This window comes from uncultured Sulfitobacter sp. (assembly GCF_947502895.1).
Classification (GTDB): Bacteria; Pseudomonadota; Alphaproteobacteria; order Rhodobacterales; family Rhodobacteraceae; genus Sulfitobacter.
Genome location: NZ_CANNBM010000001.1, coordinates 1243704 through 1474389, shown reverse-complemented (window position 1 = coordinate 1474389; position 230686 = coordinate 1243704). Strand labels below are relative to the sequence as shown.

Genomic DNA, 230686 nt, shown 5'->3' with positions numbered 1-230686 from the left:
CCAGGTGCGAGGTTTAGCACCAATTCACCGCCAAAACCGTAGGGCGGCAGGATCATCAGCGCAGCACTAAGGATCACAAGTATACCCAATACTCTGGCAAATTGCGGAACGGCCAGCATCATAGGGCCGAACACGCTGAGTGGATCACGTTTGTGCACGAGGCGTACGCCAATAAACACTGCCACACTGATCAGTCCAAAGCTCAACAGCAGCGTATACATCGCAAGCGGCGTACTGCCTGCAATCAGCTCGTCCAGAAACTCGGGCTGGTAGCGGGTCAGTTCCGATATGGCCTGCTGATAAAACAATGCCATGAGGATATAGCAGGTCACCATCACCGATATACCCAGCACGAGCCGCCAGATCTCGGGTCGCTTCGCAGCTACAACGGTATGGAGCACATGGGCTGAGTAATCAGGTCGCCACAACATCAGTGATCCCCTTCGCTGACATCATCGCGCGGAATGGCAATTTGCGCATCGCGGATCACTTCCGCTGCACCTGTCAAATGCCCCGCAACCGTCTTGAGCAAGCTCATCAAAACCGTACTGTCGTTCTCGATAACCGAGCGAAACTGCTCCGCCCCAAAGCGCAAGAATCGTGTGTCCTCCAGCGCGATCAGCGAGACCTGCCGCGGCTCCCGCAGGATCACTGCCAAGTCACCAATCAGGCGCCCCGGTTCCACGGTCGAGACGTGCTGCGCTGTCCCGTCCTTGTCTTGCAACGTCAACTCGGCCTTGCCGGACAGACACAGATAGGTCGCATCAGCGGGATCGTTACTGCGATAAATCGGCGTACCTGCCGGCGCATCGTACCACTGCGCGGCAAATGCCAGCAGTCGCTGGGCGCGCGGCTCCAGCGGGGCAAACAGCGTGTTACGCTGGATCACATCCAGCTTACGCCGTAAATCTTCCGATACAGTGCTAGAACTGTCGTAACGCTCGGCGCTTTCAACACCGTCAATGCGGCCATGGCTGATCTCGACGAACATGTCGTAGCTGTCGGGCGCCGCGAAACGGTCATCAAGGAAAATCTGCGTTGTATCAGGCATCAAATCCGCCAACCGCGCACGGATTTGCGCGCGGTCCCCACCGTTGAAAGTCTGGTCAAAAATCAGGATATCGGGGCGCTTGATACCGGCACGGGTAAAGGCCGCACGCTCATGGATCGACGTTGGCAGGTTTGTCCCTGCGATCGCGGTTGGTACGTCAAAGACGATAGCTGCCACATCACTGCTCAGATCATTCGCGCTCAGCACATCCATAACAGCATCAATCACCAGATCGGCCTGCATCCCTGCCACACCGGATATCCGGCCATAGATTAGATTTTCCAGAAGGGTCAGACGAGGCAGATAGTTTTCTGGCGCGATTGGCACGAACATGTCCGTAGCCAACTCACGCAGTTGCGCGCCGCGGCTCTTTCGAATACCCAAAATTTCCTGTTTGAAGCTTTCGGGAAAGGCGGGGCCGATCTGCTCGGCGGTCAAAGCGAAGGGGACTGTCATCAGCAACGCAAACTCATCCTCGCTTAGCGCACCATCACCACGGCTGCGGCGTCGGCCTGCAATCTCGACCAACTGCTCATAGAGACTTTCCTCAATATCCAACGCAGTAAAGAGCGGATGATTTGTGCCATCCATCCCAAAGGTCTGGTGCAGGGTTTCAACCAGGGTCTGCGAAATTGCGATGGCTTGCTCGGCCAGCCCTTCCTCTGCGATCATCCCGAGAAACAGCTTTTCTGATGCAAGACCGATCTGGCTGATTTCGCGCCGCGGCGCTGCAAACAGCAGATTACCGCCAAGCGGAACAGCCGGGTTGAACGCATCAGGATCAAAACGGTGAACGGCCCCCTCTAACTTGCGTTCTTTCAACATCTCGCAAACCTCGCCCCGAAGACCTACGATCTTCTCCGCCAGATGCATATGATCGTCGGGATCCATTCTAGAGCCCAGCATCGCCCGGATAATGCCCTCGTCTGTATTGATCACACGGCTCAACTCAAACCACCATGCACGGACATCATCCATATTGCTCAACTCGGCCAGTTCCGGATCAAGCCAATCAGCCTTGAGGCTGTCGATGCTATTGCCTGCACGCCGCGCCTCGATGCCCGCGCGGTCACGTTTGTCAGGGTCCCAAAGGACTGTTTTGGGTGAGGTGCGCAGGGACATCAGCAGGTTGTCTCCGATGGTGCCGTGAAACAAATAGGGCTGCGATTGCACGTAGCCGATGCGCGCAGCAATCACCGCTTGATGCAAAGTAGCAGTGTCATGTCCGCCCATTGTCAGCGTGCCACGGGCAGGCAATACTTCCCGCGTCAGAAGTTCCGCAATCGCCCTGCGCTCGGATACAGATGATGTCTTGATCGCGATCTGTGCGCCTTTGGGGATATCCAGCGTCAAATCATCCAGCACAATATCACCGTCCGAATTGCGCACGGTGATGTTCTTCAGGCAGATTTCACCGCTCAGATGCGGAACCTCATCAGGGGTTCCCTTGAACAGCGCCTCGTCGATCATGCCACTGGGGTCGAACCGCTCTGTCACGATCTCCCACCGCAAGGCCATGTCCTGTGTCTGATTGTAATAGGCCAGCAGCTCTTTCCACGGGCTGCTCAGCTCCTTGTATGCGGCCAGCGCCGCAACCAGCGCACCCACCGTAATTTCACCCCGAATGGCAAGTATCCCGCCCACCAGATAGAAAAAGAACGGTGTCAGTTGGGTGATGAAGTTGTTGAGAAACTTCATAAAGAATTTTTTCTGGTATATCTTGAAGCGGATTTCAAACAGGCGGCCCAAACGCTCTGTGAACCCAGCCAAGCGGAACCGCCAGCCGCCATTGGTCCGCAGGTCGGTAATTCCCGCCGCTGTCTCGCCAATCTCGGCGGCCAGCATGCGAACCTCCTTGATCCGCTCTTTGTTCAACAGATTGATCTGCCGTTGGATCATTGGAATGACATAGGCCTGCAAGGGGATCAGCGCGACACCTGCCAACCCGAACCAGAACGATTGCATGAACAGGAACATAACGATGATAATCATCTGCCCCGCCTGAAAAACCGGCTGCGCAATGAAATCGCCCATCAGCCCCCCCATCGGCTCGGCCTCGGAAGTGACCATGCTTACCAACTCCCCCTGCGAGGTGTTCTGGAAATAGCGTTTCGGAAAGCGCATCATCCTGTCGACCAAACTAAAGCGGAAGCGGCGCAACAAACGCTCGGCGGTGACGCCCTTCATGGTGTTCAGGCGCATTTTTAGCAAACCATGCACCAGCACCGCGCCCAGATAGGCAAAGCACAGCACAGTAAGAAACTGTATACGGCTTACCTCATAGCCGAAGGCCGTGATCATTAGATCTTCGGCGCTGATTGCATCGTTGATAATCCGCTTGGGCAGCTCCAGCGTGGCCAAGAGCAGGGGAAAGGTCAGGAGAGTGATTGCCAGAAGGACCAACTGCTCCCGCTTTGAATACTTCCAGATGAAGGCGAACAGACTGCGGTCCATGTGCGGGCTTTCTGTGGGGTACTGACGCAAACTAGGCCCCAACCCCTTGCATTACAATGCAAGGAAGGCTGCAAATGCTTGCAGCAGCCCCCCCGCACGATTATGCCATTATCAAAGAATTTTCTTCAGGAGCCCTATCTGATGTCCACGAACCCTCGTTTCGACAAAACCAAACTGCCCAGCCGCCACGTCACCGAAGGCCCAGCGCGCGCGCCACACCGCTCCTATTACTATGCAATGGGCATGACAGAGGAAGAAATTCACCAGCCGCTGGTTGGTGTGGCAACCTGCTGGAACGAGGCTGCTCCATGTAACATCGCACTGAACCGTCAGGCGCAATCGGTAAAAGTCGGTGTTGCCGCCGAGCAGGGCACACCACGCGAATTTACAACCATCACTGTGACCGACGGCATCGCCATGGGTCACGAAGGCATGCGATCTTCTCTCGCGTCGCGCGAAGCGATTGCAGACACAGTCGAGCTGACAATGCGCGGCCACTGCTATGACGCGATTGTAGGACTGGCCGGATGCGACAAGTCCTTGCCGGGGATGATGATGGCGATGATCCGCCTCAATGTGCCTTCTGTGTTCATGTATGGTGGTTCTATCCTGCCGGGCCGCACGGCCGAGGGTGCCGATGTACCAGAACAGTTTGCCAACCGCGATCTGACCGTTCAGGACATGTTCGAGGCTGTAGGCAACTGGCAGGGCGGCACCCTGTCCGAGGCCGCGTTGGATGTGCTTGAGCGGGTGGCTTGCCCCTCCGCTGGTGCTTGCGGTGGTCAGTTTACCGCCAACACAATGGCTTGCGTCTCAGAGGCGATCGGCCTCGCGCTGCCCAACTCCTCGGGCGCGCCAGCCCCCTACAAAAGCCGCGATGAATACGCCATTGCCTCTGGCAAAGCGGTTATGAACCTGATCGAGAAGAACATCCGCGCCCGCGACATCTGCACACGCGAAGCATTTGAAAACGCGGCGCGCATCGTGGCCTGTACAGGCGGCTCTACCAACGCTGGATTGCACCTGCCCGCTATGGCCCATGAAGCTGGCATCGAGTTCTTCCTCGAAGACGTCTGTGACATCTTCCGCGACACGCCCCACTTCGTCGATATGAAACCCGGCGGCGCTTATGTGGCGAAAGATTTGTATGAAGCGGGCGGTGTGCCGGTGGTGATGCGTGAACTGCGCAAGGCAGGTCTGATCCACGAGGATTGCATGACCGTCACCGGCTATTCCATGGGTGAAGAGCTGGACAAGGTCGAGCGCGATGCAGACGGCAAAGTCATCCATGCCGTGACCAACCCGATTAGCACCACTGGCGGTGTTGTTGGCCTGAAAGGCAATCTCGCGCCTGAAGGTGCAATCGTGAAAATTGCAGGCATGGCAGACGAAGATATCGTCTTCACTGGCCCCGCGCTGGTGTTTGAATGTGAGCAGGACGCTTTTGAAGCCGTACAAAACCGCACCTATTCCGAAGGCGATGTTTTCGTAATCCGCAACGAAGGTCCCCGCGGCGGGCCAGGTATGCGCGAAATGCTGGCGACCACGGCAGCCCTGTCTGGTCAGGGTATGGGCAAAAAGGTAGCCTTGATTACCGATGGCCGCTTTTCGGGTGCGACACGCGGGTTCTGTGTGGGCCACGTAGGACCAGAGGCTGCTATGGGCGGGCCGATTGGCTTGCTGAAAAACGGCGACATGATCACACTGAACGCGATCGAGGGCTCTATTACTGTCGATCTGACTGACGAGGAACTCGCCACCCGCAAGGCCGCATGGGAAGGCCCACGCGAGACGATCTACGCCTCCGGTGCTCTGTGGAAATACGCGCAGCTTGTTGGCCCGACTTATTTGGGGGCCGTCACGCACCCCGGTGGTGGATCGGAAAAACATGACTACATGGACCTCTAAACCACTTGCAGCGCTCGGCATCATCGTGATGCTGGGCGCTTGCGAGGGCATGGATGCAGGCAAAGGCCTGTTGGCCAACCTTACGCCACCAGAAGATGCTGCATTGCCTGCTGTGCCGCTGACCCAAGCGTTGATGATGCGCGGGAACGTCACGCTGGTACCGCCCAACGGTTACTGTATTGATCCCGAAAGCCTGACTCAAAGCTTTGCAATGATGGCGCGTTGTGATGCGCTGGGCGCGGCAACGGGTGGTATTGGCGCACCAGTCGGTGTCTTGACGGTTAGTCTGGCCCGTAATGCAAAAGATACCACACTGCCATCTGCCGCAGAGGTTGCAAGCGCAGCGGGTCTCGGCACGCCGGAAGATATCAGGCCCGCCGATGGTAGTATTGTATTTAAAACTTCCGGTGCAACGCCTGGACCTGATCTGGCACCAAAGCACTGGCGCTCTGTCGCACAGATTGACCGCTATACTATGGGTGCTGCTCTCTTTGGGCCTGAGGGGCGGCGCGCTGTTTCGCTGGAAGGTGCCGGCGTTCTTGAACAGCTGATCAAGCGCACCACCGACAAGACCGCCGAAGGTTGATACGATCTGCACATGCTGGCGTCACAGCGTACTTGCGCGACCCCAGCCTTGCATGGCATCTTGTGCTCAATGTGCAGACGATCAACCAATTGGTACGGATTTGCGCGATAAAAAGACGCGACAAGAAGCAAGGCAGAGCAAATGGCCAAGACGGGCGGAAATATACTGGATGCGGCTTTCTATAGCCGGTCGATTGCAAAATGGGCGCGCAACGCGCGTATGGCCCGTTCTGCCGATCTTTTGGGTCTGCGGCGGCAGCGCCTGCGCGCGCGGCAGCTGAAGTCCCATCTGGATGCATTGATCCATGTCGCGGATGAACGCCTTGCACTGCCACTTGAAGGATCAACCAGCTTTCCCAAACCCCACAACGCCGATTGGGCATGGCGGCCCGAACTGTGGCGCGGTCCGCTTCCTATTCCTGGGCTTTCTGCTGTGCAAACCCGATCTATGCTAGGCAGCGAAGTCACGCTTTTCCATGATTGCGAATTCTCTGAGCTGACCCTGCGCCAGCTGCGCAACCTGCGCGAAGAAGATCTGGCGCCCTACGGCCTTAGTATGGATGTTTTCCGGTTTGATGGATCTTTCCTCTCGCTGGTGGTTGATTTGCCCGGCGATGGTGTCGTTGGTCTGAAACGGACGCATCTGATCCGCATGGACATTATCGTCGAGCTGGAAAAACCTATTGAGATTTTTGCCCGTTTAAATATCAAAAACGGCCCGAACACCGAACAAATTGTGCGTGAACTGGATCTTACGCAGGATCAGACGATGGTTGAGTTCGATCTTGCATACTCCACCCTGAATGAGCGGCGGATAGAGGGGGCGTGGATTGATCTGATTTTTGAGGGGCCGGAAATGAACCAAGTCACCCTGCGCGACCTGACGTTCTCGCGCCGCCCCCGCGCACAGATTTAAGTGACTGAAACCGACGCCCGAACCCCACGACGGAGGATGTGATGACCAACCTTGTGTTGACCAAAACGAAAATGCGCCAAGGCGTTTGGGAAGGCTTTTTGACAGGCGCTGCCGGAAGTGAAGCACCCAAGTTGAAAGTAACCCACCAAGGGACACCAGCCCCCGATGTGGCAGTCACACCTATCGAAGACGGTGAAGGGTTTGCCGTGCGCATCCCCATTCCTGCTGTCGCAATTGCAGACGGGTTGCAAACACTGCTGATTGCCGATGCTGCAACGGACGAACAGATCGGTTCAATCTCTCTCATGGCGGGTGAGGCATTGGGCGACGATCTAAGAGTCGAGGTAGACCTGCTGCGCGCCGAACTTGATATGTTGAAACGCGCCTTTCGCCGCCACTGTCTTGAGACGACCTGACACTGCTGGTGCATTATAGTGTTCTGTACTCACGAAACCCGAGAGCAACTGCTTCAGGCGCAATTGGACCTTTGAAGAAGGTTTCACATTTGCTGGTTTTTGAATGCAGAACAATGAAGCTTTCAAACTAAAGGCCGCCCCATCGCAGGGCGGCCTCTTTAAATCGCTGGTTCAAAGCTGTTTTACTTCTGGGGGCCCAGAGCAGACAGGCCTTTCAAAATATCAATGGCATAAGCCAGTTGATAATCGTCTATGCGCAGCTCTGCGGCCTTTTCTGCCTTTTCGCGGTCGGCTTCGATCTGCTTGATCTCTTCCTCGCTCAGACTGTCGTTGTTCAGGCTGCCACGCAGGTCCGCTTCCGAGCGGGAGCGGCGCATTGGCGTATCCTCGTCCTCTTCAGTCTCGGCGCGGCGCGGGGGCTGAGCTACGACGATATCGGGTGACACGCCCAGCGACTGGATCGAGCGACCCGAAGGCGTGTAATAGCGCGCCGTGGTCAGGCGCATGGCACCTTCACTGCGTAGTGGCATCACTGTCTGGACCGATCCTTTGCCGAAACTTTTGGTGCCAATCACAATCGCCCGGCGGTGATCCTGCAACGCACCTGCCACGATTTCAGAGGCAGAGGCCGAGCCGCCGTTGATCAAAACAACAATCGGTTTGCCTTCGGCAAGATCGCCCTCTTTGGCATTAAATCGATCCCCATCCGCGGCTTCGCGGCCACGGGTGCTTACGATCTCGCCTTCGTTCAGGAATGCGTCAGAGACGCGGATCGCTTGGGTCAACAAACCGCCTGGGTTGTTGCGCAAGTCGATAACAAAACCATTGATGGCGTCCATGCCGCCTGCCGCTTCAACCTTCTCGGCCAGTTGCTCGGCCATTTTGGGATAGGTCTGGTCGTTAAACGTGCTCAGGCGCAGCACGACGCTGTCACCTTCAGTACGGGAGCGCACTACAGTCAATTCAATCGTGTCACGGATGATAGACACATCGAATGGCTCGCCTTCGCCTTCGCGCACAACCGTGATCACGATCTCGGATCCAACAGGGCCACGCATCAACTCAACCGCTTCGTCCAGCACAAGGCCTAGCAGGCTTTCGCCATTTACATGGGTAATGAAATCACCCGCCTCGATCCCTGCTTCATCGGCAGGGGTGCCATCGATCGGCGAGACGACTTTGACAAAACCCTCTTCTTGGGTGACCTCGATACCAAGGCCACCGAATTCACCGCGGGTTTGTTCGCGCATTTTTGCCGCATCCTTAGGCGACAGATAGCTGGAGTGCGGATCAAGTGATGTCAGCATTCCATCGATAGCTGCTTCGATCAATTCTCCCGAATCAACCTCTTCGACATATTGGGCGCGGATACGTTCAAAAATATCGCCAAACAGATCCAGCTGCTCATAGACATTCTCGGTCTTTGCCGCCTCTTGCGCCAACAGCGGTGCCGCAATCTGGGTTGTGGCAATGACGCCCAACACCGTGCCACCCGCGGCGGCCATCAAAAACTTTTTCATTATCTATCCATCCTTGTCGGTCCGAAACCAGGATGCTGGATCCTGGGGAACATTATCTTGTCTGACTTCTATATAGAGCGTTTCTGAGCGCGCAGCGCCAGTGCCATCACCATCTGTTGACAATTCACCGCCACCCGCATCCCCGCCCATCAGCCCGATGGGTGTGCCAGCGGCGATGACTTCGCCTATTTCGCCGTAAACCACTTCCAATCCTGCCAGCACAAACAGTGTCTCGGCCCTTGGTTCAAGTATCATCACATTACCAAAGTCCAGAAGCGGCCCTTGGTAGCGAATGGTAGCAGCCGTTGGCGATGTGACAATGGCGCGCGGACGTGTTGCCAACAATAGCCCCGGGCGCTTGACGCCCGCCGCATCCGCTTCGTTCATGCCGCGCAGCACAAGACTTTGCACAGGTAGCGGCAGCTCACCGATCTGTCCGTCAATGCTGACGGGGGATCGAACGCTAGGATCAGGATCAGTGACGATCTGGGAAAGACCCGAGGCAAAACCATCAAGTGTTTCTGTAGATGCAATCAGGATCGCGGTCGAAACGGGGTCTTCGGTAAACCGTTTGGGCAAATCCGTACGCTCAGCCATTGCCTGATTCAGCGCAGTGCGCGCGGCTTGCACAGACGTCATGCTACTGCGCAAACGCACCTCGGCGTCGGTTTGCAGGATACGCAAGGTTTGCACGTCTTCCAGATCTCGGCGCAACTGCTCAGCGCGCTGGTTCAAAGCTGGCGTCAGTTCAGCCAATAGCAGGCCTGCGCGGGCCGTTCCCGTTGGCCCGTCGGGATGAAGCAGCGCTGTCGGATTATCCGTGCCAATGCTCTGCAGAACCGCCAACAGCTGACCGACCTCATTGTCACGGGCAGCCAGACGCGCACTCAGTTGTGCCTCGCGTATTGCCGCTTGCCGCAAGCCCGTACGCATAGCCGCAAGTCCGGTTTCAAAGGCTTGGATTGTCTCTGTCAGCGCACGGACACGATCCCGCGCACCATCTGCACCGTCCATTTTAAGTGTCGCATCTTCCAACATCTGAATTGCTGCCCGCGCTTGGCCCGCTGCATCGCTGGTTTGCGCCCCCGCAGGTGCAGAAAGAGCCAACATCACAAGGGCAGCGCGCCAGATCATACGAGCAAACTCTCGCCAGTCATCTCGGCCGGTTGATCCAGCCCCATGAGTGCAAGCACCGTGGGCGCCAGATCTGCCAGTCGACCCGTGCGCAGTGTTGTACCTGCAGGCGCACCCGTAACAACCACGGGAACGGGGTTGAGCGTATGGGCCGTGTGCGGTCCACCTGTTTCGGGATCAATCATCATTTCACAATTTCCGTGATCGGCTGTCACGATCATCGCACCACCAACGGCCTCAAGCGCCTCCAGCGCATGACCAAGCCCCTGATCCACGGCCTCGCATGCGGCGATTGCAGCTTCCAGATCGCCTGTGTGGCCGACCATATCGGGATTGGCATAGTTGACCACGATCAGATCGTATTGCGCATGTATCGCCTTCACAAATTGTTCGGTGACTTGGGCGCTCGACATCTCCGGCTGCAAATCATAGGTCGCCACGGCAGGAGAGAGCGGCATGGCACGGTCTTCACCTTCTTCCGCATCTTCGGCTCCTCCGTTCAGAAAAAAGGTCACGTGAGGGTATTTCTCCGTCTCGGCCAAACGGAACTGTCGCAAGCCCTTAGCCGCAACCCACGCACCCAGCGTGTTGATGATCTGTGGCTTGGGATACATCGTTGTCATGTATTCGACATGGGCAGAGGAATATTCAGCCATCCCCATCACGGCAGCCCACTTTATGGGCGTTCCACGGTCAAATGCGTCAAATTCCGGCGCAGCCAATGCGGCCATAATCTCCCGCGCGCGGTCTGCACGAAAATTAAGGCAAAACACACCATCCCCATCATGAGCGCCGCTATAGTCCCCGATCACACAGGGTTTGATGAATTCATCCGTAATATTTGCATCATATGCAGCCTGCACAGCTTTGTTTGCAGTCTGCGCACCTTCGCCTTGGCCTTGCACAATAGCGGCATGGGCCTGCGCGACCCGCGCCCAGCGATTATCACGGTCCATCGCGTAATATCGTCCGGACAGGGTTGCGATCTTTACACCCGCAGGCAGCGCACTTTCCAGATCGGCCAGATCATCCAACGCCGATTGCGGTGCCACGTCACGCCCATCCGTCAGCGCATGGATCACTACTTTTATATTGGCGGCATCCAACGCACGCACCGCAGCGACCATGTGGGACAAGTGCCCGTGCACTCCACCACGCGAAACCAAGCCCATCAGATGGGCCGTCCCGCCTGACTTTTTGAGTGCTGCGATGAAGTTCTGCATGGGTGCGTGCGTTTCAAAGCTGCCTTCCTCAATCGCCAGATCAATCTGGCCCAGATCCATTGCAACCACACGGCCCGCGCCGATGTTGGTATGTCCCACTTCGGAATTGCCCATTTGCCCACGCGGCAGCCCTACATCCGGCCCGAAAGTGGTGAGCGTCGCCGAAGGCTCCTGCGCCAGCAACCGATCCATGTTCGGTGTGTGAGCAAGATGCGGAGCATTGCCCTCGGGACCAGCACCGACGCCCCAACCATCAAGAATACATAACACGACAGGCTTAGGCTGCGACATCAACGGAATGCTCCAACACAGAAAGGATGTAACGGCCTTGTACCCAAGGCGTCCTAGGACGTGAACCGTTTTATCCGGATATTCCGCTTATGGGCGATGTTTTGTCTGTAAATGGTCCCCCAAGGCTTCTGGTCTGGCCAGAAGAGAACATCTGATATTGCCTGATACACGTGCCTGAATACGGCACCCTGTATGTCACACCCTTACGGAACTGCGACGTTCTTGCGTCATCTGATGGATCTCTACCTTGGGGTTATAAGGAAGAAGCAAACTAAATCTGTATCGTTAAAACTGCACTCTCTATGTGTTAACGATGCCAAGTTGGATCGTGCTGCCGCAATCAATTTTTAACCAAATGGTTAAGAAATTCGGCTAATTTCACCAAATTCAGGCGATTCAAGCTGCCGATACACCATTTGGGATATGCGCGGAGCACACAAAGGTTAACGCTAGGTCCGCTAGACTTGGCGGCTCCTCGCTTTGGGGTTGCGCCAGCCCCTTGCCCGCACGCGCCGCATTAGCCATAACAGCGCTAATGCAAACACTCCTTTTCAAAGGCCACGACATGACAGCGACACCGCCCGAAACCCGCATCGTCAACACAAACCGCGTGGCCTGTGATGGTGGCGGCTCTGCTTCGGGCCACCCCCGCGTCTGGCTACAAATTCCCGCCGACAAAGGCTGGGTTGAGTGCGGCTATTGCGATTGTAAATTCATTCATGAAGACTTTGAGGGCAAAGTCTGAACCATCCGCTCTGGTGGCTCTGACTGTGGCGTGGCAAAAGGAAGGTCACCGCACATGAGGAGCATGAAAAAATGGCATTCGGCAAAGGTCACCACCTACATCTGATCGACGGCTCGGCCTTTATCTTTCGCGCCTACCATGCGCTGCCGCCGCTCACCCGCAAATCGGACGGGCTGCCCATCGGGGCGGTGTCGGGCTTTTGCAACATGCTGCAACGCTATGTTGAGGGCAACGCAGGCGGCGACGTAACCCATGTCGCCGTGATCTTCGACAAAGGCTCTCACACCTTTCGGAATGACATGTACGACCAGTACAAGGCCAACCGCGAGGCGATGCCCGAAGACCTGCGCCCGCAAATGCCGCTGACCCGCGAAGCCACCCATGCCTTCAACATCGCATGTGAAGAAAAAGAAGGTTATGAAGCCGACGACATCATCGCCACGCTGGCTGTTCAGGCCCGCGAGGCCGGTGGCCGCTGCACCATTATCAGTTCCGACAAAGACTTGATGCAGCTGGTCGGCGGCGGTGTCGAAATGTTTGACGCGATGAAGAACAACCTGATCGACCGTGAGGGCGTGCACGCCAAATTCGGCGTATATCCCGAACGGGTTGTCGACGTGCAGGCGCTGGCGGGTGACAGTGTCGACAATGTTCCCGGCGCACCGGGCATCGGCATTAAAACCGCTGCTTTGCTGATTAACGAATACGGTGATCTGGATGCATTGCTGGAACGTGCGGGCGAAATCAAGCAACCCAAGCGCCGCCAGACCCTGATAGACAACGCCGACCAGATCCGCCTGTCGCGCAAGCTGGTGCTGCTCGACGACAAAACCCCGCTGGATTTCACGCTGGACGATCTGGAGGTTCGTGAACCCGATCCTGACAAGCTACTGAAGTTCCTGACCGAGATGGAGTTTCGAACGCTCACCCAGCGCATTGCAAATACGCTGAAGGTCGAAGCGCCCGCAATCCCCGAGCCTGCGCCCAGCGCAGACACGCCCGAGATCGAAGTCGTGCCCTTTGACAAGGCCATCTACACAATGGTGGGGGATAGAGAGACGCTGCAAGATTGGCTGGGTAAAATCTATACGCGCGGCTATGTTGCCGTTGATACCGAAACGACGGGCCTCAACGATATGACAGCCGATCTGGTCGGCATTTCCCTTTGTGTTGAGGCGGGCGAGGCCTGTTATATCCCCCTGATCCACAAAGCGAACCGCGGCGATGATCTGTTCGGCTCTGATGATCTGGCAGAAGGACAGATGGCCGTTGAAGAAGCCCTCGAAATGCTGACACCGATGCTCTGTGATCCCACGATCCTGAAAATTGGCCAGAACATGAAATACGATGCCAAGATTTTCGCGCAACTTGGTATCGAAGTTACGCCTTTCGATGACACAATGCTCATGTCTTACGCCATGCATGCGGGTCTGCACGGGCACGGGATGGACACCCTGTCCGAACGGTACCTCAACCACACGCCGATCCCGATCAAGCCACTGTTGGGTAGCGGTAAATCCGCGATCACGTTTGACAAGGTTCCACTTGAGCAGGCCGTGCCTTACGCCGCCGAAGATGCCGACATCACCCTGCGCCTGTGGCAGCAGTTCAAACCGGCCCTCCACCGCGTAGGGACCACCCGCGTATACGAGACGATGGAGCGTCCTCTGGCCCCTGTTTTGATGCAAATGGAACGGCATGGCGTGAAGGTTGACCGCGATACGCTGAGTCGGATGTCGAACGCCTTTGCCCAGAAAATGGCAGGGCTGGAGGCCGAGATTCACGAGCTTGCAGGCCGCAGCTTTAACGTAGGCTCGCCCAAACAGCTGGGCGAAATCCTGTTTGACGAAATGGGGCTTGAGGGCGGAAAAAAAGGGAAAACAGGTGCATATGCCACCGGCGTTGACGTGCTCGAAGACCTCGCAACCGAGCACACATTACCTGCACGCGTGCTGGATTGGCGACAGCTGAGCAAACTCAAATCCACCTACACGGACGCGTTGCAAACCCATATCAATGCAGACACAGGCCGCGTGCATACGTCCTATTCCATCACAGGTGCTTCAACGGGCCGTCTGTCTTCCACTGACCCTAACCTGCAAAACATCCCGATCCGCACCGAGGAAGGCCGCCGCATTCGCGAGGCTTTTGTGGCCGAAGAAGGCAAAGTATTGGTTGCTCTCGACTATTCCCAGATCGAATTGCGTCTGCTGGCCCATATTGCGGATCTGCCCGCGCTCAAACAAGCGTTCAAGGACGGGCACGATATCCACGCCATGACCGCGTCCGAGATGTTTGATGTGCCCCTGGACGAGATGACACCCGATATCCGTCGTCAGGCCAAGGCGATTAACTTTGGCGTCATCTATGGCATTTCCGGCTTTGGCCTTGCACGCAACCTGCGCATCCCGCGCGCCGAGGCGCAGGGATTTATTGACCGGTATTTTGAGCGGTTCCCCGGCATCCGTACCTACATGGACGACACAAAGGCGTTCGCCAAAGAACACGGCTATGTCCAGACGCTGTTTGGCCGCAAAATCCACACTCCCGAGATTGCATCCAAAGGGCCACGCGCTGGTTTTGCCGCCCGCGCCGCAATCAACGCCCCTATTCAGGGTACCGCCGCGGATGTGATCCGCCGCGCCATGATCCGTATGCCAGCGGCGATTGAGGGGATGCCTGCGAAAATGCTTCTACAAGTGCATGACGAGTTGTTGTTCGAAGTGGATCAGGGCGCCGAGGATGATCTGATCAAAGTTGCCAAAGACGTGATGGAAAACGCCTCTGACCCCGTTGTTCAACTGGACGTCAAGCTAAGTGTGGATGCAGGCACAGGCAGCAACTGGGCGCAGGCGCACTGAGTTGCGGGGCGCAAGGTAGTGAGGCCTGTTTGATGCGCGAGACAACACCTATCCTCTATTCCTTTCGGCGCTGCCCATATGCGATGCGCGCACGACTGGCTTTGCAGGCTTCTGGCTGCACCGTGGCCCTGCGCGAAATCGCATTGGCTGACAAACCGCAAGCGTTTTTGGCGGCCTCCCCCTCGGCTACGGTTCCGTGTCTGGTACATGCGGATGGTGTGATCGACGAAAGCCTCGACATCATGGTCTGGGCGCTGCAACAGAACGATCCGCACCGCTGGCTGGAGATGCCGCAGCTGGGGCACGCTTTGATCGCCCAGACTGACGGGCCGTTCAAACACGCGCTGGATCGCGTGAAATACGCAAGCCGCTATCCGGATGAAGACGCAGATCAACATCTCAACGCGGCCTGTGGGTTTTTGCATGTCCTCGATGATATGCTGGAACAGTGGCTCTTTGACACGCCGACGCTGGCTGACTACGCGATCCTGCCTTTCGTGCGCCAATTCGCTTTCATCGACAAGAAATGGTTCGACGATCAGGGGTGGCCGTATTTGCAAAAATGGCTGGACCGCTTTCTGGACACGCCGGAGTTTGCCGACATCATGATAAAGCACCCGCAGTGGCAGCCCTGCGATGCGCCGGTATTTTTTCCCGCACAGCCCTAGGGCTTGGCCACCAGCCGTGCCACGATCCGCCGCGTAATTGGCGCAACAACCAGCACAGTCGGAAACGCCACCGCCCAGCTAAACATCCACGATGTCATCCAAGCAGGTACAAATGCCGAACCCGAATCCAGCACCCGCGACGTTGCAATGCCCGATACGATACAAGACATCAGCCCTGACAAAATAAAGCCAAACAGAACAGGTGCAAAGCGCGCAGGGATCATAGTAATTTCATCCAGTCCAATGTGGCCTCTGTCGACGGGCCAGGTGTATATTCACCGCTGATCCAGCCTGTGTATCCCGCCGCTCGCATGGTGTCGAACAGCGCTGGAAAATCAACAGCTCCTCGGCCAGGTGCATCCCTTGCAGGTGTATCGCCGATTTGAACATGCACGATAATATCGCGATACATTTCATAAACAGCAACAGCGTCACCGTGAATCATTTGTGCGTGATAGCTGTCAAACTGCAGTCGCAGGTTCGGAGCATCTACCTCAGCAATGATTTCTGCAGCCAATGCGTAATCGTTCAGGAAATAATCGGGCAGCGATTCTGGGCAAAGCGGCTCCAAAGTCAGGATTAATCCGTCAGGTACAGACTGGACGGCCTCTTTGAGGTTTCCGATCATCGTCTGTTTCGCTTGCGTGCCATTACCTGTTCCTGACATCACGTGCAGCAGTGGCACGCGAAGCGCTTGCGCATAACGACCTGCACGGCGCATGTCGTAGGCAAATCGCGCCTCCCCTCCGATTGTTGCGGCAAAGCCCCGCGCGCCGCCTGTATAGTTCGGTGGAGGCGCGTTAATCAAAACCATCTCAAGACCGCCACGCAGCAATGCACGTTGCGTATCTTTGGCAGGTAAATCATATGGAAATAGCACTTCTACGCCCGTAAACCCCGCAGCAGAGGCCGCATCAAATCGGTCAAGATAGGGCAGCTCGGGCCAAAGATGGCTCAGGTTCGCGGCAGCCTTCACAGGTTTTTACCGATCATCTGCGCTGGCATTGCTATTCCTCCTGCGGCAATTCCTCGGAAGGGATGATGCCAAAGAACGCACCGCCAGACCAGACACCAAACCAGCCGTCATAATGCACCCCAAGATCGACAAGCCGGTAAAAGCTTTTGCGGTCGATCAGCGCCTCAAGATTGCGGCGGACCCGCACATAAGGCGACGGCTCCCCCGTCTCGGAATCACGCACAAACCGTAGCGGTGCATCCTCACTGGCGACCGTGATATCCTCCAGATTGGTGGTAAATGTCAGGCGTTGATCCTGCCCTTCGCCCGAGGTCTCAAAGTCAACGGCAACAAACGGCGCATCATGAACACGAATGCCTACCTTTTCGACGGGAGTGACAAGAAAATAATTTTCATCCTCTCGAATGAGAATCGATGCAAACAGCTTGACCAAACCAGGCCTGCCGATTGGGGTACCTTCGTAGAACCACGTGCCATCACGTTGTATTTCCATATCAATATCGCCGCAAAACGGCGGATTCCACTTCTCAACCGGCGGTAATCCGCGTGTTTTTGCTGCTTTTATAGACTCAGCAAGGCTGCTGGCTGATGGGGTCACAGTTTTTTGTCCGCTCATTGCTTTTGCCATTCCCTCAGATCGAGATACACTTACACCCAACCGATATAACCTGCACAGCGGAGAAGTCATGACCCAAGCGGACACACAGACCACCAAAGACATGGCGGCCGAGGACATGGTCGAACAGATCGAAGCCTTGGGCGAAAAGCTGGCGCAGGCGCGCGCGTCCATTACCGCGCGCTTCATCGGACAGGAACGTGTCGTTGAACTGACCCTGACAGCCCTACTGTGTGGCGGTCATGGTCTGCTAGTTGGTTTGCCCGGTCTGGGCAAAACGCGACTGGTCGAGACGCTCAGCACCGTAATGGGCATGGACGGCAAGCGTGTGCAGTTCACGCCCGATCTGATGCCAGCGGATATCTTGGGGTCAGAAGTGTTGGATACCGATGAAAGCGGCGCGCGCAGTTTCCGGTTTATCGAAGGGCCGGTATTCTGCCAGTTGCTTATGGCGGACGAGATCAACCGCGCCTCGCCACGTACCCAATCGGCCCTGTTGCAAGCCATGCAGGAAAAATCCGTAACTGTTGCTGGGCAAAACCGCTCGCTCGGGCTGCCCTTCCACGTGCTCGCCACGCAAAACCCGATTGAACAGGAAGGCACCTATCCCCTGCCAGAAGCGCAGTTGGACCGTTTTCTGGTTCAGATCGACATCGAATACCCCGATCGCGCGACCGAGCGTGATATCCTGATCGCCACCACAGGTGACGCCGAGGCGCAATCGACCGAGGTCTTTACAGCTGCCGAATTGCTGGAGGCGCAACGTCTGCTGCGCCGGATGCCCGTGGGTGACAGCGTGGTCGAGATGATCCTTGATCTGGTCCGCGCCTTCCGCCCGAACGAAGACGGCGTTAGCGCGCGGGTCAAGGAAACCGTCGCTTGGGGACCTGGCCCGCGTGCTGCGCAGGCTTTGATGTTGGCCGTGCGCGCCCGCGCGCTGTTGCAGGGCCGTCTTGCCCCATCCGCCGAGGATGTGATCGATATGGCACGCCCCGTGTTGACCCACCGCATGGCGTTGAACTTTGCCGCGCGCGCGCGCGGCGACAGCCTAACCGATCTCATCGACGAGACAGCCGCAGCACTCGCCACGCCCAAAGCCGCCGTCGCGTGAGCAATCCCGTCTCCCTTCGCGCAACGTCCGAGAGTGAGGCAGCCGCACTGCCCGCACTGCTGGCGCGTGCCGAACATTTGGCGGGCGCTGTCCTGCTGGGCGCACATGGACGGCGGCGCGCAGGTGCGGGGGATGATTTCTGGCAATACCGGCCTGCGCAAATCGGTGACAGCCGCCGCGCAATTGATTATCGCCGCTCTGCCATGGGTGATACGGAATTTGTGCGCGAACGCGAATGGCAGATCGCGCAGTCAGTCATGCTTTGGGTCGATCAGGGCGCCTCTATGCGCTTTACCTCTTCCGACAGCTTGCCACTGAAAGTTGCCCGCGCGCGGGTTCTGGCATTGGCTGTCGCCATCCTGCTGAACCGAGGGGGAGAGCGTGTGGGCCTGACAGGAACCGAGTTGCCGCCGCGCGCGGGTCGTCCACAAATAATGTCACTGGCACAATTGCTTTGCCGCGATGATGCGACTGATTATTCCCCACCAGAACACCGTGCGATGATTCCCCACGCCCGGGCAGTTTTTATATCGGATTTCATGGGTGATATTGACGGCGTGCGCACCGCACTTACTAAAGCCGCTGATCGTGGCGTGCGTGGGGTCCTGTGCCATCTTCTTGATCCCTCGGAAGAAGCATTTCCCTTTTCGGGCCGCACGATTTTCGAATCTGTCGGCGGCACGATCAGCCATGAGACGCTCAAGGCGAATGATCTGCGCGATCGCTATCTGGCACGGCTGGCTGAACGAAAGGCGGAACTGCAATCGCTTTGTGCGCTAACCGGCTGGCACTACGGCGTTCACCATACAGATAGCAGTGCGCAAAGCGGTCTGTTGTGGCTTTACCGTGCGCTGGATGCGCGGGCGGTGGCGGCATGATGGTTCTGGGCGGCATCGGCTTTACCGCGCCTTGGCTTTTGCTGGCGCTGGCAGCCCTGCCGATATTATGGCTTTTGCTCCGCGCTGTTCCGCCTGCCCCGATAAAACGCCGTTTTCCCGGTGTGGCCTTGCTGCTGGGCCTCAAGGACGACGAAACCGTTTCTGACCGCACGCCATGGTGGCTGCTGCTGCTGCGCATGCTGGCGATTGCCGCGATCATCATCGGTCTTGCAGGGCCAGTTCTAAACCCCGAAGCCGAGCAAGCAGAAGGGAATGGCCCAGTACTGTTCGTGCTGGACGGATCATGGGCGGGTGCCACACGCTGGCCTCAGCAGCAAGAAGCGATCGAGGCGCAGCTCACCCGTGCCAGCCGCCTTGGCCGCACCGTCGGCTTCTTGACGCTAACAGACCCCAAGCCACCCGTGTTCCAGTCCGCCGATGTCTGGCGTAGCAGATTGGCGGGATTAGCCCCCGCGCCCTGGCAGCCCGATACGGCGATGCTGGCGACCGCACAAGACGCATTGGCAGATGCAGGTAGCTTTGACACGTTATGGTTCAGCGATACCCTTTTTTATGAGGACCGTGATGATCTGCTTGATGTGCTGCAGCAACGCGGCACTGTCGAAGCGTATCAGACTGCTATCAATGTCTTGGCAATCTTGCCCGCCACTTACGAAGATGGCGCCGTGCAGTTGCGTCTCGTCCGAACCGTTCCCGGCCCCGCCCGCGACGTAGTTGTACAAGCGCAAGGGCGCGATCCAGCGGGTAACGGCCGTATTCTGGCCACCGCAACAGCCATATTCGAGGAAGGCGAAACCGAAGCACAAACCGCGCTGGTGCTCCCCTCCGAGCTGCGTGCACGGATCACACGGTTTGATATCGCTGGCCAACGCTCGGCTGGTGCCAGCACCCTGAGCGATGACGGCCTGCGACGGCGTGAGGTTGCGCTGATCTCGGCACGCACAAGCCGCGAAGGGCTGGAGCTGCTGTCACCACTGCACTATATTGAGCAGGCCTTGGCTCCGACCGCTGATCTGATTGACGGCAGCTTGACGGACGTGTTGCCTGCCAACCCCGATGTGATCGTGCTGGCCGATGTTGCGACACTATCGGAGGCAGAAGCTGCGCCGCTAACCGACTGGATCGAAGGCGGCGGTATGCTGGTGCGCTTTGCCGGCCCCCGCATTGCAGCAAGTGATGTATCACGCATCGACGAAGACCCGCTGATGCCCGTGCGTTTGCGCGCAGGGGGCCGCAGTGTTGGCGGCGCAATGAGCTGGGGCGAACCGAAAGCACTGTCGCCCTTCTCCAACGGCTCACCCTTTTATGGCCTGACGGTCCCCGATGATGTTACTGTCAGTGCCCAGGTCGTGGCCCAACCCGACCCCACACTGGCCGAACGTGTGATCGCCTCACTCAGCGATGGTACACCGCTGGTCACGCGCAAAAATGTGGGCCAAGGGCAGATTGTATTGTTCCACGTCACCGCAACGGCGGAATGGTCCACTCTGCCGCTGTCAGGTTTGTTCGTTGAAATGATGGAGCGGTTGGCCGTGTCTTCCTCTGCCGCAAGCACGACGCTTACCGCGCTGGAAGGCACCACCTGGATACCCCGCCGTGTTTTGGACGGGTTTGGCACATTGTCCGATGCAGGGACTTTACCCGGTGTAGATGGCCCGCGATTGATAGAGGCAGCGACGGGACCGATGCTGCCACCAGGGCTCTATACATCTGGTGATCGGACATTTGCGCGCAATGTGCTGACAAGCGATAGCACTCTTGCACCTGCAACATGGCCATCTGATGTGCCTGTGCGCGGCTTGGCCGTTGCACCCGAACAGCCCGTTGCTGGCTGGCTGCTCAGCTTCGCTATTCTATTGCTGTTGGCTGATGTTGTCGTGTCGCTTGCGCTGTCAGGCCGCCTGCTCAGCCGCGCGAATAGCACGGTCGCAACTGTAGTTGCCTTGGTGCTTTTTGCTGCCCCCGCCGATGCACAGTCGGCTGACGAAACATTCGCCCTCAATGCCACGTCAGAGCTTGTGCTGGGTCACGTGATCACGGGCGATGCACAGGTGGACGAAGTGGCACTTGCCGGTCTGCGCGGCCTAAGCGACACGCTGTTTTTCCGCACCTCGGTGGAGCCTGCCGATCCGCTCAGCGTCAACCTAGAGACCGATGAGTTGGCGTTCTTTCCCCTACTTTACTGGCCCGTCACGCCGGGTCAGCCAACCCCTTCACGCGAAGCCTATGCGAAACTGAACGGTTATCTGCGCGGGGGTGGCATGATCCTGTTTGACACCCGCGATGCAGACACCGCCAGCTTTGGCGCTTCCAGCCCGAACGGGCGCAAGCTGCAAGAACTGGCCACCCCGCTGGATATCCCCGCGCTGGAGCCATTGCCCAGCGATCACGTCATAACCCGCACGTTCTATCTGCTGCAGGATTTCCCCGGCCGCCACAACAGCCGTGATGTCTGGGTCGAGGCAGCAGACCCCAACGCCGAGCAGATCGAAGGCATGCCGTTTCGCGACCTTAACGATGGTGTAACGCCCGTTGTAATTGGTGGAAACGACTGGGCAGCCGCATGGGCCGTAAATTCTGGTGGTGGCCCGATGCTGCCTGTAGGTCGCGGTTATAGCGGTGAGCGGCAGCGGGAAATCGCATACAGGTTCGGCATCAACTTGGTGATGCATGTCCTGACAGGCAACTATAAGTCGGACCAGGTCCATGTACCTGCGCTGCTGGACAGGTTGGGCCAATGACAACAACAATCGTATTTGATCCGCTTGTCCCTTGGCCCCTGTTGGTCATGGTTGCTGTGATAGCTGCCTTGGGTGTTCTGCTGGCACTCGTGCGCGGCTTGCGCGGCTGGGGCTTGCGTGGTCTGGCGGGCGCTGTTGTGCTGGCCGCACTCGCTGGTCCTTCGTTCCAACAAGAAGACCGCGCACCGCTGAGCGACATTGTCCTGATGCTGGAAGACAGCAGCGCAAGCCAAAAGCTGGGCGACCGGACCGCTCAGACCACGCAAGCAGCCGACAGGCTAGCCGCCCAGATCGAGGCGCGCCCCGATACCGAGCTGCGCCGTGTGATTGTACCTGATGGTGAGGGCGACGCGGGCACCCAGATGCTCACAACCCTAAGCGAAGCTTTGGCAGAAGAGCCACGCGCGCGCGTGGCAGGGATTGTCGCGCTGACAGACGGACGTGTGCATGACGCCGATCTACCCATTGATCTACCAGCGCCCTTCCACGTTCTTTTGTCGGGTGAAGCAGACGATTGGGACCGGCGCCTAAGTGTCGTTGGTGCCCCTGCGTTTGCCATCATCGGAGAGCCTGTACTGCTGACCCTGCGCATCGATGATCTGGGCGCCGCCCCCGCTGGCGCAGCGTTTGCCCAGCTTGATATCTCGATTGACGGTGAGGATGCGCAGCGGTTCAACGTACCCATTGGCGAAGATCTGGAACTGCCCGTAACCCTGCCCCACGGCGGGCGCAATGTGATCCGCTTTGCCCTGCCCGAAGCCGAGGGCGAGCTGACCGACCGAAACAATGCGGCCATCATCCAGATCAACGGTGTGCGTGACCGTCTGCGCGTGTTGCTGGTCAGTGGCCAGCCTCATGCAGGTGGACGCACATGGCGCAACCTGCTCAAATCTGACAGCTCGGTCGATCTGGTGCATTTCACAATCCTGCGCCCCCCCGAAAAGCAAGACGGCGTGCCCGTATCCGAGCTATCCCTGATCGCCTTTCCCACACGCGAATTATTCATGGAGAAGATCGACGATTTCGATCTGATCATCTTTGACCGCTACAAACGCCGCGGAATTCTTCCTGCGCTTTACCTTGAAAATATCGCGCAATATGTGCGTAGCGGTGGTGCTGTTCTGGTATCTGCGGGCCCCGACTTTGCCAGCGCCGACAGTTTATATCGAACGCCGCTGGGCGCTGTTTTGCCCGCCAACCCAACAGCACGGGTACTGGACGAACCCTATTTGCCTGTTGTTTCCGAATTGGGCGATCGCCATCCTGTAACAACGGGCCTTGCTAAAGACGATGCGTGGGGCCGTTGGTTGCGCCAAATTGATGTAACCGCAACCTCTGGCAATGTCGTGATGACAGGCGTAGATGATCGACCCCTTCTTGTGTTGGACCGTGTTGACGAAGGGCGCGTGGCCTTGCTGGCTTCGGACCATGCCTGGCTGTGGAACCGTGGATATGAGGGCGGTGGGCCACAGCTGGAATTGCTTCGCCGTCTTGCTCACTGGATGATGGGCGAGCCAGAACTTGAAGAGGAAGCACTGACCGCAAATGCGGAAGGTCAGACCATGCGGATTGAGCGACGCACCTTGAGCGAGACTGTACCCCCGCTGACAATTACAAGACCGGACGGCACCACCACGGAACTGCCCCTTACTCCTGTTGCACCCGGCCGTTTTGAGACAGTGTTTACAGGCCCAGAAATCGGGCTTTACCGGTTGGAGAATGGCGATCAGGTTAGCGTGATTGGCCTTGGTCCCTCAGCGCCCCGCGAATTTGTTGAAACCATCGCCGATGCCACCGCACTGGCACTCGTTCTGTCGGCCATGCGCGGCGGTGTGACCCGTCTGGAAGACGGTCTGCCTCGTATCCGTAATGTCCGCGCCGGCAGACCTGCAGCTGGCCGAGGTTGGATAGGCTTCACACCCCGTGACGCCTATGAGACGCGCGACGTCCGCCAGACGCCTATCCTGCCTGCATGGCTGGTGTTGCTGTTAAGCGCAGGACTGATCACCGCTGCTTGGCTGCGCGAAGGACGCAGATGAAGCAGGTGATACTTCGCGATCTTGCCACTGGGGATTTCGAGCAGGCCCTGCGCCTCTATCAGATACTGACCCGCGACCCCGTTCCAGTCAGCACCAGCAGCGCTGCATTTGATGCTGTTCTAAACCATCCAGGGACGCATGTGGTCGGGGTCGAGGACGCAGGGCAGGTTATTGCCATGGTAACACTGCATCTGCTACCCAACATGACCTCTGGTGGCCGGCCCTATGCGTTGATCGAAAACGTGATTTGCGACCCTGCACATCAGGGCAAAGGCATTGGGCGGGCTGTTTTGCAGGGCGCCATTGATCGTGCAAAGACTGCGGGCGCTTACAAGATTATGCTGATGACAGGTACGGCCCGCAGCGCGTTAGGTTTTTACGAAAAGCTGGGATTCTCCGGTCATGAGAAACATGGCCTTGTCCTGCGCTTTTAAAGCAGGATAAACGCCCAGAGCGGCAGAATAAGCAGCGACAGAACAACCTGCCATGTCATGATGTCTGCATAGAGGTCAGCATCACCACCCATCTGCTTTGCCACGATATAACCGTTAGATGCAGCGGGGGCTGCAAACACAAGTACACCGGCAAAAACCTGTACCGAAGATAGGTCCAGCGCCAGTCCAAAACCCACAAATACGCCAGACGCGAGCACAGGGCGCATAAACGCCCCCAGACCCACGCGCCAATCGACGCGCCCCAAACGCCGCAAACTGATCCCTGCGCCAACAGCCATCAGCCCGACACCAAGCGCGCCGCGCCCGATCATGTCCAACGTCTCGGCCACAGGTTGAGGCAGCGATACACCCGACAGATTGAGGGCAAGGCCAATCACGCACGCCTGCACCAGAGGATTCCGGACAAGAGTGTTCAGCACCTTTGCAACGCTCGCCTTTGAAGGACCAAAAGCGGCAAGCACGACAATACAAATTACATTAATCAGCGGAATAAGGAGTGCAATCGCTACCGCGAGGATCGCAATGCCCCCTGTCAAAAACTGCTCTGCCGCAGCGAGAGCTACAAAAGCATTCCAGCGTATGCTCGACTGAAACAATGACGTGAAGGACGGGTTGCCCAAACGATGGTGCGGCAAAAAGCGTAGCGCGAGAGCCAGCAGCACGACCACGGCCAACGTACCGACCAAAGCAACACCAAACCCACCGAACCGCTCAATCGATAGATCGGAACGGGCGATGGCAAGAACCAGCGTAGCAGGGATCAAGCCGCGAAATGACAAGGTTTCGATTGCTGCCCAACTGCCCCGCGGAATAATCTCCGACTTCGCTAACGCGTACCCCGTGGCGATAATCAGCAGCAGTGGAAGAACAGAAAGGGCAAGGGACATGGCGCAGGAATGTCACCCAGACCCCAATTAGTCCAGCCGGATTTCCACACTGGCACTGCGCCCTTTTGCATCGACAACCGAAATCTGTGCAAAACCCGGATCGTCCAGCGGCAATACAACATCCCTCTGGCGCAGCGATTCTCCTACGGGCAGGCCGTTCACCAGCACAGTCAGTGGAAGCGTACCTGCACGCAAACGCAAGGGCACGCCCACGCCACTGCGCCGCAACACGGCCCCGTCTGGTGGGAAGGCCACAACAGGCCAATCAGGATCGGCATCAAAAACCGCATCACGGCTTTGGAAAAGACGCAAATTTGCAGGCAGCTTTGCGGTACCAAGGATCAGCGTATCTGCAGGCGGGGGGGCCAACGCTTGTCGCTCTGCACTTATGCGGCCAAATGCTTCGAATAATAACGGAGCAGCCAGATCACCGCCAAAGGCACCCGGCACCGGCGTTCCATCGGGACGGCCCAGCCACACACCTACAACGTGATGTCCATCAAACCCGATGCTCCATGCATCGCGGTGGCCGTAGGAAGTGCCCGTCTTGTACGCAATGGCCCCCGCGTGCACCGCTACACCCTGAGGTGGGGCAATTTGCGCAAGTATATTTGATACCTGCCATGCGGCCTTGCGCGACATGAAGGCACTGCGCGCGATGGATAGTCCATCCTGCGTTGTGCGCAATGTAACGGCCTGTCCACCTTGGGCAATTCCTGCATAGAGTTGGGTCAAGTCTGTCAGGCTAAGCCCCACACCACCCAACGCTACGGCAAGCCCTGCTTGGCCAGCTGGCAAAACGGGTTTGGTGCCTGCGCGGCGCAGACCCGACATCAAACGTGCAGGCCCCAGCTCATGCGTCAGGATCACTGGCGGGATATTCAACGACAAGGTCAGTGCATCGCGCACCGTCAACATCCCGCGAAATACTCCGTCAAAGTTCTGGGGCGCATAGCCACCGAATGACACTGGTGCGTCATTGATTAAAGTATCGGGGTGAACCAAACCCTGATCAAACGCGAGCCCGTATACCAGTGGCTTGAGCGTTGATCCGGGCGAGCGTTTGGCAGCAGTCATATCCACAAAACCCAATGCGCCGTTTTCATCGCCGTAATCTGGCGATCCAACATAGGCCAATACATCTCCGCTTTGATGGTCGGCCACCATAATCGCGATGGACACCCCCCGCGCTTGCCCCATCACTGCACGACGGGCGAGGGTTTGCAGCTGATCCTGAAGCACTGCGTCAATCGTTGTGACATGGCGTAACTTTGCCGGAGCAGCTTTGCGAAGACGCTCGGCAAGGTGCGGGGCATTTTGGGGCATGGGCAGCATGGCCCGTGGCACATCTGCGGGTTGGCTATGGGGTGAAATGCCAAGTCGGGACAGTACCCGCGCGCGCGCCGCTCTGGCAGTGGACGGATGACGATCTGGCCTGCGTGCCTCGGGTGCTTGCGGCAGGGCGACAAGCAGTGCGGATTGTGCTTGGGTCAGGCGACGTGGTTCTTTGCCAAACCACGCAAGGCTGGCAGCCCGCACTCCTTCAACAGCACCGCCGTAAGGCGCATGATGCAGATACAAGCTCAGGATTTGTGCCTTGGTTAGCCGCCGTTCCAGCGCGAGAGCCACACGTATTTGCCGCATCTTGCCTGTTATGGTGCCCGTGCCTGAATTCTCCAGCAGACGGGCGACTTGCATGGTCAGGGTAGACCCTCCAGAGACAACGCGGCCGTGCCATACCATCTGCGCGCCGGCCCGCAGCACAGCGCGCAAATCAACACCGCTATGTCCAAAAAAGCGTTTATCTTCATAGGCAATCAACATGTCGATATAATTGGGATCTACCTGATCCAGCGCAACTGCAAGCCGCATGCGACCGTTCTCAACCGGAAAAGCCCGCAGCAAAGCACCATCGCGCGCACGCACTTCGACGCCCGTCTGCGACAGAACAGGAGGCAATACAGTTTGCGCGACCCATACATCCAGCCTGTCACGTGCAAACGCTGCTGCCCACAACAGCGCAGCGGAACAGAACAAAATGTAGGCGCCACGCCTCACGGAATGACGGTCAGGCGGGACGTGGCAGTCGTGGCGCGGTATTCAGGACGGTACATGTCTGACACAAGTGCCGCCGGATGGTGATAGCTCCCCGAGGTAACAGCACGCACGACATAGGCCAATTGAAATGCTTCCGCTCCCGAATGATCCACAGCAGCCAGAAAGCGATCCGAGCGGAATTCCACGTTCTGCGGTGTGGTGGTCTTCAGCCAATCCAGCCCTTTGACAGAGCCACTGGCCAGCAGATTAGGGTTATCAATCTCGAACCCACCTGGCAGCGGGTCATCAATCATCAGCCGCGCGCCCATTTGCTCAAACGGTTGTATCGACAACACAGCAACCAACCGCGTTCCAGAGACGACAGGGCCCGTGACCGCCTGCCCCTCCATCGTGAAATATTGACGGGTAATCGCATAGCCGTAACCACCTGCATCGGGTGCAACCTGCGGCACGCCATAGGTGGTCAGAGTTATATCCTGAACAGTATCGGAAGTGTTTTTGAGCAACATAGGAATAGACGACCGATCATTCAGTTTACGCACCAGTGTCCCGCTGACCTGCGCACCATCCACCGTGATACCAGCCGATATGCTATCGCCCATTGCATGGGCTGCGAGCACAACCTGTGCCGCTTCCTGGGTCGACAGATTGCGTTCGGGCGACTGGAGTGTTCGCGCCAATGCGACCGTATCAACAGCGCTGCTGCCGCTTTCGGATGCGAGGGTCAGCACTGCTGCACGGTCGCGAAGTGCGCTGCCAAAATCGTCGCGCCATGCGGTCCGGTCAGGTGCTTGTAGCAAAAGCGCCCCTGCCCGCGCGAACATCAGATCAGCCCGCACAGGATCACCATATGCAGCAAGCGCAGCCCCCAATTGCGCGACTGCCATTGGCGTAGCAAAAGCAGCGGCTTTCGTGTCCGCATAATAGCGTAGGTCACCCATTTGAGCAGCACCGGCACGGGCAAGCACCAGCAGGGCATAGGCGATATCCTCACCTCCCCTATCGAAATCAGGCGCAAAGTTGATGCGGTTGCGTAGGTTGTCCATCGCAGCAGCCAATGCGCGTTGCGGCACGGCGTAGCCTTGCGCCTGCGCACGCCAGAGAAAATCAGTGACATAAGCGTCCAGCCAGAAATCACCCGATTGTGCACGCCACATACCGAATGCACCATTAGATGCCTGACGCGAGATCACACGTGCGATGCCCTCTTCAACTTTTGCTTTGATCAGGTCAGGTGCGCCCAGGCCTGCCTGCCCTGCAATTTCGCTCAGATAGAGCAATGGCAGCGCGCCGGAGGTCACCTGCTCGGTACATCCATAGGGGTATCGGTCCAGCTGGCGCAACAAGTCCGGCACATCAAGCCGCGCAAGCGGACCTGCGGTCAGAACAGCACTGCCTGTCCCTTGCCGCAATCCGCCCAACACAGCGCGGTCGAACGTAAATGTTTCGCCCGCTCCCAGCGCAAAGCGGCGGGTTGTGGCGATTTCAGGATCATTCGCGCGTACGGCCAACGTAAGCACCTTTTGCAGTACAGCGCCCTGCGAGGGTGTCAGTTTCACTATAATCTGATGATCTCCGATTTCACGTGCGACCAAAGGAAAGGGAAGACGCAGCGTCACCCCTTGAGAGAGGTTCACTTCCGTTGGCAGACCCATAATCCGGATGCCATCCCCCGCAGACACTTCCAGCGAAGCGACACCACCAGTACCGTGCGTCGGTGTCAGCTCTAGCAATAGCTGGCTTTGATCATCGGGGGCCAAAAGGCGCGGCAGGCTCGCCGTTATCACAACAGGGTCGCGGGCAATTATATCATTACTTGCACTGCCGACCGCAGTTTCGCTCCATGCGATGGCCATAAGACGGATTGTACCATTAAACGCAGGGCGCGTGACCTCGACCACTGCTTGCCCGTCTGAACCCACGGTAACGGGGCCGCTATAGAACGCCATCAGCGCCTCGGTCGGTGGGGGTGATTGCAATTGAGCTGCCGCCACCGCATCCCCTCCCGAGCGGACACGCCCCAACGCGCCGTTCAAACCGTCGATCAAGCGTCCATACACATCGCGCAACTCAACCCCCAAACGCCGCTGGCCAAAGTAATGCGCGGCAGGGTCGGGCGCTTTAAAGTTAGTGAGGTTCAAAATACCCACGTCAACCGCAGCCAGTGTCACATAAGCAGTCTCGCCCTGCGCAATGCCGCTTATGTTGACGGGCACCCGCAATACACCTGCCTGTCCGTCAATCACGTCAGGCACATCAAATGACACTGTCAGCTGTTTGTCTTCTGGCGCAATGCGCGCGTGTGCCAATCCGAGGCTTCGGGCAGGGTTCAGTCCTGCGTCCTCATCCATCGGGCGGATCACTGTTGCGGTGACATAGGCGCTATTGCCCCACTCTTGTGTGACATTCAGAGGGATGGTCACATCACCCGCTTCCACAGCAAGTGCTGTCTGTTCAATCACCCGATTGGACATCACGGAAATATCGGCAATGCCTGCGTGTGGGGCAACGATACGCAACTGTGCCGTATCGCCAATACGGTATGTTTCGCGGTCCAGTGACACAGGCAGAAAATTGGGCGTATCGTTTGCACTATCTCCGCCATACCACCCAGAGGATATGAGGACGGATGACACTGCGTAGGCTGCGCCCGCGTGTTCGACCAAAAGTTCGTATTTGCCCCATTCGGTCGGCAGGGTGAGCGAAGTAGGCGTGTTGCCCAAATCCGTTTCGCCACTGGCCACGCGAATGCGGCGAGTCAACGGCTCCCATGCCCAGCCGCCACCGCTTTGATACCATTGATAGCGCGTTTCAATCCGGTTGAATGTCCAGCGCACAGGAAGCTCGTCCTGAGTTGCGATAAGATCAAACACTGCGTCAGTTCCCTCGGCCAGGACCCCTTCAAATTTTTGTTTAATCCCGATCAATGGCCCGTCAGGCCGCAAGGCGCGGGTCATCCGCCGCTCGACAGCGCGGCCAGACCCTTCGGCGATCCGCGCAACGATGGCAACTTCCAATGGCTGGCTTGGCATCTCTTCCAGCTTAGGCATACGCAGCGCAATTCGGGCCGCTCCTGCGGCATCGGTACGGACGGCATCCAGATATGTAGTGCGTGTGTCAAAGCGTTGATCATAGCGCCCGAAGACAAAATCAGGATAGGCGTCGAGATTGCGGGTCATGCGCAAGCGGGCTTCTCCTTCCACTGACAAATCTGATGCGGGAGCGCCAAACAGATATCGTGCATCAATCTGCATGGGTGGCGTGTCACCCAGCCCAAGCGATGCATCAGGCAATGAAAGATCAAATTCGATCCGGTCGGGCAAAAAATCCTCGACCAATATCGTCTGGGACGAAAGCGGGCCTTGGGCGGGGTCAGCGACCACATCCAGTCGCCACGCGCCGCGCGGCGCTTGCCCACTAACAGGCAAGGCAAACACATGCCCCCCTACCGCACTATTCGTGCTGAGCGTCCGGCTGTATTCGACACCATCCGGACGTCTAAGCACAGCGACTAGCGGCAACCCGTTGACGGCGCGGCCCTGAGCATCGCGGGTCAGAACAGTTGCAAAAATCGTTTCGCCTGCGCGATAGGCACCGCGATCCGTGCTTAGATACGTATCAATCGCGGGCGCAGGGGCGCGGCCTTCGACACCGCGATCCGACAGATCGAATGCAGGCTCGCGCAGGGATAGAAAGGCCGCATCTCCTCCGGCGCCGACAGCCATCAGCAGCGCAGGCGCTGCGGCACCATTGCCCCGCGTCAAACCTGCCGGAAAATGCGCGCGACCCTGATCATCTGTCTCGACTTCACCCAGAACTGCGTTCGCCTGTGAGATCAGGCTAAGCGAGACACCAGCGCGCGGTTTGGCATCACGCAGGCTGCGCACGGTTGCGTGCAATCCATCGACCCCTGTTACCGTCGCAAGACCCAAATCCGTCAGGATGAACCATTGTGTCGCTGCGGGATTTTCGTAAGGGTCTGCCCCTTTGATCCCTGCCGTCAGTGCATAGATGCCCGCAGGCTCGCCAGCCAATGCTTCGTCCAGCGGCAACCGCGTGGTCATGGTCACGTTCAGGGTGTTTTTCACCTCCCCCGACCCTGACCAGACATCCTGAGCGATTGTGCTGGAGAACGCGTCTTCTTCATATTTGCTAAGCGGCTTGCCGAAATAGCTGTCTTGCATGGCACGCAGTAAATTTCGGTCACTTACACGGCGCAGGGTCAGCTCGACGGTATCGGTATTCACCGTTTCGACAGGCAAAGCGGCCTGCGCGCTACGCGGCAGAACGTATGCTCGGCCCGAAAAACGCACCGATGGATCACGGTCACGTACATAAAGGGTCACGGCTATGTCGTTGTGCAAAACCTCGCCACTGGCCGCTGGCAGACCCGCGCGGAACGTAGCCGTGTAACGGGCGCCATGGCTGACACCATCAATACAGAGTTCCTGCGCGCCAGCTTCGACAACCAAGGCTGGATCGGTCAGGCGCACGAAGGGCTGATAATCCACCCCCGCCTGCACCAGCTTTTCCGAAAACTCGGCACAGATACGCGGGCGGGCTGCGTTATTGTCTACCCGCGTGTCTGTGATGCGAAAGCCGTATTTCCCGATAGCTGTATCCAGCCGCGCCTGAATTTCCTCTCGCGGCTCAAGGCCTGCTGCAAGGCGTAAGGGTGCGATCATTTCGCGGCCTCGCCTGTTTGCCTCTAACGCACGGGACAGCAGATCAAGGGCGGTCACTTGCTGTGCTACGCTTTGGGCACGCAGATAGGCATTGATTGCGGCTGGAACGGCCTCGCGCTGCAAGCGGCGGTGCAAATCACGCGGCGTATCACCGCGTGGGCGCAAGCCGAGCCATGCAAGACGCGCCCACACGTACCCACGATCTGTCAGCGCAACCGCACTACCCGCCCAACGCGCAGCGGCAGGTATGTCGCCACGGGTTACAGCAGCGTCCAACGCGGCAACAGCATCCTCAAGCGTAATACCCCCTAGCATATAGCGGTCCGCATTGGTCTGGACCAGCGCCACAGCCAAAGCGATATCTGCCTCGTTCTGGAACCCCAGCTCTGCCAGCCGCACGGCAGCCAATGCGTGAATATCAGCGGGTGTGGTTTGTTTACGCGCGGACAAAGCGCCTTCAAAAAATTCTGTCTGCGTCACGCCAGATTTTGGGAAACAAGCGTTTGAGCGGGTGTTGAAAGTAAACGCAACACAGTCTCTTTGTGCGCTGCATGCGCGGGCGCAGGCGCTGCGCGTTGTATCAAACATCTGTGCCAAATCGGCACCAAAGAAATCTGTATCTTGCGCATAGACATAGCGGTGTTCAGGCACGGCGGGTTGCGCAGAAGCGGCGGCAATGCTCACCGCCAACAACACTATTGCACCCGTCACTGATTGCAAAATACGCATGACAGAATCCCTTTTTCCTGAATGGCTGTAGCGTGACACGCCCAACACCGCCCAATCAAGGGTGTTGGCCTTAAGCCGATATTTACCCCGCTCGGCGCACAAGGTGGTTTGCGCCCTGCGACCAATGAGGAATGGATGAGCCTACAGCAAAAACTCACCGAAGAGCGGCGGGGCCGTTTGGCGGCAGAACGAATGCTGGAGCTGAAAAAGGCCGAGCTTTTCGCCGCAAATCGCAAACTTGGCCGCCATGCGCGCCAGTTGAGTGATGAAATCGTCGATACCCGCGCGCTGGTCGAAAGCATGGGCGCAGAGAATCGCAAGGTCCGCTCTGATCTGCACGCCGCACACGAAAAAATCGCCGTCGTCGAGCGGCGGTTGTGGCATTCGATCGAGACGATCAAGGACGGTTTTGCCTTTTTCGACGGAGACAATCACCTGATCATGGCAAACCAGTCCTATCTGGCTGTGTTCGAGGGACTGGAAGTTATCCAACCGGGTGTGAATTTCGTCACCATCCTTCAAGCCTTAACAGATGAAGGCATCGTTGATCTGGGCGGAATGGAACCCACCGCATGGCGCCAGCGTATGCTGAGCCGTTTCCAGCAGCAGAACCCAGAGCCCGAAGTTATCCAGCTTTGGAACGGTCAATACATTAAAATGATCGACCAGCGCGGACCGGGCGGTGACGTGGTCTCACTTGGGCTCGATATTACCACGACGGTCCAGTACGAGCGGGAACTGGACGCCGCGCGCGAGCAAGCCGAAGCTGCCAACCGCGCCAAGTCCGCCTTCCTTGCCAATATGAGCCACGAGATCAGAACGCCAATGAATGGTGTCGTCGGCATGGCCGAGTTGCTTGATGATACGGTGCTGAACGAAGAACAGCGTCTATACGTGCAGACGATCAAAAACTCGGGTGAAGCGTTGTTGGTAATCATCAACGATGTGCTGGATTACTCCAAGATCGAAGCCGACAGGCTGGAGCTGCACAATGCGCCCTTTGATCTGGAACGCGCCTGCCAGGAGGTCATCATGCTGCTACAGCCAATGGCCCGCGACAAGGGGCTGGATCTGTTGCTGGACTATGATCTGTTTCTGCCCACCAACCTGATGGGGGACGCAGGACGTGTGCGGCAAGTGCTGACCAACCTGATCGGCAATGCAGTCAAATTCACGACAGAGGGCCACGTTTTGATTCGTGTCACAGGGATAACGGATGCAGGCACAGGGATCGTCGCCATTCACATGACGGTAGAGGATACAGGCATCGGTATTCCCGATCACATGACCGCCCATATCTTCGGCGAGTTCAATCAAGTCGAGAACGAGCGGAACCGCCAGTTTGACGGCACAGGCCTTGGTCTTGCGATCACCAAACGTCTGGTTCAGCTGATGAAGGGTGAAATCTGGGTTACATCCGAAGAAGGCGTCGGGTCGTGCTTTGGCTTCCGCGTCGAGATGGCGGCCGACGGTGAAGTGGACGTCTCTTATCCATCACTCGCCTCGCAGATGCGGCAAGTGATGGTGCTGGATGACAGCGTTGAGAACCGCGGTATTCTGGAGCGGCAATTGGCGCAGCTACAACTCAAGACTGTCGGAGTGTCCTCAACCAGCGAGGCATTGAAGGCTGTCGACGGGCAGATTGATTTGATCGTTGCAGATCATAAACCGCCGGAGGTAGACGCGCTGGCTCTTATGGCGCAGCTGCGGGAAAAGGGCGATGAAACACCCGTGATCTTGCTCAGCGCAAGCCTGATAAGCGTAAAGGAAGATCCTGCAGCGCAAGGGTTTGCCGCAATGATGCAAAAACCGCTACCGCGCAAAACGCTCTTCTCGGTATTGAAGGATATAGCGCCAGCAGAGGCACCACCGCCCCCCGCACAAACGGCGGCCGATCAGACGCCAGAACTACGCCCCATGCGAATACTGGCAGCCGAGGACAACCGCACAAACCGTCTCGTCTTTAGCAAGATGGTCAAATCGCTGAACATCATTCTGGAATTCGCCGAGAACGGTGAAGAGGCTGTAGCGCTTTATCAAAGCTTTAAGCCCGATCTTGTCTTTATGGATATTTCCATGCCGCGTATGGACGGCAAAGAGGCGACACAGGAAATTCGCAAGATCGAAGCACGCACAGGGGGGCATATCCCGATTGTCGCCATGACGGCTCACGCGCTGCCCGATGATGACAAGACCATTCTACAAGCAGGGCTGGATCACTACCTGACCAAGCCATTGCGCCGCGCCGCGATCGAAGAACACGTGCAGCTTGCCCAGCCAAAGGGAACACTGCCCGTCATGGATACAAACGCTCAGGAGGCTGGATAAGGACGCAAGAAAACAGGCGTGTCAGGTTTGGACAACTCGGGCGTATAGGCATAGCCGCCTATATCAAACTCCAAAATACCATCAGGTTGATTTATCCGCTTTTGCATAACGAACCGTGCCATCGCACCGCGTGCTTTTTTTGCATAAAAGCTGACGATTTTAGGGCCTTTCCCGTCGCCTTTGTCTTCCATAAATTGCGGTGTGATCACACGCAGCTTGAGCGCCTTCAGGTCGACTGCGCCGAAATACTCCTGACTGGCACAATTGACCAAAACATCGCTGTTCGTTGCATCCGCCTGTGCATTCAAAGCATTAGACAGTTCGCTACCCCAATATTCATAGAGGTTCTTACCTCGCTGTGTTTTCAGCTTGCTGCCCATCTCCAAACGGTAAGGCTGGATCGCATCCAACGGGCGAAGCACACCGTATAGCCCTGACAAAATGCGCAGATGATCCTGTGCAAAGGCCAGCTCTTCTGCGTCCAGACTGTCTGCCTCCAGCCCCTGATAGGTGTCCCCCGCAAAGGCCAACGCGGCAGGGCGCGTCAGATCGGCTTCCGGCGCCTCGACATAGGTTTGAAACCGCTCTCGGTTCAGCGCCGCAAGGTTTTCGCTCAGCGACATGAGAGACTTCAAATCACTCACGCTCAGCCCGCGCGCGGCCTCCACCAGCTCTGCGGCGTTGTCCAGAAAGTCAGGAGTGGTCGTATCGACGTCACGTAACGCCCAGTCCAGCTTTTTCGCAGGTGAAATCACAACAAGCATGTCCGCTCCTCTTTGCTTCGATGGTTACTTAGTCCGCGTCCCGCAGGACGTCCAGAAATGCGGCGCCAAATCGCTCGGCGCGCCGCTCTCCCAATACCCGCGTCAGGCCTTCGGCATCGGCATTGTACATCTGTGCAACTTTGGCCAACACAGACGCCGAGCAGCTCAGCGGCTTTTCCGTACCCATCGCCCCGCGCGAAAGCTCTGCCTGTTTTTCCAGCAATTGATCATAAATCGTGCCTGCGTCACGTCCCACCAGTTTACGGCGGCGGGGATGCATTACTTCGGCTTCGCCGTTAATCACCTCCAGAAACGCTGCACCATAACTTTCCAGCTTTTTGGCACCAATGCCGCTGACACCCGCCATCTGGTCAAGATTTGCAGGGCGCGTTTCTGCCATTTCGATCAAGGTTCGGTCGGTAAAGATGATGTAAGCTGGCACTTTAGCCGCCTCTGCAAGGCCGCGCCGCTTGGCCTTGAGCGCGCTCAGCAACGGCGCGTCTTCATCACTCACCATCGCTTTTACCGCAGGACGGCGGGTGGCGCTGCCCGCAGCCTTGATGCTATCGCGGCGCAGGGTGATTTTAGCCTCGTCGCGCAAGATGGGTAGGGCCGCATCTGTCATGCGCAATGCGCCATGACGCGCAGGATCCGGCCGGATCAAATCACGGCCCATCATCTGGCGAAAGACGGCCTGCCATTCGGGCTTGGAATACTCGGTGCCGACGCCGTATGTCGGTAACGATTGATGCCCGCGCTGTTTAACCTTGTCCGTCTCGTTGCCCAGCAAAATGTCAATCAAATGGCCAGCGCCGAACCACTCCTCGGTACGCAGCATGGCAGACAGCGCCTTGCGCACCGCCGTTGTGCCATCAAACGTATCTACAGGGTTATCACACAGATCACAGCGACCACAGGTGACTTCGCTTTCGTCAAAATAGCCCAGCAGCGTTTTGCGCCGGCAATCCAGCGCCTCAGCCAGACCCAGCAGCGCGTTCAGGCGCGCATGATCGGCGCTACGCCGCTCGGGCGGGGCAAGCCCTTCGTCAATCTGGGTGCGGCGCAGGCGGATATCTTCGGGACCAAATAGGGTGAGCGTTTCAGCGGGTGCGCCATCACGGCCCGCGCGACCAATTTCCTGATAATAGCTTTCTATGCTTTTGGGCAAATCAGCGTGGGCCACCCAGCGAATATCAGGTTTGTCGATACCCATCCCGAAGGCCACTGTCGCCGCAACAATCAATCCGTCCTCTTGCTGAAAACGCCGCTCTGCGATGCGTCGGTCCTCGGCTTCCATCCCACCATGATAGTGGATGGCCGTCTGACCCGCATCATTCAGCGCGCGCGCGATGCCTTCGGTTTTTGCACGCGTCCCGCAATAGACAATTCCGGACTGGCCCCGTCGCGCAGCAGCAAAGTTCAGGATCTGGTTGCGCGGGCTGTTCTTGGCCGCGAACATCAGGTGAATATTCGGGCGGTCAAAGCCACGCAAAAACGCCCTCGGCGGAGTGCCCCCAAATAGCTTTTGAACAATTTCGGCCTGCGTTTCTGTATCGGCCGTGGCCGTGAATGCGGCCAGCGGCACATCAAGCGCGCGCTTCAACTCTCCGATGCGCAGATAATCAGGACGGAAATCATGGCCCCACTGGCTGACGCAGTGCGCCTCGTCAACGGCGATCATGCGCACGCCCACGCGTTTGAGCATCCCCATCACCGATCCAGCAGCCAAACGCTCTGGCGCCATATAGAGCAGTTTCAGCGTGCCAGCTTCCAACCCCTCCCAAACCGCATCCGTCTCCTCGGGGGTATTGCCAGAGGTCAGGGCACCCGCCCCCACACCCACTTCTTGCAGCGCACGAACCTGATCGCGCATCAGCGCAATCAGCGGCGAAATCACAACAGTGACGCCTTCGCGCATCAATGCGGGCAGCTGGAAACACAGGGACTTACCGCCCCCTGTCGGCATGATTGCCAACACGTTTTCACCAGCGGTTACAGCCTCTACAATCTCTTCCTGACCAGGCCGGAAACCGTCAAAGCCGAAAACATCTTTTAGCAGCGGGGCAGCGCCGGACATGAAGAAACCTGAAGTTGGGAAAAGCAGCAAAGCCAGACTCCCATATCCCCCCTAAGGGGGCAAGGACTTCTCACTGCTTTTTCGCAGAAGAGCCTAGTAAAAGAGGGCCGCGTTGTTTGTCAGCACGATCCGCGCAATTGCCACACCGATCAGCACTGCGAGCGGAGCCAGATCAAGCCCGCCCATATTGGGAAGAACACGGCGAATGGGTGCATAGATAGGCTCTAACAAGCGGTTGATGCCATACCACAGCTGGGCCACCAAAGGCTGGCGCGTGTTGAGCACCTGAAAGTTGATCAGCCACGACATCACCACATGGGCAATGATGAAAAACCACAGGATATTCAGCAAAAGCATCAGGATCATAAACAGGGATGTCACGGCGCGCAGTCCTTTCAGGAAACAGATGCACAGCAGTTAAGCCCCGCACGAGAAAAGGACAAGGGTGCCGCAAGGTTCATGGTTGACGTTATCCGCACCAAGGTCATTTGGAGGGGCAACAAAGGAGGTCTGTGCATGTTCCCGTTTATCCGCCTTATCAAAGATGTCTATCTGGCTGGCCGCCAGCCACAATTTACATCCCTGACTGATACGCATGTTTCGCACCACATCTGCTGGCCGCAGGATCTGGACGTGTTTCTGGAACTGAACAACGGAAGGGCCCTTACGCTCTACGATCTGGGGCGCATTGCGATGGCCCGCCGCGCCGGCCTTATCACTGTATTAAAGCGCGAGCGGTGGGCGCTAACGATGGCCGGATCGCATGTGCGTTTTCGCCGTCGCATTCGCGGGTTTGAACGGTTTACCGTGCGCAGCCGAGCTGTCTGCTGGGACGATAAATTTATATACATCGAGCAATCCATGTGGAAGCGGGACGGCGAATGCGCAAGCCATGTGCTGTACCGTGCCGCTGTGACAGACAAAAACGGCATCGTCGCCCCGCCCCGTGTGTTGACAGCGTTGGGCCAAGATGTCGTATCGCCGCCAATGCCCGACTGGATCGCCAACTGGACCCGCGCAGAGGCGACACGGCCATGGCCGCCAATGCAAGACAGCTAGGCAACCTCTTCTTGCGCCAATAGGCACAGCCTGTTCTATGTGGGTGCAAAAGAGGGGGCGCTTCAATGGCCGTACTGTCACAACGCAAGCGGATCTGGGGCTGGTATTTCTTTGACTGGGCAAGTCAGCCCTACAACACACTAATCCTGACCTTCATTTTCGGTCCTTATTTCACCAGCACACTGTCGGCCAATCTGGTTGCTGACGGTTTGGCTGAGGAAGCTGCTCGCGCGCAGGCGCAGGCCACTTGGGGCTGGGGTTTGGCCATTACTGGCATTTGCATCGCCCTGCTTGCCCCTTTGCTAGGCGCGATTGCAGATAACTCGGGGCGCAAGATGCCTTGGATATGGCTGTTCTCACTCATGTACTTTGTAGGTTCGGGCGCGCTGTGGTGGACGGCCCCGCAGGATTTCTCGGTGCTTTGGGCGCTGACCTTCTTTGGCATCGGCCTAATAGGAATGGAGTTCGCTACCATTTTCACCAACTCGTACCTGCCGGAACTCGACGATGATCCAGCAGAGTTGGGCCGCATTTCGGGATCAGGCTGGGCGTTTGGATATGTCGGGGGGCTGATCGCGCTGGTGATCATGCTGTTGCTGTTTCAAGCAACGGGAAGTGGCAAGACAATGGCAGGCCTGTCGCCGCTTTTCGATTTGGATCAAGAAACCAAAGCCGACACGCGCATTGTTGGACCACTCTCAGCGGTTTGGTTCGCTGTGTTTATGATACCATTTTTCCTCTATACCCGTGACACGCACAAAGTAGGTGCAACGCGTCTGGTGGTCGGTGACGCCATGCGTGACCTGCTCAAGACCCTACGCGGCTTGCCGCAACATCCCTCTTTGATGGCTTATCTCGGCTCTTCCATGTTCTATCGGGACGGGCTGAACGGGCTTTATACCTTTGGCGGCATTTATGCAGTTGGTGTGCTGGGCTGGAGCGTGACCGAAGTTGGCATATTCGGTATCGTCGCAATTATTTCGGGCGCTGCGTTCTGCTGGGTTTCGGGTCGTGTTGACCGTCGCGCAGGACCAATGCCTGTTATCATCTTTTGCGTTCTCACACTGGCATTCGTTTCCTTGTTGATTGTATCGATAACGCCCGAATCGATTCTGTTTATTCCCATCGCTGAAGGCTCTAACATGCCCGATGTGACCTTCTTTATCGCTGGTGCCGTGATCGGTGCAGCGGGAGGCGCGCTGCAAGCATCCTCTCGCAATATGATGACGCGGCAGGCAAATCCCGCCCGTATGACCGAGGCGTTCGGCCTTTATGCCCTTTCTGGCAAGGCTACATCGTTCCTTGCACCTGCTCTCATCGCCCTCACCAGTCAGATGACAGGAAGCCAGCGATTGGGCGTTAGCCCCGTTGTGGGGCTGTTCATCATCGGTTTGATCCTGTTAATCTGGGTAAAACCGAAAGGGGACTTCAGCACATGAAAATCTCGACACTCTCAGTCTTCGCAGCATTGGCAATGGTCGTTGCCAGTTGTGGCGGTGCGCGTGACATCAGCGGCTCGAAACAGCAAAAGCCCGACCTTCCCACCATCGGGGAACTGGCCGGACCCTTGGCAAATGTGCAGGCGAAAAAACTGTTCGGCACAAAATCATCCGGCTCTCGGCAGTCGCCTGATGTATTCGGCGGTTACGCGAGAGGCTGCCTTGCCGGTGGCGTTCAACTGGCCGAAAGCGGGCCTACATGGCAGGCAATGCGCTTGTCCCGCGGGCGCAATTGGGGCCATCCCGAACTGGTTGATATGGTCACAAAGCTCAGTCAATTTGCAGCGCAGCAACCCGGTTGGAACGGTCTGTATATAGGCGATCTGAGCCAGCCACGCGGCGGCCCGATGCTGACAGGTCACCGCAGCCACCAAATCGGGCTCGATGCCGATATCTGGATGCTGCCGCCAACATCTCTCAGTTTGACAGCCAAACAGCGCGAAAATATCTCGTCCATCTCAACGCGTCGCGCCAAGGGTGCCTACGTAAATGATGCATGGACGCGTGCGCACCACAATATCATCAAGGCGGCTGCAAAAGACCCACGCACAGAGCGGATTTTTGTCTTTCCCGGCGCGAAAGTACAGATGTGCGAAGACGAGCGTGGCGATCGCAGCTATCTGCGTAAAATCCGGCCATGGTACGGGCATCACTACCACTTCCACATTCGACTGGCCTGCCCCAAAGGCGCACGTGGATGTGTAAACCAGAATCCGCCCCCGAAAGGGGATGGCTGTGCTGATGCGCGCGAATGGCAGGCGAACATCCTGAACCCGCCAAAAGCCAAGCCAAAGCCCAAGAAACCGACAGCGCCACGCAAGCCGCGCCGCGAATTACTTTTGGCCGATTTGCCAGCCCAGTGCAAAGCTGTGCTTGATTCAAATTGATCCGTCTTGCGCTGATCCTGATCTGTCTGTGTAGCCTTGCACAGGCGCAACCGTCGCTGCGCGGAGGTACTGCCCTGCGTTGGGAGATTGACGCACCCTGGTTCGGGGGGTGGTCAGGCATTGAAGTGACGGATCAGGGCGCGAAAATGACGGTCATTAGCGATCGTGGGCAATTAGTAGAAGCAACACTGATACGCGAAAACGGGAAGCTGAAAGGCGTTGCCGTACGCAGCAGCCAACGCTTGGGCCGTGCGGCAGGCGGTCGTCTGCGCAAGAAGGCCAGTGATGCGGAAGGGCTCGCCATTGCACAGAACGGCAAGGCGTTCGTCTCTTTCGAGCATCGACACAGGATCATGGCGACCGATCTCGCGTCAGGGCGCACAAAAGCGCGTATTGCCCTGCCCTTCCAGAACACATTGGGCGACAATGCAGGCATTGAGGCTCTTGCCATTGCACAGGACGGCACGCTGTTTGCCGTGGCCGAGCAGGCCCGTGCCGACGGCGGCCCCTTCCCTCTTTATGCCTATGCCAATGGTAAATGGCGCCTAAGTGCGCGTATTCCCCAACGTGGGCCTTTCGTGCCTGTAGGTGCGGATTTTGACAGCCTTGGTCGTCTATGGTTGCTGGAGCGGGCAACGACACCGTTGGGCTTTCGCAGCCGTATCAGGTTATTCGTGATCGATCCACGTGCGGCACGTGAAGACGTCATTATGACAACGATACCTGCACGCTATGATAACCTCGAAGGCATCAGCGTTTGGGAGGACGCCCGGGGGCAGCGCCATGTCACAATGATCTCGGATGATAACTTTATGCGGATATTGCGAACGCAGATCGTCGAATACACCGTTCGGGAATAGGCTTGCGCAAGCGGGTAAAGCCGCCTAAAGCAGCGGCTGTCTGCGATCCTCGCAGGCCAAGTCGCCGCACCCTTGCAAAAACGGTTTTATATTATGACACGCACACATCTTCCTGGCATCATTGCCATGGCCATCATTGTTGTGGCCTCCAACATCCTCGTTCAATTTTTGTACGGTAACTGGCTCACGTGGGGGGCCTTCACTTATCCTCTCGCCTTTCTGGTTACGGATATTATGAACCGTGTCTACGGCACTGCTGCTGCGCGCCGCGTTGTTCTAACCGGTTTCGTTGTGGGCATCGCATGCTCGTTGATCGGGACACAAATCATGGGCGAATTCGGCCCATTGGTCACAGTACGCATCGCAATTGCCTCTGGCCTTGCATTCTTGGTAGCACAAATGCTCGACGTCGGAATTTTTGCTGCATTGCGCAACGGCGCATGGTGGAAAGCACCGCTGGTCTCAACACTGGTGGGCAGCACGGTTGATACCGCGATCTTCTTTTCAATCGCGTTTTCCAGTGCGTTTTCATTTGTTCATCCGGCCACAGATGTCTCATGGGCTGCGGACGTGCTGCCCATTCTGGGCATGGGGCCAGTAGCACCTTTGTGGGTTTCTCTCGCTGTGGCGGATTGGGCGGTCAAACTGTCTTTGGCGCTACTTGCGCTTGTGCCCTTTCGTATCATCACCGCACGGCTTCGTGCTGCCTGATCGGGCAGTAGCAATTAAATCGCCTCTGATGTTGAAGAAAGTGCTTTGTGATTTCGCAAACCTGTGTGACGCTCGGGGTGATATTAACAAAAGCAAAGGAGGTGATCTAGTGTCAAGAACGGTACTGGAGCGAGGTGTCGGAACAGCTTTGGAGATCGTTTGTTAGGGCAGCCCCTGACATGCTGAATTCCTGAGTGGACCATCGGTCTAACCGATCCCACCTCCTATACAATTCGATTGGGCCGCTCTGTATCAGGGCGGCCCTTTTCGCTTTTTGGCACATACCCCGCATGAGAATGCCCTTCACCTCTGGTGTCGCTCCGCTATGTTCTGCAACATGTTGTATATCACTGATGCCATAACCTTGCAGGACTGGGAGCTTTCAGAGAGCTTTATGCGCGCTTCGGGCCCTGGTGGGCAAAATGTGAACAAAGTGTCATCCGCTGTGGAATTGCGGTTTGAAGCGGCCACCTCCCCCTCTCTGCCGTTGCCCGTCAAAAACCGTCTGCGGCGTTTAGCAGGGCGCCGCTGGAACAACGAAGGTGCGTTGGTGTTACAATGCGACGAGACGCGCAGCCAAGCCCGCAACCGAGAGTTGGTCCGTGAGCGGCTTAAAGAGTTGATCTTACAGGCGCTGACCCCGCCAAAGCGGCGGATCGCCACGCGACCCACACTGGGTTCCAAAAAGCGTCGGCTGAAAGCCAAAAAGGTGCGCGGCGAAGTGAAAGCAATGCGCGGTAAAGTCGATCCTGACTGAACTGCCATTCCCGTTTGGGGATGTGATGTAATCGAGTTTACAGGAAAGATATGAAAGCTGTTGATCGGCACGTCACTGCCAGACCCTCTGCCTGTAGGACGGCGGCAAAGGGTCTGTATTTTCTCTGTTTTGGCGATGTGCGATGGTCATTAGCTGCGCAGCACAGCATCATAGGCCAATGAAAAATGATCGTACGACACTCGCTGTGATTCTGTTGCTCTGCGCGCTGACGCTGTTTGACGGGATGGGGCTTATCATCAAGCATCTTTCTTCAAGGTATGGTGCCGCAGAGCTGTCGGCGTGGCGCAATGTATTTGGACTGATTCCGTCACTCATTGTGCTGTATGCCTCTAAAGAGTGGCATGCACGCGGGCGGGTTTGGAAGCTACGCCAGTGGCGAATGGGGTTGGCACGTGGTGTGATCCTCACCTTTGCACAGTTTTCGTTCTATCTGTCGCTTGGGATGCTGACCTTTGCCACAGCCTCTACGATTACTTATGCGAATTCACTGTTTGCTGTTGCGCTGGCAGTACCTTTGCTTGGTGAAAAGGTGGGGTGGATCAGATGGTCAGCCGTTTTGATTGGCTTTGTAGGAGTAATCTGGATTGTACGGCCCGGGGCAGATACGTTTTCTGCGGCGGCATTGCTGCCGCTGGGAGCCGCAGCCTGCTATGCCCTTGTCGGAGTAACAGCGCGTATGATGGATGATGATGTTCCGACACCGCTTATAAATTTGTATTCCAGCGTTGTGGCCCTGTTTGGCGCGATCATTCTTACGTTGTTTACCGGCGGGTTCAGCCCTGTAGCCAATACCACTGATGTGTTGTTCATCATTGCTATGGGGGGTTTTGGTGGCTCGGCGGTACTGCTGCTAATCATGGCCTACCGCATGGCAGAACAGAGCAATCTGGCACCGTTTAACTATTTCGGCATTCCATTGGCTTTTCTGCTTGGGTGGGTTTTCTTTGACGAAGCACCTTGGGACGAGTTGTTTCCCGGTGCGCTTTTGATTGTACTGAGTGGGATGTTGATCGTCTGGCGTGAAAGACGGCTCAAACGCGCCTAACGCTTTTTGCGGCAATAAAGCTCTAGCCGGTGATGTACCACCTCATACCCTAATTCGCGGGCGATCTCGTCCTGTAGCTGTTCGATTTTGTCAGATTGGAATTCAATCACCTCGCCCGTGTCCACATCAAGGATATGGTCATGGTGGTCCTCGTGGGTCGTCTCGAACCGTGCTCCGCCACCTTCAAACGCATGACGGTGCACCACGCCTTCATCCTCCAGCACAGACAGAGTGCGATAGACCGTAGCGAGGGAAACCGATGGCTCCACGGCCTTGGCCCGTTCATGCAGTTCGACCGCATCAGGGTGATCCTTTGCTTCGGCCAGCACCCCCATCAACGCGATACGCTGACGTGTCACCCGAATACCTGCTTTGCGCAGCGCGGCGCCCATCTTTTCGGTTGTGTCCGTATCTTTGCTCATATCGCCCCGCTCTTTTCGCATTCACCCGCTATGTTTGAGAATCGTTATCATTCTTATTTACAGTTGTGAATGGTTCTCATAAGCATTTCAGAGAGAGCGACACTGGAGGATGAAATTATTATGCGTAAATTTATCACCTTAGCTAAGACCGCCACCATCGCAGGTGTGCTGGGTATCTTTACCAGTGCCGCAGGCGCGCAGGAGCCATTCAAGGCTGTGACAACCTTTACTGTGATCGCGGATATGGCGCGTAATGTGGCGGGTGACGTCGCTGTTGTGGAAAGCATCACAAAGCCAGGTGCAGAGATCCATGGATATGCGCCGACCCCGCGCGATATCATCCGCGCGCAAGACGCCGACCTGATCTTGTGGAACGGTCTAGGGCTTGAACTTTGGTTCGAGCAATTCCTGTCCAACCTGCGTGATGTACCGTCAGCTACGTTAACCGAGGGAATCGAGGCGATTTCTATTGTTGAAGGCGAATATAACGGCAAGCCGAACCCCCATGCGTGGATGGGTCTGGATAATGCGCTGGTCTATGTGGACAACATCCGCGACGCATTCATCCTGCACGATCCTGACAACGCCGGAACCTACCGCCAGAATGCCGAAACCTACAAGGCGCAGATCACTGCGACCATTGCCCCCCTGCGCGCTGCTATTCAGGCTGTGCCAGAACAGCAGCGGTGGCTTGCCACATGTGAGGGGGCGTTCAGCTATCTCATACGGGATTTCGGGATGAAGGAATTATACCTCTGGCCCATGAACGCAGACCAGCAAGGTACACCACAACAGGTTCGCCGCATGATTGATACGGTGCGCGCGAACAAAATTCCTGCTGTGTTCTGCGAATCCACTGTCAGCCAAGCACCCGCGCAACAGATCGCCCGCGAGACGGGCACAAAATACGGTGGCATTTTGTATGTAGACAGCTTGACCGAAAGCGATGGCGCGGTGCCAACCTATCTTGATCTGCTGCGGGTGACGTCCTCAACCATCGTAGAGGGCCTTACAGAATGAGCGTGGGCATTTCGGCACATGATGTAACTGTTACCTACCGCAACGGGCACACCGCCCTGCGCGACGCGACATTCGAGATACCGACAGGCACAATCACTGCACTGGTTGGTGTGAACGGCGCAGGAAAATCGACCCTGTTCAAGGCAATTATGGGATTTGTGCCCGCTGCCAAAGGTGAAATTTCGGTTTTGGGCATGCCCGTGAAAGAGGCGCTGAAACGCAATATTGTCGCCTATGTTCCACAGTCCGAGGAGGTTGATTGGTCCTTTCCAGTACTGGTGGAGGATGTGGTGATGATGGGCCGCTATGGTCATATGGGGTTTTTCCGTCACCCGAAAAAAGCTGACCATGCCGCGGTCACCAGCGCGTTAGAGCGCGTTAATATGGCCGAATACCGCCACCGCCAGATTGGCGAACTATCGGGCGGGCAGCGCAAGCGTGTTTTCCTCGCACGTGCTTTGGCCCAAGAAGGGCAAGTGATCTTGTTGGACGAGCCATTCACTGGCGTTGACGTACAAACCGAAGATGCAATTGTTGAGCTGCTGCGGGACATGCGCGATGAAGGCCGCGTTATGCTGGTATCAACGCACAATCTAGGCTCTGTCACCGAGTTTTGTGACCGCACTATTTTGGTCAAGGAAACGATTATTGCATACGGCACGACAGCCGATACCTTTACCCATGATAATCTGGAAATCGCATTTGGCGGCGTTTTGCGCCACTTCGTGATCGGCGGCGCCGATCTGCACGACGACGACGATGCGCGCACCATCCGCGTTATTACCGATGATGAACGGCCATTCGTCGTTTACGCAGACGAGACGGACCGCGAAAAAACCGAGCGGGAGAAAGCGGATTGATAGACACACTGCTGCTGCCCTTTTCATACGGGTATATGTTTAACGCTATGTGGGTCAGCGCACTGGTTGGCGGGGTTTGCGCATTTTTGTCAGCCTACCTGATGCTCAAGGGCTGGTCCCTGATCGGCGACGCGCTCAGCCATTCTATCGTGCCCGGTGTTGCGGGGGCCTATATGCTGGGTCTGCCGTTTGCGCTGGGGGCTTTCGCGGCGGGTGGTCTGGCAGCAGGGGCGATGCTGTTTCTCAACCAGCGTTCTGGCCTCAAGGAAGACACGATTATCGGGCTAATATTTACCTCCTTCTTCGGGCTTGGTCTGTTTATGGTTTCGCTTTCTCCCACATCGGTGAGCGTTCAGACAATTACGATGGGTAACATCCTCGCCATTACACCGTCAGACACGCTGCAGCTGGCAATTATCGGATTTGTCACGCTGGCCGTGCTGCTGGCCAAATGGAAAGACCTGATGGTCACGTTTTTTGATGAAAACCATGCGCGCTCTATCGGGCTGCGGCCGGACCTTCTCAAAGTTCTGTTTTTCATGTTGCTCTCGGCTTCATGTGTCGCGGCGCTGCAAACCGTCGGCGCGTTCTTGGTCATCGCGATGGTCGTCACGCCAGGGGCCACTGCGTATCTACTCACCGACCGCTTTCCTCGCTTGCTGATCGTAAGTGTGACGATTGGCGCCGGTACTTCGTTTATCGGCGCATACCTGAGCTTTTTCCTCGATGGGGCCACTGGGGGTATTATTGTAAGTCTCCAGACGCTGATCTTTCTGACGGCCTTTGTCTTTGCACCCAAACACGGCTACCGCGCGGCACGGCGCAAAGCGCGTGAGGCGTTGCGCCCATGATAGAAACGCTGCTTCAACCTTTTCAGTTTGCATTTATGCAAAGCGCATTTGTGATGATGTTGATCATCTCCGTGCCCACCAGCCTGCTGTCATGTTATCTGGTGCTCAAAGGGTGGTCACTGATGGGGGACGCCATAAGCCATGCAGTACTGCCTGGTGTGGTACTGGCCTATATTCTTGGAATACCGCTGATTGTCGGTGCATTCTCTGCGGGGATGTTCTGCGCGCTTGCGACAGGGTTTCTAGCAGACAACAGCCGCGTGAAGCAGGATACTGTAATGGGTATCGTTTTTTCCGGCATGTTCGGTTTTGGCATCGTGATGTACACAAAAGTCTCGACCAACCTTCATCTCGACCACATTTTGTTTGGCAATATGCTGGGTGTAAATGCGACTGATCTTTGGACTGCCGGTCTGATCGCATGTTTTGTGAGCACTCTGATCATTGCCAAACGGCGCGACCTCATGTTGCACGCCTTTGATCCTGTTCAGGCCCAAGCTGTCGGTCTGCGGGTGGGCTGGCTCCATTACGGGTTGCTGGCGCTCATTTCCCTGACCATTGTTGCAACGCTTTCTGCGGTCGGGATCATCCTGTCGATCGGATTGCTGATTGCACCTGGTGCGATTGCATTCCTTCTGACCCAAAAATTCGCGCGTATGTTGCCGATTGCAGTTGGCGTCACCATGCTTTCCGGTGTTCTTGGGGTCTATGCCAGTTTTTATCTTGATAGTGCGCCGGCCCCGACGATCATTCTGATCCTGACCATCATTTTCATCGTGGCCTTCATCAGGTCGAACAGGATAACGCAGCGCAAATCTGCCGCCACGCGCGTTGATTAGGCTCTGATATTCTCGGCTATGGCCTGTTTGTACAGCTGCCTGATACGCTCGGTCACAGGTCTGCTTCCATCCCCGATAGGCTTGCCGTCAATCTGTGAGACAAGCGTTTGCGCCCCAAACGTACCCGTCAAAAACGCTTCGTCTGCGCCATAGGCCTCGTATAGGGAATAGTTACGCTCAAACACGGGGATGCCATCGGCGCGGCACAGATCAATCACCTTTTGTCGCGTGACACCGTTCATGCAATAGTCGCCCGTCGAGGTCCAAACCTCGCCCCGACGCACGATGAAAAAGTTGCATGCGTTGGTTGTGTTTACGAACCCGTGCGGGTCCAGCATAAGCGCCTCGTCCGCACCTGCCTGTTCGGCCTGCAGACAGGCGATGACACAGTTCAGCTTGGAATGGCTATTGTATTTGGCGTCTTGCGCCATGGGTAACCCGCGCACCTGAGGTACCGTAGCAAGACGTATACCTGTACTGCTCAGCGTCTCTACGGGTTTGGAATGTTCCATAATAATCACCAGCGTCGGGCCACTGCGCGACAGCGACGGGTGTTGGAAGGGCTTTACTTTAGGCCCTCGTGTTAGCATCAGTCGGCAATGCACATCATGGGTCATGCCGTTTGCCTCGGCCGTCATGCGCAATGCCTCGGCAATGCCTGCCTCGTCCATGCCGACATCCAGAGACACCGCTTTGCAGGAGTTGAAGAAGCGGTCCATGTGTTCGTCAAAGAATGCCCAAACCCCATGATAGAGCCGCATTCCCTCCCACATCCCGTCACCCAGCAAAAAGCCGCTATCATAAACCGAGACAGTCGCTTCGGCGCGCGGTTTTAGCACGCCGTTGATGTAAATCAGGATATCTTCGTTGCGCGCGTCTTCATCTGCTTCGTGGGTGGTGGTCATACAATTACGTCCTGTGCAGCTTGTTCGCCCATATCAAAAACACGCTTGTACCGCGCGATCTCGGCATCGGGACCCATGGCCTTATTCGGATTATCAGAGAGTTTAACAGTTGGTGCTCCGTTGGCGCTGATTGCCTTGCAAACAAGACTAAAGGGCGCCAGCGCATCGTCCGGCACCAAACCGCGAAAATCATTCGTCAACAGTGTCCCCCAGCCAAAAGAAATCGCCGTTTTCCCCGCAAACTGCTGGTGCAATTCCTTAATCTTGGCCACGTCCAGACCGTCGCTGAAAATCACCCGCTTCTTGCGCGGGTCTTCGCCGCGCGATACCCACCAATCAATCGCCTGCTGTGCGGCTGTTGCCGGATCACCACTGTCGATGCGGATACCAGTCCAGCCTGTCAGCCAGTCCGGCGCATTATCCAAAAAAACCTGACTGCCATAGGTGTCAGGCAGGATGATGCGAAGGTTGCCCTCGTGCTCTTCGTGCCAATCCTCCAGCACCTTGTAGGGCGCCTGAAACAGATCTTCATCATTCTCGGCCAAAGCTGCATAGACCATCGGCAACTCATGGGCGTTGGTGCCAATCGCCTCCATCTCGCGCTTCATTGCGATCTTGCAATTAGACGTGCCCGTGAACTTTGCGCCCAATCCTTCGCTCATCGCTTGCACGCACCAATCCTGCCAGAGAAAGCTATGCCGGCGGCGGGTGCCGAAATCGGCAATCGACAGATCCGGCACATCGCGAAGCGCCTCGACCTTTTCCCATACGCGGGTCATAGCGCGGGCATACAGTACCTGAAGTTCGAACTTCTCCATGCCGTCCAAAACCGAACGGCTGCGCAATTCCATCAACACTGCCAAAGCTGGAATTTCCCACAGCATGACTTCGTGCCACTTGCCCTCGAACGTCAACTCGTATTGATCGCCGACGCGCTCCAGATGATAGGGTGGCAGGCGCAGATTCTCGAACCACTCCATAAAATCGGGGCGGAACATTTGGCGTTTACCGTAGAACGTATTGCCCCGCAGCCAGGTAGATTCGCCACGGCTGAGCGAGAGAGAGCGAATGTGGTCCAGCTGCTCCCGCAACTCGCCCTCGTCGATCAGATCAGCCAGCGGAATGTGCTTGGAACGGTTGATCAAACTGAACGTGACCTGCGTATCCGGCTTGTTCCTAAAAATAGATTGACACATCAACAGCTTGTAAAAGTCAGTGTCGATCAGCGACCGGACGATCGGGTCGATCTTCCATTTGTGGTTCCAGACGCGGGTGGCGATATCAACCATGTGTATAGGCTCCGTTGGGCCGTTAATTTGTGGCCTATGCGCTGTAGCGGGGCAAGCGGTTAGTCAAAGGTAACGCCCGCCCCGGTCATAGCTTTTTCCGCCTCGGCGAGCGAACCGTTCAGATCAATGGCGCGGCACAGATCGCGCCGCACATGCACTTTGAATCCGGCTTGGGCTGCATCCACAGCCGAATAGTTTACACAAAAATCCAGCGCGAGACCAACAAGTGTCACTTCCTGCACGCCGCGTGTGCGCAGATACCCTGCAAGGCCTGTGGGCGTTTTATGATCGTTTTCGAAGAAAGCAGAATAGCTGTCAATCGCAGGGTTGAACCCCTTGCGGACAATCAGATCAGCCCTATCCGTCTCTAACACGGGATGAAACGCCGCGCCGCGCGTACCTTGAATACAATGGTCAGGCCACAGAACTTGCGGCCCATATGCCATGTCGACCATGTCGTAGGGCGCATTGCCAGCATGCGACGAGGCGAATGACGAATGGCCCGCGGGATGCCAGTCTTGTGTCAACACCACAGCATCAAACCGCCCCATCACCGCATTGATGCCAGCAACGATCTCGTCTCCACCCGCAACTGCAAGTGCGCCTTGCGGACAAAAATCATTCTGGACGTCGATAACAAGAAGCGCGTGCATGGTCTGATCCTTCGTTTGAAACCTTTGGACATTTTGATTTTAGCGCACCCGCCCCTTGCACAACAGCCCCCGCGCGGCCTATTTGGCGTCCCATGTATACAATTGCCGCTCTCTACCATTTTGCCCGCTTTGATAATCCCGAAGCCCTCAAACCACCATTGCTGGATCTGTGCCTGTCCCAAGGGATCACAGGCACCCTGCTGCTGGCGCGCGAAGGAGTGAACGGTACGATTGCTGGCCCGTCGCAAGCGGCTGTTGATGCGGTTCTGGCGCATCTGCGTTCGCTGCCTGGTTGCGACGGATTAGAACATAAGTATGCAAAATCGGATGTGCCGCCCTTTGGCAGAATGAAAGTGCGCATCAAGCGCGAGATCGTAACGATGGGTCAGCCCGACGTCGATCCGCTGGCAGGTACAGGCCATTATGTGGCGCCTGAGGACTGGAACGATCTGATCAACCGCGATGATGTTGCTGTCATCGACACCCGCAACGATTATGAAGTGGCTATTGGGACGTTTGAGGGCGCAATAGACCCTGCAACTACCAGCTTTGGCGAATTTCCCGCATGGTGGGAGGCCAACAAAGAGCGTTTCCACAACAAGAAGATCGCCATGTTCTGCACAGGCGGCATCCGGTGCGAGAAATCCACCAACTTCTTGCTGGGGCAAGGCGTGGAGGATGTCTATCATCTCAAAGGTGGCATTTTGAAATACCTAGAGGACGTTCCGCAGGAAGACAGCACATGGAATGGGTCGTGCTTTGTCTTTGATAACCGTGTCAGTGTAGAACACGGCCTGAAACCCGGGCCGCATTTGCTGTGCCACGGGTGCCGTCGCCCTATCCTGCCTGCCGACAAGGAGCGTGAAGGCTATGAGGCAGGCGTCAGCTGCCACCATTGCGTGAACGAGACGACTGAAGGCGATAAAATGCGCTTTCGAGAGCGACAAAAACAGATTGCACTGGCAAAACGCCGCAAGTGGTAGCCTCAGGCAGCAACCGCCACAGGTGTGCGGGGTTTGCTACGTGACAACAGCCACAGCATGATGGCGATATTCGCGCCATTCCACACGATACCGTTCACAAAGGCCAGTGTGTAAGACCCGCTGATGTCATAGATGACGCCCGACAACCAACCGCCCAGCGCCATGCCCAGAATCGTCGTCATCATAACGAATCCCACGCGCGCACCCGCCTCCCGCGCGGGCATGTATTCACGCACGATCAACGCGTAGCTCGGCACAATTCCCCCTTGGCTCAGACCGAACACAAGACTGACCAAATACAGCGAAACCATACCGCCTGCGGGCAGATACAAAAACAACGCAAGACATTGCAGGCAGGATCCAATCAGCAAAGTGCGCACACCGCCCAGCCGATCAGCCAACAAGCCTGATACAATGCGCGATGCGACGCCGCCCAACAGCATCAGCGACAGCATCTGCGCACCCACAGCTGGCCCAAAGCCCAAGCCCACACAGAGCGCCACAATATGAACCTGAGGCATCGACATCGCGACGCAACACCCGATCCCTGCAGCACCCAACAGATATTGTAACGCCCGCGGTGACAGCCCCACAGACTGAACATTAATAGCCGACGCGTGATTTGCCGCTGCTTGGGCCTCTTCTGGAACGCGGCGGCGCAGGGCAAACGCCAACGGAATCACGACGGCCAGCGTTACCGCCGCCATCAGAAAATACACCGCCCGCCAGCCGCTATTCTCCAGCAGGCCCGCCGAGACGATTGGCCATATCGCACCTGACAAATAGTTGCCCGAAGCAGCCACCGCCACTGCGATCCCCCGTCTGCGCACAAACCAGTGCGAGATATCGGCAATCAACGGTCCGAACCCCACAGCCGAGGCAAAGCCAACAATCAATTGCGCCACCGACAACATTACCAAGGATGTCGAAAAGGTCGCCAACCCGAAGCCAAGCGCGGTTACAACGGCCGCAATAATGAGCGACAGCGTAATGCCGAACCGGTCCACCGCACGCCCGATTACATAATTCCCTGTAGCGAATCCGATCATCGTCGCTGTGTAGGGCAGCGATGCCATTGCACGGGTACCGCCAAATTCCGCCTCAACCGCCGGCATGATAACGATAATCGCCCACATCCCTGCATTGATAACCGTGCCCACCAGCAAGGTAAGCGCAAGGCGGGTCCAAGAGTAACTACTGTCTGTAATCGTGCTATCCATCTTTCGAAAGGACAGCGCCGCGCGGCTGATTGCAAGTGTTACCTCCTGTTAACCACTGCCGCGTTCGTTAGCAGTTTGATAACGCCTGCCCCGCTATTCATGTCCTCGGGTGAAAAAGAGGTGGTGGATATGAGTGCGCAAGGCAACGGCGCGCCAGTCATCATTAAACGTAAAAAGGTTATTCAAGGCGGTGGGCACCATGGCGGTGCCTGGAAAGTCGCTTATGCGGATTTCGTTACCGCGATGATGGCTTTTTTTATGTTGATGTGGCTGCTGAACGCGACAACAGAACAACAACGCAAAGGGCTGGCGGATTACTTTTCGCCAACGATCCCGATTGTACGGGTGTCTGGCGGGGGCAATGGCGCTTTTGCAGGCGAGAGTATTTTTTCCGAAATGACAGAGCCAAAGGAGGGCACTGGTGCTTCTGACAGTCGTCCAACTCCGGAGGATAAGGCAAGCGGCGACACAGGCAGTGATCCGTCGTCCGAGGAAACTGCCGCGCAAAACGAGGCTTTCAAAAGCATCGACGAGGCGCTGAAGGGTCGCGGTGGCGAATCCATGGTAATGGAGAATGCTCTGGAGCACATCACCACACGCATTACCGACGAAGGCTTGGTAATCGAGGTCTTTTCCCGCGACACCTTGCAAATCTTCGAGGGTGATACTGCAAATCCGACGCCGCTGCTGCGTGATCTTGCCGCGCTTATTGCACAGATCAGTAAGACGGTGACGAATGACATTGCCATAGGCGGTCATGTGCGCGCGCAGCCGCTGGTGATAAAAGAAGCGTCTGTCTGGAACATGTCTCAATTGCGCGCGACGCAAATGCGTCTGTTGCTTGAGGCACAAAGCATTGCACCGAAACGAATCCAGCGCGTCACAGGCCATGCGGACCGCGAAACCGTGGTGCGCGATCCGATGGCACTGCGCAATGACCGAATCGAGATCGTCTTGCTGCGCGATGCCCGCTGATCCACAGAAGTAGGACGCATTTTATCTGTTAGCCCGGCATTAAAACGTGCCGGGCTATGCGTTGTCCGACAACTCGGAAACGGCAGAGCAGAAAGGCGTGTCTTATGACCATATCATCTTCGCTGAACGCAGGTGTTGCAGGGCTTCAGGCCAATGCAACGCGATTGGCCAGCATCTCGGACAACATCGCAAACTCATCCACCTATGGATACAAACGGGTCCAGACGGATTTCGAATCTATGGTGATCTCGAATAACGGCGGCAACTATTCCGCTGGTGGCGTAAGGGCCAGTACGAACCGCCAGATTGATCTAAGCGGGTCACTGGTAGCGACCTCAAATGCGACTGATCTGGCAGTTCGGGGCCGTGGCATGCTGCCCGTAGCAAAGGTTACCGACCTAAATGTAGGCAACGGCGATACCAATATGTTGCTGACCTCGACAGGCTCGTTCTCGACCGACGCGGAAGGTTTCCTGACCACAAATTCAGGTCTTGTACTACTCGGCTGGCCCGCGCAGCCTGATGGAACTATCCCGACATTCTCGCGCGATACGGACGACGGTCTGGAACCGATCCAGATCAACGTAAACCAACTCACGGGTGAGCCTACAACACGCATGACCCTAGGTGTGAATCTGCCCGCAACGGCGACTGTTGCAGGCTCACCTGTGGAACCACAGCAGCTGGCTGTTGAATACTATGGAAATCTAGGCACATCAGAGAGTGTCAATGTCACATTTACACCCACAGTACCTGCCGTAGGCTCGTCGAATGAGTGGACGATGACGATGACCGATTCCGTCGATCCAGCTGTTGTCATCGGCGAGTACATCCTGACATTTGAGGACAATCGCGTGGCAGGTGGCACGTTGGCAGCTGTCACCACAGTTGCAGGCGGGGCCTATGATAACGCGACGGGCAATCTGATTGTCGATGTTGCTGGCGGCCCCATCGAGATTGACATCGGTGTTATCGGACAGAGCGATGCGCTCACACAATTGTCCGACACGTTCGCGCCAGTTTCAATCACCAAAGACGGCTCACCTGTCGGGAACATGACCAGCGTGAATGTAGATGGTAATGGCTATGTCCATGCAACATTCGATACAGGTGTGACGCGCACGATATATCAGGTTCCACTGGTCGATCTGCCCAACCCCAATGGCATGCTTGCACTCGATGCGCAGACATATCAGCCATCAGTGGATAGCGGATCGTTCTTTTTATGGGACGCCAGTGGCGGCCCGACAGGTGACATCGTGGCCTTCGCCCGCGAAGAATCAACGACAGATGTTGCCAATGAGCTGACGTCGATGATCCAGACCCAGCGCGCCTATTCGTCCAACGCAAAGGTCATTCAGACCGTGGACGAGATGTTGCAGGAAACCACCAACATCAAACGCTGATCTAGCTTGCTAAGGGAGGGGTTGCTGATCCCTCCCTCACCATATCAGGGGGAATACCATGTCGATTACCGGAGCAATGAACGCAGCCATTTCAGGGATGCGCGCCGCCGCACGAGGTTCCGAGATTGTCTCGAACAACATCTCGAACGCGCTCACGCCGTCCTATGGCAAACGGGGGCTAGAGCTCTCCGCACTCAGCTATGGTGCGACAGGCGGTGTGCGTATCGACGGGATCACCCGCCACATGAACGAAGGTGTCGCTGCCGACCGCAGGTTGGCCGATGCCGCACAACAAAATACCCAAGCAGCAGTGAGCTTTTTCCGGCAGCTGGAAGACATTGCAGGACTTGCAGGTGGTTCAAGTGGGTTGGGCGGCCGATTGGCCGCATTTGAGGAAAGCCTGATCACCGCCGCCAGCCGGCCCGACGCGGTCGAGCGTCTGGGCAATACTGTCACGAATGCCCAGTGGTTGGTCGACGGCATCGGCAATGCCGCCCGCGATATTCAGGAAATGCGCACACGTGCCGACACTGAAATCGCGCAAGACGTGCAAACCCTCAACACGGCCTTGCAACAGGTCGAACAGTTGAACGCACAGATCAATACAACCAGATCGCGCAACGGCGACAGCCCTGCTTTGCTGGACCAACGACAGGCCGTATTAGACACGATTGGTGCGATCGTTCCAATCAATGTGGTCCCACGCGACAACGGAACTGTGGCCATCTATTCCGAAGGCGGCGCAGTGTTACTCGATATCACAGCCGCTGAAATCGGGTTTGAGCAGCAAAACATTGTGACTGAATTCCAGACCGTTGATGCAGGCACACTTTCAGGTCTGACGCTCAATGGACAAGACGTTCGCACCAGCGCATTGGGCGGCGGACGTCTTGGTGGTAATTTTGCGGTTCGCGACACTTACAGTGTGCAAGCCCAAGCCCAGCTTGATGCATTGGCGCGTGATCTGGTCGAACGATTTGCTGATCCGGCAGTTGATCCAACACGCGGGGCTGGCGATCCGGGCTTGTTCACCGATGCTGGAGCTGCATTTGACCCCTTGAATGAGGTTGGACTTAGCACCCGGCTATCCCTGAACGCCGCTGTCGACCCCGAAGTAGGTGGCGAGGTTACCCGCTTGCGCGATGGCTTGGGCGCGGTCGTTGCAGGACCCGCGGGTGACGCCACCCTGCTCAATAGTCTACGCACCGCATTGGACACAGCTCGCGCACCCGCATCAGGCGGGTTTGGCACGGGTGCACGCAGCGCAGCAGACCTTTTTTCATCTTTCAGTAGCGCGCTTGCAACAACAAGAAGTAATGCCGAGCAGGACTTGTCCTTCTCCTCCGCACGGCTGACAGAACTGACAGGATTACAAATGTCGGAAGGTGTCGACACCGATCAAGAACTCCAGAATCTGCTTTTGATTGAGCGGGCCTACGCCGCAAACGCCCGCGTCATACAAGCCGCGGATGCCATGCTTGAAACACTGACGAGGTTATAATTATGTTCATTGGCTCAACGGGTGATCTGGCCCAATCCTATTCAATGCAGTCCCGCAATGCGGCACTCAAACAAGACATCCAGCGCCTCACGCTAGAAATCTCTTCTGGTAAGCTCGCAGATGTGCGCCAAGCGGTCGGTGGCAATACAGCCTATATCAACGATCTTGAGCGTAGCTTGACCAAACTCGACGGTTTCGGGCTAGCCGCACGCGAAGCAGGCCAATTCGCCGGAGGCGTCCAAACAGTTCTCAGTCAAATTGGCGCGCTCGGTACGTCATTCCGCAACACACTTCTAACATCTTCAAATTCTGCATTGGGGGAGACATCAACCCGCATCCTTTCAGAAGCAAACGAGACTTTCACAAGTGTGGTTAATGCAATGAATACATCTGTTGGCGGCCGCACCATTTTGGGTGGTACCGCGACAGATTCCGCCCCACTTGCCCCGCCAGCAGACATTCTGGCCGCGCTCACCACCGCTGTGACGGGGGCAGGCAGCGTTGATGATATTCTGGCTGCGGCTGATTCATGGTTCAATGACCCCGCTGGGTTTTCCAGTATCGGCTACCAAGGATCGACCTCATCACTCGCGCCGATTGCCTTGTCGGACGACGACAATGCCACATTTGACCTGCGTGCAGACGATCCTGTGTTTCGTGACACATTGCGCAATCTTGCTGTTGTCGCAATCGCATCCGATCCCGGTTTAGGCCTAACCCAGACACAGCAAAACGAGCTATTTCAGAAGGTAACCGATCCAATTCTTGGCGCAGAAGAAGGCCTCATTCAACTGCAAGCCAAGGTAGGTTTTTCCGAAAGTAGAGTCGAAGCAATCAAGGTTCGCCAAGAGTCAGAACGCACCTCGCTAGAGCTTGCGCGCAGTGACCTTCTGTCTGCCGACCCATTTCAAACCGCCACAGAACTGGAGCAAGTCCAATTTCAATTGCAAAGCCTGTACGCCATCACATCGCGCATGTCGCAACTCTCGCTGGTGAATTACCTGTGAGGGGTCTGGCGCATGTTTGCCTTTGTTTGTGTCTGCTTCTCGGCGGAATAGCACCCGCTGATGCCAGTCCGGTACGGATCAAAGACCTCGTGGATTTTGACGGCGTGCGCGGCAACGATCTGGTCGGGTACGGCTTGGTCGTTGGCCTTGACGGATCTGGTGACGGCCTGCGAAATGCGCCCTTTACCGAAGATATCATGACAAACATCCTCGAACGCCTCGGGGTCAATGTGACGGGTGAGCAATTCCGGCCCAAAAATGTGGCCGCTGTTCTTGTCACGTCAACACTCCCCCCGTTTGCGCGGGCGGGCGGCCAGATTGACGTTACGGTTTCCGCAATCGGCGATGCCAGTAGTCTTTTGGGTGGTACACTCATCATGACACCGATGAATGCGGCAGACGGTGAAATTTATGCCGTCGCACAGGGTACGATCATCGCAGGCGGGGCCACAGCCGAAGGGGATGGGGGACAAGTCACGCAAGGTGTTCCAACCTCTGGTACAATTCCCTCAGGTGCGCGGGTCGAACGCGAGATCGAGTTCCAGCTTAGCTCGCTCAGCGATTTGCGGCTCGCCTTGCGTGAGGCTGATTTCACGACTGCGGGGCGGATCGAACAGGCAATCAATAAAAACTTCGGGCGCGGCGTTGCTGTCATGCTCGATAGTGGGACAGTCATGTTAAATGTACCTGCAACGCGCATGCGTTCGGTCGCGCATGCTTTAGGGCGGATCGAAAACATCGAAGTTGAGCCTGAGCGCAAGGCGCGTGTCGTCGTTGACCAGCGCTCTGGCACGATTGTAATGGGGGAAGATGTGCGCATTTCACGCGTTGCAGTCAGCCAAGGCAACCTGACACTTCGAATACAAGAAGAGCCGCTTGTCGCTCAACCAAACCCCTTTACGCCGGGCCAGACTGTCGTCGTCCCGCGCACAAGGGCTGCGATAGAGGAAGAGCCCGGTATCGGTCTGGCTGAAATACCATCAGGCGCTTCTTTATCGGAAGTGATCGCAGGCCTGAATGCACTTGGCGTATCGCCACGGGACATGATTGATATTCTCAAAAGTATCAAAGCTGCTGGCGCACTTCATGCCGAGTTTGTTGTGCGATAACTACTTCAAAACAGCTTGATCTCTTTGTGGAACAGCGCAGTTAAGCCAGGCCATATTCCACACTGGGTTAGCAACAAGGCGCAGATGGCAGCCAGCGTAAGCTGTGCTGCCGCAAACGCTTGCGCCACAAACAATGCCTCGCGCAGATCCAGTATGGCGATTCCGAGCACAAACAGGCCCGCCGTCACGCCCAACAGCACATCATAAAATGCACCACGCTCCACAACGCGCATCAACAGACCTGTTGCGCCGAACAGCACGGGTGCAGATTGCCCCAGAACCAACCAAAACAAGACATCTGGCAACGTAGGGTCAGTTACGCCGATTGCTGCTGCAATCCGCGGCACAACACCGAATACAAGCAGCGCAAGCGCCCCACAGATCATAAGGTAGCCAAGATTAATGCGGGCCGCAGCTGCCTGAAATGCTACCTGTATTTCCCGCTTGGAGAAATCGCTGAGCTGTTGCACCGCTCGTTTGTCCACCAGACCCAGCACAAAGGGGATGCAAAGCGAACCAACGCGCGCCATCAGGTAGATCAGAAGCATCGGTGCATCAAAAAGCCAAGGTACGATCAAAATATCAGGATACCGCGTACCAAGCCTGAACACTGTACCCAAACCATCACGACTCAAGCCGGCAATCGCCTGCAAAGGCGGCTTCAATCCACGCTCCATCAACCCACTCCGATAACGATGCCACCCCTGACAACATAGGACTGTGGTAAAACAACGCAGTAAGCGGGCGGTTAATGCCACGCAGCAAAATGCAGAAAATGAATGAAGTGTTATTGGCGTGTTTACTTAAAAATAGCTCCGCACCAAGCTGCCGGCGATGAGTGCCCAACCGTCCGCCACTACAAAAAAGGCAAGCTTGAATGGAAGCGAAACAACCGCTGGTGGGACCATCATCATACCCATCGACATCAAGATGGCAGCCACAACGAGGTCGATGATCAGGAAAGGCAAATAGATCAGAAACCCGATTTGAAACGCACGCGAAATTTCTGACAGCATAAAACTGGGCACCAATATAGACAGGGGCGCATCCGGCGTAGGCTCTGCCGCTATTGTATCCGGTCTAAGTTCCGCCATCGCAAAGAAAGTATCAGGATCCAGACGTGCGGCCATAAAGATACGAAAAGGCTCTAAAGTGCGCAAAAACGCTTGTTCTACATCGATTTCTTCGCGGGTCAGCGGCCCAATCCCGTTGATCCAAGCAGCGCTAAAGACAGGCTCCATAATGAAATAGGTCAGGAATAATGCGAGACTAACAATCAGCATATTGGGCGGTGATTGTTGCAGCCCGATAGCCTGGCGCAAGATCGACAGAACCGTCACGAGGAACGGAAAGCACGTCACCATAATCGCAAGCCCGGGTGCAAGGCTGAGCACAGTGATCAGCGCAAAAAGCTGGACTGTCCGTGCAGAAATCGACCCCTCGTCACCCAGAGAGATCGACAGGTCTTGGGCGCTTGCCCCTTGGGGCAAGAGCAGCAGAACCGCTATGAGGCAGAACGGCAGGAAATGCCGCATCAGATGCCCTTTTGCATATCGACAACTTCGGTCAGGCGCACCATCAGCTGACCGCTGGCATCACCCTCTGCCTCCTCTAGTGTCCCCCGTGCGATTAACCGATCGCCGACGTAGAGTTCCACGGGGTCATCCACGCGCCGGTCGAGCGTCAGAACAGCATTCTCGCCCAACATCACCAGATCACGCACCAAGGGACGTGCTTTCCCAACGCAGACCGTCACTTCGATCGGGACAGAGGTGAACGGGTTTGAGCTATCGGTTGCAAGGGTGGTTTGATCAGGCATCAGGGTGCTCCGTCTGGCTGTGGAAGTTAAATGCATTCATCGCTTTTGTGATTTCCTGACAAACCCCGTCGAGGTTTATTTCACGCTCTAACGTGTCGAGTGTCACAAACAGTTGGTGTGGGCTCAGCGAAGAATCAGCGGTCAGCGATACGGGTACCTTCAGCTCGACCCCTTCCAGCAAATCCTCAAGCATGTGAACATTGCTTTCTGAAACCCGCAGAACGATCTTGGCCTCGGTCTGGGTGGCGGCAAGCTGTACCAACTGCTCAATCACATGAGCCCGCAATGCAGCACTGGCCGTTTGGGGCAGCAGAGTTGTCATCATCTGCTCGAACATTGGTTTGAGACCACGATTTAGACGCGATAGCGCCTCTTGGTAGGTGAAGGAAAGATCGCGCAGCGTGTGCAAGAACTCCTCTCCGATGTTCTTTTGTTCGGCGGCATGATTCTTTTCAGCGTCCGTCCAGCCCGCTTGATACCCCTCTTCAAACGCGGCCAGTTTCTGATCCTCCACCCGCTCCAGCGGGACAGGGTCAGCCATTTGTCCGTTTTGGTCTAGCGGACCAAAGTCTGCATAGCGGTGGGCAATAGAGGTCATACTTTTTCCTCCTTATCTTCAAGCCAGCCGCGCAAGATTTCTACAGTCTCTTCCTGACGCTCACCGATCATATTGCGCAGGCGGTCTACAGGATCTTCTGATGTTGTTACATCAGGCAGGTTGCCGGATGAATTAAAGCTCCCGACAGATTGACCGCCCCCCATGTCTTCCGCTTCGAATACTGCGGGCAACTGGCCTTGTTGTTGCCCCACAGCCTGATCCGGGGCGCTGGCAAATGCGGTTTCAGGTGCGGCCAATGCAGGCACTTCCGTCGGTTGGCGCGTCAATACAGGGCGGATCACAAACAAGCCCAAAATTAGGGTCACGACCGCCAACACCAACATTTGAATGGCGGACAGCAGATCAAGGTCAAACTGGCTCATCAGCGACGTGCTCGCCTCGGTTCCAGAAGGTGCTACACTCTGTAATGCCATTGATTTCAACGTGATAATGTCTCCACGCTCTGCGTTAAAGCCAACAGCAGACGACACAAGCTCTCGCAGCGCGTCCATTTCGGCGGGGTCGCGGGGCTGTGATACAGGCTCACCCACGTCATTCAAAACCGTTGTCTCGTTTACGAGTACCGCGACAGACAATCGTTTGACCGCCCCGGGTGCACGAATAATCTCACGCTCGGTTTCGGACACTTCGTAATTGATCCGCTCGCGCGTCTCGGAGTTCTGGGAGGATGATTTATCCCCGCCTGCACCATCTTGGTCAGGCAGATTACTGGCAACGGTAACATCACCACCACCCGTGCCCTCGGCAGTGTTTGTGCGTTCTTCGGTATCACTGCTAATGGCGACACGGCCTTCGGGATCAAAGCTGCGCTCGCGAACCGATTCGCTTTCAGTCACAGTATCAACGCTCACTTCAACGATGGCATTCCCAAACCCAACACGCGCCTCCAGCAGCCGTTGTACCCGGTCCTTGAGTGTTTTTGATTTATCATCCCCCCCGACTGCCGGGGTCGCATCCTCAGTCGCACCAATGAGAGAGCCGTTGGCATCGATCACAGCAACATCCTCTGGCGCAAGACCCGCAACCGCGGAAGCTACAAGGAAACGCACAGCTTTACCCTGTGCAGGCGAAATGCCGCCCCCATTCGGAGTAAGTGATACAGACGCTTTGGGCGTGACGCCGCGTTGGAACGGATTGGACCCCGTGCTGGCGATGTGGACCCGTGCCATTGCAATAGCAGGGCTTGCCACAATGGTTCGTGCCAGCTCTCCTTCTTTTGCGCGCCAATAGGCGGCATCGAACATTTGACTGGTTGTGCCGAATCCAGTCAGCTGATCCAGCAACTCGTATCCCCTGTTTCCGTTGGCAGGCAGTCCCTCACTCGCCAAGGTCAGCCGCAGCTGGTCACGCTGCTTGCTATCCACAAAAATGGACCCGCCGCGTACGTCAAACACCACGCCCCTTTGCTCTAGCGAGCGGACAACATCACCGGCGGCGCTACTCTCCAACCCTGCGTAGAGCAGCGTCATACTGGGAGCGGTCGTCATCCGCGCCATTGCAAGAATCGCAAAAAACATCGCGCCTGTTGCGGCGATTACGATCAGTTGTCGCTTGAGTCCAAGCTTCATCCAGACATTCAGGTATTGCTGCACAATTGCCTCCGTCACACCAGACGTTCTGTCTGGCTTCAACGATGACAAATGACCGAACGAGCTTAACAACCCGTTAGTGCAATCGCGTCTATATCGTTTGGCATAGCAGAGGTTGGAGACACCATGGCAGAAGAAGATACCGCCCCCGAGGGGGAGACACCCAAAAAGTCGAAAATGCCTATGATCCTTGGGCTCGTGCTGGCTTTGGCCGGTGGGGGTGGCGGGTTTTATGCCACATGGTCAGGGATGATTCTCGGCGGCGATGGCGAAAAAAAGGTGGCCGAAGAAAAAAAGGAAGTGGCGGACCCCTTTGGCGATATCGCGTTCGTCGAGGTAGAGCCAATGGTCATTTCTGTCGATTCGCAGCCCGAGCGGCGGTTGCTTCGCTTCCGTGCGCAATTGGAGGTCCCGAAAAGCTATGAAGAAGATGTGACAAAACTGCTCCCGCGGGTTGTTGATGTTCTCAACAGCTATCTGGGCGCATTGGAAATCGCTGATCTGGAAGATCAGGCGGCCCTGACACGACTGCGCGCACAGATGCTGCGCCGCGTTCAGGTCGTGACAGGCCAGGATCGGGTCAACGATTTTTTGATCATGGAATTTGTACTGACTTAAGGAGCACGTGATGGACTTGATTGCTGATATTTTATTGGCCGCAGGCGCGATTGGAGCGGGGGTTTACTGCTTTGTGCTGGGCCGTCGCCTGAACCGTTTCAACGATCTGGAAAAAGGTGTGGGCGGTGCTGTGGCGGTTCTTTCCGCGCAGGTCGACGATCTGAACCGCACTTTGGCAGCGGCGCAACAGACGGCGGCTGGCTCTGCCCAGACGCTGACTGACTTGACAAAACGGGCCGAAGATATGTCCCGCAGACTGGAGCTGCAAATGGCGTCATTACACGACATTCCTACACAGCCCGCAGCCGAAGCACCTCCGCCCCCACCAGTTGCCGAGCCAGCACCTGCGGCAGCACCGCCAAGTCCTGCTGCCCCCTTGTTTGCACGTCGTGCAGCAGCCGCCACTACAGGAGACGCAGCATGATTCTCTCCGCATTCAGAAAGATGGTTGCACCTGCGGGTCGCGGCTCTGTCATGATAATAGCCGCTTTGCTGCTCGGCTCTGCATCCTTGCGGGTTATAACCAGCGCAAGCAGTGCGCTTGCACAAGAATCGCAGCTGCCGACAACACCAATGGCCGCCGTACCAAAACCCACTGAAGATAATTCAGATAAACCGGTGGCTGCTTCACCAACGGAAGATGGTCCCTTGGCCAGTGCTGCAATATCAAGCACGGGCGAGATTTCAGGACTGATCCACGCGCTGACCGAGCGTGAAGCGCAGGTTCTAGAACGTGAGAAGCAATTAGAGATGCGTATGCGAGCATTGACCGTCGCAGACGAGGAAATACAAAAACGCCTGCAATCACTTACCGAAACTGAACAGGCGCTTCGGGCAACACTTTCCCTTGCGGATGAAGCCTCTGAAAAAGATATTCTCCGACTGACCTCTGTCTACGAAAGCATGAAACCTAAAGACGCCGCCGCCTTGTTCGAAGAGATGGAGCCAAATTTTGCTGCTGGTTTTCTAGGGCGTATGCGGCCCGATGTTGCCGCTCAAGTTATGGCGGGGCTTTCGCCGCAGGTTGCATACTCAATCAGTGTCATTCTAGCGGGTAGAAACGCGACTGCACCAAAAACATAAAGCGCTGCAGAGGGTTCTTTAACCAGCACCTGCGAGACTGCCACAAATAGGTAATTGGGGACTGACATGTTCGGTATAATTGGCATTATCACTATTATGGTCATGGTTTTTGGCGGCTATCTGCTCGCTGGGGGCAAGATGGGGATTATCCTCAAAGCGTTGCCTTTCGAGATGATGATGATTTGCGGCGCAGCAGCCGGTGCTTTCTTCATCAGCAATGACGGGTCGGCGATCAAACATACCCTCAAAGATATGGCAAAGGTGTTCAAAGGGCCGAAGTGGAAGCACTCGGACTATCAAGATCTGCTTTGCATGCTGTTCGAATTGATCCGCCTCGCGCGCCAAAACCCTGTCGCCGTGGAAGAGCATATTGAAAACCCCGAGGGGTCCTCGATCTTCACGCGCTATCCCAAGATCCTGAAGGATAAAGAAGCAATTGCTTTGATATGCGACACCATGCGTTCGGCCTCTATGAACTATGATGATCCGCATCAGGTAGAAGAGGTGCTGGACAAACGCATGGACGCGAACCGTGAGCATGCGATGCACTCAAGCCATGCTCTTCAGGTTATCGCAGATGGTCTGCCCGCTCTTGGCATTGTTGCGGCTGTTCTAGGGATCATCAAAACAATGGGCCAGATTGACCAGCCGCCAGAAGTACTCGGCAAATTGATTGGTGGCGCGCTTGTCGGCACATTCCTTGGCGTTTTTCTTGCCTACGGTTTCGTCGGTCCGTTTGCTGCAAAAGTCAGTGATGTCACAAAGGACGAGGCGAACTTTTACCAACTGATCCGCGAAGTGCTGGTTGCAAACTTGCACAATCACGCAACAAATATCTGCATAGAGGTAGGACGTCAGAACACGCCATCCCATTGCCGCCCCAGCTATGGGGACCTGGAAGAAGCGCTGAAAGCGCTCAAGCAGAACGCGGCATGAAGTTTACTTGGATCATGTCGCTCATGCTGGCGATGTCTGCAGTCACGGCGCAGGCACAACAGCTGCCCATTCGGTCAGGTGACCACCCTACATTCAGTCGGCTTGCGATTCCCGTACCGACTTCTCAATCGTGGGAAGCAAAGCAGACGTCGCAAGGTGTTGTGCTGACCCTTCCCGGTTTCACGGGCAGTTTTAACACCGCCGATGTCTTCGTCAGAATGCAGCGGAATCGGATCTCGGGGATGACCGCTAATGGGGGTGTCCTAACTCTAAAACTGGTCTGTAATTGTGACGCCACCGCATTTCGCAGTGGCCAACTGCTGGTGATTGATGTTGCCGATGCAGGAACAGCGCTGGCAGCACCTGCGCTGCAAAAGCCGCTGCAAGAGCCACGTTCAAGAACCAGGGCGACTACTGGTATAGCGCTCCCGTGGATCGGAGGTAATTCTCCTTTTGCGGTTTCGGCATCAGATAAGGAATCAGCGGCGCAAACCACAGCTGACCCGAAAGAGGCAAGCCGTTCCGACCTGCTTATGGAAACGAAAAATGCCTTGATCAAAGAGGTTGCCAGTGCGGCAAGCGCAGGACTTCTGGAAAATAGCTACCGTGCACCAGAACCGTCTGCGGTAACATCGCGAAATAACAGTGAGTCATCAACGCTACAGCCGCAATCCCTTCCCGAAATCATCGAAACCCCAACGCAAAACATGCGCGTGACCAGTAGTCTCGATTTTCCCAACGCAACGTCGACGTCACGTGTCGACGCAACAACCGCAGGTACAGTATGTCCGCAAAGCGATCTTCTTTCTGTGCACATATGGGGCGAGGAAGAGAGCTTTTCTTCGCAGATTGGGCCGGCGCGCAATGCATTGATGGATGCGCGAGACAAACTCGATCTGTCAGCCGCAAAAAAGCTGGCACAACTTTATATTTACTTCGGATTTGGCGCTGAAGCCCATGCTATTCTTCGACTGAATCCGACATTGGAAAAAGATCATCCTGAGCTGGCCGTCATTGCCCAAATTCTGGAAAAAGGTGCAGTTACTGGGCGCAACACGCTTGGGCAATATGCTGATTGCGAGAGCGATATTGCGCTCTGGGCGAGCCTTAGTTTTCAAAAAGTTCCAAGCGACGCTGTAATCGATACCAACGCGGCGCTGCGGGCGTTGAACAAAATGCCAAAACATCTAAGGCAGATAATTGCACCCGCGCTCAGCGACCGCCTATTGCAATATGGTGATTCAGAAGCGGCGGCAGCAGCCATGCGCAGTGTTGAGCGTTTACCCGATCCACTGACGCCTGATGGCGTCATGGCGCAGGCGGAACTGGCAATTGACGCTGGTGAACCCGCTGAGGCTTTTTTGGAAGAGGTGATCGACACAAACACCACACAGTCTCCCGATGCATTGGTCAAACTTGTCAGAGGAAAATTGGCGCGTGACGAACCTCTTTCGAATGAAACAGCGACATTGGTCGAAGCATACGTCCAAGAACTGCGCGGGACGCCATTAGGCAATACGCTACGCCAAACTCAAGTCATCGCGCTTGGACAATCCGAGCGTTTCACTGAAGCGTTTGAATCGCTTAGTGATCTGTCCCCCTCACTTTCCCCCCAAGCCACAACCGATCTCACAAAAGTACTTCTCGGCCAGCTGGGAAAAAAGGCAGGGGACTTCCAGTTTCTGGAGCATGTTTTCGCTCAATCCGACGCTACGATTGCCGCCTTGCCAAAGCAAACAAAGCTACTGCTTGCATCTCGCATGATGGATTTAGGTTTCGCGGCACAAGTACAACAAATGCTGGAAACAGTCCCCGATAGGCCCCGTACTCCAGCACGTCAAATCCTCGCCGCACGGGCCGCTTTGGGATTACGGCAGCCTTTTCAAGCGCAGGCTGCTCTAATTGGTATCGATGATCCTCAGGCTGCGCTTTTATTGGCGCAAGCAAAAGAAATGGCTGGCTCCTATCGAGAAGCGTCCGAACTGTTTGCCGCAAATGATGCTATTGAGCAGGCGGCACAAGCAGCATGGCTTTCAGATGAATGGCGTGATTTAATCCCCGATGACGCACCTGACTTTGGTCCTGTCACGACGCTGGTTCAAGCGCGACCAACCATTGATGATCTTGATTTGGGTCCACTGGGTCGGGCAGACCAGGCACTGGAGGAGAGCCGCGCTGCGCGCAGTACGCTAGAACAACTTCTTCAAAATCCGGCAATACAAATGCCACCAGATTCCTGACCTTTTCGCGGCTTTGGTGACGGAAAATAAACCAAGCACCGATAGCAATGAAGAACCCGCAGAACGCGGAACAGAAAAGGTGCAGAATGCAAATAATTTGTCGCAAAGCTATTGGTATCGCAGCGATATTCTGCTGCTCCGGCACAGATGAAAAATGGGAAACCAGCGCCGCATTTTATAGCCGTCATATGTCCAGAACCCGAATCGCACATGACGCGGTGAGATGGAGGCGCGTATGAATTTTTCCATTCGCGCGCTTTATCAGCCAACAGTCCTTTTAGCCGTTGCGCTGATGACCATCATTGTGATGATGATTTTGCCGATGCCGGCATGGATTTTGGACACAGGTCTGGCAGCCTCCTTCGCACTCGCCATTCTGATATTCACCGTCACCTTGTTTATTGAACGGCCTCTCGACTTTTCCGCCTTCCCGACAATTCTTCTGGCATCTCTCATGCTGCGGTTGTCGCTGAATGTTTCCTCAACCAAGCTGATTATTGGTGAGGGGCATACCGGAACTGATGCTGCTGGTGAAGTGATCGAAGGGTTTGCACAATTCGTCATGGGCGGCTCGGTTTTTCTCGGTCTGGTTGTGTTTTGCGTTCTTCTGATCGTGAACTTTATGGTGATCAACAAAGGCGCTACGCGTATGGCCGAAGTTGGTGCGCGCTTCGCCCTCGACGGCATGCCTGGCAAACAGATGGCGATTGACGCAGACATGTCAGCCGGCGCAATCAGCCACGAAGAGGCGAAAGAACGCCGCGCGCGCGAACAACAAGAAACCACCTTTTTCGGTTCTCTCGATGGCGCGTCGAAATTTGTAAAAGGCGATGCGATTGCTGGCCTTTTGATTACCTTGCTCAATCTCGTTGCAGGTCTGATCATGGGAACGCTGGTCCATGACATGCCCATCGGTGCCGCGTTTGAAACTTATGCAATTCTAACGGTCGGGGATGGCCTGGTTTCCCAGATTCCCGCTGTGATTATCTCGATTGCTTCGGCGCTTTTGCTTGCACGGGGCGGTGCGCAGGGATCTACCGATCTTGCAATGTTTGCGCAGCTCAGCAAGCATCCCGCAGCCCTTGCAACCGTCTCGTGTTTGATGGCGCTCTTTGCGATTGTTCCTGGCATGCCTTTCATTCCCTTTATGGCAGGTGCAGTAGGGCTGGGGTTTTTATCTTACCGCATGTATAGAAAAGCTGCCCTCGCCCCCATTATTATCGACGAACAAGAAGCAGAGCCGTTGCCCCGCGACAAACCGCTAGGCGACGTTCTGGAACTTGATGATATTCACGTTGAATTTGCACCTGACCTTGTCGGCATGGTGCTCGATCCCGGTACTGGGCTCGACGCGCGGATTGTAAACATGCGTACGCATGTGGCTTCTGTGTTTGGCCTCATTCTGCCCGAGATCAGACTGACAGATAATCCGGCCCTTTCGGCTGGCACCTATCTGATCCGTATTCAAGGCGTCGAACAGGCGCGCGCCGAACTGAGCCCCGAACAGGTACTCGCCCTCGCGCCAGAAAATCCCGATGTTCTTCCCTCAGGCACAGACACAGTCGAGCCTGTCTACGGTGCCCCTGCTCGCTGGATCAATGCCAAGGATCAGGAGGAGGTCGCCCTGTTGGGTGTCACGCTGGTCAGCCCGGCCGAGGTCCTCGCCACTCATCTTCTAGAGGTCGTCAAAAGGAACTTTCCACGGCTTCTTACCCTCAAATCATTGCGCCGATTGCTGGAGGAAATGGTAAACATATCGTCACCCATGCGGGCAGAAGCAAATCGCAAGCTGCTGGATGAGCTGATACCGGACAAAGTGCCTGTTGATGTCCTCCATTCCGTTCTCCGTCTTTTATTGGCCGAGCAAGTTTCAATCCGCAATTTGCCTCTCATTCTCGAGGCAACCGCCGAAGCACGCGGTCAAAACTCTCAGCCCGAAGCTATCTGCGAGCTGGTGCGCCAGCGCCTCGGTTTTCAGTTGGTCGCCGAAATGCGCCGCGCAGACGGAACCCTGCCCTTGGTGCAACTTGCGCCTGAATGGGAAGACACCTTCAGCGCCTATCAGGTTGATGCGGATCGCGGCCTCGACATCGCGCTGCCGCCCGATCTTTTCAACCAACTCGCCGACGGTGTTTCCCAGAAGCTGAACGATGCAAACAAGAACGGTATCTACCCCGCGATCGTTACCAACACCCGCCGCCGCCGCTTCATGCACACCGTGATGCGGGCAAAAGGCATCAATTCACCCGTTTTATCATTCGAAGAGATCGGACTGGATGCAAGGCCGTCGCTTGTCGGTGTTGTTCCCGCATGATGCAAAATCTGGCAGAGCTTATGGACATCACCGATGCCCTTCTTTGGCAAGGCTTTGCCGTTTTCGTGCGGGTGAGTGCCTTGGTGAGCCTGCTGCCAGCATTTGGCGAACAGTCAGTACCAGCGCGGGTAAAATTGGGGATCGCGCTGGCCTTCACCTTTATCATAGCACCTGCAGTCGCCGCCCCGGTTCAACCAATGCAATTTGAAACTGTATTCTGGATCATCTTCACAGAAATTACCGCCGGCCTCATTCTGGGCATCGGCATCCGCTTGTTCATTCTTGCGTTGCAAACTGCAGGCTCTATTGCGGCGCAATCAACTTCTTTGGCGCAAATTCTCGGCGGCGCAATGGCAGAGCCTGTTCCCGCTATGGGCCATATTCTAGTGATGGGCGGGCTCGCACTCGCGGTGATGACCGGTTTGCATGTGCGTGTCGCCGAGATGGTCATCCTCTCCTACCAGATGTTGCCAATGGGTCAGTTTCCCAGTGGGGCTGATGTATCTGAATGGGGTGTAGACCAGATCAGGCGGGCTTTCTCGCTGGCCTTTACATTGGCTGCGCCATTTGTCGTTTTGTCGGTTCTCTATAATGTTGCCCTGGGCGTGATTAACAAGGCCATGCCACAGCTTATGGTGGCCTTTGTCGGTGCGCCAGTGATCACAGCAGGTGGTCTGATGCTCTTGTGCTTGTCCGCGCCTTTGCTTCTGTCAACGTGGCTGGAGGCGCTCAACAACTTCATCGCAAACCCGCTAGAGCCAGTCCCATGAGTGATAGCGAAGACTCTGCCGACAAGAGTTTTGACCCAACTCCGCAAAAACTTCTTGAGGCGCGTAAAAAGGGCGACGTTCCTAAATCTACCGACCTGCTGACAGCATGCGGGTATCTCGGTCTGTTGGTCGCGTTATCCGCCTTTGGCGCATCAGGGTTGGGCTATGTTGGATCCGCTCTCATGACGTTGCTCGACCAACCAGATGAGCTGGCCACCCTCTTTTTCGGCGGCCGTGCTGCCGCTCCGTCTATGAGTATTTTGCAGATGGTCGGCTCGGGATTGATCCCCTTTTTTGCACTCCCTGCCGTTGCTGTAATTCTGGCTCTGTTCGCTCAACAGGCTTGGGTCTTCGCGCCCAGCAAGTTAGAGCCGAAACTCAGCCGGATATCGGTAATTTCCAACGCCAAAAACAAGTTTGGTGCTGACGGGATATTCGAGTTCTTCAAAAGTTTCGCAAAACTGCTGATCTTTTCTACCTGTCTGGCCATGTTCATTTATCTTTGGCTGCCCGAAATGATCGCCGTTTTACAAACCGATCCCAATACCGTTATTTCCCTACTCGCCAAAATTTGCATGACATTTTTGGGCGTGGTTGTTGTCGTGTCCGGTACAATCGGTGGCGTGGATGCGGTTTGGCAACACGAGTCACATATGCGCAAAAACCGGATGTCCCGAAAAGAAGTCACTGACGAAACCAAAGAGAGCGAAGGCGACCCGCATCAGAAACAAGAACGCAAGCAGCGCGCCTTTAGCGCCGCCCAAAACCAGATGATGCAAGACGTACCAACAGCCGATGTCATTATCGTGAATCCGACCCATTTTGCCGTTGCCCTGAAATGGAGCCGCCTTCCCGGTGAGGCACCTGTTTGCGTGGCCAAAGGTGTGGACGAGATAGCCGCAACCATAAGGCGTTTGGGCGCCGAAGCTGGCGTTCCGATACACTCCGATCCCCCGACCGCGCGCGCGCTGCATGCCGCCGTAGAGATCGGCAATCAGATCAGACATGAAGACTACGCCGCAGTTGCTGCCGCGATCCGTTTTGCCGAAGAGATGCGCGCCCGCGCCAAGGGTGCCGTATGAGCAACCTAAAAGATCTGAAAACGATGCAACAAGTGGTCGAAATCAAATACCGCCAACAACAAGAGAGCTTTGCGCGCCTGATGGTCCAGGAAAACCGCCTGCGCGCCTCTCTTACTCAGCTGGACCAGCAGATGGCGGACAGCCGCGCGAGCAAAGATTCACCGCAAAAGGCAATTGGCGCAGATGTTCTGTGGCAAGCATGGATTGGCCGTAAAAAGCGAGAGCTTAACATGCAGTTAGCGCAAGTACTCGCTGTGAAAGAGCGCCATATTTCTCAAGTTAGACACGCATATGGCAAGGTTCTCGTCACGCAAACCCTGGTGGATGAAACGCATACCAAAGCGCAACAAAAAATGGCGCAGTCACAATTGGACCGCGCCATTTCATCCATGCTGTTTTAGACAAGGCCAAAAGACCTAGTAATCCTGTCGCGCGATCTCGATGATGAGGACGTCATTTGCAACGTCCTTCCCCAAATCCTTTTGGGCGACCTCAAGCAGGGCTGCGCGCAATCGACCCAACACCTTCGCATTGGTGAAATTCCCCTCAAAACCACCCATATTTGCATGATCGAAAAGCACTTGCAGAAAGCTGTCGCGCAGTTTCGGCTCTCTGAGATAGACAGTATCGGTTTTTCCAGCTGGCACCTCGATACTCAACGCGAGAACAACCAAGGCCGTTACCTTGTCAGCAGCAACAATCGGCACGACAAACTGGTTATTCAATTTGACGAACTCTGCCGTTGCCGCTTCCTTTTCGTCGTTCTCCTTGTCAGTTGCTTTCTTGGTGTCACCACTCTCCTTATCATCAGTTCCGGCCTCATTTTTGGCTGGATCCATATCAGTGGCCTCTGCCAACGGTGCTTGGTCGGGGCGCAGAAATATCCCAGCACCCACACCTGCACCAGCGCCGATCAGCAATAAAACAAGCGGAAGAAGTTTTTTCATTCCAGAACCCTCTGATTAAAACGGCAAGACAGCATCGAGTACCTGCTGCCCGATACGTGGCTGCTGAACATCACTGATCTGGCCGCGACCCCCATACGAAACACGTGCTGACGCGATTTTGTCATAGGTGATTTCGTTCTGGCGAGAGACGTCTTCGGGTCGCACAAATCCGGTCACAAGCAATTCGCGTAGTTCGAAATTCACGCGCAATTCCTGACTGCCCGAAATCGACAGAACGCCATTTGGCAATACATCAACAACAGCTGCCGCGATCCGCAGCTCCAGCTTTTCCTTGCGCGTAACGGAGCCGTCACCAGATGAACTGCTCTGGGAATCAAGCCCGACCAACTCATCTGCTGATGCACCTTCTGGCAATTTTTTGTTCAGGCGTTGCGGCAAACCGAACAACCCCGGCACACTCAGACTTTCAGACCCCGAGCGGCTGCGATCTGAGGAGTTGGATATTTCAGCCTTCTCGTCAATCTCGATCACTACTGTCAGGATATCGCCCCGCACAACAGCGCGACGATCCCCCAGCAGCGATGCACGCGCGGGCGACCAAAGCGATGCGGCGTCAACGGGTCGGTCATTGCCAATGACCACCGGCAATCCCGGCTCTATCATGGCGCGAGCCTCTGGCGCCTCCATAGCTGGGGAAAAACTGGGTGGGCTGCCAATGTGGTCGGCCCGCGCACAGGCCATCGTCATGCCAAGAATAACAAGACCGCCGAGTTTGAGTGGGGTATGCATAGGATCAGTTCCTTACCTGTATAGTGCCGTCTTCCAAAATTTGGCCAAAGATGGTCGCGCGCGAACCTAAGTTCATGACGCGGATGCGGTCGCCAATAGCGCCCCGTTCCAATGCCCGGCCCTCGGTGGTGATGCTGATCCCGCCAGCAAGATACCGCAGGCCAACAATCTGGTTTCGTGTGATCACGGCAGGTGGTCCGATATCGCCAAACAGAATGGGTCGGCCTGCATAGAGCGCAACACGCGCCTCTTGGCCGATTACATCCGACAGACGCGCGTAACCCGACGCGAGATCGCCCGCCGCAACAGTAACGTCCGTTTCCAGAATAATCTGGTTGGGCCGGATCGTGCGCGCAGGCACGACGATATCGGCAAAGACAGGAAAGGCCATGACAGCCGCAGAGGCGATAGCAACCATTCTCATCAGCGCACCTGCGTGGTTGCGCCCATCATCTGGTCGACAGCCGAGATGACTTTGGCGTTCATTTCATAGCCGCGCTGCGCTTCGATCAATTCGGTGATTTCGCGCACGGCATCTACACTGCTGTCCTCCAGATAGCCTTGGCGCAGCGTGCCCAATCCATCCTGCCCAGGGGACGAGACAAGCGCAGGTCCCGATGCTTCGGTTTCAAGGAACATGTTGCTGCCAATCGCCTCCAATCCTTTTGAATTGGTAAACCCCGTCAGCGTGAACTGCCCCAGCAGCTGCCCACCCGCAGCCTCGTCAAAATATGCATAAACCTCGCCATCCGCGTTGATCGAAATACTGCGCGCATCAGCGGGGATGGTAATTTCGGGCCCCACTGGGAAGCCTTCGGACGTAACGATCAGCCCTTCACCTGTGCGTTTGAGACCGCCATCACGGGTATAGGCCGTCTGGCCATTCGGCAGGGTCACTTCCAGATAGCCCAGCCCGTCAATAGCCACATCCAGATCACCCTGCGTGGCAGAGAGTGACCCTTGCTGTAAATGAACGCTCACGGCGGCAGGGCGCACGCCGAGACCCAGCTGCACACCCGTAGGCAGCACTGTGCCATCGGCGGCGTTGACCGATCCGGCCCGCGCCATCTGTTGATAGTGCAAATCCGCAAATTCAGCGCGACGGGCATTATAGCCTGTCGTGCTCATATTCGCGAGATTGTTGGAAATCGTCTCGACCCGCATCTGCTGGGCACTCATTCCGGTGGCGGCGATGGTAAGGGCGCGCATAAGCTCTCTCCTTTATTGGGATTGTGTCAGGGTTTTGACGGCCGCGCGCACGCGCTCGTCCTCTGTTTGTAGAAAGCTCTGGCCCATCTCGTAGGCGCGCTGGACTTCGATCATCCGGCTCAGCTCGAGCAGCGGGTTTACGTTGGACCCTTCGACAAATCCTTGCAGCACACGGGCTTGCTCGGCGGGTTCGTCACCGGCATCGGCGCGAAACATTACCCCGTCTTCACGGACCATGCCCAACGGCTCCAACGGGCGCACGATGGCCATTTGGCCCAACGGCGCACCCTCCATGCTCAGCGTACCGTCGGATGAAACCGCCAATGTGCCAGCCCCCGCAGGGACAAACAGCGGTGCGCGGCCAGCGTCCAGCACAGGAAAGCCGTCAGGCGTAACCAGCTGCCCGTCGGCACTGGGCGAAAACGCGCCTGCACGCGTCAGGCGGTCCCCCATCGGGGTCTGCACAACAAAATACCCATCCCCCTCAATTGCGAAATCAAAGGTACCGCCCGTCTGGCGTAACCCACCTTGCTCAAAAGATGTTTTGCCAATGTTGCCCTGCCCCATCGACAGCGAAGCACCACGATCAACAGATTTGACGTACTCCGAAAAAATAACCCCCTCGGCACGGAACCCCGTTGTTGCGGCATTCGCGATATTATTCGCAACCACCTGCATTTCGCGTTGCAGGCCCGATTGACGGGTCAGCGTGATATAGCCAGTGCTTTCCATCTTTATCCTCCGATGATGAGCGGGATGATCTGATCGTGAAAAAACGCGACAAGTGTGTTGGTCATAAAATGCATGGACATCCAGAACACGACCGCGATTGCGGCCAGTTTCGGCACGAACGTCAGGGTCATTTCCTGAACTGACGTCAGCGCCTGCACCAAACCAATAGAGACACCTGTCACCAGTGCGGCGACAAGGATGGGCAGGGAGATCACAAAAGCGACCCATAGCCCCTGCCTCATGGTGTCAAAGAACACCATTTCATCCATCATCAGACGCGGCCTTTCATCAGACCGGCATCCGCAAGATTTCCTGATAGGCCTCAACGACCTTGTTGCGCACATTCACTGCCGTCTCGACGGCCAGTTCCGTTTGCGCAAGCGCCTGTACCAAAGCATGCGGGTCGGCGTGGCCCATCATGTTGGCCTGTGCGATCTGCTCGGACTTGGCCAATGTTGACGCAAAATCCCCTGCAACACCGCGAAGCATCGCAGCGGAGCCGCCTTCGCCCTCCGCGGGTGTGGTCGCAGGTTTGGCAGAGGTGTAATTCTGGATGGCGGAAAGTGATTTTAGTTCCATTCTGGATCTCCTTTTTTAGTAAATTTGCGCGCCCTAACGGCGCAACAGCTGCATCAGACTGCTCGACATTTTGCGCGCCTGATCGAACATTTTCAGGTTCGCCTCATAGCTCCGCTGCGCCTCGCGCGCGTCAGCCAATTCGATCAAAAGGTTTACGTTAGAGCCTTCATATTGGCCGGTTTCATCCGCTAGCGGGTGCGCAGGATCATAGACTTGTGACAGATCGGTCTGGTCGAGACGTACGCGCCCCACCTCAACCTTTGAAACCCGTTGACCCTGCCCCAACGCCGTCTCGAACGAGATCAGCTTGCGGCGATAACCGGGTGTGTCTGCGTTCGAGATATTTTCTGACAGGTGCCGCAATCGTTGCGCCTGCGCCTGCATACCGCTGGCCGATACAGATCGGGCTGATGAAAAATCGCTCATATCATGTTCTCCTATTTGGTGCGGCCAGCCACACGCAGCACGTCCAACGCGGATTTATAAATCGCCAACGCGCGGTCATGGTGGCTTTTTGCTTGGGCGGCTTTCAGCAGTTCGTTTTCCAACGAGATCGTGTTGTCATTGGGATTGTCGCCGCCACGCATATCGACAGGGGCCATTGATTGGGTCGCAGCACTGCCGTGCAGATGCCCCTCACGGGTGGCCCGCTGTGTACCGGCAGCATTGTCAGGCGCGTACATCATCGCAAAAGGCGGCATTTGCTTGCCCACGTATCCCGGCGTGTCGGCGTTCGCCACATTTTGGGAAATAACCGCTTGGCTCTGCCCAGCATGGCGCGCCATGGCCGAAGCTGTCTGAAAGACTGATAAATTTTCGAACATCGGGATTCTCCACGCTGTAATTTCAATGAAGGCTTAAGGGTGATTCCTTTAGAAACAGTGAGCAGCAACCAAAGGAACACCATGACAGACGCATCGCTTATCGACGGGTTAGTTGCCCATATCGCTGATCTGCGCGCTGTGCGCCCTGTTGGTCGTGTCAGCCGCGCGAACGGTGCAGCGCTGCACATTACTGGCCTGTCACATGACGCCTCTATCGGGGACGGCTTGCAGGTGTACCGCAAACGCGGCGCACCGCTGCGCGGCGAAGTCGTTCAAATTGTCGGCGATACTTTGGTCATGCTGGCCGAGGCACCACCAGAAGGGATTAGCCTGAATGATATGGTGACACTGCTGGCTCCTGCGGTGATTGCACCCTCGCCCGAATGGCTGGGCCGCATCATTGATCCCACGGGCAACCCGCTGGACGGCAAGCCTTTGCTGCGCGGTGCGCATGCCCGCCGCCTGCTCTGCCCTCCGCCGAACGCCGCCAATCGACGGCCCTTTGGCCATCGTCTAAGCACGGGGCTGGCCGTCACAAACACAGTGTTGCCTATTGTACAGGGTCAACGGATGGGCCTGTTTGCAGGCTCTGGTGTGGGCAAATCCACGTTGCTCGGGCAATTCGCACGTCACATGAGCGCGGATATAGTCGTGATCGCCATGATCGGCGAACGGGGCCGCGAGCTGCGCCATTTTGTTGATGAAGTGTTGGGAGAAGATGGGCTGGCGCGCGCAGTTGTTGTCGCCGCTACATCAGATCAATCCCCCCTCTTGCGCCGACGTTGCGCTTGGACGGCGATGGCCGTGGCCGAGCATTACCGCGATGCGGGGCACTCTGTTCTTTTTCTGGCCGATTCGATCACCCGCTTTGCCGAAGCGCACCGCGAGGTGGCTGTTGCAGCAGGCGAAGCACCCGTGCTGCGGGGCTTCCCCCCTTCCACCACACACCTGATCACTTCGCTATGCGAGCGTGCCGGACCCGGTGCCAGCAGCCAAGGCGATATTACCGCGCTTTTCAGTGTTCTGGTCGCAGGCTCGGATATGGACGAGCCGATTGCAGATATTCTGCGCGGCGTTCTGGACGGGCATATGGTGCTGGACCGCGCAATTGCAGAGCGTGGGCGTTTCCCTGCTGTGGATGTTCTCAGGTCTGTTTCGCGCAGCCTGCCTGCGGCAGCCAGCACACGGGAGAACGCGATGCTGGCTCAAGCACGCAAGATGATCAGCCTATATGACGCGAATGCCATGATGATCCGTGCAGGCCTGTACACCCACGGCAGCGATGCCGAGATCGACAAAGCCATCCAGTTGCACCCTGAGATTGAGGATTTCCTTGCCAAGATTGAGCCCGAAGACGCCCAGCGCAGCTTTAGCCAGCTGGAATTGATCCTGCGCCGCGCTGGCCTCTCGGTAGCGGCGTAGCGCGTGAGGCTAGCCCCCGCGCAACAAGGTCAACGCGATCGCATTTGATGAAAAGCTGTTGTTGAACTGTGCAATCTGATCGCGAACAACGTACTTCGTGATCAACTCCTGGACCAGCTCGGGATCGCTAAAGATGCTCAAATCATCCGAACCGAATTCCTTATTTGCCCGTTCTTTGAACACACCCAATTGCTGGTCGATATCAATCTGGCCAAAGGCACTTGGCAGGTTTAGTGCAGTCTCGAACAGGCTCCGCAAAGGTGGTTCACCCATCAGCGTAAACCACTTGGCGTCGTTCGACATATCCTCACCCGCGAGCAATCCCATCTCACGCTCCGCATATAGGGCGAAACGCATCGCTTCATTTTGCTCACCGGCTGCGATCTCGAACTCGATGGTTTCGTAGCGGTCGATAATCGCTTCGGCGAATACCGGTTCCCCCACTTTGAGGAACTCCCCTGGTCCAAACCCAAAGGCCTGTGACATCTCCTTGTAGCGCGGATCGCTAAAGCGGTTGGCAAGCGCATCGTCATTGACGCTGCCTTCCTCAAGGATTTTACGGATGAAAAACTGGCTGTTGATATCGTCTTGCAAGCCAAACGCGCCCAACGCCACCGTTAGCAAACGCCGGTCCGCGACCAATTCCTCGGCGGTTTCAATCGCGCCAATATTCTCACGGAAGTAGTCCGAGCCGCGTTGCAGCTGCGCCGATTGGGTAAAGGCCTTGAACTGGCTGTCATAGGTCTCTTGCAGAAACCGCCAGCCGCCCAGACCACCGATGGGAATAACAGGCTGAAACATCAGCTTGGCCGCACGGCCAACAACCGTTCCTCACGGGGCAACAATGCGCGCAACGCTTTGAGCGTGCGATAATGCTGCTTTTCGATCACCGCCTGACTGGCCTCTGCCAGCATCTGGCGACTGTCGGGATCGGTAAATACCTGGCTTAGTTCTTCGACCTGCCGCAACAGCGGCAGATGGGCCGACTCAGCGTCCTTATCGCCCGACAGCACCAACTGGACGGCAAACAATGCGCGGCGCACAGGGGTTTTTGCATCTTCGGGATGGATTGCGTCGCGCAACCGCAGAATTTTTGCATCGGGAGTCATGATCGCAAGCCGACTGCGACGATCTCCATTTTCGATAACGGCACCGTTGATCAGCACCCGTTCTTTCGGACCCAGCTTTAGGACAAGACCGCTCATGTTGGATTCCAATCTATTTTAATCCGCGCATTATCGCAGTGTTCACTTCGACAAGCGCTGTGGCCGAAACCTCTCGGCGGATCGCTTTACGCGTGTGTTGTTCGGTAAATTCGGCCAAATAGATCAGGCGTGCACGCAGATCATCAGGCAGTAAATTGTCGGGATGCGCCACATCCATCGAAAACTTGCGCCACAGAGTGCGGTTTTCATGAAGCGCATGGATGAGCTTGTTGAAATCCCGCGCTTTCATTGCTGCCGTCATCCGCGAGGTAATCCGTGCGATTACATCATATTCGACACGACGGGCCGATCTGAGAGGCGCGGACTTAGGAGAGTACGCTTGGTGGGCAAGTTGAGTTGTATTCACGGTAGTCCCTACTCTTTAAAAGCTATGCCGGAGGCGCGCGAAAACGCGCCTCCAACTGTTTTTAACCAGTGAGAGTTTACCGGAAGAGAGACAGGATGGTCTGCGGCGCCTGATTGGCAATCGACAGGGCCTGAACACCCAGCTGCTGCTGTGTTTGCAAAGCCTGCAACTTAGCAGATGCCGCTTCCATGTCCGTATCGACAAGTGATCCGATACCAGATGTCAGCGAGTCCGACAGCTTGGAGACGAAGTTGGACTGGTCATCCAGACGCTTGGCTGACGTACCCAGCGCCGCAGCGCCAGTGATCGCGGCTGTCAGCATTGTGGTCAATTCGCCATAGGTTGTTGCGGCATCTGTTGTATCCGCAGTACCTGTCAGCGTAATGTCGGTAACAGTCGCCTCCAGATCAGCAGTTGCAACATCAATCGTTGTTGCAGTTGCAGCGCCAGAACCGACACGGTTGATCGAACCAACAACCGACAAACCGGTTGCACCGTTACCATCGGTATCCGTGTTCAGCAGATTCACACCATTGAATTGCGAACCTGCAACAATGGAATCCAACTGCTCTTTCTTGGCGGCCATTTCAGCGTCGATCTGCGTAAAGTTAGCAGATTCGGACTGTGCAGAGATGGCAAGCGCCTGCATTTCCTTGATCGTTTCAACGATCAATTCCGCGCCAGCACTTGCAACGGCAACAGCCGACTGGCCAGTGGCAAGGCTGTCTTTGACAGCATCCAGACCAGACACGTCGGATTCCATCACTTTGGAAATGGCCCAAATGGATGCGTTGTCTTTCGCACCATTGATCTCTTTACCGGTCGAGATCGCATTTTGCGTGTCCGACAGATTGCTGTTGATGGATTTGAGAGTTTGCAGGGCAACCATTGCGCTGTTGTTTGTAAGAATGCTCGACATTGAAGCATGTTCCTTTTTCGGTGCGGCGCTTTACGCCGGATAACGTCCACGCGATTGCGGGACAGGAATGCCATTCTGACCTATACGCCTGCCTTTTCGGGCAAGTGTGCCACCCGACAACCGGATGCCCGCTGAACATGCCCATCGCCTGCTTTCCAAATTCTTAACGGCCACCGCCCCAGTTGCGCGCATTTTATTCAACAGGCCCAAACACATTCAAACACGGGCCTGTTCGTTGATTTACGACCACCATCCTCAGGCACGCTTTTCCACTTTTTGAACGGTCTGGGTCACAACGCTTTGTTTGCGGCCTTGCGCATCATAGGTATCCAGCGCCGAACGAACCTGCCGCAAAGCAGCAAGCCGCGTGGCAACCGCACGTATCCCGTCCAGCGCCCCGTCCAGCAGCAACTGGTTGCGTTGCAGCTTTTCCTCCAGTGGCTGGATTTTTGCGCGGTTCATCTCCGCGTCATCCAGCAGCAAGTCCATCAGGTGTTCCTTGACGGGTAGCAGCGTTCCGAGCCCTTCCAGATCACCCTCTAGCAGAAACGCACGCTCCTGCTCCAACAGGGCTTCCAGTTTGGACAGGTCGATTGATTCATTCGTCATTTGTTTGCTCCTTCAATGCGTCGAATAGGGATTGTGCCAGCCCGATACCGCCTGATTTGACGATGTGCTTGGCCTGCTCCTGAATTAGGAACGATCCGAACTGGTCTTCGCCCACACCCCCGCCAAAAGCCTCGCTTGTTTTGCCCAAGCCTGCGGATTGCAGCATTTCAGCCAAAAAGGCCGCTTCTAGGTTTTGGGCCGCTTCCATCAAAGCGGCATCGCGCGGCGGCGGCGTGGATACGACAGGGGGCGGTGAGGGGGGAATCGGGATCATCCAAAAACTCCTTAAATTGCGTGGATTTTTCCAAGCATGAGGGCAAAGCAGTAAACAACCGGTAACGAAGAATGTGGATAGTGCAGCGGATCGAGGCAGAACCCCGAAAGGTGCATCATGAATATTCCCGTAGGACAAAGCGGCGCAAACACAGGCGTGTTGCCACTTGTAGCAGCTGATTCTGATGCGGCAGTTGTGCTCTTGGCAGGCAAGGGATCAGCAGAACAACAGCCCGATTTCGCAGGAATGTTTGCTGCGCTCGCAAAGGAAAGCCCCCAAAAACCAGCGCCCCCCTCAGAGACGGAAGCAACGCAAAAAGCGTCTGATATCGCTGGCAACACCAACGCACAAAAGGGTGATAAGGCGCAGCCATCTGACCTGAATACGGTTGATATTCGGCCGCCCTCTAATCCTGTGAAATCAGCCCTTCCGGATCATCGTACAGGCATGGCCATTACACCTGACAATCAGGCAAAACCGAAGCAAGTTGACCACGTTCATAGGGACGTGCCAATTCCGAAAGACGGGCGGCTTGGAAAAGAACAGCCAGCCAAACGCAATCCCGAAATCAGCAATCCAGCGGCACCGGACATCCCAAACCGTCCAAACAAGATAACCGTGACAGAACCCACTGGCACGACGCGGATGCAGGCAACGGAACAGCCTGAAGCAACAAATACTTCCAAAAACCAGACGCCAGAGACTGGACCTGCGATAGCGGTAAGACAATCCGATCTGCCAGAACTCCCGATGCGGACCGCGACAGCTCATGAAACTCATAAGCCTGAAGATCGCACCAATATCGCGTTGCCAAAAGGCAGGCAGGCTGTGCCAACCCCGTCTAGCAGTGAGGCCGTTATCTCGGCTGCCACGCTCAGCACCATACCTGCATATGCGGCGCATACCCCAAAACCGGGTCAAACGGTTTCGGATGGCATGCCTACAATCATACAGACACCCGCACCTAATTCTGGCACCGCAATTCTGACGCAGTCCGCCAGAATTGCACAGCCGTCGGATGGTTCGCAACAAGCCACCGCACAGCACTCAAAACAAGCCACCACACAGCACTCAACAATTGCACGGCACAAAATCACGCCGTACGCCGCGCCGCGGGCTGATCCCGCACCTTCGCAGGTGCCATCAGAGGACATCACTGAAACGCAAAGTAGTTCCGTGGCTGCCATGCCAAAAGCCGAAGTTCACAAGCGTCAGGATATGTCGCAGCCGATAGAAGTACGCGCGCGCATTCCTTTGGCTGCACAGACAAATACACCGTCCGTAGCAATGGAAACCCGTTTGCCCATCCAGCAAATTGACCCTGTTACCGACGGTGGGAAAGAATACTCCGCAGCTGGTGATCCGCAATTCACATCGCCCGAACCGAAACGCTTCGGGGTGCAAGCGCCCGAAATCACTCTGGCAAAGACACCACTCTCTCAAGAGGTGCCACAAACGGTTAAGCCTGCGGCAACGCTCAATACATCCGCACCCGTTTCCCTGCCCGAACAGGCAGTGGCCCCGCTGGCCGTACGGCAATCTGCCGCTCCAACTATCGCTGCGCAACCGCAACCCGCACCACATGTCGTGAACACACCGAACACTTCTGCGTCTCACATACCATCTGCGCTTCACATACCAGCTGCGGTACAAACCCCACCAGGCAGGATGGTACCACAGCCAGATATGACGCCGCATAATGAGCGGGACTCGTCCGCCCCGACACCAAGGTCAGCACACAACAGCAACGTATTCACGACACCTCACATGGCGTCGGCCCCCGCGCCAAACGCTGCACCCCAACAGACAAAACCGACCGCCAATACCCCAGCACCTCCCGTTTTATCAGCAGCAGGCGAGGTTTTGGGCAAAGAAGGCGCTTCACCCCTGTTTATGCCTGCTGACCAACCTGAGTTTTCAGGTTGGGACACGGCCCGAACGCAAGCGACCACCACAGTGGCTACAGCACCATTGCGTGCCGATCTTGCGCCACATGTCGCGCGGCAACTGGTAGAGGTAATGGCACAGGCAGCGCATAAGCCCGTAGAAATCGCGCTGTCCCCGCAGGAACTGGGGCGCGTTCGCATGTCTATTGTTGCTGATGATGGCACGATCACCGTCAATATCGTAGCAGAACGTCCAGAGACACTTGATCTGATGCGCCGCCACATTGACCAGCTTGGCCAGAGTTTTCGCAGCATGGGCTATGACCAGATCAACTTTGCCTTCGGGCAGGGCACTCAGAGTGATGATCAATCCGGTGATGGCGGATCTGGTGACCCGAAAAACACCGCATCTCACAATCCTCAGCAAGGCGATCAGACGCCTGATGCTGTTTCGGTAATAGACCTTGACCAGACGCCAGCTGGCGGCGTCGATATTCGCTTGTAAGGAGCAGTTATGATTTCCCCCACACTCACCTCCAATGGCGCAGCAAGTGCTGTCAGCGCGGCTGCGTCAGCACCTCAAACCAAAGCGGTTCTGTCTTCTGATTTCGAGACATTTATCAAAATGCTGACCACACAGGCCGAATATCAGGACCCGCTGGAGCCGCTGGACAGTTCGGAATATGCAGCGCAGCTGGCGCAGTTTTCCATGGTCGAACAGCAGGTACTATCCAACGATCTGCTGACGGCATTGGCCAACCAGTTGGGCAGCAGCACTATGGGCCAGATGGCAGGATGGATCGGGATGGAGGGGCGCACGACCGCACCTGTCCAGTTCGACAGCGCACCCCTGACCGTGCTGCCCACAGTGCCACCTGGCGCGCAAGCGATGGAGCTGGTCGTCTATGACGTGCAGGGTCGCGAAGTGGATCGCGGAGCACTGCCTGTCTCTTCTGATCCAGTTCTATGGGCTGGCGTAAAACAGGACGGTCAGCCCGTCCCAGCAGGTCTGTACCGCTTTGAGGTGGAGGCGACAGGCAGCGGTGATATCACTTTGCCCGCCACACCTGCTGCAACCTATGCCCGAATCGTCGAAGTGCAAAATGTAGGTGCCGAGCCGCGGGTCATCTTTGCCGGTGGGGCCGAAGCGCCCGCGGCCAGCATTTCCGCCCTTCGCGAAGGCACCTAACGGTCCGCCAACATCAGACCTGCATAGGCAAGCGGCATGACTGCACGCCGAAAACGCCCCAGCTCAAACCGGCGCAGGGGCGTTTGCATGGCCGCAGGGTACGGCATATCAGGCGTGCGGCCCTGCACCAACTGCGCCAACAGCGCGCCGCTGTAGGTTCCCATGGCAACGCCATTTCCATGATAACAAAGGGCAGCCCACAAACCGGAATGGTCAGGAACCTGACCTACAAAGGGCAGCATATCACGCGCGAGACAAACCATCCCGGACCAGCCATGTGCTGTCTCGACGCCGCGCCATGCGGGGAACATCGCTTCAAAATCCTGACGGATTTTTGCCGCTGCGCGCATCTCTGCCTGCGCACCGGTGAGCAAGCCACCCCGCATGCCGAACAGAAACCGGCGATCTGGCATGAGACGGAAATAATGTAGCAAATTGCGGGTGTCATAGACCATCTGATCGGTCGTCCATCCTGCTGCCACAAGCTCATCATCGGTCAACGGACGGGTGACGATCACATTCGACTGGCTGGGCAGATACCGTGCAGCCAGCCAGTCAGGCAAATCATCCGAAGAATAGCCGTTGGTTGCGATGATAACATGATCCGCAGTCAAAGAGTGGCCATTCACGTCAAGAACTGTCCCCCCCTGCTGCTGTGCCAACGATGAGACGCTGCTTTTTTCATATATCCGCGCCCCTGCAAGAACCGCCGCATGCGCCAAGCCGTCGATGTATTTGCGGGGGTTAAGGCCAAAGCCTGCCTCCACGGTCAAACCACCATGGAACGGTCCGCCCATTCCAAGCGCGTCCAGATCATCCGCACCATGCAGGTAGTGAGGCACGCCATAGTTTTCTTCTACCGTCACGGCATGGGCACGCAGGGCGGCAATATCTTTTGCGCGGTGGGCCAGCACTGTCTCGCCGCGCGAATGACGGTCGGCATTGATGCCATATGTCTCAATCAGATGCGCGACCATCTCGACTGCTGCCAGTTCGGTTCGGTGATAGGCGATACGCCCCGCTTTGCCAAAGCGGTGGTCAAGGGCGGCATCGCAAGCCATGCCACCGCCCAAGCAACAAAAGCCGCCATTGCGTCCTGACGCTCCCCAGCCAACATGCTGGGCGTCGAGCACTGTCACGCTGACGCCCGCTTGGGCCAGATGCAGGGCGGCGGATATTCCGGTAAAACCTGCCCCAATGATCGCAACATCTGTGCGACCCGTATCCGCAAAGGGCGCGTATTGCAGACTATCGGATGTTTCATCCCACCAGCAATCTGCCCGCGGGCCGTCACCGTAGGCATATGCGCCAAAAATGCGTTTCACGCGCCGCGCTCGGCCGCTTGTGCGTCCTTCTGCGCCCGCACTGTGTTGCGTTTGGAGATCAGCGAAGCGGATATTACACCCACAGTCACAACACCGATCATCAAGGTAGAGAGCGCGTTGATCTCGGGCGAAACACCAAGTCGGACCGCGCTCCATATCTTGATCGGTAGCGTGGTTGAGGACGGACCAGACACAAATGAGGCGATCACCAGATCATCGAGGCTAAGTGTGAAGGCCAGCAACCAGCCCGAAATCACCGCAGGGGCAATGATGGGCAGGGTCACAAGGCGGAAGGCATCAAAACGGTTGCACCCCAGATCTAGGGCCGCTTCCTCGAGCGAGCGGTCAAAACTGACGAGCCGCGAAGAGACGACTACAGAGACGTAACACATGGAAAAAGTGGTATGCGCCAGCACGATTGTCAGCACACCACGGTCCAGACCAATGCCGATGAACAGCAGCAACAGCGACAGCCCTGTGATGACCTCGGGCATGACCAACGGCGCATAGATCATGCCCGAAAACAGCGTACGGCCAAAGAAACGGCCCGCATTGACCAGCACGTAGGCTGCCATTGTACCCAGCAGGGTAGCGATGGTGGAGGAGATGACAGCAACCTTGATCGTCACCCATGCGGCATTGAGGAACGCCTCGTCGCGCAGCAGTTCGCCATACCATTTTGTGCTGAACCCTGCCCAAACGGTGACGAGTTTGCTTTCGTTAAAGCTGTAGATCACCAGCAGAACCATCGGCAGATAGAGAAACGCAAACCCGAGGGTCAGCGAGGTAATATTGAAAGGACTGAGGCGCTTCATGTTTCCGCCTCCGCCTGTTTTTGCTGGTTGCGCTGGAACAGTACGATGGGGACGATCAGGATAAGCAGCAAAATCACCGCCACGGCAGAGGCCACAGGCCAATCACGGTTGTTGAAGAATTCTTCGAACAAAACTTTGCCGATCATCAGCGTACCGGAACCACCCAGCAACGAGGGGATCACGAATTCGCCCAGCGCGGGGATGAACACCAGAAAGCAGCCCGCAATGATGCCGTTTTTCGACAGGGGAATCGTGACCAGCCAAAACGCCGAGAGGCGCGAGCAACCAAGGTCTTCTGCTGCCTCGATCAGGCTGTCGTCCATACGGTCAAGCTGTGCGTAGATCGGCAGGATCATAAAGGGCAGGTAGGTGTATACGATGCCAATGTAGACGGCGGTATTGGTGTTGAGGATGGTAAGCGGCTCGGAGATCAGACCGATAGAAAGGAGCAACTGGTTTAGCAGCCCCTCGTTGCTGAGGATACCGATCCACGCGTAGACGCGGATGAGGAACGAGGTCCAAAAGGGCAGAATAACCAACATCATCAGCGTGGCGCGCCATTCCTGCGGCGCGCGCGCCATGGCATAAGCGATCGGGTAGCCGACCATCAGCGTCAGCACGGTCGAGATAAGCGCAATCTTGAGGCTGCTCAGGTAGGCTTTGTAATAGAGATCATCGGTGGTCAGGAACACGAAGTTCTCAAAGTCGAGCCCTTGGATCAGCGCGCCAAGGCCGTCTTTAATAGTGGGTGCATAGGGCGGGATGGCCAGCGCGGTATCTGACAGCGATATCTTGAAGACGATCAGAAACGGGATCAGAAAGAGCGCTAGAAGCCATGCGTACGGGACGATTATGAGGGCAAAGCGGCGCATCAGAAGTACGCATCCATGCGGCGATCTTGTTTCGCGCGCGAAACAAATATGTTTATTAACAGATGGTTAACTGAAACTCTCATTTGTCGAGCAATACACCAGCGGTGGCGTTCCAACGGATCCAGACGGGATCTTCCCATGTGATATCACGGCGCGACAAACGACGCGTATTTGCGGTTTGCGCCTTGATAATCTGACCACCCGGCAACTCTACGTGGTAAGTGCTGAGGTTGCCCAGATAGGCGATGTCCAGCACCTTGCCTTGCACAGCATTCTCGGCCTCGGCGGGTTTGTCCTTTGTGATGCTGATTTTCTCGGGACGGATGGCAAGGAAACACTCCTGACCGTCCGCAAAGGGCCTTTCGGACACAGCAAGGATAGGGGCCTGATTGACGCCCCAATCAACAAAGTACTTTTCCTGATCTGCGGGTTTTGCGGTTCCTTTGATAATGTTCACGTCACCAATGAAATCCGCGACATAGACAGAGTTCGGGGCCTCGTAGATACCGCCCGGTGTGGCGACCTGAATGATGCGGCCTTCGTCCATCACAGCCACGCGGGAGGCGACTGTCATTGCTTCCTCCTGATCGTGAGTCACGATGACAAATGTGGTGCCTGTGGTCTCCTGAATGTCCATCAATTCAAACTGGGTATCCTGCCGCAGCTTTTTGTCCAGCGCGCCGAGCGGTTCATCCAGCAAGAGCAACTTGGGGCCTTTGGCAAGACTGCGCGCAAGCGCCACGCGCTGTCGTTGGCCACCCGAAATCTGGTGTGGTTTGCGGCGGGCGAATTTCTCCAACCGCGTAAGTTTGAGCATCTCGGAAACACGGGCATCAATCTTGTCTTTCGCCAGCTTGTCCCGACGCAGACCAAACGCGATATTCTCGTAGACGCTAAGGTGCGGGAACAGGGCATAGGACTGGAACATCATGTTCACAGCGCGCTGGTTGGGTGGCACAGCGGCAATGTCCTGCCCCGAAAGCTCAATCGTGCCTTCGGTGATTGTCTCGAACCCTGCAAGCATCCGCATCATCGTTGTTTTGCCGCATCCTGAAGGGCCAAGCAGGGCAAAAAACTCTTTCTCGTAGATGTCTTGGGTCAGATCATCGATTGCCACAAAATCGCCAAAGCGCTTGGTGACGTTTTTGAACCGGATTAGCGGCTTTTCATCGGGATTGTCCCAAGGTGCGAAAACGGTTGTGCTCACTACAGATAATCCTTGCGTGGGCGGGAAAGGAATTTGGGGCGGCACCTTATGGCACCGCCCCGATTGTCAGGGCATTATGTGCCTGATTTAACCTTGGTCCAGCTGCGTGTTACAACGCGCTGCACTTTTGGCGGATACGGGCGCACGGTAAACAGGTTCTCCAGCGTTGCGTCGTCGGGATAGATTGCGTTGTCACCAATCACATCCTCGACCAGAAATTCCTGCGACGCCTTATTGCCGTTGGCGTAATAGACATAGTTCGACGCTGTCGCCATGTTTTGCGCATCCATGATGAAGTTCAGGAATTTATGCGCAGCTTCGGGGTTTGGTGCATCTACGGGAATTGCCATCTGGTCAAACCACATCTGCGCGCCCTCTTTGGCGGCGTGATAGGCGACTTCAACGCCATTTTCAGCCTCGGCTGCGCGGTCACGGGCCTGAAGAATGTCGCCAGACCAACCAACAGCCACACAGATATCACCATTCGCCAGCGCGTTGATATACTCCGAGCTGTGGAACTTCTGGATGTAGGGGCGAACTTTCAGCAGCGCCTCTTCGGCCTTGGCCAGATCCTCTGGCTCCTGACTGTCGGGGTTCAGGCCGATGTATTTCAGCGCCATCGGGATCATTTCGGTAGGGGCATCAAGGAAATGCACACCGCAATCTGCCAGCTTGGACATATTGTCGGGGTTCATCACCAGCTCAAGCGAGTCGATAGGCGCATCTGCACCAAGGATCTCCTGCACCTTTCCGACATTTGTGCCAATCCCTGTGGTGCCCCACATATAGTTGATGGAATAGGCATTGTCGGGGTCATACTGAGCCGTGCGATTTTGCACCATATCCCACATGTTACCCATGTTAGGCAGTTGTGCCGCATCCAGTTTCTGGAACGCGCCTGCAGAGATCTGGCGTTGCAGGAATGTGCCCGTCGGCACAACCACATCATAGCCAGAGCCACCCGCAAGCATCTTTGTTTCCAACAGCTCGTTGCTGTCAAAGACATCATAGATCAGGTCGATACCTGTTTCTTCCTCGAATTTTGCCAGCAGGTCTTCATCGATATAATCGGACCAGTTGTACACGCGGACTTCTTCGGCCATGGCGGCAGTTGCCATAAGGGCAACGGCTGCGGTGCCGGTCAAAAGTGTTTTAATCATTATGGTACTCCCATGGGTGTGGTCGGGTTGTTCCCGACATCAACGAAAAGATGATCAAATTTTCAGTGTTTGCCAAGGTGATTTATCATTTTGACCTTAGTTACACAGGAATTTCGCGCAAATTTTTACCAATGTCGGATGGACTGCATTGAACAGTCTGATTGACCTGTACAAAATTTGATCATATTTTGGGGCCAGCCACACTCCAGCCTGATAGGGGCCTATATGACAATCGTTTCAAACCACCTGCCCACCGCCGAATTACAGGCGCTGGACGCCGCGCACCACATGCACCCGTTTACCACCAATGACGAATTGGGCGAACGCGGCGCGCGTGTAATTACCAGTGCAAAAGGCGTCTACCTGCGCGATAGCGAAGGCAATCAGATACTGGATGCCATGGCAGGTCTATGGTGTGTGAACATGGGGTACGGGCGCGACGAACTGGTGCAGGCCGCCACACGGCAAATGGCCGAGCTGCCCTATTACAATACGTTTTTCAACACGACGCATACACCCGTGATCGCGCTGGCCGCAGAGCTGGCCAAACTGGCACCCGAAGGGCTGAACCATGTGTTCTTTGCCGGCTCCGGATCAGAAGCGAATGATACCAATCTGCGCATGGTTCGGACGTATTGGGCCGAAAAAGGCCAGCCCGAGAAATCCCATGTGATCAGCCGCAAAAATGCCTACCACGGCTCTTCTATCGGGTCAGGCAGCCTTGGCGGGATGAGCTATATGCACGCGCAGGGCGGCATGCCGATCCCGGGTATCCACCACATTGGCCAGCCCGATTGGTGGGCTGAAGGCGGTGATCACACGCCAGAAGAATTCGGCCTTGCCCGTGCGCAGGAGCTGGAAGCGAAAATCCTCGAACTGGGACCTGAAAAGGTAGCCGCGTTTATTGCAGAGCCTGTTCAAGGCGCTGGTGGTGTCATTGTGCCACCCAGCACCTACTGGCCCGAAATCCAGCGCATCTGTGACGCATACGGTGTGCTGATCATCGCGGACGAGGTTATCTGCGGCTTTGGCCGTACAGGCAACTGGTTTGGCTCCACCACAATGGGGATCAAGCCGCATATCATGACAATCGCCAAGGGCCTCAGCTCTGGCTATGTGCCGATTGGCGGATCAATCGTATGTGACGAGATTGCCGAGGTGATCAACGCGGTGGAGTTCAACCACGGCTACACCTATTCTGGCCACCCCGTTTGCGCTGCCGTAGCGTTGGAAAACCTGCGCTTGCTGCAAGACGAAAACATCATAGACCATGTAAACAATGTCGCCGCCCCTGCCCTGCATAACGCGCTGGAAGATTTGCGCGATCACCCCTTGGTCGGCGGTGTTAATGTGAAGGGTATGATGGCCTCACTGCCGCTGACACCGCACAAAGAGTCCCGCGCGAAATTCGCTATGGATGCGGGCACTGCGGGCTTTATCTGCCGCGAGCGGTGTTTTGCCAACAATCTGGTGATGCGCCATGTCGGTGACCGCATGATCATCTCTCCGCCGCTCGTGATTACACCCGAGGAGATCGGAATCTTCCATACGCGTGCAAAATTGGCGCTGGACGAGACATACAAGACCCTCAAAGACGGTGATATGTTGAAACCCGCATCGTGAGTCACTGCGCAGGGCGTCGGAAATAGTTCGTTTCGCGCCGCTTTCTGCAGCCAAACCGCCTTAATTGTACTGGATATCGGTTAATTTTCCCGAAATCCGCAACTTTTGCACGATTCTGGATTTATCCAGTTGCAAACTTTGCCCGGGCTGCGTTTAGTTTGGTGCAAAGTTGAGAATAACAAAGACCACGGGGAGCCATACATTTGGCCGATACTAAGAATACCGATGCCTTCGTCGAATTTGAGCGCGTACAAAAAAGCTATGACGGGGAGAACCTCGTCGTCAAAGACCTCAACCTCAGCATGCCAAAGGGCGAATTTCTGACAATGCTTGGGCCCTCGGGGTCGGGCAAGACAACATGCCTGATGATGTTAGCGGGTTTTGAGACTGCAACCCACGGCGATATCCGTCTTGATGGTGTCTCGATCAACAACATCCCGCCGCACAAACGCGGCATTGGCATGGTGTTCCAGAACTATGCTTTGTTCCCGCATATGACCGTAGCCGAGAACCTCTCGTTCCCGCTGGAAGTGCGCAAGATGGGCAAATCGGTGCGCGAGGAAAAGATCATGCGCGCGCTTGGCATGGTGCAGATGCAAGATTTTGCAGGACGCCGCCCTGCGCAGTTGTCTGGTGGTCAGCAGCAGCGGATCGCGCTGGCACGCGCGCTGGTGTTTGAACCCGAACTGGTTTTGATGGACGAGCCGCTGGGCGCTTTGGACAAGCAGTTGCGCGAGACGCTGCAATTCGAGATTACCAAGCTGGCACATGATCTGGGAATTACTGTGGTCTATGTGACCCACGACCAGACAGAAGCGTTGACCATGTCAGACCGCGTTGCGGTATTTGATGATGGCCGCATCCAGCAGCTTGCCCCGCCAGACAAGCTCTATGAAGAGCCAGAGAACAGCTTTGTTGCGCAGTTCATTGGCGAAAATAACACCCTCGAAGGGGTAGTTAAAGAGATTAAGGATGGCGTTGCACTGGTCCAGCTGGACAGTGGCGAGATCATTCAGGCCAAGCCGATCAACGTGACAACAGCGGGCGAGCGTACCCGTGTCTCTATCCGTCCCGAGCGGGTGGAATATAACAAAGAGCGGATGCAGGAAGGGGCCTTTACCCTCAAAGCAGAAGTGCTGGAGTTCATCTATATGGGTGACATTTTCCGCACGCGTCTGCGGGTTGCCGGACGCGACGACTTTGTTGTCAAAACACGTAACGCGCCTGATCAGGACCGCCTGACGCCCGGCACCCAGATCGAAATCGGCTGGTTGCCCGAAGATTGCCGCGCGCTGGACGCATAGCGTTCCGTTCGCGTGTCATATCGCGACGCAAAAAAGTGCGCCGTGATCTATAAGAGGTGGCCACCAATCCCGTTGTTGCCACCTTGGAATACCCCAACGGGAAAAAAACTGGGAGAAACTAATGAATCTTACTAAAACACTGATGGCCTCCACCGCGCTGACTGTTGCGGCTGGCATGGCACATTCCGACGGCCACATGGCGAACGAGATGACGATCGTATCATGGGGCGGCGCCTACTCTGCTTCGCAGCAAAACGCCTACCACACCCCCTATTCCGAAATGACCGGCGTCAAGATCATCAATGATGAATCCTCCGCCGAAGCGGTTTCCAAACTGCGCGCCATGAACGAAGCGGGTAATGTGACATGGGATGTTGTAGACGTTGTTGCCGCTGACGCACTGCGTCTGTGCGACGAAGGTCTGGCGATGGAAATCGATCCTGACACAATGCTGGCCGATGCGCCTGATGGCACAAAAGCATCCGAAGACTTCGGCGATTTGCTGGTTGGCGACTGCTTTATTCCGCAGATCGTATATTCAACAACTGTCGGCTACCGCACAGATCTGGTTGGCGACACGCCTCCGACTTCCATCTGTTCGCTGTTTGACACCGAAGCCTATCCTGGCAAGCGCGCGCTGGAAAAGCGCCCGATTGGCAACATGGAATGGGCATTGATCTGTGACGGCGTTGCAAAAGACGAAGTGTACGACGTGCTGGAAACAGCCGAAGGTCAGCAGCAGGCGCTGGACAAGCTGGCAACCATCAAAGACGACGTGATCTGGTGGTCCGCTGGTGCCGACACGCCACAGCTGCTCGCCGATGGCGAAATCATCATGGGCTCCACGTACAACGGCCGCCTCTTCTCTCTGATCGAAGAGCAGAAGCAGCCTGTTGCTATGCTGTGGGACGCACAGGTATTCGACCTCGACGGTTGGATCATCCCAACAGGCCTGTCCGACGAGCGTAAAGCGCGCGCGCTGGACTACATCATGTTCGCCACAGACACACAGCGTCTGGCCGACCAAGCCAAGTACATCTCGTACGGTCCTGCACGCAAATCCTCCGCACCACTGGTAGGCAAGCACGCAGAGCTGGGCATCGACATGGCACCACACATGCCAACCGATCCCGAAAACTCCAAGAACACGTTCCTGTATAACTACGAGTTCTGGGCAGACTACCGTGACGACATCGACGCCAAATTCCAGGCGTGGTTGGTACAATAAGCCTTTAACGGCTTTAGGAGGGGGCCCACTGCGGCCCTCTCCGCACTTTATTCGTTAGTCAATTTACTATTTTCGACCAAGCCGATGGGGACACCATGAGCGACGCAACCGATAGCCAGACCGCATCATCCTCTGCCGCCGCCGCGCGCATAGCGGATGCAGCACATACAGGGCCGATGCTGGCCGCCGATGGCACCCCGCTGAAAAAATCACTCAACCGTGCGCTGAGACTGCAAAAGATGCGCGCACTGGCGCTGATTGCCCCCTTGCTGATATTTGTATTGGTGACATTCATCGCGCCCATCGCCGATATGCTGTTCCGCTCTGTCGAGAACCAGATCGTGTCCGAGACCCTGCCCCTTACCACCGACTTGTTGGATGAGTGGGACGAAAAGGGCAGCGATATCCCCGGCGAGGACGTTTTTGAGGCGCTGTATGACGACATGTTCTTTGCCCAAGAGGCAAAGTTGCACACGCGCCTTGGATCGCGCCTGAACTATGAGCTGACGGGTGTTTCGTCGCTGTTCCGTAAATCAGGCCGCCGCGTCGAGGATATGGGCGAAGTTTATCAGGACCAGTTCGAAGATCTGGACGGTTTCTGGAAAACAGGCGAGAACTGGACCAGCTTTATGGCCAGTGACGCATGGCTGACAGCCATGCAGGACTGGAAAAAGGCCGATGGCGCGCAACCTGCATTCGAGTTGCGCGATGGTATTGCCGCAGCACTGCCCGCAACCGCTGCGACTTACGTTCGCTTTGCCGATTTCATTCAGAACGTCGATGAGGATAACCTCTACAAGGAAGACCCTTGGGCAATTGTCTATTCCTCTCTCCATGCGGATTTAACAGGTGAAAACGGTCTGGCCAGCTATACTGGACCTGCCGCCGCACAACTGAGCGCGGCTGCAACCGCTGCACAAACATTCGAGACGGTCAATTACTCCGAAGCCTTTGCAAAGGTGGACGACGACTGGCACTCAATTGATGTCTGGCAGACCATCAAGGTCTACAGCCCTAACTATACTTCGGGGTACTTCCTGAATGCCGTCGACATGCAAAAATCTGTCGATGGCGCCGAAATGCGCCCCGAGAACCAACAGATTTATGGCATCCTGTTCTGGCGCACGATGGTCATGTCTGTTGCAATTACCCTGTCATGCATCTTGCTAGGCTATCCCGTTGCATGGATTTTGGCGAACTTGCCCGCACGACAAGCCAACCTGTTGCTGATCCTTGTGCTATTGCCATTCTGGACCTCACTGCTGGTGCGGACGTCGGCATGGAAGGTGATGCTGCAACAGCAAGGTGTCATCAACGACACGCTGGTCTGGCTGGGCATTGTGGCCACTGACGACCGGCTGGCCCTGATCAACAACCAGACGGGTACGATCATTGCGATGACGCATATCTTGCTGCCCTTCATGATCCTGCCGCTTTATTCTGTGATGCAAACGATCCAGCCCACGTATCTGCGCGCGGCAAAATCGCTGGGTGCCACAAACTGGACCGCCTTTTGGCGCGTGTATTTCCCGCAGTCCATTCCTGGCATTGGTGCGGGCAGCATCCTCGTATTCATTCTGGCGATTGGCTACTACATCACGCCCGAAATTGTGGGCGGCACAAGCGGTACGTTCATCTCGAACCGGATTGCCTATCACATCTCCAGCTCGCTCAACTGGGGCCTTGGTGCTGCACTTGGTGCGATCCTCTTGGCAGCTGTTTTGTTGCTGTATTACGCTTACGACAAGATCGTCGGCATTGATAACGTGAAACTCGGATAAGGAGCGGACCCATGGTAGCACTCACACCCATCTCGCGCACCGAGCCAAGCTTTTATGTCTCTGTCACAGCAGCCTTCGGCGCGTTTTTCGGTATCTTCATCGGCACAGGCCAAGGCAGCCTGATCACAGGCGTGATCGCTGGTGCTGTCCTTATGGGCATACTGGCCTTCGTGCTGACAAAGATCATCAAGGACGAACGTGCGGGCCGCTGGGGCCTTACCGTTTTGATCGCCCTTGGCGGCTTTGTCCTTGCAGGTATTCCCGGCCTCTTGATCGGGATATTCTTTGGCTGGTTCTTCGGCTTTTTGATCTTCTGGCTGTATGAAGGCCGCTACCGTGCAAAAGTGCCGCCCTATCTGACACCGGGCCAAGTGCTGTGGCATTTTGCCTTCCGCACGATCTGTGGTGCGATCTTTATTTTCCTGATCACACCGATCCTCGTGGTTATGCCGCTGAGCTTTAACGCACAGGATTTCTTTACCTTTACGCCTGAAATGCTGCGCTTTGATCCCGAGGGCTACTCGCTCAAGCATTATCGCGACTTCTTTACTAATGACGCATGGCAGGACGCCATGAGGAACTCGCTTCAGATCGCACCGGTAGCAACACTGCTGTCGGTGACGTTCGGAACCCTCGCGGCAATCGGTCTGAGCCAGCCGCACGTGCCGTTCCGCCGCGCGATCATGGCGATCCTGATTTCACCGATGATCGTGCCGCTCATCATTTCGGCTGCGGGTATGTATTTCTTTTACAGCCGCATTGGCCTGCAAGGTACGTATATCGGCGTGGTACTGGCACATGCCGCGCTGGGTATTCCGTTTGTGATTATCACGGTGACGGCCACGCTGGTGGGTTTCGACAATTCGCTTACCCGTGCGGCGGCCAACATGGGCGCAAACCCTGTGACAACCTTCTTCCGCGTGCAGATGCCGCTGATTTTGCCAGGTGTTATTTCGGGCGGGTTGTTTGCCTTCATCACCTCGTTCGACGAAGTGGTTGTGGTTTTGTTTGTCGGGTCTGCCGGACAGAAAACGCTGCCATGGCAAATGTTCATCGGCTTGCGCGAACAGATCAGCCCGACCATCCTTGCGGTGGCAACGATCCTTGTGGGGATTTCGATCTGTCTGCTGACGGTGGTGGAACTGCTGCGTCGCCGATCCGAGCGTTTGCGCGGGATGTCACCCGCCTGATCGCAGCGCCTCCAGAAAGCGGGGGGAGGCATAGCCGTCAGGCACCAACCCCTGCGCCACCTGCCAACCGCGCACCGCATTAACCGTAAGCGGCCCGATCTTGGCGTCGATCTTTTGCGTATCGAACCCTTGGGCGGTCAGCCTTTCCTGAAGCTCGATCCGCTCGGCATAGCTAAGCGCGCGGTCTTGGGTGGGCCAGACGCCCTGAATAGGCGCACCGCCTGCAATGCGGTCGGCAAGTTGGCCCACGGCAATCACATAGGCGTCAGCGGTGTTATAGCTCTCCAACACCTCGAAATTTTCGAACACCATAAACGCGGCACCCTCGGCACCAGCTGGCAGCAGGATCGACGCGGCACCGTGGTTAGGCACGGCTTTGCCATTTGTATCGAGAATACCAAGAGTGGCCCATTCGGCAGGGCTTTTTTGCACATCACGGTTGGCCATGAGATAATCAAAGCCTGATGGCACGCGCACCTCTACCCCCCATGGCTGTCCCGTAACCCAGCCATTGTCCCGCAGATAAGCAGCGGCAGAGGCAAGCGCATCGCGCGGATCATCACCCCAGATGTCGCGTTTACCATCACCCGTCCAATCAACAGCGTGGTCGATGAAAGAACCAGGCATGAACTGGGTATGACCCATAGCTCCCGCCCAGCTGCCTTGCAGATTCTTCAGCTGCGTATCACCGTTCTGGACAATCCGCAGGGCAGCGACGACCTGCGTTTCAAAGAACGCAGCACGGCGCGCGTCATAAGCCAGCGATGCCATTGAATTGAGTACAGGGTCACTGCCGCGAAAGGTGCCATAAGCACTCTCCAGCCCCCAAATGGCTGTGATGATCTCGGCAGGGACACCGTAGCGGGCCTCAATGCCACGCAGGGCTTTAGACTGGCGTTGCAAGGCAGCCTTACCATTGCTGACCCGCAAATCGGACACGGCAGTTTCTAGATAGTCCCAGATCGTCTTGGTAAATTCCGACTGGTTGCGATCACGCTGCACGACCTTGGGTGCATAGGTTACACTGGCCATCGCGCTGTCGTATAGTTGCGGCGTGATACCCGCAGCCAGCGCATCGGTGCGAAAGCTGGCGATCCATGTTTGCAAGCCTGCGTTCGTGCGCGGACTGTCAGGTGCGGATTGAGCAAAAGCAGGCTGTGCCAGCAGGGCGATAAGCAGCGGTATATGACGCATGGAGGCTCCCAATTTGCGGATTGTTTCCAGACTATCGACAATCGTTTCGCCCGAAAAGCACTCAGCCTTGCAGTGCGCGATCTTTGGCCCGCTCGACCGCCTGCGCGCGCAATCGCTCCATGAAATCACGTAGCATCGGCACGCGGCGCGGACGGAAATGCGCGCCAGTCAAGCCGAGATCACGCATACGATCCAGTCGGAACGCTCTGAAATCACTACGCAGGTGGCACCACGCCATAAGCATGTGGGCGTTTTGCATATAGACAATGCTTAGCGGATCGACCTGACGCCGCGATACCGCACCTTTAGCGTCTTCATAGTGAAAGGATATCGTTGCTTCGTCCCATGTGGCGGCACGTAATGCGCGCACATCAATGCCGGGTTCAGGCGGGCGGCCAAAACGACGAGCATCCAGCACGGCATGTTGCAGGCGGTGGGTTTGGCGTGCAGGCAGCCGCGCTTTGAGCTTGGCCAACGCAGAATTTGCAGCCTCTGCCAACGCAGGGTCACCGATAACCGTGACCTCACGCAGACCCAACACCAACGCCTCCAGTTCGTCATCAGCGAAAGCGAGCGGTGGCAGGGTCGCATCCTCGATCAAGGTATAGCCGAACCCCGCCTCACCATCGATCACAGCACCCAGGCCCCGCAAGGCGTCGATGTCGCGGTAGATTGTGCGTAGAGAAACGCCCGTTTCGTTCACCAGTGCAGAGGCCGTGACGGGGGCAGGCAAACTGCGCAGGGTTTGCATCAGTTGGAACAAGCGGTGTGTGCGTGTCATCTGCGACGCTCCTGTTGTGTCTGCCCAGCCTGTCACGGGGTACTGCCAGTTTCTGTCAGGAACACCTGCTAGACAAGAGCCAACATAAAAGGACGGACCATGATTACACTATACACTTTTCCCAGTGGTTTCGGGCAATTCAGCTATAGCCCGTTTTGCACCAAAGCCGCTTGGCTGCTAAACCTTGCCAGTGTCGAATGGACACGCCAAGATATGAATGACCCACGCAAAATGCCGATGGCAAAGCTGCCTGCAATCGGGCTTGCGGATGGCACCATCATTGCTGACAGCGATAATATACGCAGCCATCTGGAACAGATGGGCCACGATTTTGATGCAGGTCTAAGCCCGCGCGACCGCGCCACATCGCGCGCATTCATCCGCATGGCAGAGGAGCATATCTATTTCCACCAAGTAATTGACCGCTGGGGCGATGAAGCGAACTGGGCAGTTATCCGAAAGGCTTACTTTGGATTCCTGCCGCCTGTGCTGCGCCCTCTGGTCACCTCAAAACTGCGGCGCGATCTGATGCGCACGATGCACGGGCTGGGATTGGGGCGGATGACTGTGCAGCAGCGGCTAGACCGCGTAGCACCCGATCTCGAGGCGATTGTCACCCAGCTGGGCGAACGGCCCTTTCTGTTCGGCGACACGCCCAGCGCCGCAGATGCCAGTGTGGGATCACTGATCGGCGGGATTATGGCCGCTCCTGTTCCCACCCCCCTGTCGCGCCGTGTAAGCGGCGACGCGGTGCTAAGCGCCTATGCCGCGCGATGCGCGGACGCCATGGGCTAGTTTCGGGTCCGCGTTACCTTGCGCTTGATCGCCTTCTTCTTGCCCTTGGCCTTGGCACCCTTGCGGCGGGGGCTGCGGCCTGCCGGACTACGGCTGCCTTGAGGGATTTTCTGGTCTTCAATCTCCAGCAACTCAAGCGCGATACCGCCTGTGACGGGCGTTACCTCGGACAGGCGCACAGTGACACGCTGGCCCAAGCCGATGGTCATGCCCGTATCAGACCCCATCAGCGTGCTACTGTCCGCATCATGGTGAAAGTATTCACGTCCGATGTTGCGCATAGGGATAAGGCCGTCGGCGCCCGTCTCGTCCAGTTTGACGAAAGCACCAAAGCGGGCGACACCGCTGATGCGGCCTGTCATCTCGTTACCTACGCGTTCGGACAGATAGGCAGCAAGGTAACGGTCCGTTGTGTCGCGCTCGGCAATCATCGAGCGGCGTTCGGTATCGGAGATATGCGCGCCAGTGGCCTCCATATCTTCGATATCATGGGGCGACAGACCGTCCTTGCCCCACCCATGGGCGGTGATCAGCGCACGGTGCACGATAAGGTCCGCATAGCGACGGATCGGTGAGGTGAAATGCGCGTAAGAGCGAAGCGCGAGACCGAAGTGGCCGATATGATCGGGGCCGTAGTAGGCTTGGGTCATCGAGCGTAATGTCGAGATGTTGATAAGCTCTGCATCGTCGCTGCCCGCCGCCTGATCCAGCAGTCGGTTGAGGTGGGCAGTTTGCAACACCTGCCCCTTGGCCAGTGTATAGCCCGCCGCCGCCGCAGTTTCGCGCAGCGCATCGAGTTTCTCGGGTGTAGGCTCTTCGTGCGTACGAAAAAGCAGCGGTGTTTTCTTGGCGATCAGCGTCTCGGCAGCCGCGACATTTGCCAACACCATAAATTCTTCGATCAGGCGGTGGGCGTCCAACCGCATGCGGAAATTGACGGACCGAACGGTGCCGTCCTCATCCAGTTCGATCCGCCGCTCTGGCAGGTCCAGATCAAGCGGTTGTCGACGCTCCCGCGCGGCGACCAATGCGCCGTATGCCGCATAAAGCGGCTTGATAACAGTCTCTAACAAAGGCTCTGTACGAGCATTGGGTTGGCCGTCCATCGCGGCTTGCACTTCTTCGTAGTGCAGACTGGCGGGGGATTTCATCAGCGCGCGATGGAAGTCGTGGCGCAGTTTGTTGCCCTCGGCGTCCAGCACCATCCGCACGGCGATACAGGCACGCTCAACCCCCTCGTGCAGCGAACACAGATCACCCGACAGCACGTCAGGCAGCATCGGCACCACGCGGTCGGGAAAATAGGTCGAGTTGCCGCGCTTGCGCGCTTCGCGGTCCAGCGCAGAATTGGGGGTCACATAAGCGGCGACGTCAGCGATGGCGACCCAGAGGATATGCCCCCGCTCGTTTGCGGGATCGGGATCGGCCTCGGCAAAGCAGGCATCGTCGTGGTCACGGGCATCGGAAGGGTCGATGGTGACAAGGGGCAGTTCACGCAGATCTTCGCGGCCTTTCAGCCCTTTTGGTTCGGCTTTGTCCGCCTCGGCCACCACATCGTCAGGGAAATCATCAGGGATGGAGTGCTGGTGGATTGCTATCAGCGATACAGCTTTGGGCGCGGAAGGATCGCCAAGGCGCAAGACAATACGTGCGCGGGGCAGGCCCATGCGGCCTTTGGGTCCTGCAAGCTCTGCCTCGACCAGTTCACCGTCTTTTGCACCGCCTGTCGCATCGGACGGCACCGCCCATTCTTTATCCGCGCCTTTGTCGATAGGTTTGATGCGGCCCCCCTCGGCGTGCTTGGCAAAGATACCAACGATCTTTTTAGGGTTGGTGCCGATGCGGCGGATCAGACGGCCTTCGTAGTGATGGCCTTCCCCTTTCACCAACGTGAGGCGCGCCAGAATTCGGTCGCCTGCGCCAAGCGCGGGATCGGCTGCGCGGGGGATCATCAAGACCACAGGTTCGACCCCTTCACCGCCCCATTCCATCGGTTTGGCAAACAGATCACCATCGCCATCCGGTCCCGTGACCAACAGCACGCTGACAGGGGGCAAACGCTCGGGATCAGCGTAGGACTTTTTGCGCTTTTCCAGATGACCCTCGGCCTCAAGCTCTTTGAGGGTCCGCTTCAGATCGATGCGGGCGGCACCCTTGATGCCAAAGGCACGGGCGATGTCGCGCTTTGCAGTCAGAGTGGGGTTTTGTTCGATCCAATCGAGGATCTCGGATTTGGTGGGGATATTGTTCATGGCATGCAGGTAGCACGCGCATGGGGGTACGTCACATTATTTTAGATCGGCGGCTGTATCGACATCCTGCAACGTGGCGACATAAGCGATTCTGTGCTCGGGCAATGTTGCGACTGTGTCTGCCAGTGCATGCGGCGACGACCAGCGCACATTGGCAAAAAGCGAGGGCGGGACAGCACGCATCCGCCGCAACCCGACCAGCCAAAACCCGCCGTCAGGTGCAGGCCCGAATACAGCGTCATGGCTGCCCAGCGCGGCAAAGGCCTGCGCGACGCGGGCCGCTGTAATATCGGGGATATCGCCACCGATTACGCAAACGGGACCAGTCGGTGCTCCGCGCAACGCGCGGCCCATACGCGCGCCCAGATCACCACGGCCCTGCGCGACACGGCGAAACCGGGCAGGCCAGACGGGGGATATCATACCCGCATGGTCGGGCGCTACGGCAAGCACCACATCCCAGCGCGGATCATCAATCCGGCGCAGCAGGCGGCGGGCTTGGTGGCGGAACCACCATGTTGCAGCCACGATGCCAATGTCGCGCCCAAGACGGGTTTTCACACGGCCCGCGCGCGGCTCTTTCAGCATCACGATCAAAGTGTGCTTCACGCTTGGTATTCCATCATCTGATGCGGTTCGCCTTCATCGTCATAAGGCGGGTCATATGGGACAAATCCCAACTTTTCATAAAACGAAACCGCGTGGGCCTGTGCCCCGAGGATGGCGCGTTGCGCACCGTTCTCTTTGGAAAGGGCAACCGCAGCACGTATCAGATCGGCACCAAGTCCGTTTCCACGATGCGGTTTCAATACACAAACCCGACCAATCTTGGCTGTCAGGCCGTCAATAAACACACGCGCTGTAGCGATCGGTGTGCCCCTGTCGAGCGCGAGCAAATGATGGCTCAGCGGATCAAGTTCATCCACCTCGCCCTCGGCGGTATACCCCTGTTCCACCACGAATACGGTATGGCGGAGAGCGTAACAGGCCGCAGTGTCTGTCGTCTCGGTGATCTGGATCAAGCGAAATAGTCCTGCAAGATGCGGGTATAGATCGCTTTAAGTTCGCGGATGTGGTCGACGCGCACGTGTTCGTCCACTTGATGCATGGATTGCCCCACAAGGCCAAATTCTACCACGGGACAGTGGGATTTTACGAACCGCGCATCGGACGTGCCGCCTGTTGTCGATAGCTCTGGCGTTACGCCTGTGACAGACTGTACAGCGGCTGAAACCATCGCCGAAAGATCACCGGGCGGGGTTATAAAGCTCTCTCCCGAAATCTTGATCTGTGTCTCGATCTGCACACCAAATGTTTCGCGGATCGCGGCGGCCTCCGCTTCGATCCATTCCGACAGGCTCGCGCCAGAGTGGGTATCGTTGAAACGGATATTCACGGCAGCAGAGCACTCGGCAGGGATCACGTTGGTTGCAGGGTTGCCCGTATCAACTGTGACCACCGCAAGCGTTGAGGCATCAAAATGGTCCGTGCCTGTATCCAGCTCATGACTTGCGAGACGGTCCATCAAACGCATCATCGCAGGCAGCGGATTATTGGCGCGGTGCGGATAGGCCGAGTGCCCCTGCTTTCCGATCACCCTGAACTTGATCGTCATAGAGCCACGGCGCCCGATCTTGATCATCTCGCCCATGGTGTTGGGGCAGGTTGGTTCACCCACCAGACAAACATCCATCCGCTCGCCGTTGTTTTCCATGTATTCCAGCAGAGCGAGTGTGCCATCGACAGACTCGCCCTCTTCATCACCGGTGATTGTAATCACGACCGAACCATCGGGCGGCGTGTTGCGCACAAAATCAACGGCAGCCGCGGCAAAGGCGGCCACGCCTGATTTCATATCCGTTGTGCCGCGCCCGTACATGATACCGTCTTTGATTTCGGCACCAAAGGGAGGCATTGTCCACGCGGCCTCGTCCCCGATTGGCACCACGTCTGTATGACCGTTAAAGCCGAAACTGCGGGTGTTGCCCTGGGTGCCCCAGCGGGCAAACAGATTGCGGATACCGCCCCGATCGGCCCATGCACAGGCAAACCCCGCCTCGCTAAGCAGATCATGCAGGATGTCCAGCGCGCCTGCATCTGCGGGCGTTACCGAAGGGCAGCGTACGAGGGCGGCGGTCAATTCTACGGGATCGACGGGCGTGGTATCGGGCATGTCGTGCTGCTCCTTAGAGTGGTTTTGCCCTTTATCCCCTCTGTGGTGCAAAAGTGCCAGCCCCCTGCCCCCACACGAAATCCCGCTTCATTTATGTCAAAATTGTGGTAGCCTAGAGGGATAACAAATGACCCGAGGCAGGGCACGCGCAGTTCCATCACCTGAAAACAGGGGTGGATACATCTGGTAAACAGATTGAATCGGAACAGGGGAATACCCCTGTCCAGCTGTTGATTGTGCTGTCTCATAGAATGGTTTGAGGCAGTGAAATGGTAGCAGCGTCGGAACTCGACATTGAAACGGTGCGCGAAGGCACCACCGCGACAGAAATGGCGCAGGAGATATTCGGCAACGGTGTGACCGTGACCGGCGCCACATATTATGGCGATATTGACAGTGCCGGCACCTATTCGGGCGGCGATACGACTTCGCCCGGGGTTGTGCCGGGGACAACCGGTGTGATCATGTCGACGGGCAACGCCGAGGATTTTACAAACTCCAGCGGCCAGTCAAACCAAAGTACCAACACCAGCACCAACACATCGGGTACCAACAACTTTAGCCAGTACAACAATGCAGCTGGCGGCAACACATATGATGCCTCAACACTGGACGTGGATTTCATTCCCGATAGTGACACACTGACGATGCAGTTTGTCTTCAGCTCGGAGGAATATCCCGAATTTGCGAATTCGATCTATCAGGATTTCTTTGGTGTCTGGATCAACGGGCAGCTGGTAGAGCATGACGTGGGTGACGGCGACACCGACCCGTTCAACATCTCGACCACCAACAACATCAACATGTATGTCGACAACACCACCGACGACTACAACACCGAGATGGACGGGTTTACCATCACGCTCACCCTGACGATGAGTGTGAACGCAGGCCAGACCAACTCGATGCGGATCGCGCTGGCCGATGTGGGCGACAACCAATACGATTCCAATGTTCTGATCGCGGGCGACTCTGTCCAAACCCGATTGGTTGCTATCTCTGATGATGTTGAAGTCTTCCCGGACGGGACCAAGACGCTGGACGTTCTGTCCAACGATCTGAACAACACACCCAATTCGACCCTGACCATCACCCATATCAACGGGCAGCCAGCAACTGTGGGCACTGCCATTACCCTGCCTACAGGGCAGCAGGTGACACTGAATGCCGATGGGACGCTCACGGTGGTGGGCGACGGTGATGAAGAAGACTTCAACTTTACCTACACCGTCGACAACGGCACAGAAACCGATGTCGGTTTCGTCAACGCGACCTCGGTGCCGTGTTTTGTTGCTGGTACGCTAATCGCCACACCCGACGGGGACCGGCGTGCAGAAATGCTGAAGCCCGGTGATCTGGTCATGACCAAAGACGAAGGCGCGCAGCCTTTACGCTGGATCGGATCACGCCGCGTGCCAGCCATCGGCGATTTCGCCCCGATCCATATTCGCGCCAATACGCTGGGCCAGCACCGCGGGCTGCTTGTCTCGCCGCTGCACCGTGTGTTGATCAAGGACAATCTGGCCGAGCTATTGTTTGGCGAGGCCGAAGTGCTGGTCGCCGCGCGTGATCTGGTTAACGACCGTTCCATCACGCGGCGCGAGGGCGGTGAAGTGACCTATGTGCATCTGCTGTTTGACCGCCATCAGGTCGTCTTCTCCGAAGGGTTGGAGACCGAAAGCTTCCTGCCCGGTCCACAGACTGCCCACAGCTTCGAAGCGGAAATGGTGGAAGAGATTTACAGCATTTTTCCTGAGTTAGACCCTGAAACCGGCGTAGGCTATCCGACCGCAGCACGTCGCACCCTGAAACGATATGAAGCGGAGCTTTTGCGCGCCGCAAAGGTGGCTTGAATGACGTGGCTTGCACTGACCGACCATAGTGACCGCCGCCTGTCCCTACGAGGGCTGGCGCATGAGAAACGCGCGACACCGCTGATTGAGGATCGTCCCGATCAGGTTTTGAACCGCGGCAGCATCGTGTTCGAAACAGAGGTGGCGGAAGATAGCAAACCACAGGTCCTGTTTGGCTATACCACACCGCACCCGCGTCACCGCAGCCTGGTATTTCAGGCCATCCCCGGCGGTGGAGTGGCCATGGTACACGTGCAGGGCGACAAAATCGCCCATGCCGCAATTGCCCATAAGAATGCAGGGCGCGCCGAGGTACTGCGCCTGACCTATGCATGGGACATCAAATACAACTGGGGTCGCCTGACACTGGAGCAGGCAGGCGAGGCAACTGTGACGAGTGTTGCGGTAGAGAATCCGCTGCCCCTCACGCTGGATGATCTCCGCGATCTGATGCTGGGCCGTGGCAGCCACGACTATGCCTCGGACATGATCTTTGCCGCGCTCTCCGATCAAATTGAGCCGATAGGCACCAACCCGACACTGGCCCCCGATACGCCCATTGCAACTCCTTGGGGATACCGCAATGCAAGCACCCTGAAGCGTGGCGACACAGTCTATACCGCCGAGGGCGATGTGGTTCCCGTGCTGCAAACCGTTTCCCGTTCAGTGCCGGCGCGGGGCAGCTTTGCCCCCATCCGGATGCGCGCGCCGTATTTCGGATTGCAAGACGACATCATTATCGCGCCCGAGCAGCATGTGGTGATTGACGGGCCAGAGGTGGAATACCTTTTTTCCTGTGAGAAAGTGCTGACCCCTGCACGCCATCTTGTAAACGGCTTTGCCGCACGAACAGAGCCCTGCGGCCACCTGACCACCTACACGCAATTGATCCTGCCCAACCACGAAGCCCTGATTGCTGGCGGCGCCCCGCTGGAAAGCATGTATCTGGGCCGCATTCGCCGCGACGCGCATCAACTGGCCTCCAGCGTATTATTTGGTGTGGATCGTAACGATCTGCCAGAGCACAAAGCGCCCTCGCACAAGGTGCTAAAGTGGTATGAGGCCATTCATCTGGCCAGACGCCGCGCGGCCTAAAACAGATGGCCGAAATTCCGATACGCAGCTTTGCCGTTTCGGCCTTTGTTCTGCGCCAGACCGACGCCAAGGCAGAGGTATTGCTGATGGAGCGGGCCGACAGTTTGGTCGGCGCGTGGTGTCAGGTTGCGGGAGGTCTGGAAGAAGGTGAAACCGCATGGCAGGCCGCCTTGCGTGAAATCACTGAAGAGACAGGGCTGACGCCACAGCGGTTTTATAGCGGCGATATCTGCGAACAGTTTTACGAGCCTGAACGTGACTGCATCTCGATCTTTCCGGTCTTTGTGGCCTTTGTAGATCCCACGGCTTGGGTCACACTGAATAACGAACATAGCGCCTATCAATGGCTGGATTTTGATGCAGCGCGCGCTGGTCTCATTCTCGGGGCAGCGCCGCATCTTGAGCGAAATCGAAGCAGAGTTTATTCACCGCACGCCCAGCGCACATCTGGAAATTACGGTTCCTGCCTAGTCAAAAAACGGTGTCATCTGCGCCACAATGACCGAGTTTTCATCCAATGCACGCTGCATAAGCGCGCGTTCTTCATCGTCGATCTCTGCGCCTTCGGCCTCACGCTCGGCCAATGTGCCATAGCCTGTCACATCCAGCGGCGCTGTATCGGCTTGCTTTAGGATTGCGACGGTTTCGCGCACGGCCTCAGCCTCGTCTATGCCAGAGGCAAAGCACATAAGCGCGGCACCCGTTGCCTTGTCGGGGAGCCCGTCGCCCGCCTTGCGGCCAATCTCGACCAAGAGGGTATAGACCTGCTGTCGGGACGGTTTCTTGGGTTTTTGATCATCGGACATTAGCTGCGGCCTTGGCTTGGGGTGTAGCGCAGACCTAGACGGTCGTGCGTGATTTTGAAAGGGGTGCGGATTGTGGCTCGCAGATTGTCCGCTATGCGGCCCCGCAGGTCCATCACGCGCTAGCCTGACGAACAGTTGCTTTGGAAAACCGATACTTCTGACAAGACGCAAGTCTGATCAACAATTGGGACTGTTGCGGGTCGTCAGCATTTCATTTCTCGTGCGACACTCAAAACCTTGTCCGCACCGCGCACGCAAGTGGCTGATCTTACTACTGAAACTCGAAACGCTTGTGTCGCGACTGCCGACAGCGGTCACAACCGGACAGAAAGGCCAGACACGAGACTGCTTCTGGCGAAAGTAGAACTGGCAACAGGGTGGAACGCCGGCGCGTGGCGCAGCAAAGGCGTTTTGAATAGGCAAGTGTTTGCGGAGCGTCCGCCAAAAAGGACATCTTACGGATGATGCACTCTGCCCAGATAGCGGATTTACCCTCTGCAAGACGGCTATCGCGTACAAAGCCACCGCTCTGAAGCATCGGCGATCTGTGTTATGACCATTTCGGGATCACGTGTAGGTTCTGCCATCATTTCACGCATTGCACCTTCCACCAAGCCGTGCGCCATTCGGGCGGCCAACGGAATATCAACATCTGCGCGCAATTCATTTCGCTGAACCCCGTCCCGCAGATGCGCTGCTATCCCGACGAGCATGTGAGACTTGTCATGGGTGCCAGAGTTCACTGCGTAGGTCGACAGCGCCATGAGCCGTGCAAAATCTTCTTCGCGACCAGCCGTTGCGAATATTGCTGCAATCAACGAATGGAACCGATCAGGAAACGGCATTTCCCAAAGCTCTTCCTGATCCATAGCCTCTGCGAAGGATTTTTCGGCCCTCTCCAGAACGCCGCTGAGAAGTCCTGCCTTTCCTTCATACCGAAGATAAATCGTACCGACAGCAACACCAGCATCTTTGGCAATGTCTGACAGCTTGGTAGCTTCGAAACCACGCGCTGCAAAATGCTGCTTTGCAGCGTCCAAAATCGCAGTGGTCTTCTTGGTTTGGGCTGGGGTGATATCAATTTCAGACATCCAAAATGAATATCATTCAGAATCATAGTTGACCAGCATGGCGTTCGCCCTAAAGTGAATGAGGTTCATTCATAATTTGTCGAGCATGCTACATCGAAACATCAAAACAGCTTGCCCTGTGGGGCCAGTAATTTCTGCCCGTAGCACGTCGGCGCCTGATTCAGGAGAGACCATGGCACACAACCAGAACACAGATACCGCGCTCGGAACAAACCGGGATTTCAATTTTACACTAGTAACAAATGCACCCGACGAAATTTGGCGGTTGTGGACAACACCATCGACATGGGGGGCTTGGGACAAGGGTCTGAACTCCGCCTTGATGAACGGTGAAATGGAACTTGGCGCAACTGGAAGTATCCGGCCCCTGTCCGGCCCGACGTCCAACTTTGAGATCGTTTCTTTTGATCCGCAAAATGCCTATGCCTTCGTCACAAAGCTGCCGATGGCACAGCTCAAGGTAGAGCGGTCGTTCAATAGGGATCGCACCGCCTTTTCGCATCGCGTGTCTTTTAGCGGGCCGATGGCTTTTGTATTTGCGCGCATGTTTGGGCCAGGATTTCGAAAAGCACTTCCACCCACCATGCACGCGCTGAGTACATTGGCGGAGGGAGCTTGATGTCGGGTGCAATGTCTCGACGAAAAGTTCTTGGCTATGGCGTACTCGGTTTGGGGTCTTCCGCAGTCGCTGGTTGCGCGTATATGCTAGCGCGACCAGTGCGCGCGCTGGCTGCTGCTACCGCCTCACCACCTCCAGTTTCTCTCCAAATATCCCGCAGAATCAAGCTAACCATGATCCAAACCGGCTGGGTCGCTGTGAAACGCGAACATCGTGCCTATTCGGGTCCGGAATCACTGCGCATACCTACTATCATGGCAAGCCAGAATTGGACTGAATGGATGCCGGTAACGGCATATATCATCGAACATCCAGAAGGCATCATCGCGGTGGATACTGGCAAGACGGCAAAGATTGCTGATCCAGATTACGCTGCATGTGATAGCGTGACGGGCTTTTTCTATAGTCACAACCTGCAGTTCAGCGTCACACAGGCCGATGAGATCGGAACGCAACTTGCCTCTTTGAGCATCACGCAAGAGCGTGTTGGGAAAGTAGTGATGACGCATTTGCACTCAGATCACATGGGCGGAATGTCTGCATTTCCAAATGCACAATTCCTCATCTCTGATGCTGCAAGAGCCGGTCATGCCGGGGCGCTCATGTGTCGCGTTCCCGCAGGTATCAACTTTGGTTCAGTATCCTACAGCGAACGGACGATAGGCGCATTTTCGAATTCTATGCCGCTCACCGAAGATGGTTCGATTTCGCTTATCCCGACACCGGGTCACGCCATCGGACACCAGTCTGTTTTGATAGAGGACGATGGGAAAAGTATCTGTATCGTTGGTGATGCCGCCTTTTCGCTTGATCAGATCCAAAGCGGTAAAATCGGTGGTATCGTCGAAAACCATACCGACGCCGTCAGGAGTGCGCGATTGCTGAAAGACCAATACGAAGCGTTCGGCACGATTATGCTTCCCGCACATGACCCCGAAAACGCATCGCGCCTTTCCAGCGGCTGATGCAGCTGCACTGACTAGAATGGCGGCCAATCCTCTGGATTCTACTCACACCTGCGCAACAAGCTGATTACAGCACCTTTTTGAACTACGGCGATGCCGTTTGCGGTACGCATGATCATAATGCGGCGCTGAAAAGTATCGCCCGTACCACGGCAAACCGCGTCATAAAGCGTGGCATCAAGACCGCTGACAGCAACGGGGTCCCGCAAGGTACACCGACTGCCCAAAGCGAAAAAGATGCTGGACGTGAGCAGAACAGCGCCCCCGTCTTTGCCGATCGTCTTGCAATCCCAGCTGTCGCCGCTGGGATGGTCTGGGCGATACCGCCCGTCATAGGGACCTGCCCCTGCGACAGTCGCAAAAGCGACCAGCAGCAAGGGCAGGACAAACCGCATCAGTCGCGCAGCAGCTCGTTAATTGAGGTTTTGGAGCGTGTCCGCTCGTCCACGCGCTTGACGATAACCGCGCAATAGAGGTTCACGCCGTTCTTGGAGGGCATGGACCCTGCAACAACAACCGAGCCGCTTGGCACTTCGCCGTACATGACTTCGCCGGTTTCACGGTCGAGGATCTTGGTGGACTGGCCAATGAAAACCCCCATGCCCAGAACCGAACTTTCGCGCACGATGCAGCCTTCGACCACTTCCGACCGCGCACCAATGAAACAGTTGTCTTCAATGATTGTGGGGCCTGCCTGCATCGGCTCCAACACGCCGCCAATGCCGACACCGCCAGACAGGTGCACGTTTTTGCCGATCTGCGCGCAAGAGCCGACAGTGGCCCATGTATCCACCATCGTGCCCGAATCGACATAGGCGCCGATGTTTACAAACGACGGCATCAGCACCACGCCCGGCGCGATATAGGCTGACTTGCGTACAACACAGTTCGGGACGGCCCGAAAGCCAGCCTCTTTCCACTGTGCATCGCCCCAGCCTTTGAATTTGCTATCGACCTTGTCCCACCATCCGGCACCCTGCGGGCCACCTTCCTGATGCTCCATATCCTTGATGCGAAAACCCAAAAGCACAGCTTTTTTGGCCCACTGGTTCACATGCCAATCGCCGCTGTCCTGCTTTTCCGCCACGCGCAGATTGCCAGAATCAAGTGCGGCAAGCGTGGCTTCGATCGCATCACGCGTTTCACCCATTGTGGAGGAGGTGATGCTATCGCGGTCTTCCCACGCGGCCTCGATTGCTGTTTCAAGCTGTGCATTGGACATGTCGGAACTCCGTCTTAAAAAAGGATGATTAGATGGCGCTATACGCGGACAGGCCATTCCGCGCAATGCTCACCACGTTCGATGCGGTCCTTTGACATATGGCATAGTCAACCAATGCAATCCCGTGCATGGTGGCCAAAACATCGAACCTTTGAGGATTATATGAGCAAAAAGACAAAACACCCCCTGCGCGACGCAGGGACCGACCGTGCCGCTGCAGACGGTGTGCCGGTCACACCTCAAACGCAGGCACCTGCCTACAAACTGGCGTTTAACGATTTTGATTTCCTGTGTCGTGACGAATTGCGCCCCGTGCGCCTGCAGTTGGAATTGCTGAAGCCCGAGATGATGCTGGACGAATACGGTGTGCAATCGACTATCGTTTTGTTTGGCGGTGCGCGGATACCCGAACCAGCACAAAAAGACGGCGCACGCACAAAAACGCTAGCAGATCTGTCGCGTTTCTATGACGAAGCGCGTGAATTTTCCCGCCTGATGACGCTCAAATCCAAAGAAAGCGGCGGGCGCGAAGACGTCATTGTAACCGGCGGTGGCCCCGGCGTCATGGAGGCAGGCAACCGCGGTGCTGTTGACGCGGAGGGTGTGTCTATCGGTCTGAACATCGTTCTGCCGTTCGAGCAAGCGCCCAACGCATACGTGACGCCTGACCTGTGTTTTAACTTCCACTATTTCGCCATCAGAAAAATGCACTTTCTGATGCGCGCAAAAGCGATCTGTGTGTTCCCGGGTGGCTTTGGCACCATGGACGAATTGTTCGAGGCGCTGACATTGATCCAGACAGGCCGGATGCAGCGCGTACCGTTCTTGCTGTTTGGTCGCGACTTCTGGCAAGGCATCATCAATTGGGATGCGCTGGCAGATGCGGGTACGATTTCGGCCGAAGACCTTGACCTGTTCCGCTTTGTTGAAACCGCGGACGAGGCAATGGAGCTGATCGAAAACTGGGGCGAGCCATCGGCGCGCGACAGTATTCCTGGCCGCTAACGGGCTACCAAGATCAGTTGAACATCTCGGCGGGCAGTTCGCACAATGCTACGCGGTGTGGCAGCGTTTCCAGCACATGTTTGCCATCGTCGGTGTCGCGGATGGAATAGCCATAGCCTGCAAGGCGGTGCTTCCATTCGCGGGCCGAAAGAGCGACTGCGCGTTCACGCGCAACCATCTGCATAACTTCATCTGCGATGAATGCGTCTTGCTTGATAATAATCGACATCTTCTGTCTCCTGATTAAGTGATCTTAGGAAACAGTCTGTTCTGTGCTCGTGGCAGGATTCGGATTTGATTGTGGCGGAACCGAGGTATTTCAACACGTAAGGGTTGAGTGGCATTCTACGCTGTGCTGCTTTTACCCGCGCTCAACGCCCGCTTCTGCTTCGATCTGGCGACGTGATTTACGCACGCGCTCTGTCTCGGATTTCAGCTGACCACAAGCAGCCATGATATCTTCTCCGCGCGGTTTGCGCACGGGCGAGGCATATCCAGCCTTATGAACGATATCTGAAAACGCGCGGATTCGGTTGTTGCTGGACCGCTTGTAGGGCGCACCGGGCCATTCATTAAACGGGATCAGATTGATCTTGGCAGGAATGCCCTCGATCAGTCTCATGAGGCGGTGAGCGTCTTCATCACTATCGTTAATGCCATGCAGCATTACATATTCGAATGTTATCCGCTCGGAGTTTGAGACTTTCGGGTATTCACGCAACGCATCCAGCAGCGCCTCGATGTTCCATTTTTTGTTGATTGGCACCAGCGTATCACGCACCTCGTCCGTCGTGGCGTGGAAAGACACGGCCAGCTGGCAGCCGATCTCGGCGGCGGTGCGCGCGATCTCTGGCACAACACCGGAGGTGGACAGCGTAATGCGGCGGCGCGACAGCTGGATGCCTTCAGGATCCATCGCAATCTTCATCGCATCGCGCACATTCTCGAAGTTATAGAGCGGCTCGCCCATGCCCATCAAAACAATGTTAGATAAAAGGCGCGCTTCATAGGTGCGGGTACCGGATTTAGGCCATTCGTCCAGATCATCTCGGGCGACCATGACTTGTCCGATAATCTCGCCAGCAGTCAGATTGCGCACCAGCTTTTGCGTGCCCGTGTGACAGAACGAACAAGTAAGCGTGCATCCGACCTGCGAACTGACGCAGAGTGTGCCTCGGTCCGCCTCGGGGATATACACAACCTCGACCTCGTGACCGCCTGCGATCCGCACCAGATATTTGCGCGTGCCATCGGTGCTGACCTGTTTGGTGACGACTTCCGGCACCTCGACCACAAAGTGCTGCGCCAGATCGGCGCGGAACGATTTGCTAAGGTTCGTCATTGCGTCAAAGTCGCGCACACCCCAGTTGTAAATCCATTGCCATATCTGGCCCACCCGCATCTTTGCCTGCTTTTCCGGCGTCCCGATTGCGATCAACGCATCGCGCATGGCCTCACGCGTCAAACCCACAAGGTTGGTAGGGCCCTCAGGCAGCTTGCGGGGCATGGTGTGGACGTCTTGGGTAATGGGTGCAGACATGGCGGCGAATCCTTATCAGGGTTGCGCTGTATATAGGGGCTGATCCCCGAAAATGAAAACAGCCCCGCCCCGAATGGGGCAGAGCTGCTCAAATCGATGCACGGTGTTTAGCCGCCGCAGCGTTTGGCCGCATCTTCCACTGCTGCCGTAAAGCCCAGCAGCGAGAACGTATCTTCGGTTTTCGTGCCGCGGCCCGAACGGCCTGTCAGCTTGGCATCCGCGCCTCGTTTCATCGCAGTGATGATCTTGGCGTCATCCGCTGTGGTCGCAGGCCAGGCCCATTCACCTTCGGTAAACAATTCAAATGAATTGCCCGAAATGTCCATCCTCACGGTGGATCCACTCGCAAAAGGATAGCCACCCGTAAAGGCCACCTGCCCTTTTGCGCCCGCACTCGGACGGTAGAAAACCATCAAAAGAGTTTGGCCGCGGTTCACCGCAACCACACGACCATCGCGTGAGTTCACCGTTTCCTTGGGTGTGGAGACACCCCAACACTCGGTCGGGTTATCTTCTACAAACACGCTCCAGTCGGTCTTTGCCGCGACGCGATTCGTACTCTGGCTCTGGGCCATGGCGCTACCTGCAATCAGGCCTGCCATCAGGGCTGCAATCACGCCCGTCTTATAAAATGCCATCTGTCTAACTCTCCAGCCGTCTTGTTGCCTCAACACATAGTGCAAATCCATGATGTGACCGCTTTTGAATGGGCCATTCTGGTGCCATGGTTTATGCTCTTCCAGACACCAAACACCATAACGCGAAAGACGCGAGTACTGAAACCCCGCATTGGCAGGTTTTCGCGCATAAAAACCATTAAAAGGAACCGATTATGAACGCTCCAGCTCCCTTTGCCGAAATTTGGCGTGGCCCCATCCTGGAAAGCGTCCATTCAGGCCATGCTGTAATCTGCGATGCGCAGGGCCAGATTATCGATGCATGGGGCGATCCCGATGTGGTTGTTTTGCCGCGCAGTTCGTCGAAAATGATACAGGCGCTGCCATTAATCCGTTCGGGTGCGGCTGACGCATTTGGCCTGACAACTGCGCAACTAGCCCTCGCCTGTGCCTCACACGAAGGTGCGGACATTCATGTTGACGCCGTCAATAGATGGATCGGCGATCTGGGGCTGGAAGACAGCGCCTTTCGCTGCGGCCCACAAGAATCACGCGACCGCAACGTGATGGAGGCGCAGATTCGTGCCAACGAAAAGCCCTGCCGCGTACACAATAATTGCTCGGGCAAACACGCGGGGTTTCTGACACTGGCGAAACACTTAAGCGCAGGACCGGAATACACCGACCCGGATCACCCGGTGCAACGCGCATGTCTTGAAGCGTTCGAGGATATCACAGGCGAGGTTAGCCCCGGTTTTGGCATCGACGGTTGCTCGGCCCCGAACCACGCGGCAAGCCTGTACGGCATTGCCCGCGCTATGGCCCATTTCGCTGCCGCACCAGAAGATAGCGCCGAAGCACGCCTGCACCGCGCCATGCGCCTGCACCCTGAATTGGTCGCCGGCGCCGGTCGCGCCTGCACCGAGTTGATGCAAGCCTGCGACGGCAAAGTTGCGCTGAAAACAGGCGCAGAAGGGTTCTTTATCGCTATCCTGCCAGAGCGCGGGATCGGCATCGCACTCAAAGCCGCCTGTGGTACTACCCGCGCCGCCGAGGCCGCGATAGCCGCCCTTCTGGTCAGGTTGGGCGTTCTGGATGCAAACCACCCCGCAACCCTAAAACGCATCAATGCGCCCATCACAAACTGGGACGGATTACAGACCGGCATCCTGAAACCAGCCGCAGGATTACTCTAACCAAGCCATCTCTCGTCTATTTTTCTTGGCCATAAATCCTCCGGGGGAGTCCTTGGCCACAGGCCAAGGGCGGGGGCTGGCCCCCACCGCAACGCTCAATCCACAAAAGCGTCTTTGCTATAGCCCTGAACATATAATAACGCTGTCAGGTCACCAAAATTGATCCGCACGTTACACTGCGCTGCAACCGCTGGCTTAGCATGAAGCGCAACACCCAGACCTGCGCGGGTCAGCATGCCCAGATCATTTGCGCCATCGCCAACGGCCATCACATCCCGCTCAGCAATGCCCAATCGCGCCGTAATCTCCTCCAGCGCATCAACCTTCGCCTGTTTTCCCAGAATAGGCATACCAACCTCTCCTGTCAGCTCCCCACCCTCAACCAACAGCGTATTGGCGCGGTTCTCGTCAAAACCCAACTGCCGGGCGACGTTGCTCGTGAAGGCGGTAAACCCACCCGAAACAAGCGCCGCATAAGCACCGTTTCTACGCATCGTCGCAAGCAAGGTCTTACCACCCGGCATCAGGGTAATACGGTTGTCCAAAACCTGCATGATCACGCCTTCGGACAGCCCTTTCAGCAGGCCAACACGCTCACGTAGTGCCGCGTTAAAATCCAACTCACCATTCATTGCCCGCGCAGTGATGTCTTTCACTTGCGCACCAACACCCGCTTCCTCTGCAAGCTCGTCGATGCATTCTTGTTGGATCATGGTGCTGTCCATATCGGCCAAGAGCATCTGCTTGCGCCGCCCCGCCGTAGGAATGACCACCAGATCGACACCCATGCCCTGACAGTCTTCCCAAACCTTCCATAGGTTCTCCGGCATCAAAGCCATGGTGAACTCTGCGGCCTCATCAGGGGAAAGCCAGATGGCATCTCCTCCGCCCCAAGCATTGCGCAGTGCCTCAACAAGAGCAGGATCAAGGCTGGGCGCGGAGGGGGCGGTCAACAGCACGGCAGTATACATGTTCATGTTTCCGATCAGCGTCAGAGAGGGTCGTAAAAAGACCATGAGACGGCGGTTTAGCCCCATTTAGCGGCTTGTGCCAGACCACAACGATCCGTAGACGCATCTGTGGGACACCCATCCCCAACGATGGGCGCATATCTGAAAGGATAGCATCAATGGCTATTAACGCACCGGCTTCGCAGCCGGACACTCTAAAACCGTCTTTGAAACCTCGCAATCCGCGGTTTTCATCTGGCCCCTGTGCCAAACCCCCCACATTCGATCTGGCTAAGCTGTCTGATGCGCCCCTCGGCCGCAGTCACCGCGCAGCACCCGGCAAGGCAAAACTGCTTGAGGCGATCGAGACCACGCGCGATGTGCTTGGCATCCCTGACGACTATAAAATCGGAATTGTTCCTGCCTCTGATACTGGCGCTTACGAGATGGCGATGTGGAATCTTCTGGGCGAACGCCACGTCGAGATGCTCGCATGGGAGAGTTTTGGTTCGGGCTGGGTCACTGATGCGCTCAAACAACTCAAAATCGATGCGACCGAAAAAACCGCCCCCTACGGCGAGATCGTTGATCTGGCGGGTGTGAACTTCGACAATGACGTGTGTTTTACATACAACGGCACCACGTCTGGCGTGCGCGTGCCCGCCGCCTTCGACATCCCTGCCGACCGTGCTGGCCTGACGCTTTGCGATGCGACATCAGCCGCCTTTGCGATGGATTTGCCGTGGGATCGTTTGGATGTCACGACCTTCAGCTGGCAAAAAGTACTGGGTGGTGAGGCTGCACACGGCATGCTGATCCTGTCGCCTCGCGCTGTGGAGCGGTTGGAAAGCTATACACCACCATGGCCGCTACCCAAAATCTTCCGCCTCACCAAAGGCGGAAAACTGATTGATGGCATCTTTACAGGGGCGACAATCAACACTCCCTCCATGCTCTGTGTTGAGGATTACCTCTTTGCACTCGACTGGGCGAAATCCGTGGGCGGTCTGAAAGGCATGATCGCGCGCGCTGATGCGAACACAGCCGCTGTCACCGCCTTTGTAGAAGCGCGCGACTGGATCGATTTTCTTGCGGTTGATCCTGTGACGCGGTCAAATACATCAGTGTGCCTCAAATTCACCGATGCGCGGATTGCAGATGGCGCAGCATTTGCCAAGGCCGTTGCAAAACGACTGGCCGATGATGACATCGCTCTCGATATCGGCGCATATCGTGACGCGCCTGCTGGTCTGCGCATCTGGTGCGGAGCCACAGTCGAGACATCAGATATAGAAGCCATGTTGCCGTGGCTTGACCACGCATTCAACGCTGAACTCAACGCATAAATCTCCCCCCTGCCGTGTCGCGCTGGTCCCTGCGAGGACCGCCCGAAGGGCAGGGAGGAGCATCTCTCTTATATTCAAAGGAACGCACTCATGGCGCCCAAAGTACTAATTTCCGACAAACTCAGCGATGCCGCCGTCCAGATCTTCAAAGATCGCGGGATCGATGTTGATTTCCAGCCTGACCTTGGAAAAGACAAAGACAAACTGCTCGAAGTGATAGGCCAATATGATGGCCTCGCCATCCGGTCTGCTACCAAAGCAACCGAGAAAATCATCGCCGCTGCAGACAATCTGAAGGTCATTGGCCGCGCAGGCATCGGCACTGATAATATCGACAAGGACGCCGCCTCCAAAAAGGGTGTGATCGTGATGAACACACCTTACGGCAACATGATCACCACCGCCGAACATGCAATTGCGATGATGTTCGCTGTGGCACGTCAGATTCCCGAGGCCTCTACCTCTACCCATGCAGGCAAATGGGAAAAATCGAAGTTCATGGGCGTTGAGCTGACAGGCAAAACGCTGGGCGTGATCGGCGCTGGCAACATCGGTGGCATTGTATGTGACCGTGCCCGTGGCCTGAAAATGAAAGTTGTGGCCTATGATCCCTTCCTCGGCGAGGAAAAAGCCGCCAAGATGGGCGTTGAAAAGGTCGAGCTGGACGAGCTGCTGGCACGTGCTGATTTCATTACGCTGCACGTTCCTTTCACTGAACAGACTGCCAATATCCTGAGCCGTGAAAACCTTGAAAAAACAAAGAAAGGCGTGCGGATCATCAACTGTGCCCGTGGGGGATTGGTCGACGAAGAGGCGCTGGCTGATATGTTGAAATCAGGCCATGTGGCCGGCGCCGCCTTTGACGTATTCAAAGTAGAGCCTGCAACCGAGAACCCGCTCTTTAACCTGCCCAATGTCGTCTGCACCCCGCACCTCGGGGCTGCCACCACGGAGGCACAAGAGAACGTCGCCCTGCAAGTGGCCGAGCAGATGTCGGACTATCTGCTGACAGGTGCTGTGAGCAATGCGCTCAACATGCCGTCCGTCACGGCGGAAGAGGCACAGGTCATGGGGCCATGGCTCAAACTGTCGGGGCATCTTGGTGCTTTCATCGGCCAGCTGACGGACGAGCCGATCAAGGCAATCAACATCCTGTATGACGGTACAGTGGCCGAAATGAACCTCGATGCGCTGAACTGTGGCGTTATTGCAGGCATCATGAAGCGCGCCAATCCTGATGTGAACATGGTTTCAGCGCCTGTTGTCGCAAAAGAAAAAGGCATCCAGATTTCTACCACCAATCAGGACAAATCCGGCGTCTTTGACGGCTACATCAAGGTTACTGTGGTGACAGACAAGCGCGAGCGTTCAATCGCGGGGACTGTATTCTCGGACGGAAAGCCGCGGTTTATCCAGATCAAGGGTATCCAGATTGACGCCGAAGTGGGCCGCCACATGGTCTATACCACCAACGAAGACGTGCCGGGCATCATCGGTACACTGGGCCAGACCATGGGCGAGAACGGCGTGAACATCGCGAACTTTACCCTTGGCCGCGCGGCCGTCAAAGGTGAGGCAATTGCCCTGCTCTATGTCGACGCGCCTGTACCCGCTCCGGTGGTCAAGCAGCTGCATGAAACAGGTATGTTTACGCAGATCAAGCTACTGGAATTTGATGTCGCCTAAAGCATTTCACGTTAGGCTAGCAAGGCGCGGCCCCCAGCGGTCGCGCCTTGTTCTATTGGAGCGCGTATGACCAAACCTATCTATGCCATTGGTGACATCCATGGCCAACATGACGAGCTAATGCGCGTACTGTCCCTGATCGAAGCTGACGGTGGTAAGGATGCGGAAATCGTGTTCATCGGTGACTATACGGACCGCGGTCCTGCTTCTGCTGCCGTGATTGATACGCTTATCGACGGTGTTTCTGCGGGCAGGCCATGGCGCTGCCTGATGGGCAATCATGACCGTATGTTCAGCTGGTTCATGCGAGACTATCCGCTGCATGATGCCTACCTGCCTGTATACCTCTATTGGCTGCACACGCGTTTGGGCGGGGATACGACCCTTGCCTCTTACGGTGTGCAAATGACAGAGACTGATCGCCAAACCCAAGTGCATGCCAAAGCGCGCGCCGCCGTGCCGAAAGCGCATGTAGATTTTCTGAATTCACTGGCGTTCAGTTATGAGACAGAGACCGTTTTCTTTGCCCATGCAGGGATCAAACCCGGTGTTCCACTGGACGAGCAAGATGAAGAAGACCTGCTTTGGATCCGCAAGGAATTTCACATCGACACCCGTGACCATGGCAAGCTGGTCGTGCATGGCCATACGCCCGTGGACGCCGCAACGCATTATGGCAACCGCATCAACATTGATGCGGGCGCAGGGTACGGTAAACCGCTTGTTGCGGTTGTATTTGAAGGGCGCGCCTGCTGGTCGTTAACTGATACAGGTCGCGTGCCATTGGTCCCTGCGGGCAGTTGATTTTGGCAATGTCGCGCAGAACCTGCGAGTGCTGGCGCTGGTGGTGAGTGCGGGTTTGAGTTTATAGGAAAAATAAAGAAGCGGGATAGTGGCGAGTGCCTGTGCTGGTGAACGCACGTGATGGGCGTAGTTTTACATGGTGGTCCAATCCAGGACAACTTTGCCAGAACTGCCGCTGCGCATGGTGTTAAATCCCTTTTCGAATTCACTGGCGGCGAAGCGATGGGTGATAACCTCTGAAACATCCAGACCGTTTTCGATCATGGCGATCATTTTGTACCACGTCTCGAAAATCTCACGTCCATAAACGCCTTTGAGGGTGATGGCTTTGAAGACAATACTGCTCCAGTCAACGGGGCTTTTGCCAGGAGGGATGCCCAGCATAGCGATACGACCGCCCATCGTCATGGCATCGATCATCTGATCCAAGGCGCGTTGATTACCCGACATTTCCAATCCCACATCAAAGCCCTGCTTCATTTTCAGACGCGCAATCACGTCATGCAGATCGGTGTTGCCAATATTTACAGGTATGACATCTGCCACATTTTCTGCCAATGCGAGGCGGTCCGGGTTGATATCGGTAATCACAACATGGCGCGCACCCACATGTCGGGCGACAGCGGCGGCCATGATTCCAATAGGACCTGCGCCAGTTATCAAAACATCCTCACCCACCAGATCAAAGCTGAGCGCGGTGTGAACTGCATTGCCTAATGGATCAAGGATTGCACCGATATCATCGTTTACCTCATCAGGCAGAGGGACCACGTTGAATGCGGGAAGACGCAGGTATTGTGCAAAAGCACCCTGTTCGTTGACGCCTATGCCGCGCGTTGCAGGATCAAGATGGAATTTTCCAGCGCGGCTTTGACGGGAGGTTTTGCCAATCAGGTGCCCTTCTCCCGAGCATCGCTGGCCGAGTGATAGCCCTTCAACCGCGCGCCCAATTTCAACGATTTCACCTGCGAATTCATGCCCCGTTATCATTGGTACAGGGATGGTTTTTGCCGCCCATTCGTCCCAGTTCCAGATGTGAATATCTGTGCCGCAAATCCCTGTCTTGTTAATCTTGATCAGTACGTCGTCGGGGCCGATTTCGGGGACAGGTGCCGTGGTTTCCCATAGCCCTTTGCGGGGGTGCAATTTGGAGAGGGCTTTCATCTGGTTGTTCATGAAAGCACCCCGCAGGCCTTGCCCGCCACTTCGAATGCAACAAGCGCACGGTCAAGATCATCCCGGGTGAGGGCGGCATTCATTTGGGTACGGATGCGAGCCTGTCCGCGCGGAACAACGGGAAAGAAAAAGCCGCTGACATAGACACCTTCATCAAACAGCTTTGCAGCCATATCCTGTGCCAATTGCGCCTCACCCAGCATCACGGGAACAATGGGATGTTCACCCGGCAACAGATCAAAGCCCAACCGCGCAAGGCCATCGCGCCAGTAAGCTGTATTATCGAACAACCGCGCACGCAAATCATCCCCATCGGCCACCAGATCGAGGGCCGTGATCCCTGCAGCCACGATGGAGGGGGGTAGCGAGTTACTGAACAAATAGGGTCGCGCGCGCTGGCGTAGCAGATCAATCACGGGTTGCGGCCCTGCGATGTAGCCGCCGATTGCGCCACCCAGCGCTTTGCCCAGCGTACCAGTGAGAATATCTACATCAACACCCGCATGGGCAGGGGTGCCTGCGCCTTTTGGCCCAATGAAACCGGTGGCATGGCAATCATCAACCATGACCATCGCATCATATCTGGCAGCCAAGGCGGTGATGCCTTCAAGGTTGGCCAGATAGCCATCCATGCTGAACACGCCGTCCGTGGCGATCATGATAAAACGCGCACCCTCGTCACGGGCCAGCTTCAGTTGCCCTTCCAGATCGGCCATGTCGTTATTGGCGTAGCGATATCGTTTTGCTTTGCACAGCCGGATACCGTCAATAATGCTGGCATGATTCAGCGCGTCCGAGATGATGGCGTCCTCCGGCCCGAACAACGGCTCGAACAATCCACCGTTTGCGTCAAAGCACGCGGCGAACAGGATTGAGTCATCCTTGCCGAGAAACGCAGCCAGTTTTTGCTCTAGCTTGCGGTGGATGTCCTGGGTGCCACAAATGAACCGGACAGAGGCCATGCCGAACCCCTTGGGCGTCATCGCGTCTTGGGCCGCTTCGATCAATGCGGGATGATCGGCAAGACCAAGATAGTTGTTCGCACACAGGTTAATAACCTCGCGACCGTCCACATGCACCTGCCCGCCCTGAGGCGAAGTCATCATGCGTTCGTGCTTCATCATGCCGTCGGCATCAATCTGGGCCAGTGTTTCGGTAATATGGGCAAGATAGGATCGGGTCATGCGAATCTCCTCATTCAAGGGATTTCTAACATAACGGATATTAATCCGAAATAGGGGAATCCGCTATGGCGGAGGATTTTCAAGCGTCTTGAACGACCAAAAATGCCCGCGCCGGGCCATCGACTGCTTTGATCGCATGTCGAGTATCGGCTGCGTAGCGCGCTGTATCCCCGGCGTTCAGTAGGGTGGTTGCCTCGGCGCTCGTGACTTCCAGAGTCCCTTCGAAAACGCTGAGATGTTCACGCGCGCCACGGGCATGGGGCTGGCTGTCCAGCTGGCCGCCCTTCGCGATCAACAGTTCATACACTTCGTGGCGGCCCGCCTCTTCTGGAGGGGAGAGGATGCGAATGCTGCAGCCTGACCCTAGATTATTTATTGTTGGCACAGCTTCGCTACGCAGGGTTTCAATGCGTGCAGGTTCGGACGGGCTGTCCAGCAAGCCTGCGAAATCAACCTGCAATGCACGCGTGAGATTCCAAAGGGTCGCAATGGTGGGACTACTCTCTCCACGTTCGATCTGGCTGACCATAGAGCGGCTGACACCCGACAATTTTGCCACCGCATCAAGCGACAAGCCCTGCGCCCGCCGCGCATCTTTCAGGCGGTTGGGAAGCTGCACTAGAATGGTTTCAGATGTATCCGTCATAGCGGATATTTGCGATAAATGGAACAATAGGTCAATGACGGAACGTCTCGGCTGACAAACCTTGCGCTGCTTTCTAAGTTCGGCGCGTAACCTGAGGGAGACGGTCACATGAGCGATGATATTGTAATACTGGGTGGTGCGCGCACCGCTATTGGCACATTTGGCGGTGCATTGGCGGGCACGCCTGCTACCACGTTGGGCGCAACTGTGGCGCGCGCTGCTTTGGAGCGTTCAGGCGTGGATGCAGGACAGATTGGCCATGTCGTCTTTGGAAACGTCATCAATACCGAACCGCGAGATATGTATCTGAGCCGAGTGGCTGCGATGGAAGCTGGTGTGCCGGATGTAGTGCCGGCGATGAACGTAAACCGTCTTTGCGGTTCTGGCGTACAGGCGATTGTCTCGGCCGTGCAATCGCTGATGCTGGGCGATGCGGATTATGCGCTAGCAGGCGGTGCCGAAAGCATGAGCCGCGCCCCCTACATCCTGCCCGCCGCGCGGTGGGGACAGAAAATGGGCGATGTTGCCTCACTCGATATGCTGCTGGGGACGCTGAACTGTCCGTTCGGTACGGGACATATGGGGGTCACTGCCGAAAATGTAGCGGGTGAGCATGAAGTGAGCCGTGCAGAGCAAGATGCCTTTGCGTTGCTTTCGCAAGAGCGCGCGGCGGCGGCGATCAAAGCGGGCTATTTCGTAGATCAAATTGTTCCTGTCGAAGTTCGAAAAGGTCGCGACACTGTTGCCTTTGACGTGGACGAGCATCCCAAGGCCACAACATTGGAGAAACTGGCGGGCCTACGGGCGGTATTCCAAAAAGACGGCACCGTCACAGCGGGGAACGCTTCGGGAATAAATGACGGTGCGGCGGCACTTGTGCTGGCGCGCGCCTCGGTTGCGGAAGCGGGTAGGCAGAAGCCTTTGGCGCGGATCATAGGATATGCCCACGCAGGCGTTCGGCCCGAAGTAATGGGTATTGGCCCTATTCCAGCGGTGACGAAACTGTTCGAAAAAACAGGGCTGGTTGCGGGTGACTTTGATGTGATTGAGAGTAACGAGGCTTTCGCATCACAGGCATTAGCGGTGAGTAAGTCGCTAGGCTTTGATCCAGCACGCGTAAACCCCAATGGCGGGGCGATCGCGCTGGGCCACCCTGTTGGTGCAACTGGAGCCATCATCACCGTTAAGGCGCTCTATGAGTTGGAACGTATTCAAGGCAAGCGCGCGCTAATCACCATGTGTATCGGAGGTGGTCAGGGTATCGCCCTTGCTATTGAGCGAATGTAGAATAACAAAGGTCGGGGGCATTGAGCCCCCCGACCTCTGCTTGAGTATTTTTGGCCAGAAAAAATAGAAATCAGGTCAGCGCATCTACAACCAAGATAAGGCCTGTAGCAGCGGCAGCACCGAAAAGGGCGGCAAGAGCAATATAGCGCTTGAATGGCTTTGGGGGCGGTGGGAGTGCGTCGGCCTGCCTGATCAGCGCCGCCTCGACCAGCGCGGGCAAGCGAGGGCCAAAGCGCGAGAGCACACGAGCGGTTTTCGTGAGATCCGTGATGATTGCCTTGGGACCGATTGATTTCGTAATGTAGTCTGTCACGATAGGGGCTGCGACCTGCCAGATGTTCATTTGTGGATTAAGCGAACGCGCAACACCCTCAACGACAACCATCGTGCGCTGAAGCAAGATGAGCTCGGTTCTGGTTTCCATACCAAAGCGTTCGGTCACCTCGAACAGATAGGCCAGCAGACGTGCCATCGAGATGCGGTCGGCATCCATGCCGAAAATCGGCTCCCCCACGGCACGCAGGGCGCGGGCGAATTCATCGACGTCTTTGTCGGCAGGGACATAGCCCGCCTCGAAATGCACTTCGGCGACACGTTTGTAGTCTTTGCGGATGAAGCCGTACAGGATCTCGGCGTAGACGCGGCGGGTGTATTCGTCGATATGACCCATGATGCCGAAATCAAATGCGATGATGTTGCCGTTTGCGGCGACCTTGAGATTGCCCTGATGCATGTCGCCATGAAAGAAACCATCTCGCAAAGCGTGCTGCAGGAAGAGCGCGAGTATCCGCTCGGACATTTCTATGCGGTCGTGACCTGCGGCATCAATGGCGGCGTTATCGCCCATTGGCACACCTTCTGCCCATCCGAGTGTCATGACACGGCGGGCGGAATAATCCCATTTGATTGCGGGCAGCTCGAATCCTGCATCGTCCTTGGTGTTTGCCGCATATTCGGAAGCGGATGAAGATTCGAGACGCAGATCAAGTTCACCACGCACCACGCCATCAAAATGCTCAATCACATCCATGGGGCGCAGGCGGCGGGAGCCGGGCGAGAACAACTCAACCATACGGGCGGCGAGATAGAAAGCATCGACGTCCTTTTGAAAGGCTTTTTCGATGCCCGGCCGCAGGACTTTTACCGCCACATCTTCGCCGGTGGTTTTCAGCTTGGCCTTGTGCACCTGAGCGATGGAGGCGGCGGCGACGGGTTCGCTGAATTCGGAAAAAATGGTGTCGATGGGTTGGCCCAGTTCTTTCTCGACTTCGGCCTTGGCCACATCGACGGGGAAGGCTGGCAATTGGTCTTGCAGGACGCGTAATTGCTTTGCCATCTCATCACCCACAACATCAGGTCGGGTCGAGAGAATTTGACCAAATTTGATATACGCAGGACCCAGCGCCGTGAGCGCGCGCGTGGCCGGCTGAAGTGAAGGATCGCCTTTGTACCCCAAAGGTTTGAACGGGATTGCCAGCGCGCGGGCGACAAGGCGCACGGCCTTGGGTGCTTCAAACGCGTCAAGAACGAAATTCATCGCACCCGTGCGTTCCAGCGTGGCGCCAGTACGGATCAACCGCCAGATGTTGTGCGGACCACGCATTTAGATTTTCCAGCCCGAATGGAGCGCCGCGATGCCCATGGTGAGGTTCCGGTATTTCGCCTGTTCGAACCCTGCTGTGCGAACCATCCCGAGGAAGGTTTCCTGATCGGGGAAATTACGTATCGACTCGACGAGATACTGATAGCTGTCGCGGTCATTGGCGATAACCTGACCCATGCGGGGAATGACGTTGAAGCTATAGAGGTCATAGGCCTTTTGCATGGCGGGATTTGGCAGTTGGCTAAACTCCAGCACCATCAGGCGACCGCCGGGTTTGAGGACGCGGTACGCCTCGTTCAGCGCCTCTTGGGGGCGAGTCACGTTTCGAATGCCAAAGGAGATGGTGTAGACGTCAAAGGTATTATCCTCGAACGGCAGGTCCATCGCATCGCCGACGACCCAGTCGAGGCTGTCCTGCATCGCGGCAGCTTCGGCGCGTTTGCGCCCCTCGATCAGCATCCCTTCGGTCAGGTCACAGACCGTTGCATGGCCGTATCCCGCACGTTTGAGGAATTTGAAAGACACATCGCCCGTACCGCCCGCCACATCCAACAGCTTTTGACCGCCACGCGGGGCGAGCCAATCCATCATCGCTTCTTTCCAAATCCGGTGGATGCCCATGCTCATCACGTCGTTCATCACGTCGTATTTGGTGGCAACGTCGGAAAAGAGTTCGCGGACCTTGCCCGCCTTCTCGTCCTCGCGGATGGTTTGGGAGCCGAAGTGTGTGGTCTTGTCGGTCATGCATTTGGTCCTAATCTTGTCAAATGCGGGATATAGCCTCAGAAGGGCAGATACAAACCGCCAATTGCCGCAGGAGCGATCTGCTTATGGAGACCATTGCCGAGATAGGGATAGCAGCTGGTTCCGTCTATGAGGCCGCGCGCAACGCACCAGAGGTGTTTTTCCCACTTCTTATCGTCGGGCTGATCGTTATCTGGATCAAGTGGTGGACGGTTCGCAAAGGATCGAAAGCAGCACGGAAAGACAATTTCGCGGGTTGGATCAAAGATGGTGAAGAGCAGAACCGTGACCTTCAAACGGTTCTTGTAATGAAGCCTGTGAAGCTCAAGAGGTTGTCTCTGGCATCTCTTGCTTTTTTCGGTGGTGGTGCTGTCTTCTTGTGGCTCACCATTTTGCAACGCCCTGACGCGACCCTGAAAGAGTGGGTTGTATTCGGAATCATGCTCGGATTCAGCATTCTGGCGCTTGGGCTACTTTGGTTTTCGTTTACGCGGATAATGGTCTTTTCCGACCGTGTTGAGCGGACCGCGCTTTTTCGCAAGCGGTTTGTAGGCCTGTTTTCAGAGGTAGAGAGCACAGCACCTATCAGCAAGACTATTGCCGGAGGCGTTTATGTGACGTTTAGGAATGGAAAGCGGTTGCGTGTGATCCCGCGGATGTCGGGCTATCACCAGTTTCTGGAACGCCTTGCCCGGAATGATGCAAAACTACGACTGATGTTGAGCCTGTTCACCAAGCAGGCAAGGGAAAATCTATAATGCCAGAGTTACCCGAAGTCGAAACCGTGCGCCGCGGACTTGCGCCTGTGATGGAGGGAGTCGTTATACGCCGTGCTGATGTGAACCGACCCGATCTGCGCTGGCCCTTTCCCGAACGCATGGCCGAGCGTTTGACAGGTCAAAGGGTCGAACGGCTGCGGCGGCGATCAAAGTACGTGCTGGCTGACCTGAGTTCGGGTGAGACGTTGCTGATCCATCTGGGAATGTCGGGGCGTATGCTGATTTCGGGCGATCCGCTTGGACAATTTGTGCATGAACATCCAGCGGCGGAAAAGCATGACCATGTGGTGTTTCATATGGAAAACGGTGCACGGATTACCTTCAACGACCCGCGCCGCTTTGGCGCTATGGATTTGATGCCGACGAATGGTGGCGAGACGCACAAGCTGCTGGCTGTGCTAGGGCCTGAACCATTGGGCAACGATTTTTACGACTCGATTCTCGTCGAGGCGTTTAAATCGCGTAACACACCGGTCAAATCAGCCCTGCTGGATCAACGGATTGTCGCGGGATTGGGCAATATCTACGTCTGCGAGACGCTTTTTCGGGCGGGGATCAGCCCAAAACGCAAGGCGGGTCGCATTGCCGCACCAAAGGTCGCAGCCATGGTTCCCATCATTCGCCAAGTGCTAGAAGAGGCCATTGAGGCGGGCGGCTCCTCCTTGCGGGATTTCCGCCAAGCCGATGGAGAGCTTGGATATTTTCAGCACTCATTCGACGTTTACGGAAGGGAAGCAGAGCCATGCCGCCGCGATGGCTGCGACGGTACTGTGGCGCGCATCGTGCAGTCAGGGCGTTCCTCGTTCTATTGCCCGACATGTCAAAGATAGCTTGAACCGCATCACGGCCATGTTATGCACTAGCGTCTGAGCAACAGCATAAGGGCCGCGCACATGGCTTATGAAACGATCATTCTGGATGTCGACAACCACGTAGCTTTGGTGACGCTGAACCGTCCTGATGCACTGAACGCGCTGAATGATCAGCTGATGAGCGAGCTCGCAGATTGCCTGACTGCCTGTCAGGAAAACGAAAAAGTGCGCTGCATTGTAATCGCCGGCTCCGAGAAGGCATTCGCCGCAGGAGCGGATATTGCGATGATGAAGGACAAATCCTTTGTCGAGGCGTTTTCAGGCGATTTGTTCACACCCGAGACAGATCAGATTATGCGTGTGCGTAAACCGATCATAGCTGCCGTGTCGGGCTATGCGCTGGGCGGTGGTTGCGAACTGGCAATGATGTGCGACTTTATCATTTGTTCGGAGACGGCGAAGTTCGGCCAGCCCGAGATTAACCTCGGCGTGGTTGCAGGCATCGGCGGCACACAGCGTTTGACGCGCATTGTCGGTAAATCCAAAGCGATGGACATGAACCTGACAGGCCGCTTCATGGACGCAGAAGAGGCGGAGCGTTCCGGTCTGGCGTCACGTGTAGTGCCTGTGAAAAAGCTGATCGAAGAAGCACTTGGCGCGGCGCAAAAGATTTCCGAGAAATCCATGGTGTCCGTCATGGTTGTGAAGGAGGCCGTGAACCGTGCCTACGAGGTACCGCTTCGCGAAGGCCTGCTGTTCGAGCGCCGCATGTTCCATGCATTGTTCGCAACCGAAGATCAGGCAGAGGGCATGGGCGCGTTCCTTGAGAAGCGCGAAGCACAGTTCAGAGACCGGTAAGGTCTGGCGTGACTTCGGGCCACGCTTTGCCTGCACATACCGCAAGATCCTGACACAGAGCAGCGGGGCGATGTGTCACCATTGCTACCGCCCCAAACACTGCACGCCAGATGATCAACCATGATCATCGGCGGGCGTGGAACACCGTCTTTCACGGCATCCAATGTAACTGCGGCGCCAACACACTGCGCCGTGCAGGCGAAATGGCGAAAGACACCCAGCAGTGCATGGGTATTGGCGCCGCGTATATTAGCCTTCGCGCTTGAGCACTTCTTGGCCGTTATAGACCAGCCGCGATTCCCACGAGATTGGATTGCGCAGTGCGTGATGTGCCATGCAGGCGTTTTCGGCCTCGTCCATTAACTCCATGATCCGTTCCTGTGGCTCGTCACTGTCGATCAAAACATGAGTCTCGATACCCATGGTTTCGCCTTCGGTGGTATGACCCAAATCACGCATATTGCTCAGGTTTGTCTGAAACTTCATGCGCTGTTCGATCTTCATCGACTTAATCTTGATTTTCCGCGCGGTGTAGATGTCCGTAAGATGGGTCATCAGACAAAATGCGATACCTGCGGACAAAAACGCCAGCGGCGGTGGCGCGGTATCATCACCAACGGGGGTTTGCTCGTCACAATATAGCTTTACCGGAGAAAAGCCGGGGATGTTGACCTGCACCATGCCGGACTTCTTCTGGCGGTCATGCGCCTCGGCTGTGACATTGATTTCAAACTGCAAGGGTTCGGGCGGACGGCCTTTTTTGAACGGGCTTGGCGTGTACTGCGTAAGCTCAGGCATAGTGTCGGCCAATTCGCCAACATGGAATTCTTTTACATCGCTCATGAATAGTACCTTTTATCTAATGCAATCAGGGTGCCTGATCTGTTTTGCGGCGCCAGAAGACCGTCTGTTCAACCGCTTGAGAACAGTAAACGCCGTGATATCGGCCTGTGCAACGCGACAACGCGCTAACAACGGATGCCAACATCGCGCACCGCACCTTTACAAGACCACCAAAACCCCGCTATAGGCCGCGTCATACATGCGCGTGCAGCCCGCTCTGGCTAGAATCACCTATCGGTGACCTCCCTTACGGGAGCGGTTGTTCGCTTTGACACGACTTGAAATAGATAGGACGATCCTCATGGCAAATACCCCACAGGCGAAAAAACGCGCGCGTCAGAACGAAAAGCGTTTTGCGATTAACAAAGCCCGCCGTTCACGCATCCGCACATTCATCCGCAAGGTCGAAGAAGCAATCGAATCTGGCGTAAAAGACGACGCCGTTGCAGCACTTAAAGCAGCACAGCCAGAGCTGATGCGCGGTGTTACAAAGGGCGTTTATCACAAAAACACAGCCGCGCGTAAAATGTCGCGTCTGGCGGCACGGGTCAAAGCGATCGCCTGATCCAAACAGTCCAAGCAATTTTTTTCACAGGCGTCACCATTGGTGGCGCCTGTGTTGTTTTCAGCGCCCTTTCACAGGCCCGTGAGATTCTTTTTGAGCAAAGACAGAGTCAACAAATAAGTTCTGTTGAACCGTGTCGTGCGCAGTTGGTAGTTAGAGTGAGCGATTCACATCGTGGGGGGACAGACCCGAGTTCGCAGCGCCATTTTGCTAGAGGTGGCACACTGGAACAAAGGTACCTCTGAGGGCCAATACTGGCACCCCAGAAGAGTTGCAGATGCTGCTGCCGGCACATTTGCCTGTCACATAGTCAGAACGGTGACGTTCAATCCAAGTGGCATGAAAACGCCACAGGTTTGTGCGCATCATAGTAACAGTCCGAGAGGCAGGGTCGGTTTCCGTTGGGACCGGTACGACCTGTTTTTGTCTGGAGGTCTGGTCGGGTGATTGTCGCATATGCGGCGCAATTGATGGCGGTAGAGTACGAATGACACGAGACGAATGGGGCAGCGTCAAGCAGCGACTTCTCAAGACAGTGGGACAAAACAACTATACCACGTGGATCGATCCGCTGATGCTGGGGCAGTCGCAAGGCGGCATTGCAACAGTGCAGGTGCCCACAACATTCTTCGGGAACTACGTTAGCCAGAACTTTGCCGATCTTATCTTGCATGAGATGAAGGCAATGGATGCAACCCTGTCCCGTCTGAAGTTCGAGGTTGCTGGCAAACCCGCAAAACCCGCAACGCAGCACACCGACGCCTTAGAGACACAGCGCCCCGTCGCACCCAAACCCGCAAAGACATCCTCTACCTACACCGCCCCGCTTGAAAAGCGTTTCTCCTTTGACACTTTCGTTGTGGGTAAACCGAATGAACTGGCGCATGCTGCAGCCCGCCGTGTCGCCGAGGGTGGGCCTGTTACCTTCAACCCGCTTTTCCTCTATGGCGGTGTCGGTCTTGGCAAAACCCACCTGATGCACGCAATCGCCCAAGAATTGTCGGCCCGCAAACCAGAGCTGAATGTGCTTTATCTGTCGGCAGAACAGTTCATGTACCGCTTTGTGCAGGCTCTGCGCGATCGCAAGATGATGGATTTCAAAGAAATCTTCCGCACTGTTGATGTGCTGATGGTTGATGACGTCCAGTTCATCGCAGGTAAGGACAGCACGCAAGAAGAGTTCTTTCACACTTTCAACGCGCTGGTAGACCAGAACAAACAAATCATTATCTCCGCGGACCGCGCCCCACAGGACATCAAAGACCTTGAAGAGCGGGTGAAGTCGCGATTGCAGTGTGGTCTGGTCGTTGATCTGCATCCCACCGATTACGAGCTGCGTTTGGGCATCTTGCAGACCAAAGTCGACAGCCACCGTGCCTCCTACCCCGAGCTGGAGATGGATGATGGGATCCTCGAATTCCTAGCGCACCGTATCTCGACCAATGTTCGTGTTCTTGAGGGCGCGCTGACGCGGCTGTTCGCTTTTGCCTCACTAGTCGGTCGCAAAATTGATATGGAACTGACACAGGACTGTCTCGCAGATGTACTACGCGCGTCCGAACGCAAAATCACTGTTGAGGAAATCCAGCGCGAGGTGTCCGACCACTATCACATCCGGCTTTCAGATATGATCGGCCCCAAGCGGTTGCGAAGCTATGCCCGCCCCCGTCAGGTGGCCATGTATCTGTGCAAGCAGATGACAAGCCGTTCACTGCCTGAAATCGGCCGTCGTTTTGGCGGGCGCGACCACACCACTGTCATGCACGGCGTTAAACGCATTGAAGAACTTAAAGTCTCGGACGGGCAAATCGCCGAGGACCTCGAGCTGCTGCGCCGTACGTTAGAGGCTTAAGCATCCTAAAAGATGCAGTGTTGCCACAGGGCGGCCCTTCGCAGGGTCGCCTTTTTCGTCTGACGCTGCTTAGGTCTTGTGATTGGGCGCGAAGAGAGTAATTTGACGTCTCGCAAACCTGTGCAGTGGAGATTGGCATATGAAATTCAGCATCGAACGCGCCGCGTTGCTTAAGGCCGTGTCTCAGGCACAATCGGTTGTAGAGCGCCGGAATACAATTCCGATCCTTGCCAACGTGTTGATCGAAGCAGAAGGCAGCGATGTATCGTTCCGCGCCACCGATCTGGATATCGAAGTGGTGGACAAAGCCCCCGCTCAGGTCGAGCGCGCAGGCGCAACGACTGTTGCCGCAACGACGCTACACGAGATTGTGCGCAAACTGCCCGATGGTGCGCTGGTGTCTTTGACCGCAGACAATGCGGCAGGTCGTCTGACAGTCGAGGCGGGACGCTCGAATTTCTCTTTGGCGACATTGCCCAAGGAAGATTTTCCAGTGATGGCGTCCTCTGAGTACGCCTCGAATTTTTCCGCCAATGCCGCCGTCCTGCGCCGGTTGTTCGACAAATCCAAATTTGCGATTTCGACAGAAGAGACACGCTATTACTTGAACGGTGTCTATATGCACATCGCGGAAGCAGATGGCGGCAAGATGCTGCGCTGCGTCGCCACCGATGGTCATCGACTGGCCCGCATTGATGCCGACATGCCAGAGGGCGCGGCCGAGATGCCTGGTGTCATCGTGCCACGCAAAACTGTGGGTGAGCTGCGCAAGCTGCTGGATGACGATGATATGAAAATCGCCGTATCGGTGTCGGAAACCAAGATCCGCTTTGCCACACCACAAATCACTCTGACCTCCAAAGTGATCGACGGGACATTCCCCGATTACACCCGCGTTATTCCGCAGGGCAACACCCGTAAGCTGGAAGTAGACGCCGCCGATTTCGCACGCGCCGTTGACCGCGTGGCGACTGTCAGCTCGGAGCGGTCGCGCGCAGTTAAATTGCAACTGGACGAAGACCGCCTGATCCTGTCCGTCAACGCACCTGACAGTGGTGCCGCCGAGGAAGAGCTGGCCGTAGCATATAGCGACGAGCGCTTGGAAATCGGGTTTAACGCAAAGTACCTGTTGGAAATCGCCTCTCAGGTAGATCGCGAAAACGCGGTTTTCCTTTTTAACTCCTCTGGCGATCCGACATTGATGCGTGAGGGTAACGACACCTCTGCGGTCTATGTCGTTATGCCGATGCGTGTGTAAGAATATCGGAATTTTCGAAAAATTCCGGCCGTTTTATTTGAAAGAAGACGGCTCAATCTGATGGCCAGTCTCTATCTGTCAAACCTGACGCTTTCACATTTCCGGTCACATAAACGTGCCGTGCTGGAAATGGACCCTCGGCCTGTCGCCATTCACGGCGACAATGGTGCTGGCAAAACGAACATTCTGGAAGCCATATCATTGCTGTCCCCCGGTCGTGGGCTCCGGCGGTCAAGCGCCGAGGATATGACCCGTAGACCAGAGGCGCTGGGCTGGAAGATTACTGCACTGCTGCACGGACCGTTGGGCGTCAGTGAAGTAGAGGTGGTTTCGGAGAAAGGGAGTGCGCGGCAGGTTCGGATTGATAGCAAGCCAGCCCCTCAAACCGCTCTTGGGCGTATCGCCCGTGTCCTATGGCTTATCCCGTCAATGGACCGGCTCTGGATAGAAGGGGCAGAAGGGCGCCGACGGTTTCTGGACCGGATGACGCTTAGCTTTCTGCCAGATCACGCGGAAATCTCATTGGCTTATGAAAAGGCAATGCGGGAACGGAACAGGTTGCTCAAAGATATGGTGCGCGAGCCGTCATGGTACGCGGCACTAGAGGCGCGCATGGCTGAAACAGGCGTTGCCATCCACCACAACCGCCAGTACGCGCTGAGCGCTCTTGCCGCGGCGCAGGACGCTGCAGAAACCACCTTTCCTACAGCCAGCCTCACGCTTGAGTGCGATATGCCAGACGATGTCGAGGCGATGCGCGCTGCCCTTTCAGACAACCGGATGCGCGATTTGTCGGCGGGGCGCACCCTTATCGGGCCGCACCGCGCTGATCTGATCGGCACATTTGCGGCCAAAGGCATTGCGGCGCGCGATTGCTCTACAGGCGAGCAGAAAGCGCTTCTGGTCTCGCTGATCCTCGCCAACGCCCGCGCGTTGGCTGCGGACTTTGGCGCACCCCCTCTTTTGCTGCTGGATGAGGTGGCCGCACATCTGGATGCAGGTCGCCGCGCAGCCCTCTATGACGAGATTGTCGCGCTGGGCGCACAAGCGTGGATGACAGGCACCGATGACGGTCTTTTTGATGCAATTGGCGACCGCGCGCAGAAGCTGCTGGTCAGCGAAACGGACGGTATTTCAAACGTGACGGTTCAGGCTTGATTTCACGTTCGGCAAACCACAAAATATTGTGTGTTAAGCGTGACAATCAGTGCTTTGAACGGTATATTTTGGGGATTGAATAACAGGATGACCCCAATGTCCGAGACAGAGCAGACCCCCGAAGAATACGGCGCCAATTCCATCAAGGTTCTCAAGGGCTTGGAAGCGGTTCGCAAGCGTCCGGGTATGTATATTGGTGATACCGACGATGGCTCTGGCCTGCACCACATGGTGTACGAGGTCGTCGATAACGGTATCGACGAGGCACTTGCTGGTCATGCGGACCATGTTGCAGTGACAATCCACGACGACAGCTCGGTTTCGGTGTCAGATAACGGGCGCGGCGTACCCGTGGGCATTCACGAAGAAGAGGGCGTATCCGCAGCCGAGGTCATCATGACCCAGCTACACGCGGGCGGCAAATTCGACAGCAATTCCTACAAAGTATCAGGCGGCTTGCACGGTGTTGGCGTATCTGTCGTAAACGCACTGAGCGATTGGCTGGAGCTGCGCGTCTGGCGCGACGGGTTCGAGCATGTTGCGCGTTTTGAAGGTGGCTTTACCACCAAGCATCTGGAGACACTGGGCGCGACTGATCGTACCGGAACCGAAGTGCGTTTCCTTGCTTCGACCGAGACATTCTCGAACCTTGAATACTCTTTTGAAACGCTGGAAAAACGCCTGCGCGAACTGGCCTTCCTGAACTCTGGCGTCAAGATCATCTTGCGCGACGAGCGGCCCACAGAGGCGCTTGAGACCATCCTTTACTATGATGGTGGCGTGAAAGAGTTCGTAAAATACCTCGACCGCAACAAATCCTCGATCCTGCCCGAGCCGATCTTTATCACCGGCGAAAAGGACGATATCGGCGTTGAAGTGGCGATGTGGTGGAACGACAGCTATCACGAGAATGTCCTGCCCTTTACAAACAACATCCCGCAGCGGGATGGCGGCACGCATATGGCAGGATTTCGCGGTGCGCTGACAAGAACGATCAACAACTATGCCCAGTCGAGCGGGATCGCGAAGAAAGAGAAGGTTACCTTCACGGGTGATGATGCCCGCGAAGGGCTGACCTGCGTGTTGAGTGTCAAAGTGCCTGATCCAAAGTTCAGCTCTCAGACCAAAGACAAGCTTGTCTCTTCGGAGGTGCGTCCGGCGGTTGAAGGCTTGGTAAATGAAAAGCTGGCGGAATGGTTTGAAGAGAACCCACAGATCGCCAAGATCGTGGTGAGCAAGATCATAGAGGCTGCCCATGCCCGCGAAGCCGCGCGCAAAGCCCGTGATCTGACGCGGCGCAAGACGGCGATGGATGTGAACTTTCTCGCAGGTAAGCTCAAAGACTGCTCCGAGAAAGATCCTTCCAAGACCGAAGTGTTTTTGGTGGAGGGTGATTCCGCTGGGGGCTCTGCCCAAACCGGACGTGACCGTCAAACACAGGCGATCCTGCCTCTAAAAGGCAAGATTCTGAACGTGGAGCGCGCACGGTTCGACAGGATGTTGGGCAGCCAAGAGATCGGCAACCTTGTGATGGCACTGGGCACCGGCATTGGGCGGGATGAGTTTAACATCGATAAGCTACGCTATCATAAGATTGTCATCATGACAGACGCGGACGTAGACGGGGCACACATCCGTACCCTGCTGCTCACGTTCTTCTACCGTCAAATGCCGCAGCTGATCGAGAACGGGCATCTCTACATTGCGCAACCACCGCTCTACAAAGTGTCGCGTGGCAAATCCGAGGTCTATTTGAAAGATCAGGCCGCGATGGAGGAATACCTGATCCAGCAAGGCATCGACGGTGCGATGTTACGCCAAGGCAATGGTGAAGAGATCACAGGACAGGATTTGGCCCGTGTAGTCGAATACGCCCGCCAGATGCGCCGCGTGCTGGAGGCCTTCCCCACCCACTATCCCCGTCACATCCTTGAACAAGCCGCCATTGCAGGTGCCTTTGTACCCGGCGCAGTAGACAGTGACCTGCAAGGTGTCGCTGACAAGGTTGCCAAACGTCTGGATCTGATTGCGCTGGAATACGAGCGTGGTTGGCAGGGCCGCATCACTCAGGATCACGGCATCAAACTGGCCCGCATCCTGCGCGGCGTTGAAGAGGTCCGCACATTGGACGGCAAAATGCTGCGCGGTGGTGAAGCGCGCAAGTCTGGCACCTTCACCGAACATCTGCAGGACGTCTATAACCTGCCCGCAACGTTGGTGCGCAAGGACCGCTCACAACTAATCAACGGTCCGATGGACCTGTTGAACGCGGTTTTAACTGAAGGTGAAAAAGGCCTTTCCTTGCAGCGCTATAAAGGTCTGGGCGAGATGAACCCGGATCAGTTGTGGGAAACCACACTAGATCCTGATGCGCGCACCCTGTTGCAGGTCAAGGTTGAGGACATGGCCGAAGCTGATGACCTGTTCACCAAGCTGATGGGCGACGTCGTCGAGCCGCGCCGTGAGTTCATCCAGCAAAACGCGCTGAACGTCGAAAACCTCGATTTCTGAGAATAAGGGCCATCCCGTATGCGGGTGGCCCTATGCTTTCATACCGCGCAAGCGCAACGCATTGGTTAGTACGAACAGCGATGAAAGCCCCATCGCTCCCGCGGCCAAAGCGGGCGACAAAAGTATCCCGAAAAATGGATAGAGGACCCCTGCGGCAACAGGGATCAACGCCACGTTATATCCGAATGCCCAGACAAGGTTCTGACGGATGTTCCGCATTGTCTGCTGCGAGGCCGTTACGGCAACCGCAACGCCCGCCGGATCACCGCCCATCAAAATCACATCCGCTGCATCAATCGCGACATCCGTGCCTGTGCCAACCGCAATACCGATATCGGCATGGGCCAAAGCAGGCGCATCGTTGATACCGTCACCAACAAAAGCAATCACATCATCAGGATGCTTCAAACCATCCAATGCAGCTATTTTTCCTTCTGGCAAAACATTGGATACAAAGGTCGAAATACCCAGATGATCTGCGAAGTAAGCTACAGCAGCTTCACTATCGCCACTGACCAGCGCAACCCGTATACCCCGCGCCTTAAGCGCATCAACAGCCTGCTTCGCACCCTGTTTCACAGTATCGGATAAGGCCAGCATAGCGAGGGGCTTACCGCTACGCGCAGCAAAAAACACTGTCTGACCTTTGGCTTCCGCGGCTTCGCGAGGGGCATCAAACTGGGATAGATCAACACCCGCCTCGGTAAGCCAGCTGTGTTTCCCAACAGCGATGAGGGCATCGTTCACTTCACCGCTCACACCCCGTCCGGGTGACGCGGTCACATCTTTCGCTGTCGGAAGGGTATGTGTTGCCGCAGCAGCCATGATCGCACGGGCAAGTGGGTGTTGGGACGCGCTCTCGACGGCAGCGACAAGAACCAGCGCATCATCCTGCGCCACACCCTGTGCTGGCAGTAGCTCATTCAAGCTCGGCTTGCCCTCTGTGAGCGTGCCGGTTTTATCAAACGCAACCAGCGTCGCACCTTGCAGGTGTTGCAGCGCATTACCTGTACGAAACAACACACCCAAGTCTGCCGCACGGCCCGTGCCAATCATAATGGATGTGGGGGTCGCAAGACCCATCGCACAAGGGCATGCAATGATCAGAACAGAAACACCAACAACAAGCATAAAGGGTAGTTTTGGCTCCGGTCCAACAAGGCCCCAAACGATCATCGTCAGAACTGCGACCACCAATACAGCAGGTACAAAGCGAAGCGTAATTTGATCAACCAGCGCCTGAATGGGCAGCCGCGCGCCCTGTGCTGTTTCAACCAAACTGATTATCTGAGCGAGCTTGCTGTCACTTCCTGTATTGGTTGCAACACAAACGAGAGTACCGTCAGCGTTTATCGTTCCGCCTGTAACTGGATCGCCAGCAGATTTGGACACTGGCATCGGCTCCCCTGTAAGCATGCTTTGATCCACATCGCTATGACCGCTGACCACCTCACCGTCCGCCGCAATCCGCTCTCCCGCGCGAACAAGGAACCGCTGACCCGATGTGAGCTGCTCCACCGGACGATCATACCATTCGCCATCAATCTCAATCCGCGCCATGTCTGGCCGCAAGCCAACCAGCCGTTCGATCGCGGCACCTGTACGGGTTTTTGCCCGTGCTTCCAGCCAGCGACCCAACAGGATGAGCACAATAATCACGCAGGCCGATTCAAAGTATACAGCACGCGATTGCTCAGGCAGGGCTTCGGGTGCGGCCAAAACAAAAACGGAATAGACATAGGCCGCGCCTGTACCCAGCGCGACGAGGCTGTTCATGTCTGGCGCGCCGCGCAACAGCGCAGGTATACCGCGCCGGAAAAACCGCGCACCAGGACCAATCATCAATATCGTGGTGAGTACCGATTGTAGCTGCCACGACGTTTCAATCCCGATGCTGCTATGAATCGCATGATGCATTGCAGGAAAAACATGGCTGCCCATTTCCAGAATGAATACGGGCAAGGCCAACACAGCGGCAATCAAGGTGGCGCGGCGCAGCGCCTTTACATCGTTTTCTTTAGCTTCACGGCGCTTGTTCGCATCTTCGTCTTGCTTCAGCGCACCCGGATATCCGGCATTATCAAGCGCCTCAAACGCGTCCTTTAAAGCTTTGGCCGAGCCTGCTGTGAACTGTGCGGATTCGTCTGCAAAATTAACAGCTGCTCCTTTGATACCCTCAACGCCGTCCAGTGCCTTTTGCGCACGTGCGGCACATGCTCCGCATGACATATTTTGTACGCGGATATGAAAGGTGTCAGCCATTACTCGCCTTTAGAAAAAAGATACTTTGACCGCCCGGCTATCTGATATCTTTATCGGGCTCTGGTGTAGCATCAGCGTCGATGATCTCGGCATCCACGATGTTTGCCGTATCCTTGGAAGGTTCTTCAGCCACAGGTTCTTCCAATGCGCCAACGATGAGCGGCAGCATCTGGACCCCTGCGGGCATCGCCACGTCATTCTGGGGCGGGCGCTTCCATTCCAGCGTATCGAAGCTGGAGCAGTTTTCACAGATCGGTTTCCAATCATTGTGGATGTGTTGACAGTTATCGCAGATCCACTGCGGGCCGCGTGGCACAGCAATCGCGCGGGCCAACCAGCCTTTTACAACCGTGTCAGACGCACCTTCGCCTCGTTCAATCGCGGCCATGAGCGTGACAGAGCGTGCGTCGGGATCAGTTTCAACCAGATCGCCCAGCGCACGACGCGCGGCAGGGAAATCCTCGTTCGCGATGTTTAACTCGGCCAGCAACATTTTGGTCTCTGGGTGATCAGGCTTCACTTTGGTAAGCGCTGCAAAGCGTTTGATGCGCGCATTGGGTGTTTCATCCGGCGCAATGGCCGCGAATGCTGCGGCAAGGTCGGGGTGTGGCCGCGCCTCCCATGCTTTTTTCAGGACACGAGTCGCGTATCGTGGCTTGTTCTGATCGATATAGCTGTGGGCCGCCATGACGGCCGCAGGGATCAAATCGGGCGAAAGGCGGTTCGCCTCAATCGCGGATTCGCGTTTTTCGATGGTGCTGCTTTCTGCAATTACATCTTTCGCCTCGGACAGGGCCAATACAGCATCGCGGCGTTTGTGCACATCGCGGGGCAGCTGGCCGTTGCGCAGCTTGGCGCTCAAGGTCTTGCGCGCACCAGTCCAATCCTCCTTCTCGGCCTGAAGCCGCAGCAGAACATCGCCTGTTTCCTCGTGTTTCGGCTTTAGCGCAAATGCCTTTTCAGCCAATTGCAGCGCAGTCTCATTGTCACCGGCAGCCAGCTTTTGCTTCATGATACCGCGCACACCGACAAAACGGGTTTGCTCGTTCTCGACCAGCTTGCGGTATGTTTCTTCCGCTTTGCGCGTGTCACCGGCCAGTTCCGCAGCTTGGGCGGTTAACAAGTTGGTCAGCTCGGGCTTGTTAAGGTATTTGTCAGCTTTTGCGGCCTTTGCCATCGCCAGACGACCTTCGCCGCTTGCCAGCGCCATCAGACCCTCGGAAAGCGCCTCAAAACCCTTACGCTCACGGTTACGGTCAAAATACCGCGACAGTGCTGTCTCGTCTCCGTTGAGGAATTTCCAAATCGCCACCAGCAGGGACATCACCTTAAGCAAAATCCAGACCGCAACAACCAGCAGGACCAGCAAGAGGACTGATTCAAGCGGACCAGGGTTCAGCTCATACCCCAGCGCACGAATCTGCAGGCCGCCGTCCGCTTCCAGAAGGAAACCAGCACCCCACGCCAAAGCGCCGATAACGCCAACAAAAAAGATTATTTTGATCAGGGACCAGAGCATATTGTTTTCCTTAGTCTGCCGTCAGGCGTTGTGCCAAAGCATCGGCTGCCGCGCGTGCGGCAACGCGGGCATCCGCCGCTGCGCGCCAATCTGCAATAGCAGCCTGCGCTTCTTCGGGCAGGGTATCAAGTTCAGTCAATGTCGCATTAAGATCGCCGGATTTTATCGCTGCTTCCGCACGCGATAGTACCGCGTCAGGGTCATCGCCTTCGCGCGGCGCAACAGATCGTGCCCCCAGCGACCGCTTGAGGAAACCACCCAAACCCAGTTGCCCTTCCTCGACACCGCTGGCGCGGGCCGTGGCAAGTGCTGTGCGCGCCTGATCGGGGAATTCAGCTTGTAGAGTGCTAAGAGTTGCAACGCCATCTGCGGCAACAGCACCCAGCGCGGGGTCAATCTCGCCTACATCTAGGGCTGTTAGATCTGCGAACGCGTCGGGAAACGGCTGTCCTGCGTCTATCGCAGATACGATCTTTGCGATCGCGGTTTGGGCACTGGCGGCAGTGGCTGCTTGGGCCGCGGCCTCCTCTACGCTTTTGGCGTTATTCAGCAGCGCTTCAATCTCGTCCCGCTGGGTCTCTACAGAAGATTTCAGTGCATCAAGCTCGGCAGCATAGGCGGCCGCAGCATCTGCATCTACACCCTCAGGCACCACAATTGCGGGCCGTTCCTCCAACGCAGCAATTCGCGCGTCGAGCGCGGTCAGTTGCTCTTCCAACGGGGAAAGGTCGACTTCGGGAATCTCTATCGCGGGAGGCTCAGCCGTTTCCAGCGCCACAAGGCGCTCTTGCTGGGTATTCAAATCATTGCGCAGTTTGGTGGTGATATCAGCATCACCATTACCAAAAAAATCCATCTCGGATGCCATGAAACCGATGATACCGGCAATGATACCGCCCAAAACGAGGGGCAGGAAAGTATTGCGCTTTTCCTCAACAGGGGCGGCAACAGGTGCCGCACTCACCGGCTCCGGCGCTGGCTCGGCTGGTTTTTCAACTGGCTCTGCATCAGGCGCTACTGTCTCGTCTGCGCTCGCAGGCTCATCAGCTGCGGCAGGCTCGGTCACGGTTTCTGGTGCGCTTGTTTCCGTGTCAGATGCATCCTGAACAGTCTCGTTCTCAATGGGGGCATCGTCGGACTTGGCCGTATCATCGATAACGACTGCGTCTTCAATCTTGGATTCTGCTGCTTTGGTCTTCGCGGATTTGCTCTTTGAAGGTCCGGTTTTTTTCGATGACGCCACAACATATACCTTTTTCGATTCTTGCCCTCGGTCCGAGGCCAGCATGCGTAGCTTATCCCGCATCCTTCATCCCCTCAAGGCAAGGTGAGGTCCAAGCACAGGATTTCAACAGCTTTCCTCATATATCCACTGCGCGGCGCGGGCAATATTTGCATCTGGGCCACCTTTTGACCCAGCAAAGGGGCAGCAACTGCATCGCTCAATGCAACGATATGCGCATTTTGCAACCTTCCCCGCGCTTGCTGGGCAAGCTGCTGTCCAGTTCGAGGGGAAAAAACTGGGATAATACACGGCCCGTTCAGCGCTTGCTGACCATCAGCATCCAGCGATACCAACTTTTGCGCATAGATCGCGACATGACGTGTTTCGATCCCGCATTGTGTCAGTTTTTGTGCAATATCGCCTCGTGTATGCTCCCCGCCCAGATGCAAGGCTGGTCCTTTGGGTTGTTGTGCGATCAGCGTGGCAATCAACTCCCCGGCGGTGTCGCCCGCTTGGGTGGCTATCCATCCGCGCTTTTGTGCCGCATCGGTTGTTTGCGCACCGACGCAAAAAGCAATGCGGCCTTGGCCTTCGGGGCCATGATGCACGCCATTGGCAGAAGTGAAAATCACACTGCGAACACCCGTAAGATCAAGTACGGCGTTTGTAACCACGATTTCCATTAACGGCGCTATGACAATATCGACAGCAGCCACCGCCTGCTGTGAAAGACTGTCAACAAAAGCCTGTGCGCTAGAGCGGGGTCGCGTCAGCATTAGGGTGGTGGAGGTCATGCACGATACCGCTCTCAGGATTGTTTGCCGCGCGTTACAGTGTTACCTGCCCCGCATCCTCTTCGCAACGGAAACAGCCATAACATGACTTCGATAACGATCCTCGGTATTGAAAGCAGCTGTGATGATACCGCTGCCGCCGTTCTGCGCGGGCAGGCTGGTGATGCAAAGGTGCTATCCTCAATCGTGTTGGGCCAGACAGAATTGCACGCGGATTTCGGCGGCGTCGTGCCTGAAATCGCAGCCCGCGCCCACGCGGAAAAGATCGATACATGCGTTCAACAGGCGCTGGATGCCGCACATCTGAGCCTGAGCGATATCGACGCCGTTGCCGTAACCGCAGGGCCGGGCCTGATTGGTGGTGTTGTATCAGGTGTAATGTGCGCCAAAGGAATTGCCTTGGCGCGTGGTATCCCGCTCTTTGGTGTGAACCATCTGGCGGGGCACGCCCTGACTCCGCGCCTGACAGATGCGGTGGCTTATCCCTTTTTGATGTTGTTGGTTTCGGGCGGCCATTGTCAGTTTTTGATCGTATCAGGCCCAGACCAGTTTCAGCGGTTGGGTGGCACAATTGATGACGCTCCTGGCGAAGCGTTTGACAAAGTGGCACGCCTGCTGGCCCTCCCCCAACCAGGCGGTCCCGCGATCGAAACACGTGCCAAAGCCGGTGATGCAAAACGGTTCAAACTGCCCCGCCCTCTGCTGGACCGTGCGGGATGTGACATGTCATTCTCGGGTCTCAAAACGGCGGTGCTGCGCCAGCGCGACAGCCTGATGTCAGACGGTGAACTCGCCGCCCGAGACCAAGCCGATCTAGCGGCAGGGTTTCAGGCCGCTGTCGTCGATGTTCTGGCAGAAAAAACGCGCCGTGCTCTTGATGAATATGCCCCTCTCTCTAAAAATCCCAGCATTTGCGTTGCAGGTGGCGTTGCGGCAAACATGGCCATTCGGACGGCATTAGAAACGACTGCCAAGAACTTCGGGGCCAAATTCATTGCGCCCCCTTTGGCCCTTTGTACTGATAATGCAGCTATGATCGCCTACGCGGCGCTTGAGCAAATGAATACGCGTGTGCCCGATGGTATGGAATTGTCAGCACGCCCCCGTTGGCCTTTGGATCAGGCAGCACCCGCCATGCTGGGCAGTGGCAAAAAGGGGGCCAAGGCATGAGCATTGCGATCTTGGGCGCTGGCGCATTTGGTACTGCACTGGCCATCTCGTTGGCAGGTCAACACCCAGTTACCCTTTGGGCGCGTAATGCAGGCGATATGCAGCGTAGCCGCCAGAACGCACACCGCCTGCCGGATTGCCCCTTCCCCGACGCGCTGACTGTGACGGATGATCTGAGGGCGGCACTGTCGGTGCAAACGGTTCTGCTGGCGCTGCCGATGCAGCAACTGCGCGGGTTTCTGCACAGCAATGCCGATCTGCTCGCCCGTAAAACGCTTGTAGCTTGCTGCAAAGGGATCGAGCTAAGCACTGGCGCTGGCCCTGTCGAAGTCATTGCACAAGAGGTACCGACAGCACATAGCGCCATCCTGACAGGCCCCAGCTTTGCAATTGACATCGCACACGGCTTGCCAACCGCACTGACGCTTGCATGCAAAGACGCTCAAACAGCACGTGCATTACAACAGCAGCTGACCACGCCCAATCTGCGACTGTACAGGACCCACGATACCATCGGAGCAGAGCTGGGTGGCGCGCTGAAAAACGTGGTTGCGATTGCTTGTGGAACGGCAATGGGTGCGGGCATGGGAGAAAGTGCACGAGCGGCGTTGATGACACGGGGATACGCCGAAATGCAGCGCATGGCAGCACATAAAGGGGCCGATGCTGATACGCTTGCAGGGCTTTCAGGATTTGGCGATCTTACACTTACCTGCACCTCCGAAGGATCACGCAACTATCGCCTCGGGCTATCGCTTGGGCGTGGTGAGGTTTTTGACGGAACTATCACAGTCGAAGGCGCCGCTACCGCCCGCGCCATGGCACAAGTGGCGAAAGACGCAAAGCTGGAGATGCCGATCACAATGGCCGTTGCTGGGCTACTGGATAAATCGTTAGATGTGAAAACCGCAGTGCATAGCCTGCTCACCCGACCCTTAAAGGAAGAATAATATGCTTGTTTGTTTGATGGCCCACGACAAATCCGGCGCGCTTGACGTGCGGATGGAAAACCGTCCCGCGCATGTGGATTACCTTAAAAGCACAGACTACGTACATCTAGCGGGACCGCTGATTGATGCGGATGGTGGCATGTGTGGATCTATGATTGTGCTGGACGTACCGGACATGGCAACGGCCGAAAGATGGGCCGCGAATGATCCCTATGCAAAGGCCGGACTGTTTGAGCGCGTCACGTTGACCGAATGGAAAAAGGTGATCGGCTGATGCGCTATTGGCTGTTCAAATCAGAACCTTCTGTCTGGGGCTGGGACGATCAGGTGGCAAAGGGCGACATAGGCGAGGAATGGGACGGTGTGCGCAACTATCAAGCACGTAATTTCATGCGTGAAATGAGCGTGGGTGATCTGGGGTTTTTCTACCATTCCCAAAAAGAAAAGGCCGTTGTCGGTATTGTTGAGGTCTGCGCTGCCGCCCATCCAGATAGCACGACTGATGATCCCCGTTGGGACTGTGTGGATATCCGTGCGGTACGTCCCTTTGCATCACCCGTCACACTTGAGATGATAAAGTCTGAAGAAAGCCTAGCAGATATGGCGCTGGTACGCAGTTCACGCCTGTCGGTTCAACCTGTCACAGACACGGAATGGTCGCGCGTCTGCGCAATGGGTAAAACTGATCCATAAAACTGAAAAAAGGGTTCCGGCACCCCGCCAGAACCCTTTCTCACCCCGTGTGCTCCCGTAACCCACACACGTATTCGAAATATGTTCTGGCCGTACTGGCCGTACAAAACAAATACTCTGACCAAGCTGTTTTCACAAGAAATCAATCCTTTGAAATAGCTTCAAAATAGAAACACCCGCTCGGATGAACGGGTGTTTGCAAGACTCTGTAGTGAGGCGCGTTTACTTGTAAACAGCTTCTTTGCCAAAATGCTTGGTCAGCATGTAGTAGATCACAGCGCGGTATTTGTTCCGCTCGGATTTGCCATATATCTCAATCACGGAGCTGATCGCTTCCATCAGGTTTGGACCATCGGGCAGACCCAGTTTTTTCATCAGAAAGTTGTTCTTTACAGTTTCCAGTTCCGCAGGCTGGCTGCCTGCTACGGTGGATGCGTCTGCGTTGTAGATCGACGGGCCACAACCAATCGTCACCTTTGTCAAAAGATCCATGTCAGGCTCCATGCCACACTTGGTCTTCAGATCTTCTGCATATTTCGCGATCCACTCGTCCCGCTTGCCCATATCGTTAACTCCCTGGTTATTAAGTGTCAGCATTGATGCCAACTATCGGGCAGAGCCTAATCTGAAAACACCACACTGCAAAAGGAATTTTTACAATGGCTTTTCCCCATGCGACTTGTCGCTGTCTGGACCTGAGATAAGGACAGGGTTTCATACCACTGCGGCAGCGCGTCACAGTCCCACGCTGGTATCTTGATCTGACAAGAGCCGTTTCCCATCTCACACCGCAATATCTTGAAAAGATGACAGGTCGTTAGGGAAGGGTGCTATGACAAACGAGAATTACAAAGGCGGCGCATCTGCATCGCTGGCCATGCCCTGTGGAAATGTGATCGACCTCGCGCGCTCACGCAGCCGCGGCGTCCTGACCCGTGAAGAAGTGTCGTTCTGCCGAGATAAGGGCATCCCCTTAGCCTATGATCCAACGCAAATCGGCTGGCTGCCCGCAACGGTGACGGATGATCTCAACGTAGAGCAACTGGCGGCAAAACCTGCGCGCCGTACCCGCAGCCACAGCGCAATTGCGCACAAACCACAGATCAACGCGCTGCATCCACAATACCGCCTGCGCGCGTGGAAGCCGTATGACCTGCCGCACTACAGGGCGCTCTTGGATGATCCGCTAATGTGGCAATATATGCCCGAGGCGTATCCAGACCCTCTCACAAATGAAACAGCGGCGGCACTGATTGAGCTGTCCAATGCCAGCAACCACCATCAGGTATTTGCCGTGCTGCGCGACAGCCGGATCGTAGGTCAGGTGCGATTGCTATATGATGTTGACGATACAGACCCCGGCAAAGCCGAGATCAGCTATTGGCTGGGCCGCGCGTTTTGGGGCAAAGGGATCGGCAGCGATGTCGTGGCCCTGTTCACTGCACGCTGTTTTACAGACAACCCGAGCATTACCACCCTGATCGCGCGGGTGCACAAGAACAATCCCAGCTCCGCCAAAGTGCTGGCAAAGGCAGGCTATGCCCAGCATGGGACAGACCACAAAGATGCAAACTGGATTATGCTGTCAGTCACTCGCTAAGACAGAGCAGAACTGTGATAAAAAAAGACCGCGAAGGTTTCTTCCCCCGCGGTCTTTTGTTTTTGTCTCTTCGCGGCCGCTTAGTAGCGGTAGTGCTCTGGTTTGAACGGTCCTTCTGGCGTCACACCGATGTACGCCGCCTGCTCGGGGTCAAGCTTGGACAATTTCACGCCGATGCGGTCGAGATGCAGGCGCGCGACTTTTTCATCCAGGTGTTTGGGCAAGATGTACACTTCGTTCTTATAGTGCTCGCCACGTGTCCAAAGCTCGATCTGCGCCAGCACCTGATTGGTGAAAGAGGCTGACATAACGAAGGACGGGTGGCCCGTGGCGTTCCCAAGGTTCAACAAACGCCCTTCGGACAACAGGATCAAGCGGCTGCCCGAAGGCATTTCAATCATGTCCACTTGCTCTTTGATGTTGGTCCATTTGTGGTTCTTGAGGGCGGCAACCTGAATTTCGTTGTCAAAGTGACCGATGTTTCCGACGATCGCCATGTCCTTCATCTGGCGCATGTGCTCGATGCGGATCACATCCTTGTTGCCGGTCGTGGTGATAAAGATATCGGCGCTGTCTACAACGTCTTCCAGCAGCACAACCTCATACCCGTCCATCGCGGCCTGCAATGCGCAGATCGGATCGACTTCAGTCACTTTCACGCGCGCTCCCGCACCTGACAGCGACGCAGCAGAGCCTTTGCCCACATCACCGTAGCCCAGAACAACAGCAACTTTACCCGCCATCATGGTGTCTGTGGCGCGGCGAATACCGTCAACAAGGCTCTCTTTGCAGCCGTATTTGTTGTCGAACTTCGACTTGGTAACAGAGTCGTTTACATTGATCGCGGGGAAGGGGAGCTGGTCATTTTTGAACAGATCATACAGGCGGTGAACACCGGTTGTCGTCTCCTCGGAGACACCAACAATCTGGTCCCGCATTTTTGTAAACCAACCGGGGCTGGCTGCCATACGTTTTTTGATTTGGGCAAACACAGCAACTTCTTCTTCTGAGGTCGGCACGTCGAGCAATTCTGTCTCGCCCTGCTCAACACGCGCACCCATCAGAATGTACAGTGTCGCGTCACCACCATCGTCGAGGATCAGGTTTGGCCCTTCGGGGAACATGAAGGACTTATCCAGATAATCCCAGTGCTCTTCCAGCGACTGGCCTTTGATCGCGAACACAGGCGTACCGCCCGCGGCAATCGCAGCGGCCGCATGATCTTGGGTCGAAAAGATATTGCACGACGCCCAGCGCACATCTGCGCCCAGTTCGACCAGCGTCTCAATCAAGACAGCAGTCTGGATGGTCATGTGAAGCGAGCCTACGATGCGCGCGCCTTTCAGCGGTTTTGCATCGCCATATTCATCGCGCAGCGCCATCAGACCAGGCATTTCTGTCTCGGCTATGTTCAGTTCTTTGCGGCCATATTCGGCAAGCGAGATGTCTTTTACAATGTAGTCATTGGCCATGCGAGGCGCTCCTTCGGATCACGTTTGGCTGCGCATAGCACTGCAAAGGCTGTTTCGCAATCTGGCAGCGTGCCGAAGGGCGCAGGCGAATTGCCTCAGCTCTCGGTATTCTCCGCAATCGCAGAGAGGACATCACTGGCATCCATTGATGCGTTCCAGTTTCTGCCCTGCGCAGCAACGCAGGCCTTCCCTTCGTCTGTTGTACGCACAAGCGTCCATGAGCCTGTGGCGTCCGAAACCCACAATCGCGTGTTATTTGCCGAAGGGCCTTCAACGGGACGCTCGCCATACCAGTCAATCAAGGATGACTGCATTTCTGATGCATTCATGCAGACCTCGTCTGCGGCCACTGCTGTGGACAGGGCGAAAAGAGCGGCAACTGCTGTCGTTATGGTTTTCATTGTCTTCTCCTTTGTTACAAAGAAAACAGCAGACTTGGTGTTTTGGTTCCGAAAGATATTCGGGAACCAAAAGCGCCGATGGAAAAGGGAACAGCACAATGGCGCAACAGCCCCGCGCATGGCAGCGAATGTTATCAGGTCGCAGGTTAGACCTGTTGGACCCGACCCCAGTAGACATAGAAATCGAAGACATCGCCCACGGGCTTGCATTTGTGGCGCGGTGGAATGGCCAGACAAAAGGTGATTTCGCCTATTCAGTGGCGGAACATTCTCTGCTTGTAGAAGAAATATTCGGCCGCATTGCGCCCAACGCCCCCGCTAAATGGCGGCTTGCAGCACTTTTGCACGACGCACCCGAATACGTGATTGGCGATATGATTTCACCTGTCAAAGCGGCAGTCGGGCCGGGATATGGCGCGTTGGATGAAAGGCTGGAGGCCGCTGTGCACATCCGCTTTGGACTGCCCGCCAAAGTACCCGCCGCGATCAAAAAACAAATAAAAAGAGCCGACCGTGTCAGTGCGTGGATGGAGGCAGTTCAGATTGCGGGCTTTCAGATTGCAGAGGCTGACAAGTTCTTCGGCAAGCCCGATCCTGCCTTGATAGAGGGGCTAGGGATAACGCTCAGGCCGCCCGTTGCGGTCAGGATGGATTTTACCGCCCGCCATGCGGAATTACTAAAGGAAATGCCATGATACGTGTCCGCCCTGCCATGCCGCTTGATACAGGCTCTATGGCGCGCTTGCTCAACGAAATCATCAAGATTGGTGGCACAACCGCCATCGTGCGCCCCGTCACGGGCGATGATCTGGGTGAATGGATGCAAAATGGATCGGACCGTGCAGCCTGGCACGTGGCGCTGGACGATCAGGAGAAGGTCGTAGGTTTTCAATGGATCGCCCCAAGCGAGGCGTTGCCCGAAGAGGCGGCTGAAATAGCCACATTTGTTCAGGTCGGCCAGACGGGTCTGGGTATTGGATCAGAACTGTTCAAAGCGACAACCAAAGCGGCCAAATCCCTTGGGTACGTCTGGATACGCGCCAACATTCGCGCCGACAACGAGGGTGGGCTAACATATTATCAAAGCCGCGGCTTCCGCGACTATGACATAATCGAAGGGTACGAGCTGTCGGATGGCAGTCTCGTGGACAAACGCTTGAAACGCTACGATATCTAGCGCGGGCTGCGTTTCGCCAGAATACGCTGCAACGTGCGACGGTGCATGTTCAGGCGGCGCGCGGTCTCGGAGACGTTGCGATCACACAGCTCATACACCCGCTGAATATGCTCCCAGCGCACGCGATCCGCACTCATCGGATTTTCGGGAGGTGGGGGCAGATCGTCGCCTTTGGCAAGTAGCGCATTGGTAATGTCCGTTGCATCTGCCGGTTTCGACAAATAATCGGTAGCACCGATTTTCACAGCAGCAACAGCGGTTGCAATCGCACCATAACCCGTCAGTACGACAACCCGCGCATCAGGGCGCTTTTCCCGCAGAATTTCGACCACATCCAGACCATTGCCATCCTCCAGCCGCAGATCACACACGGCGTAGGCAGGTGGGCGGGCCGTAGCAATCGCACTTCCTGCCGCGACAGAGCCTGCCATTTCCACATCAAACCCGCGTTTTTCCATCGCTTTTGCAAGACGGCGCAGAAACGGTTCGTCATCATCCAGCAACAACAGCGTTTTATCAGGTCCGAGGTCGTAGGTTTGGTCTTGTGCCATTGCGGGGCGCCTTATTCAAAACGGGTTCATTGTATACCCATGAATATGGATCGAAACGGCGTCGCGTCAAATCTGATCGATGAAACAACCTACCTTGTCGGCCAACTGCTCTGGCGTCAGCTCGCGGCGGAAAAATTCAACAAACCCGTGTTCAGGCGTCACCAGATAGCTGAACGTCGAATGATCAACAAGATATTCACCATCCACGGCTGGGTGCGCACTGTAGTAGGTGCGGTAAGCTTTACTCGCTTCGGCGATCTGTTCGTCACTGCCTGTCAGGCCCACCATGCGCGGGTGCATCGCCTCGGCAAAATCACGCACAACTTCGGGTGTATCACGGGCTGGATCAATGGTGATAAAGACAGGCTTGACCGACTGGCCACGCGCCTCAAGGATTTCAACAGCAGCCGCGTTGCGATCCACATCCAGTGGGCAAACGTCTGGGCAGTAAGTATAACCGAAATAAATCAGTGTAGGCTCGGTAATCACTTCGGCGCTGGTAACGGTCTGCCCGTCCCCGTTAACCAAGGTAAACGGTCCGCCCAGATCACCCGCCACGGCACCTGCTCCGCATGACGCAAACTGATCATCCCCACCGCCGCGGCTAAGAAAAACCATTCCCAGCAGGGCAACACCTGCAACAAAAACAGCAACGATTGCAGCAATGCGAACCATGATTACTCCTTTGGCGCGTCATCACGCGCGGTTGATCGTGAATTGTCACAGACCTACGCTAGGTGCACTACAATGCAAGTCACATTTGAGTGGAGCAGCAAGATGCCGCAGTCAACGATACGTCCTCTGGGCGAGCGAAAAAGGGCCAACTGGATTCGCCTGCGCACAATGATTTTGTTGCGCTGGTTTGCGATTGGCGGACAGTTTGTAGCCGTAACAGCCACGCCATTTCTCTTTGGTATCCAGCTAGAGCTGGGATGGTGCTATTTTGCTATCGGCGTGTCGGTGATCGGCAATTTGATCGCCTCCTTCGTTTTCCCGGAAAACAAACGGATGTCCGAGCGGCAAAATCTGGCGATGGTTATGTTCGACCTGATACAGCTTAGCTTTCTTTTGTTTCTTACCGGTGGGCTGAACAACCCGTTCACATTGCTATTGCTTGGACCTGTGACGATTTCGGCAACCGCATTAAGCATCCGGTCGACCCTTCTTTTGTGCGTCATGGCAATTCTCAGCGTGACATTTATGGCATTCTTTAACATACCCCTGCGCACGCAGACGGGTGAAGTGCTGAAAATCCCCGAGTTATTCATTTTTGGCCATTGGATCGCGTTGATTATTGCCGTGGTATTCACCTCTGCTTATTCACGCCGCGTGACTTCAGAAATCCATCTTATGTCAGATGCATTGGCCGCCACGCAGATGGCACTTGCCCGCGAACAAAAGCTGACTGATCTGGGCGGCGTTGTCGCAGCCGCTGCGCATGAATTGGGTACCCCGCTTGCGACCATCAAACTGGCAAGCGCCGAATTGGTTCATGAGCTAGGCGACCAGCCCGATCTGCGAGAGGATGCCGAACTGATCGTACAGCAGACCGACCGCTGCCGCGACATCCTGCGGGACATGGGACGCGCAGGCAAAGACGACCTCCAAATGCGCCAAGCACCTTTGATCACTGTCATTGAAAACGCTGCGGAGCCACACAGGGGTCGCGGCAAGGATGTGATTATAAATCTGAACGAAGCAGTGGATATGCACGGCGCCCAGCCCGCAATCCTGCGCATGCCCGAGATCATTCACGGCCTGCGCAACCTCATCCAAAATGCGGTGGATTTTGCAGAAAATACCGTTTGGATCGAAACCCGCTGGACTGACGAGACAATCACCGTGCGAATACTGGATGACGGCGGTGGCTTTCCCCCCCAACTTCTGGGGCGGTTGGGCGATCCGTTTATGGGCAGACGCAGGACGCGTCAGCGCGACACATCCCGCCCAGAATACGAAGGCATGGGATTAGGCTTGTTCATCGCCAAAACACTGCTGGAGCGGTCAGGCGCAACGATCCGGTTTGCCAATGGCGCAGATGAGGCCAGCCAACACAGCCAGCAAGTGGGCGCTGTCATCGAAGTTCGATGGCCACGTAGCAAGATTGATGCCAAAACGGGCGAAAACGCAGTGTCTATCGGACGCAACACCCGCTTTGCCGAAGTATGACTCGATGTCAGGCGTTAACCCTTTGTTAATAAAACCTACCCATTGGTAAATGAAGCGTGACAAGTAGGTGGAGTAAGGTGTTTTGAGCGATTTAGTGCTGGTTCTGGCTGTTGCCCTTCCAACAATCGCGCTTAGTGTGTGCTGGGCTTTACGGCCCGCTGGCAAAAATACATTTGTCGCGCCACGGCATGATACAGAAATTCTGTTCAAAAACGGTTTGGTGGAGCACGCCAGCGACAGCGCACTTGCGTTGCTGCCAATTGCGATCGGATCGCATAATTGGCAAGATTTGTACGATATTCTGCACCAAAGCTTTCCAACATTTCCAACCGAGCCACACGAAGGCCCTCACCCCGAAACAACCGTGGTCGGCGATTGCAGCCAGTTCCACCAGATCCGCATTATCTGGCGCGCCGAAAGCACCTCTTTGATATTCGAGAGAAGGCAATATGCAGAACAGAATGCATCCGATCTGGCAGAGCTAGACACCTTGCGGCAATTGAGCGTCCACGCCGCGCATCCAGCATGGAAAACGGGTGTTTCCGGTAATGTGACGTGGTACAATGCAGCGTACCGAAAGCTTGGTTCTCGGTTGCCAAAAGGTACATTCAACCCCGAAAAGCCGATCTTTGATATTCCTATGCTTGCGGACAAGCCGACAACCGACAGGATCAGGCTTGAGGTGACGGACACCGATGTGCCGCAATGGTTCGACATTGCCTGCACTCCCCTACCCGATGGCATTATATTCGAAGCAACCTCCCTAAATGCACTGATCAAAGCGGAAGACGCACAGCGCGATTTTGTGCAGACACTTACAAAGACATTTGCACACCTCTCAATCGGGCTGGCGATATTTAACCGTGACCGCCAGCTTGCGCTATTCAATCCAGCTCTGATTGATTTGACGGGTCTATCAGTTTCCTTCCTGAGCCCCCGCCCCACGCTGGATTCGTTCTTTGATGCATTGCGTGAGAACAGGCGTATGCCAGAGCCAAAGAACTACAGCACATGGCGTCACCGCATGGCTTCTTTGGTGAGCGAGGCGGAAATCGGGAAATTCGAGGAAGTTTGGACGCTGGAGACGGGTCAGACCTACAGCGTCAAAGGGCGGCCCCATCCTGACGGAGCCATCGCGTTTCTGATTGAAGATATCAGCGCCGAGATATCACTCACGCGGACGTTCCGCGCCGAGCTGGAGCTGGGCCAAAGCCTTGCGGACACATTTGAAGACGCGCTTGCCGTATTCTCGCAGGCGGGCATTCTGACGTTCTCGAATAAGGCCTATGATCTGTTGTGGGGTTTTGAGTTCAACACCAGCTTTGCAGACGTGACGATCGTGGATGCAATCAAGCTGTGGAAAGGAAAATCGAGCCCCAACCCACTTTGGCAGGATCTGCAAGAGTCAGTCATGTCGATTGATGACCGTCAAGAATGGCAAATGCCTGTCAGTATCAAAGGGCAGTTGCCGATGAGCTGCAAAATCGTGCCCATTGCTTCGGGTGCCACAGTCGTACGGTTCACACGTCAAGATAAACCACAAGCATCTGAAGCGCCCGCAGTAAACTATAGCTCTAACAACAGTTGAGGCCTTTCAAGCTGCGTTGAGCACAGCTAGTTTGCAGCTATGGAACTGAAAATTACTCTGAACTCTCCAGAAGCAACAGCACAGCTTGCCACCGCGATAGGTCGTGGGCTGTCAGCAGGGGATTGCATCTTGCTCAGTGGCGATGTTGGCGCAGGAAAAACACATTTCGCCCGCGCATTGATCCAATCACGCCTCGCACTGCCGGAAGACGTCCCATCCCCGACTTTTACTTTGGTTCAGGTCTATGAGGTCAACGCAGATACCGAGATTTGGCACGCTGACCTCTACCGCCTCTCGGATGCCTCTGAAATAGAGGAGCTGGGACTGACCGAGGCAATGGAAACGGCTGTTTGCCTGATCGAATGGCCTGACAGATTGGCAACGCTTCGGCCCCATGATGCGCTGGACATCACCCTCACTGCGACAGATGTTGAAGAGCAACGTATTCTCACGGCCAATTGGTCGCATCCCAAGTGGGACGCACAACGAACAAGCTGGATTTCATGACCGAACGCACTGATCTTCTGAACACATTCATTCAATTTACTGGCTGGTCTGCGGCTGAACGTACCGTGATCGCCGGGGATGCATCAAACCGCAGATACGAACGGCTGAGCCGTGGCGGAAACGACACTGTGATCCTCATGGACGCGCCCGCAGACAAGGGCGAAGATGTGCGCCCTTTTATCACCATAGCAGAGCATTTGCGCAAAATCGGCCTCAGCGCGCCAAAGATCATTGCACGTGACGTTGCACAGGGTTTTTTGCTGATCGAGGACCTTGGTGATGATCTGTTCAAACAGGTCATTGCACGCGATCCCGCATTAGAACGCCCGCTGTATGAAGCGTCTATCGATGTTCTGACAGAACTACACGCAGCACACCTGCCAGAGTTGCAGCCGTATGACACAGAGACGATGACGTCGTTCGCTGCACGGGCATACGAATGGTATCTATTCGGTCTGACCGGCGCAAAAGATACTCCCGAACAGACAAAATTTGAATCTCTGATGGCAGAACTCCTTGCACCACTTTCACATGCGCCACAGGTCCTTATTCAGCGTGACTACCATGCTGAAAATTTGTTGTGGCTGCCAGACCGGCAAGGTGCCGCGCGTGTCGGATTGCTGGACTTCCAAGATGCGATGTCTGGGCATCCGGCCTACGACCTTGTCTCGATCCTTCAGGACGCACGGCGCGATGTGCCGCTTGATATTGAGAAAGCGATGATCGCCCGATATCTCGCGCAAAACCCACAAGACGAAATTGCCTTCCGCGCGGCTTATGCAATCCTTGGCGTACAGCGGAATCTGCGGATCGTAGGCGCATTTGCAAAGCTGTGTATTGAAATGGGCAAGCCGCGATATGTCGATCTGATCCCCCGTGTCTGGGAGTTTGTAGAACGTAATCTTGCACACCCTGCCCTTGCACCGATCGCCGACCACATCCGCACCACCCTGCCATTTCCGACCGACGAAAACCTTACCCTCCTCAAATCGAAATGCGCTGCATGAGCTTTTCAGTCCTCCTTTTTGCTGCGGGTTTTGGCACGCGGATGAAACATCTGACAACGGATCGACCAAAACCCTTGGTTCAGGTCGCAGGCCGCGCTTTGATCGACCATACGCTTGATCTGGCGCGCGAGGTTGAGCCGCCTCAGATCGTCGCAAACTTGCACTACCGCGCGGAAATGCTGCAGGGGCATCTGCACCCTCTGGGGGTGAAAACTGTTGTAGAAACCCCCGACATTCTGGAGACGGGCGGCGGGTTGCGTAATGCGCTGCCGCTGCTGGGTGACGGTGCTGTAATAACGATGAATACGGATGCTATCTGGCGCGGGTCAAATCCCCTGCGCGCACTGATCGCCGCTTGGAATCCAAATCATATGGACGCACTGCTGATGGGCATCCCGCCTGCACAAGCACTGGAGCATAACGGTGCAGGTGATTTCACAATCGATGAAACGGGGAGACTAAGCCGTGGTGCCGGTCTCGTTTACGGTGGGGTTCAGATTATCAAAACCGATCTTTTATCCGATATTCCCGAGCCCGCCTTTTCGCTTAATCTGGTGTGGGACCAAATGCTGAAGCGTGGCACATTGTTTGGGCTGTCTTATGACGGGAGATGGTGTGACGTTGGCCACCCCGACGGCGTTGAAACGGCTGAAAAACTGTTGGCCTCCAATGTTTGAGCGTCAGGATTCCCCGCGCGTATTCGGCCTTCCTGCAGGGGTTGATTTCCCACAGATGCTTTTTGCCGGCCTTATGAAGCGTTTTGAAGGTCAGCCGCCCGAGGCATTGGCCCGTGTTGAACTGCTGGTTAACACCCAGCGCATGGCGCGGCGCCTGCGCACACTATTTGAAGAGGGGCCTGCGCTTCTGCTCCCCCGCATCCGTCTGATTACCGATCTGGAAACCTTGGCCCCCGGTGTTGCCATGCCCCATGGTGTCCCTGCCCTGCGGCGACGGCTGGAATTGATCGGACTCATCTCGGCGCTGCTGGAAAAATCACCCGATCTGGCCTCGCGCGCCTCTCTCTATGATTTGGCAGATAGTCTCGCCGCACTTATCGACGAGATGCATGGCGAAGGTGTCAGCCCCGAAGACGTCGCAAACCTTGATGTGACCGACCAGTCGGGCCATTGGGAACGCGCCAAGGTTTTCCTTGGTATTGTGCAGACCTACCTATCCCTGACAGAAGCAAAACCCGACAAAGAAGCACGACAGCGCGCCCATGTCAGCGCCATCGCCGCGTTATGGGCTGATCAACCGCCAACTCATCCTGTCATTGTTGCAGGCTCTACCGGATCGCGCGGGACAACAATGATGCTCATGCAGGCCGTGGCGCGGTTGCCCCAAGGTGCATTGGTATTGCCCGGATTTGATTTTGACTTGCCCGCGAATGTCTGGGCCGCGCTTGATGATCCATTGATATCGGAAGATCATCCACAATATCGCTTTTACCACCTCATGAAGGGTTTGGGCGAGACTCCCAATTCTGTTACAAGCTGGCACGACTGCAGACCGCCATCCCCCCAGCGCAACAGGCTTGTATCCCTTTCTCTGCGCCCAGCGCCCGTCACCGATGCGTGGCGCATAGAGGGGCCGCGGCTCCCCGATCTGGAAGACGCGACCAAGGACATGACGCTGGTGCTGGCAGAGACACCGCGCGCCGAGGCCTTGGCGATCGCTTTGCGATTGCGAAAGGCGGCAGAGGACGGACAGACAGCCGCGCTGATTACACCTGACAGGATGTTGGGCCGCCGCGTGACATCTGCGCTTACCCGCTGGGACATTTTGCCCGACGACAGTGCCGGCACGCCACTTCACCTCTCACCACCCGGTCGGTTCTTGCGCCATGCGGCAGCCCTTTTGTCGCGACGGTTGGATGCCGAGGCACTGCTGACCCTGCTCAAACATCCGCTGACCCATAGCGCGCAAGATCGTAACCTGCACCGCCTTTATACCCAGCGCAGTGAGCTGGCGATCAGGCGGCATGGTCTACCCTACCCGCAGGCAGACAGTTTTGCCGCGCTCTGTCAGGCCGAAGTTCCTGATGATGACGCAATGCACCGCTGGGCCGCTTGGGCAGGAGCGGCCTTTATGGGCCATCAGGATCATGAGACTCGACCGCTGGCACATTGGGTCGAAAAGCACCTGCATATTGCAGAGCAACTGGCAGCTGGCCCCTCGGCAAGTACAGATCACGAGCTTTGGCAGCAAAAGGCGGGGATGGAAGCGGAGCGCGTGATGCAGGAACTGGCAACACAGGCCGAGCATGGCACCGCCTTGACCAGCGCAGACTATACCGATCTGGTAGGCGCTCTATTGGCCGCTGGCGAGGTTCGCGACCGTGACGCACCGCACCCCGATATCATGATCTGGGGAACACTAGAGGCGCGCGTCCAAGGTGCTGATCTGGTGATTTTGGGCGGGCTTAATGACGGGACTTGGCCCGAAGCCCCTCCGCCTGATCCATGGCTAAACCGTAAAATGCGCAACGATGCAGGACTGCTACTGCCTGAACGGCGGGTTGGTCTGGCCGCCCATGACTATCAGCAGGCGGTTTGCGCGCGCGAAGTCTGGATCACGCGGGCGATACGCTCTGAAGACGCGGAAACCGTTCCCTCGCGCTGGGTAAACAGGCTCGGCAACCTGATGGGCGGCCTGCCAAAGCAAGGTGGTGTGGCCGCGTGGAAAGCCATGGTTGCACGTGGTGAATACTGGTTGGGGCAAGCGCGCGCATTGGAAGACGTGGCGCGTGTGCCATCCGCTGTCCGCCCTTCACCCCGCCCACCGCTGGCTGCGCGCCCGCGTGATCTGTCCGTCACGCAGATCAAAACACTCATCCGTGATCCTTATGCGATTTACGCTCGTCAATGCCTTCGGCTGCGCGCACTTCGCCCCTTGGTGCAATCCCCTGACGCGCCATTGCGCGGCACCGTCATGCATGCGGTGATGGAGGTGTTTGTAAAGTCGGTCATGGCCCATCCCGACACCCTGAACCGTGCCGAATTGATGCAGATTGCCAGAACGCAAATGACCGAACTGGTCCCTTGGCCCGCTGCCCGAACAATCTGGCTGGCCAAACTGGCTCGCGTGGCCGATTGGTTTATCGAAGGCGAGCGCACGCGTATGGCACAAGCGACTCCCATCGCATTCGAAAAAGATGCGCGCGGTGTCTTGAAGCTACCTGAACTGGGCTTCACCCTCAGTGGCGTGGCCGACCGGATTGACCGTAATCAAAGCGGCGAAGTCCAGATATACGACTACAAAACCGGCAAGCCACCTACCGACAAACAGCAAAAGCACTTTGATAAACAGCTGTTGATCGAAGCAGCAATGGTGGAACAGGGTGCATTTCTCAAAGTTGGCGCTGCACCTGTATCCGATGCAATCTTTATAGGTTTGGGCAATCCACCCAAAGAGGTATCTGCGCCGCTTGAAGAAGAGCCGCCGCACGAAGTGATCGCCAATCTGCGCAAACTAATCGCGGCCTATCTGGACCCCGATACAGGATTCACATCACGCCGAATGATGGAACAGGACGGCTTTGCCGGAGATTACGATCACCTTGCCCGCTTTGGCGAGTGGGACGCGTCAGACCCCGCAACACCAAAGGACCTGACATGAGTGGTATCCCAAATTGGAACGACGCCACCCGCGCCCAGATTACTGCCGCGCGGCCCGATACTTCTACGTGGCTCAGCGCCAATGCAGGGTCAGGGAAAACCCGCGTTCTGACGGACCGTGTGGCGCGTCTGCTGCTGGATGAAGTCGCGCCTCAGCATATTTTGTGCCTGACCTACACCAAGGCCGCCGCTTCCGAGATGCAGAACCGCCTGTTCAAACGCTTGGGCGAATGGGCGATGATGGAGGATGACGCCCTGCGTGCAGGGTTGCGTGACCTCGGTGTTCTAAAAGACATCCCCCCCGAGCAGTTGCGCGATGCACGCACCTTGTTTGCCCAGGCGATCGAGACACCGGGTGGTTTGAAAATCCAGACCATTCACTCGTTCTGCGCGTCCCTGTTGCGGCGGTTCCCGCTGGAGGCGGGCGTCAGCCCCCAATTCAAAGAAATCGAGGACCGCGCCGCAGAACTGCTCCGCGCCGATATCCTGGACACGATGGCCGAGGGGCCTGATGCAGGGTTGGTTGCAGAGCTGGCAGAGCATTATACAGGTGACAGCTTCGCATCACTGACCCAAGCGATCACGGGCAAACGGGAATTGTTCGTGAACTTGCCAAGTGATCTGAATACGCTGTTTGACCTGCCTGCGGGGTTTGACGTGACCACCCTGCCCATTGATGTGATGGATGCCGCCGTTGCCCGTTGGATGCCTGCGGCAATTGATGTGTTCGCATCCCAAAGCGCCGTCACCATGACACGGCTGGCCGATGCGCTGCGAACCATTGACTGGGCCAATCCCGATTTTTCCGACTTCGACAAACTCAAAGCCGTCATGCTAACCACGGAGTTTAAGCCAAGAAAGAGCTTTCCAACCAAGGGCGCACAGACGGCGCTAGGGCCCATGCTGACCCCGTTTGAAGACCTAGCCCAGCGCACGCTGGAAGCACACGAGCTTCAGATGCGCGCACGTAATGTCGCCCGCACTGGTGCATTGCACAGTTTCGCAACCGCTTTCATCACGCGCTACGAGGCCGAGAAACAACGCCGCGGCTGGCTGGATTTTGACGATCTGATCTTGCGGGCGCGCAGCCTTCTTAACGATCCCAAAGTGGCGGCTTGGGTTTTGTACCGTATCGACGGCGGCATTGATCATATTCTGGTGGACGAAGCGCAAGACACCTCACCGCGCCAGTGGGATGTGATCGAAAAGCTGGCGGACGAGTTTTCGTCAGGAGCTGGCGCGCGTGAGGACAACCGCGCGCGCACTCTATTTGTAGTTGGTGACAAAAAGCAGTCGATCTATTCATTTCAGGGGGCTGACCCACGCGAGTTCGACCTCAAGCGGGCCACCTTCCAGCAAAACCTCGAGGCCGCGCAACTTAGCTTCCAAAACCAGAGCCTTGATTACTCCTTCCGCTCGTCCCCTGCGATTTTGCGCGCAGTAGACCGCACGTTCAACACGCTACCTGATCCGCGCATGGGCGATACGATGACGCATTTGGCGTTCAAGGACACGCTTCCAGGGCGTGTTGACCTGTGGCCGCTGGTAGAACCCACCAAAGATGAGGACGAGCCGCCGCATTGGACCGACCCTGTTGATCGCAAAAGCCAGCAACACCACACGGTTATTCTAGCTGACCAGATCGCAGAACAGATCAAGCATCTGGTCGAGGGTGAACACTTTATTCCCGACGAAGCCGACGACCGCAGCCTAATACGCCGCCGCATCACGGCAGGTGATTTTCTTATTCTGGTGCGTGGTCGTCAAACCGGCTTGTTCTCGGAAATCATTCGCGCCTGCAAGGTGGCAGGCCTGCCTATTGCAGGGGCAGACCGCCTGAAGGTCGGAGCGGAACTGGCGGTGCGCGACATCGGCGCGCTGCTATCGTTTCTTGCTACGCCTGATGATGGTTTGTCCTTAGCAACTGCACTCCGCTCGCCCCTGTTCGGGTGGAGCGAGCAGGACATTTTTACACTTGCCCATCATCGCCCCAAAAAACTCGACCTCTGGCAGAGCCTTCGGACCCAAGAGCTGCAGTACCCGGATACACTGGCCATGCTGCATGATCTTCGGGGGCAAGTTGATTTCCTGCGGCCCTATGATCTGATCGAACGTATCCTCACCAGACACGATGGTCGCCGCAACCTTCTGGCCCGCATGGGAACCGAGGCCGAAGACGGAATTGACGCGCTTTTGGGTCAGGCGCTTGCTTATGAACGCACAGAAGTTCCCAGCCTGACCGGATTTCTGGAGTGGATGCAGGCCGATGATCTGGAAATCAAACGCCAGATCGACAGCGCCTCTGACCAGATCCGCGTGATGACGGTGCATGGAGCCAAAGGGCTGGAAGCGCCGATCGTGATCCTGCCCGACACAGGGGCGAAGACGGTCACAATCCGAGACGAGATTATCAATCTGGATGATGTGCCAATCTGGAAACCGAATGCTGCGGAAATGACCACACGGATCAGTGCCCGCATTGACGCGTTGAAAGAGGCCGACACACAAGAAAGCCTCAGATTGCTTTATGTCGCGATGACGCGGGCGGAAAAATGGCTGATTGTGGCGGCAGCGGGCAAGCTGCCCAAAGAGCGGACCAGCTGGTATCAGATGACAGAAGACGCGCTGGGCCACTTGAACGCGGTTCCATTTATCGATGGCCCTGCGCATGGCATTCGCCATGAGGAGCCAGGGTGGAACGCGCTTCCCGTCTTGGCGATTGCACCGAACCCGTCAAAAAAACCCACGTTAGAGACTGTTTTTAGAACCAACCCACCGGCACCGATGCCTCGGCGCACAGCATTGTCGCCCTCAGATCTGGGTGGCGCAAAGGCCTTGGCCGGTGATGCAGGAATGGATGAAGAAGCGGCCAAGTCTTATGGCACGCTTGTCCACAAATTGTTGGAGCATCTTGCACCGCTGGAGGAAGGGGCACGTTTGAACGCTGCCACCTTCCTGCTTGAAGATACTGATCCTGTGGTCGCACAGTCAGCACTCCGCGAAACGCTGGCTGTCTTGGACACCCCCGATCTGGCGCATATCTTTGCTACCAGTGCGCTGGCCGAAGTCGCCGTGACGGCTGATCTGGGCGACACCCGCTTGTACGGGATTATTGACCGTCTGATCGTGGGTGAAAACACTATCCTCGCAGTAGACTTCAAAACCAATCGGACAGTCCCCGCGACCCATACCGATTGCCCCGAAGGTTTGCTGCGCCAGATGGGCGCCTATGCCCATGCTTTGCAGGCCATTTATCCGGATCACCGGATCGACACGGCAATCATCTGGACCCACAACGCCACGCTAATGACACTACCGCACGAGGTCGTGACAAGCGCGTTACAACGCACAGGTCACCTTGACGCAGGCGGCGCGCCTTCTTAGGTAACTGACAAGCCCAAACCCATGGAGAGCATTATGGCCACCGTTTCCGTTACCGATGATACCTTCGACGCCGAAGTGAAAAATTCCGATATCCCCGTTGTGGTAGATTTCTGGGCAGAATGGTGTGGCCCATGCAAGCAGATCGGCCCCTCTTTGGAAGAGCTGTCGGCCGAAATGGAAGGCAAAGTGAAAATCGTCAAAGTAAACGTCGACGAAAACCCGAATTCTCCCGCACAAATGGGCGTACGTGGCATCCCTGCCCTGTTCATCTTCAAGAATGGCGAGGTCGTCTCCAACATGGCGGGTGCGCGCCCCAAAGCTGCCCTGCAAAGCTGGATCGAAGAATCCATCTAAGCGATATACAATTCCATCAAGAGAGGCGTCCCGATTGGGGCGCCTTTTTTATATCTGTTCAACGACTTTAGACAGGCCAGCCAAACCGCCTGAGACGCGCAGCAATCCGCTCTTCCGCTTCGGGACGACCTGCATTGATGCTGTTTTGTTGCCAAAACCAATGTACATAGGCTGGGTAATCAGGCCGCGCCTTGGCAACAGCAGAAAACCCCTTGGACAAATCAGCGGGATCCGCCTGAACCGCGATGTGGTGAAAGTCTACTTTGCGAAACAACAGCGCAGGTTTGCCAAAGAAGTACCCGTTGAACGCAACGCTGGAATTTTGGGTTACGACAAAATCACACTGCGCCAGTAACGCCTCCATATCTCCGCGCTGAACCGTAAGGCGCGAGTTGGACTGCTCAAGCTTTGCCAGCGCGGAAATCTCGGCGCTGTCATAGGTTTCGTTCGGGTGCAGCGTGGCAACCACGGGAGCGTCGGTATGCGACAGGCAATATCCCACCATTTCCAGCGGGCTGCATATTTGAAAGGGGCGGTGATCCAACAATCTACCCTGTAGCGGGACATAGACAAAACTGCTGCGCGTGCTGTGCTTTGGCGCATCTCCGAATAGACGGTTCTGCCAGAACCCGTAGAAACGCGCGGCCTCTTCCGCTGCCGATCTATCAGGCACAAACGGTGTTTGCGCTACGTCCCACGCCCAACGCTCGGCGCTTTGTTCAATCTGCCAGAAGGGATAGTGATAGACACGACGAAAACACAAACCACGCGCATCGGGCGGTGACTTTATATGGCTCATCGACCAACCCTTACCCTCGGGCGCGCCATGCCTGCCCAGAGTTTCAAATGAAACGCCCAGCCCCGCAGCAGCGAGAACATTTCCGATCTTGCCAATGAACGGATGTTTGCCGATTTGCGCACTTTTGCACAGCTCTGGCTCCATATAAAAAGTGACAGTGTTTTCTTCGCTCATTCGCTAACGCTATCGCCCAAGACCACGCACAACAAGGCCCGCACTTGTCCCACAGGCCTGCCCACGCCATATAGGAGCAAACACGGAGGCATCATGGCACACGACGAATTTCCCGGCTGGCACGGCACAACAATCATCGGCGTAAAAAAGGACGGCGAGGTTGTGATCGCTGGGGACGGGCAGGTCAGCCTCGGTCAGACCGTGATCAAGGGCACCGCGCGCAAAGTGCGCAGGTTATCGCCGGGTGGTTACGATGTCGTCGTGGGCTTTGCCGGATCAACGGCGGATGCCTTCACCCTGCTCGAGCGGCTTGAAGCCAAGCTGGAGGCCACACCAGGTCAGCTGGCCCGCGCCAGTGTCGAGCTGGCAAAAGACTGGCGTACAGACAAATACCTGCAAAAGCTGGAGGCGATGTTGATCGTCACAGACGGCTCTGAATTGCTGATCATTACAGGTGCAGGTGATGTGCTTGAGCCTGAACATAGTATCGCGGCAATTGGATCGGGTGGCAACTTTGCCCTCGCTGCTGCGCGCGGACTGATCGACAGCGACCGCGACGCCGAAGCCGTAGCGCGCGACGCGATGAAGATCGCCTCTGACATCTGCGTCTACACCAACGGCAACCTGACCGTGGAGAAAATCAAACCATGACCGATCTGACCCCCCGCGAAATCGTATCCGAGCTGGACCGTTTCATTATCGGCCAGAATGACGCCAAACGCGCCGTTGCCGTAGCCCTGCGCAACCGCTGGCGTTGCCGTAATTTGCCCGATGAAATCCGTGCCGAGGTATACCCAAAAAACATCCTGATGATCGGCCCCACGGGTGTGGGTAAAACCGAGATAAGCCGCCGTTTGGCGAAACTGGCCCGCGCGCCGTTTCTCAAGGTTGAGGCAACCAAATTTACCGAAGTGGGCTATGTGGGCCGCGATGTTGAGCAGATCATCCGCGATTTGCTAGACGCAGCCATTGCCATGACACGCGAACACATGCGCGAGGACGTGAAAGCCAACGCTCAAAAGGCCGCAGAAGAACGCGTGATTGACGCCATAGCGGGGCCGGAGGCGCGCGCAGGGACCCGCGACATGTTCCGCAAGAAGCTGCACGATGGTCAGTTGGACGACACCATGATCGAGCTTGAGGTCGCCGATACGACCAATCCGTTCTCGGCCATGGAAATCCCCGGCCAGCCGGGTGGTGGCGGCATGGGGATGATGAACATTGGCGATATTTTTGGCAAAGCCATGGGAGGGCGCACCACGAAGAAACGTCTTTCGGTGCGCGATAGCTATGATGTTCTGATTGGTGAAGAGGCCGACAAACTGCTGGATGACGAAACCGTGACCCGCGCCGCGGTTGAAGCGGTCGAGCAGAACGGCATCGTTTTCCTTGATGAAATCGACAAGGTCTGTACCCGCGCCGATGCGCGTGGCGGAGATGTGAGCCGCGAAGGCGTGCAGCGTGACCTGCTACCACTGATCGAAGGAACGACAGTCAGCACAAAGCACGGTCCGGTCAAAACAGACCATGTCTTGTTTATCGCGTCAGGCGCGTTCCACATTGCCAAACCGTCCGACCTGTTGCCCGAATTGCAGGGCCGCCTTCCGATCCGTGTAGAACTGCGTGCGCTGACCGAAGAAGATTTTGTACGTATTCTGACAGAAACAGACAACGCACTGACCCTCCAATACACTGCCCTGATGGGGACCGAAGACGTCACCGTCAGCTTTACCAAAGACGGGATCGCAGCACTCGCCAAGATTGCAGCGGATGTGAACCAATCGGTTGAGAACATCGGCGCACGCAGGCTCTATACCGTGATGGAGCGTGTGTTCGAAGAGCTGAGCTTTACCGCGCCGGACCGGAGTGGCGAACAAATCGTGGTGGATGCTGCATTTGTCGACACCAATCTGGGTGAATTGATGAAATCTACCGATCTGAGTCGCTACGTGCTTTAACCCCTTCCCATTCACCCGTGCGTCAGCGATCTAGGGTGAATGGGCTATCTCCGTTTCCTTATCGAAAATCGTCTGTTCCTGTTGGCGGGCTTTCTGCTGACATTTACCTCGTCCTTCGGCCAGACCTATTTCATCGCGCTTTTTGCGGGCGAGATAAAGGAAGCCTTTGACCTGAGTGATGGGCAATGGGGCGGTCTCTATACGCTTGCCACAACAGCCTCTGCTATCACTATGGTCTGGGCTGGTGCGCTAACGGATCGCTTTCGCGTGCGTCAGCTTTCATTGGCTGTGATGCTCATGCTGGCATTGGCCTGTATCAGCATGGCACTGGTGCGCAATGTTATCTTGTTAGTGGTGATACTCTATGCGCTGCGGCTGATGGGGCAGGGGATGCTTTCACAGCTTGGTGCTGTTGCGATGTCGCGCTGGTTTATCGCCACGCGGGGGCGCGCTTTGTCACTCTCGTCGATGGGGTTTTCTGCGGGGCAAGCCCTGTTGCCAATCAGCTTTGTCGCCCTTCTTGCCACATGGGACTGGCGCGTGCTCTGGCTGGTGGCCGCGGGGTGTGTGGTGCTTATGATACCTGTTATGCAAACGTTGCTGCGGTATGAACGTACCCCCCAATCCATGGCAAAAGACGCGCAAGGCCTCGGGATGGGCGGGCAACACTGGACCCGCGTGCAAATGCTGCGTCATCCCTTGTTCTACATGCTGATCCCCCTGATCCTTGGCCCTGCCGCATGGGGAACCGCGCTGTTCTTTCAGCAGGTCCACCTGACCGAAGTCAAAGGCTGGAGCCTCGCAGGCTTTGTCGCACTAATGCCTGTCTTCACACTCTCCAGCGTCATCTTCATCTTTATCACAGGCTGGGCGATTGACCGTTTCGGGGTCAAATGGATCCTGCCCTTCCAGATTATCCCCTACGGCGTGTCGTTTCTGGTAATGGCCTATGCCGATACACTTTTTGCGGCCGGAATCGCCATGTTTATCTTTGGCATCGGGCAGGGCATGCAAGGTACAGCCACGGCTGCGTTCTGGGCTGTTTTCTACGGGACCCGAAATCTTGGCGCGATCAAGGCAGCGGCGGCAGCGTTGATGGTCTTTGGCACAGCCATCGGGCCAGGGATTAGCGGTGCGTTGATTGATCTTGGAATAGATTTCCCCGATCAGATGATCCCCATCGCCGGATTCTATTTCGGGGCGGCGGTTTTGGCGGGTCTGGGAATATTGCGCTATCAGCGCGATCTACCTGTGACGGCGTAAATATACGTAATACGCCCCGCCACCGCCATGGCTCACGTGGGCCTGCGCCACTTGCAACACAACTGATTTCAACGGCTGCATTGCCAGCCACTGCGGCACCTGATGGCGCAAAACACCGTGCCGCACAGGGATCGGACCACCCTCGTCACGCTGTTTGCCCTTACCCGTCACCACAAGGATCAGGCGTTTACCACTGGCATGTGCATTCATGACGAACCCCAAAAGGGCGGGGTGGGCGCGATCCAGCGTCATACCGTGCAGGTCAATTTTACCTTCGGGCCTCAGCTTACCACGCTTTAGCTTGCCAAAAGATTTCTGATCCATCTGGACGGGGGTCTGCCTGATATGATCATGGATTGCGGGCGCAAGATCATGGGACGGCCCGCGCGACTTGCCCATAGGCTTACCCAGCAAAACGGATTTCGCCTTGCGGATGCTGCGCGGATTATCGGCGGGCGCAGGCAGGCTTGCATCCGGATCAAACCGCTCAACCTCAAGATTGCTGCGCTGCATCGCTTGGGTATTGGCGCGCACACGATCCCAAAGCTCTTGATCCTCGGCTGTCAGCCGGCGGCGTTTCATATCGCGCTTTCAGGCAGCAAGGCATAGGCGCGCTGGATCGGCATCAGCACCAATAGACGACCGGGATCGCGCAACCGGCCTGCTGCGCGGCCTGCTTCATCACCTGTACCAAAAAAAACATCCGCACGCTGGGCGCCCTTGATCGCCGATCCAGTGTCTTGGGCGATCATCAAGCGGCGCAGCGGGTCTTTGCCGTCTTTCTCGATCCAGACAGGGGAGCCGAGACGCACAAATGACGGATCAACCGCAATGGTACGCATGGTGGTAATTGACCGGTTCATGGCCCCGAGCGGGCCCTTATCGGCTGGAACCTGACTCACTTCGCGGAAGAATACGTAGGATGGGTTATGATAGAGCAGGTCCTGCCCATCCACAGGATTACGCCGCACCCAGTTCTTGATCACTTGCGCGCTGACCTGATGGGGCTGGTAGACACCACGCCGCACCAGTTCCTGCCCGATAGATCGGTAATTATGGCCGTTGGACCCCCGATACCCTACGCGCACATAATTGCCATTGGGCAGACGGATGCGGCCAGATCCCTGTATTTGCAAGAAAAACAGCTCAACCGGATCATCAACATAGGCAATGACAAGGCCGCGCCCGTCCATCACGCCACTTTCCAGAATTTCGCGCCGCGTCAGCCAAGGGCGGATTTGCCGCGCTTCGGGCGGCATCTTATAGACGGGATAACGATAGCGTGCCGTTCGGGTGAGTGAGCCGTCAAGTTCGGGTTCGAAATATCCCGTGAACAGCGCCTCTTTCCCGTCACTTATCAGGACCGGCCGGAACAATAGCTCGAAAAACGCGCGCGGTTCTGGCCGCGATTGGGCGTAAGAGCATACCGCGTTCCAATCAGGGTCTTTCATGTCTTTACAGGTGTTCAGAAACGTCTGTAACGCAGCAGCGTGATCGTCATTGTCCCAACCGTCCAGCTGGTCAAACGACAACACATCATATTTGACCTCAGACGCCAAAGGCCCCGCCAACAGCGAGGCCCCGATAATGGCACTGATGCGAATTGCGCATTTTACCCGTCTGTAGAAACCAAGAACCAATTCGGATCATCCGAGCCCATGTGGCGGGAGAATACCCACGTATCTTTTTGCTTTTTAGCATCAGTGAGGCTGCCTTCGACAATCTCGCCTTCGCTGTTGCGCACGGCCTGTGTCAGTTCCGCCACAAAGCGCAATGTCATCTCTGCCTCTTTGGTGTCGGGATCAAGCGTCACGTTCTCTAGCGACATTTCGCGCACACCGATGAAATTCGCCTCGATCGTTAGGCCTTGATCTTCGCGGGCGGCAACACCGTCTACAAAGCTCTCGTAGATGTCTTCGGACAGGAACGATTTGATCTCGTCCAGCTCGCCTGTCTCGTAGCCCATGACAATCATCTCGTAGGCACCGCGGCCACCTGCAAGAAAATCGGTCACATTAAACGACGGTTCAATGCGCTTCATCTCGGCCAACGCACGTGCTTGTGCCGTGCCTTCGTCAAAGTGATCGGTGATATCGAGATCAGGACCACCTTCGATCACTTCAAAGGCTGGGCCGCTGCGCTGGGCAGGTGGTGTCGGCAACGGCGGCTTTTCAAAGCCTTCCCGCGTGCCGAGCACATTTTTCAGCCGCAGGATCAAAAAAACCGCGATTGCGGCAAGCACCAAAAGCTGGATAAGCGGCGAATTCATATGGACCTCTTGAAGACTGGGCGTAGAAACTAACGCGTTGGCCTCTTATGTAGGGTTGAAGGTGCTCCAAGTCCACTGTGGGCCCAATGAAAGGAAGCAATTACATGTGGCTTTTAATCGCATTCATCGCGGTCCCCCTGATCGAGATCGCATTATTCATCCAAATCGGCGGTTTTATCGGGCTTTGGCCGACCCTGTTGATTGTCCTGCTCACCGCAATTGCAGGTACCTATCTGGTACGTAGTCAGGGACGCATGGCGTTAGGGCAGCTTCAACGCTCGTTCAGCGAATTACATGACCCAACAGAGCCATTGGTCCATGGCGCGATGATCCTGTTTTCCGGCGCGCTTCTACTGACGCCAGGTTTCTTTACGGATGCAGTGGGTTTTGCCCTGCTGGTACCGGCGATCCGTCAATCTGTCTATAAATCCATCCGTGCCCGTGTGAAGGTACACAGCTTCGGCGCGCCAGGTGCTGGCGCACAGTATGATCCCAATCCCCCGCGCAGCAGCACTGATGTCATTGATGGCGAATTTACCGAATTGCCTGATGATGACGCGCCGAAAGGCACCTCGGGCTGGACCAAAAACTAAGGCGTTGAGCGCTTTGCCCTGACCTGATAAGCGGGACCGATTACATTCCAACCTCCAAAGAGGAGAGCCTATTATGGCCGAAGAAGCAGCCACTACACCCCCATCCCCACAACTCCGCGTTCTGGGGCAGTTCATTCGCGATATGTCGTTTGAAAACATCATGGCACAAAAAGGTGCGCCAAGCGACGTACAACCCGATGTTCAGGTTCAGGTTAACCTTGACGCAAAAAAGCGCAGTACTGAAAACCAGTATGAATCTTCCATCAAGCTGAACGTCACATCCAAAGCAAAGGGCGGTGACACTACGTTGTTCGTGCTTGAAATCGACTATGTCGGCATTTTCGACATTCAGGAAGTACCGGAAGAGCAGCTGCACCCCTTCTTGCTGATCGAGTGCCCTCGCATGATCTTCCCCTTCCTGCGCCGCATCGTCAGCGACGTTACACGCGATGGTGGTTTCCCACCGCTCAACCTTGAGAATATTGATTTCGTATCGCTTTACCGCAACGAGATCGCGCGCCGTCAGGCCGAGGCACCTGCACCTACCGCAGACGCCTAAAATCTCAGGCTTTTAGCCACAAAGCATCGCCGCCCAACTTGCTGACAAACTCGGCGTGGGCGGCGTTTTCTTTTTCGGACAAGCGCGAAGGCAGAGGGTTAGGGCGCGGGCGAGGTGTCCACTCGGCGTTGGTTTCACCTTCTTTTGGCGCAGCACGGGTTGATAGGCCGAAATCGGGCTGCTTACCGCCAATCAGCTCAAGGTACACTTCGGCCAGAATTTCACTATCCAGCAAGGCGCCGTGCAATGTCCGTGACGAGTTATCGATGCCGAAGCGGCGGCACAGTGCATCTAATGATGATGGCGAGCCGGGGAACTTTTTGCGCGCAATGGCCAACGTATCAATCGCCTGATCCCATGGAAGCTGCTGCAATCCCATTTTTGCCAGCTCGAAATTCAGGAACTTCATATCAAAGGCAGCATTGTGAATGATCATTTTGCTGTCGCCGACAAAATCCAGAAACGCCTGACCCACGGCCGCAAATTTCGGCTTGTCGCGCAAAAATTCATCGCCCAGCCCGTGTACCTGAAACGCCTCATTCGGCATCTCGCGCTCAGGGTTGATGTATTGGTGGTAAGTCTTTCCAGTGGCGACATGGCCAATCAGTTCGACTGCGCCAATTTCAACAATACGGTCACCCGATTGCGGATCAAAACCCGTGGTTTCAGTATCAAGAACGATCTCACGCATGGTGCTGGCTCCGAATGATTTGAACGATGTTTTGCACTTGGGCGCGGGCATGTTCAAGCGTGTCTGTCTCGATCACATAGGTTGCACGTGCGCATTTCTCTTTGGCGGGCAGTTGTTTACCTTTGATGCCCAGGAACTGTTCGCGCGTCATGGTTCCGCGCGCCAGCACACGTGCCTCTTGGGTCGCATCATCGGTAAAGACACACGCGGTTGCATCAACCCGCGCATCGCCACCTGTCTCGAACAACAAAGGAATATCCAGAACCACAATGTCTGTATCGGCTTTTGCTAGAAAATCAGCACGGTCTTGCCCCACCAACGGATGCACGATCGCCTCAATCCGCTTTAACGCGGTAGCGTCACGGCCAATAATCTCTTTCAACATGGCGCGCGATATTTCACCATCTATCACAGCTTCGGAAAAGCTATCTTCGAATGCAGGCACCGCAGCGCCGCCTGTTGCATAAAGCCGGTGCACAGCGGCATCAGCATCCCAAACAGCACAACCCTGATCGGCAAACATCTGGGCTGTGGTTGATTTACCCATCCCGATGGAGCCTGTGAGGCCAAGCACAAACATCAGCGAAGTGCCGCAGCACGTGTGGCGCGGTCAACCTCGGGACGGCGGCCGAACCAACGCTCGAAAGCAGGAACAGCTTGATGCAATAACATGCCCAAACCATCAACCGTTACGCAGCCATATTCCTCGGCGGTGGCAAGCATTCTCGTTTTAAGCGGCGCATAAACAAGATCCGTGACCACAGTGTGGGGTCGCAACCCGTCCAGTGGCACCCTTAATTCTGGCTTGCCGATCATACCCAGCGACGTGGTGTTTACCACCAGCGATGCATCATCCACCATGTTACCCGCTTGTACCCAGTCGAATACCCGCACACGGCTACCAAAATCCTGATGCAATTTGTCCGCGCGGACACGCGTTCTGTTAGACAATAAGATCTCTGGCACCCCAGCTTCGAGCAACGAAGAAATCACAGCACGGGCGGCCCCACCCGCACCAAAGACTGCTGCAGGGCCTGAACGGGGGTTCCAATGGGGCGCACCTGCCCTGATATTTTCAAGAAATCCATAACCGTCCGTATTATCAGCATGAATTTTTCCATCTTTGCGGAATATCAGTGTGTTGGCAGCGCCGATCAGGATTGCACGATCTGTAATAAGGTCAGCGATCTCCATCACTTTTTCCTTGTGTGGAACGGTAATGTTCACGCCCACAAACCCCATCTTGGGCAGTGTCCGCAGAACATTCGCCAACTCGTCAGCAGAAACATCCATCGGAATATAGTGACCTGCAATGCCATAAGTCTTAAGCCAATGGCGGTGCAACTGCGGAGATTTCGAGTGCGCTATCGGGGAGCCGATAACACCGGCCAAGGGAATACGGGGAAGCTCTGTCATTGGTCTATGTCTCCGCGCAAGGTCAGGTAACTAAGGATTTCCAACAAGGGCATACCAAGGACGTTAAAGTAATCGCCCTCAATACGCGAGAAGAGGCGCACACCTTCTTCCTCCAGCTTGTAGCCGCCTACAGCGTGCTGGATGCTCTCCCAATTTCGCTGCACGTAGCTTGTGATATAGGCATCACTTGCATCGCGCATCCGTAGGCGAACAACACCAACATGCCGCCACAAGGGCTTGCCGGCTTCGTAGATGACTGCCGCAGACAAAAGTGTATGTCGGTCACCACGAAGAGACTTGAGCTGTTTAATCGCATGATCGGGGGTCTGCGGTTTGCCAAGCAGCGTACCGCGATGCTCCAACACCTGATCGCAGCCGATGACAAGCGCGCCATGGTTTTTCTCACTCACCTTTGCCGCTTTCATTTCCGCAAGCGCATCGGCAATATCACGTGGCGGCGCGCCTTCGGCGACAAGCGACGCGGTGATCATTTCTTCGTCCACCCGTGCAACCTGCACCGCATGCGGCACCGCCGCCTGACTGAGCATTTGGGTTCGAATGGAGGATCCCGACGCAAGGATGATGTGTACACTCATGGGGATAACTCGCGCATAATCCTAAGAATTCATTAATGACAAGTTGTCGACAATAAACAGTTAGGGATCAAGAGGGCGCGGACAGAGGAGTCTCAGGAAGTTTGGCCATTTTTACTCCCCCGTGGAAAAGAACAATTATCAGGTCTGACAAGTCTGGCTATTCTCATTTCCTGCACGTGTTTATCCACAGGAAGAGATCTGTCTCACTATTCCTAAATATCTGATATTAATAATCTTTTGTACTTATTGTCCGGTTGCCCACAAGCGATGGAAGATCACTGTTTGGTTTTCTCATGGCAGGGGATAACAATTTAATCCACAGAAAATCCTGACACTACGTAAAACAACAATCTTTCTTTCCTTCTTTATTATTATAAAGAGAGGCGAAGACAGGGAGCATGACATGTCCGATATTTTGATCGCAACCTATCCATGGGTTAAGGGCATTCACATTATGGCTGTTATCTCATGGATGGCCGCGTTGTTCTATCTACCGCGCCTGATGGTGCATCACACGGAACGTGCAGGGCTAAGCGGCGAGATGCACGAGGTCTTTGCAATGATGGAATACAAGCTGGCCAAAGTGATTATGAGCCCAGCGATGATGGCCACGTGGATCTTTGGCCTTCTGTTGGTCTCAACCCCCGGAATTGTCTATTGGGGCGATGTCTGGCCTTGGTTGAAAGGCGCAGGCGTGATTGCGATGACTGTGTTTCATATGTGGCTGATGCGCCAAATGAAGGGATTCCAGCGTGGTGAAAACACTGTGACAGGACGGCAGTACCGGATGATGAACGAAGTGCCGACATTGCTGATGGTCCTGATAGTGTTTTCCGTCACAGTGAAGTTCTAGGTTAGGTTCCTGACCAGTCTAATTGACAGGCTGCCAGCCAGCGCGTAAAGCAGCGTAAGCACCCCGTTCGGGGATCGCAGTACCCGATGACAATTCAGACCGACCCGCCAGCGCAGAATTGCGCGGCTAAGGATATTTCCATGACACAAGAAACACTCAACCTCGCAGACCTCAAGGCGAAGTCACCCAAAAGCCTTTTGGCGATGGCCGAAGAGCTGGAGATTGAAAACGCCTCGACGATGCGCAAAGGCGAGATGATGTTTCAGATTCTGCGTGAACGCGCGGATGAAGGGTGGGAAATTTCGGGCGATGGCGTTTTGGAAGTATTGCAAGACGGGTTCGGTTTTCTTCGTTCGCCCGAAGCGAACTATCTTGCCGGACCTGATGATATCTATGTTTCGCCTGAAATGATCCGGCAGCATTCACTGCGCACAGGGGACAGCATCGAAGGCTTGATCAAAGCGCCTGATGATGCCGAGCGGTACTTTGCCCTGACCGAAGTCACGCAGATCAACTTTGAAGCGCCCGAGAAAGCACGCCATAAGGTGGCTTTTGAAAACCTTACGCCGCTCTATCCAGACGAGCGTTTGACAATGGAAATTGATGACCCGACCGTCAAAGACCGCTCGGCGCGGATTATCGATCTTGTTACTCCCATCGGCAAAGGCCAACGCTGCTTGATCACGGCGCCACCGCGGACAGGTAAAACGGTTCTGATGCAAAACATCGCCAACTCGATCGAAAAGAATCATCCAGAGTGTTATCTAATCGTTCTTCTGATTGACGAGCGTCCCGAGGAAGTCACAGACATGCAGCGGTCGGTTAAGGGTGAGGTTGTTTCCTCAACCTTTGATGAACCTGCCACACGCCACGTTGCAGTGTCCGAGATGGTGATCGAGAAAGCAAAACGTCTGGTCGAGCATAAGCGCGATGTAGTTATTCTGCTTGATTCCGTGACCCGTCTGGGTCGTGCGTTCAACACGGTTGTGCCATCGTCAGGCAAAGTTCTGACTGGTGGTGTGGATGCCAATGCACTGCAACGCCCAAAGCGGTTCTTTGGTGCGGCGCGTAATATCGAAGAGGGTGGATCGCTGACGATCATCGCTACAGCGCTGATTGATACTGGTAGCCGCATGGACGAGGTGATCTTTGAAGAATTCAAAGGTACGGGTAACTCCGAAATCGTTCTGGACCGCAAAATTGCAGACAAGCGCGTGTTCCCGGCGATTGACATCCTCAAGTCAGGCACGCGTAAAGAAGACTTGTTGGTTGATAAGATTGATCTTCAGAAAACGTTTGTTCTGCGCCGTATCCTTAACCCGATGGGCACAACAGATGCGATTGAATTCCTGATTTCCAAGTTGAAGCAGACCAAGACGAATTCAGACTTCTTTGACTCTATGAATACCTAAAACGTCACATAAATTCAAAGGCTTAGGTCTATGGATACTATTTTCGCCCAAGCAACAGCAGTGGGCCGCGCTGGAGTGTCCATTGTGCGGGTGTCCGGCCCTGGGGCCCATTTGATCTGTGAGCAGATGGTTGGAAAATTGCCTGAGGCCCGTGGATCTGCTTTGCGAATGGTTAGGGACCGCGAGGGCGGCTTTATCGATCAAGCTCTTGTGCTTCGATTTGACGGACCTGACAGTTTTACTGGTGAGGATGTCATTGAATTGCAGCTGCATGGCAGTATTGCAATTATCAAGCGCGTTTTGTCAGTTCTTGGACAGTTCGAGGGCGCGCGATTGGCCGACCCTGGAGAGTTTACGCGACGGGCACTTGAAAATGGTCGTCTGGATCTGGTGCAGGTCGAAGGCCTAGCTGATCTCATCGAAGCTGAGACAGAAGCACAAAGAAAGCAGGCTTTGAGGGTACTAACTGGTGCGTTAGGATCAAAAATTGAAGAATGGCGTCGGGCGCTGATCCGGGCAGCTGCTCTGTTGGAAGCTACAATTGATTTCGCTGATGAAGATGTCCCAGTTGACGTGACTGATGAGGTTCGTAGCCTATTGTCAGGAGTTGAGGCAGCGCTTGTTTATGAGATTAAGGGAACGAATGCGGCTGAGAGGATTCGAAGTGGTTTTGAGGTTGCTATCATTGGCGCACCTAATGTCGGTAAATCCACGCTTCTGAACCGCGTTGCAGGCCGAGAAGCTGCGATTACGTCTAACATAGCTGGCACAACCCGGGACGTGATTGAGGTACGCATGGATCTTGGTGGATTACCGGTCACTTTGCTTGATACGGCTGGTATTCGGGAAACTGATGATGTCGTTGAGACAATGGGCGTAAACCTTGCACTACGACGTGCAGCAGACGCCGACATGCGCGTGTTCTTGATGGAGGAAGGCGACGCTCTTCCGATGCAGCTAGAAGAAGGTGATGTCGTACTTCGTGCAAAAGGTGACGTGGGGTCTTCCGATATTCCGAGCGTTTCTGGTAAAACAGGGCAAGGTGTCGATAGTCTTATGGATCAGATAGAAGAACGGCTTTCGACGCTGGCGTCCGGTGCTGGCCTTGCTACCCATGAAAGGCACGCAAGAGCGATGGATGTGTCGCTGAGGAATCTGATATCGGTGAAGGAGCTTTTGAACCGCGGTCCAGATGAATATGAAATCGCTGCGGCAGAACTACGCATGGGTATTTATGCACTGGAGACTTTGGTAGGTCGCATTGATGCAGAGAATCTGCTAGACGAAATATTCTCAAGTTTTTGTCTTGGTAAGTGAGGATTGTTTCACGTGAAACATTTTGATGTTGTAGTGATTGGCGGTGGGCACGCAGGAACGGACGCTGCGCACGCGGCTGCGAGATTGGGTTCGAGGACTGCTCTTCTAACAATGTCGCGGGAAACGATTGGTGTAATGTCATGTAACCCAGCCATTGGCGGGCTTGGAAAAGGGCACTTGGTTCGTGAAATAGATGCACTCGATGGTGTTATGGGGCGGGTTGCCGATGCGGCGGGAATTCAATTTCGTCTCCTGAACCGTCGAAAAGGTCCTGCTGTTCAAGGGCCCCGTGCGCAAGCTGATCGGAAAATTTATCGAGAGACGATGCTTTCCGAGATTTCAACGCATCGGAATATTGAAATTATTCAAGGTGAAGCTGTTGATTTTATAATGGATGGTCCGCGAGTGGCTGGCGTTCTGCTTGGTGATGGATCACGCATGACAGCCGGCGCAGTCGTGCTCACAACGGGAACCTTCCTTCGTGGCGTTATTCACATTGGTGACGTGCAAAGATCTGGTGGCCGGATGGGCGACAAGGCGTCTACTCTGTTGGCGGACCGGATTGATGGGTTTGGCCTCGCTCTTGGCCGGCTAAAAACAGGCACGCCGCCGCGGCTTGATGGTCGGACGATCAATTGGGACGGTCTTGAAATGCAGGCCGGTGATGATGATCCGACGCTGTTTTCATTTATGTCGGGGGCTGCTCGATCACGGCAAATATCTTGTGGTATCACTCACACGAATGAAAAAACCCACGATATAATCCGAGAAAACCTTGAAAGCTCAGCCATGTATGGCGGCCATATTGACGGGGTGGGCCCCCGCTATTGTCCTTCAATCGAAGATAAGGTTGTGCGCTTTGCTGATAAAGCTTCGCATCAGGTATTCTTGGAACCAGAAGGCCTCGATGACCCCACAATATATCCCAACGGTATCTCCACATCACTGCCCGTAGCGGTGCAGGCGGATTATGTTCGTTCAATTGCTGGGTTAGAGGACGTAAAAATCCTGCAGCCAGGATATGCGATTGAATACGACTATGTCGATCCGCGTGCCTTAAAGCAAACTCTTGAACTCAAAGCAGTTCCAGGGCTGTACCTCGCTGGACAAATCAATGGTACTACAGGCTATGAAGAGGCGGCTGCGCAAGGACTGGTTGCAGGATTGAATGCCGCCTTGGCTGTCCAAGAGGCTGATCCTGTACTGTTCAGTAGGACGAATAGCTATATTGGTGTGATGATTGATGATCTCACAACACGGGGTGTGACGGAACCTTATCGAATGTTTACGTCTCGTGCTGAGTTCCGACTTTCACTGCGTGCTGACAATGCGGACCAGCGACTGACTGGCCTGGGCATCCAATTGGGATGTGTGTCAGAGCACCGTCGGGAAGTATTTCTCGAGAAGATGGTGAAGTTGGATAAGTGCCGGAGTTTACTCGATTCTCAGACCTTTACACCAAAAGAAGCGATGAATGTCGGAATCGAGATCAATCAGGATGGGCAACGCAGGACGGGTTTCCAGCTGCTTTCATTTACAAATGTTGATTTTGATCACCTACGGCTCTTGGATGCCGCCTTGAACGACGTGTCTGACGAAATCGGAGCGCAGGTAGCAAAAGATGCGCTTTATGCGAATTATGTGAAGCGTCAAGAGAAAGATGTCGCGTTGCTTCGGAAAGATGAAGGCGAACTCATTCCAGTACATTTCGACTATTCGGTTATTGAAGGCTTGTCGAACGAGCTCAAATCAAAGTTAATCGCGGGTCGTCCTGAGAACCTCGCTCAAGCATCGCGTATTGACGGGATGACACCTGCAGCGCTCACATTAATCCTTGCGATGATACGCAAGGGCTATCCAAGGAAATCAGCATAGTGGATAGTGTTTTCCTGTCGAATGTTTCACGTGAAACAATGGATGATCTGAAAGCATTTGAGGCGCTTGTCAAAAAGTGGACGAAGAAGATAAATTTGGTGTCTAGCGGTGATGTCGCCCAGATATGGGATCGTCACATAATCGATTCGATTCAGGTATATTCGTCAGCTCCAAGAGTTGGCCGTTGGTTGGATATTGGTAGTGGCGGGGGGTTCCCAGGCATCGTCGCTGCAATTCTAGCTAAGGCCGATACACCCAAGCGTGAATTTACGCTGATTGATAGCGACCAAAGAAAATGCGCGTTTCTTAGAACAGTTGCGCGTGAACTATCCTTGAATGTGAAAGTACTGGCCCAGCGAGTGGAAAGTATTGAACCGATGGGCGCTGAAGTTCTAAGCGCGAGGGCGTTTGACGATCTGGACGGCTTGTTGGTTCACGCAGAACGGCATTTGGCACCTGTAGGTACAGCCCTGTTTCCAAAGGGAGCGAACTGGAGAAAAGAACACGAGGCAGCACAGAAGAATTGGTCTTACGAGATCGATTTGATTAAAAGTACAACAAATCCCGACGCCACTATCCTCAAAATAAAGGAGCTCTCGCGTGTCTGATCTTTCCCGGCCTCCTGGTCCTAAAATCATTGCGGTGGCAAACCAAAAGGGCGGTGTTGGGAAAACGACCACAACAATTAACCTTGCGGCCGCCTTGGCTGAAAAGGGAAAGCGGGTTCTGGTTATCGATCTTGATCCGCAGGGGAATGCATCTACCGGTCTTGGTATCGAACTTGATGATAGAGAATTTACAACCTACGAGCTGTTGCTGGAGGATGTTGATCTTAATGACGTGATCTTGCCCACCAAAACTGAGAACCTCTTTATTGTCCCTGCAACGGTTGATCTAAGTTCAGCCGATCTTGAGCTTTTATCCAATGAAAAACGCAGCTTTCTTTTGCATGATGCGTTGCGCCAGACGCAGATGGACACGTTCGGTTTTGACTATATCCTAATTGATTGCCCACCCTCGCTGAACCTATTGACAGTGAATGCTATGATTGGCGCACACTCGGTCCTTGTTCCATTGCAGAGTGAGTTCTTTGCGCTCGAAGGGTTGTCTCAGCTCATGCTGACCATTCGTGAAGTCCGGCAATCGGGCAACAAGGACTTGAGGATCGAAGGTGTTGTTCTGACGATGTACGACCGCCGGAATAATCTCTCGCAGCAGGTTGAACAGGATGCACGGGATAATCTTGGTGATCTTGTATTCAGAACGATGATCCCACGTAATGTCAGGGTAAGTGAGGCTCCCAGCTTTGCAATGCCAGTGTTGGCCTATGATACCTTGTCCAAAGGTGCAAAAGCCTACCGTGAACTGGCGATTGAACTAATATCAAACAATGAAACCGCAGCCAAAGAGGTGCAGCATGTCGAATAATCAAGAGCGCAAGCGGGGCCTCGGCCGTGGGCTGTCTGCCCTTATGGCAGATGTGAGCGAGACAGAGACTGTCGCGGCCAAAGGACCATCTGCTGCGGATCAGATGGTTGCGATAGAGAAGATAACTCCAAACCCGGATCAGCCTCGCAAGCAATTTGTCAAAGATGACCTCGATGATCTTGCTGCTTCGATCAAGGAAAAAGGCGTCTTGCAGCCATTGATTGTGCGGGCGCGCGATGGAGGGAAATTCGAGATTGTAGCGGGCGAGCGGCGTTGGCGCGCTGCACAGATGGCTCAGCTGCATGAGCTGCCTGTGATCGTGCGGGAGTTTAGCGATATTGAGGTTCTTGAGGTCGCGATCATCGAAAACATTCAACGTGCTGATCTGAATGCCGCTGAAGAGGCTGCCGGCTATAAGCAGCTGATGGATAAATTCGGTCACACTCAGGAAAAGATGGCAGAAGCTTTGGGCAAAAGCCGTAGCCACATCGCCAATTTGTTGCGGTTGCTAAACCTGCCAGCGCCGATACTGGACTTGTTGCGTGATGGTCGCCTCAGCGCAGGTCACGCGCGCGCTTTGATTCCTGCGCAGGACCCATTGAAACTAGCGCAGCAGGTCATCAAAGGGGGTTTGTCAGTTCGTGCAACCGAGAGCTTGGTGAAACGGGAGCAAGCGGGTGATACAACTGGCAAAAGCGGTACCCAGTCTAAAGGCGATGAAAAAGATGCAGACACAAAAGCACTAGAAGGTGATCTGTCGGCCAATCTGGGGATGAAAGTGTCACTTTCGCACAAGTCTGGCCAAGAAAGCGGCCAGTTGACCGTTCAATACAAAAACCTTGATCAGCTGGATGAACTCTGCAGATTGTTGAGTAACAGTTAAGATGTCAGCAGGGCTGATGTGACTGAGTTAAGCACCTTAAACCCCTGATTTGTAACGATTAAACGACCATTTGTCTGTCTGATCATTCCAATTTCATTCAGATGCTCGAGCGTGCGTGGATCAAGTGGTTCTTGGGCGAGGTCTTGGTAGCGCGCGACATCAATACCTTCGCGTAACCTCAATCCCATCAGCAGAAATTCGGTCGCTTCATCGCAGGACGCAAGAACTTCGCGGCTCTGTTCTGGATTGCCAAGCGCTGCGGCATCGAGCCAGCGTTTGGGATTGCTATAGCATATTGTGGCGTGACGTTGCCCGTTACGCGTCAGTCGCCCGTGCGCGCCGGGGCCGATGCCTAGGTAGTCTCCATAGCGCCAGTAAATCAGATTGTGCCGCGACTGAGCGCTGTCCGATGCGTGGTTTGATACCTCATAGGCGGGCATGCCATTTGCACCGCATATGTCTTGAGTCAGGTCGAACATATCCGCCCCAAGATCGTCATCGGGAAGACCGCGTAATTTGCCCATTGCATACCGATCGCCAAATGCGGTGCCGTCCTCGATCGTTAATTGGTAGAGCGAAAGATGATCTATCGAAAGGGTTAGGGCCTGCTTCAGCTCTGCTTCCCATTCCTTAAGTGTCTGGTTCTGTCGCGCGTACATAAGATCAAAGCTCACCCGCTCGAATGTACTGCGCGCTATATCGAAAGCGGATAGGGCTTCATCTACTGTGTGGATGCGGCCAAGCCTTTTTAGGTCGGGATCGTTCAGGGCCTGAATACCCATAGAAATTCGCGATACCCCGCCATCACGGTAGGCCACGAACCGTCCCGCTTCTACCGAGCCTGGGTTCGCTTCCAACGTAATTTCCAGATCATTGGCAGTGGGCCACAATTTCTTGATTTCAGAGATTACCGCGGCGACCGTTTCAGGGTCCATCAAGCTGGGGGTGCCGCCTCCGAAAAAGACGGATGTCACTGTGCGGCCAGCAGTTTCCTGAGCATAGCGGTGCAGTTCGGCCAGATAGGCTGTTTTCCAAGCGGATTGGTCAATGTTGCGAGAGACATGACTGTTGAAATCACAATAGGGGCACTTGGCCTCACAATAGGGCCAATGGATATAGATGCCGAAACCACCCCGACGCCAATCCTCGTTCGGGTTATCTGTCAAAGCACTGTGCGAGCAGTTTTTTGAACGCGTCTGCGCGGTGACTGATGGCGTTCTTTTCATCGTGGCTCATCTCTGCAAACGTGCGGGTTTCGCCTAACGGCTGGAAGATAGGATCATAGCCATGTCCGATCGAGCCGCGCATCGGCCAGACATATGTGCCGTCTACGTACCCTTCAACCACTTCATCATGTCCATCAGGCCATGCAAGAACTAGTGTTGCACAGAACCGCGCGGCACGGGGATGGGGAGCATTTGCTTTCTCCAGCAGGTCGTGCGTTTTCTTCATCGCCATAACGAAATCACGTCCGTTTGGCGTTTCGGCCCAGTCCGCAGTGTAAACACCTGGCGCATTATCGAGTGCGGCGACTTGAATGCCGCTGTCATCGGCAAGGGCGGGAAGGCCTGTCGCCTTCACCGCAGCACGGGCCTTGATCCGCGCGTTTCCGATAAACGTGTTCTCGGTCTCTTCTGGTTCTTCCAGTCCCATATCGGCGGCACCCACAACCGTGATGCCAAGAGGGGAAAAAAGCTCCTGCATTTCTTCGAGCTTGCCCGCGTTGTGCGTAGCAATCAGAATGCGATCTCCCTCGAACTTTCTGCTCATGCGCATGCGGCCCGTTGTATCGCTGTCAGCTCTGCGATGCCCTTTTCGGCAAGGTCCAACAGTTTGTTCATTTGGGCCCGCGAATAGGTAGAGCCTTCTGCGCTCATCTGGGTTTCAATCATCTGGCCGCTTTCGGTCATGATAAAATTACCATCCACGCCTGCTTCGGAATCTTCTGGGTAATCAAGGTCCAGAACGGGCTGGCCTGCATAGATACCACAGCTTATCGCGGCAACCGGATCAACCAGCGGGTCCGAGATCACATCGCCAGCTTTCATCAATTTGTTCACCGCCAAACGCAGCGCGATCCATCCGCCTGTGATCGAGGCGCAGCGCGTGCCGCCATCTGCCTGAAGCACATCACAGTCAATGGTAATCTGACGCTCACCCAAGGCAACGCGGTCGACCCCTGCGCGCAAACTGCGCCCGATCAGGCGCTGAATTTCAACAGTGCGCCCGCCTTGCTTGCCCGATGCCGCCTCACGGCGCATCCGTGTGTTGGTTGCGCGGGGCAGCATTCCGTATTCTGCTGTGACCCAGCCAAGGCCGGAGCCTTTGATAAATGGCGGCACCCGCTCTTCTATGGTGGCTGTACACAAGACATGGGTATCGCCCATCTTGATCAATGCTGATCCTTCGGCGTGCTTGGTAAAGCCAACCTCGACCGAGACAGGGCGCATTTCGTCAAGTTTCCGGCCAGATGGGCGCATGGGATATTCCTTTTGGTTGATTTCCTCTCTCGATACCTGTCCCTCCCTTGCAGATGCAACCCCCGCGCCCTTAATGTGACGGTATGACAGACACATCAGGCATACTGCAGGAAATGAATGATCGTTCACGCGAGGTTTTCCGCCGTGTGGTCGAAGGGTATCTGGCAAACGGTGATCCTGTCGGATCTCGCACGCTGACACGGGATTTCAGCGAGAAGGTCAGTGCCGCGACCATTCGTAATGTGATGCAGGATCTTGAGTACCTCGGTCTGCTGGACAGCCCCCACGTAAGCGCAGGTCGTATTCCGACCCAGCTGGGGCTTCGCATGTTTGTCGATGGTCTGCTGGAGGTCGGTAACCCCGACGATGGCGACCGCGCCCAGATTGATGCGACGATGGGCCGTAACGCGGATGATGTCTCGGGCATGCTTGACCGTTTGGGCACAGCATTGTCGGGCGTTACGCATGGTGCATCGCTGGTTCTGGCCCCGAAACACGAGGCGCCGATCAAACATATCGAATTTGTATCGCTGTCACATGATCGCGCTTTGGCCGTACTTGTATTTTCGGACGGTCATGTGGAAAACCGCCTGTTCGCGCCCCCCGCAGGGCAAACCCCCAGCTCCATGCGCGAGGCCGCGAATTTTCTGAATTCTCTGGTTGAGGGTAAAACGCTCAGCGAGCTAACGCGCACAATCAAAACCGAGATGGGTAGACGCCGCCAAGAGATTGACGCTTTGGCTGCTGAACTGGTGGAAAGCGGTTTGGTGATTTGGGAAAGTGGGGAAGGGCATCCGGAGCGTTTGATCGTGCGCGGCCGTGCAAACCTTCTCACTGACAGCGGTGAGGCGCAGGATTTGGAGAAGGTCCGAAGCCTGTTTGATGACCTTGAGCGCAAGCGTGACATCGCCGATTTCCTCGAATTGGCCGAAGATGGCGATGGTGTGCGCATTTTTATTGGTTCAGAGAACAAACTTTTCTCACTTTCGGGTTCCTCTTTGGTGGTTTCCCCATATATGAACTCTGATCGTAAGATTATTGGTGCAGTGGGCGTAATCGGCCCGACGCGCCTGAACTATGGACGTATCGTGCCGATTGTGAACTACACGGCACAACTGGTTGGAAAGCTGATTTCCGACCGGAGTTAGAGGTGGAAAATGGCAGACCCGAACGATTTTTTGGATGATCCCGAAGCGGCAGAGGCGGAAGCCTATGCAAGCGAGATGGAAGAGATTGATGAAGGCGAATTGGCCCTCGAAGAAGTAATTCAGGAGCGGGACCAGTACAAAGACCGCTTTATGCGTGCGCTGGCCGATGCCGAGAACGCCCGCAAACGGTCTGAAAAGGACCGCCGCGAGGCCGAGAACTACGGCGGCTCAAAACTTGCCCGTGACATGTTGTCGGTTTACGACAATATGAAACGCGCGTTGGAAGCAGCCACCGAAGAGCAACGGACAATCTCTGGTCCGCTTCTGGAAGGTATTGAGCTTACCATGCGCGAACTGCTGTCGGTTTTCAAAAAGCATGGAATTACGCCGATTGAGCCACAAGTAGGGGATCGTTTTGATCCCAAGTTGCATCAAGCGATGTTTGAAGCACCTGTGCCAGACACCCGTGCGGGTGACATTATTCAGGTCGCAGCTGAAGGGTTTATGCTGCATGACCGGTTATTGCGACCAGCGCAGGTCGGCGTGTCATCTACACCTGGTTGAGCGCAAGCAATCATTCGTTACGAGAGGCGGTCATTCTTTGGCCGCCTCTTTCAGTTTATAGATGAGGTCTAATGCCTCTCGCGGCGTTAGCTCATCTGGCAAGATATCACCCATCATCATTTCCACGGCGGAATTTCTTACGGCGGGCGGTGGTGGTGTTGGTGTGGTTGAGAATAATGGTAGATCATCGATCAGGGTTTTCTGTGTTGCACCACCTTCGCGTTCGCCCTTCTCCAACGCCTCCAACACAATACGGGCACGGGCGATAACGGCCGCAGGCAGCCCTGCGAGTTGGGCAACTTGCACCCCATAAGACCGGTCCGCCGCGCCCTTCTTGACCTCATGCAAAAAGATCACGTCGCCCTCCCATTCTTTTACCGTGACAGTGGCGTTATCGACCCCGTCCAGTTTTGCAGCGAGTGCAGTCATTTCGTGGTAGTGGGTGGCGAACAGCGCACGAGACCGGTTCACGTCATGCAGATGTTCCAGCGTGGCCCACGCAATCGACAGGCCGTCATATGTGGCTGTACCACGTCCGATTTCGTCCAGAATAATCAGCGCGCGGTCATCGGCTTGGTTCAGGATCGCGGCTGTCTCAACCATTTCAACCATAAAGGTTGATCGGCCACGGGCCAGATCGTCGGATGCGCCAACTCGGCTGAACAGCTGACTTACCATCCCGATATGCGCGTGCTGCGCAGGAACATAGCTGCCCATCTGCGCAATTAGCGCCATCAACGCATTCTGCCGAAGGTAAGTCGACTTGCCTGCCATATTCGGACCAGTGAGCAGCCAGATCGCGGCATCGGTATCCGCACTCAGATTACAATCATTAGCGACAAATGGCGCGCCCGACTGTTGTGCCAGCGCCCGTTCGACGACGGGATGTCGTCCGCCCTGAATATCAAAGGCACGAGAGGTATCAACAATGGGCCGTACCCAGTTTTCGGACTGGGCCAGATCGGCCAAGGCAGTGGCCAGATCAATCTCGGCCAAAGCTGCCGAGGTCGCTCCGATTTCGCCAGCATTGTCCAATATCGCCTGACGCAGAGACGCAAAAAGCTGCTTCTCCATTTCTACCGCATGATTGCCGGCATTCAGGATCTTTGTTTCAAGCTCGGACAGCTCCACAGTTGTGAACCTTACCTGATTGGCGGTAGTCTGACGGTGGATAAATGTCTCGGACAGCGGCGGCGACAGCATCTTTTCTGCGTGGGTTGCAGTGGTCTCGATGAAATAGCCCAGCACATTGTTGTGTTTGATTTTCAGAGACGAAATGCCTGTATCAGAGACGAACTGTGCCTGCATTGCAGCAACGACACTGCGCCCTTCGTCGCGGAGTTGTCGCACTTCGTCCAATTCCTCGCGGTAGCCTTGCGCAATGAAACCGCCATCGCGCGACAACAGTGGTGGTTCGGCTATTAGTGCATCATCCAGCAAGGCAATCAGATCATCGTGTCCCGCCAGCGCAGCAACCGACGTATTTAGCAGGGTTGGTAAATCATGATCTCCCAGCATATCGTTCAGCTGTGCCGCCTCAGACAGGCCATTACGGATCGAGGCCAGATCACGAGGGCCACCGCGATCAAGGGAAAGGCGTGACAACGCCCGCTCAAGATCGGGGACAGCGCGTAGACGTTCACGGATATCCTGCGCGATACGTGTGTTCTGTGCTGCGAAATCAATCGCATCGAGCCGATCGTGAACAGTCTCTAATACGCGTGATGGGCTAGAAATCCGCCGTTCCAGCAGGCGTGCACCACTTGCTGTCATTGTGCGGTCCATCACAGACAAAAGCGACCCTGCGCGCCCACCGGTTAGTGCATGGGTCAATTCGAGGTTTCGCCGTGTTGCAGCATCAATCTGAACGGTACGGGCTTCGGTTTCACGCACTGGTTTACGCAACAGGGGCAGGTTACCCTTTTGTGTCAGGTCGAGATATTCGATCAGCGCGCCCATGGCTGAGACTTCGGCGCGGTTGAACGTCCCGAATGCCTCAAGCGAAGCAACGCCGAATAATTTGCACATCCTCGCTTCACCGCCTGTGCTGTCAAAGCTTGCACGGGCCAGATTGGTTAGAGACAGCCCGAACTCAGTCTCTAACGAACGGTGTACAGACTCTTTTCCTTCAGCAACCAACAACTCTGATGGCGCGAGCCGTGCTAACTCCGGCCCTAGACGGACCAGCGGTACAGTCATGACATGAAACGCACCGGTCGAGATATCGACCCACGCCAACGCGTGGGTGTCGCGTACGTCGGCAAAGGCAGCCAGATAATTGTGTCGCCGCGCTTCAAGTAGAGACTCCTCGGTCAGGGTGCCGGGTGTGACCAGCCGCACGACGTCGCGTTTTACGATGGACTTATTGCCACGTTTCTTTGCCTCGGCGGGGCTTTCCATCTGTTCGCCCACAGCCACGCGAAATCCCTTGCGGATCAGGGTCAACAGATATCCTTCGGCTGCATGAACCGGAACTCCACACATGGGAATGTCCTGACCGTCATGTTTGCCGCGTTTGGTCAGCGCGATGTCCAGCGCTTCTGCGGCGGCTACGGCATCGTCAAAGAACATCTCATAGAAATCGCCCATGCGGTAGAACAGCAGCGCATCCGGATAGCCGGATTTAATCTCCAGATATTGGGCCATCATTGGTGTGGTTGTGCCTGCGCTCATATACATTTCCCCCGCATCCTTCGTCCTTACAAAACCACACTCCCCGAGGGAAGGGGGCGGGCCGTATGGACGGCGACATGCATTGTGTTAGAACATACAAAAGCCCCCATTTGTGAGAACCGCAAAACAGTGCGTAACAAGGTTGATCTTTCATCTGATCCTGATCTGCTGTTCCTCAATCCATGGCGGGACAAGGGGCTCAAATTACTTGAGCCGCCTTCGTTTGTCTGGCGCGAGGTGGGGGGTGCGTTGATTGACGGGTTTGCCGTCAGTGCGCATGCCCAGATCAATGCAAAAATCAGATCGGTCATCACGCATACAAAACGGCAAAAGCAATTCACTCGTACTGTCGAGATCAACACAGTGCCCGCGGTTCTGGAAGATGCCAGCTTTCGCAAATCGCACGTCATGGTCGGGGAAAGACTGGTGCTGTCAGGTGCTTCTGCTTCGCGACTTTTTAACGCTTACCGTTGGGAAAACGAGCAGGCCAACAGGCCGCCTACCGAAACTATTGATGCTTTTTTAGCAGTTTGCCGAAAGGAAAATGCAGGCCGGGACCTTGCTGTAGAAAATACCTTTATAGAGTCGGATCTGGATTTCGCGGTAGAGTGTCGCAATACCTTCAACTACTTCCATTTCATGACAGAGTCTCTGTGCCAGCTATGCGTTCTGGACAGTCTGGGATTTCAGGGAAACATCTATTTCCACTTTCCGAACCAGACAGACAAACACCGTAGCTTTGCCGATGCTTTTGTAGAGGCGTTGTTTCCCGAATACACAGGCCGTGTGTTTTTTGAGCGCGCGCCCAAGCACTATGATCTCGTTTTGTCAGCCTATGACTTGGTCGGCGCGATGGCCCAGATGCCAGAGGATTCTATTGAAGGCCTAAAAGGTTTCGCTCCAAAAGACAGCGCCGTTGGTAGTGTTGATTTCCAGCCTGTTCTGGCGATGAATTCAGTGACGACCGCGTTGCTCAGCCTTCGCAAACGGGCGTTGCGGGCGATAGAGGGGCGTGATTGCAGCCATCTTCCAAAGCGGGTTTTCATTGGCCGCAGTGAAACCCACAGCCGCAATCGGCCCCTAGACGGGCAAGACATGCTCATGGAGCATCTGCGGCCTTTGGGATTTAAGTACGCCGTTTTCGAAGATTTGCAGCCGTTGGATCAAATCGCGTTGATGGCGCATGCCGAAATGATGGTGTCGCCGCACGGCGCAGGGTTCACCAACATGATGTTTGCGGCACCTGATGCGTATGTGATCGAGCTTGGAACATTGCAAACAGCCCAGCACAGATGGGCTGACTTTTGGCCCATGGCGCATGCAGCGCAATGCCGCTACCTTAGCTTTTTCGCTGATTTTAGTACTGATAACCCCTTATTAGAGCCTGATTTTGGAATAGACGGGATCGTACCCACGGCGTTGTCTACAGTTGCTGTATCACAGATATCGACGTTCATCGCAGCCGTGTTGGGGCCTGTCCCTGCTGTCTCCAGTATCAAGAACCTCAACCTGTTGGGTAAGCGGACCCTGCGGGCAGGTGCGGTTGCCCAGACTATTGCCCTGTTGGACTATCACAACGATATGGTTCTCACCGATGGTGCGCTGTGTCTGCTGCGTGCGGATTGCCACAAAGCGCTGGACCAGCCGAAATCGGAACTGGTGGCCATTGATCAGGCTTATCACGCAGATCCAAAGCGGTGGCAGACCCTTGTGAGGATGATCTGGTGCGCCAACAGATGCGAGCGCCCCGAGGTGATACGATGGGCATTAACCCGCCTTGCCGCTGATTTTCCCGAGCGGCATGATACATTCGTCGCCAATCATGACTGGGTTCGTTTCGTCGCATGATTGTGCGGGCGGCTGGGTGACGTTATGACGGTGCAAACAAATGTTGAAAGTGCCAGTCCGTGACAAAAACCAAAGTAACTTCCGAAGAGGCTCTTGCCTTCCATCTTGAGCCAACCCCAGGCAAGTTTGAAATCACCGCGACAGTTCCGATGACCACGCAGCGCGATTTGTCGCTTGCTTATTCACCTGGTGTAGCTGTGCCGTGCGAAGCGATCGCGGCTAATCCGCAGCTGGCCTATGATTATACAAACAAGGGCAACCTCGTCGCCGTTATCTCCAATGGTACTGCTGTGCTGGGTCTCGGCAATTTGGGCGCGCTGGCCTCCAAACCGGTGATGGAGGGCAAAGCGGTTTTGTTCAAACGCTTTGCTGATGTGAATAGTATCGACATTGAACTGGACACCGAGGACACTGAGGCATTCATCAATGCGGTCAAGCTGATGGGCCCCACGTTCGGGGGTATTAACCTTGAGGACATCAAAGCGCCCGAGTGTTTCATAATCGAACAGCGCCTCAAGGAAGAGATGGACATCCCTGTCTTTCACGATGACCAGCACGGAACGGCCGTGATTTGCGCGGCTGGCCTGCTTAATGCGCTAAAAATCTCGGGCAAAAAGATTGAGGATGTCCGCATCGTTTTGAACGGTGCAGGGGCGGCGGGCATCGCCTGTCTCGAACTGCTAAAAGCAATGGGCGCGCGGCACAACAACTGCATCATGTGCGATACCAAGGGTGTGATTTATCAAGGCCGCACCGAGGGCATGAACCAGTGGAAATCTGCCCACGCCGCGAACACCGAGGCACGCAGCCTTGCCGATGCGATGAAGGGCGCAGATGTATTCTTGGGCGTGTCGGTCAAAGGCGCGGTTACGCCCGACATGGTGGCGAGCATGGCGGACTATCCCGTAATTTTCGCGATGGCCAACCCCGATCCTGAAATCACACCTGAGGAAGCGCACGCCGTGCGCGCGGATGCAATCGTGGCGACCGGCCGCAGCGATTACCCCAATCAGGTGAACAACGTGCTTGGCTTTCCTTACCTCTTTCGTGGTGCGCTGGATATCAATGCGCGTGCAATTAATGACGAGATGAAGATCGCTTGCGCCCATGCCCTCGCCAACCTCGCACGTGAAGATGTGCCAGATGAGGTCGCGCTGGCGTATGGAAAGAACCTCAGCTTTGGGCGGGATTATATCATTCCAACACCCTTTGACCCGCGTTTGATCCACACCATTCCGCCAGCCGTTGCCAAGGCTGGTATGGATACAGGCGCTGCCCGCCGCCCCATCATTGATATGGACGCCTACGAGCTGGGCCTGAAATCCCGTCTTGATCCCACCGCCAATATCATGCGCGGCATTAACGCCCGCGCACGTGCCAATCAGGCACGCATGATCTTTGCCGAAGGAGATGATCCCAAGGTACTGCGTGCTGCTGTCATGTATCAGCGTCAAGGTCTGGGTAAGGCGCTCGTTGTGGGCCGATCCGATGATGTGAAGGCAAAACTGGTGGCCGCTGGTCTGGAGGATGCAACGCGCGAGTTGGAAATCGTCAATGCAGCCAATACGCAGCATTTGGATCTTTATAAATCCTATCTCTACAAACGTCTTCAGCGGCGTGGTTTTGACGGCAAAGATATTCATCGCCTTGCCGCCACGGACCGTCATGTATTTGCGGCGCTTATGTTGGCACATGGTCATGGCGATGGTTTGGTTACGGGAGCGACGCGCAAATCGGCTCATATTCTGGAACGCATCAATCATGTCTTTGATGCCAACGCCAAAGGCGGTGCCGCAGGGATTACCGCTGTTCTTCACAAAGGACGTATCGTTCTGATCGGCGATACACTGGTGCATGAATGGCCTGACGATAATGATCTGGCCAACATTGCGGAGAGCGGCGCACGCGTTGCACGGCATCTGGGGCTGGAGCCACGTGTCGCGTTTGTCAGTTTTTCAACCTTTGGCTATCCCGTGTCGGAGCGGGCGGAAAAGATGCATCTCGCGCCAAATGTACTGGATGCGCGTGGCGTTGATTTTGAGTACGAGGGCGAGATGACTGTCGATGTTGCGATGAACATCGAAAGCCAGAAGAACTATCCGTTCTCGCGCCTCACTGGTCCTGCGAATATTCTGGTCGTGCCAGCGCGCCATTCAGCCAGCATTTCCGTAAAGCTGATGCAGGAGATGGCAGGTGCTACTGTGATCGGCCCCATTCTGACAGGCCTTGATCAGTCAATTCAAATTGCCTCATCGACTTCTACCACCAATGACATTCTCAACATGGCAATTCTTGCGGCCAGCAAGGTAGGCAGCTGATATGATCTGGAACCTCGGCTCGATCAACATCGACAATTTTTACGAGGTTCCGCATCTGCCAGCCGCGGGCGAAACACTGGCTGCGACCAGCTATGGGTTTGGTTTGGGTGGTAAGGGTGCCAATATGTCGGTTGCAGCGGCGCGTGCTGCTGCGCGGATCAGCCATATTGGTGCTGTCGGCGCCGATGGTCGTTGGACGCGCGACCGTTTGCTGGAATACGGCGTGGATACCCCGCATATTGCCCAGATCGAAATGCCGACGGGCCATGCGAATATTGTGGTCGAACGTGGCGGCGAGAACAGCATTGTCTTGTTCCAAGGCGCGAATGTTCACTTGACCGAAGCTATAATCGGCGGCGCTTTGACCGAAGCTTCGCCCGGTGATTTTCTGCTGATGCAGAACGAGACGAACGGGCAGGAGTACGCTGCCGCAACTGCCCAGTCGTTAGGTCTGCGTGTGGCTTATGCTGCGGCTCCGTTTGAGGCCTCTGCGATTGAACGGCTTTTGGGCCGTATTGATTTGCTTGTTTTGAACGAGGTGGAAGCATCGCAACTGGAGGCTGCAACAGGCAAAACCGTTGGTGCGCTAGGTGTGGCGGATGTGATTGTCACATTGGGCGCGCAGGGGTGCAAATGGGTCTCTAATATAGGCGAAAAGCACTTTGATGCCTATCCTGCCGATGCGGTTGATACGACAGGCGCAGGCGATACTTTCACGGGCTATCTGGTTGCAGGGCTTGATCGTGGGATGGATATGGTGACCGCGATTGATCTGGCGCTAAAGGCAGGCTCGCTGATGGTGATGCGGCGCGGAACAGCAGATGTGATCCCGGATCTCAAGGAAATCCAGGACCGTTTTGGCATCTAGCCGGCAAAGGGCGCTGCCGATCCCCACAGTTCTTTTACCCGCCGGTCACGTCCGCATGATTTGCGGTATGCCTTATAGGCGTTCGCTTTGCTCTTCGGGCCAAAGCGGGTCAGGATGATTTTGCTGCTTTTGGCGTAGTTCTGATGATAGGCGTCGGCAGGATAGAATTTTCCCGCAGACAGAATTGGCGTTACAACCTTTTTACCAAGATCAGCTTGCGCCTTGGTTTTTGCCTGCTCGGCTGCTGACATCTGACTGCCCGTGGCGAAAATCGCTGTGCGGTAGCTTGGTCCACGATCACAAAATTGTCCGCCCGCATCCGTTGGATCGACCGAACGAAAGAATAGATCCAGAAGCTGGCCTGCGCTGATAAGGGCAGGGTCAAAGGTGATTTGTACGGCCTCATAATGCCCGGTACCGCCCGCTGTGACCTGTTTGTATGTGGGGTTAGCCGTCTTTCCACCTGCAAACCCCGATACGGCGCCTTTCACACCTTTAACCTTTTCAAAATCGGCCTCAACGCACCAGAAACATCCCCCAGCAACGGTGAGCGTTTCGGTTCCCGCGGCAGATGAGGGTGATGCCTGTACAATTAGGCCTATGGCGATCAACCCTGCCAATGCGATGGTCTTGATGTTGTTAAGTATGCTCATGATGCGCTCCTTTTATCTTATGCTGACCCTGCACGCGCGGCTGCGCAACGGATGATTGAAATTCTCACGCGCTGGTGATTTGAGTTTACCCGTCCCGCGACCCTGCTAAGACTACGCCAACACAATATACCGATAAAGGATCCTGCCGATGCGTATTGCCATGTGGTCTGGCCCCCGCAACCTAAGCACGGCGATGATGTATTCGTTCGGCGCGCGCGGTGATTTTTCGGTTATGGACGAGCCGTTTTATGCCCCGTATCTGCACGTTACCGGCGCGGATCACCCAATGGCGGCACAGATCATCGCAACCCATGAGACTGATCCGCACCGCATTGCCGACACCTGTGGAGGTAGCGGCACACCGCACCTCTATATGAAACATATGCCCCACCACATGCTGGATGGATTTCCTATGGATTGGGCGGGTGATTGTGTGAATGTTCATCTGATCCGCCACCCTGCGAGGGTTATTGCAAGCTACGCTGCGAAACGTGAATCGCCCACACTGGAGGATATAGGGTTTGTGCAGCAAACCGAGGTGTTTGATCGTTTGGGTGGGGTCGTGATTGATAGCACCGATATACGCGCGAATCCTGAGCTGATGCTCAAGAAACTATGTGATGCTATCGGTTTGTCGTTTGACCGCGCGATGTTGCAGTGGCCTGTGGGACCGCACCCTGATGATGGCATCTGGGCCGCGCATTGGTACGGTGCAGTGCATAAAAGCACAGGTTTTGCAGGTGTCGAAGGACCGTTACCCGATGTGCCAGATGTATTGAAACCCGTGCTTGAGGCCGCCTTGCCTTACTATCAGGGGTTACATCAACGCCGCCTTTCCCCGTGAACCACATAAAATCGCTGATACATGTTCAGCGTTCGTAAATGGTATCTGAGTTACCAGTAGCGGTGTAGCCGTTCTTTTCGGTTGAGTAACGAGTAGGCGACCCGAACAGTCATCCGTTCGGGTCGTTCGTGGTTTTTAGCGAGTGAAATTAGAACCTGTTAAAGTGTTCGGTCTGGTGTTGGATGGCACTTCTCATAAGCCCCTGCTCAAGATCACCTGAGCAGGGGCTTTGAGGTATCTTTCAGCTTACTTAAACCGCTTGTCGCGGGCTGCCAACAATTTGAGACGCAGCGCGTTCAACTGGATAAAGCCAGCGGCATCCTTTTGATCGTATGCCCCTGCATCGTCCTCGAATGTGACATGTGCTTCGGAATAAAGGCTGTGATCAGACCAGCGGCCAACGGTGCGCACGTGGCCTTTGTACAGCTTCAGACGCACGGTTCCTGTAACATGGGTCTGGCTGGCGTCGATGGCGGCTTGTAGCATTGTACGCTCGGGCGAATACCAAAAGCCGTTATAGATCAGTTCGGCGTATTGCGGCATCAGCTGGTCTTTGAGGTGCATTGCGCCACGGTCCAGTGTGATTGATTCAATAGCGCGGTGTGCCTCCAGCAGCAGCGTACCGCCCGGTGTCTCATAAATGCCGCGTGATTTCATTCCGACAAAACGGCCCTCGACCAGATCAAGACGACCACAGCCATGTTTGCCGCCCAATTCATTCAGCTTGGTCAGTAATTCGGCAGGGGAAAGCTGTTCGCCGTTCACGGAAACCGCATCACCCGCTTCAAATCCGACCTCGATATATTCGGGCGCATCAGGCGCATCTTCGGGATTTACGGTGCGCTGATAAACATAGTCAGGCGCGTCTACAGCGGGGTCTTCCAGAACCAGCCCTTCAGAGGATGTGTGCAGCAGGTTGGCATCCACAGAAAACGGCGCTTCGCCGCGCTTGTCTTTGGCAATGGGGATCTGGTGGGCTTCGGCGAATTCCAACAGTTTGGTGCGACTGCTCAAATCCCACTCACGCCACGGGGCGATCACTTTGATGTCTGGGTCCAGCGCGTATGCTGCCAACTCAAACCGGACCTGATCGTTGCCCTTGCCTGTGGCACCGTGGGCTACAGCATCCGCGCCTGTCTCGTGTGCGATTTCTACGAGACGTTTTGAAATCAGCGGGCGCGCGATGGACGTGCCCAGCAGATATAGCCCTTCGTACACAGCATTGGCGCGGAACATCGGGAATACAAAATCACGCACAAACTCTTCGCGCACATCTTCGATATAGATTTCGGAGGCACCCATCATCTCTGCTTTGGCGCGGGCTGGTTCCAGCTCTTCTCCCTGACCCAGATCGGCAGTGAAGGTCACAACCTCACAACCGTATTCGGTTTGCAGCCATTTGAGGATGATCGAGGTATCGAGGCCACCGGAATAGGCGAGCACAACTTTCTTGGGCGCGGACATGATCTCTTCCTTGTTCGAGTTACGCGGGTGGCCTAGCGGGTTTTCTGCGCCACAGCAAGCGAGATGGGTTTATTGACGCAGGTGATGTAGGGACATATCCAAGACCTCTGAAACAAAGGGCGGCGAGATATGAGCGAAGATTTCCAAATGGGCGCAATCGCAGCCACCCGTGCGATGCGGGCTGTGTTCCCCGCCACACCCCTGCTGAAAAACGAGCATTTGTCCGAGCGTTACGGCGCCGAGATTTATCTTAAGCGCGAAGACCTGAGCCCTGTGCGATCGTACAAGTTGCGCGGTGCGTTCAACGCCATGCGCAAGTTGATCCCCGAGCATCGCGTTTTTGTTTGCGCATCGGCTGGCAATCACGCGCAGGGTGTTGCGTTTATGTGTAGTCATTTTGGCGTCCGTGGTGTGATCTATATGCCGGTAACGACGCCCCAGCAGAAAATCCAGAAAACCAAGATGTTCGGCGGCAGCAATATCGAGGTGCGCTTGGTGGGCGACTATTTTGATAAAACTTTGGGTGCTGCTCAGGCGTTTTGTGCAGAGGAGGGCGCTTACTTCCTCTCTCCTTTTGACGACGACAATGTGATCGAGGGTCAAGCCTCTGTCGCGGTAGAGATTGAAGATCAATTGGGCCGCGTGCCGGATCACATCATCCTACCTGTGGGGGGTGGCGGCCTGTCTGCGGGCACGCGTGCGTTTTTCGGGGATCGGTGCCGTTACACATATGTCGAGCCTACGGGTGCGCCCAGTCTTGCCAGCGCGTTGGACAATGGCGCGCCGACTGATGTTTCGCCCATCAACAGCTTTGTAGATGGTGCGGCAGTGGCAAAACTGGGCGCGCGCACGTTCGAAAGGCTCAAAGACGCGCGGCGCGAAGACGTGATAAATCTGAGTGAAGACCGCATATGTGTGAGCATAATCGAAATGCTCAACGTTGAAGGCATCGTGTTGGAACCCGCAGGTGCGCTGAGCATCGAGGCGCTGGGCGAGGTGGCAGACCAGATCAAAGGTAAGACGGTTGTCTGTGTCGCTTCTGGCGGCAATTTCGATTTTGAGCGGCTGCCAGAAGTGAAGGAGCGTGCGCAGCGGTATTCGGGTCTGAAGAAGTACTTTATTCTTCGGATGCCCCAGCGCCCTGGTGCGCTCAAGGAATTCCTGAGCATCCTTGGCCCCGATGATGACATCTGTCGTTTTGAGTACCTTAAGAAATCGGCACGCAACTTCGGCTCGGTCCTGATCGGGATCGAGACGTTGAACCCAGATACATTCCCGCGCTTCCTGTCCCAGCTTGATGACGCAGGGTTCACCTATACAGATATCACCAATGATGAGACGCTTGCCCAATTCGTAATCTAGGGAGCGATCATGGATATTGCAGGTAAATCGGTTGTTGTGACGGGCGGGGCCAGCGGTATTGGTGCGGCACTGGCCCGACATGCGGCGCAGGCGGGTGCCAAAGTATGTATTGCCGATCTGAATATGGATTTGGCTAAGTCTGTCGCAGACGAGATTGGCGGCATCGCTACGGCTTGTGATGTTACCCAGGAATCCCAGATTATCGCAGCGATAGCTGCGGCGGAGGCGGCGCATGGCCCTGTGGATGTATTTGTCTCTAACGCGGGGTTGGGGCGCGGTGATCCTTCTCACGCTGCCTCGGCCTCTGATGCGGATTGGATGCTGAACTGGAATGTTCATGTGATGGCCCACGTTTGGGCAGCGCGAGCGTTGTTGCCTGCGATGATCGCACGTGGGTCGGGGCATTTTGTGAACGTCGCCTCGGCTGCGGGTCTGCTCAACCAGATCGGCGATGCGGCCTATTCCGCTACCAAACACGCCGCTGTCAGCTTTGCCGAGTCGCTGCTGATCACGCATGGCGATGACGGCATCGGCGTATCTGTTGTTTGCCCTCAATACGTGGCGACACCGCTGCTGGGACTGGGCGACGCCGATGCGCAAGGTAATTTGCTGACCGCGTCAGATGTGGCGCAAGCAGTCTGGCGTGGCGTGGCCGATGGAGCATTTGTTATTCTGCCACATCCTGACGTGGGCAAATACAACGCCCTGCGCGGTGCTGACCCTGCGCGCTGGATCAAAGGCATGCAGATGTTGCGCGCCAAAGCACTGTCCGAGCATGGCAGTATCAGTGTCGAAAGCTTTTACAAACTGGTCTAGGCCGCTTTGCCGTTTTCCAGCCCGTTCAGAAATGTGGTTTTACTGGCGTCATAGCAGGCAAGGATCGGGGGCAGGTCAACCGTATCCGCCGCGCCATTTGCTGCGGCGGTTTCGCCCAGCTGACACATCTGCGCAAACTCCTTGAACCCCAGATTAAGCGCACTGCCTTTGAGTGCGTGCAGATCAGCGCCAAGAGTTTCAACCTTCGGGGTGGTGCGCAGCGTTTCGATCATCTCTGAAACCTCTTCAATGAAGAGTTCGACCACATCGGGAAAGTCTTCCTCGCCGATTTCGTCGCGCAGCGTCTTGATCCTGTTCCAATCTATCATGTCAACCTCCTTGGGTCAGCATGCGATAGCGTGGAATCATTAATCGCTGGTAAGCAGTCGCGGGGTTTACGCTTCATCCCCTGTTAAGACGTGACGGGTATGCAGTGGCGCAGTGTACGTTGTGAAAGTTTTATGTCTATTGGTCCCCCAAATACTGCATCTGTTTCCAGTGTACCGCGCGGCGGTGCCATCCGGCATGTATTGGTCGTGGACGATAGTAAGCTGCAGCGCAAACTTCTGACTCTTGCACTCAAACGGTGGGGCTTTGATGTGGTTGAGGCTGAATCTGGCGAAGAAGCCTTGGAATTAGCCGTCATTCAAAAACCTGATCTAGTCCTCAGCGACTGGATGATGCCGGGAATGAGCGGGCTGGAGCTTTGCCAACGCTTTAGGGAGATGGATGGCGAGGATTACAGCTATTTTATCCTCCTCACCTCCAAAAGCGAGAAAGAAGAAGTGGCGCTTGGCCTTGATAGTGGCGCGGATGATTTCCTGACCAAACCTGTCGATAGCAATGAACTGCGCGCACGCATCACAGCAGGTGAGCGTATCGTTGAGATGCAGCGATCTATGGCGCAGGCCAACCGCCAGCTGAGCGAAACACTTGGCGAGCTTCAGCAGTTATATGACAATATCGACAGTGATTTACAGGAGGCGAAAAAGCTCCAGCAATCGCTGGTCAAAGAGCGGTTTCGCGCCTTGCCTGTGGGTGATTTGTCGCTGCTCTTGCGATCTTCTGGCCATGTAGGTGGTGATCTTGTCGGGTTTTTTGAGGCAGGTCCGCAATATATCGGGCTTTATGCGCTGGATGTTTCAGGCCACGGCATCAGTTCTGCGTTGATGACGGCGCGGCTGGCGGGCTATCTGTCCAGCGCCGCACCGGACCAGAATGTTGCATTGCACAAAAACGATCTGGGGGAGTATGTGCCGCGCTCGCCTGATGAGGTGGTCGCAGCCCTGAATGATCTCGTTCTCGACGAAATGGAGACAGAGCATTACTTTACTCTGTTGCTTGGGTTCGTGGAATTGGCGACAGGCCATATTGTCATGTCACAGGCGGGGCATCCACACCCCGCAGTGCAACGTGCGACGGGCGAAATACAACAAACTGGCCCTGGTGGCTTTCCGGTGGGCTTGTTGTCAGGCATCGGGTTTGAGCGGTTTGAGCTGACCCTGAACCGTGGCGATCGAATCCTTATCCTTTCGGACGGGGTAACTGAATGTCCTGGTCCTGATGGTGATATGTTGGGGGAGGAAGGGCTAACAGCATTAATGCATGATCTGGCCGATATGCGCGGCCCTGCTTTTCTTGAGGCATTGATATGGCGGCTTACCGAATTTAACGGCAGCGAGGATTTCCCCGATGATGTCTCTGCGATTTTGTTCGAATATCAGGGTCTGGATGCAACATAGCGTTCGAGGAAGCCACGCCCGCCGTCACAACCCAAGGCAGCAATTGCATCATCGGTATCAAGAATCAGTGTCTCGTGGTGGGGCTCGGTCGGGGCCTGTATTTGCCGCGCTGGATGCGCCACATAGATATGGCAGAGCTTTTCTGCCCAAAGGTCATACTCCGGCATGAAAACATACCGTCGGAACGCGCCAAGACGCAGGGGCTGCGCGATCGACCAGCCGATTTCCTCTTTTACCTCGCGGTAGAGCGCTTGTAGCGGGCTTTCGCCGGGGTCAATCCCGCCGCCAGGCAGCTGGATATCGATCACATCCTCAACATCTGCAGTCAAAAGAAAGCGCCGTCCGATAGGTAAAATGACATAAGCACCAGGGCGCATTGTATAGCGTTGTCCGCGCTTTGGCACTTCTCCCATACGTCTGATCATGATTGCCCCCTTTTGGTCATGGCTTGCCCGCCCTACATAGGCACGGTATGCCAAGCGCTTCGCGGTAAGGATAGACGAAAATGACAGATTCAAACAGCAGCGGGTGGGACGACACGGTTCTGCCATTCCAGCTTGATAATTCCGATATGCGCGGGCGCATTGCACGGCTTGATACAGCCCTTGCCGGAATTTTGGAGCAGCACAATTATCCCCCACAAGTCGAAGCCTTGGTGGCCGAGATGGCGTTGCTGACTGCGTTGATCGGCCAGACGATCAAGCTGCGGTGGAAGCTGCAGTTGCAGGTCCAGTCCAAAGGTCCTGTGCGGATGATCGCCACTGATTATTATGGCCCACAGACCGAAGGCGGCCCCGCGCGTATCCGTGCTTATGCCAGCTACGATGCGGATCGCCTGACAGAGGGTGCGCCCATCGATCAGATCGGCGAAGGGTACTTTGCGGTGATGATTGATCAGGGCAAAGGCATGACGCCCTATCAGGGCATTGCACCCCTCTCCTCCGAGAGCTTGTCAAAATCTGCTGAAGGCTATTTTGCCCAATCTGAGCAGCTTCCTACGCGTTTTGAGCTGAGTTTTGGCAAGTCAACTACATCGGATGAAGCCGATCGCTGGCGCGCGGGCGGGGTGATGCTGCAGCACATGCCAAAAGCATCGCCTTTTGCTGCACAGCAGGAGGGATCTGGTGATATCGTGCAGCCCGTTGATCTATTGGACGAGGATGAGCGTGAGAACTGGAAACGCGTGAACATCCTGCTCGACACCGTTGATGATCTGGAACTGATCGGCCCCACGCTGGAGCCATCGGATGTATTGCTGCGTCTGTTCCATGAGGAGCGTCCCCGCGTCTTTGAAAAACAACGCGTGCATTTCGGCTGTACCTGTTCGGAAGATCGCGTGCGGCAAAGCCTGTCGATCTATTCAGCCAAAGACATCAGCACCATGACCACTGACGACGGCCGCGTGACGGCTGATTGTCAGTTCTGTGGCGCGCATTATGATCTTGATCCCGCTTCAGTCGGTTTTGATGCTGAAACGGATGCATAACCAGCTTGAACACTTCCGTAATGCACTGGCGCAGACGGGTGTGGGGTCGTCGGACTTTGATCTAAATCCCGATACGGTGCTTCCAGCGGGGCGCAAACTGCGCCCTGCCGGTGTGCTTGCACCCATCATCGAGGATGCAAACGGTCTCAGTCTGCTGCTGACCAAACGCGCAGCAGCGCTAAAGCATCATCCGGGTCAGATCGCGTTTCCGGGAGGCAAGCAAGACGAAGGCGATGCCGATGTGGTTGCTGCCGCGTTGCGCGAAGCGCACGAAGAGATTGGTCTGCCGCCCGCGAATGTCGAAGTTTTGGGCACGTTGCCGCCCCATGAAACTGTGACCAGCTTTCACGTCACGCCTGTGATCGGTTTTGTGAAAGGACCGTTCGATATCCGCCCGGAACCTGGCGAAGTCGACGAAGTGTTCGCTGTGCCGCTGGAGCATGTGCTGGACCCTGACAATTATCTGATCCAGTCGCGCCGTTGGCGTGGGCAGATGCGCCACTATTTTGTCGTGCCTTACGGACCCTATTACATTTGGGGCGCAACAGCGCGTATGTTGCGGGCATGGACCGAGATTATTCAAAAATAGATCCTGTTGATGCGCCGTGGCTGACCGCTCCGTCAGCCTGCGCTGTGATGGATGCGATTATTGCGGGCGGGCATTCGGCCTACTTTGTGGGCGGTTGTGTGCGAAACGCGCTGTTAGGTGCTCCAGTAAGCGATGTTGATATCGCGACAAGCGCTGTGCCGGATCAGATCATGGCGCTTGCGAGGGACGCGGGCCTGAAACCTGTTCCAACCGGCATTGATCACGGGACGATAACTGTCGTGTCGGGTGGCGTGGGGTATGAGGTCACGACATTCCGCCGCGATGTACAGACCGATGGTCGGCGTGCGGTGGTCGCGTTTTCTACAGATATTTCGGACGATGCCAGCCGTCGCGATTTCACTATGAACGCTCTTTATGCTGATCGCCATGGCGCTGTTGTTGACCCTCTGGGCGGTTTGCCTGACCTGCGCGCGCGCCATGTGCGGTTTATCGAAAACGCGGATATGCGCATCCGAGAAGACTATTTGCGCACGCTGCGTTATTTCAGATTTCATGCGTGGTATGGAGATACCGCGCAGGGGATGGATCCTGATGCGCTGGCGGCGATAGCTGCGAACCTTGATGGGCTAACGACCCTCTCGGCGGAGCGGATCGGAGCCGAGGTGTCAAAGCTGCTTTCGGCGTTTGATCCGTCCACCGCTTTGGCCGCGATGAGCCAAACAGGCGTGTTAGGAACGATTTTATCAGGTGCCGATATACGTTTCGTTCTTTTGATGATCCATAGTGAACAGGCGCTTGGCGTTTCCCGTGACTGGATCGGGCGGTTGGTCGCGCTGGGAGGGGAAGACGTTCCAGAACGCCTGCGGCTGAGCAAAGCGGAACAGCAGAGATATGCGATTATTCATGCCGCTGCATATGAAGGAAAGTGCTTGTTAGAGACTTCTTTTGATCATGGTGCAGCGATTGCTGCGCAAGCCTACCTGCTCCGCAACGCCCTCTCCGAGAGCATGCCTGACGCGGAATTTATCGGAACTCTGAGGGCAGCGGAGGCACAGGTATTTCCGATATCAGCCCGTGATCTGATGCCCGCGTATCAGGGGGCGAAATTGGGCGCGCGGCTGGCACAGCTGAAATCGGCATGGATCGCATCGCACTTCAAACTTACCAAAGATGCGCTACTGTCACTGCCAGCCCCGTGATGCGCGTTGACGATGCATCAAATCTGTCAAAGTTAGTCTCTATTTAAGGCCATGCCTATGTTCCGCTTCTTTGAAAACCTTGTCGACCCGTATGAGGACTACCCGCCTGATGACCGTCCGCCGCGTGATTTGTGGTCGTTCTTTATGGGCTATAGCAAGCCATTCAAAAAAGTGTTCGCCCTCACGGCCTTCATGTCGATCGTTGTTGCAGCGGTCGAAGTCGGGCTGATCTATTACATGGGCCGTATCGTTGATCTGCTGGATCAAAACCCAGAGGAGATGTGGGCGCGTCATGGCACCGAACTCATCATCGTGGCGCTGTTCATCGTGTTTTTGCGCCCGATTTTTCAGGCGATTGATGTGGCGCTGGTAAGTAACGCGATCCTCCCGAACTTTGGGACGTTGATCCGCTGGCGGGCGCACCGACAGGTTTTGCGCCAGTCCGTTGGCTGGTTCGAGAATGATTTTGCGGGCCGCATTGCAAACCGCATCATGCAAACACCCCCCGCAGCGGGCGAGGTGGTTTTTCAGGCCTTTGACGCGATTTCTTTTTCGCTAGCTTATCTGATTGGTGCCGCAATTCTGTTGACGTCGGCTGATCCGCGCCTGCTCCTGCCGCTGGTGATCTGGTTTGGCGTGTATTTTATGCTGTCGCGCTGGGCGATCCGGCGCATCGGGCCAGCGTCCAAAGCGGCGTCTGACGCGCGCTCGGTTGTAACGGGGCGGGTGGTGGATGCCTATACCAACATCCATTCGGTAAAAATGTTCGCCCATCACGACCGCGAAGAACTCTATGCAAAGGAAGCTATTGAGAAAGCACGCCGCACGTTTCAGATAGAGCAGCGGATTTACACGATCATGGATTTTTCGTTGGTGTTGCTCAACGGTCTGTTGATCGTCGGTGTTGTTGGTTGGGCCTTGGCCCTGTGGATCGGGGGTGAGGCGAGCGTGGGCACTGTCGCTGCTGCCGCTACTTTGACGCTGCGCCTTAATTCTATGACGGCATGGATTATGTGGGCGCTGTCTGCATTCTTTCGTCAGCTGGGGGTCGTGGCCGAAGGGATGGAGACGATTGCGCAACCGATCACGCTGGTCGATGCCCTGAACGCAAAGCCGCTTGCGTTGACGGACGGGCGGATCGAAATGCAGGCATTGACCCATCACTACGGGCGCACTTCGGGTGGATTGAATGCTGTCGATCTGGTGATTGAGCCTGGTCAAAAAGTGGGGCTGATAGGGCGGTCGGGTGCAGGCAAATCGACTTTGCTCAAGTTGTTGCTGCGGTTCTATGATGCCGAAGCGGGCAAGATCATGATTGACGGTCAGGAGATTACAGAAGTTACCCAAGACAGTTTGCGCCGCCAGATCGGAATGGTGCAACAAGACAGTGCCTTGCTCCACCGTTCGGTTCTTGAAAATATCCGTTATGGCCGCCCTGACGCCACCGAGGAGGAAGCGGTCGCTGCCGCCCGTCAAGCCGAGGCGCATGATTTCATTCAAGAGCTGCAAGATCCTGAAGGGCGCACCGGATACGCTTCGCGTGTTGGCGAACGTGGCGTTAAGCTGTCGGGCGGTCAGCGGCAACGCGTAACGCTTGCGCGCGTTATCCTCAAGGACGCGCCGATCTTGTTGTTGGATGAGGCCACAAGTGCATTGGATAGCGAGGTCGAGGCGGCGATCCAGAAAACGCTCTATGGCATGATGGAGGGTAAGACCGTAATTGCCATTGCCCACCGCCTGTCAACCATCGCGCGAATGGACCGGATTCTGGTGCTGGATGAGGGGCAGATCGTTGAAGATGGTACACATGACGCGCTTTTGGCGTCAGGCGGGCTATATGCCCAGTTCTGGGCGCGTCAATCAGGCGGGTTCCTTCAGATAGATGAGGAAGAAGAAACCGCGTGAATATCGGAGACTGGATCAATCCTTTTCGCCCCGCTGACGGGCCCCCCCCGCAAACATTGGGTGCCTTCATGCGCTGGTGCCTCTCGGGGGCATGGCCCGCATTGTGGTTGGCGGCGGCGTTGTCCGCAGTCGCTGGCGCGCTGGAGGCGGGCACAGCCTTGATCCTTGGTTGGGTGATTGATGCCGCCGTCGCGAGTGGACCGGATGCATTTTTTGACGGTCAGAACACTGCGATGATTGCGGTGGCTATCGGGTTTTTCCTGGTTGCGCGGCCGTTGTTCTTTGGTCTCTCTGCTGCGTCTAACGCGATTATTGTGCAGCCCAACGTGAACCCTTTGGTGTTGTCGCGCCTGCATCGTTGGTCGCTGGGTCAGAACGTGACTTTCTTTGACGATGATTTTGCGGGCCGTATCGCGCAAAAGCAGATGCAGGCCGCGCGTGCCGTGACGGATGTCGCGTCGGAGATGATTAATGTGGTGGCCTTTGCGCTGGCGTCGCTGGTGGGGTCAGTGCTGCTGCTGACGGCGATCAACGGTTGGGTTGCTGTGGGGCTTGCTGTTTGGCTGGTGCTTTATTTCGCGCTGATCAATTGGTTCTTGCCACGCATTCGCGCACGCTCTGCCGCGCGTGCGGGTGCGCGATCGCTGGTGTCGGGGCAGGTGGTTGACACAATTACCAACATCAAGACAGTCAAACTTTTCGCCCATGACGATTATGAGGACCGCGCGGCATTGGATGCGATGGGCAGCTTTCGCAACCGTTCGCTTGAGTTCGGATATCTCGCCGCTGGCTTTCGCTTTGCGCTGATGAGCCTTGCTGGCATCCTGCCTGTGCTGCTGATTGGTGCGACAGTATTTCTGTGGCAGCGCGATATGGCCAGTGCGGGTGACATTGCGGCAGCGGGTGCGATTTCGATCCGGATCGCGCAAATGACGGGCTGGGTCAGCTTCACGCTTATGGCGATCTATTCGAATATTGGTGAGGTAGAGGACGGGATGCGTACCTTGACCCCGCGCACAAGGCTGGAAAACGCCGAAGGCGCCCCCGCCTTGGTTGCCGAAGAGGGCGAGGTCAAATTCGATGGTTTGCAGTTTAACTATGGCCGTGAAAATGGCGGGATCGAGCAGATCGATCTGACCATTGCCGCAGGTGAGAAATTGGGCGTGGTCGGGGCATCGGGTGCGGGTAAATCGACACTCGTTGCGCTGATGCTAAGGCTATATGAGGCCGAAAAGGGCAGGATTGTAATCGACGGTCAAGACATCCGTGATGTGACACAGGAAAGCCTGCGTCGGTCCATCGCGATGGTCACGCAGGAAACTGCGATGTTCAACCGCTCAGCCCGCGATAACATCATGTATGGCCGTCCTGATGCGACTGAAGACGAGATGATAGAGGCGGCGAGAAAAGCCGAGGCACATGAGTTCATTCTTGAGCTTGAGGATCACAAAGGCCGCACAGGGTATGACGCACATCTGGGCGAGCGCGGCGTGAAGCTATCCGGTGGGCAACGCCAGAGGATCGCTTTGGCGCGTGCCATTCTCAAAGATGCGCCTATTCTGGTGCTGGATGAGGCGACAAGTGCGTTGGACAGCGAGGTCGAAGCCTCGATCCAGAGCGCGCTGGAGCGGGTGATGCAGGGTAAGACCGTGATGGCGATTGCGCACCGTCTATCCACGTTGCGGGAGATGGACAGGATCGTCGTTCTGGCGGGTGGCCGCATTGTTGAGACTGGCACGCATGAGGCGCTGTTGGCCCAAGGTGGTCTTTACGCCGGCTATTGGGAGCGGCAGTCAGGCGGCTTTCTGGATATCAAAGCCGCAGAATAGGGGCTGGCGCGGGTTAACGCGCGGCGCTATGGCGGGGGTATGACAGAGTATAAAATCACACGCCTTGGCCTTTATGGCGACGGTATCGCCGAAGGCCCCGTCTTTGCCCCCATGACCCTCCCCGGAGAGATCGTCACAGGTACACTGGATGGATCAACGCTGAGTGATGTGAAAATCATCACTCCGTCCGAGGAACGGGTGGCGCCGCCCTGTCGTCATTTCAAAGCTTGTGGCGGTTGCCAGTTGCAACATGCCTCTGACCCGCTTGTTGCTGCGTGGAAAACCGATGTGATTGCGCAGGCTTTGGCGGCGCAGGGCATCCGCACCGAGATCAGGCCGATCCTCACTTCGCCCGCCCAATCCCGCCGCCGTGCGACATTTGCGGCGCGCCGTACGAAAAAGGGGACAATGTCTGGGTTTCACGGACGCGCCTCTGGCACCGTTATCGAGATTCCCGATTGCCAACTGGTTGAACCTGCTCTTCTGGCCGCGCGTGAGATCGCCGAAAGCCTGGCAGAGCTGGGCGGCAGCCGCAAAGCCACGCTGGCTGTGACAGTGACGACCTCGCCGCGGGGTTTGGACGTGCAGGCCAGCGGCGGCAAGCCTCTGGACGGCCCGCTGCGGATCACGCTCGCGGGGTTGTGTGAAAGCCGTGGGTTTGCCCGCCTGACGTGGGAAGACGAAGTGATTGCCCAACGCGCACCCCCGGTGCAACGCTTTGGCAAGGCCGATGTATGTCCGCCTCCGGGTGCGTTTATGCAAGCCACTGCCCATGGTGAGGCGCAATTGCTGGCCGCTGTGCAAGAGACTGTTGCTGGGGCCAAGCGCATTGTTGACCTGTTTGCAGGCTGCGGCACATTCACCCTGCCGCTGGCCGAACACGCCGAGGTATTCGCCGTTGAAGGGGAGCGCGAGATGTTGGAGGCCATGGACAAAGGCTGGCGCATGGCCAAGGGCCTCAAGACTGTAAGCCATGTGGCGCGTGATCTTTACCGTCGTCCATTACTGCCTGATGAGTTCAGGAAATTTGACGCCGTGGTTATGGACCCGCCCCGCGCAGGTGCCGAAGCACAGACAGCCGAGTTGATCCGAAGCGACATAAAGCGCATCGCGTATGTGTCGTGTAACCCTGTGACCTTTGCCCGTGATGTTGCCCAAATGGTTGCGGGCGGTTTCACGCTGGATTGGGTGCAGCCAGTGGATCAATTCCGCTGGTCGTCGCATGTGGAACTTGCCGCGCAGCTGTCCCGCTCATAACTCTGCGAAAAAATGCCCATGATCACGAAAAATTACAAATTGACGTCTTTGTGAAGCGCGTCAAACTTGTTATGCTGTAAGCAATAATGATCCGACAACGGATAGGGCAGCAGGCATATGAAACGTAGACATCTGATATTGGGTGGCGCAGCAGTTGCGACTCTTGGGGCATGTACCCCCAGTAAATTCAAGCGGTACAATGGCCCTGATGTCACGGGCATCGTCGTCAATAAGGGCGATAGAAAAATGTACCTGCTCAATAAAGAGCGCGTGCTGAAAGAATACGACATTTTTCTAGGATTTGCGCCTGAAGGGCATAAGCAGATTGAAGGCGATGGTAAAACGCCCGAAGGCATCTACCGTATTGATCGCCGCAACCCTAACAGCCGCTTTCATCTGTCGCTTGGTATTTCTTATCCCAACGCTGAAGATATTCGCGTGGCCCGTGCGATGGGTAAATCACCTGGTGGTGAGATCTTTATTCATGGTCAACGTCACCCCATGCGTTTGGACAAGGGTGATTGGACATGGGGCTGCATTGCTGTGAGCAACAAAGAGATGGAGCGTATCTACGCTATGGTTCAGGATGGCACGCCGATTGCCATAAACCCGTAAGTGCAGTTCGGGCGGCTTAGCCGCCCATCACAAGCGTCCACCAGATTTTACCATTTTCTTCCTGATACCAGGAAAACCCCATTTTACGCGCATCGGGTGACATGATGATCCGTCGCGTATCGGGCTGCGACATCCACGCTCCAAGTGTTTCAAGCTCTGACTCGTACGTTTCCGAGATCACTTCGCCTACAAGAGGACCCGCAAACCCCACACGGCGAACACGATCAACGGGCGACGAGCCGTCCGATCCGAAGTGCCATGGACGGTTTTGTACCTGCATGTCTCGTGAGTGTGTCGCGGCGGCGGCTGTCAGTTGGGAATCAAGCTCAACCGGAGGAAGTGCAGATGATGTGCGCAGCGTGTTAACCGAATCCAGCATACGGAACGGGATTTTCCCCGCTTCGCGCTGGCTGATCTTGTAGGCCGTGGCGATCGGGCGGCCGTCCGCGCCGACCGACGGACCAGCAGGCTGGCAGGCCGCGAGGCCCAGTACAGCAACCATTAGAACGGTGAAAAGACGGATCATTACGCTACTCCAAGCCTAAATGTGTGGGTGAGCCATACATGCTGAGGTGCAACACTTCAAATACACTTCGCAGTGAACCGCCCATGTCACACGGGTTTGATTTGAAAACGTGTCTTTGGCGCAATATATGACTGATATGAGCTTTTTTAGCCGGAGACATGAAATGTCAGACCATACTTTCAAAATGAACACCCGCCGCGGGTTCCTTGCAGGGAGCGCCGCTATGCTGGCCGCACCCGCAATCGCACAGACCACGGGCGCGGATGTGAACAGCCAAACAACAACCGAGACAGAGCGCGACCTGACCGAAGTCGTCCGTCGCAATATCTCCAGCTTTCGCACGCTTAACTGGCAGCCGTATTTCAGCAATACAAAGAACGGTGCGATCCTTGTAGATATTGATAGCCGCGCTGTTCATTTCTGGTCCGAAGATCAAAGCGAGTACAAATTGTACCCCTCCAGTGTGCCGCTGACCCAAGAGCTGACCCGCCGTGGTCGCACGCAGGTGACACGCAAAGTCGAAGGCCCCAGCTGGCGGCCGACCCCTTCGATGCTAGAGCGGAACCCGGAGTGGCCCAAGTTTATCGGCCCTGGCCCTGACAATCCGTTGGGTACTCATGCGCTGTATCTCAGCTGGACCTACTACCGGATTCACGGCACCCATGACACGCGCAAAATCGGGCGTCGTTCATCAAACGGGTGCATCGGCCTCTATAACGAGCATATTGCCGAATTGTTTGGCAAAGCCAAAGTAGGCACTCAGGTGTTGCTAATTTGACGACATTTTGTTGATACTCGTGAGTGTGGAGTGAATGTCTGTTCCAATCAACGCGCAGATGCTATTTACGAAATATCACGAGGTAAGTCTTAGGCGCGTTTCATGCTGAGAATCGTGGCGCGCCATCTTCTGGAGGTTATTTACTATGAAAAAACTCGTTCTCGCTGCTGCTCTGACAGCTGCTGCTTCTTCCGCTTCCGCTGGCTCGCTGGCAGATCCGATCATCGAAGCACCGGTTATCATTGAAGAAGCATCCAGCTCTTCCGCTGGCGTTCTGGTTCCAATCCTGCTTTTGGTTCTGGTTGCTGCAGCTCTGGCTGACTAAATTTCGGTCTATGACTGATATGAAAAAGGCGGTGCAGTGCACCGCCTTTTTTCTGTTCTAGCTATCGGATTGTGAGAGGCGGCGCTAATCGACCGCATCGAGGTAGGTGGACCTAGATCCAGCCTTTCAAATTATCGCGGATGATATTCGACAGCGCATCAATATGTGCGTCATCGTCGTTGAGGCACGGGATATAGGTGAAGTGTTCGCCACCTGCCTCTTCGAAGCTCTCGAAAATCTCTTCGTTGATCTCCTCAAGCGTTTCGATGCAGTCAGCCGAGAATGCAGGCGCGCAAACGGCGATGTTCTTTTTGCCCTGCTCGGCCAGACGTGCGACTTCTTCTACAGTATAGGGCTGCAACCATTCTTCCGGGCCGAATTTCGACTGGAAGGTTGTCTTGATCTCTGTGTCGTCCCAACCCAGCCGCTCTTTCAGCAGACGCGTGGTTTTCTGACATTGGCAATGGTAGGGATCGCCCTCCATCAGGTAACGCTTCGGTACGCCGTGATAGGAACACACAAGGATATCGGGCCGCGTATCAAGCTCGGCGTATTTTGCTTCGATGGATTTTGCCAATGCGTCGATGTAATCGGGGCGGTCAAAATAGGGCTGCACGGTACGGCTTGCAGGCTGCCATTTTTCCTTCCCCAGCGCCTCAAAGAACTTATCACAGGCAGTGGCCGATGTTGCACCTGCGTAGTGTGGATAGAGCGGAAAGAACAAAATCTTCTGACATCCGGCTTTGACCAGCTTTTCAACTTTGCTTTGCGTGGAGGGATTTCCGTAGCGCATACAGAAATCGACCATCACCTCATCGCCATATGCCTTCTTCATCTCGGCCGCGATCTTGACTGTCTGCGCCTTGGTGATTGTCATCAAGGGGCTTTCGCCGTCTGCTTCGTTCCAGATCGACTTATAGGCGGCCCCAGAGGTAAACGGACGCTTTGTCAGGATCACCAGTTGGAGCAGCGGTTGCCAAAGCCACGGGGAATAGTCGATCACACGGCGGTCCGACAGGAATTCACCCAGATAGCGGCGCATAGACCAATAGTCATAATTGTCAGGCGTTCCTAGGTTGCCGACAAGCACGCCGATCTTGGGCTGTGGTACTGGTGGGTGATCAGCATCAGCGTGGATCGGGCATTTGGCTGTCTCGGCGGCGTGCGTATCTTTCATCGGACTGTCCTGCATGGTGTAGGCCTTCACATAGATAGATTTTGCTTGGGGTCAATCGCGCAGGGGCTTTTCTGGTATCCCCAGCGCATCGGCAAGCCGTGTTTTTGCCGACCCCGGGCGCAGGGGCTGTGGCTGTGATGCATCCGGTGCCCATCCTGTCAGCACCTGAAGCTCAAAGCTAGCGCGGAGTCTTCCGGAGGGCGCGGCAAAGTGATGCGCATAGAGAGCTTGTGCATGATCAAACACCGCACGCCGGGTCGGTTGGCGCAAACGTGTCGCCAACGCATTGGCTTCGCCCATTGCACGGATATCGAGCATCAGGTGCCAGATGTCGCGATATTCAACTGTTAGTGTCGTTGTGTCCGCTACTGGCAGGGAAAATCCGGCCCGTTGCAGCAATCCACCCAGATCGCGCAATTCGGGCAAGGGGGCGATGCGGGGCGATAGGCCACCCGTTACCGCGATTTCGGCTTCGCCCAAAGCACGGCGGAGTTCTTGTAGAGTGTCCCCGCCAAAGCTGACTGCGATGAACAGGCCGTCCGGTCGCAACGCACGGCGGCACTGGATCAATTGCCCAACGGGATCATTCGCCCAATGTAGCGCCATCATATGTGCCACAAGATCATGGGACTGCGGCGCAAGATCTATTGTTTCCGCATCAGCAACAATCTTGGCGCCCGCATAATGGTGCGCCCAAAAGCCGGTGTGGCCTGTCACCAAAGCTGCGTCCGTAAACGACTTGTTAACCATATCCAGACGATCCTGAAGTTCGGTCAACGCGGCTTCGTGCAGAAACATGCCGTCTGCGGTGGCACGGGTGCGATGCGCTGCAAGAGCGCGGATGTCTGTCATCGGTTTGGTCATAGGGGGTACATAGGCTGGTGTTGGCGCAACTTCAAACAGCTGTATCGCTGATTTACCCGCCGCGCTGCATCACCTGTGGCGACACGGTAGAAAGTGATTTTGGTCTTTGCGGTACGTGTTGGCGCGACACTTCGTTTCTGGGGGGCGTGATTTGTGATGGATGCGGTGTGCCGCTCACAGCAGGCGGGCAGGGTGACGTGCATCATTGCGACACCTGCCTTAATGCGCCGCCGCCTTGGGTGCAGGGCCGTGCTGCCCTCGTCTACAAAAATACCGGTCGCAAGCTGGTGCTGGCGCTCAAACACGGCGACAGACAGGAAATGGCCAAGCCTGCAGGCCTATGGATGGCGAATATGATGCGCGGAACGTTGGCCGCGGACACGCTTGTAGTGCCTGTCCCCCTGCATTGGTCACGTCTGCTGAAGCGCCGCTATAACCAGTCTGCCTTGCTGGCCAGATCGGTTGCCCGAAAACTGGATTTGCCGTGGTGCCCTGATGCGTTGGTGCGTACCCGCCGCACGCTCGCCCTGGAAGGGATGAGCCGTGAGGCCCGCTTTAAAATGCTGGACAACGCAATCAAACCCCATCCACGACGCGGCGCTCAGATGTTGGGCAAGCCCGTGCTGCTGATCGACGATGTCATGACCACTGGTGCGACCCTTATGGCATGTACGCAGGCCTGTCAGGCTGCTGGGTCAGGCTCCGTTCGTGTGCTGACCCTAGCAAGAGCGGTCAAAGACGCTTAAATCCTTTCTCAACTTATGTTGAAAAAGGACCACGCCATGAACACCGTCGAAATCTATACGTCCCCGCTCTGCGGCTTTTGCCATGCGGCCAAGCGTTTGTTGAACCAGAAGGGGATCAGCTTTTCCGAGGTTGATGTGCTGGCCAACCCCGACCGCAAACCCGAGATGATACAGCGTGCGAACGGGGGCCGTACCGTGCCGCAGATATTCGTTGGTGATGTGCATGTGGGCGGCTGCGACGATCTGTATGCACTTGAGCAAGCAGGCAAGCTCGACGCGTTGCTGGCCGCATGAAGATAGCCATTCTCCAGCTGAACGTGAGCGATGATCCGGCTGCCAATCTGGCAGGAACGCGTGCGCATCTGGCCGAGGCAGCGGCGCAGGGGGCAGCGTTTGTTCTTACCCCCGAAGTGACCAACTGCATCTCGACCAACCGCGACCACCAGCGCAGCGTGTTGTATCATGAGAAGGATGATCCGACATTGGCAGCCCTGCGTGCGGATGCTGCTGCGCTGGGCGTATGGCTGTTGATCGGCTCTCTCGGCCTCAAGACCGAAGATGCGGACGGGCGTTTTGCCAACCGTTCGTTCCTGATCGACGACACGGGCGGGATTGTTGCGCGGTATGACAAAATTCACATGTTCGATGTGCAGGTTACACAGACGGAGACATGGAAAGAATCAGCTGCCTATCGCCCGGGATCGCAAGCAGTGCTGGCACAAACCCCTTTCGCTAAAATCGGAATGACGATTTGCTATGATGTCCGCTTTCCTGCGCTCTATCAGGCGTTGGCAGATGCGGGTGCGCAAATAATGACGGTTCCGGCAGCGTTTTCGCCCGTAACAGGGGCAGCACATTGGCATACCTTGCTGCGGGCGCGGGCGATTGAGACGGGATGTTTTGTGATCGCACCGGCGCAGACGGGTACGCACAGCAGCACAGCACATAAAACCCGCGATACTTACGGTCATTCGCTGGTGGTGGCGCCTTGGGGCGAAGTCATCATGGACGCAGGGACAGTTGCAGGGCTATATCTATGCGAGATTGACCTGACCCAAACCGACGCTGCCCGCGCGCGCGTCCCCAGCATGACCCACAAGCGCCCTTTTGACGGACCAACATGAGCGAGACTTCCAACACTTTGGCAATTATGCTGTTCAGCGAAATTCTGGGAACAGATCAGATTTTGCGCAGCAGGCTGGGCAAGGTCCTGCCAAAAGGTATGGAGATTTCTCATTTCTCGGTCCTAAACCATCTCGCTTGGCGCGATGGGGAGCGTTCGCCCGCGCAGTTGGCCGAGACATTTCACGTCACGCGGGGCGCGATGACCAACACACTCAATAAACTGGAGTGGGCAGGCTATATCCACATCCGCCCCGATTGGGATGATGCACGGCGCAAGATGGTAGCCCTCAGTCCGGCAGGCCGCCATGCGCGTGATTCGGCCCTCAGCACGATTGCACCCATGATCACACAAATTGTCGAAGATCTGGGGGAGGACAAAGCGCGGTCCGCCCTCCCCATTCTGCGCGAATTGCGCAACAAGCTGGGCTAGGGGCTGTTCAGTATTTCGGCTTCAGGCTGGCTGTTACATAATTCACGCTCAGATCGCGTGCCGACAGGCTCCAGCTCCATAAGATCGGGTTAAACACAAAACCCTTGCGATCCACGGGTTTTAGTCCGGCCTCGTCCAACAGCTTGTATAACTCGTCTGGCGTGATGAATTTGGACCACTCATGGGTGCCTTTCGGCAACCAGCGCATGACATGCTCTGCACCTATGATTGCTACTACATATGATTTCGGATTGCGGTTGAGGGTTGAGCAGATGTGCAATCCACCTGGCTTCAGCAATTGCCGACAAGCGGTCAGATAGCTTATCGGAGAAGCGACATGCTCAACCACTTCCATGTTCAGCACCACATCAAATTGCTCACCTGCTTCTGCCATCGCTTCGGCTGTGGTGTGGCGATAATCGATATCAAGGCCAGATTGCGCAGCATGGATTTGCGCCACGGGGATATTGCCCGCAGCAGCATCGGCACCAACAACATCGGCACCCAACCGCGCCATCGGCTCGGACAGCAGCCCCCCGCCGCAGCCGATATCAAGGATGCGTAGGCCTTTGAACGGAGCCTGCTCTGTCAGATCGCGGTCAAACTCGCCCGCAATCTGGTCTGTGATATAATCCAGTCTGCACGGGTTGAGCATGTGCAAAGGCTTGAATTTACCTTCCGTGTCCCACCACTCGGCAGCCATCGCTTCGAATTTTGCGACCTCATCAGGGTCAACCGTGCTTTGATGCGCTTGCATTTCGGCGCTCCTCGTATTCAATGTCGTCTTTCGTACTATATAGGCAGGTAATGGATAAGACCCCTGATCAAAAGCGCGCAGTGCAATATCTGTATCCCCCTATCGACCCGTTCGATCGGCGGATGCTGGCCGTAGGGCAGGGGCATACAGTTTATGTCGAGCAATGTGGCAACCCTGACGGGATTCCCGTTGTTGTGCTGCATGGTGGCCCAGGCGGCGGGTGCAGTCCGTCGATGCGTCGTTACTTTGACCCTGACAAATATCGTGTCATCCTGTTTGACCAGCGCGGTTGTGGCCGTTCGACGCCCCATGCTTCCTGTGTGGATAACACCACATGGCATCTAGTTGCCGATATCGAACTGATTCGCGAAACGCTGGGCATTGCCCAATGGGTCGTCTTTGGCGGCAGCTGGGGTGCGACACTTTCGCTGATCTACGCCCAGACCCATCCGGCTGCTGTACGCAATCTGGTACTGCGCGGCGTCTTTCTGATGACGCAGAGCGAGCTGGACTGGTTTTATGGCGGTGGTGCGGGCAAATTCTGGCCCGAGGTTTGGGATAAATTCACCGCACTTGTGCCGCACGACGAGCGTGACGATTTTATCAAGGCCTACCATCGTCGCCTCTTCTCGGATGATATGTCGCTGCAGACCCGCTATGCGCGGGCATGGTCGGGATGGGAGAACGCATTGGCGTCGATATCGTCTTCGGGTCAAATGATTGAGGGACCAGGGGAATATGCACGCGCTTTTGCGCGGCTTGAGAACCACTATTTCATCAATGCCGGCTTTTTGGAGTACGACGGCCAGATTCTGGCCCAGATGGACCGGATTGCGCATATTCCCGGTGTGATCGTGCAGGGCCGCTATGACATGATTTGCCCGCCTCACAGCGCCTATTCGATTGCCAAAGCATGGCCGAAGTCCGAGCTGAAAATGGTACGCAACGCGGGGCACGCCCTGAGCGAGCCTGGTATCAGTGCAGAGTTGGTGCGTGCCATGGACCGGATCGCAGCAACATGAGCCGTAAGCCCCTTGATCGTCGTGCGTTATTTGCCAGTGGTGCTGCGGCAGCGCTTTTGGCGGCGGCTGGGGTAAGTGCGGGGCCGTTGCCACAGCGCGGTGGCAAATTGCGTTTGGCGCTTTCTGGCGCGTCGCGCAGTGATGACTGGGTTCAGGGCGACGGGTTATTCATGCAGGTGGCAAGGGTTGGACTTGTATTTGAAACGCTCACCGAAGTAGCTGCTGACGGAACGTTGCGTGGTGCGCTCGCGACGGGCTGGACCAGCAGCGACGATGCAACTGTCTGGACCTTTGATCTGCGCAGCGGTGTATCTTTCCATGACGGGGCGGATTTGACGTCAGCAGATGTCGTCCATAGCCTTTCAGGGATTGGTGCAGTGCGCGCTCTCTCGCCATCGCGTTTTCAGATTACGCTGGATTCGCCTGATGCGGAGCTTCCTTTCACCCTTGCGCATCCTTCGCACATCCTTCGCCCCGCGCATGTGGCAAAGGGTGATATTGGCACAGGTCTCTACCGTGTGGAGCGGTTTGCGGCTGGTCAGCAATTGCTGACCACGCGTGTGGCGTCACATTGGAAGGATGGACAAGCGGGCTGGTTTGACGCGGTCGAGCTTGTCTCGATCCCCTCTAGCGATGTGCGTGTTCAGGCAGTCGCAGAGTATCTCGTGGATGGTGCGGATGTGGTCGATGCCTCCGCGCTGGGCGGTTTTGACGATATCGCTGTCTGGAACGGGCAGGCTGTTTCGCGCAGTATCGCGATGCCTGCCGTATTGGGCCAAGGTGTGTTTGACGATCTGCGCGCGCCACAGCGGTGGTGGGGGGCTTGATGTTCCGGGCTTCCCCGCGTATATGAACTTCCAACAGCGGCGCGCTCGGGTCCAAACCAAGCGCCCACCGAACCTCTGATACGGGCCGCGCGCCCGTTTTTTTGTGCCTGAAGGCAATATACTTATGAACAACGATCTGATTGCAAAAGCAGCGATGGACCGCCGTCTGGCGGAAATCATCACCCCAGTCATTGAGGACATGGGGTTTGAGCTGGTTCGCGTGCGTCTGATGACAGGCAAGGCATCAACACTGCAAGTGATGGCCGACAAACCTGACGGCGGTATCGAGGTGGATGATTGCGCCCAGATCAGCACTGCTATTGGCGCGGTACTGGATGTCGAAGACCCGATCACAGATGAATACGCGCTTGAGGTATCTTCCCCCGGGATCGACCGCCCGCTGACGCGCCTCAAAGATTTTGCGAATTTCGAGGGATATGAGGCGAAGATCGAAACAGATGATCTGATCGACGGCCGCCGCCGCTTTAAGGGCCAGTTGGCGGGTGTCGAGGGAGACGAAGTTCTGATCAACATCGAAGAAGGCACAGTAGGCCTGAAATTCGAATGGCTGACAGATGCCAAGCTGGTCCTGACGGACGAGCTGATCAAGGAAATGCTGCGCCAGCGCAAAGCGGCTGGTGCAATCGACGAAACTCAATTCGATGAAGTGCAGACACACATGTCTGACGAGGGAGAGAAATAATGGCCATTACATCCGCAAACCAGCTGGAGCTTTTGCAAACCGCCGAAGCTGTCGCCCGTGAAAAGATGATCGACCCCAATCTGGTGGTCGAGGCGATGGAAGAATCTCTCGCCCGTGCGGCCAAGTCGCGCTATGGCGCGGAGATGGACATTCGGGTGGCGATTGACCGGAAGACAGGTCGCGCAACATTCACCCGCGTGCGTACAGTTGTGGCCGATGACGAGCTTGAGAACTATCAGGCCGAATTTACGGTTGAACAGGCCAAACAGTATATGGCCGATCCCGAAATCGGTCAGGAATTCATCGAAGAAGTGCCGCCTGTTGAAATGGGCCGGATTGCAGCGCAGTCGGCCAAGCAGGTGATCCTTCAGAAGGTCCGTGAAGCCGAGCGTGACCGCCAGTTCGAAGAATTCAAAGACCGCGCAGGCACGATCATCAATGGTTTGGTCAAGCGCGAAGAGTACGGCAATGTTATTGTCGATGTGGGTGCAGGCGAAGCAATTCTGCGCCGCAACGAGAAGATCGGCCGCGAATCGTATCGCCCCAATGACCGTATCCGCGTTTATATCAAAGACGTGCGCCGTGAGCAGCGCGGCCCGCAGATTTTCCTGAGCCGCACCGCGCCCGAGTTCATGGCCGAATTGTTCAAGATGGAAGTGCCCGAAATTTATGACGGCATCATCGAAATCAAAGCAGTGGCCCGTGACCCCGGATCGCGTGCGAAGATTGCCGTGATCAGCTATGATAACTCCATCGATCCTGTCGGGGCCTGTGTTGGTATGCGCGGTAGCCGTGTTCAGGCTGTTGTGAACGAGCTTCAGGGCGAAAAGATCGACATTATTCCGTGGAACGAGGATACACCTACCTTCCTTGTGAATGCGCTTCAGCCCGCAGAAGTATCCAAAGTGGTGCTGGATGAGGAAGCAGGCAAAATCGAAGTTGTTGTCCCCGAAGAGCAGCTTAGCCTAGCGATTGGCCGTCGGGGCCAGAACGTGCGTCTCGCCTCACAGCTGACGGGTCTTGATATTGATATCATGACAGAGGAGCAGGAATCCGAGCGCCGTCAGGCAGAGTTTGAACTGCGCACCAAACTATTCATGGACAACCTTGATCTGGATGAGTTCTTTGCCCAGCTTCTGGTGTCCGAGGGGTTCACCAACCTCGAGGAAGTGGCCTATGTCGAAGTGGACGAGCTGCTTGTGATCGACGGTGTTGACGAAGATACCGCAGCAGAATTGCAGGCCCGCGCCCGTGACGTGCTGGAGGCGCAGAACAAGGCAGCCCTCGATGCCGCACGTGCATTGGGTGCAGAAGACAGCCTTATTGAATTTGAGGGTCTGACACCCCAAATGATTGAAGCGCTGGCCAAAGATGATGTAAAAACACTTGAAGACTTCGCGACCTGTGCGGATTGGGAGCTGGCTGGTGGCTGGACCACCGAAAACGGTGAGCGGATCAAAGATGACGGTGTGCTTGAACCCTTCGAGATGACACTTGAAGAAGCACAGCACATGATCATGACGGCACGTGTATTGCTGGGTTGGGTTGATCCTGCCGAGCTTGAAGCATCAAGCGAAGAAGCTGATGCAGACGAGGAGGCCGAGGCCTGATCGCAGGCCTCGGGGTAGCCGGAATGGGACGCGGTGGCGCATCCAAAGACCGCGAAAGCGGAGCAGAGCGCAAGTGCATTGCCACAGGTGAGGTGCAACCAAAGTACCGCCTCGTGCGTTTCGTTGTTGGACCTGAAGGGCAAGTTGTGCCCGATGTTATGGGCAAGCTGCCTGCGCGCGGTATCTGGGTCACCGCAGATCGCGCGGCCATTGAAACGGCAGCCAAAAAGGGGTTGTTCGCGCGCAGCGCAAAGCAGCCTGTCAAAACACCGGATGATCTGGTGCAGGAAGTAGAACGTCAGCTGGCCCGCCGTGTGGTGGATCTGATTTCGATGCAGCGCAAAGCGGGTAAAGCCGTGGCGGGGTATGAAAAGGTCAAAGGCTGGTTGCAAAACGAAGAGGCGCTGGTGCTGATCCAAGCTGTGGACGGATCTGGACGGGGCAAATCGAAACTGAGTACACCGCACTATGGCCATTACATTGGCTGTCTGACTGCGGATGAATTGGGTTTGGCATTCGGACGCCAAACTGTGATACATGGGGCGCTCGCCTCTGGTGGACTCACTCTGCGTGTTGTAGAGGAGGCCCATAGACTGAACGGCGTGCGCAAAAACGAGGCTGGTATCGACCAGCCGAAAGGATAGACGAGCTAGATGAGCGATAGTGACGGCAGAAAAACACTGGGGCTGGGCGGTTCGCGCCCCAGCAACGTAAAGCAAAGCTTTAGCCACGGACGTACTAAAAACGTCGTGGTGGAGACCAAGCGCAAGCGCGTTGTGGTGCCAAAGCCTGGTGGCCAAAAACAAACCGGCCCTGGTGCGGGCCCTGTTGGTGATCCATCCAGACGCCCCGCAGGAATCACTGATTCCGAGATGGAGCGTCGTCTGAAGGCTGTTCAAGCCGCTAAAGCCCGCGAGGTCGAAGAGGCTGCAGCGCGCGAAGCAGAAGAAAAAGCACGCGCTGAAGATCGCGAGCGCCGCCGCGCCGAAATCGAAGCCAAAGAGCTGGAAGACAAGGCCCGTGAGGAAAGCCTCAAGGCGAAAGCCGAAGAGGAGGAGCGTGCCAAGCGTGAAGCTGTTGCTGCTGCCCAAGCTGCTGCTGCACCCGCAGCCGAGCCTGCACAGGCCCGCGCAGCACCAAACAAGGCACTTCCCGCTGCCACGCCTCGCAAGACCGAGCGTGACCGCGAAGAGACCAACAAAAAGAACCGTCTGGCAGACGATCGCCGCTCGGGCAAACTGACCGTGAATCAGGCGTTGCGCGGTGGCGAAGGTGGCCGTCAACGCTCCATGGCGCAGATGAAGCGCAAACAAGACCGCGCCCGCGCCAAGGCGATGGGTGGCAACGTCGAGCGCGAAAAAATCATTCGCGATGTACAGCTGCCTCCAGCGATTGTTGTGTCCGAATTGGCCGCGCGTATGGCCGAAAAGACCGGAGCTGTTGTTAAGGCGCTTATGCAGTCTGGCTTGATGGTCACACAGAACGAAACGATTGACGCAGACACAGCAGAGCTGATCATCGAAGAGTTCGGCCACAAGGTTGTTCGTGTATCGGACGCTGACGTTGAAGACGTGATCAAGCTTGAAGAAGATGATGCCGCTGATCTGGAGGGCCGCCCTCCTGTCATCACCATCATGGGTCACGTTGACCATGGTAAGACATCTTTGCTGGATGCGATTCGCAAAGCAAAAGTTGTCGCGGGCGAAGCAGGTGGCATTACCCAGCATATCGGGGCCTATCAGGTCACTACCGATGGCGGACAGGTTTTGTCCTTCCTCGACACGCCAGGTCACGCTGCCTTTACCTCCATGCGCTCACGTGGCGCACAGGTCACAGACATTGTGGTTCTGGTGGTCGCGGCGGATGATGCTGTGATGCCTCAAACGATCGAGGCGATTGCCCACGCGAAAGCGGCGCAGGTGCCGATGATTGTGGCGATCAACAAAGTCGATAAACCATCTGCTGATCCGGACAAAGTGCGTGCAGCTCTGCTGCAACACGAGGTTATCGTCGAGAAAATGTCCGGTGACGTGCAGGACGTCGAAGTCTCGGCCATTACGGGTCAGGGCTTGGATGAACTGCTGGAAGCGATCGCTTTGCAGTCCGAAATTCTTGAATTGAAAGCCAACCCTGCTCGTGCCGCTGTTGGTGCCGTGATCGAGGCGAAGCTGGACGTGGGCCGCGGTCCAGTTGCAACTGTTCTGATCCAGAACGGCACGCTGCGTCAGGGCGATATCTTTGTTGTAGGTGAGCAGTACGGTAAAGTCCGTGCGCTGATCGACGATCAGGGCAACCGTATCAAGGAGGCTGGCCCTTCGGTTCCAGTCGAGGTTCTGGGCCTGAACGGCACACCCGAAGCGGGTGATGTTCTGAACGTGACCAGCACCGAAGCACAAGCGCGCGAAATCGCGGAATATCGCGCCAACGCCGCCAAAGACAAGCGCGCTGCGGCGGGTGCAGCAACCACGCTTGACCAGCTCATGGCAAATGCCAAAGCAGACGAAAACGTGTCTGAGCTGCCTATTCTGGTAAAAGCGGATGTGCAGGGTTCTGCCGAAGCGATTGTTCAGGCAATGGAAAAAATCGGCAACGATGAGGTTCGTGTTCGCGTCCTACATTCCGGTGTTGGTGCCATCACGGAAACCGATGTTGGTCTGGCCGAGGCATCGGGTGCGCCGATCATGGGCTTTAACGTCCGTGCAAACGCCTCTGCTCGTAACACGGCCAATCAGAAGGGTGTCGAGATTCGCTATTACTCTGTCATCTATGATCTGGTGGATGATGTTAAGGCGGCGGCCTCTGGCCTGCTAAGCAACGAGATCAAAGAGAACTTCATCGGATATGCAAATATCAAAGAGGTCTTCAAGGTAACGGGTGTCGGCAAAGTCGCTGGTTGTCTGGTTACTGAAGGGGTCGCACGACGCTCTGCCGGTGTACGTCTGCTGCGCGATAACGTGGTTATCCACGAAGGAACGCTCAAGACGCTCAAGCGCTTTAAGGACGAAGTGCCCGAAGTCCAGTCCGGTCAGGAATGTGGTATGGCGTTCGAGAATTATGACGACATCCGCGCCGATGACGTGATCGAAATCTTCACACGTGAAGAAGTGACGCGCACGCTGAGCTGATCTGCGTCGACATAGAAATCGAAAAAGGGGACGGTGCAAAACACCGTCCCCTTTTTTCATGTCAGCCTTTCGGGTGACTTATTTTTTGGTGACAGGCACGCCTGAGTATACGGTGTTGTCAACCTGCACTGCGATACGGCCATCCGGCATAGCGCGTACAAAGGTACCTTGAATAGACACAGAGCTTCCAAGTGTGATGGTACGTAGCATGTAATCCTCCCCAGAATTCATATGAGATTAACAGTAGCTAGTTTGTGCGGTAATTCCATAACAAATCGGAAACAATCGACAGATATTTTAGACAAACAGGAAATTAAATTACCTGATAGCGCTAAAGCCAGTCGCGCAGCACTGCGATCAGCGGGATATCGGCCTCTGGCATCGGATAATCCCGCATCTTTGCCGGTGCCACCCACTTGAGCGTTTGACCTTCCCGCGCGCGGGGCGTCCCCTCCCATTTGCGGCACGCAAACAGAGGCATCATGAGATGGAAATCCTCATAGGAGTGGCTGGCAAAGGTCAGTGGGGCAAGGCAGGACGCCCACGTATCGATCCCCAACTCCTCCTGCAGCTCGCGGATCAGCGCAGCCTCAGGGGTCTCGCCCACCTCAACCTTGCCACCTGGAAATTCCCAAAGGCCCGCCATTGACTTGCCTTCGGGGCGTTGGGCCAGCAACACGCGGCCATCTGTATCAATCAGGGCAACAGCCGATACCAACACCATCTTCATGAGCGATAGTCCGCATTGATCGTGATGTAGCCGTGGGTCAAATCGCATGTCCAGACAGTTGCAACGCCCGACCCGATGCCAATGTCCACGCTGATTACGATATGCTCGCCCTTCATATGGGCTGCTGCCGCTTCCTCCGAGTAGCCTTCCGAACGCCACCCGTCTTTGGCAACCTCTACATCACCAAATCGAATGCTGAGGCGGTCGCGATCTGCCGCCGCGCCGGATTTACCTACGGCCATAACGACACGACCCCAGTTTGGATCTTCCCCTGCAATTGCGGTTTTAACGAGGGGTGAATTCGCAATCGCCAGCCCGTGTACCTTAGCCTCGGAATCCGTTGCAGCACCCGTAATGGCAATCTCGACAAATTTTGTAGCACCCTCACCGTCTCGGACGACCTGATGGGCAAGGTCCAGCATCACACGGTACAAAGCGTCGGCAAACGCTTCATCACTTGTCACATCGACGCCGCTTGCGCCTGTGGCAGCCACGATCAAGCTGTCTGAGGTAGAGGTATCACTGTCAACGGTGATGCTGTTGAATGTCCGCTCGTTCGAGGCAGAAACCAGCGTTTGCAGCGCATCTTGCCCGATCATAGCATCGGTAAATATATAGACAAGCATCGTCGCCATATCTGGCGCGATCATGCCAGACCCCTTCGCAATGCCGGCAATAGAGACAGTCTTGCCGCCTATCTCTATCTGTGCCGATGCGCCTTTGGGGAATGTATCTGTTGTCATAATCGCTTGGGCGGCGGCTTCGATACCATCGGGGTTGGTGGCCGTGGCAAGCGATTTCAGTACAGTGGTAATGCGGTCGTGGGGCAATGGCTCTCCGATCACCCCAGTGGATGACGTAAAGACACGCTCTTGGGGCACCTTGCAAACCTCTGAGACACCTGCGGTGATCGCTTCAACCGCGACGACCCCGCCTTTGCCTGTAAATGCATTGGAATTGCCAGAGTTTACCAAAATGGCGGCACCGGCATCGGCTGGCTTGCCCAGTTTCGCCTGACAGTCCAACACAGGCGCGGACCGTGTGGCAGAGCGGGTGAACGCCCCTGCAATCACCGTACCTGGCACAAGGGTGGCCAGCATCACATCGGTTCGCCCCTGATATTTTACACCCGCGGCAGCAGTTGCAAATGCGACCCCGTCAATCACGGGAAGCGCGGGAAATTCAGCGGGGGCCAGAGGCGAGACCGAAGTGATGTTTGCCATAGTTGTGGTTACTCCAACGCGCCGACTTGCTTGATCACCGATACATCGACCCCTTCAGAGCCGGAGCGGTCAACTTCGGCAGCTGCAGTGACTTCTTCGATCATCTCTTGCGCGCGGATCTGGCGAATTTGCAGCTCAAGCTCGTCGCGGACAGCCTCTAGTGTAGGGGCTTCTTGCACGCGTGTTTCATTGAGTGTGATGATATGCCAGCCGAACTGAGTTTTCACAGGTGCCGATACTGCGCCGACTTCCAGCGCAACAACCGCTGCTTCAAACTCTGGCACCATTGCACCGGTGCCAAACCAGCCCAGTTGCCCGCCGTTGGGGCCAGACGGGCCTGTTGATTTTTCGCGCGCGACGGCGGCAAAATCTGCGCCGCCTTCCAGCTCGGCAACTACGGCAAGGGCTGCTTCCTCTGTCTCTACCAGGATGTGCGAGGCGTTGTATTCGGCCGTCTGCTCAACACTGCTATATTCCTCGTCATAGGCCGCTTGAACATCTGCTTCGTCCAGTGGTGCTTCCATGATGCCGTTGATTGCCTCGCCCGCGGTCAGCGAGCGGCGCTCGTTTTCCAGTTGAAGCTGGACGCGTGCAGGCAGATCGCCTGTGAATTTCTGTTGTAGCGCGGTCTGTTGAACCAGTTGGTCCAAGATGCCCTGAAACAGCACATCATCAGGCAGACCCTGATACTGCTCGGGCAGACCCGCCCATGCCACGATCATGTGACCAACCGTGATTTCCGTGTCACCAACGGTTGCGACAACGGTTGCGGGATCAACGGTTGCTGTCTCTTGTGCTGCTACGGGTAGCGCCAGAGTGGCGGCAAACGCGACAGCGCTCAGAAAAGTGAGGGGTTTTTGCATGGATCGTCCTATCATTCCGGTGCGATTGGGCCGGTTACATTGACTTGGCTTAAGGTGGCCCTTACATCCGCTGTGGGCGCGGCGAACTGCCACCATTCTCCCCTTCTATTTATGGACTGGGTGTTAGCGGGGCAAGCAGATCGCGTGATAGAATTATAACTTCGGCTGGAGATCGCATGCTGGGACTCGGAAAAATCACCAAAAAGGTTTTTGGCACGCCAAATGATCGCAAGATCAAGGCCGCCCGCCCGCTTGTAGAAAAGATCAACGCGCTGGAACCCGAGTTCGAGAAGCTGTCCGATGAGGGCATCCGCGACAAGACAGAAGAACTGGCCACGCGCGCACTGAAAGGCGAGAGCCTTGATGTCCTGTTGCCAGAAGCGTTTGCCAACTGCCGTGAGGCCGCGCGCCGCACGCTGGGTCTGCGGGCATTTGATACGCAGCTGATGGGCGGGATATTTCTGCATCAGGGCAACGTGGCCGAGCAAAAGACAGGCGAAGGCAAAACCCTGACTGCGACATTCGCCGCTTACCTCAATGCGCTGACCCACAAGGGTGTGCATATTGTCACCGTGAACGAATATCTGGTGAAGCGTGACGCAGAGTGGATGGGTAAAGTATTCGGCACATTGGGTCTGACGACCGGTTATATCGTGCCCAACATGCCCGATGACCTAAAGCGGGCAGCCTATGACTGTGACATTACCTATGCCACCAACAACGAACTTGGGTTCGACTATCTGCGCGACAACATGAAGGCCGAACTGGCAGATCTGTACCAGAAAGAGCATAACTTTGCGATTGTGGATGAGGTAGACAGTATCCTCATCGACGAGGCGCGCACACCGTTGATCATTTCTGGCCCCTCCGATGATCGCTCGGATATGTATCTGACGATTGACGGCGTCATTCCATCGCTCAAGCCAGAACACTATGAGCTGGATGAGAAAACCCGAAACGTCACTTTCACCGATGACGGGATCGAATTTCTGGAAGAACAGTTGCGCGCCCGCGAATTGCTGGAAGAAGGGATGACCCTTTATGACCCTGAAAGCACGTCGATTGTGCATCACGTCAATCAGGGCCTGCGTGCGCACAAGCTCTTTGAGAAAGACAAAGACTATATCGTGCGCGATGGCGAAGTTGTTCTGATCGACGAATTTACAGGCCGGATGATGGCTGGTCGCCGGTTGGGTGATGGCTTGCATCAGGCGATCGAGGCTAAAGAGGGCGTCGAGATCAAGCCGGAGAACATCACGCTGGCCTCTGTTACCTTCCAGAACTACTTCCGTCTGTACGACAAGCTGGCGGGGATGACTGGCACGGCGCTTACCGAAGCTGACGAATTCATGGAAATCTATGGTCTTGGTGTCGTCGAGGTGCCGACGAATGTTCCAGTGGCGCGTGTCGACGAGGACGATGCCGTTTACCGTACCGCTGCCGAGAAATATTCCGCGATGATCGACAAGGTGAAGATCGCCCATGCCAAAGGGCAGCCTTGCCTTGTGGGGACCACCTCAATCGAGAAATCTGAGATGCTGTCCAGAATGCTGGAAGGCGAGGGGATCAAGCATAACGTCCTCAACGCGCGCCAGCACGAGCAGGAAGCGCAGATTGTTGGTGATGCTGGTAAACTGGGTGCTGTCACCATCGCTACAAACATGGCGGGCCGCGGGACCGACATTCAGCTGGGCGGCAACGTCGAATTGAAAGTACTGGAGGCGCTGGCCGCAGACCCTGAAGCCGATCCTGTTGAGGTGCGCGCGCGCGTAGAAGCCGAGACAGCCGATGAGAAGAAGAAAGTGCTGGAATCGGGCGGCCTGTATGTTCTGGCCTCCGAGCGGCACGAGAGCCGCCGCATCGACAACCAGCTGCGCGGCCGTTCGGGCCGTCAGGGTGATCCGGGGCGTTCGTCGTTCTTCCTGTCTCTCGAAGACGA

General features: G+C 55.9%; 218 protein-coding genes and 1 pseudogene (2 of these 219 only partly in view). 123 read left to right on the top strand and 96 right to left on the bottom strand.

What is annotated here, in order from left to right; translation table 11 throughout:
- Together Q0903_RS07210 and Q0903_RS07205 are read right to left on the bottom strand one after the other, a co-directional pair.
- Positions 1-431, bottom strand: the 5' portion of a protein-coding gene (locus Q0903_RS07210) for a CPBP family intramembrane glutamic endopeptidase (RefSeq protein WP_299414141.1). It extends 466 nt beyond the left edge of the window; the window shows 431 of its 897 coding nt (coding positions 1-431); it begins with the start codon at positions 429-431; its stop codon lies beyond the left edge, outside the window.
- Positions 431-3505, bottom strand: a complete 3075-nt coding sequence (locus Q0903_RS07205) for an ABC transporter transmembrane domain-containing protein (RefSeq protein WP_299414138.1) — start codon at positions 3503-3505, stop codon at positions 431-433. The genes Q0903_RS07210 and Q0903_RS07205 overlap by 1 nt, the downstream gene beginning before the upstream one ends.
- A 141-nt stretch (positions 3506-3646) precedes the next feature.
- Between Q0903_RS07205 and ilvD the strand changes: the two genes are divergently transcribed.
- The 4 genes from ilvD (at position 3647) to Q0903_RS07185 (ending at position 7330) form a co-directional block, all read left to right on the top strand.
- The gene (gene ilvD / locus Q0903_RS07200; RefSeq protein ID WP_299414136.1) at positions 3647-5413 is read left to right on the top strand and encodes a dihydroxy-acid dehydratase; all 1767 of its coding nucleotides are present in this window, start codon (positions 3647-3649) and stop codon (positions 5411-5413) included.
- On the top strand, positions 5394-5999 hold the full coding sequence (locus Q0903_RS07195) for a hypothetical protein (protein WP_299414133.1): 606 nt from the start codon (positions 5394-5396) through the stop codon (positions 5997-5999). Before ilvD ends, Q0903_RS07195 begins: the two co-directional genes overlap by 20 nt.
- Positions 6000-6140: 141 nt before the next feature.
- On the top strand, positions 6141-6914 hold the full coding sequence (locus Q0903_RS07190) for a DUF6478 family protein (RefSeq protein WP_299027058.1): 774 nt from the start codon (positions 6141-6143) through the stop codon (positions 6912-6914).
- Positions 6915-6955: 41 nt separating this feature from the next.
- Positions 6956-7330, top strand: a complete 375-nt coding sequence (locus Q0903_RS07185) for a hypothetical protein (protein WP_299414130.1) — start codon at positions 6956-6958, stop codon at positions 7328-7330.
- A 182-nt stretch (positions 7331-7512) separates the two neighbouring features.
- On the opposite strand, the gene Q0903_RS07180 is transcribed toward Q0903_RS07185, so the two are convergent.
- The 3 genes from Q0903_RS07180 to gpmI are packed head-to-tail and all read right to left on the bottom strand — an operon-like array spanning position 7513 to position 11498.
- Positions 7513-8850 carry a S41 family peptidase gene (locus Q0903_RS07180; protein ID WP_299027052.1) on the bottom strand — a complete coding sequence of 446 codons (1338 nt, stop codon included), beginning with the start codon at positions 8848-8850 and terminating at the stop codon, positions 7513-7515.
- Between the two features lie 3 nt (positions 8851-8853).
- Positions 8854-9984 (bottom strand): peptidase M23, encoded by a 1131-nt coding sequence (locus Q0903_RS07175; RefSeq protein ID WP_299414127.1) that lies wholly within the window; start codon positions 9982-9984, stop codon positions 8854-8856.
- A complete protein-coding gene (gpmI, locus tag Q0903_RS07170; protein WP_299414124.1) occupies positions 9981-11498 on the bottom strand; it encodes a 2,3-bisphosphoglycerate-independent phosphoglycerate mutase in 1518 nt (505 codons plus the stop codon). Before gpmI ends, Q0903_RS07175 begins: the two co-directional genes overlap by 4 nt.
- Before the next feature lie 565 nt (positions 11499-12063).
- Here gpmI and Q0903_RS07165 point away from each other — a divergent pair.
- The 3 genes from Q0903_RS07165 (at position 12064) to Q0903_RS07155 (ending at position 15772) form a co-directional block, all read left to right on the top strand.
- The gene (locus Q0903_RS07165; RefSeq protein WP_299027753.1) at positions 12064-12243 is read left to right on the top strand and encodes a zinc-finger domain-containing protein; all 180 of its coding nucleotides are present in this window, start codon (positions 12064-12066) and stop codon (positions 12241-12243) included.
- Positions 12244-12314: 71 nt separating this feature from the next.
- The gene (polA, locus tag Q0903_RS07160) at positions 12315-15104 is read left to right on the top strand and encodes a DNA polymerase I (protein WP_299414121.1); all 2790 of its coding nucleotides are present in this window, start codon (positions 12315-12317) and stop codon (positions 15102-15104) included.
- Positions 15105-15136: 32 nt separating this feature from the next.
- Complete coding sequence (locus tag Q0903_RS07155) at positions 15137-15772, top strand: glutathione S-transferase (protein WP_299414118.1); 636 nt, start codon at positions 15137-15139, stop codon at positions 15770-15772.
- Here Q0903_RS07155 and Q0903_RS07150 read toward each other — a convergent pair.
- The 3 genes from Q0903_RS07150 to Q0903_RS07140 are packed head-to-tail and all read right to left on the bottom strand — an operon-like array spanning position 15769 to position 17364.
- Positions 15769-15996: a DUF2798 domain-containing protein gene (locus Q0903_RS07150; RefSeq protein ID WP_299027038.1), complete on the bottom strand. Its 228-nt coding sequence runs from the start codon at positions 15994-15996 to the stop codon at positions 15769-15771. The genes Q0903_RS07155 and Q0903_RS07150 overlap by 4 nt on opposite strands.
- Entirely contained in the window at positions 15993-16748 is a 756-nt protein-coding gene (locus Q0903_RS07145; RefSeq protein ID WP_299414115.1) for a TIM barrel protein, read from the bottom strand. Before Q0903_RS07145 ends, Q0903_RS07150 begins: the two co-directional genes overlap by 4 nt.
- 31 nt (positions 16749-16779) lie before the next feature.
- Positions 16780-17364 carry a DUF1285 domain-containing protein gene (locus tag Q0903_RS07140; protein WP_299414112.1) on the bottom strand — a complete coding sequence of 195 codons (585 nt, stop codon included), beginning with the start codon at positions 17362-17364 and terminating at the stop codon, positions 16780-16782.
- 103 nt (positions 17365-17467) lie between these two features.
- On the opposite strand from Q0903_RS07140, the gene Q0903_RS07135 reads away from it, so the two are divergent.
- Genes Q0903_RS07135 through Q0903_RS07115 form a run of 5 tightly spaced genes read left to right on the top strand, consistent with a single transcriptional unit; the run spans position 17468 to position 24588 of the window.
- Complete coding sequence (locus Q0903_RS07135) at positions 17468-18475, top strand: MoxR family ATPase (RefSeq protein ID WP_299027751.1); 1008 nt, start codon at positions 17468-17470, stop codon at positions 18473-18475.
- Entirely contained in the window at positions 18472-19353 is an 882-nt protein-coding gene (locus Q0903_RS07130) for a DUF58 domain-containing protein (protein ID WP_299414109.1), read from the top strand. Before Q0903_RS07135 ends, Q0903_RS07130 begins: the two co-directional genes overlap by 4 nt.
- Positions 19350-22115: a DUF4159 domain-containing protein gene (locus tag Q0903_RS07125; RefSeq protein ID WP_299414499.1), complete on the top strand. Its 2766-nt coding sequence runs from the start codon at positions 19350-19352 to the stop codon at positions 22113-22115. Before Q0903_RS07130 ends, Q0903_RS07125 begins: the two co-directional genes overlap by 4 nt.
- Entirely contained in the window at positions 22112-24154 is a 2043-nt protein-coding gene (locus Q0903_RS07120; RefSeq protein WP_299414107.1) for a hypothetical protein, read from the top strand. Before Q0903_RS07125 ends, Q0903_RS07120 begins: the two co-directional genes overlap by 4 nt.
- Positions 24151-24588 (top strand): GNAT family N-acetyltransferase, encoded by a 438-nt coding sequence (locus tag Q0903_RS07115; protein ID WP_299414104.1) that lies wholly within the window; start codon positions 24151-24153, stop codon positions 24586-24588. The genes Q0903_RS07120 and Q0903_RS07115 overlap by 4 nt, the downstream gene beginning before the upstream one ends.
- Here the strand turns inward: Q0903_RS07115 and Q0903_RS07110 are convergent.
- Genes Q0903_RS07110 through Q0903_RS07100 form a run of 3 tightly spaced genes read right to left on the bottom strand, consistent with a single transcriptional unit; the run spans position 24585 to position 32968 of the window.
- On the bottom strand, positions 24585-25496 hold the full coding sequence (locus Q0903_RS07110; protein WP_299414101.1) for an AEC family transporter: 912 nt from the start codon (positions 25494-25496) through the stop codon (positions 24585-24587). The genes Q0903_RS07115 and Q0903_RS07110 overlap by 4 nt on opposite strands.
- 27 nt (positions 25497-25523) lie before the next feature.
- On the bottom strand, positions 25524-27533 hold the full coding sequence (gene pbpC / locus Q0903_RS07105; protein ID WP_299414098.1) for a penicillin-binding protein 1C: 2010 nt from the start codon (positions 27531-27533) through the stop codon (positions 25524-25526).
- 17 nt (positions 27534-27550) lie between these two features.
- Positions 27551-32968 (bottom strand): alpha-2-macroglobulin family protein, encoded by a 5418-nt coding sequence (locus Q0903_RS07100; RefSeq protein WP_299414095.1) that lies wholly within the window; start codon positions 32966-32968, stop codon positions 27551-27553.
- Positions 32969-33103: 135 nt separating this feature from the next.
- On the opposite strand from Q0903_RS07100, the gene Q0903_RS07095 reads away from it, so the two are divergent.
- A complete protein-coding gene (locus Q0903_RS07095; RefSeq protein WP_299027011.1) occupies positions 33104-35296 on the top strand; it encodes a response regulator in 2193 nt (730 codons plus the stop codon).
- Here Q0903_RS07095 and yaaA read toward each other — a convergent pair.
- From yaaA to Q0903_RS07080, 3 genes are all read right to left on the bottom strand, one after another.
- Complete coding sequence (yaaA, locus tag Q0903_RS07090; RefSeq protein ID WP_299027008.1) at positions 35281-36060, bottom strand: peroxide stress protein YaaA; 780 nt, start codon at positions 36058-36060, stop codon at positions 35281-35283. The two genes, Q0903_RS07095 and yaaA, sit on opposite strands and share 16 nt — an antisense overlap.
- Positions 36061-36088: 28 nt before the next feature.
- On the bottom strand, positions 36089-38137 hold the full coding sequence (gene recQ / locus Q0903_RS07085) for a DNA helicase RecQ (RefSeq protein ID WP_299414092.1): 2049 nt from the start codon (positions 38135-38137) through the stop codon (positions 36089-36091).
- Positions 38138-38230: 93 nt separating this feature from the next.
- Positions 38231-38518: a YggT family protein gene (locus Q0903_RS07080; protein ID WP_299027003.1), complete on the bottom strand. Its 288-nt coding sequence runs from the start codon at positions 38516-38518 to the stop codon at positions 38231-38233.
- A 135-nt stretch (positions 38519-38653) separates the two neighbouring features.
- Between Q0903_RS07080 and Q0903_RS07075 the strand changes: the two genes are divergently transcribed.
- From Q0903_RS07075 to Q0903_RS07045, 7 genes are all read left to right on the top strand, one after another.
- Positions 38654-39196, top strand: coding sequence for an acyl-CoA thioesterase (locus tag Q0903_RS07075; RefSeq protein ID WP_299414089.1), 543 nt, complete (start codon positions 38654-38656; stop codon positions 39194-39196).
- A gap of 65 nt (positions 39197-39261) precedes the next feature.
- Positions 39262-40635 (top strand): MFS transporter, encoded by a 1374-nt coding sequence (locus Q0903_RS07070; RefSeq protein WP_299414086.1) that lies wholly within the window; start codon positions 39262-39264, stop codon positions 40633-40635.
- Positions 40632-41582 carry a penicillin-insensitive murein endopeptidase gene (gene mepA / locus Q0903_RS07065; protein WP_299026996.1) on the top strand — a complete coding sequence of 317 codons (951 nt, stop codon included), beginning with the start codon at positions 40632-40634 and terminating at the stop codon, positions 41580-41582. Before Q0903_RS07070 ends, mepA begins: the two co-directional genes overlap by 4 nt.
- Positions 41579-42442, top strand: a complete 864-nt coding sequence (locus Q0903_RS07060) for an esterase-like activity of phytase family protein (protein ID WP_299414083.1) — start codon at positions 41579-41581, stop codon at positions 42440-42442. Before mepA ends, Q0903_RS07060 begins: the two co-directional genes overlap by 4 nt.
- Positions 42443-42535: 93 nt before the next feature.
- The gene (locus Q0903_RS07055) at positions 42536-43153 is read left to right on the top strand and encodes a queuosine precursor transporter (protein ID WP_299414081.1); all 618 of its coding nucleotides are present in this window, start codon (positions 42536-42538) and stop codon (positions 43151-43153) included.
- A 337-nt stretch (positions 43154-43490) separates the two neighbouring features.
- The gene (gene arfB / locus Q0903_RS07050; protein WP_299026985.1) at positions 43491-43910 is read left to right on the top strand and encodes an alternative ribosome rescue aminoacyl-tRNA hydrolase ArfB; all 420 of its coding nucleotides are present in this window, start codon (positions 43491-43493) and stop codon (positions 43908-43910) included.
- A 178-nt stretch (positions 43911-44088) separates the two neighbouring features.
- On the top strand, positions 44089-44976 hold the full coding sequence (locus tag Q0903_RS07045; protein ID WP_299414078.1) for a DMT family transporter: 888 nt from the start codon (positions 44089-44091) through the stop codon (positions 44974-44976).
- Here the strand turns inward: Q0903_RS07045 and Q0903_RS07040 are convergent.
- Positions 44973-45398, bottom strand: a complete 426-nt coding sequence (locus tag Q0903_RS07040) for a Fur family transcriptional regulator (RefSeq protein WP_299414076.1) — start codon at positions 45396-45398, stop codon at positions 44973-44975. The genes Q0903_RS07045 and Q0903_RS07040 overlap by 4 nt on opposite strands.
- 120 nt (positions 45399-45518) lie before the next feature.
- On the opposite strand from Q0903_RS07040, the gene Q0903_RS07035 reads away from it, so the two are divergent.
- From Q0903_RS07035 to Q0903_RS07020, 4 genes are read left to right on the top strand one after another with little or no spacing between them, the layout of a single operon-like run.
- The gene (locus Q0903_RS07035; protein WP_299414073.1) at positions 45519-46418 is read left to right on the top strand and encodes a metal ABC transporter substrate-binding protein; all 900 of its coding nucleotides are present in this window, start codon (positions 45519-45521) and stop codon (positions 46416-46418) included.
- Entirely contained in the window at positions 46415-47278 is an 864-nt protein-coding gene (locus Q0903_RS07030; protein ID WP_299414070.1) for a manganese/iron ABC transporter ATP-binding protein, read from the top strand. The genes Q0903_RS07035 and Q0903_RS07030 overlap by 4 nt, the downstream gene beginning before the upstream one ends.
- Positions 47275-48129 carry a metal ABC transporter permease gene (locus Q0903_RS07025; protein ID WP_299414067.1) on the top strand — a complete coding sequence of 285 codons (855 nt, stop codon included), beginning with the start codon at positions 47275-47277 and terminating at the stop codon, positions 48127-48129. The genes Q0903_RS07030 and Q0903_RS07025 overlap by 4 nt, the downstream gene beginning before the upstream one ends.
- The gene (locus Q0903_RS07020) at positions 48126-48968 is read left to right on the top strand and encodes a metal ABC transporter permease (protein WP_299414064.1); all 843 of its coding nucleotides are present in this window, start codon (positions 48126-48128) and stop codon (positions 48966-48968) included. Before Q0903_RS07025 ends, Q0903_RS07020 begins: the two co-directional genes overlap by 4 nt.
- Here the strand turns inward: Q0903_RS07020 and Q0903_RS07015 are convergent.
- From Q0903_RS07015 to pncA, 3 genes are read right to left on the bottom strand one after another with little or no spacing between them, the layout of a single operon-like run.
- On the bottom strand, positions 48965-49873 hold the full coding sequence (locus Q0903_RS07015) for an aminotransferase class IV (RefSeq protein WP_299026964.1): 909 nt from the start codon (positions 49871-49873) through the stop codon (positions 48965-48967). The two genes, Q0903_RS07020 and Q0903_RS07015, sit on opposite strands and share 4 nt — an antisense overlap.
- Positions 49870-51162 carry a nicotinate phosphoribosyltransferase gene (gene pncB, locus Q0903_RS07010; protein WP_299414060.1) on the bottom strand — a complete coding sequence of 431 codons (1293 nt, stop codon included), beginning with the start codon at positions 51160-51162 and terminating at the stop codon, positions 49870-49872. The genes Q0903_RS07015 and pncB overlap by 4 nt, the downstream gene beginning before the upstream one ends.
- A 59-nt stretch (positions 51163-51221) precedes the next feature.
- Complete coding sequence (gene pncA, locus Q0903_RS07005; RefSeq protein ID WP_299414057.1) at positions 51222-51815, bottom strand: bifunctional nicotinamidase/pyrazinamidase; 594 nt, start codon at positions 51813-51815, stop codon at positions 51222-51224.
- A gap of 92 nt (positions 51816-51907) precedes the next feature.
- Here pncA and Q0903_RS07000 point away from each other — a divergent pair, with 92 nt between their 5' ends.
- Positions 51908-52798, top strand: coding sequence for a rhodanese-related sulfurtransferase (locus tag Q0903_RS07000; RefSeq protein WP_299414054.1), 891 nt, complete (start codon positions 51908-51910; stop codon positions 52796-52798).
- Between the two features lie 2 nt (positions 52799-52800).
- On the opposite strand, the gene Q0903_RS06995 is transcribed toward Q0903_RS07000, so the two are convergent.
- Positions 52801-54018, bottom strand: coding sequence for an MFS transporter (locus Q0903_RS06995; protein WP_299414051.1), 1218 nt, complete (start codon positions 54016-54018; stop codon positions 52801-52803).
- 129 nt (positions 54019-54147) lie between these two features.
- Here Q0903_RS06995 and Q0903_RS06990 point away from each other — a divergent pair, with 129 nt between their 5' ends.
- The 5 genes from Q0903_RS06990 to Q0903_RS06970 all read left to right on the top strand — a co-directional run bounded on the left by Q0903_RS06990 (position 54148) and on the right by Q0903_RS06970 (position 60016).
- Entirely contained in the window at positions 54148-54993 is an 846-nt protein-coding gene (locus tag Q0903_RS06990; RefSeq protein ID WP_299027746.1) for a flagellar motor protein MotB, read from the top strand.
- Positions 54994-55097: 104 nt separating this feature from the next.
- Positions 55098-56399, top strand: a complete 1302-nt coding sequence (locus Q0903_RS06985) for a flagellar hook-basal body complex protein (protein WP_299026949.1) — start codon at positions 55098-55100, stop codon at positions 56397-56399.
- 58 nt (positions 56400-56457) lie between these two features.
- Positions 56458-57900: a flagellar hook-associated protein FlgK gene (gene flgK / locus Q0903_RS06980; RefSeq protein ID WP_299414047.1), complete on the top strand. Its 1443-nt coding sequence runs from the start codon at positions 56458-56460 to the stop codon at positions 57898-57900.
- A gap of 2 nt (positions 57901-57902) precedes the next feature.
- A complete protein-coding gene (locus Q0903_RS06975) occupies positions 57903-58907 on the top strand; it encodes a flagellin (RefSeq protein ID WP_299414045.1) in 1005 nt (334 codons plus the stop codon).
- A gap of 26 nt (positions 58908-58933) precedes the next feature.
- On the top strand, positions 58934-60016 hold the full coding sequence (locus Q0903_RS06970; RefSeq protein ID WP_299414042.1) for a flagellar basal body P-ring protein FlgI: 1083 nt from the start codon (positions 58934-58936) through the stop codon (positions 60014-60016).
- Between the two features lie 5 nt (positions 60017-60021).
- Here the strand turns inward: Q0903_RS06970 and Q0903_RS06965 are convergent, their stop codons facing one another.
- The 5 genes from Q0903_RS06965 to fliF form a co-directional block, all read right to left on the bottom strand.
- Positions 60022-60693 (bottom strand): hypothetical protein, encoded by a 672-nt coding sequence (locus tag Q0903_RS06965; protein ID WP_299414039.1) that lies wholly within the window; start codon positions 60691-60693, stop codon positions 60022-60024.
- Positions 60694-60819: 126 nt separating this feature from the next.
- The gene (fliP, locus tag Q0903_RS06960) at positions 60820-61551 is read right to left on the bottom strand and encodes a flagellar type III secretion system pore protein FliP (protein ID WP_299414036.1); all 732 of its coding nucleotides are present in this window, start codon (positions 61549-61551) and stop codon (positions 60820-60822) included.
- Positions 61551-61835: a FliM/FliN family flagellar motor C-terminal domain-containing protein gene (locus Q0903_RS06955; protein WP_299414034.1), complete on the bottom strand. Its 285-nt coding sequence runs from the start codon at positions 61833-61835 to the stop codon at positions 61551-61553. The genes fliP and Q0903_RS06955 overlap by 1 nt, the downstream gene beginning before the upstream one ends.
- Positions 61828-62433 (bottom strand): hypothetical protein, encoded by a 606-nt coding sequence (locus tag Q0903_RS06950; RefSeq protein ID WP_299414031.1) that lies wholly within the window; start codon positions 62431-62433, stop codon positions 61828-61830. The genes Q0903_RS06955 and Q0903_RS06950 overlap by 8 nt, the downstream gene beginning before the upstream one ends.
- Positions 62430-64046: a flagellar basal-body MS-ring/collar protein FliF gene (gene fliF / locus Q0903_RS06945; protein ID WP_299414029.1), complete on the bottom strand. Its 1617-nt coding sequence runs from the start codon at positions 64044-64046 to the stop codon at positions 62430-62432. Before fliF ends, Q0903_RS06950 begins: the two co-directional genes overlap by 4 nt.
- A gap of 123 nt (positions 64047-64169) precedes the next feature.
- Here fliF and Q0903_RS06940 point away from each other — a divergent pair, with 123 nt between their 5' ends.
- The 9 genes from Q0903_RS06940 (at position 64170) to Q0903_RS06900 (ending at position 73487) form a co-directional block, all read left to right on the top strand.
- The gene (locus tag Q0903_RS06940; protein WP_299414027.1) at positions 64170-64661 is read left to right on the top strand and encodes a flagellar basal body-associated FliL family protein; all 492 of its coding nucleotides are present in this window, start codon (positions 64170-64172) and stop codon (positions 64659-64661) included.
- 10 nt (positions 64662-64671) lie between these two features.
- Entirely contained in the window at positions 64672-65085 is a 414-nt protein-coding gene (locus Q0903_RS06935; RefSeq protein ID WP_299414025.1) for a hypothetical protein, read from the top strand.
- On the top strand, positions 65082-65744 hold the full coding sequence (locus tag Q0903_RS06930) for a hypothetical protein (protein ID WP_299026919.1): 663 nt from the start codon (positions 65082-65084) through the stop codon (positions 65742-65744). The genes Q0903_RS06935 and Q0903_RS06930 overlap by 4 nt, the downstream gene beginning before the upstream one ends.
- A gap of 66 nt (positions 65745-65810) precedes the next feature.
- Positions 65811-66680 carry a flagellar motor stator protein MotA gene (motA, locus tag Q0903_RS06925; RefSeq protein WP_299414021.1) on the top strand — a complete coding sequence of 290 codons (870 nt, stop codon included), beginning with the start codon at positions 65811-65813 and terminating at the stop codon, positions 66678-66680.
- A complete protein-coding gene (locus tag Q0903_RS06920) occupies positions 66677-68920 on the top strand; it encodes a hypothetical protein (RefSeq protein ID WP_299414018.1) in 2244 nt (747 codons plus the stop codon). Before motA ends, Q0903_RS06920 begins: the two co-directional genes overlap by 4 nt.
- 235 nt (positions 68921-69155) lie before the next feature.
- On the top strand, positions 69156-71234 hold the full coding sequence (gene flhA / locus Q0903_RS06915; RefSeq protein WP_299026911.1) for a flagellar biosynthesis protein FlhA: 2079 nt from the start codon (positions 69156-69158) through the stop codon (positions 71232-71234).
- Complete coding sequence (locus Q0903_RS06910) at positions 71231-72004, top strand: flagellar biosynthetic protein FliR (RefSeq protein WP_366141481.1); 774 nt, start codon at positions 71231-71233, stop codon at positions 72002-72004. Before flhA ends, Q0903_RS06910 begins: the two co-directional genes overlap by 4 nt.
- Complete coding sequence (locus Q0903_RS06905) at positions 72001-73086, top strand: flagellar type III secretion system protein FlhB (RefSeq protein ID WP_299414014.1); 1086 nt, start codon at positions 72001-72003, stop codon at positions 73084-73086. The genes Q0903_RS06910 and Q0903_RS06905 overlap by 4 nt, the downstream gene beginning before the upstream one ends.
- Positions 73083-73487: a hypothetical protein gene (locus Q0903_RS06900; protein ID WP_299414012.1), complete on the top strand. Its 405-nt coding sequence runs from the start codon at positions 73083-73085 to the stop codon at positions 73485-73487. The genes Q0903_RS06905 and Q0903_RS06900 overlap by 4 nt, the downstream gene beginning before the upstream one ends.
- A 15-nt stretch (positions 73488-73502) precedes the next feature.
- On the opposite strand, the gene Q0903_RS06895 is transcribed toward Q0903_RS06900, so the two are convergent.
- Genes Q0903_RS06895 through Q0903_RS06855 form a run of 9 tightly spaced genes read right to left on the bottom strand, consistent with a single transcriptional unit; the run spans position 73503 to position 78127 of the window.
- On the bottom strand, positions 73503-74033 hold the full coding sequence (locus tag Q0903_RS06895) for a flagellar basal body-associated FliL family protein (protein ID WP_299414011.1): 531 nt from the start codon (positions 74031-74033) through the stop codon (positions 73503-73505).
- A 15-nt stretch (positions 74034-74048) separates the two neighbouring features.
- On the bottom strand, positions 74049-74783 hold the full coding sequence (gene flgH, locus Q0903_RS06890; protein ID WP_299414008.1) for a flagellar basal body L-ring protein FlgH: 735 nt from the start codon (positions 74781-74783) through the stop codon (positions 74049-74051).
- A gap of 4 nt (positions 74784-74787) precedes the next feature.
- Positions 74788-75207, bottom strand: coding sequence for a flagellar basal body P-ring formation chaperone FlgA (flgA, locus tag Q0903_RS06885; RefSeq protein WP_299026897.1), 420 nt, complete (start codon positions 75205-75207; stop codon positions 74788-74790).
- A complete protein-coding gene (flgG, locus tag Q0903_RS06880) occupies positions 75207-75992 on the bottom strand; it encodes a flagellar basal-body rod protein FlgG (protein WP_299026894.1) in 786 nt (261 codons plus the stop codon). Before flgG ends, flgA begins: the two co-directional genes overlap by 1 nt.
- A gap of 12 nt (positions 75993-76004) precedes the next feature.
- Complete coding sequence (locus tag Q0903_RS06875; protein WP_299026891.1) at positions 76005-76724, bottom strand: flagellar hook-basal body complex protein; 720 nt, start codon at positions 76722-76724, stop codon at positions 76005-76007.
- Positions 76725-76726: 2 nt separating this feature from the next.
- A complete protein-coding gene (locus Q0903_RS06870) occupies positions 76727-76996 on the bottom strand; it encodes a flagellar biosynthetic protein FliQ (protein WP_299026889.1) in 270 nt (89 codons plus the stop codon).
- 16 nt (positions 76997-77012) lie between these two features.
- Positions 77013-77303, bottom strand: a complete 291-nt coding sequence (fliE, locus tag Q0903_RS06865) for a flagellar hook-basal body complex protein FliE (RefSeq protein ID WP_299026886.1) — start codon at positions 77301-77303, stop codon at positions 77013-77015.
- A gap of 33 nt (positions 77304-77336) precedes the next feature.
- Positions 77337-77729: a flagellar basal body rod protein FlgC gene (flgC, locus tag Q0903_RS06860; protein WP_299414003.1), complete on the bottom strand. Its 393-nt coding sequence runs from the start codon at positions 77727-77729 to the stop codon at positions 77337-77339.
- A gap of 11 nt (positions 77730-77740) precedes the next feature.
- Positions 77741-78127 (bottom strand): FlgB family protein, encoded by a 387-nt coding sequence (locus tag Q0903_RS06855; protein WP_299026881.1) that lies wholly within the window; start codon positions 78125-78127, stop codon positions 77741-77743.
- A gap of 81 nt (positions 78128-78208) precedes the next feature.
- Between Q0903_RS06855 and Q0903_RS06850 the strand changes: the two genes are divergently transcribed.
- On the top strand, positions 78209-79549 hold the full coding sequence (locus tag Q0903_RS06850; RefSeq protein ID WP_299414000.1) for a FliI/YscN family ATPase: 1341 nt from the start codon (positions 78209-78211) through the stop codon (positions 79547-79549).
- A 9-nt stretch (positions 79550-79558) separates the two neighbouring features.
- Here the strand turns inward: Q0903_RS06850 and Q0903_RS06845 are convergent, their stop codons facing one another.
- The 6 genes from Q0903_RS06845 to Q0903_RS06820 form a co-directional block, all read right to left on the bottom strand.
- Positions 79559-80350, bottom strand: coding sequence for a DUF1217 domain-containing protein (locus Q0903_RS06845; RefSeq protein WP_299026875.1), 792 nt, complete (start codon positions 80348-80350; stop codon positions 79559-79561).
- Positions 80350-80754 (bottom strand): flagellar biosynthesis repressor FlbT, encoded by a 405-nt coding sequence (gene flbT / locus Q0903_RS06840; RefSeq protein WP_299026872.1) that lies wholly within the window; start codon positions 80752-80754, stop codon positions 80350-80352. Before flbT ends, Q0903_RS06845 begins: the two co-directional genes overlap by 1 nt.
- Before the next feature lie 13 nt (positions 80755-80767).
- The gene (flaF, locus tag Q0903_RS06835; RefSeq protein ID WP_299026869.1) at positions 80768-81121 is read right to left on the bottom strand and encodes a flagellar biosynthesis regulator FlaF; all 354 of its coding nucleotides are present in this window, start codon (positions 81119-81121) and stop codon (positions 80768-80770) included.
- Between the two features lie 76 nt (positions 81122-81197).
- Positions 81198-82040, bottom strand: a complete 843-nt coding sequence (locus Q0903_RS06830; protein WP_299026866.1) for a flagellin — start codon at positions 82038-82040, stop codon at positions 81198-81200.
- A 255-nt stretch (positions 82041-82295) separates the two neighbouring features.
- Positions 82296-82649, bottom strand: a complete 354-nt coding sequence (locus Q0903_RS06825; protein WP_299026863.1) for a hypothetical protein — start codon at positions 82647-82649, stop codon at positions 82296-82298.
- Positions 82639-82923 (bottom strand): rod-binding protein, encoded by a 285-nt coding sequence (locus Q0903_RS06820; protein WP_299026861.1) that lies wholly within the window; start codon positions 82921-82923, stop codon positions 82639-82641. Before Q0903_RS06820 ends, Q0903_RS06825 begins: the two co-directional genes overlap by 11 nt.
- Positions 82924-83040: 117 nt before the next feature.
- Here Q0903_RS06820 and Q0903_RS06815 point away from each other — a divergent pair, with 117 nt between their 5' ends.
- Both Q0903_RS06815 and Q0903_RS06810 read left to right on the top strand, forming a co-directional pair.
- The gene (locus Q0903_RS06815) at positions 83041-85314 is read left to right on the top strand and encodes a flagellar hook-length control protein FliK (RefSeq protein WP_299413995.1); all 2274 of its coding nucleotides are present in this window, start codon (positions 83041-83043) and stop codon (positions 85312-85314) included.
- A gap of 9 nt (positions 85315-85323) precedes the next feature.
- Positions 85324-85998 carry a flagellar hook capping FlgD N-terminal domain-containing protein gene (locus Q0903_RS06810; RefSeq protein ID WP_299413993.1) on the top strand — a complete coding sequence of 225 codons (675 nt, stop codon included), beginning with the start codon at positions 85324-85326 and terminating at the stop codon, positions 85996-85998.
- On the opposite strand, the gene Q0903_RS06805 is transcribed toward Q0903_RS06810, so the two are convergent.
- From Q0903_RS06805 to Q0903_RS06785, 5 genes are all read right to left on the bottom strand, one after another.
- The gene (locus Q0903_RS06805; RefSeq protein WP_299413990.1) at positions 85995-87323 is read right to left on the bottom strand and encodes an FAD-dependent oxidoreductase; all 1329 of its coding nucleotides are present in this window, start codon (positions 87321-87323) and stop codon (positions 85995-85997) included. The two genes, Q0903_RS06810 and Q0903_RS06805, sit on opposite strands and share 4 nt — an antisense overlap.
- Positions 87320-88138, bottom strand: coding sequence for an ABC transporter permease subunit (locus tag Q0903_RS06800; protein ID WP_299026849.1), 819 nt, complete (start codon positions 88136-88138; stop codon positions 87320-87322). Before Q0903_RS06800 ends, Q0903_RS06805 begins: the two co-directional genes overlap by 4 nt.
- Positions 88135-89010, bottom strand: a complete 876-nt coding sequence (locus Q0903_RS06795) for an ABC transporter permease subunit (RefSeq protein ID WP_299413987.1) — start codon at positions 89008-89010, stop codon at positions 88135-88137. The genes Q0903_RS06800 and Q0903_RS06795 overlap by 4 nt, the downstream gene beginning before the upstream one ends.
- 79 nt (positions 89011-89089) lie before the next feature.
- Positions 89090-90217, bottom strand: a complete 1128-nt coding sequence (locus Q0903_RS06790; protein WP_299413985.1) for an ABC transporter ATP-binding protein — start codon at positions 90215-90217, stop codon at positions 89090-89092.
- Between the two features lie 74 nt (positions 90218-90291).
- The gene (locus Q0903_RS06785) at positions 90292-91377 is read right to left on the bottom strand and encodes a polyamine ABC transporter substrate-binding protein (protein WP_299026840.1); all 1086 of its coding nucleotides are present in this window, start codon (positions 91375-91377) and stop codon (positions 90292-90294) included.
- Between the two features lie 225 nt (positions 91378-91602).
- Here Q0903_RS06785 and Q0903_RS06780 point away from each other — a divergent pair, with 225 nt between their 5' ends.
- The 5 genes from Q0903_RS06780 to Q0903_RS06760 all read left to right on the top strand — a co-directional run bounded on the left by Q0903_RS06780 (position 91603) and on the right by Q0903_RS06760 (position 98503).
- Positions 91603-93000, top strand: a complete 1398-nt coding sequence (locus tag Q0903_RS06780) for an aspartate aminotransferase family protein (RefSeq protein ID WP_299026837.1) — start codon at positions 91603-91605, stop codon at positions 92998-93000.
- A 203-nt stretch (positions 93001-93203) separates the two neighbouring features.
- On the top strand, positions 93204-94304 hold the full coding sequence (locus tag Q0903_RS06775; protein WP_299026834.1) for an ABC transporter ATP-binding protein: 1101 nt from the start codon (positions 93204-93206) through the stop codon (positions 94302-94304).
- Between the two features lie 121 nt (positions 94305-94425).
- Positions 94426-95532, top strand: coding sequence for an extracellular solute-binding protein (locus Q0903_RS06770; protein ID WP_299026831.1), 1107 nt, complete (start codon positions 94426-94428; stop codon positions 95530-95532).
- Between the two features lie 95 nt (positions 95533-95627).
- Positions 95628-97313 (top strand): ABC transporter permease, encoded by a 1686-nt coding sequence (locus Q0903_RS06765; protein WP_299026828.1) that lies wholly within the window; start codon positions 95628-95630, stop codon positions 97311-97313.
- Positions 97314-97324: 11 nt separating this feature from the next.
- Entirely contained in the window at positions 97325-98503 is a 1179-nt protein-coding gene (locus Q0903_RS06760; RefSeq protein WP_299026825.1) for an ABC transporter permease, read from the top strand.
- Here Q0903_RS06760 and Q0903_RS06755 read toward each other — a convergent pair.
- A complete protein-coding gene (locus Q0903_RS06755; protein ID WP_299413981.1) occupies positions 98492-99697 on the bottom strand; it encodes a lytic murein transglycosylase in 1206 nt (401 codons plus the stop codon). The genes Q0903_RS06760 and Q0903_RS06755 overlap by 12 nt on opposite strands.
- 61 nt (positions 99698-99758) lie before the next feature.
- Positions 99759-100478, bottom strand: a complete 720-nt coding sequence (locus Q0903_RS06750; protein ID WP_299026819.1) for a YafY family protein — start codon at positions 100476-100478, stop codon at positions 99759-99761.
- A gap of 99 nt (positions 100479-100577) precedes the next feature.
- Here Q0903_RS06750 and Q0903_RS06745 point away from each other — a divergent pair, with 99 nt between their 5' ends.
- Positions 100578-101273: a glutathione S-transferase family protein gene (locus tag Q0903_RS06745; protein ID WP_299413978.1), complete on the top strand. Its 696-nt coding sequence runs from the start codon at positions 100578-100580 to the stop codon at positions 101271-101273.
- Here Q0903_RS06745 and rnr read toward each other — a convergent pair.
- From rnr to dapE, 4 genes are read right to left on the bottom strand one after another with little or no spacing between them, the layout of a single operon-like run.
- Positions 101270-103525: a ribonuclease R gene (rnr, locus tag Q0903_RS06740; RefSeq protein WP_299413975.1), complete on the bottom strand. Its 2256-nt coding sequence runs from the start codon at positions 103523-103525 to the stop codon at positions 101270-101272. The two genes, Q0903_RS06745 and rnr, sit on opposite strands and share 4 nt — an antisense overlap.
- A 36-nt stretch (positions 103526-103561) precedes the next feature.
- Complete coding sequence (locus tag Q0903_RS06735) at positions 103562-104134, bottom strand: TIGR04282 family arsenosugar biosynthesis glycosyltransferase (RefSeq protein ID WP_299413973.1); 573 nt, start codon at positions 104132-104134, stop codon at positions 103562-103564.
- A complete protein-coding gene (locus tag Q0903_RS06730) occupies positions 104131-104547 on the bottom strand; it encodes a GNAT family N-acetyltransferase (RefSeq protein WP_299413972.1) in 417 nt (138 codons plus the stop codon). The genes Q0903_RS06735 and Q0903_RS06730 overlap by 4 nt, the downstream gene beginning before the upstream one ends.
- Positions 104544-105698: a succinyl-diaminopimelate desuccinylase gene (gene dapE / locus Q0903_RS06725; protein ID WP_299413970.1), complete on the bottom strand. Its 1155-nt coding sequence runs from the start codon at positions 105696-105698 to the stop codon at positions 104544-104546. Before dapE ends, Q0903_RS06730 begins: the two co-directional genes overlap by 4 nt.
- 269 nt (positions 105699-105967) lie before the next feature.
- Between dapE and Q0903_RS06720 the strand changes: the two genes are divergently transcribed.
- The 3 genes and pseudogenes from Q0903_RS06720 to Q0903_RS19745 all read left to right on the top strand — a co-directional run.
- Entirely contained in the window at positions 105968-107551 is a 1584-nt protein-coding gene (locus Q0903_RS06720) for a Hint domain-containing protein (protein WP_299026801.1), read from the top strand.
- Positions 107552-108646, top strand: coding sequence for a Hint domain-containing protein (locus Q0903_RS06715; RefSeq protein ID WP_299026798.1), 1095 nt, complete (start codon positions 107552-107554; stop codon positions 108644-108646). It begins immediately after the preceding gene.
- Positions 108647-108651: 5 nt separating this feature from the next.
- Positions 108652-108957 (top strand): annotated as a pseudogene (locus Q0903_RS19745) (NUDIX domain-containing protein); the annotation flags it as partial.
- 156 nt (positions 108958-109113) lie between these two features.
- Here Q0903_RS19745 and Q0903_RS06705 read toward each other — a convergent pair.
- Both Q0903_RS06705 and Q0903_RS06700 read right to left on the bottom strand, forming a co-directional pair.
- Positions 109114-109452 carry a hypothetical protein gene (locus Q0903_RS06705; protein WP_299413964.1) on the bottom strand — a complete coding sequence of 113 codons (339 nt, stop codon included), beginning with the start codon at positions 109450-109452 and terminating at the stop codon, positions 109114-109116.
- Positions 109453-109958: 506 nt separating this feature from the next.
- Complete coding sequence (locus Q0903_RS06700) at positions 109959-110543, bottom strand: TetR/AcrR family transcriptional regulator (protein WP_299413963.1); 585 nt, start codon at positions 110541-110543, stop codon at positions 109959-109961.
- A gap of 172 nt (positions 110544-110715) precedes the next feature.
- Here Q0903_RS06700 and Q0903_RS06695 point away from each other — a divergent pair, with 172 nt between their 5' ends.
- Complete coding sequence (locus Q0903_RS06695) at positions 110716-111162, top strand: hypothetical protein (protein WP_299413960.1); 447 nt, start codon at positions 110716-110718, stop codon at positions 111160-111162.
- A gap of 173 nt (positions 111163-111335) precedes the next feature.
- Positions 111336-112127 carry an N-acyl homoserine lactonase family protein gene (locus Q0903_RS06690; RefSeq protein ID WP_299413958.1) on the top strand — a complete coding sequence of 264 codons (792 nt, stop codon included), beginning with the start codon at positions 111336-111338 and terminating at the stop codon, positions 112125-112127.
- A gap of 41 nt (positions 112128-112168) precedes the next feature.
- Here Q0903_RS06690 and Q0903_RS06685 read toward each other — a convergent pair whose 3' ends face one another.
- On the bottom strand, positions 112169-112522 hold the full coding sequence (locus Q0903_RS06685; protein WP_299413956.1) for a hypothetical protein: 354 nt from the start codon (positions 112520-112522) through the stop codon (positions 112169-112171).
- Positions 112522-113349, bottom strand: a complete 828-nt coding sequence (gene dapD / locus Q0903_RS06680) for a 2,3,4,5-tetrahydropyridine-2,6-dicarboxylate N-succinyltransferase (RefSeq protein WP_299413953.1) — start codon at positions 113347-113349, stop codon at positions 112522-112524. The genes Q0903_RS06685 and dapD overlap by 1 nt, the downstream gene beginning before the upstream one ends.
- Positions 113350-113511: 162 nt before the next feature.
- Here dapD and Q0903_RS06675 point away from each other — a divergent pair, with 162 nt between their 5' ends.
- Entirely contained in the window at positions 113512-114354 is an 843-nt protein-coding gene (locus tag Q0903_RS06675; protein ID WP_299026774.1) for an LOG family protein, read from the top strand.
- Between the two features lie 13 nt (positions 114355-114367).
- Here Q0903_RS06675 and Q0903_RS06670 read toward each other — a convergent pair whose 3' ends face one another.
- The 3 genes from Q0903_RS06670 to Q0903_RS06660 form a co-directional block, all read right to left on the bottom strand.
- Positions 114368-114583, bottom strand: a complete 216-nt coding sequence (locus Q0903_RS06670; protein ID WP_299026770.1) for a hypothetical protein — start codon at positions 114581-114583, stop codon at positions 114368-114370.
- Positions 114584-114715: 132 nt separating this feature from the next.
- The gene (gene rlmN / locus Q0903_RS06665; protein WP_299413951.1) at positions 114716-115894 is read right to left on the bottom strand and encodes a 23S rRNA (adenine(2503)-C(2))-methyltransferase RlmN; all 1179 of its coding nucleotides are present in this window, start codon (positions 115892-115894) and stop codon (positions 114716-114718) included.
- Positions 115895-116001: 107 nt separating this feature from the next.
- A complete protein-coding gene (locus Q0903_RS06660) occupies positions 116002-116532 on the bottom strand; it encodes an invasion associated locus B family protein (protein ID WP_299026764.1) in 531 nt (176 codons plus the stop codon).
- 194 nt (positions 116533-116726) lie between these two features.
- On the opposite strand from Q0903_RS06660, the gene Q0903_RS06655 reads away from it, so the two are divergent.
- Complete coding sequence (locus Q0903_RS06655; RefSeq protein ID WP_299413948.1) at positions 116727-117707, top strand: asparaginase; 981 nt, start codon at positions 116727-116729, stop codon at positions 117705-117707.
- A 95-nt stretch (positions 117708-117802) separates the two neighbouring features.
- On the opposite strand, the gene serB is transcribed toward Q0903_RS06655, so the two are convergent.
- The gene (serB, locus tag Q0903_RS06650; protein WP_299414496.1) at positions 117803-118678 is read right to left on the bottom strand and encodes a phosphoserine phosphatase SerB; all 876 of its coding nucleotides are present in this window, start codon (positions 118676-118678) and stop codon (positions 117803-117805) included.
- 158 nt (positions 118679-118836) lie between these two features.
- On the opposite strand from serB, the gene Q0903_RS06645 reads away from it, so the two are divergent.
- The 3 genes from Q0903_RS06645 (at position 118837) to Q0903_RS06635 (ending at position 122493) form a co-directional block, all read left to right on the top strand.
- The gene (locus Q0903_RS06645) at positions 118837-120003 is read left to right on the top strand and encodes a phosphoserine transaminase (protein WP_299413945.1); all 1167 of its coding nucleotides are present in this window, start codon (positions 118837-118839) and stop codon (positions 120001-120003) included.
- Between the two features lie 90 nt (positions 120004-120093).
- Entirely contained in the window at positions 120094-121689 is a 1596-nt protein-coding gene (gene serA / locus Q0903_RS06640) for a phosphoglycerate dehydrogenase (RefSeq protein ID WP_299026754.1), read from the top strand.
- A gap of 66 nt (positions 121690-121755) precedes the next feature.
- A complete protein-coding gene (locus tag Q0903_RS06635; RefSeq protein WP_299413943.1) occupies positions 121756-122493 on the top strand; it encodes a metallophosphoesterase family protein in 738 nt (245 codons plus the stop codon).
- Positions 122494-122625: 132 nt separating this feature from the next.
- On the opposite strand, the gene tdh is transcribed toward Q0903_RS06635, so the two are convergent.
- From tdh to Q0903_RS06620, 3 genes are all read right to left on the bottom strand, one after another.
- On the bottom strand, positions 122626-123669 hold the full coding sequence (tdh, locus tag Q0903_RS06630) for an L-threonine 3-dehydrogenase (RefSeq protein ID WP_299026748.1): 1044 nt from the start codon (positions 123667-123669) through the stop codon (positions 122626-122628).
- On the bottom strand, positions 123666-124853 hold the full coding sequence (locus tag Q0903_RS06625; protein ID WP_299413940.1) for a glycine C-acetyltransferase: 1188 nt from the start codon (positions 124851-124853) through the stop codon (positions 123666-123668). The genes tdh and Q0903_RS06625 overlap by 4 nt, the downstream gene beginning before the upstream one ends.
- A gap of 79 nt (positions 124854-124932) precedes the next feature.
- Positions 124933-125499, bottom strand: a complete 567-nt coding sequence (locus Q0903_RS06620; protein WP_299413937.1) for an XRE family transcriptional regulator — start codon at positions 125497-125499, stop codon at positions 124933-124935.
- 108 nt (positions 125500-125607) lie between these two features.
- Here Q0903_RS06620 and Q0903_RS06615 point away from each other — a divergent pair, with 108 nt between their 5' ends.
- Positions 125608-126786, top strand: coding sequence for an acetyl-CoA C-acyltransferase family protein (locus Q0903_RS06615; RefSeq protein ID WP_299413934.1), 1179 nt, complete (start codon positions 125608-125610; stop codon positions 126784-126786).
- A gap of 70 nt (positions 126787-126856) precedes the next feature.
- On the opposite strand, the gene ubiB is transcribed toward Q0903_RS06615, so the two are convergent.
- Together ubiB and ubiE are read right to left on the bottom strand one after the other, a co-directional pair.
- Positions 126857-128389, bottom strand: coding sequence for a 2-polyprenylphenol 6-hydroxylase (gene ubiB, locus Q0903_RS06610; RefSeq protein ID WP_299413931.1), 1533 nt, complete (start codon positions 128387-128389; stop codon positions 126857-126859).
- The gene (gene ubiE / locus Q0903_RS06605; protein ID WP_299026734.1) at positions 128390-129133 is read right to left on the bottom strand and encodes a bifunctional demethylmenaquinone methyltransferase/2-methoxy-6-polyprenyl-1,4-benzoquinol methylase UbiE; all 744 of its coding nucleotides are present in this window, start codon (positions 129131-129133) and stop codon (positions 128390-128392) included.
- A gap of 86 nt (positions 129134-129219) precedes the next feature.
- Between ubiE and Q0903_RS06600 the strand changes: the two genes are divergently transcribed.
- From Q0903_RS06600 to Q0903_RS06590, 3 genes are all read left to right on the top strand, one after another.
- Positions 129220-129891, top strand: a complete 672-nt coding sequence (locus tag Q0903_RS06600; protein WP_299413927.1) for a hypothetical protein — start codon at positions 129220-129222, stop codon at positions 129889-129891.
- Entirely contained in the window at positions 129891-130742 is an 852-nt protein-coding gene (mutM, locus tag Q0903_RS06595; RefSeq protein WP_299413924.1) for a bifunctional DNA-formamidopyrimidine glycosylase/DNA-(apurinic or apyrimidinic site) lyase, read from the top strand. The genes Q0903_RS06600 and mutM overlap by 1 nt, the downstream gene beginning before the upstream one ends.
- A 63-nt stretch (positions 130743-130805) precedes the next feature.
- A complete protein-coding gene (locus Q0903_RS06590; RefSeq protein WP_299026728.1) occupies positions 130806-131582 on the top strand; it encodes an enoyl-CoA hydratase in 777 nt (258 codons plus the stop codon).
- Positions 131583-131831: 249 nt separating this feature from the next.
- On the opposite strand, the gene Q0903_RS06585 is transcribed toward Q0903_RS06590, so the two are convergent.
- Complete coding sequence (locus Q0903_RS06585) at positions 131832-132425, bottom strand: OsmC family protein (RefSeq protein ID WP_299413921.1); 594 nt, start codon at positions 132423-132425, stop codon at positions 131832-131834.
- Positions 132426-132726: 301 nt separating this feature from the next.
- Between Q0903_RS06585 and rpsT the strand changes: the two genes are divergently transcribed.
- From rpsT to gyrB, 5 genes are all read left to right on the top strand, one after another.
- Positions 132727-132990 (top strand): 30S ribosomal protein S20, encoded by a 264-nt coding sequence (gene rpsT, locus Q0903_RS06580; RefSeq protein WP_299026722.1) that lies wholly within the window; start codon positions 132727-132729, stop codon positions 132988-132990.
- Between the two features lie 487 nt (positions 132991-133477).
- Positions 133478-134842, top strand: a complete 1365-nt coding sequence (dnaA, locus tag Q0903_RS06575) for a chromosomal replication initiator protein DnaA (protein WP_299026719.1) — start codon at positions 133478-133480, stop codon at positions 134840-134842.
- Positions 134843-134981: 139 nt separating this feature from the next.
- A complete protein-coding gene (gene dnaN / locus Q0903_RS06570) occupies positions 134982-136100 on the top strand; it encodes a DNA polymerase III subunit beta (RefSeq protein WP_299026716.1) in 1119 nt (372 codons plus the stop codon).
- A gap of 60 nt (positions 136101-136160) precedes the next feature.
- A complete protein-coding gene (gene recF, locus Q0903_RS06565; protein WP_299413916.1) occupies positions 136161-137258 on the top strand; it encodes a DNA replication/repair protein RecF in 1098 nt (365 codons plus the stop codon).
- A gap of 96 nt (positions 137259-137354) precedes the next feature.
- Complete coding sequence (gene gyrB, locus Q0903_RS06560; protein WP_299026710.1) at positions 137355-139769, top strand: DNA topoisomerase (ATP-hydrolyzing) subunit B; 2415 nt, start codon at positions 137355-137357, stop codon at positions 139767-139769.
- A gap of 30 nt (positions 139770-139799) precedes the next feature.
- On the opposite strand, the gene Q0903_RS06555 is transcribed toward gyrB, so the two are convergent.
- From Q0903_RS06555 to Q0903_RS06540, 4 genes are read right to left on the bottom strand one after another with little or no spacing between them, the layout of a single operon-like run.
- On the bottom strand, positions 139800-142031 hold the full coding sequence (locus tag Q0903_RS06555) for a heavy metal translocating P-type ATPase (protein WP_299413913.1): 2232 nt from the start codon (positions 142029-142031) through the stop codon (positions 139800-139802).
- Positions 142032-142068: 37 nt separating this feature from the next.
- The gene (locus Q0903_RS06550) at positions 142069-143550 is read right to left on the bottom strand and encodes a heme biosynthesis HemY N-terminal domain-containing protein (protein WP_299413911.1); all 1482 of its coding nucleotides are present in this window, start codon (positions 143548-143550) and stop codon (positions 142069-142071) included.
- Positions 143551-143560: 10 nt separating this feature from the next.
- Positions 143561-144856 (bottom strand): hypothetical protein, encoded by a 1296-nt coding sequence (locus tag Q0903_RS06545; RefSeq protein WP_299413909.1) that lies wholly within the window; start codon positions 144854-144856, stop codon positions 143561-143563.
- Positions 144857-144867: 11 nt separating this feature from the next.
- Positions 144868-145569 (bottom strand): uroporphyrinogen-III synthase, encoded by a 702-nt coding sequence (locus tag Q0903_RS06540; RefSeq protein ID WP_299413906.1) that lies wholly within the window; start codon positions 145567-145569, stop codon positions 144868-144870.
- Positions 145570-145653: 84 nt separating this feature from the next.
- Here Q0903_RS06540 and tsaD point away from each other — a divergent pair, with 84 nt between their 5' ends.
- The 4 genes from tsaD to Q0903_RS06520 are packed head-to-tail and all read left to right on the top strand — an operon-like array spanning position 145654 to position 148382.
- Positions 145654-146739 carry a tRNA (adenosine(37)-N6)-threonylcarbamoyltransferase complex transferase subunit TsaD gene (gene tsaD, locus Q0903_RS06535; protein ID WP_299413903.1) on the top strand — a complete coding sequence of 362 codons (1086 nt, stop codon included), beginning with the start codon at positions 145654-145656 and terminating at the stop codon, positions 146737-146739.
- Positions 146736-147689 (top strand): NAD(P)H-dependent glycerol-3-phosphate dehydrogenase, encoded by a 954-nt coding sequence (locus Q0903_RS06530; RefSeq protein WP_299413900.1) that lies wholly within the window; start codon positions 146736-146738, stop codon positions 147687-147689. The genes tsaD and Q0903_RS06530 overlap by 4 nt, the downstream gene beginning before the upstream one ends.
- A 1-nt stretch (position 147690) precedes the next feature.
- Positions 147691-147963 (top strand): YciI family protein, encoded by a 273-nt coding sequence (locus Q0903_RS06525; protein ID WP_299413897.1) that lies wholly within the window; start codon positions 147691-147693, stop codon positions 147961-147963.
- Positions 147963-148382, top strand: a complete 420-nt coding sequence (locus Q0903_RS06520; protein ID WP_299026689.1) for an EVE domain-containing protein — start codon at positions 147963-147965, stop codon at positions 148380-148382. The genes Q0903_RS06525 and Q0903_RS06520 overlap by 1 nt, the downstream gene beginning before the upstream one ends.
- A 222-nt stretch (positions 148383-148604) precedes the next feature.
- Here Q0903_RS06520 and Q0903_RS06515 read toward each other — a convergent pair whose 3' ends face one another.
- Positions 148605-148946, bottom strand: coding sequence for a DUF2853 family protein (locus Q0903_RS06515; protein WP_299026687.1), 342 nt, complete (start codon positions 148944-148946; stop codon positions 148605-148607).
- Between the two features lie 268 nt (positions 148947-149214).
- On the opposite strand from Q0903_RS06515, the gene Q0903_RS06510 reads away from it, so the two are divergent.
- Positions 149215-149982, top strand: a complete 768-nt coding sequence (locus tag Q0903_RS06510; RefSeq protein WP_299413894.1) for a GNAT family N-acetyltransferase — start codon at positions 149215-149217, stop codon at positions 149980-149982.
- Between the two features lie 80 nt (positions 149983-150062).
- Here the strand turns inward: Q0903_RS06510 and ahcY are convergent, their stop codons facing one another.
- On the bottom strand, positions 150063-151454 hold the full coding sequence (ahcY, locus tag Q0903_RS06505) for an adenosylhomocysteinase (protein WP_299026685.1): 1392 nt from the start codon (positions 151452-151454) through the stop codon (positions 150063-150065).
- 95 nt (positions 151455-151549) lie between these two features.
- A complete protein-coding gene (locus Q0903_RS06500) occupies positions 151550-151855 on the bottom strand; it encodes an S-adenosyl-L-homocysteine hydrolase (RefSeq protein ID WP_299413893.1) in 306 nt (101 codons plus the stop codon).
- Positions 151856-151953: 98 nt separating this feature from the next.
- On the opposite strand from Q0903_RS06500, the gene Q0903_RS06495 reads away from it, so the two are divergent.
- Together Q0903_RS06495 and Q0903_RS06490 are read left to right on the top strand one after the other, a co-directional pair.
- On the top strand, positions 151954-152550 hold the full coding sequence (locus tag Q0903_RS06495) for an HD family hydrolase (protein ID WP_299413892.1): 597 nt from the start codon (positions 151954-151956) through the stop codon (positions 152548-152550).
- Positions 152547-153032 carry a GNAT family N-acetyltransferase gene (locus Q0903_RS06490; protein WP_299026681.1) on the top strand — a complete coding sequence of 162 codons (486 nt, stop codon included), beginning with the start codon at positions 152547-152549 and terminating at the stop codon, positions 153030-153032. The genes Q0903_RS06495 and Q0903_RS06490 overlap by 4 nt, the downstream gene beginning before the upstream one ends.
- Here Q0903_RS06490 and Q0903_RS06485 read toward each other — a convergent pair.
- The gene (locus Q0903_RS06485) at positions 153029-153583 is read right to left on the bottom strand and encodes an ActR/PrrA/RegA family redox response regulator transcription factor (RefSeq protein WP_299026679.1); all 555 of its coding nucleotides are present in this window, start codon (positions 153581-153583) and stop codon (positions 153029-153031) included. The two genes, Q0903_RS06490 and Q0903_RS06485, sit on opposite strands and share 4 nt — an antisense overlap.
- A 66-nt stretch (positions 153584-153649) precedes the next feature.
- Complete coding sequence (locus tag Q0903_RS06480; protein WP_299413890.1) at positions 153650-154258, bottom strand: SCO family protein; 609 nt, start codon at positions 154256-154258, stop codon at positions 153650-153652.
- A 102-nt stretch (positions 154259-154360) separates the two neighbouring features.
- Here Q0903_RS06480 and regB point away from each other — a divergent pair, with 102 nt between their 5' ends.
- The 8 genes from regB (at position 154361) to trxA (ending at position 166209) form a co-directional block, all read left to right on the top strand.
- The gene (regB, locus tag Q0903_RS06475; RefSeq protein ID WP_299027734.1) at positions 154361-155752 is read left to right on the top strand and encodes a sensor histidine kinase RegB; all 1392 of its coding nucleotides are present in this window, start codon (positions 154361-154363) and stop codon (positions 155750-155752) included.
- An 82-nt stretch (positions 155753-155834) separates the two neighbouring features.
- The gene (locus Q0903_RS06470) at positions 155835-157340 is read left to right on the top strand and encodes a PAS-domain containing protein (RefSeq protein WP_299413889.1); all 1506 of its coding nucleotides are present in this window, start codon (positions 155835-155837) and stop codon (positions 157338-157340) included.
- Positions 157341-157379: 39 nt separating this feature from the next.
- Positions 157380-157847 carry a tRNA (adenosine(37)-N6)-threonylcarbamoyltransferase complex ATPase subunit type 1 TsaE gene (gene tsaE / locus Q0903_RS06465; protein WP_299026674.1) on the top strand — a complete coding sequence of 156 codons (468 nt, stop codon included), beginning with the start codon at positions 157380-157382 and terminating at the stop codon, positions 157845-157847.
- Positions 157844-158854, top strand: a complete 1011-nt coding sequence (locus Q0903_RS06460) for a phosphotransferase (RefSeq protein ID WP_299413888.1) — start codon at positions 157844-157846, stop codon at positions 158852-158854. The genes tsaE and Q0903_RS06460 overlap by 4 nt, the downstream gene beginning before the upstream one ends.
- Complete coding sequence (locus Q0903_RS06455) at positions 158851-159531, top strand: nucleotidyltransferase family protein (RefSeq protein ID WP_299413887.1); 681 nt, start codon at positions 158851-158853, stop codon at positions 159529-159531. Before Q0903_RS06460 ends, Q0903_RS06455 begins: the two co-directional genes overlap by 4 nt.
- A complete protein-coding gene (addB, locus tag Q0903_RS06450) occupies positions 159524-162472 on the top strand; it encodes a double-strand break repair protein AddB (protein WP_299414494.1) in 2949 nt (982 codons plus the stop codon). The genes Q0903_RS06455 and addB overlap by 8 nt, the downstream gene beginning before the upstream one ends.
- Entirely contained in the window at positions 162469-165855 is a 3387-nt protein-coding gene (gene addA / locus Q0903_RS06445) for a double-strand break repair helicase AddA (RefSeq protein WP_299413886.1), read from the top strand. The genes addB and addA overlap by 4 nt, the downstream gene beginning before the upstream one ends.
- 21 nt (positions 165856-165876) lie before the next feature.
- On the top strand, positions 165877-166209 hold the full coding sequence (gene trxA, locus Q0903_RS06440) for a thioredoxin (RefSeq protein WP_299026659.1): 333 nt from the start codon (positions 165877-165879) through the stop codon (positions 166207-166209).
- Between the two features lie 67 nt (positions 166210-166276).
- On the opposite strand, the gene Q0903_RS06435 is transcribed toward trxA, so the two are convergent.
- On the bottom strand, positions 166277-167182 hold the full coding sequence (locus Q0903_RS06435) for a hypothetical protein (RefSeq protein WP_299413884.1): 906 nt from the start codon (positions 167180-167182) through the stop codon (positions 166277-166279).
- A 93-nt stretch (positions 167183-167275) separates the two neighbouring features.
- Here Q0903_RS06435 and hslV point away from each other — a divergent pair, with 93 nt between their 5' ends.
- From hslV to Q0903_RS06420, 3 genes are read left to right on the top strand one after another with little or no spacing between them, the layout of a single operon-like run.
- A complete protein-coding gene (hslV, locus tag Q0903_RS06430; RefSeq protein ID WP_299413882.1) occupies positions 167276-167833 on the top strand; it encodes an ATP-dependent protease subunit HslV in 558 nt (185 codons plus the stop codon).
- On the top strand, positions 167830-169140 hold the full coding sequence (gene hslU, locus Q0903_RS06425; RefSeq protein ID WP_299413876.1) for an ATP-dependent protease ATPase subunit HslU: 1311 nt from the start codon (positions 167830-167832) through the stop codon (positions 169138-169140). Before hslV ends, hslU begins: the two co-directional genes overlap by 4 nt.
- A 39-nt stretch (positions 169141-169179) precedes the next feature.
- Positions 169180-170403 carry an MFS transporter gene (locus Q0903_RS06420; protein ID WP_299413873.1) on the top strand — a complete coding sequence of 408 codons (1224 nt, stop codon included), beginning with the start codon at positions 169180-169182 and terminating at the stop codon, positions 170401-170403.
- Here the strand turns inward: Q0903_RS06420 and Q0903_RS06415 are convergent.
- The 3 genes from Q0903_RS06415 to Q0903_RS06405 are packed head-to-tail and all read right to left on the bottom strand — an operon-like array spanning position 170386 to position 172672.
- Positions 170386-170985, bottom strand: coding sequence for a Smr/MutS family protein (locus tag Q0903_RS06415; RefSeq protein WP_299026644.1), 600 nt, complete (start codon positions 170983-170985; stop codon positions 170386-170388). The two genes, Q0903_RS06420 and Q0903_RS06415, sit on opposite strands and share 18 nt — an antisense overlap.
- Positions 170982-171992, bottom strand: coding sequence for an MltA domain-containing protein (locus Q0903_RS06410; RefSeq protein ID WP_299027732.1), 1011 nt, complete (start codon positions 171990-171992; stop codon positions 170982-170984). The genes Q0903_RS06415 and Q0903_RS06410 overlap by 4 nt, the downstream gene beginning before the upstream one ends.
- 23 nt (positions 171993-172015) lie before the next feature.
- Complete coding sequence (locus tag Q0903_RS06405) at positions 172016-172672, bottom strand: Tim44/TimA family putative adaptor protein (RefSeq protein WP_299026642.1); 657 nt, start codon at positions 172670-172672, stop codon at positions 172016-172018.
- A 104-nt stretch (positions 172673-172776) separates the two neighbouring features.
- Between Q0903_RS06405 and Q0903_RS06400 the strand changes: the two genes are divergently transcribed.
- Together Q0903_RS06400 and secB are read left to right on the top strand one after the other, a co-directional pair.
- Positions 172777-173265, top strand: coding sequence for an FxsA family protein (locus Q0903_RS06400; protein ID WP_299413869.1), 489 nt, complete (start codon positions 172777-172779; stop codon positions 173263-173265).
- 73 nt (positions 173266-173338) lie between these two features.
- Positions 173339-173824: a protein-export chaperone SecB gene (secB, locus tag Q0903_RS06395; protein ID WP_299026636.1), complete on the top strand. Its 486-nt coding sequence runs from the start codon at positions 173339-173341 to the stop codon at positions 173822-173824.
- A gap of 4 nt (positions 173825-173828) precedes the next feature.
- Here secB and dnaQ read toward each other — a convergent pair whose 3' ends face one another.
- From dnaQ to Q0903_RS06375, 4 genes are read right to left on the bottom strand one after another with little or no spacing between them, the layout of a single operon-like run.
- Positions 173829-174515, bottom strand: coding sequence for a DNA polymerase III subunit epsilon (gene dnaQ, locus Q0903_RS06390; protein ID WP_299413866.1), 687 nt, complete (start codon positions 174513-174515; stop codon positions 173829-173831).
- Entirely contained in the window at positions 174508-175095 is a 588-nt protein-coding gene (gene coaE / locus Q0903_RS06385; protein ID WP_299413864.1) for a dephospho-CoA kinase, read from the bottom strand. The genes dnaQ and coaE overlap by 8 nt, the downstream gene beginning before the upstream one ends.
- Positions 175095-175931: a shikimate dehydrogenase gene (locus tag Q0903_RS06380; RefSeq protein WP_299026627.1), complete on the bottom strand. Its 837-nt coding sequence runs from the start codon at positions 175929-175931 to the stop codon at positions 175095-175097. The genes coaE and Q0903_RS06380 overlap by 1 nt, the downstream gene beginning before the upstream one ends.
- Positions 175928-176527 carry a nucleoside triphosphate pyrophosphatase gene (locus Q0903_RS06375; protein ID WP_299413861.1) on the bottom strand — a complete coding sequence of 200 codons (600 nt, stop codon included), beginning with the start codon at positions 176525-176527 and terminating at the stop codon, positions 175928-175930. The genes Q0903_RS06380 and Q0903_RS06375 overlap by 4 nt, the downstream gene beginning before the upstream one ends.
- 403 nt (positions 176528-176930) lie before the next feature.
- On the opposite strand from Q0903_RS06375, the gene Q0903_RS06370 reads away from it, so the two are divergent.
- The 7 genes from Q0903_RS06370 (at position 176931) to Q0903_RS06340 (ending at position 184295) form a co-directional block, all read left to right on the top strand.
- Positions 176931-177380 (top strand): CopD family protein, encoded by a 450-nt coding sequence (locus Q0903_RS06370; RefSeq protein WP_299413859.1) that lies wholly within the window; start codon positions 176931-176933, stop codon positions 177378-177380.
- Between the two features lie 140 nt (positions 177381-177520).
- Complete coding sequence (rho, locus tag Q0903_RS06365; protein ID WP_299026616.1) at positions 177521-178792, top strand: transcription termination factor Rho; 1272 nt, start codon at positions 177521-177523, stop codon at positions 178790-178792.
- Positions 178793-178822: 30 nt separating this feature from the next.
- Positions 178823-180109, top strand: coding sequence for a tRNA uridine-5-carboxymethylaminomethyl(34) synthesis GTPase MnmE (gene mnmE / locus Q0903_RS06360; RefSeq protein ID WP_299413856.1), 1287 nt, complete (start codon positions 178823-178825; stop codon positions 180107-180109).
- Between the two features lie 12 nt (positions 180110-180121).
- Positions 180122-181984 carry a tRNA uridine-5-carboxymethylaminomethyl(34) synthesis enzyme MnmG gene (mnmG, locus tag Q0903_RS06355; RefSeq protein ID WP_299413854.1) on the top strand — a complete coding sequence of 621 codons (1863 nt, stop codon included), beginning with the start codon at positions 180122-180124 and terminating at the stop codon, positions 181982-181984.
- Between the two features lie 38 nt (positions 181985-182022).
- Positions 182023-182592: a 16S rRNA (guanine(527)-N(7))-methyltransferase RsmG gene (rsmG, locus tag Q0903_RS06350; protein WP_299414492.1), complete on the top strand. Its 570-nt coding sequence runs from the start codon at positions 182023-182025 to the stop codon at positions 182590-182592.
- Entirely contained in the window at positions 182585-183412 is an 828-nt protein-coding gene (locus Q0903_RS06345) for an AAA family ATPase (RefSeq protein WP_299026606.1), read from the top strand. The genes rsmG and Q0903_RS06345 overlap by 8 nt, the downstream gene beginning before the upstream one ends.
- Complete coding sequence (locus Q0903_RS06340) at positions 183402-184295, top strand: ParB/RepB/Spo0J family partition protein (RefSeq protein WP_299413850.1); 894 nt, start codon at positions 183402-183404, stop codon at positions 184293-184295. Before Q0903_RS06345 ends, Q0903_RS06340 begins: the two co-directional genes overlap by 11 nt.
- Here the strand turns inward: Q0903_RS06340 and hemW are convergent.
- Genes hemW through rph form a run of 3 tightly spaced genes read right to left on the bottom strand, consistent with a single transcriptional unit; the run spans position 184292 to position 186775 of the window.
- Positions 184292-185461 (bottom strand): radical SAM family heme chaperone HemW, encoded by a 1170-nt coding sequence (gene hemW, locus Q0903_RS06335; RefSeq protein ID WP_299413847.1) that lies wholly within the window; start codon positions 185459-185461, stop codon positions 184292-184294. The two genes, Q0903_RS06340 and hemW, sit on opposite strands and share 4 nt — an antisense overlap.
- Positions 185451-186065 (bottom strand): RdgB/HAM1 family non-canonical purine NTP pyrophosphatase, encoded by a 615-nt coding sequence (rdgB, locus tag Q0903_RS06330; RefSeq protein WP_299413844.1) that lies wholly within the window; start codon positions 186063-186065, stop codon positions 185451-185453. Before rdgB ends, hemW begins: the two co-directional genes overlap by 11 nt.
- Positions 186062-186775, bottom strand: a complete 714-nt coding sequence (rph, locus tag Q0903_RS06325) for a ribonuclease PH (protein WP_299413842.1) — start codon at positions 186773-186775, stop codon at positions 186062-186064. Before rph ends, rdgB begins: the two co-directional genes overlap by 4 nt.
- A gap of 83 nt (positions 186776-186858) precedes the next feature.
- Between rph and hrcA the strand changes: the two genes are divergently transcribed.
- Positions 186859-187923 (top strand): heat-inducible transcriptional repressor HrcA, encoded by a 1065-nt coding sequence (hrcA, locus tag Q0903_RS06320; RefSeq protein WP_299026593.1) that lies wholly within the window; start codon positions 186859-186861, stop codon positions 187921-187923.
- 9 nt (positions 187924-187932) lie between these two features.
- Positions 187933-188487 carry a nucleotide exchange factor GrpE gene (locus Q0903_RS06315; protein ID WP_299026592.1) on the top strand — a complete coding sequence of 185 codons (555 nt, stop codon included), beginning with the start codon at positions 187933-187935 and terminating at the stop codon, positions 188485-188487.
- 30 nt (positions 188488-188517) lie between these two features.
- Here Q0903_RS06315 and mutS read toward each other — a convergent pair whose 3' ends face one another.
- Positions 188518-191160, bottom strand: a complete 2643-nt coding sequence (gene mutS / locus Q0903_RS06310; protein WP_299413839.1) for a DNA mismatch repair protein MutS — start codon at positions 191158-191160, stop codon at positions 188518-188520.
- Positions 191161-191244: 84 nt separating this feature from the next.
- Between mutS and Q0903_RS06305 the strand changes: the two genes are divergently transcribed.
- Genes Q0903_RS06305 through Q0903_RS06295 form a run of 3 tightly spaced genes read left to right on the top strand, consistent with a single transcriptional unit; the run spans position 191245 to position 196194 of the window.
- On the top strand, positions 191245-193008 hold the full coding sequence (locus Q0903_RS06305) for a glycosyltransferase family 61 protein (RefSeq protein ID WP_299413836.1): 1764 nt from the start codon (positions 191245-191247) through the stop codon (positions 193006-193008).
- A 59-nt stretch (positions 193009-193067) separates the two neighbouring features.
- Positions 193068-195326 (top strand): NADP-dependent malic enzyme, encoded by a 2259-nt coding sequence (locus tag Q0903_RS06300; protein WP_299413834.1) that lies wholly within the window; start codon positions 193068-193070, stop codon positions 195324-195326.
- 1 nt (position 195327) lies between these two features.
- Complete coding sequence (locus tag Q0903_RS06295) at positions 195328-196194, top strand: ribokinase (protein WP_299413831.1); 867 nt, start codon at positions 195328-195330, stop codon at positions 196192-196194.
- Here Q0903_RS06295 and msrA read toward each other — a convergent pair.
- Positions 196191-196847: a peptide-methionine (S)-S-oxide reductase MsrA gene (msrA, locus tag Q0903_RS06290; RefSeq protein WP_299026578.1), complete on the bottom strand. Its 657-nt coding sequence runs from the start codon at positions 196845-196847 to the stop codon at positions 196191-196193. The genes Q0903_RS06295 and msrA overlap by 4 nt on opposite strands.
- Before the next feature lie 148 nt (positions 196848-196995).
- On the opposite strand from msrA, the gene Q0903_RS06285 reads away from it, so the two are divergent.
- Positions 196996-197691: an HAD family hydrolase gene (locus Q0903_RS06285; protein ID WP_299413828.1), complete on the top strand. Its 696-nt coding sequence runs from the start codon at positions 196996-196998 to the stop codon at positions 197689-197691.
- 246 nt (positions 197692-197937) lie between these two features.
- Here the strand turns inward: Q0903_RS06285 and Q0903_RS06280 are convergent, their stop codons facing one another.
- Complete coding sequence (locus tag Q0903_RS06280) at positions 197938-199155, bottom strand: argininosuccinate synthase (protein ID WP_299026573.1); 1218 nt, start codon at positions 199153-199155, stop codon at positions 197938-197940.
- A gap of 129 nt (positions 199156-199284) precedes the next feature.
- Between Q0903_RS06280 and ilvA the strand changes: the two genes are divergently transcribed.
- Positions 199285-200517: a threonine ammonia-lyase IlvA gene (gene ilvA / locus Q0903_RS06275; RefSeq protein WP_299413826.1), complete on the top strand. Its 1233-nt coding sequence runs from the start codon at positions 199285-199287 to the stop codon at positions 200515-200517.
- Positions 200518-200526: 9 nt separating this feature from the next.
- The gene (locus Q0903_RS06270) at positions 200527-201333 is read left to right on the top strand and encodes an SDR family NAD(P)-dependent oxidoreductase (RefSeq protein ID WP_299413823.1); all 807 of its coding nucleotides are present in this window, start codon (positions 200527-200529) and stop codon (positions 201331-201333) included.
- Here Q0903_RS06270 and Q0903_RS06265 read toward each other — a convergent pair.
- The gene (locus Q0903_RS06265; protein WP_299413821.1) at positions 201330-201662 is read right to left on the bottom strand and encodes an Hpt domain-containing protein; all 333 of its coding nucleotides are present in this window, start codon (positions 201660-201662) and stop codon (positions 201330-201332) included. The two genes, Q0903_RS06270 and Q0903_RS06265, sit on opposite strands and share 4 nt — an antisense overlap.
- 132 nt (positions 201663-201794) lie before the next feature.
- Here Q0903_RS06265 and Q0903_RS06260 point away from each other — a divergent pair, with 132 nt between their 5' ends.
- Positions 201795-203075 (top strand): SpoIIE family protein phosphatase, encoded by a 1281-nt coding sequence (locus Q0903_RS06260; RefSeq protein ID WP_299413818.1) that lies wholly within the window; start codon positions 201795-201797, stop codon positions 203073-203075.
- Here the strand turns inward: Q0903_RS06260 and Q0903_RS06255 are convergent.
- Positions 203054-203500, bottom strand: coding sequence for an NUDIX domain-containing protein (locus Q0903_RS06255; RefSeq protein WP_299413815.1), 447 nt, complete (start codon positions 203498-203500; stop codon positions 203054-203056). The genes Q0903_RS06260 and Q0903_RS06255 overlap by 22 nt on opposite strands.
- Positions 203501-203580: 80 nt before the next feature.
- On the opposite strand from Q0903_RS06255, the gene Q0903_RS06250 reads away from it, so the two are divergent.
- The 7 genes from Q0903_RS06250 (at position 203581) to Q0903_RS06220 (ending at position 211916) form a co-directional block, all read left to right on the top strand.
- On the top strand, positions 203581-204561 hold the full coding sequence (locus tag Q0903_RS06250) for an Hsp33 family molecular chaperone HslO (RefSeq protein WP_299026562.1): 981 nt from the start codon (positions 203581-203583) through the stop codon (positions 204559-204561).
- Entirely contained in the window at positions 204554-205150 is a 597-nt protein-coding gene (locus Q0903_RS06245) for a CoA pyrophosphatase (RefSeq protein ID WP_299414490.1), read from the top strand. The genes Q0903_RS06250 and Q0903_RS06245 overlap by 8 nt, the downstream gene beginning before the upstream one ends.
- Positions 205126-206310, top strand: a complete 1185-nt coding sequence (locus tag Q0903_RS06240; protein WP_299413811.1) for a CCA tRNA nucleotidyltransferase — start codon at positions 205126-205128, stop codon at positions 206308-206310. Before Q0903_RS06245 ends, Q0903_RS06240 begins: the two co-directional genes overlap by 25 nt.
- 57 nt (positions 206311-206367) lie before the next feature.
- Positions 206368-208215 (top strand): ABC transporter ATP-binding protein, encoded by a 1848-nt coding sequence (locus Q0903_RS06235; RefSeq protein ID WP_299413808.1) that lies wholly within the window; start codon positions 206368-206370, stop codon positions 208213-208215.
- Positions 208212-210044, top strand: a complete 1833-nt coding sequence (locus Q0903_RS06230; protein WP_299413805.1) for an ABC transporter ATP-binding protein — start codon at positions 208212-208214, stop codon at positions 210042-210044. Before Q0903_RS06235 ends, Q0903_RS06230 begins: the two co-directional genes overlap by 4 nt.
- 39 nt (positions 210045-210083) lie before the next feature.
- The gene (locus tag Q0903_RS06225; protein WP_299026550.1) at positions 210084-211301 is read left to right on the top strand and encodes a class I SAM-dependent RNA methyltransferase; all 1218 of its coding nucleotides are present in this window, start codon (positions 210084-210086) and stop codon (positions 211299-211301) included.
- A 117-nt stretch (positions 211302-211418) separates the two neighbouring features.
- A complete protein-coding gene (locus tag Q0903_RS06220) occupies positions 211419-211916 on the top strand; it encodes a L,D-transpeptidase family protein (protein WP_299026547.1) in 498 nt (165 codons plus the stop codon).
- 16 nt (positions 211917-211932) lie between these two features.
- On the opposite strand, the gene Q0903_RS06215 is transcribed toward Q0903_RS06220, so the two are convergent.
- Positions 211933-212442: a CAP domain-containing protein gene (locus tag Q0903_RS06215; RefSeq protein WP_299413802.1), complete on the bottom strand. Its 510-nt coding sequence runs from the start codon at positions 212440-212442 to the stop codon at positions 211933-211935.
- Between the two features lie 163 nt (positions 212443-212605).
- Here Q0903_RS06215 and Q0903_RS06210 point away from each other — a divergent pair, with 163 nt between their 5' ends.
- Both Q0903_RS06210 and Q0903_RS06205 read left to right on the top strand, forming a co-directional pair.
- Positions 212606-213220 (top strand): L,D-transpeptidase, encoded by a 615-nt coding sequence (locus tag Q0903_RS06210; RefSeq protein WP_299026542.1) that lies wholly within the window; start codon positions 212606-212608, stop codon positions 213218-213220.
- Positions 213221-213365: 145 nt separating this feature from the next.
- The gene (locus Q0903_RS06205) at positions 213366-213545 is read left to right on the top strand and encodes a hypothetical protein (protein WP_299026540.1); all 180 of its coding nucleotides are present in this window, start codon (positions 213366-213368) and stop codon (positions 213543-213545) included.
- A 112-nt stretch (positions 213546-213657) separates the two neighbouring features.
- Here Q0903_RS06205 and hemH read toward each other — a convergent pair whose 3' ends face one another.
- Positions 213658-214722, bottom strand: a complete 1065-nt coding sequence (hemH, locus tag Q0903_RS06200; RefSeq protein ID WP_299413798.1) for a ferrochelatase — start codon at positions 214720-214722, stop codon at positions 213658-213660.
- Positions 214723-214773: 51 nt separating this feature from the next.
- Positions 214774-215574, bottom strand: coding sequence for a methyltransferase domain-containing protein (locus Q0903_RS06195; protein WP_299413795.1), 801 nt, complete (start codon positions 215572-215574; stop codon positions 214774-214776).
- Between the two features lie 29 nt (positions 215575-215603).
- Between Q0903_RS06195 and Q0903_RS06190 the strand changes: the two genes are divergently transcribed.
- From Q0903_RS06190 to Q0903_RS06175, 4 genes are read left to right on the top strand one after another with little or no spacing between them, the layout of a single operon-like run.
- Positions 215604-216332, top strand: a complete 729-nt coding sequence (locus Q0903_RS06190; protein ID WP_299413792.1) for a ComF family protein — start codon at positions 215604-215606, stop codon at positions 216330-216332.
- Positions 216333-216368: 36 nt separating this feature from the next.
- Complete coding sequence (grxC, locus tag Q0903_RS06185) at positions 216369-216626, top strand: glutaredoxin 3 (protein WP_299026531.1); 258 nt, start codon at positions 216369-216371, stop codon at positions 216624-216626.
- Positions 216623-217456, top strand: coding sequence for a carbon-nitrogen hydrolase family protein (locus Q0903_RS06180; protein WP_299413788.1), 834 nt, complete (start codon positions 216623-216625; stop codon positions 217454-217456). The genes grxC and Q0903_RS06180 overlap by 4 nt, the downstream gene beginning before the upstream one ends.
- Positions 217453-217887 (top strand): MarR family transcriptional regulator, encoded by a 435-nt coding sequence (locus tag Q0903_RS06175; protein ID WP_299026527.1) that lies wholly within the window; start codon positions 217453-217455, stop codon positions 217885-217887. Before Q0903_RS06180 ends, Q0903_RS06175 begins: the two co-directional genes overlap by 4 nt.
- Before the next feature lie 7 nt (positions 217888-217894).
- Here Q0903_RS06175 and ubiG read toward each other — a convergent pair whose 3' ends face one another.
- Positions 217895-218644 carry a bifunctional 2-polyprenyl-6-hydroxyphenol methylase/3-demethylubiquinol 3-O-methyltransferase UbiG gene (gene ubiG, locus Q0903_RS06170; RefSeq protein ID WP_299026525.1) on the bottom strand — a complete coding sequence of 250 codons (750 nt, stop codon included), beginning with the start codon at positions 218642-218644 and terminating at the stop codon, positions 217895-217897.
- 50 nt (positions 218645-218694) lie between these two features.
- Between ubiG and pip the strand changes: the two genes are divergently transcribed.
- From pip to infB, 6 genes are all read left to right on the top strand, one after another.
- A complete protein-coding gene (pip, locus tag Q0903_RS06165) occupies positions 218695-219666 on the top strand; it encodes a prolyl aminopeptidase (RefSeq protein ID WP_299026523.1) in 972 nt (323 codons plus the stop codon).
- Positions 219663-220493, top strand: a complete 831-nt coding sequence (locus tag Q0903_RS06160) for an ABC transporter substrate-binding protein (RefSeq protein WP_299413785.1) — start codon at positions 219663-219665, stop codon at positions 220491-220493. The genes pip and Q0903_RS06160 overlap by 4 nt, the downstream gene beginning before the upstream one ends.
- A 124-nt stretch (positions 220494-220617) precedes the next feature.
- Positions 220618-221196: a ribosome maturation factor RimP gene (rimP, locus tag Q0903_RS06155; RefSeq protein ID WP_299026518.1), complete on the top strand. Its 579-nt coding sequence runs from the start codon at positions 220618-220620 to the stop codon at positions 221194-221196.
- A complete protein-coding gene (gene nusA / locus Q0903_RS06150) occupies positions 221196-222806 on the top strand; it encodes a transcription termination factor NusA (RefSeq protein ID WP_299026517.1) in 1611 nt (536 codons plus the stop codon). Before rimP ends, nusA begins: the two co-directional genes overlap by 1 nt.
- A 23-nt stretch (positions 222807-222829) precedes the next feature.
- Entirely contained in the window at positions 222830-223450 is a 621-nt protein-coding gene (locus Q0903_RS06145; RefSeq protein ID WP_299026516.1) for an RNA-binding protein, read from the top strand.
- 9 nt (positions 223451-223459) lie between these two features.
- A complete protein-coding gene (gene infB / locus Q0903_RS06140; RefSeq protein ID WP_299413780.1) occupies positions 223460-225931 on the top strand; it encodes a translation initiation factor IF-2 in 2472 nt (823 codons plus the stop codon).
- Between the two features lie 331 nt (positions 225932-226262).
- Here infB and mutT read toward each other — a convergent pair whose 3' ends face one another.
- Genes mutT through Q0903_RS06125 form a run of 3 tightly spaced genes read right to left on the bottom strand, consistent with a single transcriptional unit; the run spans position 226263 to position 228747 of the window.
- Positions 226263-226661: an 8-oxo-dGTP diphosphatase MutT gene (mutT, locus tag Q0903_RS06135; protein WP_299413777.1), complete on the bottom strand. Its 399-nt coding sequence runs from the start codon at positions 226659-226661 to the stop codon at positions 226263-226265.
- Complete coding sequence (gene argJ / locus Q0903_RS06130) at positions 226658-227884, bottom strand: bifunctional glutamate N-acetyltransferase/amino-acid acetyltransferase ArgJ (protein WP_299413774.1); 1227 nt, start codon at positions 227882-227884, stop codon at positions 226658-226660. The genes mutT and argJ overlap by 4 nt, the downstream gene beginning before the upstream one ends.
- A gap of 8 nt (positions 227885-227892) precedes the next feature.
- Positions 227893-228747, bottom strand: a complete 855-nt coding sequence (locus Q0903_RS06125) for a peptidylprolyl isomerase (protein ID WP_299026509.1) — start codon at positions 228745-228747, stop codon at positions 227893-227895.
- A gap of 176 nt (positions 228748-228923) precedes the next feature.
- On the opposite strand from Q0903_RS06125, the gene secA reads away from it, so the two are divergent.
- On the top strand, positions 228924-230686 hold the 5' portion of the coding sequence (gene secA / locus Q0903_RS06120) for a preprotein translocase subunit SecA (RefSeq protein ID WP_299413771.1). The gene runs 937 nt beyond the window's last position; only the first 1763 of its 2700 coding nucleotides appear in the window; the start codon lies at positions 228924-228926; its stop codon lies beyond the right edge, outside the window.

Bases quoted from the DNA above. Each gene is read 5' to 3' on its own strand.
- ahcY (WP_299026685.1), bottom strand. From the start codon at position 151,454: ATGGCCAATGACTACATTGTAAAAGACATCTCGCTTGCCGAATATGGC.
- Q0903_RS06700 (WP_299413963.1), bottom strand. From the start codon at position 110,543: ATGTCTGAAATTGATATCACCCCAGCCCAAACCAAGAAGACCACTGCG.
- Q0903_RS06205 (WP_299026540.1), top strand. From the start codon at position 213,366: ATGAAAAAACTCGTTCTCGCTGCTGCTCTGACAGCTGCTGCTTCTTCC.
- Q0903_RS06675 (WP_299026774.1), top strand. From the start codon at position 113,512: ATGAGCAAAAAGACAAAACACCCCCTGCGCGACGCAGGGACCGACCGT.
- Q0903_RS06800 (WP_299026849.1), bottom strand. From the start codon at position 88,138: ATGAAGCGCCTCAGTCCTTTCAATATTACCTCGCTGACCCTCGGGTTT.
- Q0903_RS07185 (WP_299414130.1), top strand. From the start codon at position 6,956: ATGACCAACCTTGTGTTGACCAAAACGAAAATGCGCCAAGGCGTTTGG.
- Q0903_RS06555 (WP_299413913.1), bottom strand. From the start codon at position 142,031: ATGGCTGACACCTTTCATATCCGCGTACAAAATATGTCATGCGGAGCA.
- Q0903_RS06295 (WP_299413831.1), top strand. From the start codon at position 195,328: ATGATCTGGAACCTCGGCTCGATCAACATCGACAATTTTTACGAGGTT.
- mutT (WP_299413777.1), bottom strand. From the start codon at position 226,661: ATGAAGATGGTGTTGGTATCGGCTGTTGCCCTGATTGATACAGATGGC.
- Q0903_RS07100 (WP_299414095.1), bottom strand. From the start codon at position 32,968: ATGCGTATTTTGCAATCAGTGACGGGTGCAATAGTGTTGTTGGCGGTG.
- Q0903_RS06820 (WP_299026861.1), bottom strand. From the start codon at position 82,923: ATGATCCCGATTCCCCCCTCACCGCCCCCTGTCGTATCCACGCCGCCG.
- ilvD (WP_299414136.1), top strand. From the start codon at position 3,647: ATGTCCACGAACCCTCGTTTCGACAAAACCAAACTGCCCAGCCGCCAC.
- flbT (WP_299026872.1), bottom strand. From the start codon at position 80,754: ATGAGCGGTCTTGTCCTAAAGCTGGGTCCGAAAGAACGGGTGCTGATC.
- mepA (WP_299026996.1), top strand. From the start codon at position 40,632: ATGAAAATCTCGACACTCTCAGTCTTCGCAGCATTGGCAATGGTCGTT.
- Q0903_RS06620 (WP_299413937.1), bottom strand. From the start codon at position 125,499: ATGACGGATACATCTGAAACCATTCTAGTGCAGCTTCCCAACCGCCTG.
- Q0903_RS07110 (WP_299414101.1), bottom strand. From the start codon at position 25,496: ATGTCCCTTGCCCTTTCTGTTCTTCCACTGCTGCTGATTATCGCCACG.
- Q0903_RS06780 (WP_299026837.1), top strand. From the start codon at position 91,603: ATGACAATCGTTTCAAACCACCTGCCCACCGCCGAATTACAGGCGCTG.
- Q0903_RS06590 (WP_299026728.1), top strand. From the start codon at position 130,806: ATGGCTTATGAAACGATCATTCTGGATGTCGACAACCACGTAGCTTTG.
- Q0903_RS06490 (WP_299026681.1), top strand. From the start codon at position 152,547: ATGATACGTGTCCGCCCTGCCATGCCGCTTGATACAGGCTCTATGGCG.
- Q0903_RS06825 (WP_299026863.1), bottom strand. From the start codon at position 82,649: ATGACGAATGAATCAATCGACCTGTCCAAACTGGAAGCCCTGTTGGAG.
- Q0903_RS06895 (WP_299414011.1), bottom strand. From the start codon at position 74,033: ATGAAAAAACTTCTTCCGCTTGTTTTATTGCTGATCGGCGCTGGTGCA.
- pncB (WP_299414060.1), bottom strand. From the start codon at position 51,162: ATGGTTGATATCGCCACCCGCGTCTGGAACCACAAATGGAAGATCGAC.
- ilvA (WP_299413826.1), top strand. From the start codon at position 199,285: ATGAGCGAAGATTTCCAAATGGGCGCAATCGCAGCCACCCGTGCGATG.
- mutS (WP_299413839.1), bottom strand. From the start codon at position 191,160: ATGAGCGCAGGCACAACCACACCAATGATGGCCCAATATCTGGAGATT.
- dnaA (WP_299026719.1), top strand. From the start codon at position 133,478: ATGACACGAGACGAATGGGGCAGCGTCAAGCAGCGACTTCTCAAGACA.
- Q0903_RS06715 (WP_299026798.1), top strand. From the start codon at position 107,552: ATGACGTGGCTTGCACTGACCGACCATAGTGACCGCCGCCTGTCCCTA.
- Q0903_RS06930 (WP_299026919.1), top strand. From the start codon at position 65,082: ATGATTCTCTCCGCATTCAGAAAGATGGTTGCACCTGCGGGTCGCGGC.
- Q0903_RS07140 (WP_299414112.1), bottom strand. From the start codon at position 17,364: ATGAGCGGACAAAAAACTGTGACCCCATCAGCCAGCAGCCTTGCTGAG.
- Q0903_RS06160 (WP_299413785.1), top strand. From the start codon at position 219,663: ATGAGCCGTAAGCCCCTTGATCGTCGTGCGTTATTTGCCAGTGGTGCT.
- recQ (WP_299414092.1), bottom strand. From the start codon at position 38,137: ATGTCCGGCGCTGCCCCGCTGCTAAAAGATGTTTTCGGCTTTGACGGT.
- tsaD (WP_299413903.1), top strand. From the start codon at position 145,654: ATGACTTCGATAACGATCCTCGGTATTGAAAGCAGCTGTGATGATACC.
- Q0903_RS07120 (WP_299414107.1), top strand. From the start codon at position 22,112: ATGACAACAACAATCGTATTTGATCCGCTTGTCCCTTGGCCCCTGTTG.
- flgC (WP_299414003.1), bottom strand. From the start codon at position 77,729: ATGAGCGATTTTTCATCAGCCCGATCTGTATCGGCCAGCGGTATGCAG.
- Q0903_RS06695 (WP_299413960.1), top strand. From the start codon at position 110,716: ATGGCACACAACCAGAACACAGATACCGCGCTCGGAACAAACCGGGAT.
- Q0903_RS06845 (WP_299026875.1), bottom strand. From the start codon at position 80,350: ATGTTTCAGCCTGTTATTCCCATCGGTGGTCTGGGCGGCTGGCGGTTT.
- Q0903_RS06965 (WP_299414039.1), bottom strand. From the start codon at position 60,693: ATGGAGCGTGGATTGAAGCCGCCTTTGCAGGCGATTGCCGGCTTGAGT.
- Q0903_RS06995 (WP_299414051.1), bottom strand. From the start codon at position 54,018: ATGGATAGCACGATTACAGACAGTAGTTACTCTTGGACCCGCCTTGCG.
- Q0903_RS07165 (WP_299027753.1), top strand. From the start codon at position 12,064: ATGACAGCGACACCGCCCGAAACCCGCATCGTCAACACAAACCGCGTG.
- infB (WP_299413780.1), top strand. From the start codon at position 223,460: ATGAGCGATAGTGACGGCAGAAAAACACTGGGGCTGGGCGGTTCGCGC.
- gyrB (WP_299026710.1), top strand. From the start codon at position 137,355: ATGTCCGAGACAGAGCAGACCCCCGAAGAATACGGCGCCAATTCCATC.
- Q0903_RS07045 (WP_299414078.1), top strand. From the start codon at position 44,089: ATGAAAAATGATCGTACGACACTCGCTGTGATTCTGTTGCTCTGCGCG.
- Q0903_RS07075 (WP_299414089.1), top strand. From the start codon at position 38,654: ATGTTCCCGTTTATCCGCCTTATCAAAGATGTCTATCTGGCTGGCCGC.
- Q0903_RS07115 (WP_299414104.1), top strand. From the start codon at position 24,151: ATGAAGCAGGTGATACTTCGCGATCTTGCCACTGGGGATTTCGAGCAG.
- dapE (WP_299413970.1), bottom strand. From the start codon at position 105,698: ATGCCCGATACCACGCCCGTCGATCCCGTAGAATTGACCGCCGCCCTC.
- Q0903_RS06750 (WP_299026819.1), bottom strand. From the start codon at position 100,478: ATGACACGCACACACCGCTTGTTCCAACTGATGCAAACCCTGCGCAGT.
- ubiG (WP_299026525.1), bottom strand. From the start codon at position 218,644: ATGCAAGCGCATCAAAGCACGGTTGACCCTGATGAGGTCGCAAAATTC.
- Q0903_RS06485 (WP_299026679.1), bottom strand. From the start codon at position 153,583: ATGGCACAAGACCAAACCTACGACCTCGGACCTGATAAAACGCTGTTG.
- Q0903_RS06815 (WP_299413995.1), top strand. From the start codon at position 83,041: ATGAATATTCCCGTAGGACAAAGCGGCGCAAACACAGGCGTGTTGCCA.
- Q0903_RS07035 (WP_299414073.1), top strand. From the start codon at position 45,519: ATGCGTAAATTTATCACCTTAGCTAAGACCGCCACCATCGCAGGTGTG.
- mnmE (WP_299413856.1), top strand. From the start codon at position 178,823: ATGGATACTATTTTCGCCCAAGCAACAGCAGTGGGCCGCGCTGGAGTG.
- Q0903_RS06950 (WP_299414031.1), bottom strand. From the start codon at position 62,433: ATGACCTCTATTGCCCACCGCTATGCAGACTTTGGTCCGCTAGACCAA.
- Q0903_RS06975 (WP_299414045.1), top strand. From the start codon at position 57,903: ATGTTCATTGGCTCAACGGGTGATCTGGCCCAATCCTATTCAATGCAG.
- addB (WP_299414494.1), top strand. From the start codon at position 159,524: ATGTTTGAGCGTCAGGATTCCCCGCGCGTATTCGGCCTTCCTGCAGGG.
- Q0903_RS06525 (WP_299413897.1), top strand. From the start codon at position 147,691: ATGCTTGTTTGTTTGATGGCCCACGACAAATCCGGCGCGCTTGACGTG.
- Q0903_RS07135 (WP_299027751.1), top strand. From the start codon at position 17,468: ATGGCGGCCGAGGACATGGTCGAACAGATCGAAGCCTTGGGCGAAAAG.
- gpmI (WP_299414124.1), bottom strand. From the start codon at position 11,498: ATGTCGCAGCCTAAGCCTGTCGTGTTATGTATTCTTGATGGTTGGGGC.
- Q0903_RS06375 (WP_299413861.1), bottom strand. From the start codon at position 176,527: ATGAGTGTACACATCATCCTTGCGTCGGGATCCTCCATTCGAACCCAA.
- Q0903_RS06210 (WP_299026542.1), top strand. From the start codon at position 212,606: ATGTCAGACCATACTTTCAAAATGAACACCCGCCGCGGGTTCCTTGCA.
- Q0903_RS06245 (WP_299414490.1), top strand. From the start codon at position 204,554: ATGCATAACCAGCTTGAACACTTCCGTAATGCACTGGCGCAGACGGGT.
- fliE (WP_299026886.1), bottom strand. From the start codon at position 77,303: ATGGAACTAAAATCACTTTCCGCCATCCAGAATTACACCTCTGCCAAA.
- Q0903_RS06400 (WP_299413869.1), top strand. From the start codon at position 172,777: ATGTGGCTTTTAATCGCATTCATCGCGGTCCCCCTGATCGAGATCGCA.
- Q0903_RS06405 (WP_299026642.1), bottom strand. From the start codon at position 172,672: ATGAATTCGCCGCTTATCCAGCTTTTGGTGCTTGCCGCAATCGCGGTT.
- motA (WP_299414021.1), top strand. From the start codon at position 65,811: ATGTTCGGTATAATTGGCATTATCACTATTATGGTCATGGTTTTTGGC.
- Q0903_RS06810 (WP_299413993.1), top strand. From the start codon at position 85,324: ATGATTTCCCCCACACTCACCTCCAATGGCGCAGCAAGTGCTGTCAGC.
- Q0903_RS06510 (WP_299413894.1), top strand. From the start codon at position 149,215: ATGACAAACGAGAATTACAAAGGCGGCGCATCTGCATCGCTGGCCATG.
- Q0903_RS06380 (WP_299026627.1), bottom strand. From the start codon at position 175,931: ATGACAGAGCTTCCCCGTATTCCCTTGGCCGGTGTTATCGGCTCCCCG.
- Q0903_RS06250 (WP_299026562.1), top strand. From the start codon at position 203,581: ATGACAGATTCAAACAGCAGCGGGTGGGACGACACGGTTCTGCCATTC.
- Q0903_RS07030 (WP_299414070.1), top strand. From the start codon at position 46,415: ATGAGCGTGGGCATTTCGGCACATGATGTAACTGTTACCTACCGCAAC.
- trxA (WP_299026659.1), top strand. From the start codon at position 165,877: ATGGAGAGCATTATGGCCACCGTTTCCGTTACCGATGATACCTTCGAC.
- Q0903_RS07070 (WP_299414086.1), top strand. From the start codon at position 39,262: ATGGCCGTACTGTCACAACGCAAGCGGATCTGGGGCTGGTATTTCTTT.
- Q0903_RS06270 (WP_299413823.1), top strand. From the start codon at position 200,527: ATGGATATTGCAGGTAAATCGGTTGTTGTGACGGGCGGGGCCAGCGGT.
- Q0903_RS06910 (WP_366141481.1), top strand. From the start codon at position 71,231: ATGATGCAAAATCTGGCAGAGCTTATGGACATCACCGATGCCCTTCTT.
- Q0903_RS06670 (WP_299026770.1), bottom strand. From the start codon at position 114,583: ATGTCGATTATTATCAAGCAAGACGCATTCATCGCAGATGAAGTTATG.
- Q0903_RS06500 (WP_299413893.1), bottom strand. From the start codon at position 151,855: ATGAAAACCATAACGACAGCAGTTGCCGCTCTTTTCGCCCTGTCCACA.
- rnr (WP_299413975.1), bottom strand. From the start codon at position 103,525: ATGAACAATATCCCCACCAAATCCGAGATCCTCGATTGGATCGAACAA.
- Q0903_RS06180 (WP_299413788.1), top strand. From the start codon at position 216,623: ATGAAGATAGCCATTCTCCAGCTGAACGTGAGCGATGATCCGGCTGCC.
- addA (WP_299413886.1), top strand. From the start codon at position 162,469: ATGAGTGGTATCCCAAATTGGAACGACGCCACCCGCGCCCAGATTACT.
- Q0903_RS07155 (WP_299414118.1), top strand. From the start codon at position 15,137: ATGCGCGAGACAACACCTATCCTCTATTCCTTTCGGCGCTGCCCATAT.
- Q0903_RS06125 (WP_299026509.1), bottom strand. From the start codon at position 228,747: ATGCAAAAACCCCTCACTTTTCTGAGCGCTGTCGCGTTTGCCGCCACT.
- secB (WP_299026636.1), top strand. From the start codon at position 173,339: ATGGCCGAAGAAGCAGCCACTACACCCCCATCCCCACAACTCCGCGTT.
- serB (WP_299414496.1), bottom strand. From the start codon at position 118,678: ATGTATACTGCCGTGCTGTTGACCGCCCCCTCCGCGCCCAGCCTTGAT.
- tsaE (WP_299026674.1), top strand. From the start codon at position 157,380: ATGGAACTGAAAATTACTCTGAACTCTCCAGAAGCAACAGCACAGCTT.
- Q0903_RS06215 (WP_299413802.1), bottom strand. From the start codon at position 212,442: ATGATCCGTCTTTTCACCGTTCTAATGGTTGCTGTACTGGGCCTCGCG.
- Q0903_RS07190 (WP_299027058.1), top strand. From the start codon at position 6,141: ATGGCCAAGACGGGCGGAAATATACTGGATGCGGCTTTCTATAGCCGG.
- Q0903_RS06760 (WP_299026825.1), top strand. From the start codon at position 97,325: ATGGTAGCACTCACACCCATCTCGCGCACCGAGCCAAGCTTTTATGTC.
- ubiB (WP_299413931.1), bottom strand. From the start codon at position 128,389: ATGCGTGGTCCGCACAACATCTGGCGGTTGATCCGTACTGGCGCCACG.
- Q0903_RS07000 (WP_299414054.1), top strand. From the start codon at position 51,908: ATGTATACAATTGCCGCTCTCTACCATTTTGCCCGCTTTGATAATCCC.
- Q0903_RS06255 (WP_299413815.1), bottom strand. From the start codon at position 203,500: ATGATCAGACGTATGGGAGAAGTGCCAAAGCGCGGACAACGCTATACA.
- Q0903_RS06240 (WP_299413811.1), top strand. From the start codon at position 205,126: ATGGACCGAGATTATTCAAAAATAGATCCTGTTGATGCGCCGTGGCTG.
- Q0903_RS06415 (WP_299026644.1), bottom strand. From the start codon at position 170,985: ATGAAACGCCGCCGGCTGACAGCCGAGGATCAAGAGCTTTGGGATCGT.
- flhA (WP_299026911.1), top strand. From the start codon at position 69,156: ATGAATTTTTCCATTCGCGCGCTTTATCAGCCAACAGTCCTTTTAGCC.
- Q0903_RS06615 (WP_299413934.1), top strand. From the start codon at position 125,608: ATGAGCGATGATATTGTAATACTGGGTGGTGCGCGCACCGCTATTGGC.
- Q0903_RS06655 (WP_299413948.1), top strand. From the start codon at position 116,727: ATGAACGCTCCAGCTCCCTTTGCCGAAATTTGGCGTGGCCCCATCCTG.
- Q0903_RS06455 (WP_299413887.1), top strand. From the start codon at position 158,851: ATGAGCTTTTCAGTCCTCCTTTTTGCTGCGGGTTTTGGCACGCGGATG.
- Q0903_RS07205 (WP_299414138.1), bottom strand. From the start codon at position 3,505: ATGGACCGCAGTCTGTTCGCCTTCATCTGGAAGTATTCAAAGCGGGAG.
- Q0903_RS06520 (WP_299026689.1), top strand. From the start codon at position 147,963: ATGCGCTATTGGCTGTTCAAATCAGAACCTTCTGTCTGGGGCTGGGAC.
- Q0903_RS07180 (WP_299027052.1), bottom strand. From the start codon at position 8,850: ATGAAAAAGTTTTTGATGGCCGCCGCGGGTGGCACGGTGTTGGGCGTC.
- Q0903_RS06235 (WP_299413808.1), top strand. From the start codon at position 206,368: ATGTTCCGCTTCTTTGAAAACCTTGTCGACCCGTATGAGGACTACCCG.
- Q0903_RS06795 (WP_299413987.1), bottom strand. From the start codon at position 89,010: ATGCGCCGCTTTGCCCTCATAATCGTCCCGTACGCATGGCTTCTAGCG.
- Q0903_RS06850 (WP_299414000.1), top strand. From the start codon at position 78,209: ATGACAGACGCATCGCTTATCGACGGGTTAGTTGCCCATATCGCTGAT.
- serA (WP_299026754.1), top strand. From the start codon at position 120,094: ATGGCGCCCAAAGTACTAATTTCCGACAAACTCAGCGATGCCGCCGTC.
- Q0903_RS07040 (WP_299414076.1), bottom strand. From the start codon at position 45,398: ATGAGCAAAGATACGGACACAACCGAAAAGATGGGCGCCGCGCTGCGC.
- Q0903_RS06955 (WP_299414034.1), bottom strand. From the start codon at position 61,835: ATGCCTGATCAAACCACCCTTGCAACCGATAGCTCAAACCCGTTCACC.
- Q0903_RS06875 (WP_299026891.1), bottom strand. From the start codon at position 76,724: ATGGAAAGCACTGGCTATATCACGCTGACCCGTCAATCGGGCCTGCAA.
- Q0903_RS06685 (WP_299413956.1), bottom strand. From the start codon at position 112,522: ATGCGGTTTGTCCTGCCCTTGCTGCTGGTCGCTTTTGCGACTGTCGCA.
- rpsT (WP_299026722.1), top strand. From the start codon at position 132,727: ATGGCAAATACCCCACAGGCGAAAAAACGCGCGCGTCAGAACGAAAAG.
- Q0903_RS06195 (WP_299413795.1), bottom strand. From the start codon at position 215,574: ATGACAGACATCCGCGCTCTTGCAGCGCATCGCACCCGTGCCACCGCA.
- pncA (WP_299414057.1), bottom strand. From the start codon at position 51,815: ATGCACGCGCTTCTTGTTATCGACGTCCAGAATGATTTTTGTCCGCAA.
- Q0903_RS06705 (WP_299413964.1), bottom strand. From the start codon at position 109,452: ATGTCCGATGATCAAAAACCCAAGAAACCGTCCCGACAGCAGGTCTAT.
- rsmG (WP_299414492.1), top strand. From the start codon at position 182,023: ATGGATGATCTGAAAGCATTTGAGGCGCTTGTCAAAAAGTGGACGAAG.
- Q0903_RS07150 (WP_299027038.1), bottom strand. From the start codon at position 15,996: ATGATCCCTGCGCGCTTTGCACCTGTTCTGTTTGGCTTTATTTTGTCA.
- Q0903_RS06495 (WP_299413892.1), top strand. From the start codon at position 151,954: ATGGCGCAACAGCCCCGCGCATGGCAGCGAATGTTATCAGGTCGCAGG.
- Q0903_RS06530 (WP_299413900.1), top strand. From the start codon at position 146,736: ATGAGCATTGCGATCTTGGGCGCTGGCGCATTTGGTACTGCACTGGCC.
- hslU (WP_299413876.1), top strand. From the start codon at position 167,830: ATGACCGATCTGACCCCCCGCGAAATCGTATCCGAGCTGGACCGTTTC.
- mutM (WP_299413924.1), top strand. From the start codon at position 129,891: ATGCCAGAGTTACCCGAAGTCGAAACCGTGCGCCGCGGACTTGCGCCT.
- rdgB (WP_299413844.1), bottom strand. From the start codon at position 186,065: ATGAGCAGAAAGTTCGAGGGAGATCGCATTCTGATTGCTACGCACAAC.
- Q0903_RS06145 (WP_299026516.1), top strand. From the start codon at position 222,830: ATGGGACGCGGTGGCGCATCCAAAGACCGCGAAAGCGGAGCAGAGCGC.
- rph (WP_299413842.1), bottom strand. From the start codon at position 186,775: ATGCGCCCATCTGGCCGGAAACTTGACGAAATGCGCCCTGTCTCGGTC.
- Q0903_RS06175 (WP_299026527.1), top strand. From the start codon at position 217,453: ATGAGCGAGACTTCCAACACTTTGGCAATTATGCTGTTCAGCGAAATT.
- Q0903_RS06745 (WP_299413978.1), top strand. From the start codon at position 100,578: ATGATTACACTATACACTTTTCCCAGTGGTTTCGGGCAATTCAGCTAT.
- flgG (WP_299026894.1), bottom strand. From the start codon at position 75,992: ATGCGCGCCCTTACCATCGCCGCCACCGGAATGAGTGCCCAGCAGATG.
- argJ (WP_299413774.1), bottom strand. From the start codon at position 227,884: ATGGCAAACATCACTTCGGTCTCGCCTCTGGCCCCCGCTGAATTTCCC.
- Q0903_RS06900 (WP_299414012.1), top strand. From the start codon at position 73,083: ATGAGCAACCTAAAAGATCTGAAAACGATGCAACAAGTGGTCGAAATC.
- Q0903_RS07125 (WP_299414499.1), top strand. From the start codon at position 19,350: ATGATGGTTCTGGGCGGCATCGGCTTTACCGCGCCTTGGCTTTTGCTG.
- Q0903_RS07175 (WP_299414127.1), bottom strand. From the start codon at position 9,984: ATGATCTGGCGCGCTGCCCTTGTGATGTTGGCTCTTTCTGCACCTGCG.
- dnaN (WP_299026716.1), top strand. From the start codon at position 134,982: ATGAAATTCAGCATCGAACGCGCCGCGTTGCTTAAGGCCGTGTCTCAG.
- Q0903_RS06985 (WP_299026949.1), top strand. From the start codon at position 55,098: ATGACCATATCATCTTCGCTGAACGCAGGTGTTGCAGGGCTTCAGGCC.
- Q0903_RS06435 (WP_299413884.1), bottom strand. From the start codon at position 167,182: ATGAGCGAAGAAAACACTGTCACTTTTTATATGGAGCCAGAGCTGTGC.
- Q0903_RS06515 (WP_299026687.1), bottom strand. From the start codon at position 148,946: ATGGGCAAGCGGGACGAGTGGATCGCGAAATATGCAGAAGATCTGAAG.
- Q0903_RS06285 (WP_299413828.1), top strand. From the start codon at position 196,996: ATGCGTATTGCCATGTGGTCTGGCCCCCGCAACCTAAGCACGGCGATG.
- Q0903_RS06660 (WP_299026764.1), bottom strand. From the start codon at position 116,532: ATGGCATTTTATAAGACGGGCGTGATTGCAGCCCTGATGGCAGGCCTG.
- recF (WP_299413916.1), top strand. From the start codon at position 136,161: ATGGCCAGTCTCTATCTGTCAAACCTGACGCTTTCACATTTCCGGTCA.
- fliP (WP_299414036.1), bottom strand. From the start codon at position 61,551: ATGCGGCATTTCCTGCCGTTCTGCCTCATAGCGGTTCTGCTGCTCTTG.
- Q0903_RS06370 (WP_299413859.1), top strand. From the start codon at position 176,931: ATGTCCGATATTTTGATCGCAACCTATCCATGGGTTAAGGGCATTCAC.
- Q0903_RS06920 (WP_299414018.1), top strand. From the start codon at position 66,677: ATGAAGTTTACTTGGATCATGTCGCTCATGCTGGCGATGTCTGCAGTC.
- Q0903_RS06635 (WP_299413943.1), top strand. From the start codon at position 121,756: ATGACCAAACCTATCTATGCCATTGGTGACATCCATGGCCAACATGAC.
- Q0903_RS07015 (WP_299026964.1), bottom strand. From the start codon at position 49,873: ATGACCACCACCCACGAAGCAGATGAAGACGCGCGCAACGAAGATATC.
- flgH (WP_299414008.1), bottom strand. From the start codon at position 74,783: ATGCATACCCCACTCAAACTCGGCGGTCTTGTTATTCTTGGCATGACG.
- ubiE (WP_299026734.1), bottom strand. From the start codon at position 129,133: ATGACCGACAAGACCACACACTTCGGCTCCCAAACCATCCGCGAGGAC.
- Q0903_RS06755 (WP_299413981.1), bottom strand. From the start codon at position 99,697: ATGCGTCATATACCGCTGCTTATCGCCCTGCTGGCACAGCCTGCTTTT.
- yaaA (WP_299027008.1), bottom strand. From the start codon at position 36,060: ATGCTTGTTGTGATTTCACCTGCGAAAAAGCTGGACTGGGCGTTACGT.
- Q0903_RS06905 (WP_299414014.1), top strand. From the start codon at position 72,001: ATGAGTGATAGCGAAGACTCTGCCGACAAGAGTTTTGACCCAACTCCG.
- Q0903_RS06855 (WP_299026881.1), bottom strand. From the start codon at position 78,127: ATGTTCGAAAATTTATCAGTCTTTCAGACAGCTTCGGCCATGGCGCGC.
- Q0903_RS06280 (WP_299026573.1), bottom strand. From the start codon at position 199,155: ATGTCCGCGCCCAAGAAAGTTGTGCTCGCCTATTCCGGTGGCCTCGAT.
- Q0903_RS06765 (WP_299026828.1), top strand. From the start codon at position 95,628: ATGAGCGACGCAACCGATAGCCAGACCGCATCATCCTCTGCCGCCGCC.
- Q0903_RS07020 (WP_299414064.1), top strand. From the start codon at position 48,126: ATGATAGAAACGCTGCTTCAACCTTTTCAGTTTGCATTTATGCAAAGC.
- Q0903_RS06830 (WP_299026866.1), bottom strand. From the start codon at position 82,040: ATGTCGAGCATTCTTACAAACAACAGCGCAATGGTTGCCCTGCAAACT.
- Q0903_RS07055 (WP_299414081.1), top strand. From the start codon at position 42,536: ATGACACGCACACATCTTCCTGGCATCATTGCCATGGCCATCATTGTT.
- Q0903_RS06770 (WP_299026831.1), top strand. From the start codon at position 94,426: ATGAATCTTACTAAAACACTGATGGCCTCCACCGCGCTGACTGTTGCG.
- Q0903_RS06260 (WP_299413818.1), top strand. From the start codon at position 201,795: ATGTCTATTGGTCCCCCAAATACTGCATCTGTTTCCAGTGTACCGCGC.
- Q0903_RS06340 (WP_299413850.1), top strand. From the start codon at position 183,402: ATGTCGAATAATCAAGAGCGCAAGCGGGGCCTCGGCCGTGGGCTGTCT.
- Q0903_RS06645 (WP_299413945.1), top strand. From the start codon at position 118,837: ATGGCTATTAACGCACCGGCTTCGCAGCCGGACACTCTAAAACCGTCT.
- tdh (WP_299026748.1), bottom strand. From the start codon at position 123,669: ATGAACAACCAGATGAAAGCCCTCTCCAAATTGCACCCCCGCAAAGGG.
- hrcA (WP_299026593.1), top strand. From the start codon at position 186,859: ATGACAGACACATCAGGCATACTGCAGGAAATGAATGATCGTTCACGC.
- Q0903_RS06935 (WP_299414025.1), top strand. From the start codon at position 64,672: ATGGACTTGATTGCTGATATTTTATTGGCCGCAGGCGCGATTGGAGCG.
- pip (WP_299026523.1), top strand. From the start codon at position 218,695: ATGGATAAGACCCCTGATCAAAAGCGCGCAGTGCAATATCTGTATCCC.
- Q0903_RS06690 (WP_299413958.1), top strand. From the start codon at position 111,336: ATGATCCAAACCGGCTGGGTCGCTGTGAAACGCGAACATCGTGCCTAT.
- rho (WP_299026616.1), top strand. From the start codon at position 177,521: ATGACACAAGAAACACTCAACCTCGCAGACCTCAAGGCGAAGTCACCC.
- Q0903_RS06600 (WP_299413927.1), top strand. From the start codon at position 129,220: ATGGAGACCATTGCCGAGATAGGGATAGCAGCTGGTTCCGTCTATGAG.
- Q0903_RS06990 (WP_299027746.1), top strand. From the start codon at position 54,148: ATGAGTGCGCAAGGCAACGGCGCGCCAGTCATCATTAAACGTAAAAAG.
- msrA (WP_299026578.1), bottom strand. From the start codon at position 196,847: ATGAGCATACTTAACAACATCAAGACCATCGCATTGGCAGGGTTGATC.
- coaE (WP_299413864.1), bottom strand. From the start codon at position 175,095: ATGTTTGTGCTTGGCCTCACAGGCTCCATCGGGATGGGTAAATCAACC.
- dnaQ (WP_299413866.1), bottom strand. From the start codon at position 174,515: ATGCGTGAGATCGTTCTTGATACTGAAACCACGGGTTTTGATCCGCAA.
- Q0903_RS06315 (WP_299026592.1), top strand. From the start codon at position 187,933: ATGGCAGACCCGAACGATTTTTTGGATGATCCCGAAGCGGCAGAGGCG.
- Q0903_RS06420 (WP_299413873.1), top strand. From the start codon at position 169,180: ATGGGCTATCTCCGTTTCCTTATCGAAAATCGTCTGTTCCTGTTGGCG.
- Q0903_RS06480 (WP_299413890.1), bottom strand. From the start codon at position 154,258: ATGGTTCGCATTGCTGCAATCGTTGCTGTTTTTGTTGCAGGTGTTGCC.
- nusA (WP_299026517.1), top strand. From the start codon at position 221,196: ATGGCCATTACATCCGCAAACCAGCTGGAGCTTTTGCAAACCGCCGAA.
- Q0903_RS06870 (WP_299026889.1), bottom strand. From the start codon at position 76,996: ATGATGGATGAAATGGTGTTCTTTGACACCATGAGGCAGGGGCTATGG.
- Q0903_RS07095 (WP_299027011.1), top strand. From the start codon at position 33,104: ATGAGCCTACAGCAAAAACTCACCGAAGAGCGGCGGGGCCGTTTGGCG.
- Q0903_RS06220 (WP_299026547.1), top strand. From the start codon at position 211,419: ATGAAACGTAGACATCTGATATTGGGTGGCGCAGCAGTTGCGACTCTT.
- flgK (WP_299414047.1), top strand. From the start codon at position 56,458: ATGTCGATTACCGGAGCAATGAACGCAGCCATTTCAGGGATGCGCGCC.
- Q0903_RS07195 (WP_299414133.1), top strand. From the start codon at position 5,394: ATGACTACATGGACCTCTAAACCACTTGCAGCGCTCGGCATCATCGTG.
- Q0903_RS06940 (WP_299414027.1), top strand. From the start codon at position 64,170: ATGGCAGAAGAAGATACCGCCCCCGAGGGGGAGACACCCAAAAAGTCG.
- Q0903_RS06540 (WP_299413906.1), bottom strand. From the start codon at position 145,569: ATGACCTCCACCACCCTAATGCTGACGCGACCCCGCTCTAGCGCACAG.
- hslV (WP_299413882.1), top strand. From the start codon at position 167,276: ATGGCACACGACGAATTTCCCGGCTGGCACGGCACAACAATCATCGGC.
- rimP (WP_299026518.1), top strand. From the start codon at position 220,618: ATGAACAACGATCTGATTGCAAAAGCAGCGATGGACCGCCGTCTGGCG.
- regB (WP_299027734.1), top strand. From the start codon at position 154,361: ATGCCGCAGTCAACGATACGTCCTCTGGGCGAGCGAAAAAGGGCCAAC.
- Q0903_RS06625 (WP_299413940.1), bottom strand. From the start codon at position 124,853: ATGACCCGATCCTATCTTGCCCATATTACCGAAACACTGGCCCAGATT.
- polA (WP_299414121.1), top strand. From the start codon at position 12,315: ATGGCATTCGGCAAAGGTCACCACCTACATCTGATCGACGGCTCGGCC.
- hemH (WP_299413798.1), bottom strand. From the start codon at position 214,722: ATGAAAGATACGCACGCCGCCGAGACAGCCAAATGCCCGATCCACGCT.
- Q0903_RS06585 (WP_299413921.1), bottom strand. From the start codon at position 132,425: ATGAGCGATGTAAAAGAATTCCATGTTGGCGAATTGGCCGACACTATG.
- flgA (WP_299026897.1), bottom strand. From the start codon at position 75,207: ATGAGAATGGTTGCTATCGCCTCTGCGGCTGTCATGGCCTTTCCTGTC.
- Q0903_RS06720 (WP_299026801.1), top strand. From the start codon at position 105,968: ATGGTAGCAGCGTCGGAACTCGACATTGAAACGGTGCGCGAAGGCACC.
- dapD (WP_299413953.1), bottom strand. From the start codon at position 113,349: ATGTCCAATGCACAGCTTGAAACAGCAATCGAGGCCGCGTGGGAAGAC.
- Q0903_RS06545 (WP_299413909.1), bottom strand. From the start codon at position 144,856: ATGCGGGATAAGCTACGCATGCTGGCCTCGGACCGAGGGCAAGAATCG.
- arfB (WP_299026985.1), top strand. From the start codon at position 43,491: ATGTTGTATATCACTGATGCCATAACCTTGCAGGACTGGGAGCTTTCA.
- Q0903_RS06225 (WP_299026550.1), top strand. From the start codon at position 210,084: ATGACAGAGTATAAAATCACACGCCTTGGCCTTTATGGCGACGGTATC.
- Q0903_RS06785 (WP_299026840.1), bottom strand. From the start codon at position 91,377: ATGATTAAAACACTTTTGACCGGCACCGCAGCCGTTGCCCTTATGGCA.
- Q0903_RS06265 (WP_299413821.1), bottom strand. From the start codon at position 201,662: ATGATAGATTGGAACAGGATCAAGACGCTGCGCGACGAAATCGGCGAG.
- grxC (WP_299026531.1), top strand. From the start codon at position 216,369: ATGAACACCGTCGAAATCTATACGTCCCCGCTCTGCGGCTTTTGCCAT.
- Q0903_RS06550 (WP_299413911.1), bottom strand. From the start codon at position 143,550: ATGCTCTGGTCCCTGATCAAAATAATCTTTTTTGTTGGCGTTATCGGC.
- rlmN (WP_299413951.1), bottom strand. From the start codon at position 115,894: ATGTCTGCACCCATTACCCAAGACGTCCACACCATGCCCCGCAAGCTG.
- Q0903_RS06460 (WP_299413888.1), top strand. From the start codon at position 157,844: ATGACCGAACGCACTGATCTTCTGAACACATTCATTCAATTTACTGGC.